At 71.0% G+C, this 226,603-nt stretch carries 212 protein-coding genes, 3 tRNA genes, 1 other RNA gene, 1 pseudogene and 1 riboswitch (2 of these 218 cut by a window edge); of the genes and pseudogenes, 125 read left to right on the top strand and 92 right to left on the bottom strand.

The genetic code is table 11. From position 1 onward, the window contains the following. Positions 1-393 carry the 5' portion of a nucleotidyltransferase domain-containing protein gene (locus tag ASE25_RS08905; RefSeq protein WP_056824862.1) on the bottom strand. Its footprint begins 357 nt before the window's first position, so the window shows 393 of its 750 coding nt (coding positions 1-393); the start codon lies at positions 391-393; its stop codon lies off the left edge, out of view. A 1-nt stretch (position 394) separates the two neighbouring features. Beyond that, complete coding sequence (locus tag ASE25_RS08910) at positions 395-1,006, bottom strand: class I SAM-dependent methyltransferase (protein ID WP_056825690.1); 612 nt, start codon at positions 1,004-1,006, stop codon at positions 395-397. Between the two features lie 121 nt (positions 1,007-1,127). Between ASE25_RS08910 and hflX the strand changes: the two genes are divergently transcribed. From hflX to ASE25_RS08920, 3 genes are all read left to right on the top strand, one after another. Next, a complete protein-coding gene (gene hflX, locus ASE25_RS08915) occupies positions 1,128-2,633 on the top strand; it encodes a GTPase HflX (RefSeq protein ID WP_082620021.1) in 1,506 nt (501 codons plus the stop codon). A gap of 81 nt (positions 2,634-2,714) precedes the next feature. Continuing rightward, positions 2,715-2,870 (top strand): hypothetical protein, encoded by a 156-nt coding sequence (locus tag ASE25_RS22725; protein WP_020142601.1) that lies wholly within the window; start codon positions 2,715-2,717, stop codon positions 2,868-2,870. Further along, positions 2,867-3,937, top strand: coding sequence for a GNAT family N-acetyltransferase (locus ASE25_RS08920; protein ID WP_056824866.1), 1,071 nt, complete (start codon positions 2,867-2,869; stop codon positions 3,935-3,937). Before ASE25_RS22725 ends, ASE25_RS08920 begins: the two co-directional genes overlap by 4 nt. Before the next feature lie 76 nt (positions 3,938-4,013). On the opposite strand, the gene ASE25_RS08925 is transcribed toward ASE25_RS08920, so the two are convergent. Continuing rightward, positions 4,014-5,717 carry a formate--tetrahydrofolate ligase gene (locus ASE25_RS08925; RefSeq protein WP_056824869.1) on the bottom strand — a complete coding sequence of 568 codons (1,704 nt, stop codon included), beginning with the start codon at positions 5,715-5,717 and terminating at the stop codon, positions 4,014-4,016. A 116-nt stretch (positions 5,718-5,833) separates the two neighbouring features. Further along, a complete protein-coding gene (locus ASE25_RS08930) occupies positions 5,834-6,427 on the bottom strand; it encodes a TIGR03086 family metal-binding protein (protein WP_056780180.1) in 594 nt (197 codons plus the stop codon). 83 nt (positions 6,428-6,510) lie between these two features. Between ASE25_RS08930 and ASE25_RS08935 the strand changes: the two genes are divergently transcribed. From ASE25_RS08935 to rpsT, 4 genes are all read left to right on the top strand, one after another. Further along, positions 6,511-7,185: a TetR family transcriptional regulator gene (locus tag ASE25_RS08935; RefSeq protein WP_056824872.1), complete on the top strand. Its 675-nt coding sequence runs from the start codon at positions 6,511-6,513 to the stop codon at positions 7,183-7,185. 124 nt (positions 7,186-7,309) lie between these two features. Further along, a complete protein-coding gene (locus ASE25_RS08940) occupies positions 7,310-9,550 on the top strand; it encodes an ATP-dependent DNA helicase (protein WP_056824875.1) in 2,241 nt (746 codons plus the stop codon). Between the two features lie 70 nt (positions 9,551-9,620). Beyond that, the gene (gene holA / locus ASE25_RS08945) at positions 9,621-10,580 is read left to right on the top strand and encodes a DNA polymerase III subunit delta (RefSeq protein WP_056824878.1); all 960 of its coding nucleotides are present in this window, start codon (positions 9,621-9,623) and stop codon (positions 10,578-10,580) included. A 226-nt stretch (positions 10,581-10,806) separates the two neighbouring features. After that, positions 10,807-11,067, top strand: a complete 261-nt coding sequence (rpsT, locus tag ASE25_RS08950; protein ID WP_020142594.1) for a 30S ribosomal protein S20 — start codon at positions 10,807-10,809, stop codon at positions 11,065-11,067. Positions 11,068-11,127: 60 nt separating this feature from the next. Here rpsT and ASE25_RS08955 read toward each other — a convergent pair whose 3' ends face one another. Further along, positions 11,128-11,673, bottom strand: coding sequence for a type II toxin-antitoxin system PemK/MazF family toxin (locus tag ASE25_RS08955; protein WP_056780361.1), 546 nt, complete (start codon positions 11,671-11,673; stop codon positions 11,128-11,130). Positions 11,674-11,798: 125 nt separating this feature from the next. Here ASE25_RS08955 and ASE25_RS08960 point away from each other — a divergent pair, with 125 nt between their 5' ends. Beyond that, entirely contained in the window at positions 11,799-13,037 is a 1,239-nt protein-coding gene (locus ASE25_RS08960; protein ID WP_082620035.1) for an MFS transporter, read from the top strand. Positions 13,038-13,133: 96 nt separating this feature from the next. Here ASE25_RS08960 and ASE25_RS08965 read toward each other — a convergent pair whose 3' ends face one another. Beyond that, positions 13,134-14,270, bottom strand: a complete 1,137-nt coding sequence (locus ASE25_RS08965; protein WP_235508609.1) for a M48 family metallopeptidase — start codon at positions 14,268-14,270, stop codon at positions 13,134-13,136. Between the two features lie 199 nt (positions 14,271-14,469). Here ASE25_RS08965 and lepA point away from each other — a divergent pair, with 199 nt between their 5' ends. Continuing rightward, the gene (lepA, locus tag ASE25_RS08970; protein WP_056824881.1) at positions 14,470-16,314 is read left to right on the top strand and encodes a translation elongation factor 4; all 1,845 of its coding nucleotides are present in this window, start codon (positions 14,470-14,472) and stop codon (positions 16,312-16,314) included. Between the two features lie 62 nt (positions 16,315-16,376). Here the strand turns inward: lepA and ASE25_RS08975 are convergent, their stop codons facing one another. Further along, positions 16,377-17,207 (bottom strand): tyrosine-protein phosphatase, encoded by an 831-nt coding sequence (locus ASE25_RS08975; RefSeq protein WP_056824885.1) that lies wholly within the window; start codon positions 17,205-17,207, stop codon positions 16,377-16,379. A gap of 96 nt (positions 17,208-17,303) precedes the next feature. Here ASE25_RS08975 and ASE25_RS08980 point away from each other — a divergent pair, with 96 nt between their 5' ends. After that, on the top strand, positions 17,304-18,554 hold the full coding sequence (locus ASE25_RS08980) for an MFS transporter (protein ID WP_162260596.1): 1,251 nt from the start codon (positions 17,304-17,306) through the stop codon (positions 18,552-18,554). Positions 18,555-18,620: 66 nt separating this feature from the next. Beyond that, positions 18,621-20,555, top strand: coding sequence for a DUF563 domain-containing protein (locus ASE25_RS08985; RefSeq protein ID WP_157623369.1), 1,935 nt, complete (start codon positions 18,621-18,623; stop codon positions 20,553-20,555). Between the two features lie 6 nt (positions 20,556-20,561). On the opposite strand, the gene ASE25_RS08990 is transcribed toward ASE25_RS08985, so the two are convergent. Beyond that, entirely contained in the window at positions 20,562-21,287 is a 726-nt protein-coding gene (locus ASE25_RS08990; protein ID WP_056824896.1) for a peptidylprolyl isomerase, read from the bottom strand. A 62-nt stretch (positions 21,288-21,349) separates the two neighbouring features. On the opposite strand from ASE25_RS08990, the gene hemW reads away from it, so the two are divergent. The 3 genes from hemW to ASE25_RS09005 all read left to right on the top strand — a co-directional run bounded on the left by hemW (position 21,350) and on the right by ASE25_RS09005 (position 25,968). After that, positions 21,350-22,585, top strand: a complete 1,236-nt coding sequence (hemW, locus tag ASE25_RS08995) for a radical SAM family heme chaperone HemW (protein ID WP_056824899.1) — start codon at positions 21,350-21,352, stop codon at positions 22,583-22,585. A 26-nt stretch (positions 22,586-22,611) separates the two neighbouring features. After that, positions 22,612-24,108, top strand: coding sequence for an aldehyde dehydrogenase family protein (locus tag ASE25_RS09000; RefSeq protein WP_200959034.1), 1,497 nt, complete (start codon positions 22,612-22,614; stop codon positions 24,106-24,108). A 141-nt stretch (positions 24,109-24,249) separates the two neighbouring features. Beyond that, positions 24,250-25,968 carry a CHAP domain-containing protein gene (locus tag ASE25_RS09005; protein WP_056780147.1) on the top strand — a complete coding sequence of 573 codons (1,719 nt, stop codon included), beginning with the start codon at positions 24,250-24,252 and terminating at the stop codon, positions 25,966-25,968. A gap of 63 nt (positions 25,969-26,031) precedes the next feature. Here the strand turns inward: ASE25_RS09005 and ASE25_RS09010 are convergent, their stop codons facing one another. Beyond that, entirely contained in the window at positions 26,032-26,916 is an 885-nt protein-coding gene (locus tag ASE25_RS09010; protein WP_235508610.1) for a DUF3097 domain-containing protein, read from the bottom strand. 167 nt (positions 26,917-27,083) lie between these two features. On the opposite strand from ASE25_RS09010, the gene hrcA reads away from it, so the two are divergent. From hrcA to ASE25_RS09025, 3 genes are all read left to right on the top strand, one after another. Beyond that, positions 27,084-28,127 carry a heat-inducible transcriptional repressor HrcA gene (hrcA, locus tag ASE25_RS09015; protein ID WP_056824900.1) on the top strand — a complete coding sequence of 348 codons (1,044 nt, stop codon included), beginning with the start codon at positions 27,084-27,086 and terminating at the stop codon, positions 28,125-28,127. Positions 28,128-28,209: 82 nt separating this feature from the next. After that, on the top strand, positions 28,210-29,343 hold the full coding sequence (gene dnaJ / locus ASE25_RS09020) for a molecular chaperone DnaJ (protein ID WP_020142578.1): 1,134 nt from the start codon (positions 28,210-28,212) through the stop codon (positions 29,341-29,343). Between the two features lie 18 nt (positions 29,344-29,361). Then, positions 29,362-30,105: a 16S rRNA (uracil(1498)-N(3))-methyltransferase gene (locus ASE25_RS09025; RefSeq protein WP_056824902.1), complete on the top strand. Its 744-nt coding sequence runs from the start codon at positions 29,362-29,364 to the stop codon at positions 30,103-30,105. A gap of 82 nt (positions 30,106-30,187) precedes the next feature. Here ASE25_RS09025 and ASE25_RS09030 read toward each other — a convergent pair whose 3' ends face one another. The 3 genes from ASE25_RS09030 to ASE25_RS09040 all read right to left on the bottom strand — a co-directional run bounded on the left by ASE25_RS09030 (position 30,188) and on the right by ASE25_RS09040 (position 35,140). Further along, positions 30,188-31,381, bottom strand: coding sequence for a Gmad2 immunoglobulin-like domain-containing protein (locus tag ASE25_RS09030; RefSeq protein WP_056824904.1), 1,194 nt, complete (start codon positions 31,379-31,381; stop codon positions 30,188-30,190). After that, positions 31,378-32,025: an RNA polymerase sigma factor gene (locus ASE25_RS09035; RefSeq protein ID WP_235508611.1), complete on the bottom strand. Its 648-nt coding sequence runs from the start codon at positions 32,023-32,025 to the stop codon at positions 31,378-31,380. Before ASE25_RS09035 ends, ASE25_RS09030 begins: the two co-directional genes overlap by 4 nt. Before the next feature lie 139 nt (positions 32,026-32,164). Beyond that, on the bottom strand, positions 32,165-35,140 hold the full coding sequence (locus tag ASE25_RS09040; RefSeq protein ID WP_082622776.1) for a glycoside hydrolase: 2,976 nt from the start codon (positions 35,138-35,140) through the stop codon (positions 32,165-32,167). Between the two features lie 215 nt (positions 35,141-35,355). Between ASE25_RS09040 and ASE25_RS09045 the strand changes: the two genes are divergently transcribed. From ASE25_RS09045 to ASE25_RS09095, 12 genes are all read left to right on the top strand, one after another. Continuing rightward, positions 35,356-36,396, top strand: coding sequence for a LacI family DNA-binding transcriptional regulator (locus ASE25_RS09045; RefSeq protein WP_369793469.1), 1,041 nt, complete (start codon positions 35,356-35,358; stop codon positions 36,394-36,396). A 9-nt stretch (positions 36,397-36,405) separates the two neighbouring features. After that, positions 36,406-36,765, top strand: a complete 360-nt coding sequence (locus ASE25_RS09050; RefSeq protein ID WP_056780126.1) for a histidine triad nucleotide-binding protein — start codon at positions 36,406-36,408, stop codon at positions 36,763-36,765. Continuing rightward, positions 36,762-38,294, top strand: coding sequence for a S10 family peptidase (locus ASE25_RS09055; RefSeq protein WP_200959036.1), 1,533 nt, complete (start codon positions 36,762-36,764; stop codon positions 38,292-38,294). The genes ASE25_RS09050 and ASE25_RS09055 overlap by 4 nt, the downstream gene beginning before the upstream one ends. 13 nt (positions 38,295-38,307) lie before the next feature. Next, positions 38,308-39,531 (top strand): PhoH family protein, encoded by a 1,224-nt coding sequence (locus ASE25_RS09060; protein ID WP_056825696.1) that lies wholly within the window; start codon positions 38,308-38,310, stop codon positions 39,529-39,531. Then, positions 39,528-39,995 carry an rRNA maturation RNase YbeY gene (ybeY, locus tag ASE25_RS09065; protein WP_056824909.1) on the top strand — a complete coding sequence of 156 codons (468 nt, stop codon included), beginning with the start codon at positions 39,528-39,530 and terminating at the stop codon, positions 39,993-39,995. Before ASE25_RS09060 ends, ybeY begins: the two co-directional genes overlap by 4 nt. Before the next feature lie 19 nt (positions 39,996-40,014). Continuing rightward, on the top strand, positions 40,015-41,328 hold the full coding sequence (locus ASE25_RS09070; protein WP_056780121.1) for a hemolysin family protein: 1,314 nt from the start codon (positions 40,015-40,017) through the stop codon (positions 41,326-41,328). Next, positions 41,309-42,283 carry a GTPase Era gene (era, locus tag ASE25_RS09075; protein ID WP_056780119.1) on the top strand — a complete coding sequence of 325 codons (975 nt, stop codon included), beginning with the start codon at positions 41,309-41,311 and terminating at the stop codon, positions 42,281-42,283. Before ASE25_RS09070 ends, era begins: the two co-directional genes overlap by 20 nt. Before the next feature lie 64 nt (positions 42,284-42,347). Beyond that, positions 42,348-42,620, top strand: a complete 273-nt coding sequence (locus ASE25_RS09080; protein WP_056824911.1) for a VOC family protein — start codon at positions 42,348-42,350, stop codon at positions 42,618-42,620. A 40-nt stretch (positions 42,621-42,660) separates the two neighbouring features. Continuing rightward, positions 42,661-42,804 carry a hypothetical protein gene (locus ASE25_RS23200; protein ID WP_200959037.1) on the top strand — a complete coding sequence of 48 codons (144 nt, stop codon included), beginning with the start codon at positions 42,661-42,663 and terminating at the stop codon, positions 42,802-42,804. Next, entirely contained in the window at positions 42,801-44,180 is a 1,380-nt protein-coding gene (locus tag ASE25_RS09085; protein WP_235508612.1) for a hypothetical protein, read from the top strand. Before ASE25_RS23200 ends, ASE25_RS09085 begins: the two co-directional genes overlap by 4 nt. 197 nt (positions 44,181-44,377) lie before the next feature. Continuing rightward, a complete protein-coding gene (leuA, locus tag ASE25_RS09090) occupies positions 44,378-46,135 on the top strand; it encodes a 2-isopropylmalate synthase (protein ID WP_056780111.1) in 1,758 nt (585 codons plus the stop codon). Between the two features lie 36 nt (positions 46,136-46,171). Next, a complete protein-coding gene (locus ASE25_RS09095; RefSeq protein WP_056824914.1) occupies positions 46,172-47,710 on the top strand; it encodes a hypothetical protein in 1,539 nt (512 codons plus the stop codon). Between the two features lie 10 nt (positions 47,711-47,720). Here the strand turns inward: ASE25_RS09095 and ASE25_RS09100 are convergent, their stop codons facing one another. Together ASE25_RS09100 and ASE25_RS09105 are read right to left on the bottom strand one after the other, a co-directional pair. Next, complete coding sequence (locus tag ASE25_RS09100; RefSeq protein ID WP_056824917.1) at positions 47,721-48,536, bottom strand: maleylpyruvate isomerase family mycothiol-dependent enzyme; 816 nt, start codon at positions 48,534-48,536, stop codon at positions 47,721-47,723. 14 nt (positions 48,537-48,550) lie between these two features. After that, positions 48,551-49,201 carry an alpha-ketoglutarate-dependent dioxygenase AlkB gene (locus ASE25_RS09105; RefSeq protein WP_056780102.1) on the bottom strand — a complete coding sequence of 217 codons (651 nt, stop codon included), beginning with the start codon at positions 49,199-49,201 and terminating at the stop codon, positions 48,551-48,553. A 120-nt stretch (positions 49,202-49,321) separates the two neighbouring features. On the opposite strand from ASE25_RS09105, the gene recO reads away from it, so the two are divergent. Beyond that, positions 49,322-50,050 carry a DNA repair protein RecO gene (recO, locus tag ASE25_RS09110; protein WP_020142562.1) on the top strand — a complete coding sequence of 243 codons (729 nt, stop codon included), beginning with the start codon at positions 49,322-49,324 and terminating at the stop codon, positions 50,048-50,050. 37 nt (positions 50,051-50,087) lie between these two features. After that, entirely contained in the window at positions 50,088-50,867 is a 780-nt protein-coding gene (locus ASE25_RS09115; RefSeq protein ID WP_056824919.1) for an isoprenyl transferase, read from the top strand. 111 nt (positions 50,868-50,978) lie between these two features. On the opposite strand, the gene ASE25_RS09120 is transcribed toward ASE25_RS09115, so the two are convergent. From ASE25_RS09120 to ASE25_RS09140, 5 genes are all read right to left on the bottom strand, one after another. Then, on the bottom strand, positions 50,979-51,407 hold the full coding sequence (locus tag ASE25_RS09120; RefSeq protein ID WP_056780097.1) for a Fur family transcriptional regulator: 429 nt from the start codon (positions 51,405-51,407) through the stop codon (positions 50,979-50,981). Beyond that, complete coding sequence (locus ASE25_RS09125; RefSeq protein ID WP_056824920.1) at positions 51,404-52,483, bottom strand: metal ABC transporter permease; 1,080 nt, start codon at positions 52,481-52,483, stop codon at positions 51,404-51,406. Before ASE25_RS09125 ends, ASE25_RS09120 begins: the two co-directional genes overlap by 4 nt. Further along, complete coding sequence (locus ASE25_RS09130; protein ID WP_056824922.1) at positions 52,480-53,325, bottom strand: metal ABC transporter ATP-binding protein; 846 nt, start codon at positions 53,323-53,325, stop codon at positions 52,480-52,482. Before ASE25_RS09130 ends, ASE25_RS09125 begins: the two co-directional genes overlap by 4 nt. Beyond that, positions 53,322-54,323 carry a metal ABC transporter substrate-binding protein gene (locus tag ASE25_RS09135; protein WP_056780348.1) on the bottom strand — a complete coding sequence of 334 codons (1,002 nt, stop codon included), beginning with the start codon at positions 54,321-54,323 and terminating at the stop codon, positions 53,322-53,324. Before ASE25_RS09135 ends, ASE25_RS09130 begins: the two co-directional genes overlap by 4 nt. 62 nt (positions 54,324-54,385) lie before the next feature. Next, on the bottom strand, positions 54,386-54,676 hold the full coding sequence (locus tag ASE25_RS09140) for a DUF6703 family protein (protein ID WP_056824924.1): 291 nt from the start codon (positions 54,674-54,676) through the stop codon (positions 54,386-54,388). 78 nt (positions 54,677-54,754) lie between these two features. On the opposite strand from ASE25_RS09140, the gene ASE25_RS09145 reads away from it, so the two are divergent. Next, positions 54,755-56,149: a glycine--tRNA ligase gene (locus ASE25_RS09145; RefSeq protein WP_056780093.1), complete on the top strand. Its 1,395-nt coding sequence runs from the start codon at positions 54,755-54,757 to the stop codon at positions 56,147-56,149. Between the two features lie 161 nt (positions 56,150-56,310). Continuing rightward, complete coding sequence (locus ASE25_RS09150) at positions 56,311-56,874, top strand: HEAT repeat domain-containing protein (RefSeq protein WP_056780091.1); 564 nt, start codon at positions 56,311-56,313, stop codon at positions 56,872-56,874. 81 nt (positions 56,875-56,955) lie between these two features. On the opposite strand, the gene ASE25_RS09155 is transcribed toward ASE25_RS09150, so the two are convergent. Then, the gene (locus ASE25_RS09155) at positions 56,956-57,795 is read right to left on the bottom strand and encodes a sulfurtransferase (RefSeq protein ID WP_056824925.1); all 840 of its coding nucleotides are present in this window, start codon (positions 57,793-57,795) and stop codon (positions 56,956-56,958) included. A 25-nt stretch (positions 57,796-57,820) separates the two neighbouring features. On the opposite strand from ASE25_RS09155, the gene ASE25_RS09160 reads away from it, so the two are divergent. After that, positions 57,821-58,549, top strand: coding sequence for an alpha/beta fold hydrolase (locus ASE25_RS09160; RefSeq protein WP_056824927.1), 729 nt, complete (start codon positions 57,821-57,823; stop codon positions 58,547-58,549). A 30-nt stretch (positions 58,550-58,579) separates the two neighbouring features. Continuing rightward, entirely contained in the window at positions 58,580-59,812 is a 1,233-nt protein-coding gene (gene dusB / locus ASE25_RS09165; protein WP_056780345.1) for a tRNA dihydrouridine synthase DusB, read from the top strand. A gap of 3 nt (positions 59,813-59,815) precedes the next feature. Here the strand turns inward: dusB and ASE25_RS09170 are convergent, their stop codons facing one another. Then, positions 59,816-60,520 carry a hypothetical protein gene (locus ASE25_RS09170; protein ID WP_056824929.1) on the bottom strand — a complete coding sequence of 235 codons (705 nt, stop codon included), beginning with the start codon at positions 60,518-60,520 and terminating at the stop codon, positions 59,816-59,818. Between the two features lie 45 nt (positions 60,521-60,565). Between ASE25_RS09170 and ASE25_RS09175 the strand changes: the two genes are divergently transcribed. Further along, on the top strand, positions 60,566-61,204 hold the full coding sequence (locus ASE25_RS09175; protein WP_056824930.1) for a YdeI family protein: 639 nt from the start codon (positions 60,566-60,568) through the stop codon (positions 61,202-61,204). A gap of 45 nt (positions 61,205-61,249) precedes the next feature. Here the strand turns inward: ASE25_RS09175 and ASE25_RS23630 are convergent, their stop codons facing one another. Beyond that, positions 61,250-61,381, bottom strand: a complete 132-nt coding sequence (locus ASE25_RS23630) for a hypothetical protein (RefSeq protein WP_020142547.1) — start codon at positions 61,379-61,381, stop codon at positions 61,250-61,252. A 102-nt stretch (positions 61,382-61,483) separates the two neighbouring features. Here ASE25_RS23630 and ASE25_RS09180 point away from each other — a divergent pair, with 102 nt between their 5' ends. From ASE25_RS09180 to ASE25_RS09195, 4 genes are all read left to right on the top strand, one after another. Further along, positions 61,484-62,713 (top strand): deoxyguanosinetriphosphate triphosphohydrolase, encoded by a 1,230-nt coding sequence (locus tag ASE25_RS09180; protein WP_056824932.1) that lies wholly within the window; start codon positions 61,484-61,486, stop codon positions 62,711-62,713. 51 nt (positions 62,714-62,764) lie between these two features. Then, on the top strand, positions 62,765-64,708 hold the full coding sequence (gene dnaG, locus ASE25_RS09185) for a DNA primase (protein WP_056780069.1): 1,944 nt from the start codon (positions 62,765-62,767) through the stop codon (positions 64,706-64,708). After that, positions 64,708-65,226, top strand: coding sequence for a hypothetical protein (locus ASE25_RS09190; RefSeq protein ID WP_056780065.1), 519 nt, complete (start codon positions 64,708-64,710; stop codon positions 65,224-65,226). Before dnaG ends, ASE25_RS09190 begins: the two co-directional genes overlap by 1 nt. 106 nt (positions 65,227-65,332) lie before the next feature. Then, positions 65,333-65,405: transfer RNA gene (locus ASE25_RS09195), tRNA-Asn, on the top strand. A 69-nt stretch (positions 65,406-65,474) separates the two neighbouring features. Here ASE25_RS09195 and ASE25_RS09200 read toward each other — a convergent pair. The 5 genes from ASE25_RS09200 to ASE25_RS09220 all read right to left on the bottom strand — a co-directional run bounded on the left by ASE25_RS09200 (position 65,475) and on the right by ASE25_RS09220 (position 70,424). Next, complete coding sequence (locus tag ASE25_RS09200; protein WP_056824934.1) at positions 65,475-66,359, bottom strand: amino acid ABC transporter permease; 885 nt, start codon at positions 66,357-66,359, stop codon at positions 65,475-65,477. Next, positions 66,356-67,033 (bottom strand): amino acid ABC transporter permease, encoded by a 678-nt coding sequence (locus tag ASE25_RS09205; protein ID WP_056780058.1) that lies wholly within the window; start codon positions 67,031-67,033, stop codon positions 66,356-66,358. The genes ASE25_RS09200 and ASE25_RS09205 overlap by 4 nt, the downstream gene beginning before the upstream one ends. Positions 67,034-67,152: 119 nt before the next feature. Beyond that, positions 67,153-67,986: a glutamate ABC transporter substrate-binding protein gene (locus ASE25_RS09210; protein ID WP_056780055.1), complete on the bottom strand. Its 834-nt coding sequence runs from the start codon at positions 67,984-67,986 to the stop codon at positions 67,153-67,155. A 103-nt stretch (positions 67,987-68,089) separates the two neighbouring features. Beyond that, positions 68,090-68,818: an amino acid ABC transporter ATP-binding protein gene (locus ASE25_RS09215; RefSeq protein ID WP_156415683.1), complete on the bottom strand. Its 729-nt coding sequence runs from the start codon at positions 68,816-68,818 to the stop codon at positions 68,090-68,092. A 226-nt stretch (positions 68,819-69,044) separates the two neighbouring features. Then, positions 69,045-70,424, bottom strand: a complete 1,380-nt coding sequence (locus ASE25_RS09220; RefSeq protein ID WP_056824936.1) for a M23 family metallopeptidase — start codon at positions 70,422-70,424, stop codon at positions 69,045-69,047. A gap of 339 nt (positions 70,425-70,763) precedes the next feature. Here ASE25_RS09220 and ASE25_RS09225 point away from each other — a divergent pair, with 339 nt between their 5' ends. After that, positions 70,764-71,570, top strand: a complete 807-nt coding sequence (locus ASE25_RS09225) for a maleylpyruvate isomerase family mycothiol-dependent enzyme (RefSeq protein WP_056824939.1) — start codon at positions 70,764-70,766, stop codon at positions 71,568-71,570. 98 nt (positions 71,571-71,668) lie between these two features. Here ASE25_RS09225 and ASE25_RS09230 read toward each other — a convergent pair whose 3' ends face one another. Together ASE25_RS09230 and ASE25_RS09235 are read right to left on the bottom strand one after the other, a co-directional pair. After that, positions 71,669-72,640, bottom strand: a complete 972-nt coding sequence (locus ASE25_RS09230) for a zinc metalloprotease (protein ID WP_056824941.1) — start codon at positions 72,638-72,640, stop codon at positions 71,669-71,671. Positions 72,641-73,323: 683 nt separating this feature from the next. Continuing rightward, positions 73,324-73,397 (bottom strand) — tRNA-Ile (locus ASE25_RS09235). A gap of 168 nt (positions 73,398-73,565) precedes the next feature. Between ASE25_RS09235 and ASE25_RS09240 the strand changes: the two genes are divergently transcribed. The 4 genes from ASE25_RS09240 (at position 73,566) to ASE25_RS23790 (ending at position 76,444) form a co-directional block, all read left to right on the top strand. Further along, entirely contained in the window at positions 73,566-73,907 is a 342-nt protein-coding gene (locus ASE25_RS09240; protein ID WP_056780041.1) for a bifunctional 3-phenylpropionate/cinnamic acid dioxygenase ferredoxin subunit, read from the top strand. Between the two features lie 176 nt (positions 73,908-74,083). Next, complete coding sequence (locus tag ASE25_RS09245; protein WP_082620014.1) at positions 74,084-74,599, top strand: DUF3145 domain-containing protein; 516 nt, start codon at positions 74,084-74,086, stop codon at positions 74,597-74,599. Between the two features lie 472 nt (positions 74,600-75,071). Continuing rightward, positions 75,072-75,950, top strand: a complete 879-nt coding sequence (locus ASE25_RS23785; RefSeq protein WP_369793470.1) for an HNH endonuclease — start codon at positions 75,072-75,074, stop codon at positions 75,948-75,950. Positions 75,951-76,054: 104 nt separating this feature from the next. Next, entirely contained in the window at positions 76,055-76,444 is a 390-nt protein-coding gene (locus tag ASE25_RS23790) for an LAGLIDADG family homing endonuclease (protein WP_082622779.1), read from the top strand. Between the two features lie 291 nt (positions 76,445-76,735). On the opposite strand, the gene fabF is transcribed toward ASE25_RS23790, so the two are convergent. The 9 genes from fabF to aceE form a co-directional block, all read right to left on the bottom strand. Then, positions 76,736-77,986: a beta-ketoacyl-ACP synthase II gene (gene fabF / locus ASE25_RS09265; protein ID WP_056780027.1), complete on the bottom strand. Its 1,251-nt coding sequence runs from the start codon at positions 77,984-77,986 to the stop codon at positions 76,736-76,738. A 169-nt stretch (positions 77,987-78,155) separates the two neighbouring features. Continuing rightward, positions 78,156-78,404, bottom strand: coding sequence for an acyl carrier protein (locus ASE25_RS09270; protein ID WP_020145270.1), 249 nt, complete (start codon positions 78,402-78,404; stop codon positions 78,156-78,158). Between the two features lie 138 nt (positions 78,405-78,542). Then, positions 78,543-79,598, bottom strand: a complete 1,056-nt coding sequence (locus ASE25_RS09275) for a beta-ketoacyl-ACP synthase III (protein WP_200959039.1) — start codon at positions 79,596-79,598, stop codon at positions 78,543-78,545. Positions 79,599-79,746: 148 nt separating this feature from the next. Further along, complete coding sequence (locus ASE25_RS09280; RefSeq protein WP_056824944.1) at positions 79,747-80,679, bottom strand: ACP S-malonyltransferase; 933 nt, start codon at positions 80,677-80,679, stop codon at positions 79,747-79,749. Between the two features lie 46 nt (positions 80,680-80,725). Further along, complete coding sequence (locus tag ASE25_RS09285) at positions 80,726-82,090, bottom strand: CdaR family transcriptional regulator (RefSeq protein ID WP_056824946.1); 1,365 nt, start codon at positions 82,088-82,090, stop codon at positions 80,726-80,728. Positions 82,091-82,195: 105 nt separating this feature from the next. After that, complete coding sequence (locus ASE25_RS09290) at positions 82,196-82,912, bottom strand: class I SAM-dependent methyltransferase (RefSeq protein ID WP_056824948.1); 717 nt, start codon at positions 82,910-82,912, stop codon at positions 82,196-82,198. Between the two features lie 59 nt (positions 82,913-82,971). Further along, positions 82,972-83,436 (bottom strand): SRPBCC family protein, encoded by a 465-nt coding sequence (locus tag ASE25_RS09295; protein WP_056824950.1) that lies wholly within the window; start codon positions 83,434-83,436, stop codon positions 82,972-82,974. A 113-nt stretch (positions 83,437-83,549) separates the two neighbouring features. After that, complete coding sequence (gene argG, locus ASE25_RS09300; protein ID WP_056780013.1) at positions 83,550-84,974, bottom strand: argininosuccinate synthase; 1,425 nt, start codon at positions 84,972-84,974, stop codon at positions 83,550-83,552. Between the two features lie 148 nt (positions 84,975-85,122). Then, the gene (aceE, locus tag ASE25_RS09305) at positions 85,123-87,894 is read right to left on the bottom strand and encodes a pyruvate dehydrogenase (acetyl-transferring), homodimeric type (RefSeq protein WP_056780010.1); all 2,772 of its coding nucleotides are present in this window, start codon (positions 87,892-87,894) and stop codon (positions 85,123-85,125) included. A 293-nt stretch (positions 87,895-88,187) separates the two neighbouring features. On the opposite strand from aceE, the gene ASE25_RS09310 reads away from it, so the two are divergent. From ASE25_RS09310 to ASE25_RS09345, 8 genes are all read left to right on the top strand, one after another. Further along, positions 88,188-88,604, top strand: coding sequence for a DUF3052 domain-containing protein (locus tag ASE25_RS09310; RefSeq protein WP_056780006.1), 417 nt, complete (start codon positions 88,188-88,190; stop codon positions 88,602-88,604). A gap of 102 nt (positions 88,605-88,706) precedes the next feature. After that, positions 88,707-89,234 carry a peroxiredoxin gene (locus ASE25_RS09315; protein WP_056824952.1) on the top strand — a complete coding sequence of 176 codons (528 nt, stop codon included), beginning with the start codon at positions 88,707-88,709 and terminating at the stop codon, positions 89,232-89,234. Between the two features lie 45 nt (positions 89,235-89,279). Further along, positions 89,280-89,352, top strand: a tRNA-Val gene (locus ASE25_RS09320). Position 89,353: 1 nt separating this feature from the next. Further along, complete coding sequence (locus ASE25_RS09325) at positions 89,354-90,244, top strand: Nif3-like dinuclear metal center hexameric protein (protein WP_056825698.1); 891 nt, start codon at positions 89,354-89,356, stop codon at positions 90,242-90,244. Further along, positions 90,172-90,981 carry a C4-type zinc ribbon domain-containing protein gene (locus ASE25_RS09330; RefSeq protein ID WP_082622780.1) on the top strand — a complete coding sequence of 270 codons (810 nt, stop codon included), beginning with the start codon at positions 90,172-90,174 and terminating at the stop codon, positions 90,979-90,981. The genes ASE25_RS09325 and ASE25_RS09330 overlap by 73 nt, the downstream gene beginning before the upstream one ends. Then, positions 90,978-91,976 (top strand): reverse transcriptase-like protein, encoded by a 999-nt coding sequence (locus tag ASE25_RS09335; protein WP_056824954.1) that lies wholly within the window; start codon positions 90,978-90,980, stop codon positions 91,974-91,976. The genes ASE25_RS09330 and ASE25_RS09335 overlap by 4 nt, the downstream gene beginning before the upstream one ends. A 24-nt stretch (positions 91,977-92,000) precedes the next feature. After that, complete coding sequence (locus ASE25_RS09340; protein WP_056824957.1) at positions 92,001-92,414, top strand: rhodanese-like domain-containing protein; 414 nt, start codon at positions 92,001-92,003, stop codon at positions 92,412-92,414. Beyond that, a complete protein-coding gene (locus tag ASE25_RS09345; protein ID WP_056824959.1) occupies positions 92,411-93,592 on the top strand; it encodes an O-succinylhomoserine sulfhydrylase in 1,182 nt (393 codons plus the stop codon). The genes ASE25_RS09340 and ASE25_RS09345 overlap by 4 nt, the downstream gene beginning before the upstream one ends. A gap of 109 nt (positions 93,593-93,701) precedes the next feature. On the opposite strand, the gene ASE25_RS09350 is transcribed toward ASE25_RS09345, so the two are convergent. Together ASE25_RS09350 and ASE25_RS09355 are read right to left on the bottom strand one after the other, a co-directional pair. Further along, positions 93,702-94,793, bottom strand: coding sequence for an SLC13 family permease (locus ASE25_RS09350; RefSeq protein WP_056824961.1), 1,092 nt, complete (start codon positions 94,791-94,793; stop codon positions 93,702-93,704). 1 nt (position 94,794) lies between these two features. Further along, the gene (locus ASE25_RS09355) at positions 94,795-95,544 is read right to left on the bottom strand and encodes a YaaA family protein (protein WP_056779989.1); all 750 of its coding nucleotides are present in this window, start codon (positions 95,542-95,544) and stop codon (positions 94,795-94,797) included. A 139-nt stretch (positions 95,545-95,683) separates the two neighbouring features. On the opposite strand from ASE25_RS09355, the gene ASE25_RS09360 reads away from it, so the two are divergent. Next, complete coding sequence (locus ASE25_RS09360) at positions 95,684-97,120, top strand: RNB domain-containing ribonuclease (protein WP_056824964.1); 1,437 nt, start codon at positions 95,684-95,686, stop codon at positions 97,118-97,120. Between the two features lie 76 nt (positions 97,121-97,196). Next, positions 97,197-97,706, top strand: coding sequence for a hypothetical protein (locus ASE25_RS09365; RefSeq protein WP_056779984.1), 510 nt, complete (start codon positions 97,197-97,199; stop codon positions 97,704-97,706). Positions 97,707-97,838: 132 nt separating this feature from the next. Here the strand turns inward: ASE25_RS09365 and ASE25_RS09370 are convergent, their stop codons facing one another. Next, positions 97,839-98,627, bottom strand: a complete 789-nt coding sequence (locus tag ASE25_RS09370) for a hypothetical protein (protein ID WP_157623370.1) — start codon at positions 98,625-98,627, stop codon at positions 97,839-97,841. Between the two features lie 176 nt (positions 98,628-98,803). Between ASE25_RS09370 and ASE25_RS09375 the strand changes: the two genes are divergently transcribed. The 3 genes from ASE25_RS09375 to ASE25_RS09385 all read left to right on the top strand — a co-directional run bounded on the left by ASE25_RS09375 (position 98,804) and on the right by ASE25_RS09385 (position 101,659). After that, positions 98,804-100,441, top strand: a complete 1,638-nt coding sequence (locus tag ASE25_RS09375) for a peptide chain release factor 3 (protein WP_157623371.1) — start codon at positions 98,804-98,806, stop codon at positions 100,439-100,441. 4 nt (positions 100,442-100,445) lie between these two features. Next, on the top strand, positions 100,446-101,192 hold the full coding sequence (locus ASE25_RS09380; protein ID WP_056824966.1) for a hypothetical protein: 747 nt from the start codon (positions 100,446-100,448) through the stop codon (positions 101,190-101,192). Between the two features lie 74 nt (positions 101,193-101,266). Next, positions 101,267-101,659 (top strand): STAS domain-containing protein, encoded by a 393-nt coding sequence (locus ASE25_RS09385; protein WP_056779976.1) that lies wholly within the window; start codon positions 101,267-101,269, stop codon positions 101,657-101,659. A 33-nt stretch (positions 101,660-101,692) separates the two neighbouring features. On the opposite strand, the gene ASE25_RS09390 is transcribed toward ASE25_RS09385, so the two are convergent. Beyond that, positions 101,693-102,076, bottom strand: coding sequence for an ATP-binding protein (locus ASE25_RS09390; protein ID WP_056779974.1), 384 nt, complete (start codon positions 102,074-102,076; stop codon positions 101,693-101,695). Positions 102,077-102,157: 81 nt separating this feature from the next. Between ASE25_RS09390 and ASE25_RS09395 the strand changes: the two genes are divergently transcribed. Both ASE25_RS09395 and rnpB read left to right on the top strand, forming a co-directional pair. Next, positions 102,158-103,957: a PP2C family protein-serine/threonine phosphatase gene (locus tag ASE25_RS09395; protein ID WP_056824969.1), complete on the top strand. Its 1,800-nt coding sequence runs from the start codon at positions 102,158-102,160 to the stop codon at positions 103,955-103,957. A gap of 119 nt (positions 103,958-104,076) precedes the next feature. Further along, positions 104,077-104,472: RNase P RNA component class A (rnpB, locus tag ASE25_RS12230), an RNA gene on the top strand. A gap of 197 nt (positions 104,473-104,669) precedes the next feature. Here rnpB and ASE25_RS09400 read toward each other — a convergent pair. Continuing rightward, positions 104,670-105,413 (bottom strand): GAF and ANTAR domain-containing protein, encoded by a 744-nt coding sequence (locus tag ASE25_RS09400; RefSeq protein ID WP_056824970.1) that lies wholly within the window; start codon positions 105,411-105,413, stop codon positions 104,670-104,672. Between the two features lie 190 nt (positions 105,414-105,603). Here ASE25_RS09400 and ASE25_RS09405 point away from each other — a divergent pair, with 190 nt between their 5' ends. From ASE25_RS09405 to ASE25_RS09435, 6 genes and pseudogenes are all read left to right on the top strand, one after another. Continuing rightward, complete coding sequence (locus ASE25_RS09405) at positions 105,604-106,518, top strand: HAD family hydrolase (RefSeq protein WP_235508613.1); 915 nt, start codon at positions 105,604-105,606, stop codon at positions 106,516-106,518. A 465-nt stretch (positions 106,519-106,983) separates the two neighbouring features. Then, positions 106,984-107,778: a hypothetical protein gene (locus ASE25_RS09410; RefSeq protein ID WP_056824972.1), complete on the top strand. Its 795-nt coding sequence runs from the start codon at positions 106,984-106,986 to the stop codon at positions 107,776-107,778. Next, positions 107,778-108,341, top strand: a complete 564-nt coding sequence (locus tag ASE25_RS09415) for a phage holin family protein (RefSeq protein ID WP_082622783.1) — start codon at positions 107,778-107,780, stop codon at positions 108,339-108,341. Before ASE25_RS09410 ends, ASE25_RS09415 begins: the two co-directional genes overlap by 1 nt. Next, on the top strand, positions 108,338-108,952 hold the full coding sequence (locus tag ASE25_RS09420) for a DUF3618 domain-containing protein (protein WP_056824974.1): 615 nt from the start codon (positions 108,338-108,340) through the stop codon (positions 108,950-108,952). The genes ASE25_RS09415 and ASE25_RS09420 overlap by 4 nt, the downstream gene beginning before the upstream one ends. A gap of 916 nt (positions 108,953-109,868) precedes the next feature. Beyond that, complete coding sequence (locus ASE25_RS09430) at positions 109,869-110,570, top strand: ANTAR domain-containing protein (protein WP_056824977.1); 702 nt, start codon at positions 109,869-109,871, stop codon at positions 110,568-110,570. 283 nt (positions 110,571-110,853) lie between these two features. Beyond that, positions 110,854-111,072 (top strand): annotated as a pseudogene (locus ASE25_RS09435) (ANTAR domain-containing protein); the annotation flags it as partial. A 214-nt stretch (positions 111,073-111,286) separates the two neighbouring features. Here ASE25_RS09435 and ASE25_RS09440 read toward each other — a convergent pair. Further along, positions 111,287-111,784, bottom strand: coding sequence for a hemerythrin domain-containing protein (locus ASE25_RS09440; RefSeq protein WP_056779863.1), 498 nt, complete (start codon positions 111,782-111,784; stop codon positions 111,287-111,289). Between the two features lie 557 nt (positions 111,785-112,341). Here ASE25_RS09440 and ASE25_RS09445 point away from each other — a divergent pair. The 4 genes from ASE25_RS09445 to ASE25_RS09460 all read left to right on the top strand — a co-directional run bounded on the left by ASE25_RS09445 (position 112,342) and on the right by ASE25_RS09460 (position 114,678). Continuing rightward, entirely contained in the window at positions 112,342-112,884 is a 543-nt protein-coding gene (locus ASE25_RS09445; RefSeq protein WP_056824981.1) for a hypothetical protein, read from the top strand. Further along, positions 112,881-113,264, top strand: coding sequence for a hypothetical protein (locus tag ASE25_RS09450; RefSeq protein ID WP_056824983.1), 384 nt, complete (start codon positions 112,881-112,883; stop codon positions 113,262-113,264). Before ASE25_RS09445 ends, ASE25_RS09450 begins: the two co-directional genes overlap by 4 nt. Positions 113,265-113,516: 252 nt before the next feature. Then, on the top strand, positions 113,517-113,924 hold the full coding sequence (locus ASE25_RS09455; protein ID WP_082622784.1) for a hypothetical protein: 408 nt from the start codon (positions 113,517-113,519) through the stop codon (positions 113,922-113,924). Between the two features lie 82 nt (positions 113,925-114,006). Further along, positions 114,007-114,678, top strand: a complete 672-nt coding sequence (locus tag ASE25_RS09460; protein ID WP_056779857.1) for a DUF6766 family protein — start codon at positions 114,007-114,009, stop codon at positions 114,676-114,678. Between the two features lie 415 nt (positions 114,679-115,093). On the opposite strand, the gene ASE25_RS09465 is transcribed toward ASE25_RS09460, so the two are convergent. From ASE25_RS09465 to ASE25_RS22320, 5 genes are all read right to left on the bottom strand, one after another. Next, positions 115,094-115,642 carry an ABC transporter substrate-binding protein gene (locus ASE25_RS09465; RefSeq protein ID WP_235508614.1) on the bottom strand — a complete coding sequence of 183 codons (549 nt, stop codon included), beginning with the start codon at positions 115,640-115,642 and terminating at the stop codon, positions 115,094-115,096. 187 nt (positions 115,643-115,829) lie between these two features. Continuing rightward, entirely contained in the window at positions 115,830-116,159 is a 330-nt protein-coding gene (locus ASE25_RS09470; protein WP_056779853.1) for a phosphatase RsbU N-terminal domain-containing protein, read from the bottom strand. After that, positions 116,156-116,539: an STAS domain-containing protein gene (locus ASE25_RS09475; RefSeq protein WP_056780304.1), complete on the bottom strand. Its 384-nt coding sequence runs from the start codon at positions 116,537-116,539 to the stop codon at positions 116,156-116,158. Before ASE25_RS09475 ends, ASE25_RS09470 begins: the two co-directional genes overlap by 4 nt. A 26-nt stretch (positions 116,540-116,565) precedes the next feature. Continuing rightward, a complete protein-coding gene (locus ASE25_RS09480) occupies positions 116,566-117,480 on the bottom strand; it encodes an STAS domain-containing protein (RefSeq protein ID WP_156415672.1) in 915 nt (304 codons plus the stop codon). Beyond that, entirely contained in the window at positions 117,473-118,555 is a 1,083-nt protein-coding gene (locus ASE25_RS22320) for a sigma-70 family RNA polymerase sigma factor (RefSeq protein WP_082622785.1), read from the bottom strand. The genes ASE25_RS09480 and ASE25_RS22320 overlap by 8 nt, the downstream gene beginning before the upstream one ends. Before the next feature lie 1,025 nt (positions 118,556-119,580). Between ASE25_RS22320 and ASE25_RS09490 the strand changes: the two genes are divergently transcribed. Then, entirely contained in the window at positions 119,581-120,330 is a 750-nt protein-coding gene (locus ASE25_RS09490; RefSeq protein ID WP_056824987.1) for a bifunctional 2-polyprenyl-6-hydroxyphenol methylase/3-demethylubiquinol 3-O-methyltransferase UbiG, read from the top strand. A gap of 296 nt (positions 120,331-120,626) precedes the next feature. Here the strand turns inward: ASE25_RS09490 and ASE25_RS22730 are convergent, their stop codons facing one another. Then, positions 120,627-120,839, bottom strand: a complete 213-nt coding sequence (locus tag ASE25_RS22730; protein ID WP_157623372.1) for a hypothetical protein — start codon at positions 120,837-120,839, stop codon at positions 120,627-120,629. Positions 120,840-120,932: 93 nt separating this feature from the next. Between ASE25_RS22730 and ASE25_RS23635 the strand changes: the two genes are divergently transcribed. Beyond that, on the top strand, positions 120,933-121,055 hold the full coding sequence (locus tag ASE25_RS23635) for a hypothetical protein (RefSeq protein ID WP_255358394.1): 123 nt from the start codon (positions 120,933-120,935) through the stop codon (positions 121,053-121,055). Positions 121,056-121,160: 105 nt separating this feature from the next. On the opposite strand, the gene ASE25_RS09495 is transcribed toward ASE25_RS23635, so the two are convergent. Further along, positions 121,161-121,856 carry a DUF981 family protein gene (locus tag ASE25_RS09495; RefSeq protein ID WP_056824989.1) on the bottom strand — a complete coding sequence of 232 codons (696 nt, stop codon included), beginning with the start codon at positions 121,854-121,856 and terminating at the stop codon, positions 121,161-121,163. A gap of 122 nt (positions 121,857-121,978) precedes the next feature. Then, on the bottom strand, positions 121,979-122,143 hold the full coding sequence (locus ASE25_RS23050; RefSeq protein ID WP_162260598.1) for a hypothetical protein: 165 nt from the start codon (positions 122,141-122,143) through the stop codon (positions 121,979-121,981). Between the two features lie 93 nt (positions 122,144-122,236). Here ASE25_RS23050 and ASE25_RS23055 point away from each other — a divergent pair, with 93 nt between their 5' ends. Then, positions 122,237-122,806, top strand: coding sequence for a TetR/AcrR family transcriptional regulator (locus ASE25_RS23055; protein ID WP_056779843.1), 570 nt, complete (start codon positions 122,237-122,239; stop codon positions 122,804-122,806). A 54-nt stretch (positions 122,807-122,860) separates the two neighbouring features. Here the strand turns inward: ASE25_RS23055 and ASE25_RS09505 are convergent, their stop codons facing one another. The 5 genes from ASE25_RS09505 to ASE25_RS09525 are packed head-to-tail and all read right to left on the bottom strand — an operon-like array spanning position 122,861 to position 128,257. Next, the gene (locus ASE25_RS09505; RefSeq protein ID WP_056824990.1) at positions 122,861-124,165 is read right to left on the bottom strand and encodes an FAD-dependent monooxygenase; all 1,305 of its coding nucleotides are present in this window, start codon (positions 124,163-124,165) and stop codon (positions 122,861-122,863) included. 27 nt (positions 124,166-124,192) lie between these two features. After that, the gene (locus tag ASE25_RS09510; RefSeq protein WP_056824992.1) at positions 124,193-124,906 is read right to left on the bottom strand and encodes a maleylpyruvate isomerase family mycothiol-dependent enzyme; all 714 of its coding nucleotides are present in this window, start codon (positions 124,904-124,906) and stop codon (positions 124,193-124,195) included. Further along, on the bottom strand, positions 124,906-125,748 hold the full coding sequence (locus ASE25_RS09515; protein WP_056824993.1) for a fumarylacetoacetate hydrolase family protein: 843 nt from the start codon (positions 125,746-125,748) through the stop codon (positions 124,906-124,908). The genes ASE25_RS09510 and ASE25_RS09515 overlap by 1 nt, the downstream gene beginning before the upstream one ends. Continuing rightward, a complete protein-coding gene (locus ASE25_RS09520; protein ID WP_056824995.1) occupies positions 125,745-126,908 on the bottom strand; it encodes a cupin domain-containing protein in 1,164 nt (387 codons plus the stop codon). The genes ASE25_RS09515 and ASE25_RS09520 overlap by 4 nt, the downstream gene beginning before the upstream one ends. Positions 126,909-126,919: 11 nt before the next feature. After that, positions 126,920-128,257 carry an MFS transporter gene (locus ASE25_RS09525; RefSeq protein WP_200959041.1) on the bottom strand — a complete coding sequence of 446 codons (1,338 nt, stop codon included), beginning with the start codon at positions 128,255-128,257 and terminating at the stop codon, positions 126,920-126,922. 60 nt (positions 128,258-128,317) lie between these two features. On the opposite strand from ASE25_RS09525, the gene ASE25_RS09530 reads away from it, so the two are divergent. Both ASE25_RS09530 and ASE25_RS09535 read left to right on the top strand, forming a co-directional pair. Then, positions 128,318-129,145: an IclR family transcriptional regulator gene (locus ASE25_RS09530; protein ID WP_056779824.1), complete on the top strand. Its 828-nt coding sequence runs from the start codon at positions 128,318-128,320 to the stop codon at positions 129,143-129,145. Positions 129,146-129,432: 287 nt separating this feature from the next. Continuing rightward, entirely contained in the window at positions 129,433-129,822 is a 390-nt protein-coding gene (locus ASE25_RS09535; RefSeq protein WP_056779821.1) for a hypothetical protein, read from the top strand. A gap of 240 nt (positions 129,823-130,062) precedes the next feature. Here the strand turns inward: ASE25_RS09535 and ASE25_RS09540 are convergent, their stop codons facing one another. Continuing rightward, positions 130,063-130,422 carry a hypothetical protein gene (locus tag ASE25_RS09540; RefSeq protein WP_056824998.1) on the bottom strand — a complete coding sequence of 120 codons (360 nt, stop codon included), beginning with the start codon at positions 130,420-130,422 and terminating at the stop codon, positions 130,063-130,065. Between the two features lie 485 nt (positions 130,423-130,907). On the opposite strand from ASE25_RS09540, the gene ASE25_RS09545 reads away from it, so the two are divergent. After that, a complete protein-coding gene (locus tag ASE25_RS09545; protein ID WP_056825001.1) occupies positions 130,908-131,300 on the top strand; it encodes a hypothetical protein in 393 nt (130 codons plus the stop codon). 28 nt (positions 131,301-131,328) lie between these two features. Here the strand turns inward: ASE25_RS09545 and ASE25_RS09550 are convergent, their stop codons facing one another. The 5 genes from ASE25_RS09550 to ASE25_RS22330 form a co-directional block, all read right to left on the bottom strand. Beyond that, a complete protein-coding gene (locus ASE25_RS09550; protein WP_056825003.1) occupies positions 131,329-131,586 on the bottom strand; it encodes a Txe/YoeB family addiction module toxin in 258 nt (85 codons plus the stop codon). Further along, positions 131,583-131,828, bottom strand: coding sequence for a type II toxin-antitoxin system Phd/YefM family antitoxin (locus ASE25_RS09555; protein WP_056779810.1), 246 nt, complete (start codon positions 131,826-131,828; stop codon positions 131,583-131,585). The genes ASE25_RS09550 and ASE25_RS09555 overlap by 4 nt, the downstream gene beginning before the upstream one ends. Before the next feature lie 90 nt (positions 131,829-131,918). Continuing rightward, positions 131,919-132,593, bottom strand: coding sequence for a tyrosine-type recombinase/integrase (locus tag ASE25_RS09560; RefSeq protein WP_200959043.1), 675 nt, complete (start codon positions 132,591-132,593; stop codon positions 131,919-131,921). 348 nt (positions 132,594-132,941) lie between these two features. Next, complete coding sequence (locus ASE25_RS09565) at positions 132,942-133,223, bottom strand: hypothetical protein (RefSeq protein WP_056825006.1); 282 nt, start codon at positions 133,221-133,223, stop codon at positions 132,942-132,944. Positions 133,224-133,326: 103 nt separating this feature from the next. After that, positions 133,327-133,890 carry an FHA domain-containing protein gene (locus tag ASE25_RS22330; RefSeq protein WP_162260599.1) on the bottom strand — a complete coding sequence of 188 codons (564 nt, stop codon included), beginning with the start codon at positions 133,888-133,890 and terminating at the stop codon, positions 133,327-133,329. Positions 133,891-134,341: 451 nt separating this feature from the next. On the opposite strand from ASE25_RS22330, the gene ASE25_RS09580 reads away from it, so the two are divergent. After that, entirely contained in the window at positions 134,342-134,704 is a 363-nt protein-coding gene (locus ASE25_RS09580; RefSeq protein WP_157623374.1) for a hypothetical protein, read from the top strand. Between the two features lie 83 nt (positions 134,705-134,787). Here ASE25_RS09580 and ASE25_RS09585 read toward each other — a convergent pair whose 3' ends face one another. Next, complete coding sequence (locus tag ASE25_RS09585) at positions 134,788-135,444, bottom strand: alpha/beta hydrolase (protein WP_056825012.1); 657 nt, start codon at positions 135,442-135,444, stop codon at positions 134,788-134,790. A gap of 17 nt (positions 135,445-135,461) precedes the next feature. Beyond that, positions 135,462-136,037, bottom strand: coding sequence for an NADPH-dependent F420 reductase (locus ASE25_RS09590; RefSeq protein WP_056772809.1), 576 nt, complete (start codon positions 136,035-136,037; stop codon positions 135,462-135,464). Positions 136,038-136,240: 203 nt separating this feature from the next. Here ASE25_RS09590 and ASE25_RS09595 point away from each other — a divergent pair, with 203 nt between their 5' ends. After that, positions 136,241-136,663: a MarR family winged helix-turn-helix transcriptional regulator gene (locus ASE25_RS09595; protein ID WP_056825712.1), complete on the top strand. Its 423-nt coding sequence runs from the start codon at positions 136,241-136,243 to the stop codon at positions 136,661-136,663. 140 nt (positions 136,664-136,803) lie between these two features. Here ASE25_RS09595 and ASE25_RS09600 read toward each other — a convergent pair whose 3' ends face one another. After that, positions 136,804-138,015, bottom strand: coding sequence for an amidohydrolase (locus tag ASE25_RS09600; protein WP_056825014.1), 1,212 nt, complete (start codon positions 138,013-138,015; stop codon positions 136,804-136,806). Positions 138,016-138,445: 430 nt separating this feature from the next. Here ASE25_RS09600 and ASE25_RS09605 point away from each other — a divergent pair, with 430 nt between their 5' ends. Further along, a complete protein-coding gene (locus tag ASE25_RS09605) occupies positions 138,446-138,967 on the top strand; it encodes a hypothetical protein (RefSeq protein WP_156415459.1) in 522 nt (173 codons plus the stop codon). 656 nt (positions 138,968-139,623) lie between these two features. On the opposite strand, the gene ASE25_RS23640 is transcribed toward ASE25_RS09605, so the two are convergent. The 6 genes from ASE25_RS23640 to ASE25_RS22335 all read right to left on the bottom strand — a co-directional run bounded on the left by ASE25_RS23640 (position 139,624) and on the right by ASE25_RS22335 (position 143,661). Beyond that, positions 139,624-139,746 (bottom strand): hypothetical protein, encoded by a 123-nt coding sequence (locus ASE25_RS23640; RefSeq protein WP_255358395.1) that lies wholly within the window; start codon positions 139,744-139,746, stop codon positions 139,624-139,626. Positions 139,747-139,798: 52 nt separating this feature from the next. Further along, positions 139,799-140,893, bottom strand: a complete 1,095-nt coding sequence (locus ASE25_RS09610; protein ID WP_082622789.1) for a cation diffusion facilitator family transporter — start codon at positions 140,891-140,893, stop codon at positions 139,799-139,801. Then, positions 140,890-141,276 (bottom strand): metalloregulator ArsR/SmtB family transcription factor, encoded by a 387-nt coding sequence (locus tag ASE25_RS09615; RefSeq protein ID WP_056825016.1) that lies wholly within the window; start codon positions 141,274-141,276, stop codon positions 140,890-140,892. Before ASE25_RS09615 ends, ASE25_RS09610 begins: the two co-directional genes overlap by 4 nt. Before the next feature lie 76 nt (positions 141,277-141,352). Continuing rightward, entirely contained in the window at positions 141,353-142,087 is a 735-nt protein-coding gene (locus tag ASE25_RS09620; RefSeq protein ID WP_056825017.1) for a GAF and ANTAR domain-containing protein, read from the bottom strand. A gap of 64 nt (positions 142,088-142,151) precedes the next feature. Then, positions 142,152-142,916: a GAF and ANTAR domain-containing protein gene (locus ASE25_RS09625; protein WP_157623375.1), complete on the bottom strand. Its 765-nt coding sequence runs from the start codon at positions 142,914-142,916 to the stop codon at positions 142,152-142,154. Positions 142,917-143,349: 433 nt separating this feature from the next. Further along, a complete protein-coding gene (locus ASE25_RS22335) occupies positions 143,350-143,661 on the bottom strand; it encodes an N-acetyltransferase (RefSeq protein WP_082622791.1) in 312 nt (103 codons plus the stop codon). Between the two features lie 323 nt (positions 143,662-143,984). Here ASE25_RS22335 and serA point away from each other — a divergent pair, with 323 nt between their 5' ends. From serA to ASE25_RS23795, 7 genes are all read left to right on the top strand, one after another. After that, positions 143,985-145,187 carry a phosphoglycerate dehydrogenase gene (serA, locus tag ASE25_RS09630; protein ID WP_056825021.1) on the top strand — a complete coding sequence of 401 codons (1,203 nt, stop codon included), beginning with the start codon at positions 143,985-143,987 and terminating at the stop codon, positions 145,185-145,187. Positions 145,188-145,383: 196 nt separating this feature from the next. After that, entirely contained in the window at positions 145,384-146,055 is a 672-nt protein-coding gene (locus ASE25_RS09635; protein ID WP_157623376.1) for a response regulator transcription factor, read from the top strand. Between the two features lie 29 nt (positions 146,056-146,084). After that, a complete protein-coding gene (locus ASE25_RS09640) occupies positions 146,085-147,401 on the top strand; it encodes a sensor histidine kinase (protein WP_082622843.1) in 1,317 nt (438 codons plus the stop codon). A 534-nt stretch (positions 147,402-147,935) separates the two neighbouring features. Next, on the top strand, positions 147,936-148,967 hold the full coding sequence (locus ASE25_RS09645; protein WP_056825026.1) for a BTAD domain-containing putative transcriptional regulator: 1,032 nt from the start codon (positions 147,936-147,938) through the stop codon (positions 148,965-148,967). A gap of 1,462 nt (positions 148,968-150,429) precedes the next feature. Continuing rightward, the coding region (locus ASE25_RS09650) for a peroxidase family protein (RefSeq protein ID WP_369793480.1) at positions 150,430-154,148 on the top strand (3,719 nt) is incomplete at its 3' end. Positions 154,149-154,207: 59 nt separating this feature from the next. Next, positions 154,208-154,527, top strand: a 320-nt coding sequence (locus tag ASE25_RS23455; protein ID WP_235508659.1) for a fibronectin type III domain-containing protein, incomplete at its 3' end; no start/stop codon positions are given. 124 nt (positions 154,528-154,651) lie between these two features. Continuing rightward, positions 154,652-154,978 carry a fibronectin type III domain-containing protein gene (locus tag ASE25_RS23795; RefSeq protein ID WP_369793481.1) on the top strand — a complete coding sequence of 109 codons (327 nt, stop codon included), beginning with the start codon at positions 154,652-154,654 and terminating at the stop codon, positions 154,976-154,978. A gap of 230 nt (positions 154,979-155,208) precedes the next feature. Here ASE25_RS23795 and ASE25_RS09655 read toward each other — a convergent pair whose 3' ends face one another. Further along, positions 155,209-156,960, bottom strand: a complete 1,752-nt coding sequence (locus ASE25_RS09655; protein ID WP_056825029.1) for a copper resistance protein CopC — start codon at positions 156,958-156,960, stop codon at positions 155,209-155,211. A 129-nt stretch (positions 156,961-157,089) separates the two neighbouring features. Between ASE25_RS09655 and ASE25_RS09660 the strand changes: the two genes are divergently transcribed. Together ASE25_RS09660 and ASE25_RS09665 are read left to right on the top strand one after the other, a co-directional pair. Beyond that, positions 157,090-157,659: a hypothetical protein gene (locus ASE25_RS09660; protein ID WP_056772848.1), complete on the top strand. Its 570-nt coding sequence runs from the start codon at positions 157,090-157,092 to the stop codon at positions 157,657-157,659. Positions 157,660-157,661: 2 nt separating this feature from the next. Then, positions 157,662-162,353: a multicopper oxidase domain-containing protein gene (locus ASE25_RS09665; RefSeq protein ID WP_056825031.1), complete on the top strand. Its 4,692-nt coding sequence runs from the start codon at positions 157,662-157,664 to the stop codon at positions 162,351-162,353. A 7-nt stretch (positions 162,354-162,360) separates the two neighbouring features. Here the strand turns inward: ASE25_RS09665 and ASE25_RS09670 are convergent, their stop codons facing one another. After that, a complete protein-coding gene (locus ASE25_RS09670) occupies positions 162,361-163,596 on the bottom strand; it encodes a helix-turn-helix domain-containing protein (protein WP_056825033.1) in 1,236 nt (411 codons plus the stop codon). An 86-nt stretch (positions 163,597-163,682) separates the two neighbouring features. Here ASE25_RS09670 and ASE25_RS09675 point away from each other — a divergent pair, with 86 nt between their 5' ends. The 4 genes from ASE25_RS09675 (at position 163,683) to ASE25_RS09690 (ending at position 169,097) form a co-directional block, all read left to right on the top strand. Continuing rightward, positions 163,683-164,822, top strand: coding sequence for a ferredoxin reductase (locus tag ASE25_RS09675; protein WP_056825035.1), 1,140 nt, complete (start codon positions 163,683-163,685; stop codon positions 164,820-164,822). A 42-nt stretch (positions 164,823-164,864) separates the two neighbouring features. Then, positions 164,865-166,028: an acyl-CoA desaturase gene (locus ASE25_RS09680; protein ID WP_056772858.1), complete on the top strand. Its 1,164-nt coding sequence runs from the start codon at positions 164,865-164,867 to the stop codon at positions 166,026-166,028. 235 nt (positions 166,029-166,263) lie between these two features. Next, positions 166,264-167,565, top strand: coding sequence for a hypothetical protein (locus tag ASE25_RS09685; RefSeq protein WP_157623377.1), 1,302 nt, complete (start codon positions 166,264-166,266; stop codon positions 167,563-167,565). A gap of 62 nt (positions 167,566-167,627) precedes the next feature. Continuing rightward, positions 167,628-169,097: a cell wall metabolism sensor histidine kinase WalK gene (locus ASE25_RS09690; protein WP_056825039.1), complete on the top strand. Its 1,470-nt coding sequence runs from the start codon at positions 167,628-167,630 to the stop codon at positions 169,095-169,097. Here ASE25_RS09690 and ASE25_RS09695 read toward each other — a convergent pair. Next, entirely contained in the window at positions 169,049-169,747 is a 699-nt protein-coding gene (locus ASE25_RS09695; protein ID WP_056825041.1) for a response regulator transcription factor, read from the bottom strand. The genes ASE25_RS09690 and ASE25_RS09695 overlap by 49 nt on opposite strands. Positions 169,748-169,918: 171 nt before the next feature. Between ASE25_RS09695 and asnB the strand changes: the two genes are divergently transcribed. From asnB to ASE25_RS09715, 4 genes are read left to right on the top strand one after another with little or no spacing between them, the layout of a single operon-like run. Next, on the top strand, positions 169,919-172,765 hold the full coding sequence (gene asnB, locus ASE25_RS09700) for an asparagine synthase (glutamine-hydrolyzing) (RefSeq protein WP_235508615.1): 2,847 nt from the start codon (positions 169,919-169,921) through the stop codon (positions 172,763-172,765). 40 nt (positions 172,766-172,805) lie between these two features. Continuing rightward, positions 172,806-173,525: a phosphatase PAP2 family protein gene (locus ASE25_RS09705; protein ID WP_056825043.1), complete on the top strand. Its 720-nt coding sequence runs from the start codon at positions 172,806-172,808 to the stop codon at positions 173,523-173,525. After that, the gene (locus ASE25_RS09710) at positions 173,522-174,409 is read left to right on the top strand and encodes a polysaccharide deacetylase family protein (protein ID WP_235508616.1); all 888 of its coding nucleotides are present in this window, start codon (positions 173,522-173,524) and stop codon (positions 174,407-174,409) included. Before ASE25_RS09705 ends, ASE25_RS09710 begins: the two co-directional genes overlap by 4 nt. Beyond that, the gene (locus ASE25_RS09715) at positions 174,406-175,725 is read left to right on the top strand and encodes a YncE family protein (RefSeq protein ID WP_235508617.1); all 1,320 of its coding nucleotides are present in this window, start codon (positions 174,406-174,408) and stop codon (positions 175,723-175,725) included. Before ASE25_RS09710 ends, ASE25_RS09715 begins: the two co-directional genes overlap by 4 nt. A 268-nt stretch (positions 175,726-175,993) precedes the next feature. Here the strand turns inward: ASE25_RS09715 and ASE25_RS09720 are convergent, their stop codons facing one another. From ASE25_RS09720 to ASE25_RS09730, 3 genes are all read right to left on the bottom strand, one after another. Then, complete coding sequence (locus tag ASE25_RS09720) at positions 175,994-176,608, bottom strand: maleylpyruvate isomerase N-terminal domain-containing protein (RefSeq protein ID WP_056825045.1); 615 nt, start codon at positions 176,606-176,608, stop codon at positions 175,994-175,996. 52 nt (positions 176,609-176,660) lie between these two features. Further along, complete coding sequence (locus tag ASE25_RS09725) at positions 176,661-177,107, bottom strand: pyridoxamine 5-phosphate oxidase (RefSeq protein ID WP_235508618.1); 447 nt, start codon at positions 177,105-177,107, stop codon at positions 176,661-176,663. Between the two features lie 157 nt (positions 177,108-177,264). Next, positions 177,265-178,344 carry an acyl-CoA desaturase gene (locus ASE25_RS09730; protein ID WP_082622793.1) on the bottom strand — a complete coding sequence of 360 codons (1,080 nt, stop codon included), beginning with the start codon at positions 178,342-178,344 and terminating at the stop codon, positions 177,265-177,267. A 421-nt stretch (positions 178,345-178,765) separates the two neighbouring features. Between ASE25_RS09730 and ASE25_RS09740 the strand changes: the two genes are divergently transcribed. Further along, positions 178,766-180,463: a SulP family inorganic anion transporter gene (locus ASE25_RS09740; protein ID WP_056772880.1), complete on the top strand. Its 1,698-nt coding sequence runs from the start codon at positions 178,766-178,768 to the stop codon at positions 180,461-180,463. Between the two features lie 34 nt (positions 180,464-180,497). On the opposite strand, the gene ASE25_RS09745 is transcribed toward ASE25_RS09740, so the two are convergent. From ASE25_RS09745 to ASE25_RS09755, 3 genes are all read right to left on the bottom strand, one after another. Beyond that, positions 180,498-180,917 (bottom strand): hypothetical protein, encoded by a 420-nt coding sequence (locus ASE25_RS09745; RefSeq protein ID WP_056825048.1) that lies wholly within the window; start codon positions 180,915-180,917, stop codon positions 180,498-180,500. A 115-nt stretch (positions 180,918-181,032) separates the two neighbouring features. Beyond that, complete coding sequence (locus ASE25_RS09750) at positions 181,033-181,257, bottom strand: hypothetical protein (protein ID WP_235508619.1); 225 nt, start codon at positions 181,255-181,257, stop codon at positions 181,033-181,035. Between the two features lie 113 nt (positions 181,258-181,370). Further along, a complete protein-coding gene (locus ASE25_RS09755) occupies positions 181,371-183,902 on the bottom strand; it encodes a LuxR C-terminal-related transcriptional regulator (RefSeq protein ID WP_157623378.1) in 2,532 nt (843 codons plus the stop codon). A 268-nt stretch (positions 183,903-184,170) separates the two neighbouring features. Between ASE25_RS09755 and ASE25_RS09760 the strand changes: the two genes are divergently transcribed. The 8 genes from ASE25_RS09760 to ASE25_RS09795 all read left to right on the top strand — a co-directional run bounded on the left by ASE25_RS09760 (position 184,171) and on the right by ASE25_RS09795 (position 191,874). Next, positions 184,171-184,398: a hypothetical protein gene (locus ASE25_RS09760; protein ID WP_200959045.1), complete on the top strand. Its 228-nt coding sequence runs from the start codon at positions 184,171-184,173 to the stop codon at positions 184,396-184,398. A gap of 38 nt (positions 184,399-184,436) precedes the next feature. Further along, entirely contained in the window at positions 184,437-185,048 is a 612-nt protein-coding gene (locus tag ASE25_RS09765) for an SHOCT domain-containing protein (RefSeq protein ID WP_056825055.1), read from the top strand. A gap of 108 nt (positions 185,049-185,156) precedes the next feature. Continuing rightward, a complete protein-coding gene (locus ASE25_RS09770) occupies positions 185,157-186,695 on the top strand; it encodes an arylsulfatase (RefSeq protein WP_056825057.1) in 1,539 nt (512 codons plus the stop codon). A 25-nt stretch (positions 186,696-186,720) separates the two neighbouring features. After that, positions 186,721-187,656 (top strand): HAD family phosphatase, encoded by a 936-nt coding sequence (locus ASE25_RS09775; protein WP_056825719.1) that lies wholly within the window; start codon positions 186,721-186,723, stop codon positions 187,654-187,656. Beyond that, positions 187,653-188,642 carry a formylglycine-generating enzyme family protein gene (locus tag ASE25_RS09780; RefSeq protein ID WP_369793472.1) on the top strand — a complete coding sequence of 330 codons (990 nt, stop codon included), beginning with the start codon at positions 187,653-187,655 and terminating at the stop codon, positions 188,640-188,642. Before ASE25_RS09775 ends, ASE25_RS09780 begins: the two co-directional genes overlap by 4 nt. A 123-nt stretch (positions 188,643-188,765) precedes the next feature. Beyond that, positions 188,766-190,364: an NAD(P)/FAD-dependent oxidoreductase gene (locus ASE25_RS09785; RefSeq protein ID WP_056825059.1), complete on the top strand. Its 1,599-nt coding sequence runs from the start codon at positions 188,766-188,768 to the stop codon at positions 190,362-190,364. Continuing rightward, positions 190,361-190,807 (top strand): SRPBCC family protein, encoded by a 447-nt coding sequence (locus ASE25_RS09790; RefSeq protein WP_056772899.1) that lies wholly within the window; start codon positions 190,361-190,363, stop codon positions 190,805-190,807. The genes ASE25_RS09785 and ASE25_RS09790 overlap by 4 nt, the downstream gene beginning before the upstream one ends. Before the next feature lie 137 nt (positions 190,808-190,944). Further along, on the top strand, positions 190,945-191,874 hold the full coding sequence (locus tag ASE25_RS09795) for a hypothetical protein (RefSeq protein WP_056825060.1): 930 nt from the start codon (positions 190,945-190,947) through the stop codon (positions 191,872-191,874). Positions 191,875-191,901: 27 nt separating this feature from the next. On the opposite strand, the gene ASE25_RS09800 is transcribed toward ASE25_RS09795, so the two are convergent. Together ASE25_RS09800 and ASE25_RS09805 are read right to left on the bottom strand one after the other, a co-directional pair. Further along, complete coding sequence (locus ASE25_RS09800) at positions 191,902-193,191, bottom strand: hypothetical protein (RefSeq protein WP_056825062.1); 1,290 nt, start codon at positions 193,189-193,191, stop codon at positions 191,902-191,904. A gap of 111 nt (positions 193,192-193,302) precedes the next feature. Next, positions 193,303-193,602, bottom strand: a complete 300-nt coding sequence (locus tag ASE25_RS09805; RefSeq protein ID WP_056825066.1) for a hypothetical protein — start codon at positions 193,600-193,602, stop codon at positions 193,303-193,305. 55 nt (positions 193,603-193,657) lie between these two features. Further along, positions 193,658-193,770: riboswitch (SAM riboswitch) on the top strand. 246 nt (positions 193,771-194,016) lie between these two features. Here ASE25_RS09805 and ASE25_RS09810 point away from each other — a divergent pair. The 7 genes from ASE25_RS09810 to ASE25_RS09840 all read left to right on the top strand — a co-directional run bounded on the left by ASE25_RS09810 (position 194,017) and on the right by ASE25_RS09840 (position 201,482). Continuing rightward, on the top strand, positions 194,017-194,574 hold the full coding sequence (locus tag ASE25_RS09810; RefSeq protein ID WP_056825067.1) for a cysteine dioxygenase family protein: 558 nt from the start codon (positions 194,017-194,019) through the stop codon (positions 194,572-194,574). Further along, positions 194,571-195,797, top strand: coding sequence for an LLM class flavin-dependent oxidoreductase (locus tag ASE25_RS09815; protein ID WP_056825068.1), 1,227 nt, complete (start codon positions 194,571-194,573; stop codon positions 195,795-195,797). Before ASE25_RS09810 ends, ASE25_RS09815 begins: the two co-directional genes overlap by 4 nt. Before the next feature lie 13 nt (positions 195,798-195,810). Further along, positions 195,811-197,235 (top strand): NtaA/DmoA family FMN-dependent monooxygenase, encoded by a 1,425-nt coding sequence (locus ASE25_RS09820; RefSeq protein WP_056825069.1) that lies wholly within the window; start codon positions 195,811-195,813, stop codon positions 197,233-197,235. Beyond that, entirely contained in the window at positions 197,232-197,840 is a 609-nt protein-coding gene (locus ASE25_RS09825) for an NADPH-dependent FMN reductase (RefSeq protein ID WP_056825071.1), read from the top strand. Before ASE25_RS09820 ends, ASE25_RS09825 begins: the two co-directional genes overlap by 4 nt. Positions 197,841-197,978: 138 nt before the next feature. Continuing rightward, the gene (locus tag ASE25_RS09830; RefSeq protein WP_056825073.1) at positions 197,979-198,641 is read left to right on the top strand and encodes a Type 1 glutamine amidotransferase-like domain-containing protein; all 663 of its coding nucleotides are present in this window, start codon (positions 197,979-197,981) and stop codon (positions 198,639-198,641) included. Positions 198,642-198,719: 78 nt separating this feature from the next. Then, a complete protein-coding gene (locus tag ASE25_RS09835) occupies positions 198,720-200,771 on the top strand; it encodes an MDR family MFS transporter (RefSeq protein WP_056825075.1) in 2,052 nt (683 codons plus the stop codon). A gap of 150 nt (positions 200,772-200,921) precedes the next feature. Continuing rightward, positions 200,922-201,482 carry a dihydrofolate reductase family protein gene (locus ASE25_RS09840; protein ID WP_056772925.1) on the top strand — a complete coding sequence of 187 codons (561 nt, stop codon included), beginning with the start codon at positions 200,922-200,924 and terminating at the stop codon, positions 201,480-201,482. 125 nt (positions 201,483-201,607) lie between these two features. Here ASE25_RS09840 and ASE25_RS09845 read toward each other — a convergent pair whose 3' ends face one another. Beyond that, positions 201,608-202,531, bottom strand: coding sequence for a hypothetical protein (locus ASE25_RS09845; protein WP_056825077.1), 924 nt, complete (start codon positions 202,529-202,531; stop codon positions 201,608-201,610). A gap of 274 nt (positions 202,532-202,805) precedes the next feature. Here ASE25_RS09845 and ASE25_RS09850 point away from each other — a divergent pair, with 274 nt between their 5' ends. The 6 genes from ASE25_RS09850 (at position 202,806) to ASE25_RS09875 (ending at position 208,991) form a co-directional block, all read left to right on the top strand. Then, positions 202,806-203,450, top strand: coding sequence for a hypothetical protein (locus ASE25_RS09850; protein WP_056825079.1), 645 nt, complete (start codon positions 202,806-202,808; stop codon positions 203,448-203,450). 41 nt (positions 203,451-203,491) lie between these two features. Next, the gene (locus tag ASE25_RS09855; protein ID WP_056825080.1) at positions 203,492-204,025 is read left to right on the top strand and encodes a GNAT family N-acetyltransferase; all 534 of its coding nucleotides are present in this window, start codon (positions 203,492-203,494) and stop codon (positions 204,023-204,025) included. Between the two features lie 138 nt (positions 204,026-204,163). Then, complete coding sequence (locus ASE25_RS09860; protein WP_056825081.1) at positions 204,164-204,736, top strand: DUF664 domain-containing protein; 573 nt, start codon at positions 204,164-204,166, stop codon at positions 204,734-204,736. A 151-nt stretch (positions 204,737-204,887) separates the two neighbouring features. Continuing rightward, positions 204,888-205,595, top strand: coding sequence for a VOC family protein (locus tag ASE25_RS09865; RefSeq protein WP_056825082.1), 708 nt, complete (start codon positions 204,888-204,890; stop codon positions 205,593-205,595). 232 nt (positions 205,596-205,827) lie between these two features. Further along, positions 205,828-206,916, top strand: a complete 1,089-nt coding sequence (locus ASE25_RS09870) for a glycerophosphodiester phosphodiesterase family protein (RefSeq protein ID WP_056825084.1) — start codon at positions 205,828-205,830, stop codon at positions 206,914-206,916. Between the two features lie 59 nt (positions 206,917-206,975). Further along, entirely contained in the window at positions 206,976-208,991 is a 2,016-nt protein-coding gene (locus ASE25_RS09875) for a phosphocholine-specific phospholipase C (RefSeq protein ID WP_056825085.1), read from the top strand. Between the two features lie 115 nt (positions 208,992-209,106). Here the strand turns inward: ASE25_RS09875 and ASE25_RS09880 are convergent, their stop codons facing one another. From ASE25_RS09880 to ASE25_RS09900, 5 genes are read right to left on the bottom strand one after another with little or no spacing between them, the layout of a single operon-like run. After that, positions 209,107-210,345, bottom strand: coding sequence for a nitrate/nitrite transporter (locus ASE25_RS09880; RefSeq protein WP_056825087.1), 1,239 nt, complete (start codon positions 210,343-210,345; stop codon positions 209,107-209,109). A 28-nt stretch (positions 210,346-210,373) separates the two neighbouring features. Beyond that, on the bottom strand, positions 210,374-211,123 hold the full coding sequence (gene narI, locus ASE25_RS09885) for a respiratory nitrate reductase subunit gamma (protein WP_056825089.1): 750 nt from the start codon (positions 211,121-211,123) through the stop codon (positions 210,374-210,376). Continuing rightward, positions 211,120-211,806 carry a nitrate reductase molybdenum cofactor assembly chaperone gene (narJ, locus tag ASE25_RS09890; RefSeq protein ID WP_056825090.1) on the bottom strand — a complete coding sequence of 229 codons (687 nt, stop codon included), beginning with the start codon at positions 211,804-211,806 and terminating at the stop codon, positions 211,120-211,122. The genes narI and narJ overlap by 4 nt, the downstream gene beginning before the upstream one ends. Continuing rightward, positions 211,803-213,494: a nitrate reductase subunit beta gene (narH, locus tag ASE25_RS09895; protein ID WP_056772953.1), complete on the bottom strand. Its 1,692-nt coding sequence runs from the start codon at positions 213,492-213,494 to the stop codon at positions 211,803-211,805. The genes narJ and narH overlap by 4 nt, the downstream gene beginning before the upstream one ends. Beyond that, positions 213,494-217,270 carry a nitrate reductase subunit alpha gene (locus tag ASE25_RS09900; protein ID WP_056825092.1) on the bottom strand — a complete coding sequence of 1,259 codons (3,777 nt, stop codon included), beginning with the start codon at positions 217,268-217,270 and terminating at the stop codon, positions 213,494-213,496. Before ASE25_RS09900 ends, narH begins: the two co-directional genes overlap by 1 nt. Before the next feature lie 258 nt (positions 217,271-217,528). Here ASE25_RS09900 and ASE25_RS09905 point away from each other — a divergent pair, with 258 nt between their 5' ends. Both ASE25_RS09905 and ASE25_RS09910 read left to right on the top strand, forming a co-directional pair. Continuing rightward, complete coding sequence (locus tag ASE25_RS09905) at positions 217,529-218,296, top strand: metalloregulator ArsR/SmtB family transcription factor (RefSeq protein WP_056825093.1); 768 nt, start codon at positions 217,529-217,531, stop codon at positions 218,294-218,296. Positions 218,297-218,375: 79 nt separating this feature from the next. Continuing rightward, entirely contained in the window at positions 218,376-218,660 is a 285-nt protein-coding gene (locus ASE25_RS09910) for an ANTAR domain-containing protein (protein WP_056772962.1), read from the top strand. A gap of 52 nt (positions 218,661-218,712) precedes the next feature. Here ASE25_RS09910 and ASE25_RS09915 read toward each other — a convergent pair whose 3' ends face one another. Beyond that, positions 218,713-218,949 carry a hypothetical protein gene (locus ASE25_RS09915; protein WP_056825095.1) on the bottom strand — a complete coding sequence of 79 codons (237 nt, stop codon included), beginning with the start codon at positions 218,947-218,949 and terminating at the stop codon, positions 218,713-218,715. Positions 218,950-218,989: 40 nt separating this feature from the next. Continuing rightward, on the bottom strand, positions 218,990-219,436 hold the full coding sequence (locus ASE25_RS09920) for a hypothetical protein (protein WP_056825722.1): 447 nt from the start codon (positions 219,434-219,436) through the stop codon (positions 218,990-218,992). 181 nt (positions 219,437-219,617) lie between these two features. Here ASE25_RS09920 and ASE25_RS09925 point away from each other — a divergent pair, with 181 nt between their 5' ends. From ASE25_RS09925 to ASE25_RS22740, 3 genes are all read left to right on the top strand, one after another. Then, positions 219,618-221,963 carry a molybdopterin cofactor-binding domain-containing protein gene (locus tag ASE25_RS09925; protein WP_056825098.1) on the top strand — a complete coding sequence of 782 codons (2,346 nt, stop codon included), beginning with the start codon at positions 219,618-219,620 and terminating at the stop codon, positions 221,961-221,963. Between the two features lie 11 nt (positions 221,964-221,974). Then, on the top strand, positions 221,975-222,451 hold the full coding sequence (locus ASE25_RS09930) for a (2Fe-2S)-binding protein (RefSeq protein WP_056772970.1): 477 nt from the start codon (positions 221,975-221,977) through the stop codon (positions 222,449-222,451). Positions 222,452-222,671: 220 nt separating this feature from the next. Continuing rightward, positions 222,672-222,854 (top strand): hypothetical protein, encoded by a 183-nt coding sequence (locus tag ASE25_RS22740; protein WP_156023350.1) that lies wholly within the window; start codon positions 222,672-222,674, stop codon positions 222,852-222,854. 149 nt (positions 222,855-223,003) lie between these two features. Here ASE25_RS22740 and ASE25_RS23205 read toward each other — a convergent pair whose 3' ends face one another. Then, positions 223,004-224,794 carry a serine/threonine-protein kinase gene (locus ASE25_RS23205; protein ID WP_056825099.1) on the bottom strand — a complete coding sequence of 597 codons (1,791 nt, stop codon included), beginning with the start codon at positions 224,792-224,794 and terminating at the stop codon, positions 223,004-223,006. Positions 224,795-224,998: 204 nt separating this feature from the next. Between ASE25_RS23205 and ASE25_RS09940 the strand changes: the two genes are divergently transcribed. Together ASE25_RS09940 and ASE25_RS09945 are read left to right on the top strand one after the other, a co-directional pair. Further along, the gene (locus ASE25_RS09940) at positions 224,999-226,021 is read left to right on the top strand and encodes a YihY/virulence factor BrkB family protein (protein ID WP_056772976.1); all 1,023 of its coding nucleotides are present in this window, start codon (positions 224,999-225,001) and stop codon (positions 226,019-226,021) included. Between the two features lie 82 nt (positions 226,022-226,103). Continuing rightward, positions 226,104-226,603 carry the beginning of an aromatic acid exporter family protein gene (locus ASE25_RS09945; RefSeq protein ID WP_056825101.1) on the top strand. It continues 715 nt past the right edge of the window, so the window shows 500 of its 1,215 coding nt (coding positions 1-500); its start codon is at positions 226,104-226,106; the stop codon falls past the right edge of the window.

Consider the following 226,603-nt stretch of genomic DNA (forward strand, 5'->3'; position numbering starts at 1 on the left):
CATCGTGTCGAGGTCGTCTCCGGTGAGCCGGGGAGGTCCCGCGGCGAGCAGCCGCGCCGCCGTCCGCTGCCACTGGGCACCGGACCCGTCGCTGTCGAGGAGGACGACCGAGCGTCCGAGCAGCCGCACCATGGTGGGCCGCCCGCCGGCGACGTCGCGCCGCACGTAGTGGCCGAGCGACGTCTCGGTGTGCACGAAGAGCTCGACCGGCCAGTCGCGGAAGTGCCGCGCATCGCGGTACGGCGCTGGTGGCCCGGGCAGGAGCACGGTCACGTCGAGGTCGGAGCCCGGGGTGGCGGAGCCGAGGACGACGCTCCCGCCGAGCCACGCAGCCCGCGCCTCGGGGAACCAGTGCGCCACGAGGGCACGCGCGTCGTCGACGGCCCCGTCCATGTCAGGAACGGCGCACCTCGAGGATCCGGAACGCCTTGGCGGACGACAGGCGGGTGCACCTGAGGCCCCAGTCCTGCTCGGTGATCCACCGCTGGAGCGAGTCGGAGCCGAGGTGCTTCTGGACGACGAGGTGCGCGACGCCGTCGTCGGCCAGGCGTGGGAGCCACCGCTCGAGCAGGGCGTGGAGGGCGGCCTTGCCGACGTGGATCGGCGGGTTGGACCAGATCGTCGTGAAGCGCACGTCGTCGGGCACGTCGTCCGGCTCGCAGAAGGTCGTGTTGTCGACCCCCACCGCCGCGGCGTTGGTCCGCGCCAGGTCGAGCGACCGGCGGTTGACGTCGACACCCCAGACCCTGGAGCCGGGGGAGCGGAGCGCGAGCGTCAGGGAGATCGGGCCCCAGCCGCAGCCGATGTCGAGCAGGTCGCCGGTCGGGCTCGGGTCGGGAGCGCCCTGGAGCAGCACGGCCGTGCCCGGGTCGAGGCGGTCGGGGGAGTAGACGCCGCGGGCCGTCGTCAGCGTGTACCGGTGCCCGTCGAGGGTGACCTCGATGGTGCGACGCTCCTCCGGGGTGGCCGGCTCGGCGGTGAAGTAGTGGTCGGTCGGCTCGCTCATCACGGTCACCGTATCGGCCCCGGCCCGTCGTCCGCGGCACCCAACCCGCCGTGCCCTGCACGCCGGTTCGGGCACAAACGAGTGGCTCGTGGCGTTCTAGGGGTGGGACCATAGGGAGAACATGACGAGCAACCACACGAACCACCCCAGCGACACCGACCGCGCCGTGCAGCGGGAGCGCACCCTCTTCGCCACCCGCGCCGACGCGCTGGCCGAGGAGCTCCACGAGACCGACGAGACGGCATACCCGCTCTACGACGGCGACCAGCTCGACCGCGAGGAGCGCGCCGCGCTCCGCCGCGTCCAGGGCCTCTCGACCGAGCTCGAGGACATCACCGAGGTCGAGTACCGCCAGCTGCGCCTCGAGCGGGTCGTGCTGGCCGGTGTCTGGACCGAGGGCACCGCCGACGACGCCGAGAACTCCATCCGTGAGCTCGCGGCGCTCGCCGAGACCGCCGGCTCGACCGTGCTCGAGGGCGTCGTCCAGCGTCGTCAGAAGCCCGACCCGGCGACCTGGCTCGGCAAGGGCAAGGCGATCGAGCTGCGCGACATCGTCGTCGAGGAGGGCGCCGACACCGTCATCTGCGACGGCGAGCTGGCCCCGAGCCAGAGGCGCGCCCTCGAGGACGTCGTCAAGGTCAAGGTCATCGATCGCACGGCGCTCATCCTCGACATCTTCGCCCAGCACGCCAAGAGCCGTGAGGGCCGCGCCCAGGTCGAGCTGGCCCAGCTCCAGTACCTCCTACCGCGCCTGCGTGGCTGGGGCGAGTCGATGTCCCGTCAGGCCGGTGGCCGGGTCGCCGGCGGTGAGGGCATCGGCTCGCGTGGACCCGGTGAGACGAAGATCGAGCTCGACCGCCGTCGCATCAACACGAAGATCGCCAAGCTGCGCCGCGACATCAAGGGCATGAAGACGAGCCGAGACACCCGTCGCCACTCGCGCCGCGCCGGCGGCGTCCCGTCCGTCGCGATCGCCGGCTACACCAACGCCGGCAAGAGCTCGCTGCTCAACCGGCTCACCGGCGCCGGCGTCCTCGTCGAGAACCAGCTCTTCGCGACCCTCGACCCGACGGTGCGCCGCACCGAGACCGAGGACGGTCGCGTCTACACGCTCGCCGACACGGTCGGTTTCGTGCGCAGCCTGCCCCACCAGCTCGTCGAGGCGTTCCGCTCGACGCTCGAGGAGGTCGGCGACTCCGACCTGCTCCTGCACGTCGTCGACGGATCGCACCCCGACCCCGAGGGCCAGATCTCGGCCGTGCGCGAGGTGCTCGCGGAGGTCGGTGGCGACCAGATCAAGGAGATCATCGTCGTCAACAAGGCCGACATCGCCGACCCGGAGGTGCTCGACCGGCTGCGCCGTCACGAGAAGCACTGCATCACGGTGTCGGCCCGCACCGGCGCCGGGCTCGACGAGCTGCGCGCGCTCATCGACCACGAGCTGCCCAAGCCCGACATCGAGGTCGAGGTGCTCGTGCCCTACGAGCGCGGCGACCTCATCTCGCGCCTCCACGAGGAGGGCGAGATCCTCGAGAGCGAGCACGTGGCCGAAGGGACCCGGCTGCGCGCGAAGGTCACGCCCAGCATGGAGCCCGACCTCGCGGCCTACGCCGTCGTCGCCAGCTGACGGACACCGCCGAAGGGCCCTCACCGGGCCCTTCGGCATGTCGGTGCCCGGCCGTCGGGGGTGTCGGGGAGGATGAGGAGCATGGCCCTCGAGATCCCGTGCCCCTACTGCGGCACCCAGATGTATGCCGAGCAGGCGCACAACCGCTGCCCGAAGTGCCTCTACATCGAGCCCTGCTGCGACGGCGCGCCTCTGGCCGCCTGCGAGACGCGCGCGCCCGAGCGACAGGCGCCGTGACCGCTGCTGCCGACGACGGGGGAGCTTGGCTGACGACCGAGCGGCTCATCCTGCGCCGTCCGCGGGCCGACGACCTCGACGACTACCTCCGCCTCCACAGCGACCCGCGCACGTATGCCCACTCGCCCTCGAGCATGCCGAGCCCCGAGCGGTGCCGTGAGCGTCTCGCGGACGACGTCGCCGACTGGGAGCGGGACGAGCTGGGGTATGCCGCCGTCGTCGACCGCGCGACCGGCGAGGTCATCGGGTGGGCGGGCTTGCGGCACAAGGACTCCGACGCCTCGAGCCTCAACCTCTACTACCGACTCGCGCACGACCGCCTGGGTGCAGGTCTCGGGCGGGAGATCTCGCGCGCGGTCGTCGCGTGGGGCGTCGAGCACCGCCCGGACGCGCTCGTGACGGCGATGGTCGACGCCGTCAATGCGGCGTCGATGCGCACGGCGGTGTCGGCGGGACTCGTCCAGGTCGGCACACGGCGGATGAAGGGCGAGCCGGACACCGAGCCGATGCCCTACTTCGAGGCGCCGAAGGTCGCGTCCGTGCCTCGAGAGGCGGTCGGCGCCGAGCTCCGGGAGGCCGTCGTGGACCTCTGGGTGCGCGTCAACGACGCCGGTGGCTCCGTCGGCTTCCTGCCCGGCGCGAACCGGCACGACGTGGCGGCCGCGCTCGACGGGCACCTCGACGACGTCCGTGCGCGGCGCTCGCTGCTCTGTGTGCTCAGGGAGCCCGGCGGTTCCTTGCTCGGCATCGGCTTCTGGGAGCACTCGAGAGGCTTCCCCTACGACCACGTCGCCGGGCTGAAGCGGCTCATGGTCGACCCGGCCGCCCACGGGCGCAACCTCGGCCGCATCCTCCTCGGCGGCATGGTCGGCATCGCCCGACGCGAGCTGCCGTGGGTCGAGCTGCTGCGCCTCGACTACCGCGACGGCCTCGGTCTGGGGGAGTTCTACGAGCGGTCGGGCTGGACCGAGGTGGGCCGGGTGCCACGCGGGCTCCGCCTCACCGCCACCGACTACCGCGACGACGTCGCGATGGCCCGTCGCGTCGACGGCCTGCCCCTGGACTGACCGGTGACGAGCTCGGCCGAGCTCCGACGAGACGGTGCCGTGGCGGTCGGAGCGGTCGTGAGGAGGCCTACCGGGGTCAGGACAGGCCGGTGACGGAACCGTTCTCGTCGATGTCGATGCGTTCGGCGTTGGGGGAGGTCGGCAGGCCCGGCATGGTCCGCATGTCTCCGCAGATCGCGTAGACGTAGCCGGCCCCGACCGCTGCCCGGACCTCGCGCACCGGCATCCGCCACCCGCGTGGGGCTCCGCGCAGCGAGGGGTCGGACGAGATCGACAGGTGCGTCTTGGCGATGACCACGGGCAGCCCGCCGTAGCCGAGCCGTTCGTAGTCCTTGAGCGCCTTGGCCGCCGCCGGGCTGACGTCGATCCCGTCGGCGCCGTAGATCTGTGTGGCGATGGCCTCGATCTTCTGCTCGAGCGGCAGGTCGAGGGGATAGAGGAACTCGAAGCTCGTCGGCTCGTGCGCGGCCTCGATGACGACCTGGGCGAGCTCCAGCGCTCCCGCCCCGCCCTCGGCGACGTGACGGGTCACCGCTGAGCGGACCCCGAGGCTGTTGCAGAAGCGGCGGATGACGGCGTGCTCGGAGTCGTGGTCGTCGGGGAACGCGTTGATCGCGATGACGGGCTGCACGCCGAAGCGACGCACGATCTCGACGTGCTTGCGAAGGTTGGCCAACCCGGCCTCGACGTCCTTGGGACTCTCCTTGAGCAGGCCCGCGGGCAGGGGCTTTCCGGCCTTGACGGCATACCTCCCCGAATGGGTCTTGAGCGCGCGGACCGTCGCCACGATCACGGCGACGTCGGGCCTGAGCCCGCTGACCCGGCACTTGACGTCGAAGAAGCGCTCGGCTCCCATGTCGGCCCCGAAGCCGGCCTCGGTGATGGCGTAGTCGCTGCCGCGCATGGCGATGAGGTCGGCCGTGACGGACGACGTGCCCGTCGCGATGTTGCCGAACGGCCCGCAGTGGATGATGGCCGGCCCGCCCTCGAGCGTCTGGAGCAGGTTGGGCTTGAGGGCGTCCGCGAGGATCGCCGTCATCGCTCCGGCGGCGTGCAGGTCCTCGGCGCTGACGCCCTTCCCCTCGGTCGTGTAGCCGACGACGATCCGGCCGAGGCGCTCGCGCAGGTCGCGCAGCGAGGTCGCGAGGGTGAGCAGCACCATGACCTCGCTCGCGGCCGTGATGTCGAACCCCGTCTCGCGGGCCACGCCGTCCTGACGTGCACCGAGCCCGATGACGACGTTGCGCAGGGCCCGGTCGTTGACGTCGAGCACCCGGCGCCACGTGATGTTGCGGACGTCGAGGCCGAGCGCGTTGCCGTGGTGCAGGTGGTTGTCGATCATCGCGGCGAGCAGGTTGTGGGCCGACGTGACGGCGTGGAAGTCACCCGTCAGGTGCAGGTTGAGCCGCTCCATGGGGACGACCTGGCTGTAGCCGCCGCCGGCCGCACCGCCCTTGATCCCGAACGTCGGACCCATCGAGGGCTGGCGCAGCGCGACGACGGCACGCTTGTCGAGCCGCTGCAGCGCCTGGGCGAGCCCGACGGAGGTCGTCGTCTTGCCCTCGCCGAGCGGCGTCGGCGTGATCGCGGTGACGACGACGTACTTCGCGTCGGGCTGGTGGGGTGGCTCGTCGAGGACGGCGAGGTCGATCTTCGCGACGTCACGCCCCCACGGCTCGAGGTGGTCGGACGTGACGCCGAGGTCGGCGGCGACGTCGGCGAGCGGACGCAGGGTCGCCGCGTTCGCGATGTCGAGGTCGGTGGGCAGGGGTGCGCTCATACCTCGATACAACCCCCGGACCTGCCTCGGCACAACGAGATCGGCGCAGTCGGTGGCGTGACGTCCGTCCCAGGCCGGCACGTCCGGACGGACGGTCGGAGACGGACGGCTGCGGCTCAGCGCGTCGGGGACCAGCTGGGGTCTCGTCCGAGGTAGCGCAGCAGCCGGTCGACGGCATCACCCTGGACGCCGGGCAGTGCTGCGGCATAGGCGAATCCGCGCAGGGGCTCGACGATCTCGACAGCCACGGCGTACAGCTGCGCGGCGAGCCCGGCGTCCATGGGGGACGGCTGGCCGGTCGCGACCGCGATGTCCCAGGCGTGCACCGCTGCGTCCAGCGCGGCCGCGCCCACGGCGACCGGAGCGACCAGCCGTGCCTGCGGGAGCGGCACGGCGACCGCGGGGTCGTCCGCGCCGACGCGCGAGAAGGCAAGGCGGGATGCCCTGAGCGGCGGGTCGAGCAGCTCGAGCGCGCTCGTCTCCAGCGTGCCCGTGGGGGAGAAGGGGTCGTATGCCGGGAAGTCGCCCTCGCCGAGCAACGCGGCGTAGGCCTGCTGGTCGCCGGCTGCGTGCTGGAGCACCTGCGCCACGGTCCAGTCGGAGCACGGGGTGGGGCCGTCCCACTCGTCGGTGCGCACCGCGGTCACGGTGTCGCGCAGGGCCGCGTGCGCCGCGTCGAGGATCGTCCAGGCGGTCTGCGTCGTGTCCATCGGGGTGCCTCTCTATCGGAATGGTTCGTTCCGTATAGACATTAACGGAATGGTGCGTTCCGTTCAAGTGGTACGGTCGGTCCATGCCGAGCCGCACGCCAGGGGAGCCCGACGCCGACGACGCGCGGGACCGCCCGCGACGCGGTCGCCAGGCGGAGGCGGCGCGCAACGACGCTGCCATCGTCGAGGCGGCGCGGGAGGTGCTGCTGCGCGATCCGGAGGCCTCGATGGCCGCGGTCGCGCAGGCGGCCGGAGTCGGTGTCGGTGGTCTCTACCGTCGCTATGCCGGCCGGGACGAGCTGCTGCAGCGGGTGTGCGGCGACGGGCTACGCCGTTTCGTCGAGCTGGCCGAGCGGGCGCTCGCCGACGACCGTGACGCGTGGTCAGCCTTCGAGGCCTTCCTCGCCGACGTGGTCGAGGCCGACGTCCACGCCCTGACCGTCCGGCTGGCCGGCACGTTCCGGTCGACGGTCGAGCTGCGCGACCTCGCCGTCCGCGGCGGCGACCTCGTCGACACTCTCGTGCAGCGGGCGCAGGCCACCGGTCGCCTGCGCCGCGACGTCGAGGCAGCTGACGTCCCCATGCTGCTCGAGCAGCTGACCGCCGTACGCGTCGACGACCCCGAGCGGACCGTCGCCCTCCGGCGCCGCTACCTCGGCCTGCAGCTCGACGCCTTGTGCACGCCAGAGCCCTCGACGCTCGACGCCACCGCGCCGACGGGCACCGAGCTCGGCGAACGCTGGGCACGGAGTCACTGAGCCTCCGAGCCTCCGAGCCTCCGCGCCTCCGCGCCACAGCCCCTGCGCGCGGACCGGACCGCGGGTCACGCGACGCGGGGGACGGGTGGCACGGCGAGTCGGCCCTGCGGCATACGCTGATCCAATGCCTCAGCGACCCGCGCTCGACGACCTCCTCCACGCCGCGGTGTCGGGGGTCGGCGGTGTCGAGCGCCCCGGGCAGGTCGAGATGGCCAAGGCCGTCGCTCACGCCATCGACGGCGGCGAGCACCTGCTCGTGCAGGCCGGGACCGGCACCGGCAAGTCGCTCGCCTACCTCGTGCCCGCCGTCGCACACGCCTTCGAGGCGGGCAAGCCGGCAGTCGTCGCGACCGCGACCCTGGCGCTGCAGGCACAGATCGTCGACCGCGACATGCCGCGGGTCGCCGATGCGCTCGCGCCGGTGCTCGGGCGACGACCGACCTACGCCCTCGTCAAGGGGCGGCGCAACTACGTGTGCCTCAACAAGCTCGAGGGTGGCTTCCCCGACGACGAGGACGGACTGCTGTCGGTCGGGCAGGTCGACGCCGCCGTCGGCCGTCTCGGCCAGGAGGTCGTCCGGCTGCGCGAGTGGGCGAGCACGACCGACTCCGGTGACCGCGACGAGCTCGTGCCCGGCGTCTCGGAGCGCGCGTGGCGGCAGGTCTCGGTGTCGGCGCACGAGTGCATGGGCGGCAAGTGCCCGCTCGTCGCCGAGTGCTTCGTCGAGCGCGCCCGCGAGGCCGCCAAGGACGTCGACGTCATCGTCACCAACCACTCCTTCATGGCCATCGACTCCTTCGAGGGCCGGCAGATGCTGCCCGAGCACGACGTGCTCGTCGTCGACGAGGCCCACGAGCTCGTCGACCGCGTCACCGCGACGATCACCGACGAGCTGACCGGCACCATGGTCATGACGGCTGCGAAGAAGGCCGGTCGCATGTCCGACAACACCGCCGCCATGGACGAGGCGGGGGAGATGCTCGCCCAGGCGCTCGAGCCGCTCGAGGAGGGGCGGATGCTCGGCATCCCCGACTCCGTCGGCCTCGCGCTCGCCCGGGTGCGTGACACGGCCCGCACCGTCCAGAGCGACCTCAAGCCACCGCCCGGCCAGGAGGCCGACGGCGCCCGCCAGGTGGCCCGTGCCGCCGTGGACGAGATCCACGAGAACGCCGAGCGGATCCTCGAGGAGCGCGAGCTCGACGTCGTCTGGCTCAATCGCGACCAGCGCCGCGGGCCGGTCCTGCGCGTCGCGCCGATGAGCGTCGCGATGCTCGTGCGCGACAAGGTCTTCGAGGCGCGCACCGTCGTCCTCACGTCCGCGACGCTCGAGCTCGGCGGCACGTTCGACGCGGTGGCCGGCACGATCGGGCTGCGCGGCGAGGGCGCTCCCACGTGGCAGGGCCTCGACGTCGGCAGCCCCTTCGACTACCCGAAGCAGGCCATCGCCTACGTCGCCGCCCACCTGCCGCCGCCCGGCCGTGACGGCGCCGGCGACGACACGCTGGACGAGATCGAGGAGCTCGTGCGTGCTGCCGGAGGCCGCACCCTCGGTCTCTTCTCGTCGATGCGGGCGGCCCAGACGGCCGCCGAGGTCATGCGCGCGCGGTTCGGCGACGACATCCCGGTCCTCTGCCAGGGCGAGGACCAGATCACGACCCTCGTGCGCCAGTTCGCGCGCGACCCTCGCACCTGTCTCTTCGGCACGCTCACCCTGTGGCAGGGCGTCGACGTGCCGGGCTCGTCGTGCCAGCTCGTCATCATCGACCGCATCCCGTTCCCGCGACCCGACGACCCGCTCGCCTCCGCCCGGTCGCAGGCGATCGCGCGGATGGGCGGCAACGGCTTCATGGCCGTCTCGGCGACCCACGCCGCGCTGCGCCTGGCCCAGGGCGCCGGACGTCTCGTGCGCCGTGCCGACGACCGCGGCGTCGTGGCCTTCCTCGACTCCCGGATGATGACGGCGAGGTATGCCGGCTTCCTCCAGCGTTCGCTGCCCCCCTTCTACCCGACGACCGACAGGAAGATGGTGCTCTCCGCGCTGGCCCGGCTCGACGCCATGGCGCCGCCGCCCGTCGCCGTCGAGGAGCCGGCCCTGCGGTCGCTCACCGGGGCCCGGTCCGACGCCGACGGCACGGAGCACCCGAGGCCGGTCGCGGTGGCCCCGCCGGCTCCGGTCTCCTCGCGCAGCGCGGTGACGTCCGGGCACGCGTGGACCGACGAGCAGGACGAGGAGCTGCGCGACGCAGCAGAGACCGGCATGCAGCTCGACGAGCTCGTCGACCACTTCGAGCTGCCCGAGGAGACGATCGCCGCTCGCGTCGAGCAGCTCGGGCTGACCATCACGTCGGGCGCCCTCTTCGACTGACACGCGTCAGCGGGCTTGCCGGGATCCCGGGCGTCCCGCGGTGTCGCCGTCGCATGGCAGAGTTGCGGCCATGACCGACCCGGCCATCCTTCCCTTCGTGCTCGTGACCGGCCCCGAGGGCGTCCTCGTCGAGCGGGCCGTCGCCGGCGTCCTCGCCGGCGCCAAGGAGGCCGACGTCGAGGTCATCCGCATCGAGGCCGCGACCTACGAGTCCGGCGCCCTCCAGATGCACGCCAGCCCCTCGCTCTTCGGCGGCGCCAAGACGATCGTCGTGCGCGACCTCCATGAGTCGCCCGACGAGCTCCAGCTCGACCTGCTCGCGCTCCTCGCGGCGCCCGACCCCGACGTCGGCCTCGTCGTCGCGCACGGGGGAGGGATGAAGGGCAAGAAGGTCCTCGACACGATGAAGAAGGCCGGGGCCCGCGTCATCGAGTGCCCGGCCATCAAGACCGACCGCGACAAGACCGACTTCGTCATGAAGGAGTTCTCAGCGGCCCGGCGCAAGATCACGAGCGAGGGCGTGCGGGCCCTCATCGAGGCCGTGGGCAAGGACGTCCGCGAGCTCGCCGCGGCCTGCTCCCAGCTCGTCTCCGACACCGAGGGCACGATCGACGACGCCGTCGTCGACACCTACCACGGGGGCAAGGTCGAGGCCACGGGCTTCCGGGTCGCCGACGCGACGATCGCCGGGCACTCCGGGGAGGCGCTGCGCCTGCTCCGACACGCCATCGCCACCGGGGTCGACCCGGTCCCGATCGTCGCCGTCATCGCCTCGCAGCTGCGTCAGCTCATCAAGGTCGGCGCGGCCGGCCGGGGCAGCTCGGCCCAGCTCGCCAAGAGCCTCGGCATGGCCCCGTGGCAGATCGACAAGGCCCGCCGCGCCGTCGGCCACTGGACCGCGGACGGGCTCGCCGTCGCCGTGGAGGCGGTGGCAGCCGCGGACTTCGAGGTCAAGGGCGGCGGCCGCGACCGCGTGTACGCCGTCGAGCGGGCGATCCTGACCATCTCCCGGGCGCGAGCGGCCCGCTGAGGTCGAGCTCACCGGACGACCGCGCGGACCGCGCCGGACGGCATACCTCCGGTTTGGTCGAGCGCCCCGCCCGCTGGTAACTTTGACCCTTGCGTGCGCGCTCAGGTCGTGCGCGCATGCATGCACCATCCAGAGCCGCTCACGCAGGGTGTCCCCACGCCCGGTCCCGAGCAGCTTTGCCGCCCTCTAACGGCAACCATCCGACCGAACGAAAGAAACCATCAACGTGGCAAACATCAAGTCGCAGCTCAAGCGCATCAAGACGAACGCGACGCGCACCGAGCGCAACAAGGCCGTCAAGAGCGAGCTTCGCACGTGGGTCCGCAAGGTCCGCGAGGCCACGGCCTCCGGCGACAAGGACGCTGCTGCCGAGGCCCTCAAGACCGCCTCGAAGAAGCTCGACAAGGCTGTCAGCAAGGGTGTCATCCACCAGAACCAGGCTGCCAACAAGAAGTCGGCGCTGGCGAAGAAGGTCGCGTCGCTCTGACGCACCACCCTCTCGTCTGAACGGGCCCGTCACCTCGTGGTGGCGGGCCCGATCTGCGTCTCAGCCGTGGTGGGCGCGCGCAGCGGCCACGACCTCGTCGTAGCGGTCGCGGGGGAGCACGGCACCCTCGCGGCGCACGCCGTCGGGGTCGACCCGGACGAGCCGGTTGACCCGGACCTCGCTCGGGCGCCCTCGGCCGTCCCACGCGCCGGTGCCGACGTCGACCCACTCGCGGCCCGAGCGTCGTTCCTGCTGCTCGTCGCGGTCGTGGTCCTTGCTCGTCAGGGGCAGTGCGACGAGCCAGTCGCCCTCGCGCCCGATGACGAGCACCGGCCGGTCCTTGCCCTGCCTGTGGTCCTCCTCGTAGGGCACCCAGGTCCAGACGATCTCGCCGGGATCGGGGCGGCCGTCCGGTCGCGGCGCATACGTGGTGTCCGGCAAGGTCGTCGCGTCGCCGGGGTAGGGCCTCGCGGTGGCGGACGGAGTCGAGGTGGCAGCCGGACGCTGCGGCGCGCTGGGCGCGGACGAACGGGTGCGCGTCGTTGAGGGCGAGGCTCGCACGAGGCCGCGCAGGCGACCGACCAGGCGTTCGAAGGTGCTGGGCATGGGAATCACCGTAGCCGCGGCACCGTTACCGTTGGGGTCCGAGACCGGGTCGACGGCGATCCGCACCACTCATGCCCGCCGCCACCATCGTGGATGCCGACGAACGACCGAACCCGGAGAGCCCTGTGAGTCCCGCAGCACGCCGCACGACCCTCGCCATCCTCGCCATCGCCGTCGGTGGGTTCGCCATCGGCACGACGGAGTTCGTGACGATGGGCCTGCTGCCGCAGATCGCCGACGGGACGGGGGTCGGCATCGCCACCGCCGGTCACTACGTCTCCGCCTACGCCCTAGGCGTCGTGGTCGGTGCGCCGCTCATCGCCATCGCGTTCGCCAAGGCGCCGCGCAAGGGTCTGCTCATGGGGCTCATGGCCTTCTTCGCCGTCGCGCACCTCGCCGTCCTCGCGGCGAACACGTACCCGACCGTCATGGCTGCCCGCTTCCTCGCGGGTATGCCGCACGGTGCCTTCTTCGGCATCGGCTCGGTCGTCGCCGCGTCCCTCGTGTCGCACCGGCGCCGCACGGCGGCCGTCGCCGCCATCCTCGGTGGCCTCGGTGTCGCCAACGTCGTCGGCGTGCCGCTCGCGACCCTGCTCGGGCAGCGCTTCTCGTGGCACCTGCCCTACGTCCTCGTCGGCGTCATCGCCGCCCTGACCGTCGCGGCCATCGCGGTCTTCCTGCCGCACCAGCCGCCGAGCGGTGAGGAGTCGATGCGGGCCGAGATGCAGGCGCTGCGCCGGCCTCAGGTCTGGCTCGCGCTCCTCATCGGCGTCGTCGGCTTCGGCGGCATGTTCGCGATGTACTCCTTCATCACCCCGACCATGACCGAGCTCGCCGGGCTCGACGAGCGCTACATCCCGTGGGTCCTCGCGGCCTACGGCGTCGGCATGGTCGTCGGCATGGTGCTCGCCGGCCGGGTCGCCAACCGGGTCGGCGTGCTCAAGGGGATCATCGGGGCGCTCGCGGCCATCGCCGTGCTCCTCGCCCTCTTCGGGTGGGCCGCCCAGATCCTCTGGCTCGCGGTCGTCATGGTCTTCGTCCTGGGCCTGCTGCCCTCGATCGTCGTGCCGCTGCTCCAGACGCGCCTCATGGACGTCGCGCACGAGGGGCAGTCGCTCGCGGCCGCGCTCAACCACTCGACGCTCAACACCGCGAACGCCCTCGGCGCCTGGCTCGGCTCGATCGTGCTCGCGGCGGGCTGGGGCTACGGCGCGCCGAGCCTCGTCGGTGCCGGTCTCGCCGTGCTCGGTGTCGGCGTGGCGGTGCTGTCAGCGGTGCTCGAGCGCCGCGCGAGTGCTGCTGCCACCGGCTCCGGGCGTCAGGTCGAGCACGCTGCCGCCGTGTCGGCCACGACGAACGCCTGACGGCGGGACGGGGCGCTCACTCGACTGGGACGGGGCGCTCACTCGACTGGGACGAAGCGCCCAGCTCGACTGCGGCCGGGACGCTCGCCCGACGGGTCAGGGGCGCCAGCGGTCGTCGTCACGGACCGGCTCCGGCTGGTCGGTCGGGTCGCGACGAGGTTCCGGGGCCGCGTCCGCGCCCTCACTCACCACGGCGGGCACGGCATACGGCACGGCGCTGGACAGGGCCCCCGACGCGGTGTTGGCCACGGCGTCGACGGGGACGCGATCGGCCACCTGCCGGGTGGACAGCACCTCGGGCAGCGGCGTCGGCGAGAAGCCGACCATGGCGGGCAGGGCGTAGGCGCCGGGCGCCGCGGGAGTGCCCCACAGCCACGGCTCCCTCGGGCGCCAGAGCAGCCGCCCCGGACGGCGTCGGTCGCGGAGGGCGTGCATGCGCCACAGCAGCACCGGGTGGCTCGCAGCGGCGTTGGTCACCCACACGAAGAAGCCGGGCTCGGTGACGGCGCGGTCGGCCATCGCGTCGACGTCGACCGACCGGCCGAGGTACTTGCCTCCGGCGAGCGTCGCCATCGCCGACCGGGCACCCTGCGGTGCGAGAGCGTGGCCGTAGTTGTCCGCGGTGTACTCCTGGGCCCGGCTCAGCGTCGACCCGACGAGCGGGATCCACTGGGAGGCGAACGTGCCGAGGATGCGCCAGTAGCTGACGTGACCCGCGGCGATGTGCCCGACCTCGTGGGCGATGACGAACCGGAGCGCGTCGGGCTCGCGTGCTGCTCCACCGACCTCGAGGAGGTCGCTGTTGACGAACACGAACCGTCGGAAGCCGTGGCCGGACGCCGCCGCGTTGATGACACCGTTGCCGAGCACGACGTACGCGTCGGGCACGTAGGAGAGGCCAGAGCGGCTCGCGGCGTCGACGAGCATCGCGTACGCCTCGGGGAACTGCTCGGGGGTCAGCTTGATGCCGGTGAGCCGCTGCTGCGCCCACAGCTGCCCGCGCGCGAACCAGACGAGCAGCGGGGCGAACACGAGCGCCAGCGCGTAGACGTCCGGTGTGCGCTGCTCGTCGATGGCGGCCGACACCTCTGCGAAGGCGGCCAGGAGCAGGAGCAGCGAGGCGATGATCGCGACGACGAGCGTCAGGATCTCCCGCGGGTGCCGCACGTGACGGCGCAGCGGCACGTGCGACCCGGGGGCCACGGGCAGGACCTGCATGGGTTGGGCGCGCATGGCCGCCATTGTGCGTCACGTCTCGGGTCGGTGGTCGGCGCGGGCCACGAGGGCGTGAGCGGCAGATCCCCAAAGCATGGGAGACTGTGGGGGCTGCGGGGGCACTCCGAGCGGCTCGATTGACTCGAGCGCCGCCCGCCCACCGACCAGCACCATCCCCGTCACCCTGACTCTGCGAGGTTCGTCCCACGTGTCGCCCATGGCCCGATCCGCGTTGGCACCCAACGCAACGCCGCCGGACCTGATCCGCAACTTCTGCATCATCGCGCACATCGACCACGGCAAGTCCACGCTGGCCGACCGCATGCTGCAGCTGACCGGCGTCGTCGACGCGCGCGCGATGCGCGCGCAGTACCTCGACCGGATGGACATCGAGCGCGAGCGCGGCATCACGATCAAGAGCCAGGCCGTGCGCATGCCGTGGGAGCTCGACGACACGACGTACGCCCTCAACATGATCGACACCCCGGGGCACGTCGACTTCACCTACGAGGTGTCACGGTCGCTGGCCGCCTGCGAGGGTGCGGTGCTCCTCGTGGACGCCGCCCAGGGCATCGAGGCACAGACCCTCGCGAACCTCTACCTCGCGATGGAGAACGACCTCTCGATCATCCCGGTCCTCAACAAGATCGACCTGCCGGCGGCCCAGCCAGAGAAGTACGCCGAGGAGCTGGCCAAGCTCATCGGCTGCGAGCCCGAGGACTGCCTCAGGGTCTCGGGCAAGACCGGCGAGGGCGTCGAGCCACTCCTCGACAAGATCGTCCGCACGCTGCCTGCCCCCGTCGGCGACCCCGACGCCCCGGCGCGCGCCATGATCTTCGACTCGGTCTACGACACCTACCGCGGTGTCGTGACCTACGTCCGCGTCGTCGACGGCAACCTCAGCCCGCGCGAGAAGATCGTCATGATGTCGACCCGGGCGACCCACGAGCTGCTCGAGATCGGCGTCATCAGCCCCGAGCCGGTGCCCGGCAAGGGTCTCGGCGTCGGCGAGGTCGGCTACCTCATCACCGGCGTCAAGGACGTGCGCCAGTCGCGCGTCGGCGACACGGTGACCAACGCCAGCAAGCCGGCGACGAAGGACCTCGGCGGCTACCGCGACCCGAAGCCGATGGTCTTCTCCGGCCTCTATCCCATCGACGGGTCCGACTACCCCGACCTGCGCGACGCCCTCGACAAGCTGAAGCTCAACGACGCCGCGCTCGTCTACGAGCCCGAGACGTCCGCGGCTCTCGGGTTCGGCTTCCGCGTCGGCTTCCTCGGGCTGCTGCACCTCGAGATCGTCCGCGAGCGGCTCGAGCGCGAGTTCGACCTCGACCTCATCTCGACCCAGCCCAACGTCGTCTACGACGTCACGATGGACGACGGCAAGGCCGTGCACGTGACCAACCCGAGCGAGTACCCCGACGGCAAGATCCGCGAGGTGAGCGAGCCGGTCGTGCGCGCCACGATCCTCGCGCCGTCGGAGTTCGTCGGCGCGATCATGGAGCTGTGCCAGCAGAAGCGCGGCAACCTGCGCGGCATGGACTACCTCTCCGAGGACCGCGTCGAGATGCGCTACACGCTTCCGCTCGCCGAGATCGTCTTCGACTTCTTCGACCAGCTGAAGTCGCGCACCCGCGGCCACGCCTCGCTCGACTACGAGCCCGACGGCGAGCAGGTCGCCGACCTCGTCAAGGTCGAGATCCTGCTCCAGGGCGAGACCGTCGACGCCTTCTCGGCCATCGTCCACAAGGACAAGGCCTACGCCTACGGCGTCATGATGGCGAGCAAGCTCAAGGACCTCATTCCCCGCCAGCAGTTCGAGGTCCCGATCCAGGCCGCCATCGGCTCGCGGATCATCGCCCGCGAGAACATCCGCGCCATCCGCAAGGACGTGCTCGCCAAGTGCTACGGCGGCGACATCAGCCGCAAGCGCAAGCTCCTCGAGAAGCAGAAGGAGGGCAAGAAGCGCATGAAGATGGTCGGACGGGTCGAGGTGCCGCAGGAGGCCTTCGTCGCTGCGCTGTCGAGCGACGGCGACAAGGGCGACAAGAAGAAGTAGCCACAGCCGCAGCCTCTGTGGTGCCGTCGGGCTGTCGCCCCAACGCCATGGGCCGTGGCGGCTCAGGCCTCGAGGAGCTTGCGGCGCAGGCGCTCCGTGTCGGCCGCCGTCCAGCCCTGGGAGTCGAGCCAGCCCAGCGGGCCGCCGTAGCGCTCGTCGAGCGTGGCGAGCAGCAGGCGCATCGTGTCGGTGGTCGGCGACTGCTGCGCCACCGTCTTGTCCTTGAGGTTCGCGGCGTACGCCTCCTTGGCGCGCAGCCGGTCCATGATCGCGGCGACGCGCTCGGCCGACGCCGCGTAGTCGGCCACGACGAGGTCGTCGGGCACGCCCACGACCTTGAGCGCGAGTCCCACGACCGTGCCGGTGCGGTCCTTGCCGGCGGCGCAGTGCACGATGGCCGCGCCCTGGCTGGAGGCGATGGCATGCAGCGCCGCGACCACCGAGTCGGGGCGGCTCGCGAGGTAGCTGAGGTAGTGCTCCGACCAGAACTGGTCGTGGCTCGGGCGGTGGCCGCCGTTGCGCTCGGCGGCGTCGGCCGCCGCGGCGTCGCGGCGCTCATCGGTCTCCCAGGGGAGAGCGCGCTCCGCGGCCGGGATGCCCGACTCGGTCGTGTCCTCGCGGTAGAGCGTGTGGTGGTGGTGTCGTATGCCGTCCAGCGCGCGGAGCGGGCCGTCGCCCTCCTTGGCGACCTCGACGTCGGTGCGCAGGTCCACGACGTCACTGACGCCGTAGCGGTTGACGAGGGCGTCGACGGAGCCGGGGGTGAGGTCCTGGAGGTTGTCGGAGCGCAGCAGCCGGCGCGGTCGGACGGTGTCGCCACCGGCTGTCACCATGCCTCCCAGGTCACGCATGTTGACGACGCCGTCGAGCTCGATCCAGTTGGGGCTGTACACCCCAGCACCATATGCGACGGTCGATAACGACTTGCACCGATGTGCCCACCGCCAGATATCTTGACGTCGAGAGAAATGTGGGACGAGGAGAGTGTCATGACGTCGACGACGACCCAACCGCTGACCCGGCGGGGCATCCCGGTGGACCGCGACCTGCGCATCCTCGCGCTGGGGTCGTTCGCCAACCGGTTCGGCGCCGGCGCCGTCCTCACGACGAGCGCCCTCTACTTCACCCGCCAGGTCGGCTTCAGCGCCACCGAGGTGGCGCTCGCGATGTCGGTGTCGGCGGTGGTCGGCATCGTCGTCCAGGTGCCGGCCGGGCACCTCGGCGACACGCGCGGCCCGCGCCGGGTGCTCACGGCGTTCATGGTCGGCGCGGCCGTCTTCAGCGCGCCGCCGGTCCTGGCCACGACCCCGTCGATGCTGGCGCTCCTGCTCGGCGTCCTCGCGTTCTTCGAACGGGGTGCGGGCGCGGTCAACCAGGGCGTCATCGCCCAGCTCGCCACCGGTGGTCGGGGAGTGCTCTTCAAGGCCTACCTCCGGGCCGTCACGAACACGGCGCTCGGCCTAGGGTCGGTCTTCGGTGGTGCGGCGCTCATCATCGACGAGCGGTGGGCCTACGTCACCGTCTTCGTCCTCAACGCCGTCTTCACGGGGTTCGCCGCCTGGAACTCGACGCGGCTGCCCGACATCGCCCCGCACGCGCGTGCCGTCGGCGAGCCGCGGCTCGCGGTCATCCGCGACTGGCCCTACGTCGTCATCACCGTCATCACCGGGCTCTTCTCCCTCCACTTCTTCGTCATGGAGCTCGGCCTCGCGCTCTACGTCTCGGCCCACACGGCCGCGCCCACGGTCATGGTGGCCGTCCTGCTCGTCATCAACACCGCAGCCGTCGCGCTCTTCCAGGTCCGGCTGTCACGTCGCGCCGACTCCGTCGTGGCCGGCGCCCGGGCGCTCGTGCGTGGGGCGTGGTGGATCGCCGGAGGCTTCGCGATCGTCGCCCTCGCCGACAGGGGGTCGACGTGGCTCGCCGTCGCCGCCCTGGTCGCCGGCTCCCTCGTGCACGTCGTCGGCGAGATGATCGGCTCGGGTGGGCAGTGGGGACTGCAGATGGGCCTCGCGCCGCACGAGCGGCAGGGTCAGTACCAAGGCTTCGCCGGCCTCGGGTTCAGCGTCCTCGCGGTCGTTGCGCCGCCGGTCGTCACCTACCTCTGTGTCGACCTCGGCGAGACCGGCTGGCTGGTCCTCGCGGCCTTCATGGTCGTCATCGCGCTCGTGTCGGTGCCCGCGGCCCGCTGGGCGCTGGCCTCCCGGGGCCGCTACGGCGTCACGACGCACTCGGGCTGAGCGCGGCCTGTGAGCTCTCCGGCAACCGTCCCGTCCTGACGCTCCCGGTGGCGAGGGCGTGCTTGGATGTCCCCTGTGCCAGCCACGCGACCCACGGACGGTGATGCCGCCGACCCCGCCGTGGGGGAGCCGGCGGTGCACCCGGCGAGCGAGCTGGTCCGGCGCGCCGACCAGCAGCGGTGGGCCGACGTGCGGCCGCACCTCGCCGCCATGGAGGTCGTCGTCGACGCCCTGCAGGGGCGCACGGACAGCGCCGTGCTCGTCGTGGGCGGCCCTGACGCCGCACCGTGGTCGACCATCCTCGCGGGCCAGTGGCCGGGCCTGCGCGTGTCGACGGTGCAGCTGCCCGACAACGCCTCGACGACGCATGCGCGGCTCACCGTCGAAGGACCCTTCGACCTCGTCGTCGACGCGTCCGACGAGGACGGCAACGACCAGGCACTGCTCTTCCAGCGGGTCTTCATGCACCTGCGCCGGGGCGGCGAGTACGTCGCCCGCCGGCTCGTCCCGCACCCGGTCGAGGACTCCGCCGCCACTCCGGGCCCGGAGGCTCTGCTCCTGCAGCGTCTCTCCGCGTCGCTGACGGCATCGGACGGCGGCACCCGGATCGCGGTCGACGACGCCCTGCCCAACGAGAACCTGCCGCCCGAGGCTGCCTATGCCGGCGACCTGTGGGGCCTCGTGGCCGCAGCGCTGGAGGCACGCACCCGCGACTTCCACGACGACCGGGTCGAGGCGCCTTCCTACCGGGACGTCGAGGGGCTCGGGCGCTCGCTCGAGCAGGTCCACGTCCACAGCAAGGTGCTCCGGGTCGTCAACGGCGTGCGCGTCGCCCCGAAGCTGCGCGAGGAGGAGGTCGACGCCGTCCTCGCAGGGCGGCCGGAGCTCGGGGAGCGGCTCGATGCCCTGCCGCCGGTGACGTGGACCGCGACGTGCGCCTACGACGTCAACCGGGAGGCCGACCCCTACGTCCAGTCCCGCCTCGCCGTACCCGAGATGGTCCTGCGGCGCTACGACGCCCCGACGTGCTCGCGCGGGCAGATCGTGACGCGAGACGACATCCTCTTTCCCGAGACGTTCCGCCAGAGCTGGATGGAACGGATCGCCAACGTCTACGTCGTCGAGGGCGCGCCCCGGTTCGGGACGGTGCGGCGGGACATCAGCGCCCCCGACGAGCTGCCCGGTGCCTGGTTCCACCTCGACTCCGAGTGGCCGGGGCACTTCGGTCACCTCATGACCGAGCAGCTGAGCCGGATGTGGGCCTGGGAGCGGGTCCGCGAGCTCGAACCCGACGTCAAGGTGCTCCTGACGCTCCAGCACGACCGGGAGCCGGCCGTCCTCGCGCCCTTCGAGATCGACATCCTCGGTGCGTTCGGGATCACGCCCGACGACATCCACGTCTTCACGGCCCCCTGCCGACCCGAGCGGCTCTACACCTCGACGGGCATGTTCTCGCTGCCGCGCTTCGTCCACCCCTCCATGGCGGCCATCTGGGACCGCGTCGGGGACCACGTCGTCGCCTCGGCCGAGAAGCGCGAGCGCCCTCGCCGGATCTTCGTCTCCCGTCGGCCCTCCCTCAAGCGCTCGTGCCACAACGTCGCCGAGGTGGAGGCGTTCTTCGTCGATCGAGGCTTCGAGGTCGTCCACCCCGAGGACCACCCGCTCGCCGAGCAGGTGGCCCTCTTCCGCGCCGCCGGGACGATCGCAGGCTTCGCCGGCAGCGGCCTCTTCTCGCTGGCCTTCTGCCGGACGCCCAAGCGCGTCTTCGCGCTCGGACCCGATGCCTACACGGCCCGCAACGAGTACCTCATCTCGGCCCTGCGCGGTCACGACCTCACGGCGGTGCGCAGCCGGTCGGACCTCGAGCACCCCGAGGGCTCATGGACCCAGCAGGCGTTCGCGTCGAGCTTCACCTTCGACCTCGACGACGAGGGTCGCTTCCTCGCCGAGCGGCTCGACCGCGCAGACTCCCTCGGGCCGCTGTCCCGACGGCGCGGCTGAGGGAGTTCAACCGGCGTGCACTCCGACGGAGAGCACGCTGATCGAGGTGAAGGGGGGCCCGTCCGACCGGAAGTCCTCGCCGCCGAGCCCCGCGATGTGCTGCACGACCTCCTGCCCCGACGTCACCCTGCCGATGAGGGAGTAGACCGGTGCCCCGGCCGGCACCGTGAAGTCGCGGTGGACGACGAAGAACTCACCGGCGGTCCCGGGGAAGCCGTCCCCCCGGGCCAGCCCGACGTCGCCGACCCGGTAGGTCCGATCCGCGGGCACGTTCTCGAGAGGCAGGTCGTAGCCGGGCTCGGCCGTGCTGCGTCCTGACGGGTCACCGCACTGGAGAAAGGCGGTCGGCGCCGGGTCCGTGGTGAGCCGGTGGCAGACGCTGTCGGTCCAGTAGCCCGCCCGGGCCAGCGTGACGAACGATGCGACGCTCCTGGGGGCGCGCCTCCCGTCGAGGCGGAACGTCAGGTCGCCACACGTCGAGCGGACGTCGGCGATCCAGCTCGAGCCCGCTGCCACGGACGCGTCCGGAGCTGCCGTGAAGGTCGGGAACGCCGAGGGCGGTAGCGGGGGAGCCGTGCACGAGACGCCGTCCGCGGCGGGCCCGGATGCCGGCTCCCCGCCGCGCAGTGCGACGACGGCGACGTACAGCGCGACCGCCAGTGCGGCGACGACCAGCGCGACCGTCGCGAGGAACCGCACGTTCCTGCGTCGCGACGACGGCGCCTCGGGCATGGGGGCAGCGTACGACCGGCGGAGTGGACGGGACATGCCTTCCGGGCTGGGACAATGGACGTATGCCGCCCTCAGCCCTCCCCGACGGCGACCCCGCTCCCAGCACGGGTGAGCTGCCCGCCGCGGCCCTGGCCGACCTCCCGGGCACCGACCTCGGCATCTACGTGCACGTGCCGTTCTGCACGGTCCGCTGCGGCTACTGCGACTTCAACACCTACACGCTGACCGAGCTCGGCGGCCCGGGCGCGAGCATCGGCATCGACACGTACGCCGACGCGGCCCTGCGAGAGCTCGACCTCGCCCGTTCGGTCCTGGGCGACGAAGCGCCCGCGGTGTCAACGGTGTTCGTCGGTGGTGGCACTCCCACGATGCTGAGGTCCGCCGACCTCGTGACGGTGCTGGACGGCATACGCACGCGGTTCGGACTGGCCCCCGACGCGGAGGTCACGACCGAGGCCAACCCCGACTCCGTGACGCCCGACTCGCTCCGGGAGCTCGCCGAGGGCGGCTTCACGCGCGTCTCCGTCGGGATGCAGTCGGCGGTGCCCCACGTGCTCCGCACGCTCGAGCGCACCCACGACCCCGACAACGTCGCGCGAGCCGTCGCCGCCACGAAGGCGGCCGGGATGCAGGTCAGCGTCGATCTCATCTACGGCACGCCGGGGGAGTCGCTCGAGGACTGGCGACGCAGCCTCGAGACCGCCGTCGCCCTCGAGCCCGACCACATCTCGGCCTACGCGCTCGTCGTCGAGGACGGCACCAAGCTCGCGGCCCAGGTGCGCCGCGGGCTCGTGCCCGCGCCGGAGGACGACGACGAGGCCGACAAGTACGAGCTCGCCGACGAGCTGCTCTCCGCCGCCGGGTTCGGGTGGTACGAGGTGAGCAACTGGGCGCGCTCGGAGCGGACCCGGTGCCGCCACAACGTCGCCTACTGGTCGGGGACGAACTGGTGGGGCGTCGGGCCGGGCGCCCACAGCCACGTCGGCGGCCTCCGCTGGTGGAACGTCAAGCACCCCAGTGCGTATGCCGCCCGGCTGGGTGCGGGGGAGTCGCCCGCCCAGGCGCGCGAGATGCTCACCGACGACCAGCGCTACGACGAGCGTGTGCTGCTCGGCACACGCCTCGTCGAGGGACTGCCGGTCTCCGATCTGCGAGGATCGGGTCGCACCGCCGTGGCCGGCCTCATCGCCGACGGACTGCTCGACGGCACGGCCGTCCTGCGGGACTCGCGTCTCGTCCTGACCCGGCGCGGGCGCCTGCTCGCGGACACGGTGGTGCACCGGCTCCTCGCCTCCTGAGGAGCCCTCGACGAGGAAGGCCCCCGATGAGCGAGACCCTGTCGACGACCACCGGTGACGCGGCGGACTCCCACGCGAGCCGCGGAGCGGTGTCCCACGCCGCGGAGGTCGTCGCCGCGGCCCGACGCGCCTTCGACGACGGGGTCACCAAGCCCCGGGAGTGGCGCGTCGCCCAGCTGCGGGCCCTGCGCTCGCTGCTCGTCGACCACGAGGACGAGCTCGCCGAGGCGCTGCACGCCGACCTCGGCAAGAGCGCCACCGAGGCCTGGGTCACCGAGACCGGCTTCGTCGTCCGCGAGATCGACCACACGCTGCGACACCTTCGGTCGTGGACCGCCCCGCGCCGCGTGCCGGTGCCGCTCTCGCTCGCACCCGGCCGGGCCAAGGTCGTGCGGGAGCCGCTCGGTGTCGTCCTCGTCATCGCGCCGTGGAACTACCCGGTCCAGCTGTGCCTCGCCCCGCTCGTGGGCGCGCTCGCCGCCGGCAACGCCGTCGTCCTCAAGCCGAGCGAGGTCGCCCCCGCCACCTCGCGGGTGCTCGCACGCCTGTTGCCCCTGAAGCTCGACGCCGCGGCAGTCCACGTCGTCGAGGGTGCGGTCCCGGAGACGACCGCCCTGCTCGCCGAGCGTTTCGACCACATCTTCTACACCGGCAACGGAGTCGTCGGCCGGGTCGTCCTCGAGGCAGCCGCCCGTCACCTGACGCCGGTGACGCTCGAGCTCGGGGGCAAGTCCCCGGCCTACGTGGCCGACGATGCCGACCTCGAGGTGACCGCCCGGCGGCTCGTCTGGGGCAAGTTCACCAATGCCGGCCAGACGTGCGTGGCGCCCGACTACGTGCTCGCGAGCCGCTCGACGCTCGATGCCCTCAAACCCCTTCTCAGGCAAGCGATCCGAGAGGCGTTCGGTGACGACCCGTCGGCATCGGCCGACTACGGCCGGATCGTCAACGCGCGCCACTTCGAGCGGCTCACCGCTCTCGTCGACCCGGCCAGGGTCGTTGCCGGCGGTCGGTCCGACGCGTCCACGCGCTACCTCGAGCCGACTCTGGTCGAGGTCGACGACGCGGACGACCCGCGTGAGCTCGTCATGCGTGAGGAGATCTTCGGGCCCGTCCTGCCTCTCGTCGCCGTCGACGGGCTCGACGCGGCGATCGACGTCGTCAACCGCCGTGACAAGCCGCTGGCGCTCTACGTCTTCACGAGCTCCGACGAGGTGCGTCAGCGCTTCGTGCGCGACACCTCGTCCGGCGCGCTCGGCTTCAACATCCCCCTCGCGCACCTCGCCGTCCCCGGCCTGCCCTTCGGTGGGGTGGGGCCCAGCGGCATGGGCGCGTACCACGGCGAGCGGTCCGTCGCGCTCTTCTCGCACGACAAGGCCGTGCTCACGCTGCCCGCCAGGCCCGACACCACGGTCTGGGTGCGACCGCCCTTCACCTCGCTCAAGGAGCAGGTCATCGCCCGCCTCGCCGTCCCCGGCCGCCGGCGACGCGGGGACCGCTCGGAGCCGCAGCAGCACAAATGACAGCCGTGTCATTAACACAGGAGTGGTCCGAGGTCACGTAGATCTCTCGCGTGTCGCATGGGATTTCTGGGAAACCAGTGATCGTGTGGTCCGATTGTCCTAGATTGCCGAGAGCACCCACGGCGACCACGGGAGACACCGATGCCACTCGAGCGCGACCCCATGGCCGAGCCACGTCTCTCCGGGCCCGGCACCGCCGCCGCTCGGGGGTGCCGTCCCGCACGGACGCGCACCGGCGCCGTGCTCCTCGCGCTGGTCGCGCTCCTGCTCGGCGCCGTCGGGACGGTCGGTCGGGCGGGACCGGCCCGCTCCGCCGAGTGGATCGTGCTGTGCACCGGCTACGACCCGTGCCAGGCGGCCGGCTACCCGAACTCGGGCTACAAGGACAACAGCGCCACGAGCTACTGGCGCCAGTCGACGGGGCACAACTGCACGAACTACGTCGCCTACCGCCTCGTGAAGAACGGCCTGCCCAACACCAAGCCCGCCACCTTGTCCGGCAACGCCTACAACTGGGGTCCGGCCTTCCCGAGCCAGACCAACGACGACCCTGCCGTCGGCTCGGTCGCCTGGTGGAACACCTCCTTCTCCTCGACTGGACACGTCGCCTACGTCGAGAAGGTGGTGTCGGCCGACGAGATCCTCGTGTCCGAGGACAACTGGGGTGGCGACTTCAAGTGGCGCAAGGTCACCCGGGCCGGCGGCAAGTGGCCCAACGGCTTCATCCACCTCAAGGACCAGGGCGCGACGGTCGTCGACACCGACGTCTACCGCCCCGTGACCCCCACCCGGCTGCTCGACACCCGCACCGGCCTCGGGGCTCCGGCCGCCAAGGTCGCGGCCGGCACGTCGATCGGCCTGCAGGTCAGCGGCCGAGGCGGCGTCCCGAGCGGCGGGGTCGGCACCGCGTTCCTCAACGTGACGGTCACCGCGCCCGCCGCGGCCGGCTACCTCACGAGCTACCCGTCCGGTGTGACCCGGCCCGGCTCCCGCAGCGTCACCTACCCGGCCGCCGGCACGATCAGCGAGCTCGTCCCGGCCCGGCTCGGCACCGACGGCAAGGTCCGGCTCTACACCTCGGCGGCGGCGCACCTCGTCGCGGAGGTCGTCGGGTGGTACCCCACGACGGGGCACCTCGTCTCCGTCACGCCGGCCCGTGTCCTCGACACGCGCACCGGTCTCGGCACCGCCCAGGTGCGCGTGCCCGCGAACGGCAGCGTCGACCTGCCGGTGGCCGGCGCCGGCATCGTCCCGAGCACGGGGGCGTCGGCCGTCGTCCTCGCCGTCTCGGCGGCCGCGCCCAGCGCGGGCGGCTGGCTGACGGCATACCCGACGGGGACGACCCGGCCGACGACCGCGCACGTGCGCTACGACGCGGACGCCGCCATGACGGGCGTCGTCGTGTCGCGGATCGGCACCGGCGGCAAGGTGACCATCCAGTCCACGGCCGAGACCGACCTGCTCGTCGACGTGGTCGGCTGGTTCAGGACGGGCGGTGACCACGTCGCGCTCGCCCCGTCACGAGTGCTCGACACGCGCATCGGGCTCGGTGCCCCGACGGGGCGCGTCGCGGCGGGCTCGACCGTCTCGGTGCCCGTCCTCGGCCGGGCCGGGGTGCCCACCGTCGGGGTGGCGGCCGTGTCGATCACCCTGACGCCCATCGCGCCGACGGCGACGACCGCCGTGACGGCGTACGCCTCGGGCACGACCCGACCGACCCCCGCGAACGTCACCGTGGCCTCGGGCCGCGCCCGGGTCAACGCCGTCGTCGTCCCCGTCGGCGCCGACGGGGCGATCACGGTGCACACGAGCGCGGCGTCCTACCTCGTCGTCGACGTCCAGGGCTACCTCAAGAAGTGACCTGGGGGACCTGGGCGACCTGGGCGCCCTGCCCGCCACGGCGTCCCGGGCGCCCGTCGCCCCTCAGGCGCCGGGCTCGGTGACGAAGTCGATGAGCTCCTCGACGCTCGCGAGCAGCGTCGGCTCGAGGTCGGCGTAGGTGCGCACCGTGCCGAGGATCCGCTTCCACGCGTTGGCGATGTCGGCCTGGCTCGCGTGGGCCCACCCGAGCTCGGCGCAGATGCCGTGCTTCCACGACGTCCCGCGCGGGATGACCGGCCACTGCTGCCAGCCGAGCCGTTCCGGGCGCACGGACTGCCAGACGTCGACGTAGGGGTGGCCGAGGATGCGCACGTGCTGGGACAGGCCCGGGAGCGCCTGGGCCTGCGCGACGATGCGGGCCTCCTTGGTGCCGGGGACGAGGTGGTCGACGAGCACGCCGAGGCGCCGACCGGGTCCCGGCTGGAACTCGGAGATGATGCCGGCGAGGTCGTCGACGCCGTCCATGAGCTCGACGACGACGCCCTCGACGCGCAGGTCGTCGCCCCAGACCTTCTCGACGAGCTCGGCGTCGTGACGACCCTCGACGTAGATCCGCGACCCGCTCGCGACGCGCGCTCGCGCTCCCTCGACGGCGACCGAGCCGCTCGCGGTCCGGGACGCGGCCCGGCGGGCGTCGGCGAGGGCAGCGCCGGCGGCGGCCTGCGGGGGAGTGAGTGTCACCGGGGCGCCGTCGACGAGGAAGCCCGGGCCGAGGGGGAAGGCCTTGGTGCGCCCGCGGCGGTCCTCGAGGTGGACGACGTGCATGCCGCCGGCCTTCTCGACCCGCACGACGGCGCCGACCCAGCCGGTCTCGACCTCCTCGACGACGAGGTCGGGCTCGGCCGGGGTCGGGGTCGACCGGCCGCGGCGCGGGGCACGCCAGTCGCCGCTGAGCACGTCGGATCCGTAGCGATCGTTGGGGGACACGACTAGGGAGGGTATGCCGCTTGGTGGACCCGGACGCAGCCGCCACGCGGGCGGGGTCGGAGCTGCCCCGACGGCATACGGTTGGATGAAATCGGAGATCCGCGAGGCACGACGTAGACTTGGCACTCGTCGATCGAGAGTGCCAGACCCGTGAAGGAGGGGACGCGATGAGCGAGGACCGCAGGCTGATGGTGCTGCGCGCGATCGTGCAGGACTACGTCCAGACCTCCGAGCCCGTGGGGAGCCGGGCCCTCGTCGAGCGCCACCACCTCGGCGTCAGCGCCGCGACCGTGCGCAACGACATGGCCCTGCTCGAGGAGGAGGGCCTGATCCACGCGCCGCACACGTCGGCCGGGCGCGTGCCCACCGACGCCGGTTACCGCGTCTTCGTCGACCGCCTGAGCGCCGTCAAGCCCCTCGGGTCGGGCGAGCGCCGGGCCATCGGCCAGTTCCTCGAGGGCGCCGTCGACCTCGACGACGTCGTCGACCGCACCGTGCGCCTGCTCGCGAGCCTGACCCGTCAGGTCGCCGTCGTGCAGTACCCCTCGCTCACGCGGTCGACCGTGCGCCACATCGAGCTCGTGCCGATGGGGTCCTCGCACCTGATGATCGTGCTCATCGTCAACACCGGGCGCGTCGAGCAGCGCGTCGTCGACACGGGCCGCGTGCTCTCCGACGGCACGGGCGAGGCGCTGGTCGCCACGATCCGCGCGCGCATCAACGAGGTGGCGGCCGGCGTGCCGTTCACCGTGGCCGCGACCCGCCTTCGGCGCCTCGTCGACGAGGCCGACGAGGCCGACCGTGCCGCCATGGAGGCCGTGGTGTCCGCCCTCGGCGACGCCCTCGTCGAGGAGCGTGAGGAGCGCGTCGTCCTCGCCGGTCAGGCCAACCTCGCACGCGCCGGCACCGACTTCCCCCGCACCATCGGCCCGATCCTCGAGGCCCTCGAGGAGCACGTGACGCTGCTGCGCCTGCTCGGCCAGCTCGGCGACGACCCCGACCTCGTCTCCGTGCGCATCGGGTCCGAGAACCCCGTGACCGGGCTCCAGTCTACGTCCCTCGTGTCGATGGGCTATGGCTCCGGTGCCGAGCGCGTCGCGAGCCTCGGAGTGCTGGGCCCGACCCGCATGGACTACCCCACGACGATGGCCTCGGTCCGCGCCGTCGCGCGCTACGTCTCCGAGATCCTCGACGAGAACCAGGCCACCTGACCCACCTGCAGCACAGCGGCCAGTCCGCCGGCGCAGCGCCGCGCCGGAACCGAAAGCACCACGTACCAAAAGGAATCTCAGCTTGAACGACTACTACGCCGTCCTCGGGGTCTCGCGCGACGCGAGCCAGGAGGAGATCAAGAAGGCCTACCGTCGGCTCGCCCGCAAGCTGCACCCGGACGTGAATCCCGGCGCCGAGGCCGAGGAGGAGTTCAAGCGGGTCTCGCAGGCCTACGACGTGCTCTCCGACCCGCAGAAGCGCCAGTCCTTCGACATGGGCGCCGACCCCTTCGCCTCGGGTGGTGGCGCCGGTTTCGGTGCGGGACAGGGTTTCTCGTTCAGCGACGTCATGGACGCCTTCTTCGGCGCGGGCGCCCAGGCCGGCACGCGCGGACCCCGGGCCCGCGTGCAGCGCGGCCAGGACGCCCTCGTGCGCCTCGACATCGACCTGTCGAAGGCCGTCTTCGGCTCCGAGGAGGAGCTGACGCTCGACACCGCGGTCGGCTGCAAGCGCTGCGACGGCGACGGAGCCGAGCCCGGGACCGGTCGCCAGACCTGCCAGATCTGCAAGGGCGCCGGTGAGGTGCAGCAGATCCAGCGGAGCTTCCTCGGCCAGGTCATGACCTCGCGCCCGTGCGTCAACTGCCAGGGCTACGGCTCGACCCTCACCGACCCGTGCCACGACTGCTCGGGTGACGGCCGCGTGCGCACCCGTCGCTCGCTCAAGCTCAAGGTGCCCGCGGGCGTCGACACCGGCACCCGCATCCAGCTGACCGGAGAGGGCGAGGTCGGCCCCGGCAACGGGCCCAAGGCCGACCTCTACGTCGAGATCCGCGTCGTCAACCACGACACCTACACGCGTCGCGGTGACGACCTGCACTGCAACGTCGAGCTGCCCATGGCCGCGGCCGCGCTCGGCACGAGCTTCAAGCTGTCCACCTTCGACGGCATGCAGGACCTCGAGATCAAGCCCGGCACGCAGAGCGGCGACGTGCTGACCCTGCGCGGCCTCGGCGTCACCCACCTGCGCCACGGGGGTCGCGGCGACCTGCTCGTGCACGCCACGGTGCAGACGCCGACCCGCCTGACCGAGGAGCAGCGGGAGCTGCTGCACCAGTTCGCGACCCTGCGCGGCGAGGAGCGGCACGAGGGTCGCCTCACCCCCGCCAACAAGGGGCTGTTCGGCAAGCTGCGCGACGCCTTCAAGGAGAAGTGACCCCCACGTGAGCGCCCGGTGACCCACCAGCTCTTCCTCGGCGAGCCGTCCGAGGTCGCCGGCGCCGTGGTCGGGGCGTCCCTGCTCCTCGACGGTGCCGAGGGGCGCCACGCCGCGACGGTCGTGCGCCTCCGACCGGGTGAGCGCTACTTCGTCGCCGACGGTGCGGGCCGGCGCGCCCTGCTCGAGGCCACCGACGTCGACCGGGCGTGGGTGCGGGGCCGCGTGATCGAGGTCAGCGACGAGGCCGAGCCGGCCCCACGCCTCGTCCTCGTCCAGGCCCTCGCCAAGGGCGACCGCGACGAGCAGGCCGTCGAGGCCGCCACCGAGCTCGGTGTCGACGAGGTCGTGCCGTGGCAGGCGGAGCGCTCCGTCGTCGTCTGGCGCGGAGACCGCGCCGCCAAGTCACTGGCCAAGTGGGCCGCGGTGGTGGCCCGGGCGACCAAGCAGTCACGCCGGTCGCGTGTGCCGGTGACGTCCCCCGCGATCGGGCTCGCTCCGCTCGTGGCCCGTGTCGGGGAGGCCGCCCTCACGCTCGTGCTCCACGAGGACGCCACCGAGCCGCTCGCGTCCGTCGAGCTGCCCGCATCGGGCGACGTGCTCGTGGTCGTCGGTCCGGAGGGTGGCATCACCGACCGCGAGATCGAGGCCCTCAGCGCCGCGGGAGCGCGACCGGTCCGGCTCGGGTCGACGATCCTGCGGGCGTCGTCCGCCGGTCCCGCCGCCCTCGCCGTCCTCAGCGCACGCACCCGCTGGACCTGACGGCATACGCCCTCTGGTTCGAGGTGATCCCGTCAGGGGTCTGGGTGCCGCGATCACCTCGAACGGGGCGGAGCGGGTCCGGTCAGCGAGCGGTCACGGGGACGAGCTGCTCCGCGATCGGCGACCCGTCCTTCGCGCTGCTGGCGAAGACGCGGACGACGTAGGCGCCGGGCGCCAGCGACGTCTTCGTGGTGAACCGGTACGTGCCGCGGTCCGGGGCACCCACCGAAGCCGTCGTGAAGCCCTGGTCGACGCGCTGGCCGTCGCGGAGGAGCTCCCACTCGACGGTGGCCTCGAACGTGCTGGCGACGCCCTTGACGGTGAGCCGTGCGCCGGCCTTGACGGCGGAGCCCCGGGCCGGCTCGTCGACCCAGACGGGTGCGACCTGGTCGAGGACCGTCATCGGGTCGGTGGGCCGCGTGAAGGACGCCGAGACCGGGTGGCCCGGTGAGACCTCGTTGCCGCCGTCGGCGAGCTCGAAGCGGACGGGCCGTGCCGTGCCCGCCGCGGCCTGTGCGGTCCAGCCGAGCTGCTCCGCGGCGAGGGAGTCCGTGCTGGTCGTGCCCGACGAGAGGCGGACGGTGATCGCGCCCGGACCGATCGTCACCGACTGCACGGTCACCCCCGACCACGCGAACGCGTAGGAGGAGCCCTTCGGCGGGGTGCCCGTCGCGAGGCGGAGCGCGGCCAGGGCCCTGGCTTCACCGGTCACGGGCGTCGTGACACCGGTCGACACGAACTCGCGGAAGAGACGGAGCTGGTCGCTGCCGGCCACGAGCGGGCCGAGGTAGTAGACCGGCACGCTCGCGGTCGTCGTGGCCGGAGGCGGGAGCGCGGTCGTCGCCGGGGAGGTCGGCCGCTGCGCGGTCTGGGTCGGGACGCTCGACGGTGCGCCGGACGAGGTCGGGGTCGACGCCCGCGCGGTCGAGGTGGCCACGGCGGTCGGAGTCCCGGCGACCGGTGGTGTCGGCGCGGACGGCCGGTTCACGGCCCAGACGGTGCCGGCGACGAGGACGGCGGCGGCCGCCGCCACCGCAGGCACGAGCCACCGGTGGCGCCGGGACCCGGGGCCGGCGCCGGGGCCGGCCCCCCAGGACGACTCGTCCGACGCATGGGCGTCGGCGAGGATCGCGCCGAGTCGGTCGGTCGGGGTGATCGACCGCGCCTCGGCATCGAGGGCGCGGCGCACCCGGTCCTCGACGGGGCGCAGGCCGGCACCGATGAGGGTCGGCTCCTCGCCGGGCGTCTCGCCCGGTCGCGTCGGCTCGGTGTTCATGACAGCTCCAGGGGGTCGATGGTGCGGCGCAGGGCCGTCAGGCCGCGGTGGGCGTGGGTCTTCACGGCGCCGGGGGAGATCTCGAGGGTGTGGGCGATCTGGGCCTCGGAGAGGTCGGAGTAGTAGCGCAGCACGAGCACCTCCCGCTGCCGGGAGGGCAGGGTGCGCAGCGCGTCCAGGACGGCGTCGCGGTCGGCCGTGTGGAGCACCTGGGTCTCGGCGCTGCCGTGGGTGCCTCGACCCGGGGCGTCGGCGGCGCCCGCGTCGCGGACGTTCTGGCGGTTGACGACGACGGTGTGCCGCTGCACCGACCGGCACCCGTTGACGACGGCGGTCTGGAGGTAGCCGACGACGCGGCCGCCGTCCCGGATGGCCGACCAGCTGCGGTGCGTCGCGACGAACGCGTCCTGCACGACGTCCTCCGCTGCCAGCTGGTCGCGCAGCAGCAGCCAGGCCAGGCGGACGAGCCGGTGCCAGTGCGCGTGGTAGAGCTCGGTGATGGCGACGTCGGGGTCGGTCGGCAGCTCGGACCCGCCGGGGGTGACCACTCCCGCGGCGTCCGGGGCGGGAGCCCCACCACCGCCAGTGGCGGGACGACCAGCGGCCCCGGAGGCCGCGGGGTCGCTGAGCTGGCCGGCCGGCATACCCAACGTTCTCACGGACAGATGACGCGCAACGGGAGCACAGGGTTGACACGTCGGAGGCGTGAGGGTCCGGAATGCGCCGCAGGTCCACGGCTGCCCGGGGGCTGCCGTGGACCTGCGGTTCGAGCGACCGGTCGGGTCAGCCGGCCGCCTTGGCCAGGACCTCGACCTCGCTGACGGTCATGTAGCTCGCCGCCGTCATGACGACCCGCACTGCCGAGGTACGTGTGGGGGTGATCGGCACCGTCACCACCGGTGCGGCTGGTCCGCTCGCAGCCACCGTCACCTCGCTCGACACGGGGGTCCAGGTGCTGCCGACGAGCGCCTCGACGTGGAGCGTCCGGGCGTAGCTGACGTTCCCGCCGTCCTGGTAGAAGCGGGTCGTCACCCGGGTGACGTCCCGAGCGCCGGGCAGTGTGACCGTCAGGGTGTCGCCGGGACGCTGGGTGCCCGAGCGCCAGTTCGACCAGGCCTTGTCGGTCAGCACGCCGTTGACGATGCCCTGCACGGAGTAGCCCGGCTCCGTGAAGGTGGCCGAGGCCGTCGTGCCCGGGGCGAGGGCCGCATTGGCCTCGACCGGCTCGGTCACCGTGACGACCGCCGTGGCCGGTGCGGTGGACCCGTCGGGCAGGGTGGCTCGGCCGGGCAGCGTGACCGTGCCGAGCGAGTCGTACGCCGCGCCGGTCGTGTCCCACGCCACCGGCAGGGTGACCGTCACGTCGTAGCGGTCCGACGTCGCCGTGACGGTTGCCGGCAGGTCCGGCGTGCCGCCGACGTACGTGCGTGCCGCGGCCGGCGTGGTCGACGAGATGGCGTCAACGGTGACGACGGCCCGCGCCGCGTACTCCCGCCCGGTGGCGGGGTCGGTGGCCGTGCCGAAGACGAAGACCTGGCCCGGGCGGGCCCACCGCACCGCGGGCACGGGGCGCCACGTCACGGGCAGGGCGGCCGTCGCGGCGCCGACGCGGTCGGGCGTCACCGCCGTGGGAAGGGTCGGAGCAACTCCGGGCATCGTGAAGACCGCGACGTCGGCGACGCCGCGCACGGTCTCGTCGACGAGTCGCCACCGCTGGTTCGCGGCGGCGTTCGGCTGCCAGACCCCCACGGACGAGCCGTCGGCCGTGGCCTGTCCGCCCACCTCGACGTTGCCGGGACCGGTCGCGCTCGAGATCGTCCACGTGCCGTCGCCCGTGGTCGAGAGGTACCACTGTGCCGTTGCGTCTGGCGTGGTCTGCGCCGCCTCGAGGACCAGAGCGCCGGATCGCAGGGCGACCTGACGACCGTCGAGTGCTCGCAGCTGGTAGCGCTCACGGTTCGTGTCACCGCCCGTGACCTTCGTCGCGGTCCAGAGCTGGTCGGCGCTCGCGGTGTCCGTCGTGCGGATCGCGATACCGGTCTGCTCGGCGTCGAGGGAGCGCCCGCTCTGGACGCCGACGAAGCGGTACACGTGGCCCTCCTGGAAGGTCGGCGCGTCCGTGGCGACGCCACGGACGTCGGAGACGACGAGGGTCGTGACGGACTGGGCCGGCACTCGCACCGTGGCCGAGGTGCCGTCGACCGCCACCGGGGTCTGCGACCGGAGTGCGCCGTCGGCGTCGGTGACGACGACGGTCACGCTGGCCTTGGGGCCGATCTTGCCGAACTTCGAGAGGTCGATCGCGAGGTCCTGCGCTGTCGTCGATCCGTTCGTGTGCACGAGGGTCGCGGTGCGCGCGTCCGGACGGATCGCCGCGATCGTGCTCGTGTCGTCGACCTTGACGACGTGGTCGCCGGGACGGATGTAGTGCGTGAAGTTGCGCACGGTGTTGAACTTCTGGTTCGTGTAGATGGGGCAGGTGGCCAGCGTGTCCTTGGCCGTGCAGTCGAAGCGCATCTGGATGCTGCCCCAGTTGGCGCCCGCCGCGCTCTCCCCGCCGGGCTTCATGTTGTCGTAGTCCTCGACGGGCTGCCAGAAGACCCACGCCGAGGGCTCGAGCTCGCGCAGGTCGTCGGTCATCCGCTGCGCCATGCCGATACCGGGCTCCATGGAGGTGAAGCTCTGGCCGTTGCCCCAGCTGCCCTCGACCTCGGACATCCACAGAGGCTTGTCGTCGGACTTGCTGAGGTCACGCACGGCCGTCCGCTGGGCGGTGCCGTAGGTGTGGACGTTCATCCGCGACACGGCGGCCTTGACGTCGGCCGGGTAGCTCATCCAGTTGGTGACGAAGGTCCCGGGGTTGGTCTCGTCCATCGCCGCGATCTTCGCGTCGGTCCCTGAGCCCGCGAGGCGCTGGTCGAGCGAGCGCACGACGTCCTGCTGCAGCTGTGGTCCGATGTGGGCGCCCTCCTGGCGGCCGCCGGTGGGCCGGCCGTCGGCGCCGAGCTGGGTGCCCCAGTAGCTCGTGTTCGGCTCGTTGAAGGGGTCGATGGTGTCGACCTTGATGCCGTGCGCCGCCTCCAGGTGCTCGGTCACCTTGACGAGGTATGTCGTGAAGTCGCCGATGCTCGTGCGCTTGAGCTGGTCCTGGCCGGCGTTGTAGTTCCCCGAGACGTAGCCGCTCTCGGTCATGAACCATGGCGGGGAGTTGCTGAAGGTCTCCCACTTCGTGATGCCGCCCTTGATGCGGTCGACCCACCAGCGCTGGGTCTGGTCGGCATCCCAGTTCCAGTCGGCCGCGTCGTCGGGCGACCACCAGTCGACGTCGGTCCGCGTCGTGCCCGCCGGTGCCTTCCACCAGCCCTGCACGGCGCCGCCGGGACGCAGGTAGTCCTCGACGTCCGGCGCGTTGCCGCCGCCGATGTTGTAGCGCGCGATGTTGAGCGCGAGCCCGTCCTTGCCGAAGACGAGGTCGGCGAGCTTGTTGCGGACGGCGTCGGGGTAGTCGCCTGTCGCGTTGGCGAACCACACGAGGCTCGTGCCCCAGCCCTCGAAGGCGGGCTGCTGGTAGGACGGGTCGGGCGTGAGGCGCACGACGGGGACACCGTCGCCGCTGGGGGAGGCGGCCGTGGCGGAGGTCGTGGAAGCAGCGGCCGGTGCGGGCGCCGCAACGGCGACGGAACCGGCGAGCAGCGAGCCGACGGCGACCGTGACGGTCGCCAGGGCGCCCGAGGCGACGCGGGTGGGACGGGGTCTCATGGGTTGGTGCCTTCCTGGAGCGACGGCGGTGGCGGTCCGGGGTGAATGCGCACCCCACGCCCGGAATGAGCGTATGTTTGCGCAAACATCGGCCGTCGACACGGTCCCAGCCGGGCTGGACGGGTGTCAAGGGGCCGTCTCGCGGCGGCTGGCAGGATGGCGTCGGAAGCGGACGGCATACGCGAGCAGGACGAATGGGACGAGCAGGAGGAACGGTGGGGGAGCGACGAGCGGTGTCGATGGCCGACGTGGCGCGCCTCGCCAACGTCTCGTCGCAGACGGTGTCCCGCGTGGCGAACGGCGAGACGAGCGTCGTCGAGAGCACGCGCCAGACGGTGCTCCGCGCCATGGAGGAGCTCGGCTACCGTCCCAACAGCGCGGCGCGAGCCCTCAAGCGTGGGGCGTTCCGCGCCATCGGGGTCATGACGTTCACCTTGTCGACGACCGGAAACGTGCGCACGCTGGAGGGCATCGTCGCGGCGGCCGCCGTGCACGACTACGCGGTGACCCTCATCCCGGTCAACGCCCCTTCCCAGGACGCCGTCCGCGGAGCCTTCACGCGGGCCGGTGAGCTCGCCGTCGACGCCGTGGTCGCCATCATGGAGACCCACCTCGCGAGCGACGCCCCCGCGCCCTACCCGCCCGGTTTCAAGGTCGTCGTCGCCGACTCCGACGACGCCGGCGACCGTCACCCCGTCGTCGACACCGACCAGGCGGCGGGCGCCGCCTCGGCGACCGACCACCTGCTCGACCTGGGGCACCGCACCGTGTGGCACGTGGCCGGCCCCGAGAGCTCGTATGCCGCCCAGCGGCGTCGCGATGCCTGGCGGGCGCGGCTCGTGGCCAGGGGGCTCCAGGTGCCTCGGGTGCTGCACGGTGACTGGACGCCCGAGTCCGGCTACGAGATCGGTCTTCGGCTGGCCGACGAGCCCTCCTGCACAGCGGTTTTCGCCGCCAATGACCAGATGGCACTCGGGCTCCTCCGAGCCTTCCACGACCGCGGCCTGCGGGTCCCTGAGCAGGTGAGCGTCGTCGGGTTCGACGACGTGCCCGAGGCGGCGTCATACATCCCCCCGCTCACCACGGTGCGCCAGGACTTCGAGCAGATCGGCCGGCTCTGCGTCGAGCAGGTGCTCGGCCAGGTGCGGGGCACGGGGCCGACCACCGGCACGACCCTCGTGCCGACGCAGCTCGTCGTGCGGGCGAGCAGCGCCGCGCCGGGCCGCACGGGTGCGCGCCGACCACGTCGTGCCTAGGGTGCAGTCATGACCTCGCAGACCCCCAGTGACTGCCTCTTCTGCAAGATCGTCGCCGGTGAGATCCCGTCCGACCGGGTCGCCGAGAGCGAGCGGTCGATCGCCTTCCGCGACATCAGCCCCGCCGCGCCGATCCACGTCCTCGTCGTGCCGAGGCGCCACGAGCCGACGGTGGGTGCCCTGGCGGCGGCGTCCGGTGACGACCTCACCGACGTCTTCCGGCTCGCGGCCCGCGTCGCGGAGCAGGAGGGCGTGACCGACGCCCACCGGATGATCGTCAACACCGGCAGCGGCGCCGGCCAGACCGTCTTCCACGCACACGTCCACCTGCTCGCCGGGGCGGCCTTCACCGAGGGGAGGATGGTGTGAGCGACGAGACCTCCACCATCGACGAGAAGCCCGACGCGACAACGGGATCGGCGGCCGAGAAGCCCAAGACCGATGCCGCCGAGGCGAAGCCGGTCGACCCCGTCGACGACCTCGTGACGACCCACCACACGCTCAAGATCGGCCGGCGTCGGCTGCGCTACACCGCGACGACAGGGCGGGTCGTGCTCCGCGAGGAGGAGCACAAGGACGGCACCTTCGGCGGCCACAAGGCGCGCGCGGAGCTGTCGATGACGAGCTACGTCCTCGACGACGCCGATGCGCGCACGCGTCCGGTCACCTTCGCCTTCAACGGTGGTCCCGGCAGCTCGAGCGTCTGGCTGCACCTCGGCCTGCTCGGTCCGCGCCGCGTCGTCAGCGGCGACGTGGGCGCCCTCCAGCCGCCCCCGTACGACCTCGTCGACAACCCCGAGTCGCTCCTCGCGGTCAGCGACCTCGTCTTCATCGACCCCATGTCGACCGGCTACTCACGCGCGGTCGAGGGCGGCAAGCCGGGGGACTACCACGGCTACCAGAAGGACATCGAGTCCGTCGGCGAGCTGATCCGGCTCTGGACCTCGCGCAACGGCCGCTGGATGTCGCCCAAGTTCGTCGCGGGGGAGTCCTACGGCACCCTCCGCGGCGCGGCGCTCGCCGAGCACCTCCAGTCCCGCTACGGCATGTACCTCAACGGGCTCGTCCTCATCAGCAGCGTCCTCGACCTCAGCTCGGTCGACTTCGAGAACCAGCGCAACGACCGCGCGCACGCGCTCTACCTGCCGACGTATGCCGCCGTGGCCCACTTCCACGGCAAGCACGGCCGCCGTTCGCTGCGGTCCGTCCTCGACGAGGCCGAGGCGTATGCCGCCCGCGACTACCCGTGGGTGCTCTCTCGTGGCCACCGGCTGACGAAGGCCGAGCGCACCGAGGCGGTCTCGACCCTGGCCCGGCTCTCGGGGCTGACCGAGGACTACGTCGACCGCGCCGACCTGCGCATCGAGCACTGGCGCTACTTCACCGAGCTGCTGCGCGACGAGCGCCTCTCCGTGGGTCGGCTCGACGCCCGGTTCACGGGACCGGCCGCCGCCGCCATCGCCGAGAACATGGACGCCGACCCGTCTCACGACGCCATCGCCGGCCCCTACGCCGCGGCCTGGAACCACTACGTCCGCGACGAGCTCGGCTACGTCAGCGACCTGCACTACGAGCAGATCTCGCGTCTCGTGCACCCGTGGTCGTTCAAGGACTTCGAGGGGCGGCCCATCGACGTGTCCCCGAAGCTCGAGCGCGCGATGCGCCAGAACCCGCACCTCAAGGTCCACATCGCCTACGGCTACTACGACGGCGCCACGCCGCACTTCGCCGCGGAGGACGTGGTGGCCCACCTGCAGCTTCCTGCCGACCGGCTCGCGAACGTCGAGCACGCCTACTACGAGGCCGGCCACATGATGTACGTCCACGAGCCGTCACGCGTGCAGCAGAGCAAGGACCTTGCGGAATTCGTGGTGAGGAGCTCGGGCCGCGACACGTAGACTCGTGACCACGATGAATGACGCGCAACCTCGACCATCCGACAGCGACGGCCCTGACGCCCCTGACGGCACGCAGCTCCCCGTGGGAGCCGAGAGCGGCAGTGACACGCCGGTGCTGACCCGGCAGATCCCGCCGCCGATCGACATGGTGACTCTTCTCGGTCCCCGCGACGAGCTGCTGCGCACCATGGAGCGCCAGTTCCCGCTCGTCGACACCCACGTGCGCGGCAACGAGATGACCTTCGCGGGACCCGCCGGTGAGCTCGAGATCATCGACACCCTCGTCGACGAGCTGCTGACGATCGTCTCGACCGGCCAGCCGCTCAACCGCGACGCCGTCGAGCGGTCGATCTCGATGCTGCGCGGGCAGACGGCCGAGCGCCCGGCCGACGTGCTGACGATGAACATCGTCAGCAGCCGCGGTCGCACGATCCGTCCGAAGACGCTGAACCAGAAGCGCTACGTCGACGCGATCGACGAGCACACCGTCGTCTTCGGCATCGGCCCCGCCGGCACCGGCAAGACCTACCTCGCGATGGCCAAGGCGGTCGCGGCGCTGCAGGCCAAGCAGGTCAACCGCATCATCCTGACCCGCCCCGCCGTCGAGGCCGGCGAGCGTCTCGGCTTCCTGCCCGGCACGCTCAACGACAAGATCGACCCCTACCTGCGCCCGCTCTACGACGCGCTGCACGACATGGTCTCGCCCGAGACGATCCCGCGGCTCATGGCGTCCGGCACGATCGAGGTGGCCCCGCTCGCGTACATGCGCGGTCGCACGCTCAACGACGCGTTCATCATCCTCGACGAGGCCCAGAACACCTCGAGCGAGCAGATGAAGATGTTCCTCACGCGTCTCGGCTTCGGCTCGAAGATGGTCGTGACGGGCGACATCACCCAGGTCGACCTCCCGGGTGGCACCCGGTCGGGTCTGCGGGTCGTGCGCGACATCCTCGAGGGCGTCGAGGACGTCCATTTCGCCGAGCTGACCTCGCACGACGTCGTGCGCCACCGCCTCGTCAGCGCCATCGTCGACGCCTACGAGCGCGACGAGGTGCGTGCCGAGCGTCGGGCCCGGTCCCGGGCCGCATCGGGCGACCACCGTGACCACCGTGGGTCGCGACGGAACTCCGACCGTTCCCCGGACCGGGGAGCCGAGCGCGACGACCACGGGCGCGACCACCGCGACGACCGCGACGACCACGGCGGACGCCGTGACGCCACGGAGGCCGGCGCGTGAGCATCGACGTCCTCAACGAGACCGACCACGATGTCGACGAGCTCGAGCTGCTGGCCTGCGCCGCCTACGTCATGGAGCAGATGCGGGTCCACGCGCAGGCCGACCTCTGCATCAAGCTCGTCGACGAGGACGCCATGGAGGTCCTCCACGTGCAGTGGATGGACCTGCCCGGGCCCACCGATGTCATGAGCTTCCCGATGGACGAGCTGCGACCGGGTCGCGAGGGCCAGGAGCCCGAGGAGGGCACCCTCGGCGACATCGTGCTCTGCCCGTCCGTGGCGACGAAGCAGGCGCTCGATGCCGGTCACGCGCCGATGGAGGAGATGCTGCTGCTCACGACGCACGGCATCCTCCACCTGCTCGGCTACGACCACGCCGAGCCGGACGAGGAACGCGAGATGTTCGAGCTGCAACGTCAGCTGCTGCTCACCTTCCTCGCCACGCGCAACCGCCCGAGCGCCTGACCGCGGACGAGAGACCGAGATGTTCCCGCAGTTCGCGCTCCCGGCCCTCATCAGCATCGTCGTGGCGTTCCTGCTGTCGGCCGCCGAGGCCGCCATCTTCCGCATGTCCCGCGTGCGCGCCCAGGAGCTGTTCGACGAAGGTCGGTCGGGCGCCAAGTCGCTGATGACCGTGGTCGGCGACTCACCGGCATACCTCTCGGTCATCGCGTTCCTGCGCGTCGTCGCCGAGGCCACCGCGGCGGTGCTCGTCACCCTGGCCGTCGCCGGGCGCTTCGAGTCGACGTGGAGCCGCGCCCTCATCAGCATCACGATCATGGCCGTCGTGTCGTTCGTCGTCGTCGGCGTCTCGCCGCGCACCCTCGGACGGCAGAACTACGACACCGTCGCGCTGTGGAGCGCCCCCTTCGCCGTCGGCCTGCGCCGCGTGCTCGGGCCGGTGGCCAAGCTCCTCGTCGTCCTCGGCAACGCGGTCACGCCCGGCAAGGGCTACACCGACGGCCCCTTCCAGACCGAGTCCGAGCTGCGCGACCTCGTCGACATGGCCGGTGACTCCGACGTCATCGAGGCCGACGAGCGCGAGATGATCCATTCGGTCTTCGAGCTCGGCGACACCCTCGCCCGCGCGGTGATGGTGCCGCGCACCGACATGGTCGTCCTCGACGCGGACAAGACGCTGCGCAGCGCGATGTCGCTCTTCCTCCGCTCGGGCTTCTCCCGGATCCCGGTCGTCGGCGAGGACAGCGACGACGTCCGGGGCCTGCTCTACTTCAAGGACGTCGCGCGCCGGCTCAACGCCGCCCCCGAGGACGGCCGCCACCCCGCCACCGAGGTCATGCGGCCCATGCACTTCGTGCCCGAGAGCAAGCCGGTCGACGACCTGCTGCGCGAGATGCAGCGCGACCAGAACCACTTCGCCATCGTCGTCGACGAGTACGGCGGCACCGCCGGCCTCATCACGATCGAGGACATCATCGAGGAGATCGTCGGCGAGATCGCCGACGAGCACGACCGCGAGGCGCCCGGCATCGAGCAGCTCGAGGACGGCACCCTGCGGGTGCCGGCGTCGATGGACATCGACGATCTCGCCGAGCTCTTCGACGTCAGCATCGACGAGGAGGACGTCGACACCGTCGGCGGACTCCTCACCAAGGTGATCGGCCGGGTCCCGATCGTCGGGTCGTCCGGTACGGTCGCTGGGCTGGAGCTGACGGCCGAACGCATGGCCGGACGCCGCCACCGCGTCGCGTCGGTCATCGTGCACCGGGCCTCGGTGCCGGAGGACGACGCCGCGTACACCGAGACGGAGGACGCCCATGGGCACCCAGGACGCTGACCCGACGCACGGCGACACCGCGGCCTCGGGGACGACCGACCGGTCCGCCGACTACCGGGCGGGCTTCGCCTGCCTCGTGGGGCGGCCCAACGCGGGCAAGTCGACGCTGACCAACGCGCTCGTGGGCCAGAAGGTCGCGATCACGAGCTCGAAACCGCAGACGACCCGTCACACGATCCGGGGCGTCACCACGACCGCGACGGCCCAGTTGATCCTCGTCGACACCCCGGGTCTCCACAAGCCGCGGACCCTCCTCGGCCAGCGCCTCAACGACCTCGTCCGCGAGACGCTCCTCGAGGTCGACGTCATCGGCTTCTGCCTGCCGGCCGACCAGCGCATCGGCCCCGGCGACACCTTCATCGCCCACGAGCTCGCCGAGCTGCGTTCGGTCCGGCGCCGTCCGGTCGTCGCCATCGCCACGAAGGCCGACGCCGTCGACCGCGAACGGCTCGCGGAGCACCTCATCGCCATCGACCAGCTGGGGGAGTGGGACGCGATCATCCCGTGCTCGGCCGTCTCCGGGAGCCAGGTCGAGGAGGTGCGCGACGTCCTCGCGTCCTTCCTGCCGCGCTCGCCGCAGCTCTACCCCGACGGAATGCTCACGGACGAGCCCGAGATGGTCATGATCGCCGAGCTCGTGCGCGAGGCTGCGCTCGAGGGCGTGCGCGACGAGCTGCCGCACTCGCTCGCCGTCGTCGTCGAGGAGATGGTGCAGCGCGAGGGGCGGCCCGACGACAAGCCGCTGCTCGACGTGCGCGTCAACGTCTTCGTCGAGCGCCCCAGCCAGAAGGCCATCGTCATCGGACGCGGCGGCTCCCGGCTGCGCGAGGTCGGCACGAACGCCCGCAAGGGCATCGAGGCGCTCCTCGGGCAGAAGGTCTACCTCGACCTCCACGTCAAGGTGGCCAAGGACTGGCAACGCGACCCCAAGCAGCTCCAGCGCCTCGGCTTCTGACCTGCGACGGGCACTGCAACGCAACGGGTTTCTCGTTCGTGGCCCGGTCCTCCAGCCTGCCGCGATGAGCAGCCCCATCCAGCGCCGCGTCGGTCAGGTCTTTTTCCCGGTCCGCGACGTGGCCGCTGCCATCCGGTGGTATGCCGCCGTGCTCGGTTTCGAGACCGACGTGACCTCCCACGACGGCACGATCTACGACATCCCGACGGACGGGCAGACCCCGAAGGCGCTCGGCGTGAGGATCACCTCGGACGTCGAGGACGTCGGCAGCGTCGTCGTCTTCGTGCAGTTCGAGGACCCTGACGGCAACGCGCTCATGGTCTGCCAGGGCGCCTGAGGTCAGCGTCTCGCCCTACACTCCGGGCAAGGAGGCAGACATGTCCGAGCAGCCAGCGCACGACCACGAGCTCGAGGTCCTCGAGGAGGACCAGACGGTGCCGCCGCGTCCGGAGGAGCAGATCGCCGACGCCCGCGAGGAATCGACCGAGGCGGACACCACCGGCTCTGGTGCGACAGCGTGAGGGACGACGACCCGTGGGGTCGAGCCGAGGCACCAGCGGTGGCCGAGGCTGATCTCGAGCCGCTGCCTCCTGCCCTGGCTGACATCGAGGCCATGCTCGAGATCGGTGAGGACCGGGTGCTCGCCCCGGGCGAACGGCTCACGCTTCCAGGGCTGGCCGATCTGCCAGAGATCGCGAGCCTCGCTGCGGAGGGCTGGGAGCCGTTGCCCACCGGGTTCATGGGCTTCGAGTGGGCGCTGCTCCCGGCGATCTGGCCGAGAGAACACCGTCGGTGGGTCCGTGACCGCATGCCGTGCTTCGGACTCATGTCCTACGACGACGAGGAGACCCGGCTCGGCCCCGAGACGGGACGTGACACCCACCAGCGGTGGATGCTCGCGCGGATGGCCCGGTCCGTCGACCTCCCGCCCCCGCCCCGGGACCGTATCTGGCTGCTGCGCTCGCCCTGGGCGACCATCCCGCTGTCGAGCCTGCTGCTCGTCATCGGCCAGCACCGTGACCGGAACGGGTTCGGCTGGGACTCCCTCGCGAACATGCGGGCTGCTCAGGACCTCCTGTCGCGTACCGAGGACGAGGTCTGGGCCATGTGGACCGGACGGCAGGCTGACGCCGCGCGCAGCTGGATCGGGACGGAGCGTGGACCGCGGGGCGCTGAGCACTGGATCAGGCTGGGGCTGGGTCCCCGTCACGTGGAGACCCTGCTGGCGCCTCTCGAGGGCGATGGCGCGGGGCTCGACCTGGAGCAGGCCCGGGCCTGGGCCGAGGTGATCGCGATGCGCGAGGAGCCGGGTGCCCACGTGGTCCGGCACATCATCGACTGGCGGCGGGCCGGGCTGCCTGCAGATGCCGATGTCGAACGGCTCGGCATGGTCCTGCTCGAGCGAGACCCGGGCGACGTGGCGCACTGGCTCGATTCCGGTCTCACCGTCGACGACGTCGCTGTGTGGCAGGGAGATGACCTCGAGCGGGCCCGGCGGTGGAGCGATGCGGGTTTCGGCGCGCGCGAGGCGCGGGAGCTGGTTCTCGCCGATCCCACCCTCACCCCGGCTGAGGCACGTGCCTTCGATGCCTCGGGCATCGACCCGTCGGTCCGGCACCGTTGGGTCGCTGCAGGATTCACGCCGGAGCAGGCTCACGCATGGACCGATCTCGACATCGTCGCGTCCGAGGCGCGCGTCTGGCGGTCGCTCGGCAAGGGACCCAGCGAGGCTCGGGACCAACGGGCCTCGGGAGGAGGCGCCCTTCCGCTCGGAGTGGAGCTCGGATGGGCGGCGATGGGCTCTGACCGCGACGACGTCAGCTATGGCGTCACCGATCCGCCGGGCACGCGCGGAACCGTGGCGAACACCGGTCCGGACGGCATGCCGCTTCCCTGAGCAGCCCCGTGTCTCACGATCCGGGCAGCGGTCCCGAGGGGTGGACGCGAGCGGAGCGACCGGCATACGGTGAACGGGTGCGAGCGGTGAGCCTCCTTCTTCTCTGCCGCGACGAGGCCTGACCCCGGCCCTCCTCGTCGCGGAGTTTCCCGTGTCCGGCCGGACACCGAGCGAAACGCAGACGAGAGAGTGACGCGATGATCCACCCCCAGCAGACGTCGGGAATGCCGTTCCAGAAGTACGTCCCCTTCCACGAGCAGATCCCGTTCGAGCTCCCGGACCGCACGTGGCCGACGAAACGCATCGCGTCGGCCCCGCGCTGGTGCGCCGTGGACCTGCGCGACGGCAACCAGGCGCTCATCGACCCGATGAACTCCGAGCGGAAGCTCCGCATGTTCCAGCTGCTCGTGAAGATGGGCTACAAGGAGATCGAGGTCGGCTTCCCGTCGGCGAGCCAGACCGACTTCGACTTCTGCCGTGAGCTCATCGAGGGCGGACACATCCCCGACGACGTGACGATCCAGGTGCTGACGCAGTGTCGCGACCACCTCATCGAGCGCACCTACGACGCGATCCGGGGCAGCAAGCAGGCCATCGTCCACTTCTACAACTCGACGTCGGCGCTGCAGCGCAAGGTCGTCTTCGGCCTCGACCAGGACGGCATCATCGACATCGCCGTCCAGGCCGCGCGCCTGTGCAAGAAGCTCGAGGAGACGATCCCCGACACGACGATCTACTACGAGTACTCACCGGAGTCCTACACCGGCACCGAGCTCGACTTCGCGATGCGGATCTGCAACGCCGTCGTCGACGTCATCGACCCGACGCCCGACCACAAGATCATCGTCAACCTGCCGGCGACCGTCGAGATGGCGACGCCCAACGTCTACGCCGACTCGATCGAGTGGATGGTCCGCCACCTCGAGCGCCGAGAGTCGATCGTCGTGAGCCTGCACCCCCACAACGACCGCGGCACCGGCGTGGCCGCGGCCGAGCTCGGCTACCTCGCCGGCGCCGACCGCATCGAGGGCTGCCTGTTCGGCAACGGTGAGCGCACCGGCAACGTCTGCCTCGTCACCCTCGGGATGAACCTCTTCAGCCAGGGCGTCGATCCGCAGATCGACTTCAGCGACATCGACGAGGTGCGCCGCACCGTCGAGTACTGCAACCAGCTGCCCGTGGGCGAGCGCCACCCCTACGGCGGCGACCTCGTCTTCACGGCCTTCTCGGGCTCGCACCAGGACGCCATCAAGAAGGGCTTCGAGGCCATGGCGTCCGAGGCCGAGGCGAAGGGCACGGGGATCGACGACCTCGTCTGGGGCGTCCCCTACCTCCCCATCGACCCGCACGACCTCGGCCGCTCCTACGAGGCCGTCGTCCGCGTCAACAGCCAGTCCGGCAAGGGCGGCGTCGCGTACATCATGAAGACCGAGCACCAGATGGACCTGCCGCGTCGGCTGCAGATCGAGTTCTCCGGTGTCGTCCAGCGCGGTGTCGACCAGGACGGCGGCGAGGTCGCTCCAGCCGACCTGTGGGCGAAGTTCCAGGACGAGTACCTCCCCGACCCGAGCCGGGCCTGGGGCCGCTTCGAGCTCGTCAACGTCGTCACCGACTCGACTGTCGACGGGGCGAGCACGATCGAGGCGACCGTCCGCGACGGTGGCGAGTCCCTGACCGTCACCGGCACGGGCAACGGCCCCATCGCGGCCTTCGTCGATGCGCTCTCGACCGTAGAGGGCACCCCGGACGTCCGGGTCCTCGACTACGCCGAGCACGCCCTCTCCGCGGGTGGTGACGCGCGCGCCGCGGCCTACGTCGAGTGCGCCGTCGGCGACCGCGTCCTCTGGGGTGTCGGCGTCGACCCGTCGATCGTCACGGCGTCCATCAAGGCGATCGTCTCGGCGGTCAACCGCGCCCACCGCGACGCCGTTCCGAGCCCCTCGTCGGACGCCTGATCTGACGCCCACCGGCGTGGGGTAGCGTCTGGCGCCATGGAGTCCCCGGTCGGTCGAGCGCTGCTTCGACTGGCCGGGGTCTCGCTCGTCGCGGTCGCGGTCGTCGGACTCGTCGCGCCCCGACCGGTCAACGTCGAGCACCGCTGGCAGGTGGTCGTGCCCGTCACCCTCGGGCTGGTGCTGCTCGCTGCGGTCGTCCGCGTCCCTGCGTGGGCGAAGCGGCGCTGGGTGCCGGTGGTGATCGCGATCGGCGGAGGCCTCGTCGCGACGCTCGTCGGTCTCATGACGCGCTACCGCTACGGCTGGGACGCGCGGATCGTCATGGACATGGCACGCAGCCTCCAAGCAGGGCGACGGCTCAGCCAGGGCGAGTACGACTACCTCTCCCTCTACCCCAACAACCTGCCGCTGCTCGCCATCGACAGAATGGGCGTCGCTGTGGGACAGGCGTTCTCGCTCGCACCCGACGCCGTCCTCATCCCGCTCAACGGGATCTGCGTGGGCCTGACGCTGTATGCCGTCCACGACCTCGTCGGGCGCGTGGCAGGTCGCGGTCCTTCCCTCGGCGCCCAGCTCGCGACCCTCGTCCTCGTCGGCGCGAGCCCGTGGCTGGCGGTGCCCTACACCGACTTCTACGCGATGCCGTTCGTCGTCGGGGGAGTGGCCCTGGCCGTCCGGGCCATGACCCCGCGGCCGCGCACGGGACGAGTCGTCCTGTGGCTGCTCGCGATCGTGTCGGTCACGGTGGCCTACTCCATCAAGACCACCCCGGTCGTCATCGCCATCGCGGCGGTCCTGACGGCGGTCGTGGCGATCTTCGACCACGACCTCCTCCCGGCCCGGCGCGCGGGCGTCATCGCCGCCTGCGCGGCCTCCGCCCTCGCGTTCGTCGTCCTCGGCGTGGGCCTCGGCGCCGCGGCCACCGCGGCCTCCGGGGTCGACTCCGCGCGCATCGACACCGCGGTCTCGCCCCCGATCCTCTGGTGGGTCGCGCTCGGCGCCGACGAGCAGCGCTCGCCCACCGGCGTGGTCAGCTACGGCGCGTTCTCACGGGAGATGGTCGACGCGGTGACCGGCCGCAGCCAGGCCGAGATGAAGACGTATGCCGCAGGCGCCTTCGCAGACCGGTGGGCCGAGCGAGGTCTCGGCGGCACGCTCGCCTTCTACGGCAGCAAGGCGGCCTGGAACTGGGGCGACGGGATGTTCTGGGCGTGGGGCGAAGGCCCCGACTCGCTGCCCGGCACGCTCGCGCCGGCGACCGGCGTGACCGGGATCGTCCACGACCTCAACGGCTTCCACGGGTCGGGCTACCAGCTGCGCGCCGACGTGACCCAGGCAGTGTGGCTGGCCGTGCTGCTCGTGGCCGGCGTCGGGCTGCTGCGCGCGCCCTACCGGCGGGAGACGCTGCTCGTCGCCGCCTCGGTGCTCGGCATCGCGGCCTTCACGCTCGTGCTCCAGGGACGCTCGCGCTACCTCTTCGCGTTCGTCCCTCTCGTCGTCGTCCTGGCCGCGATGGTCCACGCCTGGCTCCCTCGCCCGAGGCGAGCAGGTCGCCTCGGGCGCCGCACCGGCTGAGCCGTCCGGGTCAGTCGATCGAGTCGGTGAGCACGGCGTCGACCGCGGCCAGCGCTGCCGCGTCGCCGTCGCGCGTGATCTCGCCCTCCACAGGACGGTTCCAGAGCCAGCAGTCGATGTCGGCTGCGGACCCGCTGATCTCGGCCGCCGCGGCATCGTCCGGTCCGTCGCTGACGAGGAAGCGCTGCACGTCGATCTCGTCGCCGTTCCACGTGCCGGTGACGCGCACCGGGGTGACCGTCCACGCGTGCATGGCATCGACCGTCGCGATCGTCACCGGCGCCGAGACCGGCACGTGCGTCAGGTCGGGCTCGGGCTCGTGGCCGCGCATGATCCGCAGGGCCTCGTCGATGCCGTCGGCGGCCAGCCGGCAGTCGAGCGGGCTCCGCTCACCGACCGTGAGCTCGGCGTCGACGCGGTGCACCATCGCCTCGTGGGCCTGGCGCCGACGGATGTAGCCGGCGGTCTTGTCGTCGGACCACATCCAGAGCGGCGTCTCGGGCGGAAGGCCGCTGAGCACCCGGTGCAGCCGCTCGCTCGAGCGGTCGAAGAAGGCGAGCAGCCCGGCGCGGTCGCCCGGACGCTGCTCACGGGTCGCGTTCATCGCGTCGAGGTCGGCCGGGTCGGTGAGCCCGCGCTCGGCGATCTCGCCCCAGAACCACTGCACCTCACCGAGGTGCCACAGCAGGTCGTCGGCGTCCCAGTCGGGACACGTCGGCACGCGGGCGTCCGCTGGTGCCGTCGCGAGCACCGTCCGGAAGCGCGCCGAGTCGGCCGTGAGGTGGTCGAGGAAGGGAAGGGGGCCACCTGAGCGGCTGGACGGCATACGTGGGTCTCCTGTCAGCGAACGCCGGCTACACGGAACTGCACCGAGATGCGCGGCCCCATCGGCTCGGACGTCTTGGGGACCGAGTGGTCCCACGTCCGCTGGCACGAGCCGCCCATCACGACGAGGTCACCATGTCCGAGGGGATAGCGCAAGCTCTTTGTCGTCGAGCCGGGGATCGGTCCGCCGTCACGGGGACGGAGGGCGAGTGTGCGTGCGGAACCGAGCGAGAGGATCGCGATCATCGTGTCGCTGTCGCGCGAGCGCCCGATGCGGTCGCCGTGCCAGGCGACGCTGTCGCGACCGTCGCGGTAGAGGCACAGGCCGGCCGTGACGAACGGTTCGCCGAGCTCGGGCGCGTAGTGACGGCTCAGGGCGTCGCGGGCCTCGACGAGCATCGGGTGGGGCAGCCTCTCGTCGCCGGCGTAGAACTTCGTCAGCCGGGGGACGTCGACGACGGAGTCGTACATCTGCCGGCGCTCGGCGTGCCACGGCACGTCACGCAGCAGGGCCGTGAAGAGCTCGTCGCCGGCCGCGAGCCAGCCGGGACGGACGTCGACCCACGCGCCGTGGGCCAGGTGGTGGCGGGTCTTCCCGGTGCCGACGTCGCGCAGCGTCATCGCGTCCGTGAGGTCGAGGAGCGAACCCTGGAGAGAGAGGTCCATGGCCCCACGATAGCCCACGGGTCGAACGGGTGTTCGACTCCCGGCGGTGTTTCGCGTCGACCTCGTGGACACCGGCGCGTGCGGTGCCGCCGACGCCTCGGCGGGGGAGACAATGGACCCATGCCCCTCTACCGTGACGAGGCGATCGTCCTGCGCACCCACAAGCTGGGCGAGGCCGACCGCATCATCACGATGCTGACCCGCACGCGGGGTCGGGTCCGCGCCGTCGCCAAGGGGGTTCGCCGCACGAAGTCCCGCTTCGGGTCGCGCCTCGAGCCCGGCATGGTCATCGACGTGCAGTGCTACGAGGGTCGCAACCTCGACACCGTCACGCAGGTCGAGACCCTGGCGCCCTACGGCGACGCGATCGCCCGCGACTACATCGCGTACACGTGCGCCACCTCGATGCTCGAGACGGCGCTCCAGCTCACCGAGGAGCACGAGCCGCAGACGCAGCAGTACCTCCTGCTCGCCGGCGCGCTGCGCTCCCTCGCCGAGCACAGCCACGACGCCGGGCTCGTCCTCGACGCCTACCTGCTGCGCTCGCTCGCCGTCGCCGGCTGGGCACCGAGCTTCGTCGACTGCGCGAAGTGCGGCGCCCCGGGCCCGCACCGGGCCTTCAACGTGCAGGCCGGCGGCGCCGTGTGCTCCGTATGCCGTCCGCCCGGCTCGAGCGCCCCTGCCCCCGAGACCTTCGAGCTGCTCGCGTCACTGCTGACCGGCGACTGGGACGTCGCCGACGCGAGCGACGAGCGGTGCCGTCGGCAGGGCAACGGCCTCGTCTCCGCCTTCCTCCAGTGGCACATCGAGCGAGGGCTGCGGTCGCTGCGCCTCGTCGAGCGCGCCTGAGCCAGCAGCGAACCCGATCCCGACCGACCGGAGCCCCATGTACGCCAAGCCCTTCCCGCACCCGTCCGGCGCCACCCCGCCCGTCATCGCGCCTGCCCTGCTGCCCAAGCACGTCGCGATCGTCATGGACGGCAACGGCCGGTGGGCCAACGCGCGAGGGCTCCCGCGGACCAAGGGCCACGAGGCCGGGGAGGCGTCGCTGCTCGACGTCGTGGCCGGAGCCATCGACGTCGGCGTGACCCACCTGTCCGCCTACGCCTTCTCGACCGAGAACTGGCGGCGGTCTCCCGACGAGGTGCGCTTCCTCATGGGCTTCAACCGCGACGTCATTCGCCGACGACGCAACCAGCTCGACGAGTGGGGCGTGCGGATGCGCTGGGTGGGTCGGGCGCCGCGCCTGTGGCGCTCGGTCATCAAGGAGCTGGAGATCGCCCAGGAGCTGACGCAGCACAACACCGGGCTCACCCTCTACTTCTGCGTCAACTACGGCGGGCGTGCCGAGATCGCCGACGCCGTGCAACGGATCGCCCACGACGTCAAGGACGGTCGGCTCCGACCGGGCTCGGTCGACGAGAAGACGATCAAGCGCTACCTCGACGAGCCGACGATGCCGGACGTCGACCTCTTCGTGCGCAGCTCCGGAGAGCAGCGCACGAGCAACTTCCTGCTGTGGCAGTCGGCCTACGCCGAGATGGTCTTCCAGAACCGGCTGTGGCCCGACTACGACCGTCGCGATCTCTGGGCCGCGATCGAGGAGTACGTCGACCGCGACCGCCGCTACGGCGGAGCCGTCGACGCCCCGACAGCCAGCTCCTGACGGCAGCGGCACGCAGCCTTCTCGATCGAACGCCGCGTTCGGTGTCGAAAACCTCGGTAGAACACGGCTTTCGAGACCGAACGCGGCGTTCGGTGCGGAGAGCTGCTGGGGTCAGTCGGCGGTGGCGGTGCAGTCGGCGCAGGTGCCGAAGATCTCCAAGGTGTGCGTCACACCGCTGAAGCCGTGGTCGCTCGCGATCTTGTCGGCCCACTTCTCGACGGCCGGGCCCTCCACCTCGACCGTGCGACCGCAGGCCCGGCACACGAGATGGTGGTGGTGGTGGGTCGAGCAGGCCCGGTAGACGGCCTCGCCGTCGTCGGTGCGCAGCACGTCGACGGTGCCGGCCTCGACCATCGACTGGAGCGTCCGGTAGACCGTCGCCAGCCCGACGCCGGCTCCCGCGTCGCGGAGCCGGGCGTGAACCGTCTGGGCGGAGGTGAAGTCGTCGGAGCGCTCGAGCAGCTCGGCGACGGCCACCTGCTGCCGGGTCGGCTTGCGTGAGGTCGCCGCGGAGCCCGAGGTGTTGGTGCTGCTCGTCATGATCTCGATCCTGTCGTCGGGCCGGAGGTCGTGCCGGAGGTCGTGCCGGAGGTCGTGCCGGCCGGGCCGGCGCCCGCCGTCTCCGGGCCGGGCGGGGCGGGGTGGTCGTGATGGACGCCGTGCTCGTCGTAGTGGCCCTCGTGGGCGGCGTGCAGGTGCCCGTCGTGGACGTAGTCGACGTGGTCGCCGTGCGTCACCGCAGGGTGACCGCACTCGGCGCCGTGCTCGTGCGCGTGGGTCTCCGCGACGTCGTGCCTCCTCCTGCCGACCCTGGCCAGCACACTGGTGACGACGGCGGTGACGACGAAGAGCGCGACGGCGAGCAGGACGATGGTGCCACCGGACGGTGTGTCGAGCGGGTAGGAGAGCGCCACGCCGCCGACCGAGGAGACGAGACCGAAGGCGATGGCCCACCGGACGCCGCCGCTGAAGGACCGTGCGACGAGCTGGCTCGCGGCGTTGGGCACGATCATGAGCGCGCTGATGAGCAGGAGCCCGACGACGCGCATGGCGACGACCACCGTGGTCGCGGTGAGCACGGCCAGCACGATGTTGAGCGGCAGCACGGGCAGGCCGACGGCGCGGGCGTACTCCTCGTCGTTGGCCACCGCGAAGAGGCGCGGCCGCAGCGCCCACGTCGTGACGGAGATGAGCAGCGCGAGCCCGGCGAAGACGTAGAGGTCGGTGCGCTGGGTCGTGAGGATCGACCCGAAGAGGTACTTCATGAGGTTCGCGGGAGTGCCGCTGGGAGACTTGCTGATGATGACGACGCCGCCTGCGATGCCGCCGTAGAAGATGACCGCGAGGGCCACGTCACCGTTGGTGCGGCCGCGGGCGCGGAGCAGCTCGATGACGACGGCGGCGATGACTGCGGCCAGGAGCGCGGTCAGCACCGGCGCGGCCCCGGACACGAGGCCGATCGCGACCCCGGCGAGGGCGACGTGGCCCATGCCGTCGCCGATGAGCGAGAGCCGGCGCTGGACGAGGAAGATCCCCACCATCGGCGCGACGGTGCCCACGAGCAGGGCGGCGATGAGCGCCCGCTGCATGAAGTCGACGGAGAGCAGGTCGATCACGGTCGGCTCCTGTCGGTGCGGTCGACGTCGAGCGGGCCGTGGGACAGCGACGGGTGGTGGCCCTCGAGCTCGAGGTCGTGGTGGTGGCTGTCGTGGTCGTGGTGGACGCTGTCGCGCGCCGTGGCATACGCGCGGGGTGTCCCGTCGAAGCGGATGCGTCCGCCGTCGATGACGACGATGCGGGTCAGCAGGCGCTCGAGCGCTCCGAGCTCGTGCGTGACGATGACCATGGTGACGTCGCGCTCGACGAGGCGGTCGAGGACGTCGGCGAGCACGTGCTGGTTCGCGGCGTCGACCCCGGCGGTGGGCTCGTCCATGATGAGGACCTCGGGCTGCCCGGCGAGGGCGCGGGCGATGAGGACCCGGCGTTGCTGGCCGCCCGAGAGCGTGCTCACCTCGGTCGCGGCGCGGTCGGCGAGACCGACGACGTCGAGCGAACGGGCCACGATCTGCCGGTCGGTGGCGCGGAGCCGGCCGAGCCAGCCGATGCGGGGGAGTCGCCCCGTGGCGACGATCTCCTCGGCGGTGGCCCGGACGGACGCCGAGAGCGTATGCCGTTGGGGCACGTAGCCGAGGCGGGCGCGGTCGTGGAACTCGGTGCTGTCGATGCCGAAGAGCGTCACCGTGCCGGCGACCTTCTCGTTGAGGCCGAGCACGCCCTTCATGAGCGTCGACTTGCCCGACCCGTTCGGTCCGACGATCGCCACGATCTCACCCTTGCGGATGGACAGGTCGACGTCGCTGAGGACGGTGCCGTCGCCGTAGCCGAAGCTAGCGCCGCGCAGGGTGACGACCGCGTCCGACGGTGCGGCATCCCGGGGGACGAGCGGTGCCGACCTCATGAGCACTCCTGACCGTCGCGCAGGGCCACGAGGTTGCTCCGCATGACCTCGAAGTAGTCGGTGCCGACCGACGCGCTCGTGATCCCCTCGATGGGGTCGAGCGTCGCGACCTTCGCACCCGTCGACTCCGCGACGGTCTGGGCGAAGTGCGGCTCGACGAGCGTCTCCTGGTAGATCGTGGTCACGCCGGCAGACCTCACGAGGTCACCGACGGCCTTGAGGGCTGCCGCGCTCGGTTCGGCCTCGGGCGAGACGCCCGTGATGCCGCGCTGGTGGAAGCCGTAGCGCGCCGCGAGGTAGCCGAAGGCGGCGTGGCTCGTGACGAGCTCCTTGACCGTGCACTGGCGCAGGCCTGTCCGCATCTCGTCGTCGAGCTCGGATAGCTTCTCGACGAAGACCGCGGTGTTCTTCGCGTAGGTCGCGGCGTTCTCCGGGTCGTCCTGCGACAGGCGCGCGCTGACGGCCTCGGCCACGGCGGCGTAGCGCGACGGGTCGAGCCAGAAGTGGGGGTCGTCCGCCCCGTGGTCGTGGCCGTCGTGCCCGTCACCGGCGTCGGTGGTGTCGTGCGGCTCGGTCTCGGTGCCGGACTCGTCAGCGTGGTCGCTGCCGTCGGTCGACGCGGGTACGAGCTTCGCGACATCAGCGACGTCGAGCACCTTCGCGGCGTCGACGAGCCCGACGGCCTCGTCGACCGCCGGCTGGAAGCCGTCGGCGTAGACGACGAGGCGTGCCTTCGTCATGCCACCGATGTCCTGAGGCGCCAGCTCGAGGTCGTGCGGCTCTGCGCCGGGCTTCGTCAGGACGGTCACCGGGAGCCGGCCACCGGTGATCTGCTGCGTCGCGAACTGGATGGGGTAGAAGGACGTGACGATCGAGCCGTCCGCGGAGCCGGCGCCGGATCCGGTGTCAGGACCGCTCTGGCAGGCGGCCGTCGTGAGCGCCAGTGCCGTCGCGGCGACGATCGCGGACAGGGCGCGGCGTGGGGGAGCGGGGGGCATGACACCCATCATTCTCAAAGTGAGAATGATTGTCAAAACCGTTCTCGCGAACGGTGCGGCTGTCAGCCGGCCGGGACGATCCTCACCACGGCGACGGCCACGGCGAGCACGAGCACCGCCGTGCGCATCAGCCGCTCGGGCAGGGTCAGTCGCTGCCACGTGAGGAAGAGCAGCCAGCCGACGAAGGCCGCGACGACGAGGAAGGCGATGCCACCCCACGGGCGTGGCGCGAGGATGCCGACCGCCAGCAGGCCGACGAGGACGCCGAGCGCGACGGGACGCGGGACGGCGTTGAGGCGCTCCACCCACGGGTAGGAGGCGTGCTCGAGACGCGAACGGAAGCTCAGGGCCACGCGACGAGCCTAGGGGACGCGACGGCATACCCCGGACGCGTGGCAAAGCAGTGGCGGCGGCCCGATAACCTGTCCCGCATGGCCAAGCAGACTTCCATCGTGGACACCGTCGTCAGCCTCTGCAAGCGCAGGGGCTTCGTCTTCCCGAGCGGTGACATCTACGGAGGCACCCGGTCTGCCTGGGACTACGGCCCCCTCGGCGTCGAGCTCAAGGAGAACATCCGCCGTCAGTGGTGGAAGTCGATGGTGACGAGCCGCGACGACGTCGTCGGCCTCGACTCCTCGATCATCCTCCCGCGCGAGACGTGGGTCGCCTCGGGCCACGTCGGCACGTTCACCGACCCCCTCGTCGAGTGCCTCAGCTGCCACAAGCGCCGCCGCCAGGACCACCTCCAGGAGGCGCTCGCCGAGAAGAAGGGCATCGAGGACCCCGACTCGATCCCGATGTCCGACATCGTGTGCCCCGACTGCGGCACCAAGGGCCAGTGGACCGCGCCCCGCGAGTTCAACATGATGCTCAAGACCTACCTCGGCGTCATCGAGGACGAGTCGGGCCTGCACTACCTGCGCCCCGAGACCGCCCAGGGCATCTTCGTCAACTTCAACAACGTCATGCAGGCCTCGCGCAAGAAGCCGCCGTTCGGCATCGCCCAGACCGGCAAGAGCTTCCGGAACGAGATCACGCCGGGCAACTTCATCTTCCGCACCCGCGAGTTCGAGCAGATGGAGATGGAGTTCTTCGTCAAGCCGGGCGAGGACGACGAGTGGCTCCAGTACTGGCTCGAGGAGCGCACCCGCTGGTACGTCGACCTGGGCATCAACCCCGACAACCTGCGCCACTACGAGCACGCACCCGAGAAGCTCTCGCACTACTCGAAGCGCACCGTCGACATCGAGTACCGCTTCAACTTCGCCGGCTCGGAGTGGGGCGAGCTCGAGGGCATCGCCAACCGCACCGACTTCGACCTGTCGACGCACAGCAGGCACTCGGGCACCGACCTCGTCTACTTCGACCAGCAGACGGGCGAGAAGTACACCCCCTACGTCATCGAGCCCGCAGCAGGTCTGTCGCGCTCGCTCATGACCTTCCTCGTCGACGCGTACCACGAGGACGAGGCCCCCAACACCAAGGGCGGCGTCGACAAGCGCGTCGTGCTGCGCCTCGACCCGCGCCTGGCGCCGGTCAAGGCCGCGGTGCTGCCGCTCTCGCGCAACGCCGACCTCTCGCCCAAGGCGCGTGACCTCGCGGCCACCCTCCGCAAGCACTGGAACATCGACTTCGACGACGCCGGCGCCATCGGCAAGCGCTACCGCCGCCACGACGAGATCGGCACGCCGTTCTGCATCACCGTCGACTTCGACACGCTCGAGGACCACGCCGTGACGATCCGCGAGCGTGACTCGATGGCCCAGGAGCGCGTCGCCCTCGACCAGGTCGAGGGCTACCTCGCGCAGCGCCTCATCGGCTGCTGACACGACGCCACCGCACCGCTGACGTATGCCGTCCGCCCACCCGGGTGGGCGGCATACGTGCGCCTGTGGTGCCGTGCCAGCGGCGGGGTCGGTCGGCGAGGTCGCCGCGGTCCGGCCCGTCCCGGGCGCAGGACGTCCGGGATCGGCGGCATACTGCCGGCATGGTCGAGCACGAGGTGCTGCGCGCGACGCCCGGTGACCGGGCGCGAGCGGCCGCCGATGCGCTCGGCGACGAGGTGCTGACGTCATGGTGCGCCGACCTGCTCGCCGGGCGGGCGGCGTGGGGCGACCCCGACCTGCCCGACATCGGCTGGGTCGGCGGCCAGGTCGCGTCCGGTTGGGGCTCGCCGGACCACCTCGACGACGCCACCCGCTACTGGTCCCGGGTGTGGGCCGCCCGCACCCTGCTCTACGTCTGGACCGAGCGGTCCGGACCGGATGTCGTTGCAGGACTGGGTGATCCGGCCTGGCGGGTCCGCGAGATGTGCGCGAAGGTGGCGGCCCGCTGGGAGGTGGGTCCCGCGGCGGAGGCCTGCGCCGACCTCGTGAGGACGGATGCCGTACCCAGGGTCAGGGCTGCCGCCGCACGTGTCCTCGCGGTCACCGGCGAGGGAGAGCACGCCGCCGCCCTGCACGAGGCCTTGGACGACCCGGACGAGACCGTCTGCGCCGCGGCCGCGCGAGCACTCAGCAGGCTCGAGCGACGCCTCGACCGCGACCTCTGAACCACCAGAGGGCAAGCGCCATGCCCGTCACCCGTCGCATCCTGCTCCGGAGAGCGGAGCAGGTTCCGACAGGCGAGGAGCTCAGCCGGGGGAGTGGCCGGTCGCGACCGGCCGCGCAGGATCGCGGATCCACTCGCTCCACGAGCCGGGGTAGAGCACGGCGTCGACGCCGAGCTCGGCCAGCGCGAGCATCTCGTGGGCCGCGGTCACCCCCGACCCGCAGTAGACGCCGACGGCGCCGCCTCCGACGTCGTGACCGGCGCGCACCCGCTCCCAGTGCTCGGCGAGGTCCCGGCGGAAGGTGCCGTCGGCGGTGATCCACGCGGCCGTGGGGCTGTTGAGCGATCCCGGGACGTGTCCGGCCACGGGGTCGATGGGTTCGGTCTCGCCGGCGTAGCGCTCAGCCGCCCGAGCGTCGAGGAGCAGCCCGTCGCGGGCCAGGGCGGCCGCACCGGCGGCGTCGAGCGTCGGCAGGTGACCGGGCCGCACCTCGACGTCGCCGTGCCGGTCGGCGGGCTCCTCGGTCGAGACGGGAAGTCCGGCCGCCAGCCACGCGGCATACCCCCCGTCGAGCACCCGGACGTCGGCGATGCCCACCCAGCGCAGCACCCACCAGGCCCGCGCGGCGGCATACGACTCCTTGCCGTCGTACGTGACGACACGGGTGTGCGCGCTGATGCCGGCGCGGCGGAGCATCGCCTCGACGACGGCGGGGTCCGGGAGGGGGTGGCGCCCGCCGTCGCCCGGGCGTGCGGCGAGTTCGGCGTCGAGGTCGACGAAGTAGGCACCGGGCACGTGGCCCGCGTCGTAGTCGGTCCGCCCCGCAGACGTGTTGGCCGTCGTCAGTGCCCAGCGGACGTCGAGCACGACGACGTCCTCGATCTCGTGGGCGAGCTCGGTGGCGGTGATGAGGTGGGTCACCAGGCCATCGTGGCATCCTCGCCGTGTGCGTGCTCACCTGGTCCTCGTGCACGGGTCGCGCCTGTCGAGCACCCAGTGGGCGCCCCAGGTGCCGCTCCTGCGCGACCACGTCGACCTGACTCTCGTCGACCTGCCCGGGCACGGCGCCCGCGCGGACGAGGACTTCACGCTCGCGCGGTGCGCGGACGTCATCGGCGAAGCGGTGGGGGCCGTCCCCGCCGGCACCCCCGTCGTGCTCGTCGGTCACTCGCTCGGCGGCTACGCCGCGATGGCGTATGCCGCCGCCCGCCACGACACGCTCGACGGGCTCGTCCTCGCCGGGTCCAGCGCGGTCCCGACCGGTCCGGGGGCCGCCGTCTACCGGGGTGTCGCGGCGCTGACGGACCGACTCGGCCCCGAGCGGATGACGCGGGTCAACGACCGTGTCCTGCACCGGCTCTACCCGCCCGAGCGCATCGACCCGGTCATCGCCGGTGGCTACTTCTTCGCCCCGACGGCGACAGCCTGGCGGGAGGTCATGGCGCTCTGCCGACCGTCGATGCTCGAGCACGTGCAGTGCCCGGTGCTTCTCCTCAACGGCCAGTTCGACCAGCTGCGGATCGGGGCCCGGGCCTACCTGCGCGCGTGCCCCAGCGCGCGCGAGGAGATCGTCGGCCGGGCCGGGCACCTGTCCGGCCTCGACCAGCCCGAGGCCTTCGCCGATGCCCTCCTGCGCTTCGCGCGCAGGGTCACCGATTCGGCCGAGCGCGCCTGATCGGGGACAATCGAGCCCGTGACCGACGTGATGACCCCCGTGACGCAGGCCGGTGAGGCCGCCCCCGCAGACGCGACGGGTGCCGTGCTGCCCCCGCTGCGCATCGGCCGCCACGTCATCGAGTCACCCGTCGTGCTCGCGCCGATGGCCGGCATCACGAACCGTGCCTTCCGCCGGCTGTGCCGCGAGTACGGCAACGAGGGCCGCGCGATCGGCGGTGCCAGCGGCGCGACGAGCCTCTACGTCAGCGAGATGATCACCTCCCGCGCCCTCGTCGAGCGCACCCCCGAGTCGATGCGCCTCATCGAGCACGACCCCGACGAGAACCCCCGCTCCATCCAGCTCTACAGCGTCGACCCCGCCACCGCGCGCGCCGCCGCCCGCATGCTCGTCAGCGAGGACCGGGCCGACCACATCGACCTCAACTTCGGCTGCCCCGTCCCGAAGGTCACCCGCAAGGGCGGCGGCTCCGCGCTGCCGTGGAAGAAGGACCTCTTCAGGGCCATCGTCGGCGCCGTCGTCGAGGAAGGCGCCAAGCGCGACATCCCGGTGACCGTCAAGATGCGCAAGGGCATCGACGACGTCCACCTCACCTTCCTCGACGCGGGCCTGACCGCGGAGGCCGAGGGCGTCGCGGCCGTCGCCCTGCACGGCCGCACTGCCGCACAGGCCTACTCGGGCACTGCCGACTGGAGCGCCATCCGGATGCTCAAGGAGACCGTGACGAGCATCCCCGTCCTCGGCAACGGCGACATCTGGTCGGCCGAGGACGCCCTGCGCATGGTCCGCGAGACCGGCTGCGACGGCGTCGTCGTCGGGCGCGGCTGCCTCGGGCGCCCGTGGCTCTTCACCGATCTCGCGGCCGCCTTCGCCGGCACCTCGGCGCGGGTGACCCCGACGCTCGGGGAGGTCGCCGAGACGCTCCGGACGCACACGGCCTACCTGTGCGACTTCTACGGCGAGGAGGAGCGCGCCTGCCGCGACATCCGCAAGCACATCGCTTGGTACCTCAAGGGATTTCCGGCCGGCTCGACGATCCGCAACTCGCTCGCGCTCGTCGACTCGATGGCGGCGCTCGACCGCCTGCTCGCGACGCTCGACCCCGACGTGCCGTGGCCGGGCGAGGCCGCCGAGGGCCAGCGCGGGCGGGCCGGGTCGTCGCGCACCGTCGCGCTGCCCGACCGCTGGCTCGAGTCGCGCGAGCTCTCCGAGGAGCACCGGCGCACCATCGCCGAGGCCGAGCTGTCGGTCAGCGGCGGCTGAGCCTCACTTCAGCCAGACGCTGAGCGGGCCGATCCGCTCACAGCCGGCCGCGACCGCCGCGTCGACGCTCGCCCCGGCCTCCCAGCCGACGAGGGGTATGCCGCCCACGACGTCACGTGCCGCAGCAGCGGCCGCGCCCCAGGCCCGCTCCACGTCGCCGTCGAGCGCGAAGACGTTGCCGAGGCCGGCGACGTCACCCGTCACGTTGACGATCGCACCGGCGACGACAGGGGCCTGCGGGTCGTCGGACGCGCGCTGCGCGATGAACGTGACGCCGGGCTCCGCGAGGAGTGACGGGCGCAGGATCGCCTCGGCGTCGGGGTCGCTCGCCCACGCACGCACCCAGGCCGCCATCGCGTCGGGCGTCGTGACGCGCTGCCAGCGGCCGGGAGGAGCAGGCCGCCCGGGTCCGGCGGGGTCGAGCCAGACCCACTCGCCCACGACGAGCCGGGCGAAGTCCTCCATCGACAGGTCCAGACGCGACCACGAGTCCTTGACCGAGCAGCCGTCCGAGTCGTCGACGCGCGCGAGCACGTCGTACTCGCCGGCGTCCGGCGACAGCGTCACGGCGTCGGGGTAGTAGGGCGGCGTGCGCGTCGACGCCGTCCACGCCACGTCGTCGAGGGTGCACGCGACACCGTGCGAGCGAGCGACGGCGTCGCACCAGAGGGCGTTGTTGCGGGCGGCGAGCAGGATCCGGTCGGTCACGCCGACGATCCTCCCAGCGTCGGTGGCCGGTGGCAGGATCGGGGCATGCGACAGGGCGGATCGGGCGAGCGGCCCGCGACCTTCTTCGACGACGCCGAGGACTTCCGGGCCTGGCTCGAGGCGCACCACGAGAGCGCCAGCGAGCTGTGGATGGGCCTCAACAAGAAGCACGTCGAGCCCCGCGGGCTGCAATGGGCCGACGCCGTGCGCGAGGCGCTCTGCTTCGGCTGGATCGACTCGATGGCCCAGCGCATCGACGAGGACGCGGTGCGCCAGCGGTGGACCCCGCGCAAGTCGGGCAGCAACTGGAGCGCCATCAACATCAACGCCGTCGCCGAGCTCACCGCCGCCGGGCGCATGCGTCCGGCCGGGCTCGCCGCCTTCGCGAAGCGACGCGAGGACCGCTCCGGCGTCTACGCCTACGAGAACCGCGAGCTCACCTGGTCCGACGACTACGAGGGGATGCTGCGCGCCGACCCCCGCGCCTCGGCCTTCTGGGACGGCGCGACACCGTCCTACCGCAAGCTCGCCACGAACTGGGTGCTCACGGCGAAGCAGGAGGCCACCCGCGACAAGCGCATGGCCGAGCTCGTCGACGACTGCTCCCACCTGCGCCTCATCAAGACGCAGCGCTACGGCACCGAGCCGGCCTGGGTGCGACGCATGCAGGCCGAGCTCGGCTGAGCCGCGCCGAGGCGGGACCGGGTCCGTGCCCGCGTCAGACCGTGGTCAGCGCTTGGCCTTGGGCGGGATGATCTCGGTGTGGTCCTTGGCGGCGGACTTCGCGTGCTTGTCGGCACGCTTCTCCTTGAGCGATCTGGCCTTCGTGGACATGTGGGACTTCGGTGACTTGTCGCCCATGGCGCGCTCCTGAGTTTGGAAGCCTGAGCGGCTCCATCCCTGAAGTATGCGCCCCGGGAGCGGCGCCGTGGTCGGCCGCGCCGTGCCGCATAGAGTTCCGGTGTGGGCTACGAGGGTCGGGACCGGGAGCGTTGGGTCGCGGAGGACCCTGCCCAGAAGCGCGCCGACCGTGACGACTTCGCCCGCGACCGGGCGCGGGTCGTGCACTCGTCGTCGCTGCGGCGGCTCGCCGCCAAGACCCAGGTGCTGGCCCCCGGCCACGACGACTTCGTCCGCAACCGGCTGACCCACTCGCTCGAGGTCGCGCAGATCGGCCGTGAGTTCGGGGCAGCCTTGGGCTGCAACGCAGATGTCGTCGACACCGCGTGCCTGGCCCACGACCTCGGCCACCCGCCCTTCGGGCACAACGGAGAGACGGTCCTCGACGAGATCGCCTCGGGGATCGGCGGCTTCGAGGGCAACGCGCAGACGCTGCGCCTGCTGACGAGGCTCGAGGCCAAACGGGCGCAGCCCGACGGCACGTCCGCCGGGCTCAACCTGACGCGGGCGAGCCTCGACGCGACGACGAAGTACCCGTGGGTGCGCGGTGACGGCCCCTACGAGACCCACAAGTTCGGCGTCTACCCGTCCGACCTGCCCGTCTTCGAGTGGATCCGCGACGGCGCGCAGCCGCAGCGTCGGTGCCTCGAGGCCGAGGTCATGGACTGGTCCGACGACGTCGCCTACTCCGTCCACGACGTCGAGGACGCGATCGCCTCGGGCTGGATCGACCCCCGGCTGCTCCACTCGCGCGACATGGCCGACGTCATCGACGTCGCGGGCCGCAGCTACGCGCCCGACCTCGGCGCCGACGCGCTCGGGGACGCGCTGGAACGCATCCTCGCCTCGGGAGCGGTGCCCACGGCATACGACGGCTCGCGCGGTGACCTCGCGCGCCTCAAGGACATGACCAGCCGGCTCATCGGGCACTTCGTGCTCGTCGTCGAGCAGGCCACGCGCGAGCGGCACGGGCCGGGCGAGCTGTGTCGCTTCGAGGCCGACCTCGTCGTGCCGGACGACACCCGAGCCGAGTGCTCCGTGCTCAAGGCGATCGCCAACCACTTCGTCATGACCACCGACGAGCGCCTGGCGATCATGTCGGGGCAGCGCGACGTCGTGCGTGCCGTCGTCGAGGCGTATGCCGCCGCGCCCGAGGAGCGCCTCGACGTGGCCTTCCGGCTCGACCACGAGGCCGCCGTCGACGACGGGGAGCGGCTGCGCGTCGTCGTCGACCAGGTGGCCTCGCTCACCGACGTCCGGGCGCTCTCCCTCCACAGCCGGTGGTGCCGGTGACGGGTCGCACCCGGGCGAGCACCTAGAATCACGGATGGCGACAGGAGGCAGATGGCGGGGCTGATCAACAGCGAGGACATCGCGGCGGTCAAGGCGCGGTCGTCCATCGAGGACGTCGTGCGCGAGCACGTGACGCTCCGCTCCGCCGGTCCGGGGTCGCTCAAGGGCCTGTGTCCCTTCCACGACGAGAAGTCGCCGTCGTTCAACATCCGCCCGGCCGTCGGTGCGTGGCACTGCTTCGGCTGCGGCGAGGGCGGCGACGTCATCTCCTTCATCCAGAAGGTCGACCACCTCAGCTTCTCCGAGGCCGTCGAGCGGCTCGCGCAGAAGCTCGGCATGGAGCTGCGCTACGAGAACGGCGACCGGCCGCGCGAGGAGGGGCTCGGCCGCCGCAGCCGGCTCGTCGAGGCCCACCGCGTCGCCGAGGAGTACTACACCGAGCTGCTCCTCGCGCCCGGTGGCCAGGCTCGGCAGGCCCGTGACTTCCTCCGCGCCCGCGACTTCAACAGCGAGCACGTCAAGCAGTTCGGCATCGGCTTCGCGCCCCGCGGGGGAGAGGACCTCGTGCGCCACCTGCGTGCCAAGGGCTTCACCGACGACGAGCTCGTCACCGGCGGCATCGCCGGACGCGGTGCGCGCGGGCTCTACGACCGCTTCCGCGGGCGTCTCGTCTGGCCGATCCGCGACATCACGGGCGACACCGTCGGCTTCGGCGCGCGCCGGATCTTCGACGACGACCGCATCGAGGCGAAGTACCTCAACACGTCCGAGACGCCGATCTACAAGAAGTCGACCGTGCTCTACGGCCTCGACCTCGCCAAGAAGAAGATCTCGCAGGGCCGTCAGGCCGTTGTCGTCGAGGGCTACACCGACGTCATGGCCTGCCACCTCGCCGGCGTCGAGACGGCCGTCGCGACGTGTGGCACGGCCTTCGGCGCGGACCACATCAAGACCCTGCGTCGCCTCATGCGTGACGAGGCCGGCCTCGCGCCCGCCAAGGTGATCTTCACCTTCGACGGCGACGCCGCCGGCCAGAAGGCGGCCATGCGGGCCTTCGCCGACGACGAGAAGTGGACCTCGCAGTCGTTCGTCGCCGTCGAGAAGTCGGGCAAGGACCCCTGCGAGCTGCGCCAGGCCGGAGGAGACCCCGCCGTGCAGGCGCTCATCGAGGACGCCGTCCCGATGTTCGAGTTCGCGGTGCGCACGACGATCAAGCGCTTCGACGTCGCGACGGCGGAGGGCCGCATCCAGGCCGTCCGCGCGGTGGCGCCGATCATCGCCTCGATCCGTGACCAGTCGCTGCGGCCCGAATACACCCGCGAGGTGTCCGGGATGCTCGGGCTCGACGTCGAGCAGGTCGCCACCGAGGTCTCGCGCGCGGGCAAGATCAAGGTCGACGAGGACGCGCGGACCGAACGGAGCGAGCGGAACGGCCCCGATCGTGGCGACAGCCGCGACGACGCCGAACCGCACGTGGCCGACGGTGGAGGCATGCCGGTGCCCGACCGTCGCGACCCCGTCGTCCACGCCGAGCGACAGCTGCTCCAGGTCCTGCTCCAGTTCCCCACGGTCTTCAAGCCGGGGGCCATCGACCTGCTGACCCCCGACGCCTTCTCGGCGCCGGCACACCGGGCAGTCTTCGACGGCATCCGCATCGCCCACCACAGCGGCGACAAGGGCAACGCCCGCGCCTGGACCTCGGCCGTCACCGAGGCCGCCCCGTCGCCCGTCGCCGGACTCGTCAGCGAGCTCGCCGTCGACACCCTGCCGACGCGGATGGACGCCTCGACCGGACTGCCCACGTCGCGCTACGTCGACGAGCTCTTCGACCGGGTGCGCACCATCGCCCTGACGCGCCAGATCGCCGACTCGATGAGCGAGATGCGCCGGCTCGACCACGCCGAGACACCGTCGCCCGAGCGCACCCGTGAGCTCGGCATCCAGCTGCAGACGCTCCAGCGCGAGCTCGCGGCGATCAAGGCGGGGATGGGCTGATGGCACTCTTCGAACGGCGGCGTCGACCGGCACTGCCCGCGGACGTCCGCGCGGTCGTCCCGCTCGACCCGGGCGAGCTGGTGCTCGCCTGGTCCCGTGACGAGACGAGCGGCTCGCACGTCGTCGCGACGACCTACCACCTGGTCCTCGTCGACGCCGACGGCGGGCTCGTCTGGCGCCGCGCCTGGCACGAGGCCGAGTCCGGCACGTGGCAGGGCGAGTCGTCCCGACTCACGGTCACGTGGGTCGACCAGGGCGTCCCGGCGCGCTGGCACCTGACGGAGCCCTCGCTCCTCCAGCAGACCCTGCGTGAGCGGCTGCAGGCGAGCGTGGTGCTCGCCGACGAGTTCCGCACCGCCGGGCGCCGCACGGTGCGCGTCGTGATCCGCCAGGACCTGGCCAGCGGCGCCCTGCTCGAGCAGACGATCCCGGGCAAGGGCGCCGACCTCAGCGACCCGAAGGTGGCTCGTGAAGCCGCGGAGCGGATGGCCCGGCTGCGCTCCGAGGTGGGGCTCTGACGGGTGCCCGCACGGCGTCCCGCAGGCTCGTCCGGACGTCGTCGGCGACCCGCCGAACCCGATTTCTCGACGGCGCTGATGCTTTGCTATGGTTGCGCAGCAGCATTCCCCTGTAGCTCAATTGGCAGAGCAGCCGGCTGTTAACCGGCAGGTTATTGGTTCGAGTCCAATCGGGGGAGCACCGCGCAGAAGGGCCCCGACACCGCTGGTGTCGGGGCCCTTCTCGTATGCCGTGTCGTCGGCTCGCGTCACCGGCTCGGGGTCCCCGCCGCGTCGGCACCGACCACGCCTGTTGCCTGTACGCCCTTGCGGGGCCCGCGTCCGCGGCGGCTGAGACGGCGCTCCACCCGGCCGGCAACCACCGTCAGGCTGTAGTTGATCAGGATGAAGATGATCGCGACGAAGATGTAGGCCGGGATCGTGTTGCTGTATCCGGTGCCGATGTCGCGGGCCGCTTGGAGCAGCTCGGGGTAGAGCACCGCCGTGCCCAGCGCGGTGTCCTTGAGGATCACGACGAGCTGCCCGACGAGGGCCGGCAGCATCGCGGTGAGAGCTTGCGGCAGCTGGATCGACCGCATCACCTGGGGAGGCGTGAGGCCGATCGATACGCCGGCTTCGGCCTGGCCCTTCGGCAGGCTGAACACACCCGACCGGACCAGCTCGGCGATCACCGAGCCGTTGTAGAGCGTCAGGGCGGTCACGACGGCAGCGAGCGGGTTGATCTCGCTCGTGAAGACGCCGTTGCTCGAGAAGTACGAGTACGTGAAGTACATCATCAGCAGCACAGGCACGGACCGGAAGAACTCCACGATGACGCCGCACACCCAGCGCAGCGCCCGGTGCTGCGACAGCCGGCCCATGCCGAAGATGAGCCCGAAGGCCAGGGCGAGGACGATGGAGATCGCGGCAGCCTCGAGCGTCTTGATCAGTCCCGGGACGATGTACTGCGTCCACACGTCGGCGCTGAACAGCACGGTCCACATCTCGGGTTCCAGCTGGCCCTGGGCCTTGAACTTCCACAGCACGGCGCCGATGGTGGCGACGGCGAGCACCACGCCGAAGACGGTGAGGATCGCGTGCCGCCGCCGGGCCCGGGGCCCGGGGGCGTCGAACAGAACGGACTCGGCACTCATCGCTTCACCGCCAGACGACGCGAGAGCGAGGTGAAGAACACGCCGACGGGAAGCGTGAGGACGACGAAGCCGAGCGCGAAGACGAGGAAGACCGTGACGCTCGCCGTCTCGTTCTCGATGATCTCGCTCATGAGCAGCGAGGCCTCCGCGACGCCGATGACGGAGGCGACGGTCGTGTTCTTGGTCAGCGCGATGAGCACCGAGCCCAGTGGGGCGACTGCCCCGCGGAAGGCCTGCGGGAGGATGACCTCGCGCAGGCTCTGGCCGAAGGTGAGACCGATCGAGCGGGCGGCCTCGGCCTGACCGAGCGGAACGGTGTTGACGCCGCTGCGCAGTGCCTCGCAGACGAAGGCCGCGTGGTAGACCGCGAGCGCGACGATGGCCCACCGGATGCCGTTGTCCACGAGCGCTGTCGGTGAGTTCTTGTCGGTGAGGCTGATCTGCAGGATGTAGTACGGGCCGGCGATGGAGAAGAAGATGAGCAACGTCAGCGGGGTGTTGCGCACCGTGTTGACGTAGAACGCGCCCAGACGGCGCAGGATCGCCACCGGCGATACCCGCATCACCGCGAGCACGGTGCCGATCACGAGAGCGCCGATCGCCGAGAAGAAGGCGAGCCTGATGGTCATCCAGAACGCGCCGAGGATGTCGTACTTCTCGAGGATGTCGAGCACGACGCTCCTTTCCGCTGTCGAGTCAGTGGGTCAGGGGTTCACGGGTCGGAGTCCCGGCCCCCGCCGAGGACGGGCCGCGCACCGTGTGGTGAGCGACCCGCCCTCGAGGTGGGAGTCGGTCAGGAGCACGCAGCCGGCGTGGGCGGGTTGCCCGGGCCGGGCTTGTAGTTGGCCGGGCCGAGGTTGGCGTCGATGGCCTTCTGCAGGGAGCCGTCGCTCTGCATCTTCTTGATCGCGTCCGTGATCTTCTGGCAGAGGGCCGTGTCGCCCTTCTTCAGGCCGATCCCGTAGTTCTCCGTCGAGAACGGCTTGCCGACGAGCTTGAACTTGCCCTTGTTCTCGGGCTGGGCCGCGAAGCCGGCGAGAATGGCGTCGTCGGTCGTCAGGGCGTCGACGCCGCCGGTGGCGAGAGCGGGCAGACACTCGGAGTACGTCCCGAACTCCTGCAGCTGCACCGTCTGGGCGAACTTGTCCTTGACCTTCTGGGCCGAGGTCGAGCCCTTGACCGAGCAGAGCTTCTTGCCGTTGAGGCTGTCCGGACCGGTGATCGAGGTGTCGTCGGCGCGGACGAGGAGGTCCTGTCCTGCGACGAAGTAGGGGCCGGCGAAGGAGACCTTCTCCTTGCGCGCGTCGGTGATGGAGTACGTCGCCACGATGAACTTCACCTGACCGGTGGAGATGAGGTCCTCGCGCTGGGCGCTGGGCGCCTGCACCCAGGTGATCTTGTCCTCGGAGGTGCCGAGCTCCTTGGCGACGTACTTGGCGACGTCGATGTCCATGCCGGTGTACTCGGTGCCCTTCTTGAGGCCGAGGCCGGGCTGGTCGAACTTGATGCCGATCTTGAGCGCGTCGCCGCTGCCGGCGTCGCCCCCGCTGGTGCCGGAGCCACACGCGGCGAGCGTGAGAGCGAGTGTCGCAGCGGCAGCTACGGCTCCGATTCGTCGTGCCTTCATCTGGGTTCCTCCCTGAGTGGTTGCTCGCGGCACGCGGTGCTGCGTACCGCTCCCTGTCGCTAGGTCCCGTGGTCCCGTGGGGTGAGTGGGTTCGGTGGGTGGGTCAGTGGGTGAGGATCTTGCCGAGGAAGTCCTTGGCACGGTCGCTCTTCGGGTGGGTGAAGAACTCCTGCGGTGTGCCGGTCTCGACGATCTGGCCGTCGGCCATGAAGACGACCCGGTCGGCAGCCTTGCGGGCGAAGCCCATCTCGTGGGTGACGACGATCATCGTCATGCCCTCCTTGGCGAGGCCGACCATGACGTCGAGGACCTCGTTGACCATCTCCGGGTCGAGGGCCGAGGTGGGCTCGTCGAAGAGCATGACCTTGGGCCCCATCGCGAGGGAGCGCGCGATGGCGACACGTTGCTGCTGTCCGCCGGAGAGCTGCGCGGGGTACTTGTCGGCCTGGGCCTCGACGCCGACGCGCTTGAGCAGGTCGGTCGCCTGCTGGTCCGCGTCGGACTTGGACTTCTTGCGGACCTTGATCGGTCCGAGCGTCACGTTGTCGCGGATCGTCTTGTGCGCGAAGAGGTTGAAGGACTGGAAGACCATCCCGACGTCGGCGCGCAGCTGCGCGAGCGGCTTGCCCTCCTCGGGCAGGGCCTTGCCGTCGATCGAGATGGTGCCCGACTCGATGGTCTCGAGGCGGTTGATGGCGCGGCACAGCGTCGACTTGCCCGAGCCGGACGGTCCGAGGACGACGACCACCTCGCCCTTGCCGACCGTGAGGTTGATGTCGCGCAGCACGTGCAGGTCGCCGAAGTGCTTGTTGACGCCGTCGATGACGACCATGGGGTCACGAGGCGTGTCCGGGGTGCGATCGCTCGGCGCCGCGGTGTCGGGGTTCACGTCGTCCATTCCGGAAACCTATCGGCTCCGGGGACCGTCGAGCACCCTCCGCGCCGAGCGTGCTCGAATCGTGAGGAGTGCCGTCGAAGCACGCGCACCCGGTCCTAGACCGAAAACGGACCGGTCAGCCGCCACCCGGCCCGCGGGCCGGGGCCACTGGGCGTCCCGCTCAGGGACCGACCGCGGCCGTCGTCGACGAGTCGGTGGGCTGGCTCGTCGAGGTGTCGATGGCCGTGGCGATCGCGGTCGCGATCTCCGTGGCGGTCTTCAGGACCTGGGTCGCCGTCTCCGTCACGGTGGCCGTCGGCGTGGGGTCTGCCGCGACCGGGGCGGCCGCAGGAGCACTCGGAGCCACCGACGACGACGGCGGCGGGGGCGGCGGGGGCGGCGGCGGGTCGCTCGTGGTCACGGGAGGCGGGTCGGCCGTGGTCGTCGTCGTGCTCGGCGGGGCGGTCGTCGTCGTGCTCGTGGCCGGAGCGGGGGTCGTCGGCGGCGGGACCGTCGTGGACGGCGCGCTCGTCGTCGTGGTGGGCGATGGCTTGGTGGTCGTGGGCTTCGACGTGGTCGTCGGGCTCGGGGCGCTCGTCGTCGTCGAGGGACGCGTCGTCGGAATGACCGTCGTCGGAATGACCGTCGTCGGAATGACCGTCGTGGTCCCGGGCTGCGACGTGGTCGGGGTCGAGGTCGGCGGCCGACCGCCCGTGCTCGTCACGTCGCTCGGGGCCTGCGTCGCCTGGGGGATCGGCACGTCGCCGTCGGCGACGGTCCGGATGACGCGGCCGCCCGGGTCGAGCACGAGGTGCGGGACGACGGCATACGGCACGGAGGCCGTGGCTGACGGCGCGAAGCCGAGGTACGGCGCAGGGTCGACGTAGCGGTCGTTGACGATGACGTCGAAGTGCAGGTGGCACCCGGTCGACCATCCGGTCGTGCCGCTCAGGCCGATGACCTGGCCCTGCTTGACGTGCTGACCCTCGGTGACGAGGAACTTCGACTGGTGGCCGTAGGCCGTCTTGAGCGTCGGGGTGTGCTCGATGATCGTGCGTCCACCCCAGGACGCGGAGACGCGGGCGTAGATGACCGTGCCGTCGGCGGCTGCGTGGATCGGGGTCCCGCAGGCGGCGGCGAGGTCGATGCCCGTGTGGAACATCGGGCGGCCGAGGAGCGGGTGGATGCGCGGCCCGAAGGGCGAGGTCTCGCCGCCGGGGACCGGGTGGATGAACAGCGGGCGGCCGATGATCGGGGCCGCGATGGCCTGGGCCGTGGCGGGTGCCAGGCTGATCGCCGGGAACATGAAGAGGCCGCCTCCGATGGCGGCGCTGAACGCGGAGTCGACCGGGGCGAGGGCGACCGTCGGCGAGCCGGTGACCGACCCGGTCAGCTCCTTGCGGGCCTGTCCCACGGCGGATACGGCGTCCTGGACCGCGGCCGGCGAGCCGGCCGCGAGCACGACCGAGGCGGTCGGGGTCTGGGGGGTGCTGCCCCCGAGGAACGGCAGCAGGGCGAAGAGGAGCAGCATCGTCGCGAAAGGCACGAGTCGACCGCTCATCCTGATGTTCAGGACGAACGGACCGCTGCGCTCATTGGCATCTGTCACCGTCAAGCCACCCCCTCGAGGCACACCCACTGTCACCATCGACACTCTCCCGGCGGTCGCGCCGCCGCAACCGGAAGGCCCCCACGAACGCCCCCACGTCCTGACCGGCCGGTCACGACCACCATAGGTCGGGCCGATGTGCAGGGGGCGGTTCCCGCGAAAATGCGTCGGGAATCGGTGACGTATGTGACTGATGGGGACAATGTCCGTCTCTCGGCCGGTCGGGAATCGGGGACGCCGTCGGGCGGTTGGCGCATGAGACCGTATCCCGTAGAGCAGATGGAGCCAGCAATGACCCCGCAGGCAGCCTGGATCGACGCCGTCCGCACGTCTCACGAAAGGCTCCGGGGCGTCCTCGACCGCGTCGAGCCGCAGCAGTACGAGAGCAGGGCCTACCCCGCCGACTGGAGCATCGCCCAGGTCGCGTCCCACCTCGGCAGCCAGGCCGAGATCTTCGGCCTCTTCCTCGACTCGGGTCTCGCCGACGGCGCCGCCCCGGACGGCGACGCCTTCAAGGCCGTGTGGGCGCGGTGGGACGCCATGACGCCGGCCGACCAGGTCAGCGAGAGCGTCGTGGCCAACGACCGCTTCGTCGAGCGGCTCGAGGAGGTCGCGTCGTCCGGAGCGCCGTTCGAGGTCGAGCTCTTCGGCGGCCCGTCCGACCTCTCAGGGGTCGCCGCCGCCCGGCTGGCCGAGCACGCCGTGCATACGTGGGACGTCGAGGTGGTCCTCGACCCCGCCGCGACCGTGGGGCCTGAGGCCGTGGACCTGCTCGTCGACCGGCTGCCGGGCACGGTCGCCTTCGCCGGCCGGCCGTCGGCGGACGTCGGCCCCACCTCGGTCGTCGTCGGCACGCAGGGGACCGAGCGGCGCTTCCGGCTCGACGTCGACGCGGACGCGATCCGCCTCGAGCCCGTCGACGAGGCCGCCGCGACGACGGCCGGCGGAGAGCCCTCGGCCGACACCACCGACGTGGTGCTGCCCGCGGAGTCGCTCGTTCGCCTCGTCTACGGCCGCCTCGACGCCGAGCACACGCCCGACGACGTCACCGGCGCCGAGCACCTGCCGGCGCTGCGGGCGGTCTTCCCGGGCTTCTGACCCGACCCGAACGCGTCGGAGCCCGCCGGCCACGAGGCCGGCGGGCTCCGACGTCCGCAGCACCCGGCATACGCCAGCAGCTGCGTGGGCGCTGACCGTCAGGTCGTCGGGACCCTGCGGAAGGCGACCCAGGCGTCGTTCATCCGCTCGACCTGGCCCCGGGTGAACATGTTCATGCACGAGTCCTGCGTGTAGTCCATGAAGTTGTGGATCGGGTCGAGCCCGGGCGCGCTGCACGTGTCGGCCTCCGTGGGGCAGTCGAACTGCGGGACGGCCTCCCGCGGGGTGTCGGCCACGAAGTCGCCGCTGGCGGAGCAGGCACCCTTGAAGGTGTGCTCGAGCATGAGCCAGTGGCCGACCTCGTGGGTCAGCGTGTCACCTTCGGCGTACTTGCCGGCCGTGCCGCCGGGCATCGACTCGTCGAGCATGACGACGCCGTCGATGAAGTCGCGGCCGTTGTTGTAGCCCTTGGGGAAATAGGCCCAGCCGAGCAGACCCCCGCCGATGTTCGCGGAGTAGACGTTGAGCGTCTCGGAGTTGCCCGTGTAGAGCGCCTTCTTCATGTCGCGCTCGGTCTTGCCCGGCGTGACGGTGTACCACTGCGCGTTGACGGTGTAGTCGATCTTCGCCAGCGAGAAGCGGAACGGTGAGTCGGCCGCGCCCGGGGCGGTCCTGCCGCTGTACGAGTTGTTGAGCACCGTCATCTGCGCGGTGATGAGTCGCTGCCAGCGTGCCTTCTCGGTGACCGAGAGCGCGTGGTCGGAGACGACGTGGAAGACCGTCGGGATGTGGACGCTGCCGTTGGGCATCCGTGGCGCGTCCTTGACGACGCCGTATGCGTTCGCCTCGTTCGTGGAGTACAGCTCCGGTTCCTTGGCGGTGCTGCCGGCACGGACGCGCGCGACGTCGGGCGCCGTCTCGCACGCGGCCGCACCGGGCGAGGCCTCCGTGAGGGCGTGGGTGGCACCGGTCGGAGCGGCGCTGACCGTCGCGCCGGAGGACCCGGCGGCGACGACGCTGAACGCGGCGGCCGTGACGGCCATCCAGCGGAGGGCGGGCTTGCGTGGCATACGTGATCTCCCCTGTGGTGGCGCCGGCGTGCAGTTCTCGGAACCTACTCGGCGCCGGGGTCGCCGCGGGGCCTTGGCGGGTTACGAAGTTTGACCGGCGGAACGGTCGGCCCGGGCCGTGTGACACGACGGATCCCGTCGCCCGGCTTGCGGCAATCTTGCGGAAACCACGGCATTTGGGGGGTTTCGATCTTGCAGTCCGCACGGCACAGTGGTCGTTGTGGGGGAGGAAGCCCGACCAGGACCGTGGGGGGACGGGTCGGGGTAGGACCGGCGGGGGAGCCGGCTGGGGGGTGAGGACGGGGCGGGTTCTGCCGGGGGAGTCGGCGGGACCCGCCCCGACCGCTGTCCGGCGACGTCGTGGCCCGTGGTGGGGGGGTGTCCTGACTGCCCCGATCTGTGCGGTTTCCTCACGGGACGTGCGGGCGCGGGTGGACACTGGGGGCAGGGCCCGCAGGCCCCTTCTCGGGAGAAGGGTCGGCGCGGCCCGGCGGACGGCGCGGCCCTCGTGGTCGACGAGCACCGGGCCCGACTCCCACCCCCGGGGTCCGTGCTCTCCCCTCAACACCGTCCGGGTACCGACCGGTCCGCGAGCGGGCCACTCGGTGCAGGACTGGCCGGCGGTGGTCGCACCCCGCCGGCCAGCCCCACGGTGGCGGCGGGCCGGCGCCTCCGGTATCCGGTGGGGCAGCAGGGGCTTGAACCCTGGACCGACGGATTATGAGTCCGCTGCTCTGACCGGCTGAGCTACTGCCCCGGGACCGTCAGCGGCTCGGCCGCTGAGATCGGTCGGAGTCTAGCGACCGGTCGGCGACCGTCGTGGAGGCGGGCGTTGGGCGGGCACGGGGCGGGCGCGGTCGCCGGGCACCCAACCTCTAGGCTCGCCGTTGACCACCGACCCCGGGCACGTGAGGAAACGACGAGCATGAGTGACGGCATCCGCGTGGCAGCGGTCGACGACGTCGAGCCCGGTGAGGCGCTCGTCCTCGACACGGCGGTCACGGGCACGGACGAACCGATCTCGCTCTTCCGTGACGACGACGGCACGTACTACGCCCTTGACGACACGTGCTCGCACGAGGACGCCTCCCTGGCCGACGGGTGGATCGAGGCCGGCGAGGTCGAGTGCCCGCTCCATGCCACCCGCTTCTGCCTGAGCGACGGCAAGCCGATGTGCCTTCCGGCGACGAAGCCGGTGCGCACCCACAAGGTGGAGGTCCGGGGCGACGAGGTCCACCTCTTCCCGGGCGTGGCCGCCGGTAGCTGAGCGGAGCGAAAGCCACATATCGGTTCCTGAGACTGCTGGTGCCGATGTGTCTCGTGGTGCACAATGGGGCGAGTGCTCGCCGTCGAGCACGTTCATCCGGCACCACCGAGTCAGTCCACCGGCACGTGAAGCAGCAGGCGTTGGGGAAGACGTCCCTGCAACTTCAGGAGGTTCGGATGGCTGTCGCGATGCCGCGCACCACGACACGCGGGGTTCTGTTCGTACACGGAGCCCCGGCCGCGCTCTGCCCGCACATCACCTGGGCGATCGAGGCCGTCCTGGACCAGCCGTTGACGTTCGACTGGATCCCCCAGCCGGCCGCGCCGCGCATGGTGCGGACCGAGCTGTCCTGGACCGGCGCCCCGGGGACCGGGGCCGAGCTGGCCAGCGCGCTGCGCGGCTGGGACGGGCTGCGCTACGAGGTGACGGAGGAGCCGTCGCCCGGCTGCGACGGCGCTCGATGGTCCTACACGCCGCGGCTCGGCATCCACCACGCCATGACGTCGGCGTCCGGAGACGCCGTCGTCCAGGAGGACCGACTCAGGGAGGCGATCCTGCGCACGCGCGGCGACGTCGAGGCGCTCCAGGACGAGATCGACCTGTTGCTCGGAGTCCCGTGGGACGAGGAGCTCGAGGTCTTCCGCTACGCCGGTGACGGCGCCGCCGTGCGCTGGCTGCACCAGGTGGGCTGACCACCAGACGTCTCGCCCGCCGCGGCTCCAGCGCGGTGCACGAGGTGACGAGGGCCCGGGCGGTTCGTGCTCCCGGGCCCTCGTCATGTCTGGTTCAGCGAACGGTCCTCGAAAAACCACTGGCCGACGGGTGCTGCGGCCTGTCATCATCGACCGGGGCGCGGCGACCGCTGTGCCCCAATACTTCTCACCGTCCGCGGACGAAAGGCCTGTCATGGCAACGGGACTCACCATGGAAGCGAAGCGCAGCCTGTGCCTCGCCGATGTGGCCTACCCGTTCGTCGGGGAGTGCGGCATCCGGCACCCCCAGCCACGGCATCCCCGCCTGCGACCTCGCTGACGCGACGAACCTCACCCGCTCCCATCGTCGAGCCGCCCCCGGGATGACCCGGACGGGGCGGCTCTTCTCGTGCCGCCTGTCGACCTGACGACCCACGACGACCCGACGAGACCACGGAGAGGAGGACCGACCATGACCCAGGTCGAGGTGTGGAACGCCGACGAGACGCTGCTGCACCGCGTCTCGGTGCGGCACGCCGTGCGGATGATCTGGCGTGGCGTCGCAACCCCCGTCGAGGTCCACGCCACGGAGCGTTTCGGCCCCTACCAGGTGCCGGTCGTCGTGCGGCTGGTGCGGTACGTCGAGCAGAAGTGGCTCTACTCGCGCACCCGGGCCGCCTACTCGCGTGAGGGTGTGCTGCTTCGCGACCGGCACCAGTGCGCCTACTGCGGCCGCTTCACGGCCACGACCATGGACCACGTCCTGCCGCGATCGCGCGGCGGTGCGACGTCGTGGACCAACGCAGTGGCGGCCTGCGAGCCGTGCAACCTCCGCAAGGGTGACCGCACCCCGGACGAGGCGCGGATGCCGATGCGCTGGGAGCCCTACGTCCCGACCCGGGTGCACCTGCTACTTCGCCCGGACGACCACATCGACCGCGACGCACGTCACCGAGCTCGGGAAGGAGCCCGCCAGATGACGAGGAACCGTACGACCCTTCGGACCCAGTCCCTCGGACAGGTCGGTCTCCGCCCGGCTACCCGGGGCGGCCAGGCGCTCGACGCGTGGATCTTCCGCGCGGCGTCGGAGCATCCCTTCGAGCTGGGCGGCGCCCTGCCGCTCTGCGCGGCGGAGGATCCGGACCTCTTCTGGCCGGCCACCGAGGCCGAGGCCGATCAGGCCAGGACGGTGTGCCGGGCGTGCCCGCTCGCCGAGGCCTGCCTGGCCGTGGCGCAGCAGCGCCTCGAGTGGGGCGTCTGGGGCGGGCAGCTGCTCGCCAAGGGGCGCCCGACGACCGAGCTCCCCGGCAACGTGCGCCCGTCGGCGCACGACACGGCGCGCAGCGCCTGACACCGAGGACGTATGCCGGGTGGCGCGCTCCCGACGGACGCCGCCACCCGGCAGAGACCTGCCAGTGCGAAGGCTGTGTCGGTGGCACCGCCTAGCGTCTGATCATGTTGCTAGATCCGTCCCGACCCGAGGTTTCCTACCTGCTCGGACTCCTGCACACGGACGGATGGCACTCGGGGTGTGTTGACCACAAGGGCAAGGTTGGCATCGAGCTACATGAGCGCGACGTGGCTCCACCGAGAGAATGTGGGCTGGTGTCGAGGGCGTACCTGCGGGGGGTGCTCGATGGGGATGGATCGGTGGGGTTCACGCGGACGGGTGCGCCGTTCGTGAGCCTGGTGACCGCTTCCGAGCCCATGGCGCGGTTCTTCGAGGACCAGGTCTGGGAGGTCTGCGGTGTACGACGCTCCACACGGCGGAACACCCGTGACCGAGTGTTCAACGTGATGGTGACCAACACGTCCGCAGCGCTGATGGCAGGGCATTGCTGGTAGGCGGGGGACTGGCCGGTCATGGCTCGAAAGGCGAGCGCCGCGGCCGAGGTCGCGGCGTGGCAGCCACTGCCGGAGAAGGCCGGTCGCTACGGCGTCAAGCGAGAGAAGTGGACGGCGGCGCAGGACGAGCTGCTGCTGTCGCATCGCTCGCCGAGACCGCGGAGATCCTCGGGCGCACCATGAAGTCGGTATCCGTGCGCCGATGGAGGCTCCGGCATGGCATCACGAACGGACACCAGAGCCCTGACCACTCTTGAGCAGTCAGGGCTCTGGTTCCGGCGTGGCGATGAGTCAGATGCTGCGGATCGCCAGGGCGACGTTGTGGCCGCCGAAGCCGAACGAGTTGTTCAGGGCGGCGAGGTCGCCGTCGGGCAGCTTCTGGTGCTCACCCGTGACGACGTTGAGGGGGATCTCGGGGTCCTGGTCGTCGAGGTTGATCGTCGCCGGCACGAGACGGTGGTAGATCGACTGGATCGTGATGACCGCCTCGAGCGCACCCGCCGCGCCGAGCAGGTGCCCGGTCATCGACTTCGTGGCCGTCACCGACATGTTCTCGGTGTGGTCGCCGAAGGCCCGCTTGATGGCGTTGTACTCGGCCACGTCACCGACGGGGGTCGAGGTGGCGTGCGCGTTGATGTGGATGATGTCGGTCGGTGACAGGTCGGCCCGCTCGACGGCAAACAGCATCGCCCGTGCCGCACCGGAGCCGTTGGGCTCGGGGGCGGTGATGTGGTGGGCGTCGGCGGACATGCCGACGCTCGCGAGCTCGGCGTAGATGCGGGCGCCGCGGGCGCGGGCGTGCTCCTCCGACTCGAGGACGATGACGGCGGCGCCCTCACCGAGGACGAAGCCGTCACGGCCGGTGTCGTAGGGACGCGAGGCCCGGGCCGGGTCGTCGTTGCGCGTCGAGAGCGCCTGCATCGCGGCGAACCCCGAGATGGGCAGCGGGTGGACGGCGGCTTCCGTGCCGCCGGCGACGACGACGTCGGCGCGGCCCGTGCGGATCATGTCGATGGCGTAGCCCATGCTCTCGGCGCCGGACGCGCACGCGCTGACCGTCGTGTGGGCCCCGGCGCGGGCGCCGAGGTCGAGCGACACGGCTGCGGCAGGCCCGTTGGGCATGAGCATCGGGACCGCGAGCGGGTAGACGCGGCGCGGGCCCTTCTCCTTGAGCACGTCCCACTGGTCGAGGAGGGTCCACACGCCGCCGATGCCGGAGCCGATCGCGGCTCCGAGTCGCTCGGGGTCGACCTCAGGGGCGCCGGCGTCGGCCCACGCCTCACGTGCGGCGATGAGGGCGTACTGGCTCGACGGGTCGAGACGGCGCGTCTCGACCTTGGCGAGCACGTCGATCGGCGGGGTCGCTATCGTCGCGGCGAAGGTGACGGGGAGCTCGTACTTGGCGACCCAGTCGAAGTCCATCGTACGGGCGCCGGACCGGCCGGCGAGCAGGGCCTCCCACGTCTCCGTGGCGGTACCGCCCAGGGGCGTGGTGGCTCCGAGACCGGTGACCACGACGCGTCGGTCGCGATTGGACGTCATGGTGACGTGCTCCTCTGAGTCGAGTGGGGTGGGGTGGTGCGAGTGGTGCTGGGTCTGACGAGGCTGCTGCGGTGCTGTCTGACGAGGCTGCTGCGGTGCTGCGTGGGTGGCGAGAGCCGCTGGTGCGGCTCGGTCGGCGCCCGGTGGTGCCGGGCGCCGACCGGGTGCATCAGGACTGCGCGCCGGCGATGAAGGTGACGGCGTCGCGGACGGTCTTGAGGTTCTTGACCTCGCTGTCCGGGATGCGCACGCCGAACTTCTCCTCGGCGTTGACGACGATCGTCATCATCGAGAGGGAGTCGATGTCGAGGTCCTCGGTGAAGGACTTGTCCATCTCGACGGACGCGGTGTCGAGGCCGGTCTCCTCGTTGACGATCTCGGCAAGACCCTCGAGGATCTCCTGCTCGGACTGAGCCATCTGTCTGCTCCTTGTTCGTGTTGGCGGTTCGTGCTTGCGGTGGTGCTCGGGGCTGTCATCCGTGGTGGATGGCGATCCGTGGCCCGAATGACCCGTCGGGACCGGCGGGAGTGCAGTGACTGCCCGTGCTGGGAGTGCTCAGGGCAGCACGACGACCTGCGCGGCATACACCAGACCGGCACCGAAGCCGATCTGGAGCGCGAGGCCGCCGCTGGGGATCTCCTTCTCGGCGAGCATGCGGGTCATCGCGAGCGGCACCGAGGCGGCGGACGTGTTGGCCGTGGTGACGATGTCGCGGGCCACGGGGATGTCGGCCGGCAGCTTGAGCTGCTTGACCATGGCGTCGATGATGCGGATGTTCGCCTGGTGCGGGATGAAGGCGTCGAGGTCGTCGGCCTTGATGCCCGCCTTGTCGATGGCCTGCTGCGCCACCGGGGCCATGCCCCAGACGGCCCAGCGGAAGACGGTCTGACCGGCCATGCCGATCGCGGGCCAGACGTTCTTGTCGGCCTGCGCGGACTGCCACGACTCGCGGACGTCGGTCCAGGCCTGCCTCTGGGTGATGGCGTCACGCTGGGTGCCGTCGGAGCCCCAGACCGTCGGGCCGATGCCCGGGGTGTCGCTCGGGCCGATGACGCACGCGCCGGCGCCGTCGCCGAAGATGAACGCGCTTCCGCGGTCGTAGGGGTCGGTGAAGTCGCTGAGCTTCTCGACGCCGACGACGAGGACGTAGTCGGCCGAGCCGCCCTTGACCATGTCGCTCGCCATCGCGACGCCGTAGCAGTAGCCGGCGCACGCGGCCGAGATGTCGAGGGCCGGGGCCGTCGAGCCGAGCCGGGAGGCGAGCTCGGGCGCCGCGGCCGGCGTCTGGTAGGGGTGCGTGACGGTGGCGACGAGGACGAAGCCGATCTGCTCCGGCGTGACGCCGGCGTGCTCGAGGGCCTGGCGGGAGGCGGCCTCGGCCATGTCGATGACGCTCTCGTCGTGGGCGGCGTAGTGGCGGCTGATGATGCCGGACCGCTCCCGGATCCACTCGTCGCTCGAGTCGATCTTGTCGACGATCTCGGAGTTCATGACGACGCGGGCGGGGCGGTAGGCGCCCACACCCAGGATCCGCGAGTGGCGCGCGGCGCCGGTGTCGACGAGGGTGCCGGTGCCCTTGGGCGTCGGCGCGGTGGCGCTGGTGGATGTCACGTGAGGCCTTCTCGAGGGTGAGGGTTCAGGTGGGTCGTGGTGCGGCGCGGGAGAGGTCCTGGTGAGACGGGGTCGCCGCCGGACGGGGACCTCTCCACGAGCGTGCCCCTGTCGGGGTCGGTGCGCCAGTCATGGGACGTCGGTGTCGTCAGGTGGACGCGTGAGCGGCGACGAGGGTGCGCGCCGCCTCGAGGTCGTCGGGCGTCTTGACGGCCAGGGTCTCCACTCCGGGCATGGCCCTCTTGGCGAGACCGACGAGGGTGCCGGCCGGGGCGAGCTCGAGCAGGCCCGTGACGCCGAGCGCGAGCATCGTCTCCATGCAGCGGTCCCAGCGCACGGGGTTGCTGACCTGGTGCACGAGCCGGTCGAGGGCGTCGGGTCCGTCGGCCACGGTGGCACCGTCGGCGTTCGACAGCAGGCGGACGGTCGGCGCCGACGGCGTCACGTCAGCCGCAGCGGCGGCCAGTGCGTCGACAGCAGGGGACATGTGGTGGGTGTGGAACGCCCCGGCGACCTGGAGCGGGATGACCCGAGCCTTGGCCGGCGCCGCCCCGCGGAGCGCCTCGACCTGCTCGAGGGTGCCCGCGGCGACGACCTGGCCGGCGCCGTTGATGTTGGCCGGCGTCAGACCATGGGTCTCGAGGGCCGCGAGGACCTCCTCGGGGTCGCCGCCGAGCACGGCCGCCATGCCGGTCGGGGTGACCGCACTGGCCTCGGCCATGGCGCGGCCGCGGGTCGCGACGAGGGCGATCGCCTGGTCGTCGGTGATGACGCCCGCGAGTGCGGTGGCGGTGAGCTCCCCGACGGAGTGTCCGGCGAGGACGGCGCCCGTGGCGGCGAGCTCGGCGCGTGACGGGAAGAGCGCCGAGGCGGTCACGAGGCCGGCCGCGACGATGAGCGGCTGCGCGACGGCGGTGTCCTTGATCGTCTCGGCGTCGGACTCGGTGCCGTGGGCCACGAGGTCGTGCCCGGCGGCGCGGCCGAGGGAGGACAGCTGCTCGCGCACGCCGTCGAGCTCGAGCCACGGGGCGAGGAAGCCGGGGGTCTGGGAGCCCTGTCCAGGGCAGACGATCGCTAGCACGTGCTCAACCTTTCCGGGTTACCGGTGAGGACCTCGCCACCGAATGTCACGAAGTCGTCGGGGATAGTTTGGAGGTTTCCTCCAAGGGAGAACGATCGGTCGTGCGCGGCCGCAGCCGGGGCACCCGCGACGCCGCGGCCGCGACGCCGTCGCCCGCGATGCCGGCAGCACCGACGCCGGCAGACCCGGCAGACCCGGCAGACCCTGCGGATCCGGCGGATCCGGCTGCGCCAGTGGCCGGGGTCGTCGTGAGGCGCCCGAGGGCGAGCGCGATGCGCACCGCCCAGCCCTCGCGCGGAGTCGTGAGGTCGTAGCCCGTGACGTCGGAGAAGCGCCCCAGCCGGTAGCGCACGGTGTTGGGGTGCACGAAGAGGACCCGCGCCGTCGCCTCGAGCGACCCACCGTGCTCGAGGTAGGCGGTCGCCGTCTGGAGAAGGGGTGCGTGACCGGCCGCGGACAGCGGTCGGTGGATGCGGTCGACGAGGATCCGGCGGGCCGGGGGGTCGCCGGCGAGGGCTCGTTCGGGCAGCACGGCGTCCGACTCGAGCACGCGCGGCGCATCGGGCCATGCGGGCGCGGCCGCGAGCCCGCTCAGGGCGGCGCGTGCCGAGCGTCCGGCCGCGAAGAGGTGCGGGACGGTCGGCCCGAGCACGATCGGTCCGGGCCCGAAGCAGTCCGCGACGGCCTCGACGACCCGCGGCGCCTCACGGGTGCCGCCGAGGATCGCGATGAGCCGCGAGCGCTGGACGATGGCGAGCGCCTCGACCCCGTGCTGCCGGACCGCCCGGCGCAGGTCGTCGACGGCGGGTACCGCTCCGCCGCTCGCGGTGGGGGTGCTGCCGACGACGAACGTCACGTCTGCGAGCTCCCCCCACCCGAGCGCGCTGGCCCGCGACTGCATGGAGTCGTCGGCCTCGCCGCGCAGGACGGCGTCGACGACGAGCGCCTCGAGTCGGGCGTCCCACGCGCCACGGGCCTCGGCCGCGCCGGCATAGACCTCCGCGGCGGCGAAGGCGATCTCACGGGAGAAGCGCAGCACCGACTCGCGCAGCAGCTGCTCGTCGCCGGGGGCGGCGAGGCCCTCGACCCGCGACTCGACGACGTCGACGACGGTCCGCACGAGGTCGAGCGTCTGGCGCAGGCTGACCGATCGGGTCAGCTCCTGCGGCGCGTTCGCGAAGATCGAGATGGCCGACGGTGGGTGGCTCTCCTCCTGGTGGAACCACGCGATGAACTGCGAGATGCCGGCCTGGGCGACGAGCCCGACCTGCGAGCGCTCCTCGGCCGAGAGGTCGCGGTACCACCGCAGGTGCTCCTCCATGCGCTGGGCAGCCAGCGTCGAGAGCTCGCCGGCGCTGCGCTCGACGGCGCGCGACGTCGCCTCGCTCGGGTGCTGCCGCGGTCCGCTCACGGGCCCAGCCTAGGTGTCCGGCTGCCCCGACTTTGTATGCCGCTCACAAACGGTGGGTGCGCACCTGACGGTCTTGGCCGGGGGCGGGCCACCGGCGGGAGCGGGTCAGCGGGCCGACAGGACGGCGGTGTGGCCGGCATACGTCCGCGGACCCTCGAAGTGGGGGAGGGAGGCCGCGAGGTCGGGGGAGAAGGTGGCGAGGTAGGCGCTCGCGGTCGCGTGGTCGGCGAACGTCGCGCGGGTCTCGACGTGGCGCTGGACGACGTGTTCGAAGTGTCGACCGAGCACCTCGGCGGCATTCTCCGACATGAACTGGGTGACGAGCGCGTCACCGCCCGCCTCGCGCAGCAGCCCGGCGAGGTGCTCGCGGCCGTTCGTCGCGACGTAGAGCGTGCCCCCGTCGCGCAGGACGCGGCGCACCTCGCGGAGGGTGCCGTCGAGGTCGGGCACGTGGTAGAGCATCCAGGCCGCGACGGCGGCGTCGCACGAGCCGTCACCGAAGGGCAGGACGTCGGAGGACGCCACCTCCGCGATGACGCCCAAGGCCCGGGTCGCCTCGACCATCGCGGGGGAGAGGTCGGTCGCGACGTATTCGACGTCCGGGGCCTCGTCGAGGACGGAGCGAGCGAACGCTCCTGTGCCGCAGCCGATCTCGATCACACGCCTGGGCTGGGACGAGACGACGAGCGTCCGCAGCACGTCCACGGGGGACACGCCCTCGGGGCCCGGGCGCCAGACGTCACGCCGTGTGCGGAGGTTGTCCGTGGAGGCGTACTGGCCGGCGACGTGGTCGCTCTCGGTGAGATGGGTGCTCGAGTCCATGACCGGCCACCCTAGCGGCGGCCACGGGGAGACCCCCGGACCGCCGACGGGTGCGTCGGTCAGCTCGAGACGGCTGACGCGAGGTTGCCGAGGCTGTCCTCGAGCTGGCTCTTCGCGACGAGCGGGAAGCTGACCTTGGACAGGATCTCCTTGTCGGTGACGTGGCTCCAGTCGTAGCTCAGCGTCACGAGGGTGGCGTTCGGGCCCTCCGGCGACAGCTCCCACATCCACTCCCACCCGGGCGGCGGGGTGTCGGCCGGCGCCGTCTTCCATGCGAGCAGGGAGTTGTGCGAGTAGCCCGAGACCGAGTTGTCGGTCTGGTACTCGCCCCCCATGTGGTCACCGGCCATGTTCATCCGGAACACGTCGCCGACCTTCTGGAGGCGCTCGGCCTTCTCGTCGGACCGCACGAAGCCGGACCCGTCGAGCTGGGGGTGGCGCTTCGGGTTGCTGAGCACGTCGAAGATCTCGGCGGCCGGGGCGTCGATGGTGCGCTGGACGGTGATTCTTCCGTCGTCGCTCATACAGGGCCCCTACCCGATCGGAGTGCTCGCAGGACCGCCTCCTCACCGGGTCGAGGTGATCCCGGCAGCCGGCCGGCCACCGGGATCACCTCGAACGACGGTGTCAGGGACGCTCAGTCGGTGCCGAACTCCATGGCGGCGCGGTCGAGCGCGTCGTCCTCGTTGTCGACGCCCACAGCAGCCGGGTTGGCCGAGATCGCGGCCGCGCCACCCGGCGTCAGCTCGCCCACGAGCTCGCGGGCATCGGCGCCGAGAAGGCCCTGGGCGGCATACAGCTCGAGCTTGGCGCGGGAGTCGGCGATGTCGAGGTTGCGCATCGTCAGCTGGCCGATGCGGTCGACGGGACCGAAGGCGGCGTCCTCGGTGCGCTCCATCGAGAGCTTCTCGGGGTGGTAGCTGAAGGCCGGCCCGGCGGTGCCCACGATCGACCAGTCGTCACCACGGCGGAGGCGGATCGTGACCTCGCCCGTGACGGCCGAGGCGATCCAGCGCTGGATGGACTCACGGACCATGAGCGCCTGCGGGTCGAGCCAGCGGCCTTCGTAGAGAAGGCGGCCCAGCTTGCGGCCCTCGGCGTGGTAGTTGGCGATCGTGTCCTCGTTGTGGATCGCCGCGACGAGGCGCTCGTAGGTGATGTGGAGCAGCGCCATGGCGGGGGCCTCGTAGATGCCGCGCGACTTCGCCTCGATGATGCGGTTCTCGATCTGGTCGCTCATGCCGAGGCCGTGGCGGCCGCCGATGCGGTTGGCCGCGTCGACGAGGGCGACGGGGTCGGGATACTCCGTGCCGTTGACGGCGACGGGGCGACCGCGCTCCCAGCGCACCGTGACGTCCTCGGTCTCGATGGCGACCGACGGGTCCCAGAACTTGACGCCCATGATCGGCTCGACGACCTCGATCGACTCGTCGAGGAACTCGAGGGTCTTCGCCTCGTGCGTCGCGCCCCAGATGTTCGCGTCGGTGGAGTACGCCTTCTCGGCGGACGCGCGGTAGGGCAGCTCGCGCGCGGTCAGCCACTCGGACATCTCGTGCCGGCCACCGAGCTCGGTGACGAAGTCGGCGTCGAGCCACGGCTTGTAGATGCGCAGGCTCGGGTTGGCCATGAGGCCGTAGCGGTAGAACCGCTCGATGTCGTTGCCCTTGAAGGTCGAGCCGTCGCCCCAGATCGAGACGCCGTCGTCCTGCATGGCGCGCACGAGCAGGGTGCCGGTGACGACGCGGCCGAGCGGGGTCGTGTTGAAGTACGTCTTGCCGCCGCTGCGGATGTGGAAGGCGCCGCACGCGATGGCGGACAGCCCCTCCTCGACGAGCGCGGCCTTGCAGTCCACGAGGCGGCTGATCTCGGCGCCGTACTGGCCGGCGCGGCCGGGGACGGAGTCGATGTCGGGCTCGTCGTACTGCCCGAGGTCGGCCGTGTAGGTGCACGGGACCGCGCCCTTCTCACGCATCCAGGCAACAGCCACAGAGGTGTCGAGGCCGCCGGAGAAGGCGATGCCGACACGTTCACCGACGGGGAGCGAGGTCAGGACCTTGGACATGGATGTAAGTATATGCACAGCAGCGCATACCTATCCAATCGCGCGGATCGCCCCGACGGCGTATGCCGTGGGACGGGTGGGCGGGTGTGCGTGTGGCCCGGTCCCTGGGCAGGGACCGGGCCACACGGCATACGTCAGCGGGGGAGCGTCAGCTCTCGCCACCCGCGTTGCCGGAGGTGCCGGCGGTGACGTCGTCGAGCTGGTACTTCTCGGCGGCGCGACGGGGGACGTCGGCGTCGACCTTGCCCTCCTTGGCGAGCAGCTGCAGCGTCCGCACGGCGACCGACGGGCCGTCGATGTGGAAGAAGCGGCGGGCCGCGGCACGGGTGTCGGAGAAGCCGAAGCCGTCGGCGCCCAGGGTGGCGTACGTGCCCGGGACCCACTCGCGGATCTGGTCCTGGACGGCCCGCATGTAGTCGGAGACGCCCACGACCGGGCCCTCGGTGCCCTCGAGGCACTGGGTGACCCACGGCTTGATCGGCGGGCCGTCGGGGGAGAGGAACTCCTGCTCGTCGGCCGCGAGGCCGTCACGACGGAGCTCGTTCCACGAGGTGACCGACCAGACGTCGGCGGCCACACCCCAGTCGTCGGCGAGCAGCTGCTGCGCCTCGAGCGCCCACGGCACGCCGACGCCGGACCCGAGCAGCTGCGCCCGCGGCGCCTCGTGCGTCCAGCCCTCGGTGTCGGCGACCGAGATGCGGTGCATGCCGCGCAGGATGCCCTCGACGTCGACGGCCTCGGGCTCCTTCGGCTGCTGGATCGGCTCGTTGTAGACCGTGAGGTAGTAGATGACGTTCGACTCCTCGGGCGTGTTGCCCTCGCCGTACATCCGCTTGAGGCCGGCCTGCATGATGTGCGCGATCTCGTAGGCGTAGGCCGGGTCGTAGTGCACGACGGCCGGGTTGGTCGCGGCGAGGAGCGGGCTGTGGCCGTCGGCGTGCTGGAGGCCCTCACCCGTCAGGGTGGTGCGGCCGGCCGTCGCGCCGATGAGGAAGCCGCGCGTCATCTGGTCGGCGGCCGCCCAGATCGAGTCACCCGTGCGCTGGAAGCCGAACATCGAGTAGAAGACGTAGATCGGGATCATCGGCTTGCCGTGCGTCGCGTAGGACGTGCCGGCCGCCGTGAACGCGGCGAGCGAGCCCGCCTCGTTGATGCCGAGGTGCAGGATCTGGCCGCTGACGTTCTCGCGGTAGGCGAGCATCAGCTCGGCGTCGACCGGCGTGTAGTTCTGCCCGTTGGGGTTGTAGATCTTGATCGTCGGGAAGAACGCGTCCATGCCGAACGTGCGCGCCTCGTCGGGGATGATCGGCACGATGCGCGGGCCGAACTCCTTGTCGCGCAACAGGTCCTTGAGCAGGCGGACGAACGCCATCGTCGTGGCGACCTCCTGCTTGCCCGAGCCCTTCTTGACCTGGGCGTACGCCTCGTCGCCGGGCAGCTTGACCGGCTCGAAGTCGACGCGCCGGCTCGGCAGCGTGCCACCGAGCTTCTGGCGACGGTCGATCGAGTACTTGATGACCTCGCTGTCGGCACCCGGGTGGTAGTACGGCGGCTGGTAGGGGTTGGCCTCGAGCTGCTCGTCGGTGATCGGGATGCGGAGGCTGTCGCGGAAGGCCTTGAGGTCGTCCAGCGTCATCTTCTTCATCTGGTGCGTGGCGTTGCGGCCGGCGAAGTGCGAGCCGAGGCCGTAGCCCTTGATCGTCTTGGCGAGGATGACCGTCGGCTGGCCGGTGTGCTGGCGCGCCGCCTGGTAGGCCGCGAAGACCTTGCGGTAGTCGTGGCCGCCGCGCTTCAGGTCCCACCACACCTGGTCGTCGGACCAGTCCTCGACCATCTTGGCCGTGCGCGGGTCGCGACCGAAGAAGTGGTCACGGACGTACTTGCCGTCGTTGGCGCGGAAGGTCTGGTAGTCGCCGTCGCTCGTCTGGTTCATGATGTGCACGAGCGCGCCGTCGCGGTCGGCGGCGAGCAGCGGGTCCCACCCGCGGCCCCAGACGACCTTGATGACGTTCCAGCCGGCGCCGCGGAAGAACGCCTCGAGCTCCTGGATGATCTTGCCGTTGCCGCGGACCGGTCCGTCGAGGCGCTGCAGGTTGCAGTTGATGACGAAGTTGAGGTTGTCGAGCTCCTCGTTGGCCGCGAGCTGGAGCAGGCCACGCGACTCGGGCTCGTCCATCTCGCCGTCACCGAGGAAGGCCCAGACGTCCTGCTGGCTGGTGTCCTTGATGCCGCGGTTGTGGAGGTACTTGTTGAACTGCGCCTGGTAGATCGCGTTCATCGGGCCGATGCCCATCGACACCGTCGGGAACTCCCAGTAGTTGGGGAGCAGCCGCGGGTGCGGATAGGACGGGACGGCCTCGACGGTGCCGTCGACGCGGTGGCTCTTCTCCTGGCGGAAGCCGTCGAGCTGAGCCTCGGTGAGGTGGCCCTCGAGGAAGCTGCGGGCGTACATGCCGGGGGAGGCGTGGCCCTGGAAGTAGATCTGGTCGCCGCCGCCGGGGTGGTCCTTGCCGCGGAAGAAGTGGTTCATGCCCACCTCGTAGAGCGTCGCGGCGGACGCGTACGTCGAGATGTGCCCGCCGACGCCGATGCCGGGGCGCTGAGCGCGGTGCACCATGATCGCGGCGTTCCAGCGGATGTAGCGGCGCATCTCGCGCTCGACGTCCTCGTCGCCGGGGAACCACGGCTCGCGCTCCGGCGGGATCGTGTTGATGTAGTCGGTCGCCGTCAGGGAGGGGACGCCGACCTGCTGCTGGCGCGCGCGCTCGATGAGCTTGAGCATGATGTAGCGCGCCCGCGTCCGGCCCTTCTCGTCGAGGACGGCGTCGAGCGAGTCGATCCACTCCTGCGTCTCGTCCGGGTCGATGTCCGGGAGCTGACTGGGGATGCCGTTGAGGATCGGTCCGGCCTCGGATGCCACGTCGTGGGTCCTTTCTCGTCGCGAGGCGGCGCCCGCGGCCGGTCGGCCACGGCGCTGCACCCACCCATCCTCTACCAAACCGTGGTGGCCGTCACACTCGGGTCCAGCCCCGGGACGGCCACTGCGGCGTCTCCGCCGTCCCACCCGCTGGTATGCCGTGTGCTCCCTCTGGCGCGGCGTGCGCGTTGCGCACCCACCGGGTCGGGCTTGCGCGATAGCGTCGGAGCCAGTGCACTGATGTCGTGGCACCACGCCATGACACGACGCGCCAACGATCGAGAGGACCGGTGACAGTGAGCGAGACCGCGGGAGCGGCGTCCTTGAGCAAGCTCGGATTTGCCAAGGGGCAGATCGTCCAGGAGTTCGGCTATGACGACGACGTCGACGACGACCTGCGGTTCGAGCTCGAGGACGCCATCGGGACCGAGCTCGAGGACGAGGACTTCAACGACGGCGCGGACGGGGTGCTGCTCTGGTACCGCGACGGCGACGACGACCTCGTCGACCTCATGGTCGACGGGCTGACGAAGCTCTTCGACCAGGGCTTCATCGTGCTGCTGACGCCGAAGGCCGGACGGCCGGGCCACGTCGACGCGAGCGAGGTCGAGGAGGCCGCGTCCACGGCGGGGCTCACGACCGGTGGGCAGGTCAACGTCGCCGCCGACTGGGCGGCCACCCGGCTCATGCCCCCGAAGGGTCCGCGCCGCTGACCCAGCCTGACGTCCGGCCCGGGACCGGCCCGACGGGCCGGGGCCCCGGCCCGCTGTCGAGGGTGGCGGCGACACCCGGGCAGTGGTGTCACACTTGCCGCCATGACGAACGCGCACTCGACCGAGTCCCCGGTCCAGGCGTCCGCCCCGCTGGGCGTCGGCGCGCTGGCGCCCGACTTCACCCTCGTCGACCAGTACGGCGTCGACGTCAGCCTGTCGGCCGTGCGCGACGTCAAGAACGCCGTCGTCGTCTTCTACCCGGCTGCGTTCTCGGGCATCTGCCGCGGCGAGCTGCGCGAGATCCGCGACGGGCTCGAGGACTTCCAGGACGACGACATCCAGGTCTTCGCCATCTCGTGCGACTCGATGTACACGCTGCGTGCGTGGGCCGACGCCGAGGGGCACTTCTTCCCGCTCCTGTCCGACTTCTGGCCGCACGGCGAGGTGGCGCGGCGCTACGGCATCCTCAACGACGAGGACGGCTTCGCGCTGCGCGGCACCTTCCTCGTCGACCGCACGGGACACATCGTCTGGACCGAGGTCCGCGGCATCGGTCAGGGACGCGACTTCGTGGCCTACCGCGAGGCGCTCGCGACGCTCCGCGCGACTGGGCGCGATGCCGTAGGCTGACCGCCGCCTGCCGGTGAGCCCCGCGTGTCACCTGTCGGCGCGTGAGGGCCTGTAGCTCAGTTGGTAGAGCACCGCGTTTACACCGCGGGTGTCGTCGGTTCGAGCCCGGCCGGGCCCACGTGGACGACCTCGCCCCGACCCTCAGCCTCCGTGACGTCGTCGCGGCGCTCGAGTCGCTCTACCCCCTCGAGAACGCGGCCGACTGGGACCGCGTCGGCCTCGTGGTCGGCGACCTCGACCAGCCGGTACGCCGCGTCCTCTTCTCCCTCGACCCGACCCTCGCGGTCATCGACGAGGCACGGGAGTGGGGCGCCGACCTGCTCGTGACGCACCACCCGCTGCTGCTGCGCGGGGTGCACTCCGTCGCGACGTCGTCGGCCAAGGGCGCCTCGGTCACGGCGCTGGTCCGCGCCGGTGTCGCGCTCTGGGTGGGTCACACGAACGCCGACGTCGCCGACCCCGGTGTCTCGACGGTGCTCGCCGACGCTCTCGGCCTCGCCGACCAGCGCCCCCTGTCGACCGAGGGCGCGAACGCGATCGGTCGGGTGGGCGTGCTCGCGTCGCCAATGACGCTGGTCGAGTTCGCCGAGATCGTTGCTGCCGCCCTGCCCGACACGGCCGGGGGCATGCGCGTCAGCGGCGACCCCGACGGGGTCGTGAGGACCGTTGCGGTGATGGGCGGCTCGGGCGACGACCGCTTCGACGAGGTGCGTGCGAGCGGCGCCGACGTCTACGTCACGGCCGACCTGCGCCACCACCCGGTGCTCGAGGCGCGCGAGGAGGCGCGGGGCGGCACGCCCTACCTCATCGATGCGGGCCACTGGGCGACGGAGTCGCTGTGGCTCGCCAGCGGCCGCGAGCGGCTGATGACGGCGCTGGAACAGGTCCCCGGAGCGACTAGGGTCGAGTCCAGAGTCTCAGCCATCCGCACCGAGCCGTGGACGTTCGTCGTCGGTGCGAACGCCGCCCGGGTCGACCGGGCGGCTCCCGAAACCGGAGGTGTGTCCTGAAAGCCGACCCGTCCCGCCAGTGGCGCCTGCTCGACCTGCAGGCCATCGACACGCGTCTCGACCAGATCACCCACGCGAAGGCGACGCTGCCGCAGACCCCTGCGGTCGAGGCGGCCCGGGGCGAGCTCGCTGCGCTGGAGACGGAGATCGTCAACGCCCGCACGGCTGCCGGGGACGTGCAGCGCGAGCTGACGAAGTCCGACCAGGACGTCCAGCTCGTGCGTGACCGCGCCGCACGCAACCAGGCGCGGCTCGACGCCGGCCAGGGCAGCGCCAAGGACCTGCAGGCGCTCCAGCACGAGCTGACGTCGCTGGCGCGCCGTCAGGCCGAGCTCGAGGACGTCGAGCTCGAGGTCATGGAGCGGTCCGAGTCGCTCAGCGCACGGGTGAACGAGCTCGAGGCCGCCCGGGTCGAGCTCGCCGCGCGCGTCGAGACCCTCGAGTCCGAGCGCACCGCTGCCCTGACGACGCTCGACGCCGAGGCCGAGAAGGTCGGCTCCGGACGAGCCGACATCGTCGCGGGTGTCGGTGACGAGCTCATCGCCCTCTACGAGAAGATCCGCGCCAGCAGCGGTGGCATGGCCGCCGCAGAGCTGCGCCACCGCCGGTGCGGCGGGTGCCGGCTCGAGCTCGGCAACGTCGACCTCTCCCGCATCCGCAACGCCCCGGAGGACGAGGTCGTGCGCTGCGAGGAGTGCCGTCGCATCATGATCCGCACGGGCGAGTCCGGTCTGTGACCGCTGCGTCTCGCGGGTCGGGACGCCGGCTCGTCATCGAGGCCGACGGCGGGTCCCGGGGCAACCCGGGGGTGGCCGGCTACGGCGCCCTCGTCCGTGACCCCGCGACCGGCCGGGTCCTCGTCGAGCTCGCCGAGCCGCTCGGCAAGGCGAGCAACAACGTCGCCGAGTACTCCGGCCTGCTCGCCGGCCTGCGCGCCGTGCTCGACCTCGACCCCGGTGCGTCGGTCCGCGTCAAGATGGACTCCAAGCTCGTCGTCGAGCAGATGTCGGGGCGGTGGAAGATCAAACACGAGGACATGCGACGTCTCGCGCTCGAGGCCCGGGACCTGTGCGCCGAGATCTCCGACGCCGGCGGCAGCGTCGACTTCGAGTGGATCCCGCGGGAGAAGAACAAGGACGCCGACGCCCTGAGCAACGACGCGATGGACGGCAAGAGCGTCCACCGGGTCCTCACCGCCGAGGGTGACGGCGAGACTGACTCGATCACCGACGCGGAATCGCCTGCGGCTCAGGGCATCTCCGACGTGTCCACTCCTCAGCCAGGAGTCCGCCCGCTGCGCCTCCTGCTCGTCCAGGAGCCGCACGACGCAGGAGCCGCTCCTCGCATCGTCGCGGCGGTGCGTCGCCTCGTCGGCCCCGGCACGCGGGTCGTCGGCGCCGACGACGACCTCGCGACGCGGGTGGCGGGCGACCTCGCCCTGGCACTCGACGTCGAGGCGGACACGTCGGGGGACTGGTCCGGCCACGCGCCCGGCGAGGGTGCCGACGAGAGGGTGCGGACGGCATACCGCTCGCTCGCCGCGACCGGTGGCACCGTCGTCGCGGTGACGAGCAGGCGAGGCGTGCTCTCGGTGCTCAGCGACGTGCTCGGCACGCCCGTCGGACGCTTCTGGGCCCTGGCCACGGCGGCCGGCAGCCTCACCGCCGTGGAGGTCTGGGAGGACGGGTCGGCGTCGGTGGCTTTCACCAATCGGACCGACCATCTCGCCTGACGGACGCTGTGCGATATTCGGGGCATGAGCTATGCCGGTGACGTGACCCCCGAGCAGGCCTGGACGGTCCTGCGCGACGAGCCCGGTGCGGCGCTCGTCGACGTGCGCACGAGGGCGGAGTGGTCCTACGTCGGACTGCCCGACCTCGGCGGGATCGGCAAGGACGTCGTCCTCGTCGAGTGGCAGACCTATCCCGAGGGCACGGTCAACGAGCGGTTCACCGCCGACCTCGAGGCCGCCGGGGTGCCCAAGGACGCTCCCGTCTACTTCCTCTGCCGCTCCGGGGTGCGCTCCGTCGCCGCGGCCGAGGCGGCCACCCGCAACGGGTGGTCCCGGTCGCACAACGTCCTCGAGGGGTTCGAGGGACCGCACGACGAGCAGCGCCACCGCGCGGTCTCCGGGTGGAAGGTCGCGGGCCTGCCGTGGGTGCAGGGATGAGCGACGCGAGCCAGCAGTGGCGCCCCGACACCCTCGCCGTGCGGGGAGGCCTGTCCCGCAGTGGTTTCGAGGAGACCTCGGAGGCTCTCTACCTGACGTCCGGCTTCGTCTACGACACCGCGGAGGACGCCGAGGCGGCTTTCAAGGGTGACGTCGACCGCTTCGTCTACTCCCGCTACGGCAACCCGACGGTGGCGATGTTCGAGGAGCGGCTGCGCCAGATCGAGGGCGCGGAGGCGTGCTTCGCCACCGGGTCGGGCATGTCCGCCGTCTTCGTCGCGCTCGCGGCGCTCCTCGGCCAGGGCGACCGCGTCGTCTCGTCGCGGGCCCTCTTCGGATCGTGCTTCGTCATCCTCGACGAGATCCTGCCGCGCTGGGGCGTCGAGACGGTCTTCGTCGACGGCGCCGACCTCGACCAGTGGCGCGAGGCTCTCGCCGAGCCCACGACCGCCGTCTTCTTCGAGACGCCGAGCAACCCGATGCAGGAGCTCGTCGACATCGCCGCCGTGACCGAGCTGGCCCATGCCGCCGGGGCGAAGGTCGTCGTCGACAACGTCTTCGGCACGCCGGTCTTCTCCAAGCCGCTCGACCTCGGGGCCGACATCATCGTCTACTCCGCCACGAAGCACATCGACGGCCAGGGCCGCACCCTGGGCGGCGCGGTGCTCGGGCCCAAGGAGTTCATCGACGGGCCGGTCCAGAACCTCATGCGGCACACGGGGCCGTCGATGTCGCCCTTCAACGCGTGGGTCCTCGTCAAGGGGCTCGAGACGATGTCGCTGCGCGTCGAGCGGATGGCCGACAGCGCCCTCGAGGTGGCGCGTTTCCTCGAGGCGCACCCGAGCGTCCGCCGCGTCGTGCACCCGTTCCTCGAGTCGCACCCCCAGCACGACCTGGCCAAGCGCCAGATGCTCGCCGGTGGCACCGTCGTCACCTTCGAGCTCGACGGGGGCAAGGACGAGGCGTTCGCCCTCATGAACGCCCTGCAGGTCATCGACATCTCCAACAACCTCGGTGACTCCAAGTCGCTCATCACGCACCCCGCGACGACGACGCACCGCCGCCTGACGCCCGAGGCGCGGGCCGCTGTCGGCATCACGGACGGCGTGCTGCGGGTCTCGGTCGGCCTCGAGGACGTCCGCGACCTCGTCGACGACCTCCGTCGCGCCCTCGGCTGACGCGAGCGTCTGCACCCCTCGCGGTCAGCCGCACACCGCCCAAGGCGTGCGCCTGGCCCGAGGGTGTGGGGTCGACGGCATGGCGTATGCCGTCGGCCCGGTCGGCCGGTCAGGTGGTGGCGGCGAGGGCCAGGGTGGCGGCGGTCACGACCGTGACGGCGCACAGGGCGCCCGTGCGCGCGATGCGACCGACGTCGACCGCAAGGTCGGCGGACCGGCAGCGCGAGGCCCAGAGCAGCGTCGCGACGGAGCCCCACATCGTGACGATCGGCCCGGCGTTGACCCCGATGAGCAGGGCGGCCAGGCGGGCGGGGGCGTCCGCCACCGTGGGCTCGAGCGCGAGGTACGCCGGCAGGTTGTTGATGCCGTTGGAGGTCAGCACGCCGAGACCGCTGACCCTGAAGAGGTCGCCGAGGCCCGTGCCGTGCCCGACGATGGTGCGCAGCCACGCCTCGAGCCCCAGGCGCAGGGCGGCGTCGATGATGAGGAAGAGGATGCAGATGCCCATCACCGTGAGCCACGGCATCTTGATCCGCCGCAGCAGCTCGGGCGCACGCCAGTAGGTCGCGGCAAGCAGGACGAGGGCGGCCGGCACGGACGCCAGGGCCGGCTGGACGCCGACGACGAACGCCGGGGCGAGCAGCACGCAGACCCCGCCGGCGACCTGCATGAGCACCCGGTCGTGAGGCTCGGCCGGCGGTGGCGTGTCGTAGGTGCTGCGGAGGTCGCGCCGGTGCAGCAGCCAGAGCACGGCGACGGTCGCGACGATCGCGACGACGGCCGGCACGGCCATCAGCTTGATGTAGCCCAGGGTCCCGACCCCGAGCGCCGCGAACGGGTGCAGGGCCAGCAGGTTGGTGAGGTTGGAGACCGGCAGGAGCAGGGAGGCCGTGTTGGCCAGCCAGAGCGTCGTCATGGCGAACGGCAGGGGTGGGGCGCCGACCTGACGGGCCACCGTGATGGCCACCGGGGTCAGCAGCACCGCGGTCGTGTCGAGGCTGAGCACGACGGTGCACACCACCGCGAGCCCGACGATGAGCAGCCAGAGCACGAGCACGCGTCCCTTGGCGACGCGCGCGGCGTGGTGCGCCATGACGTCGAAGAGCCCCGACAGGTCGCAGATCTCGGCGACGAGGGTGATCGCGACGAGGAAGACGAGGATCGGCGCCACGCGCTCGACGAGCAGGCTGAGGTCGAGCACGTCAGGCCTTCGGAGTCGTGGCGAGCTGCCACGGCCGGCCCGGACGCGGCGGGGGCGTCAGCTCGACGTCGAAGCGCTCCGAGAGCCGCTCGGCCAGGGCCTGCGGCGTGCGCGGCGCCTCGGCCTGCACGAGCTCGCGCGTCACGAGGCCGCGGGTGTGCTTGGCCATGTGCGAGGCGCCGGGGACGGTGACGTGCACCCAGCGCTCGGCGCGCTCGCCCGTGGGACGCCACACTGCGGCATACGTGCTCGACCGGCAGTCGACGACGAGCTCGCGCGGCTTCACCGCGGCGTCGAGCGCCGACGGCAGCTCCTTGCGCCACTCGTGCGACAGGTAGCCGACGCCGGGGAGGGTGCTGCAGATGTTGACGCGGTAGGCCGGCACGCGGTCACCGAGTCGCAGCGCGCCGAAGAGGGCCGACACGACGACGACCCAGCGGTTGGCGCGGCGCTTGGAGGCCGCGTCGAGCGAGTCGACGTCGAGCGCCTGGTAGAGCACGCCGGTGTAGACGTGCGAGGCGGTCGCCGTGGGAGCGCTGCGCAGGACCGTGTTGCGCTCGAGGTCGGCGACGAGGTTCGGGTTGATCTCGAGGACGCGCGCTGCGTCGGGCTCGCCGCTCAGCCGCTCCACCGTCTCGACGACCGACTCGCGCAGGGGCGTCAGCTCGGGGAACGAGAGGCTGCCGAGGTCGAGCGACCGCCCCCGCCGGGGTGAGGTCTTGCCCTCGGACGGGGGGAGCAGGATGAGCACGGGGGTCAGCCTAGGCAAACGGGACAGTGATGTCTCATCCCCGCGCGTGTCGCGGGCGACGAACGATCGCCCGGCCCGCCGCGGAGTGGCGCGGGTGCTCAACCTCCGGCGAGCACGTCGTGGTGCGTAGGGTGACGCCATGGCCCAGCGACACATCGTCTTCCGCCCGGCGACGAAGCCCGGCGACGTGGCACGGCAGCTCACGGCGCGCTTCGAGGCGGTGCGTCGCGAGTTCGAGGTGCCGGACCGGTTCCCGCCGGAGGTGCTGGCCGAGGCCGCCGCAGCCGCCGGCGCCGCGACCCTGCCGGAGCGGGACGAGACGGCCGTCCCGTTCATCACCATCGACCCGCCGACGTCGATGGACCTCGACCAGGCCATGTCGATCGAGCGCAGCGGCGACGGCTACCGGGTGCGCTACGCCATCGCCGACGTGCCTGCCTTCGTCCGCGCCGGTGGCGCCGTCGACGCAGAGGCGCGCCGCCGCGGCCAGACGGTCTACTGCCCCGACGAGCGCGTCCAGCTGCACCCCTCGGAGCTGAGCGAGGGCGCCGCGAGCCTGCTGCCCGACCAGGTGCGTCCTGCCTTCGTCTGGGACATGACCCTCGCCGCCGACGGCGAGGGCACGGCGGTCGAGGTCTACCGCGCGATGGTGCGCAGCGTCCGTCGCTACGACTACGAGCAGGTGCAGAAGGAGGTGGACGCCGGCACCGCCGAGGAGTGTCTCGTGCTGCTCAAGGAGGTCGGCGAGAAGCGCGTCCTGCTCGAGCGCCAGCGGGGCGGGGCGACCCTGCCGATGCCCGAGCAGGAGGTCGAGGAGGACGAGCACGGCGGCTTCCGGATCTCGTTCCGGCCGCTGCTCGCCGCGGAGGACTGGAACGCCCAGATCTCGCTGCTCACCGGCATGGGCGGGGCCGACCTCATGCTCCGGGGCAAGATCGGCATCCTGCGCACCATGCCGCCGCCGGACCCGCGCGACCTGGCACGCTTCCGCCGGCAGGCCAGGGCCGCCGGTGTCGAGTGGCCGAAGGACCTGTCGTACGGCGAGCTGCTGCGCACGCTGGACCGCAGCAACCCGCGGCACCTCGCGCTCATCCACGAGGCGACGTCACTCTTCCGCGGCGCCGGCTACACCCCCTTCGACGGCGAGGTGCCAGCGCAGCCGACGCACGCGGCCGTCGCCAACCCGTACGCGCACGTGACGGCTCCGCTGCGGCGCCTCGTCGACCGCTTCGGGCTCGTGGTGTGCGAGGCGCTCTCGGCGGGGGAGGAGGTGCCGGGCTGGGTCCGTGAGGCGCTGCCCACCCTCCCCGAGATCATGGCGACCTCCGACCGGCGTACCAACGGGGTCGAGCGGGCCTGCACCGACGCGGTCGAGGCTGCCGAGCTGCACCCGCTCGTGGGGAGCACCGTGCAGGGCGTCGTCGTCGACGAGAACGACAAGGGCGTCATCGTCCAGCTCATCGACCTCGCCGTCGTGGCCAGGGCGAGCGGGTCGGCGAAGGCCGGTGAGACGGTGACCCTGCGGGTCGACGCCGCCGACGTCGGGACCGGCACGATAACGCTCTCGGTCGCCTGAGGACACCCCGTCGGCGCGACGGAGCCGGCCGAAATCAATTGGCTCGGGGCTGCTCAGCGCTCCTAGCATCGTCGGCATGCGGGTGCGCTTCGTGAGGACCGGTGAACGGCGCTACGAGGTGTGTGTGGAGCGTGACCTCGCGACGGACCTCGTCATGAGCCCGGCGCCGGGGTGGAGCGACCTCGCGCCGCACGACCTCGTCCACCTCGTCGTCGAGCACCGGTTCGGCCTGCGCGACGGCATCTTCGGCCAGCTCGCCGCAGGCGGCAATGCGGGCACCTTCGTGCCCACCCAGGAGACGCGCACGAAGGCGTGGGCGCGCCGGGTCGAACGACGGAACAAGGCGCGCGGCACGCAGATCGGCCGGTCGGAGCAGCTCGCGGCCGCGGTCTACCCGGCGTGGCTCCGGCAGCGCGGGATGACGCCCGACCTCCACCACGAGCGGGCCGAGGCAGCAGCCACCGACCTCGGCGCCCGCGAGCTCGCCGCGGTGTTCGCCGACCTCGACCGGCTCTCGGAGCAGTGGTCCGGGCTCGCGGTCGGCGGGTCCGTCGACGTCGACTGGCCCTGGCCCGAGCGACGCTGAACGGCGGGGCCGCCTCGTGTGCAGCCAGCGGCGTCAGGACCCCACTGTCTGCACACGCCGACCGGCCAGAGACGACGTATGCCGTCACGCCCGGTGGGGCGGACGGCATACGTCAGCAGGTGGCTCGGATGCTCAGGGAGCGGTGACGGGGGCGCTCGGGGTGCTCGCGCCCGGGTCGGGCGTGGCCGGGGTCGTGGGCGCGGCCGGGTCGGTCGATCCTGTCGCCCCACCGGGAGTGGCCGGGGTGGCCGGCGTCGCGGGGGTCGTCGCGGACGGTGTACCGGTGGAGGTCGCCGGACCCGCCGTGGACCCGGCGGGCGCAGTCGCCGCGCCGGTCGGCGTCGCGGGTGCGGTGGGCGTCGTGTCGAGCGCGCCGGTGTCGGTGCGGGTGCCGTCGCCCGCGGCGTCGCCCGTGGTGCCGGCGGGGCTGTCGACCACGGCGCCCGCGCTGGTGCGGCCTCCGAGGTCCGTCCCGGTCACCTGGGCCCCCGTGGCGAGCTGGAGGCCGGTGAGGAAGGCCGCGGCGAGGGCGAAGACGGCCCCGGTCGTGACGAGGACCCGTCGCGTGGTCACGCGATCGGGACGGCGCCACCACGTCTCCCGCACGACCTCGAGGTCCACGCCGTCGGGCCCCCGGCGCGAGCGCACGAGCACGACGGCCTCCTTGGCTCGCGCCATGGAGTTCGTGTAGAGGCTGGCCGCGATCGCCGAGATGATGCTGAGCACCGCGGCCCCGGCGATGGTGCCGACGACGCCAAGTCGCGAGCCGAGGGCTGCTGCCGTGGCCGCCGCCATCGAGCCGCCGAGCAGCTGGGTCAGGGAGAGATCGAGCAGCTTCGCTCTGGGCCGTGCGTCGGGCTCCGCGTCTGCGGAGGCGCCGGGTCGGGTGTCGGGCAGGTCGTCGGTCAGCGGTTCCGTCATGGTCCTGGGGTCGGTTGCGATCGTCATCTCCCATGCACGACGAACGACGGCCCCGGATCGTTGACGGGATCGGCGAGGTGTGACTCGGGTCACCTCGGGCCGGCGGTCCGGCGGGCGGTGCCGATTCGGGCGATCGGGCCCGACGGTGACAGACTCGGGGCGATCACTGGAGGACCATGGACGCCACCGCCCTGCACGACCGCGAGCTCGCGGACCGCCGAGACCCCGACGGCGCGGACCACCACGGGGGAGCCGTCGCCGAGGAGGCGGCCCGACGCCGCACCTTCGCGGTCATCTCGCACCCCGATGCCGGCAAGTCGACCCTGACCGAGGCCCTCGCGCTGCACGCGCGCGCCATCGGTGAGGCCGGCGCGGTGCACGGCAAGGGCAACCGGCGCGGCGTCGTCTCCGACTGGATGGAGATGGAGAAGGACCGAGGCATCTCGATCACCTCCGCCGTGCTCCAGTTCGCCTACGACGGCACGGTCATCAACCTGCTCGACACCCCCGGCCACGCGGACTTCTCCGAGGACACCTACCGCGTGCTCGCAGCGGTCGACGCCGCCGTCATGCTCGTCGATGCCGCCAAGGGCATCGAGCCCCAGACGTTCAAGCTCTTCGAGGTCTGCCGGGCCCGTGGCGTGCCCGTCATCACGGTCGTCAACAAGTGGGACCGGCCCGGCCTCGACGCGCTCGCGATCATGGACGAGCTGACGAACCGGATCGACCTGCACCCGATGCCGCTCACCTGGCCGGTCGGCGTCGCGGGCGACTTCCACGGCGTGCTCGACTGCGCGACGGGCGACTTCGTCCAGTTCACGCGTACGCCCGGCGGCGCCACCGAGGCCATCACGACGCGGATGCCCGCCGAGGAGGCCGAGCAGCTGCTGGGCTCGGTCTGGACCGACGCGGTCGAGGAGTACGACCTGCTCCGCTCCTCGGGCCACGACCTCGACCTCGAGCTGTTCCTCTCGGGCGCGGCCTCGCCCGTGCTCTTCGGCTCGGCCGTCCTCAACTTCGGCGTACGCCAGCTGCTCGACACGCTCGTGACGCTCGCCCCCGCCCCGGGGGCCCGACCTGACCGCTCCGGCGACCCCCGGGCGGTGTCGGCTCCCTTCTCGGGCTTCGTCTTCAAGATCCAGGCGGGCATGGACAAGGCGCACCGGGACCGGCTCGCGTTCGTCCGGGTGTGCTCGGGCCGCTTCACGCGCGGAATGGTCGTGACGCACGCTGACACGGGCCGTCCCTTCGCGACGAAGTACGCGCAGAGCGTCTTCGGCCGCGACCGGTCGACGCTCGACGAGGCCTTCCCGGGCGACGTCATCGGCCTCGTCAACGCCAACGCCCTCCGGGTCGGCGACACCCTGTTCGCCGACGAGAAGGTCGCCTTCCCCCGCATCCCGCTCTTCGCTCCGGAGCACTTCGCCGTCGCCCGCGCGGCGGTCACCGGCAAGCAGAAGCAGTTCCGCAAGGGCATCGAGCAGCTGGGCGAGGAGGGCGTCGTCCAGGTGCTGCACTCAGACCGGCGCGGTGCGCAGGCGCCGGTGCTCGCGGCCGTCGGTCCGATGCAGTTCGACGTCGCCAAGCACCGGATGGAGCACGAGTTCGGCTCGCCGATCCGCCTCGAACCGCTCGGCTACTCCGTGGCGCGTGCCGTCACGGCGGCCGCGATGCCGATCGTCGACAGCCGGCCCGGGGCCGAGTCGCTGACGCGCGAGGACGGGCTGCACGTGGCCGTCTTCGCCGACAAGTGGCGCCTCGCGTCCGTCGAGAAGGACCTGCCGGCCGGCTCACTCACCCCGATCTTCGGCTGACGCCGTGAGCCGGCGCTTCGAGGAGATCGACTGGCAGCAGACGCCGATGGGCGAGATCAGCCTCCGTCGCCGGCTCGAGCCGTCGCTGCTCGTCGACGTCTACGAGGTGAAGCTCGGCGAGGAGTTCCTCATGTCGAGCCTCTTCACGGTCGCGGAGGTCGAGCTGGCCCGCCTCGGGCTCGCCGCCGTGGGGGAGGGCGGTGGCGACGACGAGAGCCTCGACGTCGTCGTCGGCGGGCTCGGTCTCGGCTACACGGCCGTGGCGGCGCTCGAGGACGCCCGGGTGCGTTCCCTGACCGTCGTCGAGGCGCTCGGACCCGTCATCTCGTGGCACGAGCGGCAGCTGCTCCCCGACACCGCCTCCCTCACCGTCGACCCGAGGACCACGCTGCTCGAGGGCGACTTCTTCGCCCTGGCGCGTCAGGGCCAGGGCTTCGGGGACGCGCCGGCCCTGCTGCACGCCGTGCTGCTCGACGTCGACCACACGCCCCACCACGTGCTCCACCCCAGCCACGCGGACCTCTACACCCGGGACGGCCTCTCGCGTCTGGCGGCGACGCTGCACCCCGGTGGGGTCTTCGCGCTGTGGTCCGACGACCCGCCCGAGGACGCCTTCACGGCTCTGCTGTCAGAGGTCTTCGCCGACGTCGCCGCGCACGAGGTGTCCTTCGCGAACCCCCTCACGGGAGGCACCTCGTCCAACAGCGTCTACGTGGCGACCACTGCGGTCGAGCGCCAGACCACCGGCTGAGCCACATCTGCTCCCACACCAGCCGAAGTCGTCCTAACGTAAGGGCGAGGACACCGACGTCCACAGGAGGTTCGATGAGCGTCACGGTCTCGGTCAACGGCGCCGTCACCACAGCCCGGCTCGCGGGCGAGATCGACACGTACACCGTGCCGGACGTGCGGGCAGCGTTCGAGGAGATCGCCGTGGCACCGGGCGCCGCGGTGGTCGTCGACCTGCGCGCCGTCACCTTCCTCGACTCCTCGGGCCTCGGGGCGATCATCGGGCTCTACCACCGCGTCGTGGCGGCGGACGCCCGGCTCCAGCTCGTCTGCGGCGAGATCACCCTGCGGCTCGTCAGGCTGATGCACCTCGACCAGGTCATCGACGTCGTCGAGGCGCCCGACGTCGACGTCGCGCCTGTCGAGGTTGCTCCCGCAGAGACAGCGGACGGCGTGGACCCAGACCGGGTCGACGCGGACCGATCCTGACCTGACGGTCCGCCCTCCCGGGACCCCGTCGGCTCAGGACGCCAGTCTCAGGTGCACGCGGATGCGCGTACGCGTGGGGCGGGCCTCGATGGTCAGCCGGTCGCTCAGCCGCTGCGCGATCCACAGCCCGCGGCCGCTCGTCGACTGGTCGTCGAGCGCGAGGACCTCCGGCACCGACCCGGTGCCGTCGTCGTCCTCGACCGTGAAGACGAGCGAGTCGGCCGTCTCGTCGATGAGCAGGACGCCGTGACCGCCTCCGTGGACGATGCTGTTGACCGCGATCTCGTGCACGGCCAGCACGGCGTTGTCGGCCCGGTCCGGGATGCGTTCGCCCGCGATCGCCCGCACGATCTCACGCACGCGACGCAGGTCGTCAGGGCCGAACTCGACACGACGGAGCTCGCGTCCCCTGGCCACCCCTTGACCCCTCACCTCTGCATGCTCCCACTTCTGCGGCATCCGTGGTTGCCCAAGCCCTTCGGCTGTCAGGATGACCCCATGAACGCGCCATGGCAGAGCCCGGCGGCGAGCCGTGCGTCGGTCGCCCCGAGGCTGGCGGCGTTGGCGGGCATCGCGGCCCAGGTCGCGGCTGCCACGACGCTGGAGGAGCTCACCGAGACCATCACCGAGCGTGCGTCGACCGTCATGGGCGCCTCGCGGGCCGTCCTGGCGGTCCAGGACGGCCCGACGCGTCTGCGCACCATCGCCACCCACGGCCTCACCGCGTCCGAGGCCCGGCAGTGGGCCAGCCTCGAGCTCGACGCCCGCTCGCCGCTCACCGACGCCGTCCGGACCACCCAGATCGTGTCGGTCACGGGCCGGGCCGAGCTCCTCGAGCGCTACCCGGAGCTCGATGACGGCACGGAGCGGTCGTCGGTGACGCTGCCGCTCATCTCCCGAGCCGACGGCTCGCCCATCGGGGCCGTCGGTTTCCGCTTCGACGGGCTCGTCGGACCGGTCGACCCGGATCTGGTGTGGGTGCTGGGCGTGCTGGCGGACATGTGCGCGCAGACGATGCTGCGCCTGCGCGCCGAGGCGCAGAGCGCCACCCGAGCCGCCCAGCTGGAGTTCCTGGCCGATGCGTCGCAGGCGCTCGCCACCACCCTCGACTACCGGCAGACGCTGCGCCAGGTCGCGTCGCTCGCCGTGCCGACGCACGCGGACTGGTGCTCGGTCCAGATGGTCGACGACGGTGTCCTGCGGACCCTCGCCGTCGCGCACGTCGACCCCGACAAGGTGCAGCTCGCCAAGGAGCTCGAGACCCGATGGCCCTCTGACCCCGATCGGCCCGGAGGGGCGGCCCAGGTGGCGCGCACCGGGAAGAGCCTGCTCATCGACAACGTCACCGACGAGATGCTCGTCGCCGCGGCCCGCGACGAGGAGCACCTCCGGGTGGCGCGTGAGCTCGGACTGCGAAGCGCCATGACGGTGCCGCTCATGGCCAAGGACCGGGTGCTCGGGGTGCTGACCTTCGTGGCGGCCGAGTCCGGTCGCCGCTACACGCGCGACGACGTCGCCTTCGCCGAGGACCTCGCCCGACGGGCCGGCCTGGCCATCGACAACGCCGACCTCTACTCCCAGACGCGCCGTGTCGCGTCGGTGCTCCAGGCGACGCTGCTGCCCCAGGACCTGCCCGAGATCCCCGGCTGGCAGATCGGGACGGTCTACCGACAGGCGGGGCGCACCGACGTGGGTGGTGACTACTACGACGTCAGCGGGCTCGACGACGGCCGGGTCACGGTGGTCCTCGGTGACGTCATGGGCCGAGGGGTCGACGCGGCTGTCGCTGGCTCGCGGATGCGTTCTGCTGCAAGGGTGCTGGCGACCCAGGATCCGGAGCCCGAGGCGCTCGCCGGTGCGATGGACCGCTTCATGGCGACCGAGCCGCCGACCCAGATGGCGTCGTCCGTCTACCTGCTGTTCGAGCCGGAGCGGGACGACCTCGCCCTCGTCGTCGCCGGGCACCCGCCGCCGCTGCTCGTCCAGGGCGGTCTCACCCGGTTCGTCAGCGAGGACGGCTCGCCGGTCCACGGCCTCGGTGAGGTCCCCCGAGCCTCGGCCCGGGTGCCCTTCGAGGTCGGTGACCTGCTCCTGCTCTACACCGACGGCCTCGTCGAGCGCCGCGGAGAGAGCATCGACATCGGGCTCAAGCGCCTGCGAGCTGCCGCCGAGGAGCTTTTCACCGGCGCCGACGACGACACCGACCTCGACGAGGTCCTCGACCAGCTGACCGAGGCGGTCTCCGACCCGGACCGGCACGACGACGTCGCCGTCCTGGCGTTCCGCCGCGTCGTCTGAGCGGACGTCCGGTACCCCTCGGCGCCGGGAGGGGCCGGTTCGAGCTGCCGGCCGGGGGAGTGGCTCGCCGGTGGGCGCGGACGCAGCGGACGGCATACGCCCCTATGCTGGTGCGCGGATGAGTCGGCCAGACGGTCGCGTCAGGGCCTCGGCCCTGCCGAGGAACGTCCGGGCTCCACAGGGCAGGGTGGTGGCCAACAGCCACCCGGGGTGACCCGCGGGACAGTGCCACAGAGAACAGACCGCCGGCCGCTTCGGCAGCCGGTAAGGGTGAAACGGTGGTGTAAGAGACCACCAGCGCTCCAGGTGACTGGAGCGGCTCGGTAAACCCCACCCGGAGCAAGTCCAGACAGCGTATGCATGGCGCCCTCGGGCGCCGAGGAGACCGGCCCGGTCGAGTGCGCGGGTAGGACGCTCGAGCCGGCCAGCAATGGTCGGCCTAGATGGATGGCCGTCGCCACGTCACCGGTAACGGGGACGCGGAACAGAACCCGGCGTATCGGCCGACTCATCCACTTTAAAGCCTCTGACCGGCCTCGGTCGGGCGCCTCATTCCAGGACGAGCAGCCGGGCTTCTCGCGTGAGGTGGTCCGAGCGGTGCTGGCGGTGCTCGACCGCTTCGAGCGTCGGCAGCGCTGACGACTGCCGGGGGGGCGAAGGGCAAGGCTCCCTTCGCGCGGTGAGGTGACGGAATCGGGTCGCCCTGGCCGGCCTACGGGTGTCCGTGAGGCGTCACGTCCACAGCGCCGGTGTCGATGACGTCGAGGGCCACGTCGTGCAGCTTGCGGTTCGTGTTCTGGCTGGCGATGCGCAGCAGGTCGAATGCCTGGTCGCGGGTCAGCCTGTGCTGAGCAACGAGGACGCCCACGGCAGTCCCGATGTCCCGGTTCGAGTTCAGGGCTCGCTCAAGGTTCGCAACCCTGTCGCGTAGGTGCGCCGCCGCGACGGCTTGTGCTCCGTGGGTGGTGAGCAGGAGCCCCTCAGCGAGATCGTGGTCGTTGAATGCATCTGGCTCGTCGGCATAGAAGTTGAGCCCAGCGACAATCCCGGCCATCTCGAGGTTCATCCGGAAGGACAGCATGCTGCGGAGACCCAGCTCGGAGGACACGCGCCGACCGTAGGCAGGCCACCGTTCGTCCGTCGCGAGGTCTCGAGGCTGGTAGATGGTGTGCTCGACGATGGCGTCCACGCACGGTCCCGAGTTGAGCTCGTACTGGATTGCGTCCGCTTGTCTCGCCACATCGTCGGATGCGGCAGCCGTGACGAACCGGTCATGGCTGAGCGTGGTGATGCTCACTGCTCGCGCTCCGGACACCCGCTCGGCCGCGAGTCGGGTCAGTGCGGCAAAGGCGTTCTTGGCGTCGGTTCGGCCGAGCTGTTGTCCAAGGCGTTCGAAGTCCTCGGCCACGGCGCGCAAGCGCTGGGGGAGGTTCTGGTCGGTAGGGGTGTCACTCATGAGTAGCTCCGGTCTCGACCGCGTTGAGCGCGAGCGAGAGACGTAGGGACGGGATCGCCGGAGAGCCACTGACGACAGTGGCCACCGGGATGGAACGGCAGCTGCCGAACCAAGACGTCTATACCCATCAGCGTGCGAGAACTACGCCGGGACCTCCAGGCTTGACCCATGGAGCCCTACGACAACCTCTATGGGTCTGACCGATTCCTCTCACGTCGGGGCTGGACTTCTCGACCTCTTCGGTGCCCGGGCGGCGGAAAGGTGGCCAGTACCGATCTCGTTCCGGATTCCTCAGGCACTCCTTGCCCACTCGACCACCGTGTTGTTCGGTGAACAGCCGTCGAGGGACCAGGTCGGACGGGCCGATGAACGGCTCGAGGCGGGCGCCAGGGGGAAGGGCGACAGCCATGGGTACGTCGACTGCATGACGGACACGGTGATCCTCGACGTCGACGGCACACTCGTCGACAGCAACTACCACCATGCGCTCGCATGGACACGGGCGTTCGCGCACTTCGAGCTGTTCCCGCCTGTGTGGCGGATCCACCGTGCGGTGGGGATGGGGGGCGACAAGCTCGTCGCACACGTTGCCGGTGCCGAAGCCGAGCAGCGCCTCGGTGACGCGTTGCGTGATCGGTGGACACAGGAGTTCGACAGGCTCATCGGGGAGGTCCGGCCCTTCGATGGGACGCGCGCGCTCCTCGAGGCGGTGAAGAATCGCGGCCACCATCTCGTCCTGGCCAGCTCTGGACAGCAGCAGCACGTCGAGACGCTCCTGCGTCTTTTTGACGGCCAGTCCCTGGCGGACGCATGGACGACCGCGGATGACGCCGACGAGAGCAAGCCGGCCGCCGACCTGCTGCAGGTGGCACTGTCGAGGGTCGGCGGTTCGGCCGGTCTCATGGTCGGTGACGCCACGTGGGATGCTCAGGCTGCGCAATCCGCGGGCATGCCGTCGGTCGGCCTCCTCACGGGTGGCTTCAGTGAGGCTGAGCTGCTCGATGCCGGAGCGGCCCACGTATTCGAGGGTCCGGCGCAGCTGGCGCAGGCCGTCGCGGATGGGCTGATCGAGCGCCTCCCGTCCCAGTCTGCGCAAGACCTCTGATCAGGCGGGTCGCCGACTCAGGCCTCCAACGCGGGGTGAGCGACGGCCGAAAATGGCTGGGGTGCACAAACAGCTCTCGGTCTCGCAGGCAATGCCCGGGATCGACTTTGCACAGTCCGGACGGCTCGTCTACGCCGTCATCCTCCAACGCATGTTCATGGCCCAGCGGCCCCCGGAGCGTTTGGGATCCTTTGTGCCGCCGTCATTCTCGCGACAGCGCTAGGTCGCTCGCATGACGCGGCAGACGTCGAATCTGTGGTCGGGGGTACTGCCAGTGAACCGGCTGACATACCCGTTCCAGACCAGTTCGCACCCACGTGTCCGAACGTGCTTGGGAGGCCTTGGGCTGGGTATCCGGTGACTAGCAACACCGGCTCGACCGGGCAGCTCGAGCAAGGGGCCTGCCCAGTCGCGCGACCATGGAAGGAAACCAGACCCATGACTGAACGACCGTACGAGACGACCGTGCCGGACGACCTGACCGTCGGCACCACGTCGCCCTCCACCGCTGATGGCGGCCAACACTCCGGCGCGACGTCAGCGTCCGGGGGTTTCACCGGCGGAGACACGAGTGTCAAGACCGAGGCCAAGTCCGTGGCCGCAGACGCTGCGGACAGCAGCCGTCACGTCGCCGACACCGCGGCATCGGGCGCCAAGGACGTCGCATCGGAGGCGGCCACACAGCTGCGCCAGCTCTTCACCCAGCTTCGCGGCGAGCTCGACGACCAGGCCTCCGTGCAGGGCGAGCGAGCGGCGAGCGGGCTGCGTTCCCTCGCGGACGAGCTGCGGGAGATGGCCTCTAGCTCCTCGCAGAAGGGGGTGGCGGGGGAGGCGGCCGGGCAAGCCGCGGACCGTGCTGCGTCGGCCGCCGACTGGCTCGAGAACCGCCAGCCGGGTGACATGTTGGAGGAGTTGCGTTCCCTGGCGCGTCGGCGCCCTGGCGCCTTCCTGCTCGGTGCCGCTGTCCTTGGAGTCGTTGGCGGACGTCTGACGCGGGGGCTCACCGCCGAGAGCGGTGGCGGATCCGGCACCGAGACCCCGACGCGGTCGACGACTGGCGCGAGCCCCGCGACTCCGCCGCTCTCGTCTGGTGTGTCCCCGACGGCGGCGGCCTCGCTTTCCGAATCGCCAGTGCGGCGCGAGCCCTACACCGTTGGTGTACGCGACAGCGACACGCACGCGGTGACCTCTGTGACGGGGGGCGTGACGTCCGACCCGCTCGATGAGAGCTACACCGAAGGCCAGAGCGGGGTGCGCTGATGAGCACGTGGCCGGAAGGCGGCTCGGGGAGGGATGCGGGCCCGTCCGGCGCGTCCGCAGCGGCCCCGTACGCCGGCGCGGACCCCTCGGTGACCACGACGGACCCGTCGTTCACCAGTGCCCCCGGCGACACCGCATACGCGACCTCCGGCGCCGCCTACGAGAGCTCGCACGAGAAGGCCGAGCACGCCTCCATCGGCGAGCTCGTGGCTGACATCAGCCAAGGGCTCAGCACGCTCCTCCGCCAGGAGGTGGAGTTGGCCAAGGCCGAGGTGCGCGAGTCCACCTCGCGAGCAGGCAAGGCCGCCGGCATGTTCGGTGGCGCTGCCCTCTCCGGCTGGATGGCGCTCCTCTTCCTGTCGCTGGCCGTGTGGGAGTGGCTCTCGAGGGCCCTCGACGACCGAGGCTGGGCTGCGGTCATCGTCATGGCCGTTTGGGCCGTCGTCGGCGCGGTCCTCGCGGCGATGGGCAGGCGCACGACCAAGGAGATCCAAGGACTACCGCGCACGACGGAGACCGCCAAGCGGGTGCCGGACGCGCTGAAGGGAAACGAGGAACGATGAGCACGAACTACCCGATCAACAACGACCCGGACGCGATCCGGGCGGACATCGAGCGCACGCGCGAGAACCTGAGCCGCGACGTCAACGCTCTGGGTGAGTCCGTCAGCCCGGGACAGGTCGCCCACCGCCAGGCCGAGAAGGTCAAGGGAAGTGCCGCGGCCCTGCGAGAGCGGGTCATGGGGACCGCGACCGACGCCGGGGACAGGACTTCGGGTCTGGCCCACGGTGTCGGTGAGGCAGCGAGCGATGCTGGCAATACCGTGCAGCGCAAGGCGCGGGGCAACCCCCTCGCAGCCGGGGTCATTGCGCTCGGCGCCGGATGGCTCCTGGGGTCCCTGCTCCCGGCGTCCGAGAAGGAGCGCCGCCTCTCTGAGACGGTCAAGGAGAAGGCCGAGCCGGTGGTGCAGCAGGCACAGACGGTGGCCAAGGACGTGGCGAGCGAGTCGGCCGAGCACCTCAAGCAGCCGGCACAGGACGCCGTGCAGTCGGTCAAGGAGACGGCTCAATCGGCCGCCCAGGACGTCAAGGACGAGGGCGCGCACGCCGCCGCGGACGTGCGGGAGAGCGCCTCCGAGTCCGCCGACGCCGTCAAGAACCAACCGCAGGGCTGATCTCCAGAACTGTCAGCGTGCAGGGGGCGGCCGGTGACCATCGGTCGCCCCCTGCACCTGTGCAGCAAGGCGAGCGGCGGCTCCGGCTCGCCCACGCACGGACCCCATGATGAATGCGTTCGCAAACCCCATCGCGTACGTCTCTACCGAGGCGCGCGGTGCAGGTCGACTATCCACCGGCAATGCAAGGGGCGGGGACCGCACTTCGGGAGATCTCATGCTGGGCGCCGAGCCACCCCTTACTGTGTCGCGGATCCGTGGACGTCGGCGGCTACTGGAGCCACAACCTCGCCCTGCCCGGCCGTCTGGGCGGTGCGACCGCTGCGGCGGACTCTCAGCTCTGCGAGCAACGCACGCTCACGCCGCCTGAGAGCGGCCTCGCGGCTTACTTGGCCCGGAAGGGGGTTTGGCCCAGCGTGATGCGCCTGATCCCGGAGCCGGTCCTCAACGCGGGCCAGCTCGGCTGCAAGCTCCCGAATGGTGAGTTCATTCACGGGGCGGTACTCGTCAGAAACCACATGGCTTCGATACCCGATCTCACCATCGTCAAACACCCTCGCCCGAGGTCGTGCGAAGCGCAGCCGAGCCAGTGCCTCACGCGCGGGACCGTGGGTAGTTCTCGGTGCTCCCACGTCGACATCACGTCGAGGCCGCACGTCTCGCCGAGGTCCGGCAGGACCTGGTGAGCCTTGCATCGCTCTTCTGCCGGAGGGCTACGAGCGCACTCGAACGTACCCAGCGTCCTCCAGAAATGCTGCGGCGGCCGGTAGCCGCCTGGATTCCGTTGCGGCGCCAGGCGGTCACGATCGCGGCCGGTGCGGGTTTGGATGGGCGGCCGATGGGCACGTGACGGACAGGTGCGCGTGAGGCGCGCCGCGGGCGATGACGTCGAGGACGCAGGAGGTGACGGACGGCGATGGAGCCGATACCCGAAACGGATGAAGCCCTGTCGGAGCTGGAACGGTTCGGAGACAGTGACCTTCGTGGGGACCTGGCGGAGGTGGCCGCGACGGCGAAGGAGAAGATCCCGACGCTGGTCGGTCTGAGTCTGACACTGGTGGCCGAGCAGCTCGTACTGACGTATGTCGCCACGGGTCTGGAGGTCGCCGTGATGGACGCGGTCCAGTACGTCGACGGGGGGCCATGCGTCAAGGCCGTCGCCGACGACGAGATCGTGGGGACCGATGTCGAAGACCTCCTCGACGAGGGGCGCTGGCAGCTTTTCGCTCAGGCGACCGCGGCGGCAGGTGTCCGCAGCACCCTGTCAATCCCCTTCGGGGAGGAGGGGATAGTGACGGGAGGTGTCAATCTCTATGGCGGCCACGCCTCATCCTTCCAAGGACAGGAGAGTGAGCTCGCGAGGCTTTTTGGCGGTTGGGCTCCGGGCGTGGTGTCCAACGCCGACCTGTCGTTCTCGACCCGACTCGAAGCAGTCCGGAGTCCGGAGAGGCTGAAGGGCCAGGCGTACGTCGACCAGGCCGTGGGCCTGCTCGTCAGTTCGCGCGGGATCGAGGCCCACGTCGCAGAGGAACGCCTGTACCGGGCTGCCGCGCAAGCGGGTACGAGCGTGGTGGCATTGGCTCGGGCGATCGTCAGTGCGTTCACCGGTGAGGCATGAGCCACGACGGCGGCTCGTCCGCATCACGACCGGGGCTTCGCAGGTGATGAGCCTGCACAGGCAGCCCTTGGATTGCATTCCTGGAGTAGTAGGTCTGGAGCCGCGACATCGATGCCACGCCGGACGGTCTGGGTCAATGACGGCACCTTCAAGGCGCGAGGGAAGCCACCCGTCACGGACGACTCCGGTCATCTGTATGTCCATTTTCCCGAGTTGAACACCGCTAGCGACCGCGCGATGCCCCCGCATGACAACCTCGTGAGGGGCCTGAAGTCGCTGCACGGTCGGGCAAGCGATCGGGATCCTCATGGAGCGCTACCAGATGGCTCCTGACGCGGCATTTGCCTACCTTCGACGGCTCTCACAGGACGGCAACATCAAGTTGCACGACATCGCCGAGGTCCTGCGCGTCACCGGGCGACTCCCCGTGGAGTGCGGGCGGCGTCGCGAGCAGCCTGCGGGTGCGGACCAGCCGGAAACGAAGGCGCCGGGCGGGAACTGACGCGTTGTCAGCCGGCCCGACAGATCGTCATGCGGCGTGGCTACATGTTGAGCACGTGCAGTCCTCACATGAGCACGAGTCACACGTGCAGTCCGCAGGGCAGTTGTCGCAGTCGCAGGGACTGCTGGGTTCGGTCTCGATGGGGACCGGGGGGATCTGGCCGCTCATGGACTCTCCTCAAAGGGGGACTTCTCCGACGTTCGCTCAGGTTGCGTCAGGAGACGACCGCGTCGATGGCCTTCTTCATGGCGCTGGGCTGCTCGGGACGGCGCGGCGCCTTCTTCCGCGCTGCGAGCAGCTCCTCACCGAGCTCCTGCAGCTGCTTGCGCCCGAGGCCCTCGCGGACCTTCGGGAACCAGTCCTGCTCCTCCTCGGCCATGTGGTGCTCGACGTTCTCGATGAGCACCGTCGTCTTGGCGTCGAACCGCTCGTCCGTCGCGTCCATCGCCGCGAGCTCCATGCAGAGCACGTCCGCGACGTGGTGCTCCTCGTACGACTCGAGCACGTCGTCCTCGAGGTCGGGCAGCAGGTCCCGCACGCGGGGGTACATGACCTCGTTCTCGATGTAGGTGTGCACGGTCAGCAGCTCGAGGATCGTGTCGACGATCTTCTGCTTCTGGACCGGGGTCTGGTCGGGCTTGCGGAAGGCGCGGAACTGCTCGCGCACGTCCTTGTGGTCCTGCTTGAGCAGGACGATGGCATCGGTGGACACAGGCGCTCCTTCGAGCAGCGGGGGCGGGGGACGACCGGCAAACTGTGCCGTCCAGCCGTTTCGTACCCATCGCACACTGCCCGAACCACACGGGTGCGCGTTATGTCCTGTGCCACACCCACCGGCGCTTGGAACGCCCTCGGGACGGGCAGGCCGACGCGTCTCATGCCTAGGCGCCCAGTGAAGATCTGCGAGTCACCTGTCAGGTCTGGCGGATTGGCCGGCTCACGGGAGTTCGGCCAATCCGACCCTGGGTACGTCCTGGTTGGCGGCGCCGTCTCCTCGACCTCCCCTGTGGTCTGGGAGGCGGCGTCGTCCGAGCGATTCCTTGCTCGAGTCCCTCGGACGCTGCGGGGCGCAGCCTCGAGGGCGCACCGCCGTAGGCCAACGGCTCGCCCTTGGCCGCGAGATCAGTCAGCCCAGAAGCCGGACCGGTGTTGACGACGTGCACGCGTAACGGCATAGAGCGGAGCCGAGGTGTCTCGGGGTGGGAAACGGGTACGGCCAAGTCCCCACCGAACACCGCGCCGCGTGCGCCAGATGCACCAGGACTTCGCATGACGGCATACAGCACCTTCGTTCGTGCCACGCACGTGCTCACCAACGCAGCATGGTTCGGCGGCTCCTTGGCGGGCGCTGTCGCGCTGCAACCAGCCCGCCGCAAGAGTGACGACGCCCGCGACCCAGCCGAGATCGCGGACGAGGGGTGGCGCCGTTGGGGTCCAGTTCAGGGTGCGGCTATCGGCCTGCACCTCCTGAGCGGCCTCGCGATCTTGGCCGATAACCGGCGCCGCGTCGTCGGTCACCCTCCTACGGCGGCGGCCGTCATCCTCAAGACGGCGCTGACAGGGACGGCGATCATGGTCAGCGCCGAGGCTTACCGATCCAGTGCCGAGCTCGACGATGCGCTCGAGCACGCTCAGGGGGATCCTGCGGTGGAGGACAAGGCCCACCGACTCACACAACGCATGAGCTGGCTGCGATGGGCCACCCCCGTGGCCACCGCGGGGCTCCTCGTGCTCGATGCCTACCTCGGCGAGCAGCAACGCGGCGTCGCAGGGCTCCTCGACCCGCCGTCCAGCTTGCGGCGCACGACGTGACTCGCGAATTCGAGTTCGCATTCGAGGGTCGCTACCGACTGCCCGCGCTCGCGTTCGGGATCACTCCGGCCACCGCCCAGGTCGTCGTCACCGCGCATGAGCTGCTTGTGAGGTTCGGGCCCTGGCGACTGCGGACGGCGCTCGCCAACGTCGCCGGCACCGAGGTCAGCACGGGGTATGCCTTTCACCGGACGGCTGGTCCGCCCCATCTGTCGTTCACCGACCGCGGCGTCACCTTCGCGACGAACTCGCGTCAGGGACTGTGCATAGAGTTCGTCGAGCCAGTCCATGCCATCGAACCCGCCGGAGTTCTTCGGCACCCCGCGGCGACGGTGACGGTCGCTGACCCGGAGGCGCTCGCTGCTGCCCTACGCCTCTGACACACAACCGTCTGCTGCGCCCTGGTGATCCGGGCGCGGCTTGCGTGAGGGGAGACGGTGCATCCCATCTCGGGTCTGGCACGGCGGTGCCGCCCGATGCATGGCTGAGACGGCGAACGCTGACCAGCTTGGCGGTGACGAACGGCTGTTGGGTTCCTGTCGCGCGGAGACAGGTGGGTGCGCGGCTGGGAGATCTCTGGCAACCCGGCGCCGGTGCCTCACGTGGACGCGTCAAGACCGTAGGGTCGCGCCATGACTCGTCTTCGCGTGCCTACCGTGTTGGCGGTGTGCGCCTGTTGGGCGTTGGCAGCCTGTTCCGGCGACAGCTCGCCCGCGGCGACGGATGCCGCTCGGGCCGCCACCAGCTTCACCGCGTCCGTCGACGCGCAGCCAGAGGCAGCCTGTGCGCTGCTGGCTCCACAGACCCGTCAAGAACTCGAAGACTCCTCGGGTCCGTGTGCCCAGGGGATCAAGGATGCCAACTTGCCGAGCGCTGGGAGGGTGATTTCCGTGGACGTGTTTGGCCAGGACGCCATGGTGCGGCTCGAGCACGACACGCTGTTCTTGGCACGGTTCGGCTCCGGCTGGCGTGTGACTGCTGCTGGTTGCACCCCCCAGGAACAAGATCGTCCCTTCTCGTGTGAGCTCAAGGGAGCTTGACCGTGCGCGCTGCATTCATCGCCATCCTCGTGTTCATTGGGGTCGTGCTGGCTGCTTGCATCTTCGTCGGGCTGGCGCAGCGATGAAGCGGGTACGTGAGCAGGGCTTGACCTTGGCGTTCACGGCCCTCTTGGTCGCGGCGCTTGTCGGGCAAGCGCTGACGGGACTGGCTTCCTACAACCGGCAGGCGGCCGACGCCGGCCTTCCGTTGATGACGCTTCTCCGGTACGTGACCTCCTCGCAGTTCGCCGTCGACGTGGCCGAGAACTGGCAGTCGGAGTACCTGCAGTTCCTCCTCTTCATCCTGCTCACCGTCTGGCTGGCCCAGAAGGGCTCTCCCGAATCGAAGCCGCTGGACACGCTGGGTCGGGAGTCGGACAAGGACCAGAAAGTCGGCCGGTACGCCCAAAGGGACTCGCCAACCTGGGCGAAGGCCGGCGGGTGGCGCCTGCGGCTGTTCTCGCGGTCGCTCGGACTGACGATGGCGGCCATCTTCTTGCTCTCATGGCTGGCCCAGTTCATCGCCGGACGCTCGGCATACAACGCAGATCAGATCCAGGACCTCAAGGCCCCTCTCGACTGGGCTCAGTACGCGGCTGCCCCGGATTTTTGGAACCGCACGTTTCAGAACTGGCAGTCCGAGTTCCTGGCCGTCGCGAGCATGGTCGTGCTGAGCATCTACCTGCGAGAGCGGGGCTCGCCCGAGTCGAAACCCGTGGGGCAGCCGCACGGCTCGACCGGCGTCGACGGCTGAGCGGTCCGCGGGCCCACAGGATGAGCCCGGCGAAGGTGACGATGCCGCACGTGGCGTGTACGACGGGCCGCGTGTGGAGTGTCGTCGAGTGACCTGGATCCTGGGCTCAGCGACGCTCTGAAGGGACGATGTGGTCCTCGATGCGTTGCATGACGAGCATCAGCGCCAGGCCGACCAGCGGAGAGGTGAGGGAGAGGGCGAGCATGAGTGCCTTTCAATGGTGCCGGGTTCCGGCAGACACGGCCCCGACCGTGTCGTCGTTCAGACCTGATCCCCACAAGCGCACTCCGTCACACTGCTTGTCGTGACGGACCGCGTCCGGGGCGCCGGAGGGGCTCCGGTCCCTCGCCGGACCGGAGCCCTCCTTCCCGAGCGAGATCAGACCCGGGAGTGCAGCGGGGCGAGCTGAACCGCGTCAGAGACCAAGGAGGCGGTTGAGCAGGTTGGCGAGCCCATTGATGCCGTTGCCGTCGAGGAGTCCAGCCACTGCACACAGGAGGTTGCCGAGCAGGTTGCCGGCGCCCGACTGGGCCGTGATGTTGAGGACCACCTGGTTGAGATCGACGGCGAGGCCGAGCACGTTGAGGTGCAGCGGTCCGAGCACGAGGTTGAGGATGTCGCACGTGCCCGCAGCGGTGGCGTTCGCCACCGTCGTGGTGACCGTCCGGGTCACCGGGATCGTGGCACCGGCGAGGGTTGTCAGGGTGCCAGTGACGACTCCGGTCACGGCTAGCTGACCGTTCTGGTTGCTGAACGACGTCGGGGCGAACGAGCCGGTGAACGTGCCCACGCCGGCGACGACCTGGTTGATCGTCGCCGAAGCCGTCGTCCTCGGTGTGGCGGCCGCGGGCGCGGCTGCGGCAGCGGCAGGCGCCGCGGAGGCGCTAGCAACCGGCGCGAGGCCCAAGGCCGCGGTGGTGGCGAGGGTGACTCCGGCGGCGCAGAGCTTGTAGGTGAGCTTCATGGGTGTGACTCCTTCATCGGCGTACGGGCGGCCTCGTGGGCCGTCGGTCACCTCTGAAGAGCACGCCTCACGCATCACATGATGCGAGCTGACAGGACCTATGGGAGATGCCCTGCGCAAAGTTCGAGCACGAACTGGTCCGATCAGTCCGGATATCGGCTATGGATCCCGCGTCATGCGATCGCCGTCAAGGCGTCCGGTCGTCGTGTCGAGGCTCCAGGACGCTGCGGTGGCTCATGTCGTATGCGGCCAGCACCTCCAGCAGGAGCTCGCCCGAACGCTCGGCTACGTCCACTCGATCGTCCGGGCCGGTCTCGCGCAGGACCTCGATGGCGACGTTCTGATGGATGCGAGTCATGACCAGCAGGCTGATACCGCCCGTGAAGGCGTGCCGCCCCAGCTCGTATGCCGACTCCCGGGCGGCCTCGTCGCGGCGGGGCAGGAAGCGCCGCAGCGTCGCGCGGTAGTCCTGGGTGAGGTCGTCGACGACGAGCCGCGCCGGCCGATGGGGGCTCACGTGCGTTTCTGGGGCTGGGAGCCAGAAGAGGGGAAGTTCCGTGTCGCGGCAACCTCCGCGAGGAGCTGCACCCCTTCCTCGAGATCGAGGGCAGTAGGGATCTGACCCGTGCCCATGCCGAGCCGGACCATCGCGAAGGCTACCTCCGGCTGGATCCCGACAAGCACGGTCAGCGCGCCGCGCAGTCGTGCCATGTCAGCGATCCGGCGCAACGTCAGCGCGGCGAAGGAGTCGATGACGTCGAGAGCTGCGACGTCGATGATGACTCCGCGCGAGCGGTGCTCCCCGATCTGTTTGACGAGGTCGTGCTCGAAGCGGACCAGCTCGGAGTCGTCCAGGGCAGTGTGGATCGACGCGATCAGGGTCGATCCCTGCCGCATGATGGACACGAGCGCTGGTCCGCCGTTCACGAGGTCGAGTCGACCTCCTTCCGAGTCACGGCGTATCCGAGGAGCCTCTCGGCCTCTTCGAGCCCACCTTGCAGGTCGCCGATGGTGTTCATCTTGCTCAGGTCGACCCCGATCGTCACGAGGGTCTGCGCGATCTTGGGGGAGAGCCCGGTAATGATGACGCTCGCACCCATCAGGCGTGACGCGTCGACCGTCTGCACGAGGTGGTTGGCGACCGCCTCGTCGACGTCCGGGGAGCCGGTGATGTCGATGACGACCACCTTGGCGCGGTGCTTGCGGATCCCTGAGAGCAGCTGCTCGGTGAGCTGTTTCGCGCGCTCGCTGTCCAGCACCCCGATGATGGGCAGGATGAGGAGCCGCTCGCGCACCGGTAGCACGGGGGTCGAAAGCTCACGGATGGCGTCCTGCTGCTGGCGGATGACGCGTTCCCGCTCATCGACGAAGCTGACGGCGACGGTGTTGGCGATGCGGTTCGCCGCCGGTTCGTAAGCGTCGAGCACCTCGTTGAGCATCGAGAAGTCACGCTGGTACTTCTCGAAGAGCGAACGCGCCAGGACGTCGCGTAGCAGCAGCACGATCCCGACGACCTCGTGGGTTTCGACGCCGCGCGGAATGATCCGCTCAGAAAGGTCCCTCGCGTAGTGCTGCAGCGCCTCGACATTCCCCGTCTCGAGCACCTCGACGTAGTTGTCGTAGACCGACGTGGTCTCGGCGGCCATCTCCTGAGGAGTCATCGCCGTCAGCAGGTGGGCCTGCTGGATGCGTTGTGACCACTCCTCCTGGAGCCGGGTCCGGTGCTCTCGCAGATGCGCCACGAGCTGCGACAGAAGGTGGCCGCTCGGTCCGGACCTGGCGGAGTCGTGCTCGGGTGCGGCGTGCACCGGCTGGTGGTCGGTGGTGCGGTCATTCATGGTCTGCCTTCTCCCATTTCGTCATGGTCACTGTGGTGCCGTGGCCGGGCTCGCTCGCGATGGCGAACTCGTCCATGAGGCGACGGACGCCCGGGAGGCCCAGGCCGAGTCCGCCGTACGTGCTGAACCCGTCGTCGAGCGCGCGTTCGACATCGGGGATCCCGGGTCCGCCGTCGCGGGCGACGATCTGGATGCCGCGGCGCGGGACCTCGAGCAGGTTGACCACGACCTCGCCGGTGCCGGCGAAACGGACGATGTTGCGGCATACCTCCGACACGGCGGTGGCGATGACCGTGAGGTCGGTGGGCCCGAAGGCCAGGCGCGACGCGAGCTCGCGCGCGGCCCCACGGGCCGTGACGATGTCGGGGTCGGTGGTGACCGGGATGGTCAGACGGTCGTCGCGTGGCTGGCCCCGCTCGAGCAGCGGCTGGCTCAACCCGGCACAGGGCTCGCACTCGAGCAGGTGCTGCGCCGCGTGAACCTCCCGCTGACGTCGCTTGTCGCCGCTGCTGAGCGCCATGAGGACCGCCCGGCACTGCTCGGTCGGAGGATCGATCTGCGCCGCAGCCAAGAGGTACTCGACACGAAGCCGAGCGCGCGTGCGGTTCAGCTGGGCTGCCACAGCGCCTGCCGTGCTGCCCTCGCGCGCGGCGAGAGTGCGCGTGTCCGTTCCCTTGACCTCGTGGTCCAGCAGGGTGCGGCGCTCGCGCTCGGTCAGGCGGGCCAGCGCGGTAGCCATCGCGGACTGCTCCTCGTCGAGCAGGACCTGCGTCTCCGGAGGATCGGGGGTGCTCAGGTCGACGACGCGGTGCTGGTTTCGATGCTTGCGGTCCACGTCGCGCCACATTGACGCCACGACGTTGCGGGCTGTCACGATCGCGTACGGCTCGAGCATGCCCGGTTCGATGGTGGGGCTGGCCGCCAGGACGCGGGTGAGCGTCTCCTGGACCAGGTCCTCCGCGGCCGGGTGAGAACCGACGCGGGCGTGGACGATCCGGCGGACCATGGGTATCAGGTCCGCGACGTCCTCAGCGCTGTGACCGGAGCGGCTCCCTGCGCGTTCGGTGGCGCTCACGCGCTCTACGTACCCAACCTGTGCCTTCCACCCGACCCATGCGTGGGGAGCGGGCGTCCGGGCGTGGGTGGGACCATGCCTGCGCCTGCCGGGCGTTCGCGACGCTGTACGCAGCGCTGATGGTCGGACGGTGTTGCCGGGCTGGAGTGAGCGTGTCTGTGGAGCATCCGCCCGCCCCGACGGACCCCACCGGTCTGGCGCTGCCAGGCTCGGTGAGGCCCGGCGTGCTGCGTCCCATCCGTCGAGGGCGCTTGGTTGGTGATGTCTGGCGAGGCCCCGGGAGCCGTCAGGCCGGCCCGGGGCCCCCGACGACGGTGTAAGGGGGAGGGGGATCGCCGTCGTCACCCTCGTAGACGCTCGAAGGCTGAAAGCATGACGCGGTCCAGGCTCCAGGCGGTCGACGTGCTCGGTGCGGCGACTACCCGTGCCGGACCGTGGTGGATCTCCGCGGACGGTTCGAGGGCGGCGGGTTGATGCCCGCTACCGCCACTGTTCGTCCCGGACGCATTCGTACCGCCGCCAAGTTCCCTGTGGTGGCTACGCCTGAAGGCGTTTACAGGAACGGGATAGCGGGCACATGGAAGCTATGCGTCTACGCGACCACGACAAAGGAGACCTGGCCCTTACGGCTCTGACCCTGGCGGTCGCCGCGGCGGCAGCCGCGAGTGGAGCCGCTCGGTGGGCCAGCCGCCGCCATCGCCGACGCCGCGACTGCGTGCACGGGCAGCATTGCGAAGTCGTCTCAGCGCCTCATCTCAGGATGAGCCGCTCGTAGCGGCTGGCCAGTTCGCGTTCCTTGTCTCGCCCGACGCGGAGCCGGCGGTTGGGGCCTTGCCGTGGCCCACGGCAGTGGGGTCGTCAGCTCGGAAGACTTCGAGCGCTCGTCGAGTTCAGGTACTGAACCAGCCGGCGAGACCGCGTGAGTGGGACCACGCGCATCGCGGCAGATGTGCATATGACTCACGGTCGGTGCCGGCTCGGGGCGCTGCGTGGCATGGCAACATCGTGGTGTGCCATTGGAGGGGATGCACCAGGACCGAGGCCGCGCGGAGTCGTTCGGCTCGGCAGCGGAGGCCTATGACAGGTTTCGCTCCGGCTATCCCGACGCGCTCATCGACGATCTCCTCGTCGGCCGCCCCTCAATCACACTGGATGTCGGGTGTGGCACCGGCAAAGTGGCGGCGGCTATCGCCGCCCGCGGTTTCCGCGTCGTGGGGGTGGAGCCGGACCAGCGGATGGCCGAGGTGGCGCGCGCGCGTGGGTTGGAAGTGGATGTCGTCTCGTTCGAGAACTGGGACAGCCGTCGTCAAATGTTCGATCTGGTCACCTGCGGTCATGCGTGGCAGTGGATCGATCCGCTCGTCGGGGGGAGCAAGGCAGCGTCGGTTCTTCGCCCGGGCGGAGTCATCGCGTTGTTCTGGAACTACCACGTGCTCGACGACGCCCTGCTGGCGGAGGTTCGAACCGCCTACGAGACGTATGCGCCTGACCTGTCCGTCGTCGGTCAGGATCCCAGCGGGCTCCAGGACGCGGACCCCTTCCGTGGCCTCCCATCGTTGTCGCCGGGAGAGACGCACACCTACCGATGGGTCCGCGAGTTCGAGGGCACGGACTGGACTGGGATGTTGGGCACGTTCAGCGACCATCAACGGCTGGGGGAAGAACGCCTGACCGCCTTGCAGCACGCCGTGCGCCGCATCATCAATCGGCACGGCGGACTGATTGCGGCGCAGGGTGGCACCTACGTGTGGTCCGCGAGAAAGGTGTCGAGCTGAGCTGGGTGACCCCCACTCAGTGTGCGGTCGAGGAGATCCCTCGCGATCACGGAGTCCTCGTCCCCTGCGCGACGATGATCGGTGTTCCGTCGGGGCCGTGTGCGGTCACGGGTACTCCAGCCTCGAAGGGCAGCGTCCTGAGGAGGATCGCTGCCCTCGGCGTCCCGGCGCGGATCGGAGAGGACGAGACCGCCGGCGAAGGCGGCCCCGCGGCAGAACCCGACGAGGACGACCGGGCGGCCTTCCGGCGCGACGGAGTCGAGCCACTCGGTGAACGAGATGAGGGTCTCGGAAAGTCACTCCGCCACGGGCCGGCCGATCCCAGGGTTGGCGAACCACGCGAAGCCCCTGCCCTCCACGATCGGTGCCCGGACCGCGGCAGGCACCGGTGCGCCCCAGCCGACCCGCGCCGAGGCGGCCGCCGCGAAGGCCGTCGTCGAGCAGGCCACCAAGGCCGTCGAGATGTTCACCGCGCCCGGCAGCCCACTGAAGGGAGTCGGAGGCCTCAAGGGCCGGATCGTCTACTACGTGCCGGCCACAGGCACTGCGGATGATGACCGGGCGCTGCGGCCACCACGAACGTCGCCTTCCCCTACCGGCGCATGGTCACGGCGGGGAACGTCGGCGGTCTCGAGCTCACCGCCCAGGGGGAGAAGTCCGGTGCCTGGTACGGCTCGACCGACTACCAGGACGGGTTCCGCAAGCACTGGGGTCTGGCCGGCTGACCGGCCGTCCCGAGACGTCCGTACGCGCGCACGCACACGACCCCTCCACGTCGGCACGTGGAGGGGTCGTGAGCGTGCGCGGCCCGTGTCATCGACGAAGCGGCGTCACCAGAGGTAGGAGGTGCCGTGGGCGATGTTGTAGTACATGCCGATGTGTGTGTAGAAGTTCATCGCGCCGAAGAGGAGGAACACCGTGCCACCGACGAACCAGGCGCGAGCGGCCCACAGGAGCAAGGCGGCTCCGTCGGTCAGCTGAGCCACGGCGAAGAGCAGGGCTCCGAGCGCGACGATGCCCCAGAGGCCGCCGAGGAACAGGGCCTCGAGCAGTGGCAGGTGGCCGAAGCGTCCGCTGATCGGCTCCTCGGGCGGAGCGGCGCCGAGCTGGAAGCGGACGAACGAGATGGCCAGGACCCCCATGGCCAGGCCGAGGGCGCCGACGAAGACCGACACCGGCTTCAGGGCGCGTAGGGCGGTTTCGACGGCCGTGTCGGCGTCGGCGTCGGCGTCGAACAGTGCCCGATGACGCCACAGGTAGACGGCGGCGAACAGCAGGAGTGCGCCGAAGCCGGCCGCCGGCTGGCCGAAGGCGATGTTGGCGTACTCGAAACCCTTGCCGCCGAAGGGCCAGGTCACCGTGGTGTGCAGGCCGAGCACGAGCAGGATCAGGCCGGTCACGCCGAAGAAGCCGGCCCACCCTTCGCTGTCGATGTGTCTGCCGCGGATGAGGTGGACGAGGAACCAGGCGAAGCCCAGCAGTCCTGCCCCTGCAGTGATGGCGACCAGCTCGTTGTAGACGACCACGTCGTCTGCCCTCCTTCTTCGACGGGCTCGGGGTGGCCGGGCCGTCAAGTGTGTGTCTGTTCGTGGTGATGGGTGGGACGCCACGGTGCTGCCGGGGCGTCAGGGTCCATGCCGCTGCTGTGTCAGCGGCGCTCGGGGAGCCGCTGCTCCGAGGTCTCTCGCGAGGTCGGGTCCGCTGGACGGGTCGACGGATCGTCCCGGGTGCTGTCGACGATGCCGAAGACGAACCACGCGACCACGAAGAGGATGGCGATGGCCGCTGGGACGAGAGCGTCGCCGGGCGTCATGATGGGTTCCTTTCCAAAGAGGCTGTGCCTGCTGATTATCGCTACATTGTGTGTAGCGATAATCACCTTCGGTTTGTTCCCGGAAGGAGCGACATGACACCTGAGCGAGGTCGACCCCGTGACCCCCGGACCGACGACCGGATCGCCGGCGCGGCCCTGGAGCTGTTGCGCGAGCACGGGCCAGGTGGTGTCCACATCGACGCGGTGTCGTCCCGGTCCGGTGTGGCGCGCACGACGATCTACCGCCGCTACCGGGACCGGGGGGCCCTCCTGGCCGCGACCCTCGAGAAGCTGGGGGACGAGCCCTTCCCCGCACCCGAGCTGCCCTTGGAGGACAAGCTGCGCTGGGTGCTCGAGCAGGCCCGCACGCTCATCGAGGAGCAGGTCGGCCGTGGAGGTGTCGCGACCGTCCTCGCGGGCACCGACCCCGACTTCAGCGCGGCCCTGCAAGCCCGGATCGTGAGTCGACTGAAGGCTCTGCAGGGGCAGATCGACGCGGACATCCGCTCGGGCCGCATCCGCAGCGGTACCGACGCCGAGACCCTCGCCGGACTCGCCTTCGGTGCCTGTCTCGGCGAGCTGCTCCAGCACGGCCGTGTGCGACGGCGATGGGCCGACTCCCTCGTCCCTCTGCTGCTGCACGGCACGAAGCCCCGCGCCTGAGCCTCGAGCACGCCCCGACGCCGCCCGATGCCGGACGGGGCGTCGGTCCCGGGCTCAGACGCCGGACGGGACGGTGACCCGGGCGACGAGCGGCTCGAACATCGGCGGCTCGCCCTCGGGCACGAGGGCGGTCGCGCCGTAGAGCCAGTCGACGAAGGCGTAGTCCCGCACGTCGCGCGTCCGCATGACGTCGTTGCGCCACAGCCGCTCGTCGCCGGTCAGGTGCCAGAGCGCGCCCCAGGCGCGTGCCGTCGTCAGGACGCGCCGGCAGTGCTCGGGGCGCACCGCCTGATAGGCCGCGAGGGCGGCGTCCCAGTCGAGGGTGACGCCTTCGGCGCCGGTCGACAGCTGTGCACCCACGTGCTCCGAGAGCACCCAGGCGTCCTCGATGGCCATGACGGCACCTTGAGCGAGGTATTGCAGGGGCGGGTGCGCGGAGTCGCCGGTGAGGGCGACGCGTCCGACGACCCACTGGTCGATCGGGTCCCGGTCGTACATCCGCCACCACTTGTCCCGCCACATGAGCGGCAGTCCGGCCCGGACGTTCTCGCACGTCTGGTCGAAGGCGGCGTCCAGCTCGTCAGGGGTGCCCCAGTCCTCCTCGCCGGCGAGAGCCTTGGCGGACTCGAAGACCGCGACCTGGTTGAACATCTCGCCACCCCGCAGGGGGTACTGCACGAAGTGGCACTTCGGCCCGACGTAGACGACGACGTCGTCGAGCGCGATGTCGAGCTGCTCGACCTGGCCCATCGGGACGGCGCCGCGGTAGGCGACGTACGCCGACGACACGGGCTGGTCGTCGGAGACGAGCCGCCGTGCGACGGAGTGCAGCCCGTCGGCCGCGATGACGACGCGGGCCGTCTCCCGGCCGTTGCCGTGGACGACGGTCGCACCGTCGACCTCCTGCTCGTAGGCGGTGACGGCCACGTCGGTGACAAGGTCGACACCGGCACGCTCGCACGCCCGCAACAGCGTGCCGTGCAGGTCGCTGCGGTGGATGACGACGTACGGGAATCCGTAGCGAGCGCGTGCGTCGGCCAGGTCGAGCCGGGTCAGCTCGGAGCCGTCCACGGCATCGCGCATGACCAGGTTCTCGGGTACGACGCCGAGGGACACGACCTCGTCGAGCAGGTCCCACTGGTCGAGGATCCGCGTGCAGTTCGGCGCGATCTGCAGGCCGGCTCCGACCTCCCCGAACTCGGCGGCGCGCTCAAGCACCCGAACGCGAAGGCCCTTGCGGGACAGGGCGAGCGCGTTCGCGAGGCCGCCGATCCCGCCGCCAACGACGATGACGTCAGGGTGGCCGGCGAGGGGCGTGAGGTCGGCGACCTCGGCGACGTCCTTGCGGTGAGCGGTCATGACGAGTCCTTTCGAGAGCTTCCGCGGTCAGAGCCAGCGGGGGAGGGTGGGGACGGTGCCGCCGTCGGCGTGCAGTCCGGTGGCCGGTCGGCCGGAGACGTATGCCGTGAGCTGCGCGAGCGGCCCCCGGATGGTGGTCGGGTGACCCGCCCCCAGGGCGGCCCAAGTTCGGTCGTCGTCGGTGGGTGCCAGCTCGAGGGCCGGGCCGTCGGCTCCCACGGAACGCCTGGCGGTGGTGTCGTCAAGCAGCGCCGCGATGAAGTCCGCGGGCAGGTCGTCGAAGGTCACGACCCCGCCGAGGTCGACGGCGTGAACCATGACCTCGCGCGACCGCATCCACGGGATCTCGGTCGCGGGTACGGTGCGGCCCTGGGCGGTGCGCACGTGCCTGGCCCACTGCTCGGGGGTGAGGGCGTCGAGCGAGCCCGCCAAGCGGGCTGCCGACGAGGCCATCCCGTGCCGCAGCTCGGTCGCGGGACGCTGCGACCCGGTCTCGATGTCGGCGTCGCGCTGCTCAAGGGAGGAGTACATCGTGGTCTCCTCGCCCGTGCGTGCCCAGTGGACGAGGTTGCCGAGCGCGTCGGCGTTCGCGGCGACGTGGGCGACGACGTGCCTGCCCGTCCAACCGGGCAGGGTGCCCGGGGCGGCGAGGGTCTCGTCGTCGAGGCTCTCCAGCGCCTTGAGGAAGAGGTCGGTGCCCTCCCGCATCCACGCGAGGGTCTGCTCGGGGGCGGTGGACATCAGCCGCGCCCGTCGTCCACGACGACGTTCTCACATCGGCCGAGGCCCTCGACCTCGGTGACGACCTTCTGCCCTGCCATGAGGTAGCGAGCCGGCGTGCGGGCGTGTCCAACGCCGCCGGGGGTCCCCGAGGCGATGAGGTCGCCGGGCTGGAGCGTGATGATCGTCGAGACGTACTCGACGAGGGCGACCGGGTCGAAGAGCAGGTCACCGGTGTTGTTCTCCTGCACGACCTCCCCGTCGACCTCGGTGCGGATCGCGAGGGTCGGACGCACCCCACCGGGCAGCTCGTCGGGCGTGACGAGCCACGGGCCGACGGGGGTCGTGGCCTCCCAGTTCTTGCCCTGGAGCCACTCCTTGGTGCGGAACTGCCAGTCCCGGGCGGTGATGTCGTTGAGCGTCGCGAAGCCGGCGATCGCGGCCTCTGCCTCCGCAGTCGTCGCCCGCCGCACGGGCGCACCGATGAAGATCGCGAGCTCGCACTCCCAGTCGAGCTGCTCGGTCTCGACGGGCCGCTGGATGTCGTCGTGCGCGCCGATGAGGGTCTCGGCGTACTTGCTGAAGAGCGTCGGATAGTGCGGCAGGTCGCGCCCCATCTCGAGGATGTGGTTGCGGTAGTTGAGCCCGACGCAGACGACCTTCCCCGGTCGGGTCACGACGGGGGCGTATGCCGCCGCGCCGAGGTCCACGGTCGCGCCGGCTGCCGCTTCGGCCGCCTCGCGCCAGTCGGGCTGTGCGAGAAACGAACCCACGTCTGGGGCGCCCAGCCGCGTCGCGGTCGTGCCGTCGATGCGGACCGCCTCGGTCGTGCCGTCGGCGTGGCGGAGGGTGGCGAGCTTCATCGGGGAAGTCCTTCTGTGACGGGGGCGGAGACGGAGGTGCGGGCGAGGTTGAGGGCTTCGAAGATCGGGCTGTCGCTGAAACGGAAGAGGTCGAGCGCGCCTGAGTCGGAGTCTGAGGCGGAGGCCTCGGAGCGGATCGACAGGGGCTGCCACGACGGCACGACGAAGAGGTCGCCACGGGTGACGCTCCAGCTCGTGTCGCCGACGGTCACGCTGCCGGCGCCGTCGAAGACCTGGAAGACGGACGAGCCGACCTCCTGGCGGGGGGCGGTCTCGGCGCCGCTCCGCACCCGGTGGAACTCGGTGCGGATCGTCGGCAGCACGTCACCGCCGTTCGTGGGGTTGGTGAAGCGGACGGCGGCGTGCCCCGGCTCGACCGTGGCGGCATACCCCTCGTCCTCGAGGTCGAGCTGGTCCTGGAGGGCGAGGTTCGTGTCGGCCCAGCGGTAGGCGAGGAGCGGGCTGGCCGGCGTCGGGCCGGGGACGGAGACGGGGCGCAGGCCCGGGTGACCCCAGAGCCGCTGCGAGCGCGAGCGCTCAGGCGTGGCGCGCTCGGCGTCGGAGATCTCGTCGCGTCCGAACTCGAAGAACTGGGACTCGGTGTAGTACTGGAACGGGATGTCGAGCCCGTCGATCCACGCCATCGGCTTCGCGGCTGCGTTGTGGTGGGCGTGGAGGTTCCATCCGGCTTGGGGGAGGAAGTCGCCGCGGCTCATCGGCACGGGGTCCTGGCCGACGACGGTCCAGACCCCCTCACCCTCGACGACGAAGCGGAAGGCGTTCTGGGTGTGGCGGTGCTCGGGGGCGTCCTCTCCCGGCATGAGGTACTGGATCGCGGCCCAGAGCGTCGGGGTCGCGAAAGGGCGACCGCCGAGCGAGGGGTTGGCGAGGGCGATCGCCCGGCGCTCGCCGCCGCGACCGACGGGGACGAGGTGGCCGGCGCGGTCGGCGAGCTCGAGAAGGGTCTGCCACTGCCAGCGGTGCGGCGTCGCCTTGCTCTGGGGGTGGGCCGGCATGAGGTCACCGATCTCGGTCCACAGCGGCACGAGGAGCTCGTCCTCGAAGCCGCGGTAGAGGGCCTCGAGCTCGGGCGAGGGGGTCGGCTGGTCGGGGGAGTCGACCGCCTCGATCTGCACGGGGGAGGTGGCTGCCTGGGTCATGGTCGTTCCTTTCATCGGTGGACGAGGACGTCGGCGACGGAGCGTGCCCGGACGGCGGGCTTCGTGACGACGGCGGTCACGGCGAGGAGGACCGCGGCGAGTCCGGCCGCGACGGAGAAGGCGAGGAAGTTGCTGCCGACGCCGAGACCGGCGTCGAGGAGGAGGCCGCCGACCTGCGGGGCGAGCACGGCACCGAGGCGGCCGACGCCGAGCGCGAAGCCGAGCGACGTGCCGCGCAGGGTGGGCGGGTAGTGACTCGCGACCGCCGCGATGATGAGGCACTGAGTGCCGTGGGTGCCGACACCGGCGAGGATGAGGGTGGCGTAGATCGGGGTGGCGTCGCTCGGGTAGGTGAGCAGGAACGCGAGGGCGACGGCAGCCACCGCCGCGGCGACGACCGCGCTCCGGAGCGGCCCGAACCGCACTCCGGCCCAGGCTGTGACGACCGAGCCGAGCACGGCGCCGAGGTTGAGGGCCAGCAGGAACGTCAGGGGCTGACCCATCTCGAAGCGGGGGTCGGAGCCCATCAGCTTGGGCAGCCACGTGCCGAGGCCGTACCAGGCGAAGAGGGTGGCGACCGTGGCGGCGGCGAAGAGCACCGTCGGTCGGAGGAACCGCCCGCGCAGGATCGTGCGGAAGCCGGGGGCGTGCGTCTCGGTGGTGTGTTCGCTCTCGTCGTGGACGAGGCCGAACTGCGCCTCGACGGCCTTGCCCTGGGCTACCCGGCCGTGGGCTCGCAGCCACGTCGGCGACTCGGGGAGCAGGAGGTAGCAGAGCGGCAGGAGGACGAGCACGGCAGCGAAGGCGACGGCATACATGGAGCGCCAGCCGTGGGCGGGCAGAAGCCAGAGGCCGAGGACCGCGGCGACGGAGCCGCCGATCGGTACTCCCGACATCATCATCGTCGAGACGGTCGAACGGTGCTTGCGCGAGACGAACTCCGCCGTCAGCGCGTTGGCCGACGGCACGAGGCCGCCGAGGCCGAGACCCGCCAGGAAGCGGAAGCCACCGAACACCTCGGCATTCGGTGCGAGGGCACAGAGGGCGGTGAAGAGCGAGAACCACAGGGTGGCCCAGAGGATCGTGCGTCGTCGTCCGAGCTTGTCGGAGAGCAGTCCCGCGCCCAGGGCACCGACGAGCATGCCGGTGAAGGCGAGGCTCCCGATGAAGCCGGCGGAGGTCGGAGTGAGGTCCCAGCCCTTCTCCTCGAGGAGGCTGGGGAGGGTCGTCCCGTAGACGATGAGGTCATAGCCGTCGAAGACGACGATGAGCCAGCAGAGGAGCGTCACGAGCCACGCGGGCCGACGGGCGGCCAGGGGCCGGTTCTGGGTGGGGGGCGTCATTGCCATAGGCACGACTGTGGACTAGGTTCGCCATGCCGGAACAGATAATTCTGCTATGAGGAATCGATGGCCCCGGATCGCGCCCAGAAGAACCGCCCCCAGTACGCCCTGACGAGCGTCGACCACGCTCTCCGGCTCGCCGTCATGCTGCAGGTCGAAGGCCCGCTCAGCGTCACCGACGCCGCCGAGCGGTTGGGCGTCGCCCGGTCGACGGCCCACCGGCTGCTCTCGATGCTCGTCTACCGCGACTTCGCGCGGCAGGCTGAGGACCGCCGTTACCACGCCGGCCCCGTGATCTCGTTGACGGCGGACTCGCAGTCACGCACCGCACTGCTGCGCACCATCGCGATGCCCCACCTGCACGCCCTCGTGGGCCGCCTCGGCGAGTCGGCCAACCTGCTCGTCCTCGCGGGCGACTACGCCCGCTTCATCGGCTCGGTCGAGAGCAGCCAGGCCCTGCGGGTCGGCAACCGCGAGGGCATGGTCTTTCCTGCCCACCTGACATCCGGCGGCAAGCTCATGCTCGCCGATCTCACCGTCGAGGAGCGGGCCGAGCTGTACGCCGCCGACCGCTGGGACGGACGCACCGACGAGCGGCCCGACCTGAGCGCGCTGGGCCAGGAGCTCGACGTGGTGCGCGAGCGCGGTTTCGCCATCAACAAGGACCGCACGGAGAGCGGGGTCACCGCGGTCGGCCGGGGCGTCCGCGTCGGCGACCGGGTCACCGCAGCCGTCACCGTCTCGATGCCGACGGTCCGCTTCGACGAGTCCCGGCTCGTCGACGTCGTCAGCGCGCTGGCGCTCGCTGCCCGCGATATCGAGCATGACCTGAACGCGGCCCTGCGCGTCGAGAGCATGGCCGCCGTCGTAGCGCCACATCCGGAAATGGCGTGAGCTTCGGAACCCGTAATGGTCTCTGAGTTCCTCATTGTGGGCATGGCGACACGGTAAGGACCCCCGCCACGACCTGTGCAGACCCGGCGGCGCAACGCGGGATGGTCGGGCGTCATGCCCTCAACGCGGCACGAGGGACATATGGGGGTGAAGTGACCCACTCTCGGCCGTTGTGCTGCGCAGCGACCCGATGAGGAGTACGCCGGGACCTTGGGCTTTCAAACGCACAGAGTCCCAAGTGCTTAGTCAGCCCGTCTGCAAAGCTCGTACTCGGAGGAGGGCAAGCCATGATCAAACGCTTATCTGCCACAGCCATCGCCGGAGCATTCGCGATGATCGCCTTTGCGCCCGCAGCGTCAGCGGATCCCAAGACCACGACGATCCCGTTGACCTGCAACAACGGTCAGACGCTTGAGGCAGCCTTCAACGGGAACGGGGACTTCACTCCCGGGCACGTGGTCGGCAGCACGCAAACGTTCGTCATTCAATCCCTTCAGGCGACAGCGACGTTCACGCCCACCGGTGGCGACCCCGTCGTCGTGCAGCAGCTCGACACGTCCAAGCCGCACGTGCACGGAGATCTCGTGACCTGCCATTTCGACTTCGTGCGGGAGACCGCAACAGGGTCCTTCCACGGGGTCGGGACCTCAGTCGTCTTCATCACGCCGGCTTCGTAGCGGACATACGAGGGTGCGCATCGGTCGAGCTCCGAGCTTGACTTGATGCACTACAGCGCGGACTCCGCGCTGCCCCATGGGGAGGGGCGACGAAGCTCGCGGTCTACGGCATGAGCGCGTATCCCACTGGTCGCAGGAGGCTGGGTCTGGACGATGTCCCGTGATCTGGCCTGCGTCATGGGCGTCATGTCGCTGGCCGAGTCAGACCGGAGTCCGGCGCCGCGATCAGGTGGCGGGCTCTCAGGGCAGCGGACCCTTGGGCCCGTGGTCCCTCTGGAACTGCACGGCCTCCTCGATGGCGTCGTCCGTGCCCTCCCGCGACGACGGGGCGGAGCCGTCGTCTGAGCCCGAGTCCGATGATCCGGACACGGCCGAGGTGACCTTTGAGGTCGCCGTCCTCGCGGCATCGGCCACCTTGTCCGCGACGACCGGCGCCTGTTCGCGCACCAGCTGTGCACCCTGGTGTGCCTTCTCCTGCACGCGGGGGTCGTCCTTCAGCTGGCCGATCGCGCGCATGAACTGCTCGTAGGGCTCCCGCCCGGCCCGCGAGCCGAGCAGGAAGCCGACCGCGCCGGCGGTGACGATGAGCAGTCTCTTCATGAGGGGCCTCCGTTTGTCGGGTCGTCGCCCTAGGTCGGGCGCCGACGATCTCCATGACGCATACCCACCACCGCCCGGTTCGGCATCAACGCACGGCCGGTCGCGGGCCCCGTTCCACCTAGGGTTCGGCTCTCGTTGGTGGATGCATGAGCCCCCAGATGAAGCGATCTGCGTCGCTTGAAGCGGCTGAACAAACTGGCCCACCCTGGTGACAAAGCGCCCTACATTGGCCCGACCGCGCGGCGGCATGGTCTGACGCCCGTCCTCAAAGCGGCTACTCAGGGCGAGGCCCGGTGGGGGGACGCGTTCTTGAGCCCGGACCTCTCAGAGGTGGTCGCAGCCGTCGCTCTTGTCGGGCAGCCTCCGGAGTCATAGGTCGTCGCATCCGCTCGTCAGCGCGACCGATCTGCGGCAAATCTGGTAGTCGTCTCAGCCGCTGGCCTGGCCTGCGCGGGAGTGTCATTGGCAACTGGCAGGCTGCGCGGATGAAGATCTACGTCTCTGGCCCGCTCAGCGATACGGTCACGGTCCAGCAGGTCCAGGACACCGCCCTTGCCGCGGGCCACGAGCTGACTTTGGACTGGAGCGCGGATGTGTCCTTCGCTGAGGGCTACGCCACTCAAGCGGAGCGGTCGGCTCGGATGGCGCAGGACGAACTCGACGCGGTGATCGCGGCGGACGCCGTTCTTGTCGTGGCCTCTCAGCACGACGGCAGGGGCATGTTCGTCGAGCTCGGCGCAGCACTCACGCGAGCCAGCCGCGGTGAGCTGAACCACGTCGTACTTATCGGCGAGATCCATCACGAGAGCGTCTTCTACTTCCATCCGCTCGTGCAGCGCGTACCCACCGTTGAGCACTGGCTCGCCCAACTGCCGTGAACTACCGGCGGCAGGAGCGGATGACTCCTCAGTCGTAGTGGAAGCGGGCCTGAAGGATGACCAGGTCGTCGCCGTCGATGAGGTAAACGAGCCGGTGCTCTTCAGTGATCCGACGTGACCAGGCGCCGGCCAGCATGTGCCGCAGCGGCTCGGGCTTACCGATGCCAGCCACCGGGTCGCGAAGTGCGTCATCGATGAGCCGGTTGATCCGTTTGAGCATCTGCCCGTCAGCAGCAAGCCAGTACGTGTAGTCCGCCCATCCGTTCGGTGTGAAGACCAGCCTCATCGCGCCAGGTCGTGCTCGTCCCGCTGCCCGGACCGTGCCTGCTGCAGGCTCTCGAGCAGGTGTCGGGCATTGGCTGGGACCCGCAACAGATGAGCTGTCTCCTCGAGCGCGTCGTAGTCTGCGCGGGACATCAGCACCGCGTCGCCGCGGCGGGAGGTTATCTCGATCGGTGTGCGGTCCTCGTTGACCTGCTCGATCAGCGGAAACAAGTTCTTCCGGGCCTCGCTTGCAGTGACAGCCATGACATCTCCTACTGGTACAGGTTCTTGTACCAGTGTGTCACGATCGGCGTCCGCCGACAAACGTCCGCCATTCTCGTGACGGCGCTGGGTTTAGGTGCCTGAGGCCATGTAGGCGGCGAGGATGTAGTTGGGGTGGCGGTCGAGGTTCTTCCGGGCCCGGTCGTAACGCATGGTCGTGCGCGGGTCGGCGTGCCGGGCGGCGATCTGGACGTCGCGCAGGTCAACGCCGGCGTCGAGCATGGTCGTGACGAACGTGTGGCGCAGCATGTGTGGGTGCATCCGGGCGACGTGCACGCCGCCGACTTCGGCGAGGTGGTGCAGGCGTCGAGTGGCACAGTGTCGGTCCATCCGGGTGCCGCGGCCGGTTCGCAGGATCGGTCCCGAGGTGCGGGCGTCGACGGCGCGGTCGATGGCGCGGGCTACTGCCGGTGGCAGGGGTGTCAGGACTACCTTGCCGCCTTTGCCGGTCACGCGTAGGACGCGGTGGCCGTGTTCTTCGCCAAGGTCGGAGATGTCGGCGCCGCAGGCTTCGAAGATCCGCAGCCCGAGCAGGCCGAGCATCGCGACGAGGGCGAAGTCGTTGACGTTGGTGGAGGTGCGGGCGGTGGCGAGCATCGCTTCGAACTGCAGATGGGTCAGTCCGAGGGTGGGTGACTCGGCGGGCACGTTCGGGCGCCGAACGTGCTCGGCCGGTGACTGCGCCAGGACGGCGTCGATGACGCAGGTCCGGTAGAACCCGGCGACGACCGCGACGCGGCGGCTCACGGTCGAAGGCTTGTAACGGCGGGTCTCCTGCATCCACCGGATGTAGAGCTCGATGTGCGGTCGTTGCGCGGTCAGCGGGTCCAGGCCGTGTCCGCGGCACCAGGTCAGGAATGCGCGCAGGTCGGACTCGGTGTGAACCCGGGACTGTCCTTTGAACCGGGCCAGGTAGGCGGCGACCGCGCGTCTGAGCGTGTCCGATTCTGGAGGCAGAGGGATCGGGACCAAGACGTTCTCGTAGGTAGTCATCTTTGCGGGGTGAACGGAGTCGGCCGACCCACGAAAGCGCCGCCATCATCCCGCAGCAGCGCGCGCAACCTGCAGGACGGCACGATCGGGGGACTCGAACGGTCACCGTCGGCGGCCGCTTCCGCGCTCCCACCACTGACTCGGTGCCCGCTCCCGAGTGTCTTGTGCCACCCACTCGACATCCACGCCATTGCAGAACTTCCACAGCTCCTTGGCGGCACGTGAGTACTGGAACAACGCTTGGTCCGCGTCGAACGCATCCAGCTCACCGGCGCGGAACCGGTCGATCTCGAGCCCGACCCGCTCCACGAGCTGGGCCAGCTGCGCCTCGTGGAAGGCACTCACGGTCGCCGCGGCCGCACGACGCTCAGCACTCGGGGACATGAGTCTCAGGCTGATCCGGGGACCGATGTCATGTGTCTGTCACTGCCGCCCCTAACCGCGGCCGCGTCGACGGCTGGCCCGCATGCGGCATGTCCGGAAGCGTTCAGGGCTCGTACTCTCCCTCGACGTAGAGGAAGCGGCAGGCCCCAAACTGGAGCTCGTCGCCGTGTCGAAGAAGGCCCTGGTCCACCAGTCGGTGATTCACCCAGCAGCCATTGAGGGAGCCTTCATCGACAAGTTCGTAGCCCTCTTCGCGCCGCATGAGCGTCGCGTGATGGCGTGAGACGTTCGCAGGAGATAGCCACACGAGGCACTCGTCACCCCGGCCAACGCGAACCTCCTGACGCCACAAGAGAAAGCGCGAGCCAACCACTGGACCGCCAATCCCCACGAGCATCGCGGTGCCGTGACGCAGATCTGCTATGGCCTGTAGGTCCACAGCGGAGAGATGGTGCACGCCGGCGAGCGCTCCAGTAAGCCAGGACTGCGTGGAGTCTTCACCGTTACCACTCGTGTCGTCCATGCGTGACCTCCCGGCACTCGCTTCGGCGCCGCCTGTGTGCTGACCATTGTCGCCCGACCTGTAGGCGGGCGACAGGAACGCACCTGCTTCGCTCACTCCCTTGTCGCCGCGATCGCCCGGAGAGCGGCAAATGAGGATGTCCACTGCCGCGTCACGGTCTACCGCTGGCTCACCTCGACGCGAGGTGCTGCAGGGAGCTTGGGGTTTCGGCCGAACCGGTGTCGTAGAGGGCGGTAAGCGGGAGGCCATGGACGTATTTGACGATTCGGGAGTGCTGGCAGTCGACACACCGGACCTGCACTACTTGCTCCGTGGGAGCGGCGGATCTGCTGCAGGACTTGACGGAGGCATCTGGCGTGCGGTCATCTTCCGTCGTGTGGAAGTCAACGGACGCCTGGAGCTGGGTCTTTGCTACCGACGCGGAGGTCGCGTGGATCAACGCCGATACAGGGGTCGGGCGGCCGGTGACCTCTGCGATCCCGCCAGTCTTCGAGGCCTACTGCACCTTGACAGTGCCGTCCCGTCTCGTCCGAATCTAGTCCGCAAAGTCCGCAACGTCTCCGAGCAGGGCCCTGTCGAGCCATCGCACCCAACAGTGCCAAAAGCGCGTTTGCGCAGGTCAGAGGCTTGGGACCCCACGCGCAGCACGAAGCGATGGGGCCGTTTCAATCACCGGCGTATCGGCCGACTCATCAGGTACAGCGACCGCATCGGCGAGATCACCGGCTACGCCATCTGGGCCCCGGCCTACCGACCCGAATTCGAGGTCGACGCCGGGGCCGCCGCCCAAGCACTGGACGTCGTCATCGGATCAGATCCGAGCGGTCTCTGCGCCATCTCCCCGGGCACGTTCCCTGGCTCGGCGCACGGCGAATGGGGCATCTGGGTGCCCGAGCAACTGCACCCAGCGTTCGAGACCGAGCTGGCGAAACACGGGCACGACGTCGTGGACGGCTGACACTGAGGGAGCCCATCTGCGGTTGGGCGTCCAGGGGCACGCAAGCCGCGCCTCGACGTGGAGGGTGGGCGCGCCGCCGTGGCTCACTCCGAAGGGGCTTCGGAGGGGTCATCCATCAGGGTGACCAGCCAGTCACCCAGGGCCGCCAGCGTCTCCTGGGTGATGGTGTGGCCCCCCGCTTCACGCCGGGAGACGACCACAGCGCCGGACTCGCCGTGGAGGTAGGCCCACGTGCGGTCGAGGAGGTCCCTCGGGATCACGAAGTCCTGGTCACCCTGCGCGACGAAGATCTGTGTCCCGTCGAGGCCGTGTGCGGTCACGGGTACCCCGGCCTCGAAGGGCAGCGTCCCGAGGAGGATCGCTGCCCCCGCGTACCGGCGCGGGTCGGACAGGACGAGACCGCAGGCGAAGGCGGCCCCGCCGCTGAACCCGACGAGGACGACCGGGCGGCCTTCCCGCGCGACGGAGTCCAGCCACGCGGTGAACCAGGTGAGGGTCTCGGAAAGCGACTCCGCCACGGGCCGGCCGATCCCGCGGTTGGCGAACCAGGCGAAGCCTCCGCCCTCCACGATCGGTGCCGGGACCGCGGCGTAGGTGGGACCGGTGGGTAGGTGGGGCACCAGCGAGAGGATCGAGGACTCGTCCGAGCCTCGTCCGTGCAGGAGCACGACGAGCGGTGCGTCCGGGTCTGCGGAGCCTGTGGTCACCGCGACGGGACGGCCGAACTGGGTGGAAGGCATCGTCTGTCGGAGGTGGGTCAGGCGATGACGGCGAAGCCGGCCGACCAGGAGACCTTCTCGCTCGCTGCGAGGGAGATCTGGAGGAAGCCGAGGGCCTCGAGCTCGCGGGCGCGGGCCAGTGAGCCGGCGTCGATCGCCTTGAGGCCACCAGCGGCGATCGCGTCGGAGAGCTCGGACTTCGCGTCGGCGTCATCGCCGGCGATGAGAACGGTCGTCGTGTTCGGCCCGACGACACCCGAGGCCAACGTGCCAGCGAAGGTCGTGTTGAACGCCTTGAGCACCGTTGACCGGGGGAGTGCCCGTGCGATCTCGGCGGTCGCGGAGCTGTCTGCCGGGACGACGAGGGAGTCGAACGTCTCGAAGTTCACCGGGTTGGTGATGTCCACGACCGTCTTGCCCGCGAGGCTCTCGCCACGCTCGGCGACGATGGCCGGCACCGCGGCGTAGGGCACCGCGAGGACGACGATGTCGCCGGTGACGGTCGTGGAGCCGTCGCTCTGGCCGAGCAGCTGTACGGAGTGGCCGCCCTTGCCGAACACGCCGGCGATGGCCTGACCCATGTTGCCGGTCCCGATGATGCTGATGTGCGCCATGGCTGTCTCCTGCAGTGATTGATTGATGCTTCAACCAAGATGACAGTGATTACTTGATGTGTCAAGTAATCGGCTATGCTCGGTTCATGCGATCCCCATCGAGCTCCGAGGCCCAAAGCAGCCTCCTGCCCTCCGAGGGGCCCCTCTCGACGGGTTCATGGCTCGACCCCGAACAGCTCGTGGCCTGGAAGCGCCTCGTCGCCATGGTCGAGATGATTCCGGGAGTGCTAGATGCTCAGCTGCGGCGTGACTCGGGGCTCACGCACTTCGAGTACTTCGTCCTCGCCATGCTGTCCGAGGCGCCCAGCTGGACCCTGCGCATGACCGCCCTGGCCCAGCAGACCAACGCGTCCCTCACGCGTCTGTCGCACGTCGTACGACGACTTGAGGAACGTGGGCTCGTGACGCGGTTTCCCTGCCCCGAGGACGGCCGCGCCACGAACGCGCGGCTCACCGACGACGGCCACCAGGTGCTCGTCGCTGCGGCGCCGGGGCACGTCTCCACCGTGCGTGAGCACGTCATCGACGCCCTGACTCCCGAGCAGGTCTCGCAGCTGTCCGAGATCGCTGGTGCGATCCTTCGTCGCCTCGACCCTGCCGGCCGGCTGGCCATCGCGGCCGGTTGAAGAGCCTGGACCACGCGCCATCTCGTGGAGAGCGACTGAGCCAGGGGGCTCTGCGTCAGGCGCTGCTCTCGACGACGGGAGCCGGCTCACTCGGTGTACGGCTGCTCCCTCTGGGCCGCGGAAGCCTTGGTTCAGCCGGGCTACTTCGCGAGATAGGTCAGGGCCGCGACGACGAGCGCAGACGTGCCCGTGTCGAGCGTGGGCTGGATCAAGGGTGCGAAGTAGGGGGAGTGGTTCGGTGGCGCTGCGGAGGCGTCGGCGAACCCACCGACGCCCCAGTAGGCATACGGCGTCCCGAAGGCGTCCGGGATCCGGCTGAAGTCCTCACTGGCCGTCACCCGGCCGAGGTCGACCACCCGGTCGGCGAAGTGCTGCTCGAAGGCGCTGCGCACCCTCGCACCGACCCGGTCGTCGTTGCTCGTGAGGGGGTACTGGTCGTAGTAGTCGAACGTCGGTGCCTGCGGGGATCCGGTAGCGTCGCACTCCGCCCGCACGATGCGTTCGATCGCCGCAAGCACCTGAGCGCGGACGTCGTCGTCGTACGTGCGGACGTTGAGCAGCAGCACGGCTCGGTCGGCGATGACGTTGCTCTTCGTGCCGGCGACGCTGCTTCCGACCGTCACGACGGCGAACTCTCCGGGTCTGGTCTCACGGGCCACGATGGTCTGCAGCCTGACCACGATGGATGCGGCGAGCACGACGGGGTCGACGCTCAGGTGTGGCATCGAGCCGTGTGAGCCGACCCCGGAGACGGTGATCCTGATGCTGTCGCCTGCTGACATCACGGGACCGATGGTCGTTGCGACGGTCCCGGCCGGGAGGTCCAGGACGTGCTGGGCGAAAGCGACGTCGGGTCGTGGGACACGTCCGGTCAAGCCGGCATCGAGCATTCCTTGCGCGCCCGAGGCCGTCTCCTCGGCCGGCTGGAACAGGGCGATGAAAGTGCCGTGCCACAGGTCGCGTCGACTCGCGAGCAGCTGGGCAGCACCGAGGAGGCAGGTGACGTGGACGTCGTGTCCGCAGGCGTGTGAGACCCCGACCGTTGCTCCGGTCTCGTCCGTGGCTTTGGCCGTGGACGCATACGGCAGGCCGGTCAGCTCGGTGACCGGCAGCGCGTCCATGTCGGCCCGGCACAGCACCGTCTGTCCGGACCCGTTCGGCAGCACGCCGACCACGCCACCACCGAGCTCGTGGATCTCGAAGCCCCACCCGGTGAGCCGCTGGGCGACGGCCGCGGCTGTCTCGGACTCGCGTCCGCTGAGCTCCGGATGGGCATGCAGGTCGCGGTAGAAGTCCTCTTGCCAGGCACGCGTGTGGTGCATCCCGGCCAGCACCTCGTCGGCGGATGTCATTCGGCGTCACCCCTCATGGACTTCGAAGTGCCGGTCCCACGGCGAGGTGACCGTACCCACCCACGCTGTGAGATGGCTCCGAGGGCCACTCGCCCGCTGTGAGTGGCCGCTGTCTCCGACGGTTCCGCAGACCCCTGGGCGCGGGTACGTCCTCGGTCCGGCCATGACTTCATCCCTCCGCGGCACGGGAACTGATCGTCCTCGGGACATGACCAGCGCCATGCGCCACCGACCGCTAAATCCCTTGACCCATAGGGGAATCCACGGGCGGGAGTCCCGTCCGGGCGGCTCTGACCGCCTCGGCGCCTACGTGCTCGGAAGAGCCGAAAACAGAGCTTCCCGAGTCATTGACAGCCGACTATGCCGTCGAAAGGATGACCTCGTCGCCGCGCCCGGTCAGGGCGTCGGGACAACAAGACGGGGAGAATCTGTGGACGTTATCAGTGGTTCACGTAAGGGCCTGATGGCCAAGGGGCTCACCCTGCTGCTCGCGGTTCCCGCGGCAGCCGTGGTGACGGCTCCGTCCAGCTACGCCGCCTGTGCGGAGGTCGGCAATGTCTACTACACGACGACTCAGTCGCCCACCTACCGCGGCGACTCGGACACCCGGACGTACGGGCGGAGTGGCGGCACCCTGACCATCGCTCTGGGCGAGTCGGTGACCACAGGGGGTTCCATCACCGGAACCACGTCGGCAGAGGCGGGCGTCATCTTCGCGAAGGCAAGCGTGTCGGTGGGCGTCACCATCAAGAAGGACTGGACGAGTTCGGTGACCCGTTCGTACTCCTGGAAGGTCCCCTCGACGCAGTCGACCGGCTGGATCGAGGCGGGGCACCACGCATACAAGGTCAGCTACACGAAGAAGACCCTCATCGCTCCGTGCACCCTCCGCACCGACAAGACCGGGACGATCGTGGGCAACACCAGCGCCATCGAGTTCACCCACTCCTGAGTCGTCTCGGTGGTCCAGACACACATCATCACTGCAGCCCCGGCCGGACCGACCGGGGCTGCAGTGCCCTCGTCACGACCCGAGCGAGGACGGTCACGGCGCGGGGGATACCTCTCGGTTCTCGTGGCTGTCCTCGTCGCCTCTACCGCGGCGTGCTCGACCAGCCCGACGCCGGCCACGGGCAACGGACCGGCTCGCGCTTCCGTCGGGGCAACGAGCGTTGCCCCGAGTTCGAGCGGTGCGTCGACCCCCGGCACGCCGGCCGTCGCTGCGGCGCCTACTGACCCGATGAATGATCTGAGGGACAAACATGGGCCCGCGGTGGGCCCCAGTCCGCTGTTGTCCGAGCGCGGGACGACGACGGCGACGTACTCGTTGAAGGCGCCACCGGGCTCCGAAGCCTTCGTCTCAGTGAGCTGTCCGGGTCCGGGTCGATACACCGTCACCGGTGACGACGAGGTCCTCATCAGCAGCGTGTGCGCAGGAGCAGCCGCAGCAGACATCAGACTGCCGCTCGCGAGCATCGGCACAACGCTCTCTGTACAAGCTCCGGGACCCTTCTGGCTGGTCATCGCACCTGTCGCCTGATGTGCCTCGGACGCACTTTCGCTGCTCGGCAAGGACCCACACCCTGCGTGAGGGTCCGTCGGCCGACACTACGAACGCGGCTGCACCGACACCGGACCGGCGTCGGCGGACATGACGCGCTCCTCGAACCATTGCAGGGTCAGCAGAAGACCGAAACCCAGGACGGGCGCAGTCAGGGCCAGGGCAATCACGGCGAGCTCCTCGCATAGGGAAGTCGTGCCGACACGCCGCCCCGCCGACGCATCACACTGGTTTGTCACCTACCCGGAACAGCCCCGTCTGCGACGCACGTTCTCGTGACCCGCCCTCCTGGTGCGCCGGGTAGGCGTGGACCACTGCCGTCGTGAGCCTGGCCGTGGTGCGCACGAGCTCGGCCTCGGCGCGGTGAGCGACGGCGTGGGCAGCGACCAGGCTCGTCGTCGCCTCGACGTCGAGCTCGGCCTCCGCGTGGATCTCGTGGCCGATCCACCGCATCCGCACGCTGCGCACTGCGGTCACGCCCGGTACGCGGGAGAGGGTGTGCTCGGCCGACTCGACGAGCGAGGGGTCGATCCCGTCCATGAGCCGACGGAGGACGTCTCGGGCCGCGGTGCGCAGCACCAGGACGATGGCGACGGTGATGACCAGGCCGATGACGGGGTCGGCCCAGTTCCAGCCGACCGCGACCCCACCTGCGCCCACGAGCACCGCGAGGGAGGTGAAGCCATCGGTCCGCGCGTGGTGGCCGTCGGCCACGAGGGCCGCCGAGCCGATGGCCCGGCCCTCGCGGATGCGGAAGAGCGCGACGGTCTCGTTGCCGATGAAGCCGACGAGTCCCGCCACGGCGACCCATCCCACGTTGTCGACCGGCGCCGGGTGCAGGAGGCGGTCGACGGCCTCCCATCCGGCGAGCACGGCCGACAGGGCGATCATGGCGATGACGAAGAGTCCGGCGAGGTCCTCGGCGCGGCCGTAGCCGTACGTGTAACGGCGGGTGGCGGCGCGCCGGCCGAGCACGAAGGCGATCCAGAGCGGCACCGCGGTGAGCGCGTCGCTGAAGTTGTGGATCGTGTCGGCGAGCAGCGCCACCGACCCGGAGACATAGACGACGCCCAGCTGCGCGAACGCGGTGACGCCGAGGACGACGAGGCTGATCTTCACCGCGCGGATGCCGCGGGCGCTCGACTCCAGGGCCGAGTCGATGGAGTCCGCCGCGTCGTGCGAGTGCGGGGTGACCGCGTGGCGCAGCCGAGCCCACGGGCTCGCGTGCCCATGGGAGTGCCCAGGGTGCGGTCGGGCGCCGTGCCGGTCGTGTTGGTGGTCGTGGTCGTGCTCGTGGTCATGGGGAGACGTGTTCACCGGGACTGCTCGTTCCTGCCGATCGGGGTGATGCTCGGGCCGGCCGACCGGTGGTGTGCGGGGACGCCGTCCGACGCGTGCTCGGCGTGGTGGATCGCGTCACGGACGAGGCTCGCCACGTGGTCGTTCTCGACCCGGTAGAAGACCTGGTTCCCCTCGCGCCGGGTGCGCACCATGCGAGCCATCCTCAGCTTGGCGAGATGCTGCGAGACCGAGGGCGCCGCCTTGCCGAGAGCCTCGGCGAGCTCGTTCACCGGACGCTCGACGTCGCGCAGCGCCCAGAGCAGCCGGATCCGCGTGCCATCGGCGAGCATCCGGAAGACCTCGACGGCCAGCTCGACCTGGTCGTCGGGTAGCGCATCAGTCTGCCTATCTGCATCCATACGCAGATTGTAACGCTGCCTCCACGGACCGGGACGGGGGAGGGCCGACAGGCGCGCGCGGGGGTCGGCCCACCGTTCACCTCGGGGGTCTGGTGAGCGTGGGGTGCCGGTCGGGCTCGTTGACGACCTCGGTCGCGACGGCGCTCAGACCGAGGCCCGCGCCTCGTGCGTACGAGCGCAGGAGGGAGAAGGCGTCGTCGACGCCGATGCCGTGGATGCGCGAGAGGATGCCCTTGGCCTGCTCGATGCTGATCCGGCTGACCAGGGCGTACTGCAGCTGCTCGGTGAGGACGCCGCTGGCCCGGATGGAGCGCTCCTGCAGGATGCCGATCGTGGCGATGTCGGCGACGGCCTGGACGACGCGTACGTCCGCGTCCTCGAGGGGATGCGCGTGGACGCTGAGCAGAGTCAGTGCACCGATCGCGGTGCCCTGGTGCCGCAGCGGCAGCGCGTGCACCGACTGGTAGCCCAGGGAGGTGGCGAGCCTCGCGAACGCCGGCCACCGGCGGTGTGCCTCGGTGTCACGCAGGTCGGTGTTGACCACGGGCCCACCGGTGTGGAAGCAGTCCTGGCACGGACCGCTCTCGCTCTGGACGGCAAGCGCCTCGAGCAGCCGGACCGACTGCTCGGAGGCCGCCACGAACTGGAGTCGCCCGGTCGGGTCGCCCAGGACGATCCCGGCCGCGCTGGCCGCGCTGATCGTCGCTGCCTTCTCGGCGACGAGCTCGAGGAACTCGATGATGTCGAAGTCGGCGACGAGGGTGTCGGCGACGGCCACGAAGACGTCGGTGAGCTTGTCAAGGGCGATCACGGGCGGTCAGCTCCTTTCGGCAGGTGCGCGTGTGGGCACATGGTCCGCAGACGCTGTCGAGGCGTCATGGGTGCTCCCCGGGATCGTGAGGAGGATGGTCCCGCTGCAGATGGAGTATGCCGTCGATGACGTCCCGGGCCACGGCAGCGATGTCCTGGCCGGCCGCGAAGGCGTGTCCGCGCAGGCGTGCCATCGCCTCGGCGGGCTTCACCCCCAGGTCGACCATGACCATCCCCTGCGCCTGGTAGACCTCCATGCGGTGGGCGAGGACGTCGTCCAGCCCCTCCGGAGCCCGGCCCTCGGAGGCCCCAGCCTGCTCCTGGAGCAGCAGCCGGAGGGCGACCTCGGCGAAGCCGTGGCCCGACGCCAGCGCCTCGGCGGAGAGCGGACCGGGCTGCCTGCGGTAGATGTCGAGCACCCCCACCCGCGCCGAGCCGATCTGCAAGGGAAAGGCGAACACCGCGCCGACTCCGAGCTCGGCCGCGCGCGGGCCGTAGATCGGCCAGCGGTGCGACCCGGCTCCCACGAGGTCGGGCTCGAGCATCGGCCGGCGCGAGGCATGGGCGTCCAGACAGGGACCCTCGCCCAAGGTGAACTGCAGCTCCTCGAGACTGCGGCTACGAGGACCCGCCGCGGCGGCGATCCCGGCCGACCCGTGTCCCTCACCGACCAGGGTGATGCCTGATCCCGACGCCGGGAGGTGACGCACCAAGGCGGCGCACAGCCGGGTCAAGGTGCTCACGAGTCCGTCGGCTCCCGCCGGGAGAGGCTCGTCGGCGAGCTGCAGCAGGATCCGAGCCACTGCTGGGTCCGGCCGGGACGTCGTCACGGGCAACCTCGGTTCTGGGGCATGAGCCACAAGCCCGCCGCCGAGGTCCGGGGTCGACCGGCCTGAGATGGCTCCACCCTACGCCTCGTCCGCCGGACGACCGTCGTCCTGACGAGGCAGGAAGGCGCAGCCCGCTCGGGTGGGGTGAGCGGGCCGCGCCGGGTGCACCAGCAGCAGGGGGGTTGCTGCTGGGGCGTGGGCGCGCCCGCCGAGACAGGGGAGCATCGACGGGCGCGCGAGAGTGAGAGTGCCACAGCAGGCTGAGCGAATCCTGCACGCCACGCCGACGGGAAAAGCGCGTCATGATCCGGGCTCTCGATCGTCTTCCTGATGCCGACGGTTCACCCCGCGTTGCCGACGTCAGGGGTCCCGGGTCTGCTCATGGAGGGGTGCCTGGGACCCCATCCCTCGCAGGGGCCGGGCCATCGCGACGTCAGGTGCGCAGCTCCATCCGGCGCTCCGGCGGCTCATCGATCGGCCACCCCTCCGGGACTCCGGTGTCGACGAACCCGGCCCGTTCGTACGCCGTCCGCGCCCGGACGTTGTCGTTGCGGACCATGAGATAGGTCGACATCCCCTGGGCCGCAGCCCAGTCCGCCACCGCGCGGATGAGGTGACCCGCCAGTCCGGGGCATCGACCCAGTCGGCGTACCGCGAGCCGAAGGCTTCCGGTGACTCGGACAACGACGAGCCGCGCCGATCGGAACCGCTCCCAGTCGTCTGCTCCGATGCGCGTGATCTCCACGCGGCGAACCTAGCAAGTGCGCCGGCGCCCACGCGGTCATGGCGTATGCGTGGCGCTGGCTCCGGGGTGACGGCCCGTCACCTCGTCGCTCGAGCCCAGTCGCAGAAGCCCGTTCCGGTCTTGCGCCCGAGTCCTCGGGACTGGCGACTCCCTCCTCCACCATGCGCATGGCCTCGAGGTTTCCAACTGGTGGCCACGTGAGCCCGACCGGAGCATGCGTGACACCATCGGGTCGGTCGACCCCGGTGTGGCAGGCGCGCTCGAGCCGCAGCCCACCGACCCGCTAGCACCACAAACCGTCCTGCCCGGACAAGGAGGCGCCCGTGAAGGTCCTGCTGCTGGAGAACGTGCACCCCGTCGCCGTCGAAGCCTTTCGAAGCAACGGCCACGACGTCGAGGTCCGGTCCGGGTCCCTCACCGAGGGCGAGCTCATCGACGCTCTGGTCGGAGTCTCGCTGCTGGGGATCCGGTCCAACACGAAGGTCACCCAGCGGGTGCTCGCAGCGGCCGACGACCTCCGCGCCGTCGGGTGCTTCTGCATCGGGACCAACCAGGTCGACCTCACCGCGGCAGCCGCGCACGGTGTCCCGGTCTTCAACGCCCCCTTCTCGAACACGAGGAGCGTCGTCGAGCTGGTCATCGGCGAGATGCTCGCCCTCGCCCGTCGTCTGCCCGAGAAGACCCAGCGCATGCACGACGGGATCTGGGACAAGTCCGCGCGCGGGAGCCACGAGACGCGTGGTCAGACCCTCGGGATCGTCGGCTACGGCAACATCGGCACCCAGCTGTCCAACGTCGCCGAGGCCATCGGCCTCCACGTCGTCTTCTACGACACCGCGGACCGACTGGCGCACGGGAACGCCCGGCGCCTGAGCTCGCTGGAGCAGCTGCTCGCCGAGTCCGACATCGTCAGCCTCCACGTCGACGGTCGACCCGGCAACGCAGGCCTCTTCGGCGACGAGCAGTTCTCGCTCATGAAGCCCGGCTCGGTGTTCATCAACGCCTCGCGCGGCATGGTGGTCGACGACCAGGCGCTGCGCGCGCACATCCTCTCCGGTCACCTCTCCGGTGCGGCCATCGACGTGTTCCCGTCCGAGCCCAAGGCCCAGGGCGACCCGTTCGAGTCGCCGCTGCGAGGTCTCGACAACGTCATCCTCACCCCGCACGTGGGTGGCTCGACCCAGGAGGCGCAGGAGGAGATCGGGTCCTTCGTCGCGGCCAAGCTGCTCGGGTTCGTGCAGTCCGGTGTCACCTCGCTGTCGGTGAACCTGCCCGAGGTGTCGGCGCCGCCGGCCGACGGCGGCGGCTTCCGGGCCGGCTACCTCCACCACAACGTGCGCGGGGTGCTGGCGTCGATCAACCAGACGCTCTCCGAGGCAGGTGCCAACATCACCGGGCAGTCGCTCTCGACCCGCGGTGAGCTCGGCTACGTCATCACCGACACCGACGTGGCCCTGTCGGACGAGACCCTGGAGCGGCTGCGGCAGCTCGAGGAGACCGTCTGGCTCCGGACCTGGGCGACCTGACGGACGGCTCCGCGCCGGGGCCACAGAGCTCGGTGACTCCGGCATCCGCAGAGACAGAACGAACTACCGTCCCAAGTGCCCGAATCGTCCCGGTCTGAGCCTCTGACCTGCGGATTCGTGAGACGCGGGGCCCCGCCGTCCGCATAATTTCTCAGTGAGGGGCTCGGGGGAGCCCGGAACGTGGGGGGTGGGGACGATGAGCGTGACACTGGGAGTGGGGCCCCGGGTGGGGGTAGTCGAGGACTACGTCCGCGTGCTCGTGGTGGACGACCACCAGGCCGTGGCGTCGGCGATGGCGCTGGCGATCGGCCTGCAGGCCGGGCTCGAGTGCATCGGATCGGCGAACTGCGCTTCAGAGGCGCGCGCGTCCGTCGCCGCGCTGCGTCCCGACGTCATCGTCATGGACGTCAACCTCGGTGACGGGGACGGCATCGAGCTCTCTGCCGAGCTCATCCGTGAGGACCCGCGACTGCGTGTCGTCGTGCTCACGGCCGACGTCGACCAGACCCTGCTGCGCCGCGCGGCCGATGCGGGCGCGAGTGCCCTGCTGCTCAAGGACGGCACGCTCACCGAGCTCTTCGAGGCGTTGCGCGGCTGCAAGGGAGACGGGTTCGTCGTGCATCCGCGGGTCCTGCGTGACCTCCTGCGCTGCCCACCTGTCTCGAACCACACGCCGCTGACGGTCCGGGAGACCGAGGTGCTGATGCACCTCTCGGAAGGACACAACGTCGCGACGATCTCCGGACGTCTGGGGATCACGCGCCTCACGTGCCGTGGCTACGTGAAGAACATCATGGTCAAGCTCAACGCGCACTCGCAGCTCGAGGCGGTCGTGACGGCTCGACGGTTCGGACTGATCGGCTCCTGACCGTGCGCCTGCGACCCCGAGGGTGGTCGATGGGGGACTCTCGCACCGTCCGCGGCCGAGCCGTTCGACGCTTCCTGCTGTGGAGCCTCATCGCGTTGACGGCGTGCGCCGGCGGCGTGAGCCTGGCCGTCAAGGCGGCAGCCCGTGACATCGCGGTCCGTGACGCCAGCACGCACGGGATCTCCTTCGCGCGCGACGTCGTCGCGCCGCTCATCAGTGCAGCCGTCCGCCGAGGTGACCCCGGCTCCGACCGCATCCTCGACGCCGTCGTGGGCAGCCCACTGCGTGACGACTCCCTGGTGCGGATCAAGGTCTGGGGCGTGGGCGGTCAGGTCATCTGGTCCGATGTGCATGAGCTGCACGGCGAGACCTTCACCCTCGAGCCCGAGGAGGTCGCGCTCTTCGGGACCACCTCGTCGGTGGCGACCCTCTCGGACCTCTCGAAGGAGGAGAACGAGCACGAGCAGGGGTACGACGAGCTCCTCGAGGTGTATGCCGGGGCCGTCGACTCCGAGGGCAAGCCGATCCTCGTCGAGTCGTACTGGAACAGCGACCGGATCGTCCGCGACGAGATCGTCATCTCGACCCGCATCCTGCCCCTGGCGATCGGCGCCCTCGTCCTGTTCATCCTGACGGTGATCCCGTTGGCCCTCTCCCTGGCCCGGCGCGTCGACCAGGCCCAGGCAGAACGGTCGTCACTGCTGCGCCACGCGCTGGCCGCCTCCGACGTGGAGCGCCGCAAGATCTCGCGCGAGCTGCACGACGGGCTCATCCAGGACCTGACGAGCCTCGGCTACTCGCTGCCCGCTGTCGCGGCGGAGCTCCCGGCCCAGTCGACCTCGGCCCGCGGGGTGCTCGAGTCGGTGGGCCGTCGGCTCCAGAGTGACATCGCCTCGCTGCGAGGGCTGCTCACCGACCTCTACCCGGTCGGTCTGGCCCGCGAGGGGCTCGAGGCCGCCGTCGAGCAGCTCGCGCAGCCCGTCCGTGCCGAGGGGGTCGACGTCACGATCGACGTCGACGGACGCCTCAAGGAGATCTCGGCCGAGTCCACCCAGTTCGCCTACCACGTCGTGCGGGAAGGCCTGCGCAACGTCGTGAAGCACGCCCACGCCCGGACCGTGTCCGTCGTCGCCACGGTCGACGGCAGCGACGTCGTGGTGACGGTCGACGACGACGGGGTGGGTGGCCCCTTCCCGGCGCCGGCGAAAGGCCACCTCGGACTGCGCCTGCTGCAGGACGACGTCGCCGACATCGGCGGCGAGGTCAGCCTGAGCGCCCTGCCGGGTGGGGGATCGCGTCTGCGAGCCCGCTTTCCCCAGAGGTTCGCCTGGTCCTGGGCACCCTGAGGGCGTACGCCCCCGGGTCGCGGGCTGCCGGTCGAGGTGCACCCCCCAAATAGGGGGTTGACGGCACCCCCAAGAAGGGTCGCGCGCGGCCCCCTCTTCGGCACTGTTGTGGCACAAGGGTGCTCAGCACCATGGATGCATGGGGAAAGAGCAGTTCGGGTGGGGGCACCGACAGGGGAGCGGACGACGTCGACGTGTCGCGGACGACACGTCGTCGATCCGGCGGCGGTGCGCGTGCCGACCCGATCTCGCGAGGGAGTGCCCAACCATCACCGAGGAGTCGGTGCCGTCGTCGGCGGTCGCCGTTCTCCTGTTCGTGACCGCGGGCGCGCCCGCGGTCAGAGTCGTGACTCTCACGGCAGACGGCGTTGCGACGACAGACGGCTCGAACTCCCCCGTCCGTCCCGGGCGTGCCGGTCACGTCACGCACTGCGCCGATGCAACCCCCTCGTGGGAGTCCCGCGGCGGCCGGTCAGGTCGGCGGTGTGGCCGTCGGCCTGACCGTGCCGCTGTCACCGTCGACGAGGCGCGGACATGAGCATCCACGTGGCGCGCACCGTCACGGTGGCGCCGACCGGCCGACGTCCGGGCACGGCCGCGGTGCAGGTCAACCTGCTCGGCGGCCTGCACGTGCGCGTCGGAACTACTGTCCTCGGACCGCGTCAGCTCGGCGGCGTCAAGCCCCGCCACCTGCTCATCGCGCTCGCGGTCGCCCGCGGCGTCCCGGTGTCGAAGGAGGCGCTGGTCTCGATCCTGTGGGGCGACGACCGGCCCACGGCGGCGACGGCGACCCTCGAGTCCTACGTGTGCGTGCTGCGCAAGCACCTCCAGGTCCCGGGCGCACCCCGGCAGGGGACGATCATGACCCGCGCCGGGTGCTACTCGCTGGACCTGGACCAGGTCGACCTCGACGTCGCGACGCTGGCCCGTGACGTCGGACGAGTCCTGCACCCGAGCGTCCGACCCGAGGTGGCACTGCCCTTGCTGCGCCGGACCCTTGCCGTCGCCAGGACCCCATTGCTGCCAGACGAGGCGAGCGCCCTCTGGCTGGACGCGGCGCGCGCAGAGCACGAGCGGATGACGAGCGAGTGGCTCGTCGCCGCGGCCGAGAAGGTCGTGGACCTCGCGCCCGGCGACGCGACCCGCTGGGCCCGTCAGGCCATCGAGGCCGACCCGCTCGACGAGGGTGCCTGGTACGCCTACCTGCACAGCAAGGACGTGTCCGGGCACCATGCAGAGGGCCTCCGGGCGTATGCCCGGTGCCGCAGGGTGTTCGCCGACGAGCTCGGGTGTGCGCCCGGGCCGCGGCTGCAGGAGATGTACGGGCGGTTGCTCGGAGGTCCCGACGCGGACGACTCCGAGCTCGAGGGCCTCATCGATGCCGTCGTCCGCCTTCACCGGGTCTCTCGCGGCGGGTTCGCCGTCGGGGACGTCCCCGACTCCGGCCCCGACTCCGGGACCGGCAGGCGGGGCCCGGCCGCCGACGAGGCCCGACGCACGCTCGCCGCACTCGTGCGGTGCGCGTCCTCGGCGCCATCACGACCGATCCGTTCGGCCAGCGCATGACGCCCGGGAGCCCCGGGCGGCAGCGCTCTCCGGGAGTCACGCCGAGCCGGCACGCGGTGCCGACACGGCGCACTTCCAACCCGTTCCACACGCACTCATCGGGTCTGCACAGGACCACGTCGGGGACACCAACAACAACTCACGAGGCAGGTGTGCAATGAAACGCTCAACCGGCAAGTCTCCCGGGCGGATTCACGCCCGGATCTTTGACGTGGACGCTCGTCGGTCCGCGCACCGGGCGGGGCCGCAGTCACTAGCGGTCCGGTTCCGGTGGGTGGCGGCGAGCGTCGCGTTCGTCGTGCCCTTCGCCATGGTCGTGCCGCTTGCGGTCACGTCCGCGCAGGCAGCGCCCGCACCCGCGGGCAACGGCTTCGTGGTGACGGCCTCCGACATCGCCTACATCCTCAAGCAGATCAAGATCGCCGAGGCGCACTCGGCGACGCAAACCCCGGCGAACCGCTGCGGCACTCTGGTCGGCCCGGGTGTCGACCAGGTCCCCGACCGGCTCACCTCGTACGGTCTTCGCACCGTCGACGGCTCGTGCAACAACCTCTTCACCAACCGGGAGACGTTCGCGGCGGCCGACCAGCCCTTCCCGCGGTTGACGACCCCCGACTTCCGGGCGGCCGAGACCAACCCGTCCCTGTTCGGGCCGCCGGTGGCGTCCTCCTACGCCCAGAAGAAGGGCAACGTCTTCGACACCCAGCCGCGCTTGGTCAGCAACCTCATCGTCGACCAGACCTCGACCAACCCTGCCGCCATCCAGGCAGCAGAGTTCCCGCTGCGGGCCCAGGGCGGCAACAAGGTGATCGCCTGCACGACCGACCCCACCCCGGCAGTCCCCCTCGGGGTGCCGGCGAACTGTGTGCCTTCGCACAAGACGCTCTTCATCGAGAACGTCACGACGGACGTCGGGCTCTCCCCGCCGTTCAACTCGATCTTCACGTTCTTCGGCCAGTTCTTCGACCACGGAGTCGACCAGACGGTCAAGGGCGGCGGCAACGTCTTCGTGCCGCTGCGTGCCGACGACCCGCTCCTCACGGTGGGTCCGGACGGCATCGCCGGCAACGGTGACGAGGTCCCGGCGAACCAGGCCTTCATGGTGCTCACCCGCGCCCAGAACCAGCCCGGACCCGACGGGATCCTCGGCGACAACCCGGCAACGCCGGCGGACGAGTCGGCGGATGACGTCCAGAACGCCAACAACACCGACAGCCCCTGGGTCGACCAGTCCCAGACGTACACCTCGCACAGCTCGCACCAGGTCTTCCTCCGCGAGTACACGAACGTCGGTGGACGGCCCGTCTCCAACGGCCGCTTCCTCGATGGTGGACCGGTCGGCGAGGCCTACCCGGGCTCGCCCGACGGCAGCGGCGGTCTCGCCACGTGGGCCGGCATCAAGAAGCAGACGGCCGACCTGCTGGGCATGCGCCTGGTCGACAAGGACGTCTTGAACATCCCGATGGTCGCCGCCGACCCCTACGGCAACTTCCTGCCGGGTCCGGCCCGAGGGCTGCCGCAGTACGTGACGACCACCGGTCTCGTCGAGGGCTGCCGCGCCGCGACCGTCGGATGCACGGGACCCGTCCCGGTGCCGGCCAACGTGCTGCACTTCGACACGCCGTTCCTCACGGACATCGCGCACAATGCCGAGCCCACGGGTGCACTGACGCCCGACACGGACACCGTCCCCTCGGCCGACTTCGCGAACCAGCCCGCCGGCACCTACGACGACGAGCTGCTCAACTCGCACTTCATCTGCGGTGACGGCCGGTGCAACGAGAACATCGCCCTGTCGTCCATCCACCAGGTCTTCCACTCGGAGCACAACCGCCTGGTCGACGACATCACCAACACGCTGAACAACAACCCGTCCCTGCTCGCTGACTACCTGGCCCCGCACACCGTGGGTACGGCAAACATCAGCTACGGGTTCGGCGGTCGCCTGTTCCAGGCCGCGCGCTTCGTCACGGAGATGGAGTACCAGCACCTGGTGTTCGAGGAGTTCGCACGCAAGGTGCAGCCGGGCGTCCGGCCGTTCCACGTCTACTCGCCCGACATCAACCCCGCCATCCAGGCGGAGTTCGCCCACGCGGTCTACCGTTTCGGGCACTCCATGCTCGATGACCAGGTGGCGCGCACGACGACAGACGCGGCGGGGGTCAAGACCGACAACTCGCTGCCGCTGCTGACCGCCTTCCTCAACCCGCCGGAGCTGTTCGCCAAGACGCACGGGGCGAGTCCGACGTTCTACACCGCGCAGGAGGGCGCGGGGGCCATCTTCATGGGCTCCTCCGACCAGGCCGGCAACGAGATCGACGAGTTCGTCACCGAGACCCTGCGCAACAACCTGCTCGGTCTCCCGCTCGACCTGCCGACCATCAACATGGCGCGTGCCAGGGACGCGGGCATCCCGCGGCTCAACGACCTGCGCCGACAGATCAACGCGCAGACCAATGACGGCCAGCTGGCGCCCTACACCGACTGGACCGACTTCGGGCAGCACCTGAAGCACCCCGAGTCGCTGGTCAACTTCGTGGCCGCCTACGGTCTGCACCCGTCGATCACCGGCGCCACGACTGCAGCCGCCAAGCGTGCGGCAGCACGTGCGATCGTCAACCCCGCCGTCGGGGACGTCCCGCCGGCAGACGCGGGCGACTTCATGTTCGGCACCGGCGCCTGGGCCAACGCAGGCGGACGCACCGTCACGGGCGTCGACGACATCGACCTGTGGGTCGGTGGCCTCGCCGAGATGACCAACCTCTTCGGAGGCCTGCTCGGCTCGACCTTCAACTACGTCTTCCAGACGCAGCTCGAGAGCCTGCAGGACGGCGACCGCTTCTACTACCTGCTCCGGACTCCCGGGATGAACCTCCGCACCCAGCTGGAGGGCAATTCCTTCTCCGAGATGATCCAGCGCAACACCGAGGGGACGAACACGCTCAAGGCCGACGCCTTCGCCACGGCTGACTGCAAGTTCCAGATGTCGTTCCTCAACAACCCGCTGAACGCGCCGAACACGCTGGTGCGCGCAGCGACTCCCGACGTGCCGGCAAGCCTGACGGGCCCCGGAACGGTCAAGGACGACCCGAGCACGGCCGACTGCGACGAGAACCTCTTGCTGCTGAAGAAGGCCGACGGCGCTATCGCCTACCGTCAGATCAACACCGTCGACCCGTCCGGCATCAACGGACAGTCGGTCTACAACGGCACCGCCGCCGTGGACCGGATCATCGGTGGCAACGACAACGACACCTTCTGGGGTGGCCTCGGCAACGACGTCATCGAGGGCAACGGCGGAGACGACGTGGCGCTCGGCGGCGAGGGTGACGACATCCTCACCGACCTCGGTGGTGCCGACGTTCCCAAGGGTGGTCCCGGCGACGACGCCATCGACGCCGGCATCGGCGACGACATCCCGATGGGCAACGAGGGTCAGGACTTCATCAACGGTGGAGCCAACGACAACGAGACCTTCGCGGGCCCCGGCAATGACTTCGTCATCGCCGGCCAGGGCGCCGACGCCGTCTTCGGAGACGGTGGCGACGACTGGATCGAGGGCGGCTCGGGGCAGGACCTGCTCCAGGGCGACCACGGTGCACCGTTCTTCGACGACCCGGCTCAGACCGCACCCGGCAACGACGTCTTCGTCGGCCAGGTCGGCGAGAACGACTACGACGCCGAGGGCGGAGACGACCTCATGTCGCAGAACGCGGCCGTCGACCGCAACGCTGGCGCCGGCGGCTTCGACTGGGCCTTCCACCAGTACGACACCGTGGGCGGTGACGACGACATGGAGATCAACAACAACCTCGTCGGCGTCCCGATCCAGCTCGTCGTGAACCGCGACCGTTGGCAGGAGACCGAGGCCGACTCGGGCTCGAACTTCAACGACGTCATCAAGGGTCACGAGGTCGCTCCGTCGACCTTGGGCGGTGCCGGGTTCACCGGGTGCAACGCACTCGACCCGACCGGTGTCGCACGCATCGGCGGACTCAACCGCCTGGTCTCGACCTTCCCGAGCCAGCTGGCACCCATCGTCGCGGCCTCCGCCGCCGGCTACTGCCCACTCACCGGACAGGCCGGCACGGTTGCCGGAACCGGGACGGTCTGGGCCGAGGGCGACATCCTGCTCGGTGGCGGTGGCAGTGACACCATCACCGGTCGGGGCGCCGATGACATCATCGACGGCGACCACGCCCTGTCCGTGCGGATCAGCTACCGCACCAACCCGGCTGACCCCACCACCCAGACGGGCACGACGGACCTGATGGAGAACAAGGCGGTGCCCGCGACCACCACGAACCCGTGGGGAACCGGCACCACCGGCATGACGCTCCAGCAGGCGGTCTTCGCCGGACTGGCCGACCCGGGCAACCTGGTCGCGGTCCGTGAGATCACGGGCATGGGCACCACAGCAGCCACCGGCGCCGCAGGTGACTGCGCCCTCGGAGCTGCCGCGGTCAACTGTGACGTCGCCGTCTTCACCGGGACGCTGGCGTCCTACACGATCACGCCGAACGCCAACGGCAGCATCACCGTCGACAGCAACGGCGGAGCCGACGGCATCGACACCGTGTGGAACGTCGAGCGCCTGCAGTTCAGCGACGCGTCCCTGCCTGTGGCAGTGCCCGCCGCGCCCAGCATCACGAGCCTGGTCGCAGGCAACGCCTCGGTGACGGTCAACTTCACCGGGCCTGCCACCGCGACGAGCTTCACGATCCGGGTCTTCACCGGGACGAACACCACCGTCGCTCCGGTCCAGACCATCACCGGGATCTCGCGCACCGCGACCTCCCGCCTCGTCACCGGTCTCACCAACGGCACGCTCTACACCTTCCAGGTGGCCGCGGTGAACCAGTTCGGCACCGGTCCGTCGGCATCGGGGACCGCGACACCTGTCGCCCCGACCGCACCGGCTGCCCCGACGATCGGCACGGCCACACCGGGCAACGCCTCGGCCACCGTCCGATGGACTGCGGGAACCAACGGAGGCTCGCCCATCACCGGGTTCTCCGTGCGGGTGGTCAACGCTGCTGGAACCCAGGTGGGTGCCCTTCGCCCAGCGGGTGCAGCGGCGACCAGCCTGGTCGTCACGGGGCTGACCAACGGGACGGCGTACCGTTTCCAGGTCGCTGCGGTGAACGCCGTCGGCACGAGCGCCTTCTCGGCTCTGTCGATNCAGCCTGGTCGTCACGGGGCTGACCAACGGGACGGCGTACCGTTTCCAGGTCGCTGCGGTGAACGCCGTCGGCACGAGCGCCTTCTCGGCTCTGTCGAACTCGGTCACGCCGGCGACCGCACCGGCTGCCCCGACGATCGGCACGCCCACCCGGGGCAACGCCTCGGCCACCGTCCGGTGGACTGCGGGAACCAACGGAGGCTCGCCCATCACCGGGTTCTCCGTGCGGGTGGTCAACGCTGCTGGAGCCCAGGTGGGTGCCCTTCGCCCAGCGGGTGCGGCGGCGACCAGCCTGGTCGTCACGGGGCTGACCAACGGGACGGCGTACCGTTTCCAGGTCGCTGCGGTGAACGCCGTCGGCACGAGCGCCTTCTCGGCNCCAGCGGGTGCGGCGGCGACCAGCCTGGTCGTCACGGGGCTGACCAACGGGACGGCGTACCGTTTCCAGGTCGCTGCGGTGAACGCCGTCGGCACGAGCGCCTTCTCGGCTCTGTCGATCGCGGTGACGCCGGCAACCGTTCCCGGCGCTCCCGTCATCGGGACCGCCACGGCCGGAGTCGCCGGTGGTGCGATCAACGCGACAGCGCGGTGGACGCCTCCGGCAGCGACTGGTGGTTCGGTCATCACCGGCTACCGGGTCTCGGCGCTGCGCATGAGTGCAGCGGGAGCGGTCCTCGCGACCACCGTCTCAGCGGTGCAGCCGAGCACGGCCCGGTCGCTCGTGATGACACTGCCGGTCGCCGGTAACTACCGGTTCACCGTCCAGGCCGTCAACGCGGTGGGAGGCGGGGCCCAGTCGGCCCGGTCGAACCTCGTGGCCGGCCGGTAGTCCGGTAAGCAAGCAGGAGGGTGGTGGCCCCGCAGGGGTCACCACCCTCCGTCGTGTGGGGGCGTGAGTGGTCCACGCGATGTCGTGCCGCCGGCACGGCCGACGCCGCGACTGCCCACCGAGGGCGTATGCCGTCCGCCGGGCTCCCGGTGCCGGTGCCGGTGCCCGTGCCGGTGCCGGGGGGCAGGTCGGTGCCGGTCGGTGCCGGTCAGGCGCTGGGGCGCCGGGCCTCAGGCGTCGGCCGCGATGGGCACGGTGAAGACGACCGTGGTCGGTGATCCCGAGGTCGGGGTGAGCACCAGACGGACCGACCACGGGCCGACGTCGTCGAAGGTGAGGCCGACCTCGGTCGCACCGTCGGCACCGGACCCGTCCGGGCTCACGGGGAGCCGGACGGCCGCCGCGGTGGCCCCGGGACGGCTGACCGACCCGGTTACGGACGAGATGACGCGGCGTCCACCGGGCGCCGCGACCGTCACGAGGGCGATCGTGTCGCCGACCCGGGGGCGCGGCAGCTGCACCGACACCGTCGCGCCGTCGGCCGTGATCACCCGGCTCCACGGTTCGACGTAGTCCGAGCGGGCGGGGATGATGACGACGAGCGCCGTCGTGAGGCCGAGCACGACTGCGGCGGTGAGCGTCTCGCCGGCGAGCCCCGCCCGCAGGCCCCTGGCCCCGACGGCTGCCGCCGGGACCGTGGACGCCGGAGCCCCGGCCTCTGCTCGAGAAGGCGTTGGTATGCGGTGTCGCTCGACCCACACCCGCGCGCTGTTGCCGAGGGCGACGAGGACGAGCACGCCGCCGACCTTCGCGAGGAGCACGCGTCCGTAGGCGGTCGGCGTCAGGGCCGAGACGGTACCCACCTCGGACCAGGCCAGCAGGACTCCGGTGACCACGAGCGTCGCGACGCTCGCGAGGGCCACCGAGGAGAAACGGGGGAGCGCCCGGCCGAGGGCCGCCTGCTGCTCGGGCTCCCCGGACCCGACGAGCAGGCCGACGAGGCCACCGAGCCAGACGACCATGGCGAGCAGGTGCACGACGTTGAGCGCCACGGTGGGCGCGGGGTGGGTCGTGGCCGCGGAGTGCCCGGCCAGCGGCCACGTCACGGCGAGAGCGAGGGTCACGGCGACGGCGGCGGACCGCAGGCCGAGCAGGAGGCGCCCCGTCGCACGCGGCCCGAAGCTCAGGGCGGCCACGAGCAGCGCGACGAGGGCGACGAGGAGGAAGGCCCGCACCGAGTGGACCGTGTCGAAGGTCCGGGAGTGGGTGTCGAGGGAGCCGGGGTCGGCCCAGAGCGCACTGAACGGCTCGCCGCTGGCATAGACACCCTGCACGACCATGCTCCCCACGGTGGCCGCAGCGAGCAGGCCCGCACCGATGCCGAGGAGGCGACGGGTCCGGGGTGACGAGAGCCCCTCGGGCCACAGCCACAGGACCATGAGCAGCAGGCCGGGGGCGAGGACCATCCCGGCGTACCCGAGCCAGCGCAGGGGGCCCAGCACAGCTCCCGCGAGGTCGTTGTGGCTGTCGTCCGGTGGAGTCCCCTGGACCGGGGTCGGGGCGCCGACGGAGAAGCGGAACGACCCGGTCACGGGATGGGTGTCGGCCGAGCTCGCCTGCCACACCACGACATACGTGCCCTTGGTCAGTCCGGGTCGCAGCGGGACCCGGAGCGAGTCCGACGTGCCCTCGACGGCGAGGACCTGACCCTGGTCGACGCGTTCGTAGTGGTCGTCGTAGACGTGCGCTGCCCCGTCCGCGGCCGCCACGGGCTCGGCGAACCGCAGCGTCACCGCCGTCGGCGCCGTGGCGACGACCGAGCCGGCCGACGGGTCCGAGGACCGGAGGCGCGTGTGGGCGCCGGCCGGGCCGGACGTGACGAGGACGACGGCAAGGGTCAGGAGGGCGACGAGCGCTCCGCGCCGACGTCGTCCCGGGCTCCCTCCGAGGCCCCCGCGCGAGCGGGGCCTGCCCAGCGTCATGGTCCGAGAGTAGGACGGGAACTGTTGCGCCCGGGGGAGATTGGAGCCGGTCGCCCGCGAAAGGCGTGGCCGTGCTCTGCAGTGGCGGACCCCAAGGTAGGTCGAAGGTCGCCCTGCGACGCTGGTCGGATGAGAAGCCTGCGCCCGGAACCGCGACGGGGACGCACCATCGTCCTCGCGCTGCTCGTCGCCGTCGGGCTGGTCCTCGGGGGGTGGCACACCCGTGCCGTCCTCGCCGGGCCGCCCGACCCGACGGTCCTCACCGTGGGTGGGGTGTCGTTCAGGGTGACGGGTGCTGAGGAGGTGACCGGCCTCTCCGACGCCGACCTCGGTGGCATGTCCCACGGGGTGAACGGGCTCGTCACCAGCGACAAGGCCCTCGTCCGGGTCGTGCTGACCGTGACGGCGGGCGACGTCGACACGACGTACGACGCGACCGCCCTCAGGGCGATCGCCTCGGGACAGCCGTCCGGGGCGGCCCCGCTGGCCGGGTCGCTGCCGCTCCGGGGCCGTCTCGCGGCCCACGCCCACCTCGAGGGGTCGCTGTCCTACGTCCTGCCCCGTGACGGCTCGCACGTCGTGCTCGGCGCCGGCCCGGGCACGCCACGGGTGCCCCTGCTCTACATGTCGACTGCCGGCGGCTCGCCGGGCGACACGCACGACTCGCACGTCGCGCCGAAGCCTTCCCAGAAGGAGTGACCATGGCCATCCCGTCGCACACCACCCGAGCGAGCGCGAAGCGGCACGTCACCGTGGCCGACCTCGTCACGGCGCTGGCGATGGGGGTGGTGGGCGGGCTCTGGCTGTCCTGGCTCGACCTGCACGACGTCGGAGCGGGCGTCATCCAGGGACCGGTGGGTCACTCGACCACCGTCGTGGCGTTCACCGTGCCCCTCGTGCTCGTCGTCCACCCCGTCCTGGCGGCGTCGCTGCGCCGAGGGCTGCGCGAGTCGGCGGTGCTGGCACGGTGCATCCTCGCGGTGGCGGCCTCGGTCGCGGTGGGCAACCAGCTGCGGCTCGTGGCCCTGGACGAGCCCCGGGGCGGCCTGCCGGTGATCGGCCTCTTCGGGGACGCGACGACGGTCCTGATCGTCGTCGTGCCCGTGGTCGTGGTCGCCTCGTCGCTCCGGTCCCTCGCCGGGACCCGGCGCCACGGGGGCCTCTCGCGGTCCCGCCGTCGTGCCCACGGGGCACGTCTGCTCGCGGTGGGTACCGGGGTCATCGGCGTCGTCGCCGTGCTCGCCCTCGCACCCGTCGCCGAGGCGTCGTCGCCCACCGTGGCCCTCGCCGGGACGCCCGGCTGCCTGGACGGGGGGAGCGTGAACCGCTCCTACGACGTCACGGCCATCGACGTCAACATCCCGCTCAACCGGTTCGGCGACCACGACCCCAAGGGCAAGATGTACGTCCTCACCTCACGTCTCGCCGCGGTCCGGGCCCAGGAGACCTCGCAGAAGGTGTCCGTGGGCCTTCGCGACGACGCGATCCAGCCCCTCGTCATCCGGGCCAACGAGGGTGACTGCGTCTCGATCCGGCTGACCAACGCGGCATCGGGCGGGCCCTACGGCCTGCACATCGACGGGCTCGAGTTCGACATCAGCTCGTCGGGCGACGAGGTGGGCCAGAACGACCCGTCCGACGTCGCGGCGGGACAGAGCCGCACCTACCGTTTCGCCATCCCGCTCGACCGTCGCCTCGAGGGCGGCCACTACATCCACCCCGGGCCCGGCTACCGCGCCGCGGTCGCGCACGGGCTCTTCGGCGCGCTCGTCGTCGAGCCGCCGGGGTCGACCTACTGGAACGCCTCGGTCGCCGGTCGCCAGCTGGAGTCCGGCTGGGAGGCCATCATCAAGCCGGCCTCACCGAGTGCCGCCTGCGTCCCGACGAGCGCGATGCCGACGTGCGGCTTCCGCGAGGGCGCCCTGCTGCACCACGAGATCGGCAACGACAACGAGCTGATCAAGAACGCCGCCGGCGCCGACATCCCGCTCGTCGACTCGACGACCGGCTCCTACCGGCCCGGCGCCTTCGCGCTCAACTACCGCTCGGAGCCGTTCCGCAACAGGCTCCTCGCCTTCCCGAAGGAGAAGTCTCACGCGTACAGCTCGTACACCTTCGGCGAGCCGGCGACGCCGATGATGCGCGGCTACCTCGCCGACCCGACGAAGATCCGGCTCATGCACGTGGGCAGCGAGAAGTTCCACGTCTTCCATCTCCACGGCGGGGGTGACCGGTGGCGCTTCAACCCGGTCGCCGACACGTCGTTCAACTACGCCGACACAGGACTTCGCAAGGACCCGCCCACCGTGCTGTCGCCGTCGCAGCGTCTCGACTCCCAGTCGATCGGCCCCGGTGAGTCCTACGACCTCGAGATCGAGGGCGGCGCGGGCGGCGTCCAGCAGTCCGCCGGCGACTTCCTCTTCCACTGCCACATCGCCAAGCACTACAACTCCGGCATGTGGGGCCTGTGGCGCGTCTACGACACCCGCCAGCCCGACCTCGTGCCGATCGCCGACCGAGCACTCCCGCCGACCGCCGTCGACTCGCGCGGCCTCATCGGGCGCACCATCAACGGCACCCTGATCACGGCCACCAACCTCGACTCCTGGATCCGCCCGCAGCTGCCGCCGGCCGGGGTGCCGCGCAACGGACAGGACGCGACCGTCTGGAACTGGAAGGTGACGGGCACGGGGTCGCAGCAGCTCTACCTCGGAGCCCCGGCCGACCCCACGGTCTTCGCCGACTCCCCGAAGGTCGTGTCCGGCCAGCCGAACCTCCTCGCCGTCGACGTGGGGCGCATCGTGACGGGACGACCGACGATCCTGTTCAACCCGCGCAACGGTCGCCCGGCCTACCCGCTCTTCCGCACGAACATCGGTAAACGACCACCCTTCACCCCAGCCGGTCACAGCGGGACACCATGGCTCGGGGCGACGACGGGCCAGACCTCCGCGAGCACCAGTCCGTGGACCAACCGCTCGGATGCCTTGTGCCCCAAGGGGAGACGGGTCCGCACCTTCAACGTCGTCACCATCGGCAAGTCGATCCAGCGCACGCCGACGCAGGTCGACCCGGACGGCAAGCTGTTCGTCCTGGCCAAGGACAAGCAGGCAGTCGCGAGTGATCCGCGCCGGTCCGACCCGCTCGCGATCCGTGCCAACCAGGGCGACTGCGTCGCGATCACGCTGACCAACGAGATCCCCGACGCGTCCGCCTTCGACAACTTCTCCAAGAGCTCCATGCACATCCACCACGTCCAGTTCGACGTGCAGGGGTCCGACGGGGTGAGTGCGGGCTACGCCTTCGAGCACTCCGTCCGGCCCTACCGTGTGGTCGACCCGCGCCTCAGCACGGCGGCCGCCAAGGGGTCCCGGACGCTCGTCCTCAGCAGCGTGGCCTCGCTCGTCGGCGTCGACGCCGGCGGCAAGGCCACGAGACCGTGGATCGCCGTCGGTGAGGGCCTCGAGTCCATCGAGACCCACCAGGTCGTCGCCGTCAACCAGACGACCCGCACCGTGACCCTCGACTCGGCGCTGGTCGCCGCCCACGCGTCCGGGGAGTATGCCGGGAGCGAGTTCATCCAGTACCGCTGGTACCCCGATGCCCTGCTCGACAACGTCTTCTGGCACGACCACGTCGACGGGATCCACGGCTGGGGCCACGGCCTCGTCGGCCAGCTCGTCGTCGAGCCTCCCGGCTCGACCTACCACGACCCCGTGACCGGGGCCGAGGTGGACTCGGGCACCCTCGTCGACATCCACACGACGAGCGCCCTGTCCCCGGGACTCGTCAACGGCAGCTTCCGTGAGCTGGCGCTCTGGACGATCAACGACAACGACGCGGGGGCGTACTCCACGCTCAACCTCAAGGCGAACCCGCTCGCAGACCGCCCGGACACGGCGCACCAGTTCAGCTCCTGGACCTACGGCGACCCGGTGACACCCCTGCCCCGGCTCTATCCCGACGACCCGCTGGTCGTGCGCACCATCAACGTGTCACCGACCGTCGACACCCTGCACCTGCAGGGGGGCCGCACGCTGCTCGAACCGCGCTACACCCACGACGACGGGTCGGGCCCCAGCCCGGCCGGATCGATCATCGACACGATCCACTACGGCGTCAGCGAGAAGTTCACCCTGGTCTTCAACGGCTCGGCGCCCGACATGCGGATGAGACCGGGTGACTACCTCTACGCCAACGGCGTCGAGAAGCACACCCAGCAGGGCGCGTGGGGCGTCGTGCGGGTGCTGCCCGGAACCGTCGACGACCTCCAGCCCCTCCCGGGGGTGGCGCCGCCGAGCACCGCCTACGTGCCACCGGTCGCCACCGGTGGACCGCCTCCGGCAGCCGAGCCCCAGGACAGCCCGTGCCCGCCGACGGCGCCGACGCGCAGCTTCAACCTCAGTGCCGTCGACAAGTCGCAGACCCTCAACGGTGCCCGGACGGCGTTCGTCCCCGACGGTGACGTCCTCAGCATCAAGAAGGGCCTGAAGAGCCCGGTACCGCTCGTGCTGCACGTCGTCGCCGGCGAGTGCGTCTCGGTCCGCCTCACGAACACGCTGACCACCGCAGTGGGGTTCTCGGTGGGCAAGCTCGACCGCGCCTCCGACTCGGGCGGCGTCGACGTCGGCTTCGCGCCGGAGCAGAACGTGGCTCCGGGGGCCGTACGCACCTACATGTACTACGCCGCCACCGACCGGCTCGGCACCGCCGTCATCTCGGACCTGGCCTCGCCGGGCTCGGCCAAGAACGGTCTCTACGGCGCGATGGTCGTCGCCCCCGCGTCGAGGGTCGACGGTCTGCGCACCGAGTTCAGCGACCCCGTCACGGGACTCGCGAAGGACATCGGCGCCCAGGTGATCGTGCACGTACCGGGCGGCGACGTCACCGACTACCGCGACTTCACGGTGCTCCTGGCCGACGACGACACGCAGATCGGGCAGGACTTCATGCCCTACCCGACGAACGCCCGGGCGGGACGGTCGCTGCTCAACTACGCGGCGGCTCCGGCCGGTGACGGTCCCGGCGCGTTCCGTGACCCGGGGCAGGTGCCCCTGCTGACGGCGTACGCCGGCGACCCGGAGGTCGTGCACGTGGTCGTGACGCCCGGGAGCGAGAGCGCCCACGTCTTCGGCCTCGGCGGGCTGCACTGGCCGCAGGACCCTCGGATCGGTGACTCGGACTCGACGACCGCGCAGGGCATGGGGCCGTGGGAGTCCTTCGACCTCGACGTCGTCGGCGGCGCGGGCGGCACGAGAGTGGCACCCGGTGACTACTTCTACGGCGACCTCAGGAGGCCGTTCACCGCAGTCGGGGTCTGGGGCCTGCAACGGGTGCTGCCTTACACGTCCCCGACGTGTCCGATCCTCCGCGTCGACGGGAGCACGTGCTGACGGGGGCTCAGGACCCGTCCGCGGTGGGAGCCGAGAGCGCCACGACGAGCTCGCGCACCGCGGACGGGTCGAGGAGCCGGTCGCCGTAGAGCTCGCGCACCTGGGCCATCCGGTAGCGGACGGTCTGCGCGTGCACGTGCAGCTCGGCAGCGACCGCGTCCCGACGTCCCTGGTGCAGCAGCCACGACAGGAGCGTCTCCGCCAGCCGGTCGCGGGTGCCGGGAGGCAGGTCGGCGAGGGGAGCGAGGACGTGGTTGCGAAGGTCTGCGAGCGCGTCCGGGTCGGCCGTGAGGACGAGGTCGGTCAGGTGCCGCTCCGTGTCGACGGGGGCCCCGCTGCGTGACGGCCGGACGAGTCGCGCCGTCCGCGCGGCGCGGTCGTAGGACGCGCGCGCGTCGTCCCACGGGCGCGGCGGGCCGACGACGGCATGGCGGCCGGCGAGCACCCGCAGCACGTGGACGCGGCCCGGCCCGTCGGCGTCCGGCACGAGCAGCAGCGTCAGCGGGAGGTCCGGGTCGACGTCGTCGATGCCCGGCAGGTCCTCGCCGACCTGGAGGGTGTCGGCCCCGAGCGAGGCGAGGGCACGGCGTCCCTGCGCCGCCGGCAGCAGGACCGCAGTCAGCGTGGCCGGGGGAGCCCACTCGGCGCGGGCGGCCGCCGCGGTCAGCGTGTCGATGCCGGCCCGCGCCAGCAGGTGCTGACCGAGCCGTTCGCGGTATCGGTCTCGCACCCGGCCACTCGTCGTCAGCTCGTCGGTGTGACCCGCGACGCTCGCGGCCGACAGCTCGTCGATGTAGGCGAAGAGCAGCTCGGCGAACTTCGCCATCGTCGCCGCCGGCAGCCCGGCGTCTCCCGCGGCCCGGGCGAGCTCGCGCCACGACACGCGGGCACCGACCCGGTATGCCGCGAGCAGGCTGTCCATCGACCGTCCCCCGCGCGCCTCGCCGCGTCCGAGGGCGTAGGCCCCCTCGCGGGTCGGGCCGAGCGGGGTGCTCGGATCGACGTCGCTCCCGCTGCCCGCGAGCTTGAGGAAGCCGGCGATGGCCATCTGCACGGCGCGCTCGATCGTGTCGCCGGCGACCCCACCGAGGGCACCGCGGTAGTCGGGGACCTCGTCGACGACGGCGGTGACCGTCGTGGACGCGATGGCAGGGAGCCGCTCACGCAGCACCCTGAGCACCGCGTGGTCCAGCTGCAGGTCAGCCGCGCCACGGACCGTGGCGCTCGTTGCCTCTGAGGCCATCGACTGTTCCCTCCGCACAAGAGTTCCCGAACACTTCACGCCCTGTGGTCAGGATCTTACCCTTGGGTGTCAGTCATGCTGGGGGCATGAGCCTGACCGCGCCCTCGAAACCCTCGACCCGAGCCGCCCGCCCGTCCTTGCGACGCCGGTTCCTCCAGCTCGCCGAGCGCGCGACCTCCCCGCTGCTGCCCGCCGACTACCTCGACCTCTTCGACCCGTTGCGCCCAGGCGCCGACCTGCGCGGACGCATCGTGGACGTCCACCCCGAGACGGCCGACGCGGCCACCATCGTCATCCGCCCCGGCGCCGACTGGGCCGGCCACGTGCCGGGACAGTACGTCCGCATCGGTGTCGACGTCGACGGCATCCGCCAGTGGCGGGCCTACTCCCTGACCCACGGCCCGCGCGCCGACGGGAACATCTCCATCACCGTGAAGGCCGTGCCGGACGGGCTCGTCAGCACGCATCTCGTGCGCGAGTCGCGACCCGGCACCCTCGTGCACCTCGAGCAGGCCCAGGGCGAGTTCGTGCTCCCCACCGACGGCGGGAAGTTCCTCTTCGTCACCGCGGGGTCCGGCGTCACCCCGGTCATCGGCATGCTGCGCAACCTCTTCCCCGTGGCCGACGACGGCGTCGTGCGCCTGGCCCGCTCGGCGGCATACGACATCGTCGTCGTGCACGTCGCCCCGAGCGAGCCGCACTCGATCTTCATCGACAACCTCCGCGCCCTCGACGAGGCCGGCCTCGTCCGTCTCGTCGCCCGCTACGACGACGAGCACGGCGTCCTCGACGTCGCCGACCTCGAGGCCCTCGTCCCCGACCTGCCCGACCGGACGACGCTCGCGTGCGGTCCGGGCGGGCTGCTCGACGCGCTCCAGCGCCACCACGACGAGCGCGGGCTCGACCTGCTCACCGAGCAGTTCCGCGCCACGACCCTCGTCGTCGGCGAGGGCGGCACGGTCGACTTCACCGGCTCGGGCACGACCGTCGACGCCGACGGCGCCACCCCCATCCTCGACGCCGCCGAGGCAGCCGGCGTCCTCATGCCGTCCGGGTGCCGTATGGGCATCTGCTTCGGCTGCGTCCTGCCCCTGCGCGAGGGAGCCGTGCGCGACCTGCGCACCGGAGCCGTCACGACCGCGACCCCCGGCGAGACCGAGGGCCAGGGCGTCCCGATCCAGACCTGCATCTCCGCAGCCGCCGGCGCCTGCGTCATCGACCACTGACCTGATCCACAGACCCCAGACCCCCTGACCAGAGGAGTCATCATGACCGTCCTGCAGAAGAAGTCCCACAACCCGATCGGGCACCTGACGCCCGAGGACGTCGAGCAGATCGGCGTCGAGCTCGACGCGATCCGCCAGTCCGTCATCGACACCCGCGGCGCCGACGACGCGGCCTACATCCGCAAAGTCATCGCCACCCAGCGCAAGCTCGAGCTCGGTTCTCGCGCAGTCCTGCTCGTCTCGATGTTCCCGCCCGCCTGGGTCGTCGGCACCGCCGGCCTCGCGGTCGCCAAGATCATCGAGAACATGGAGATCGGGCACAACGTCATGCACGGCCAGTGGGACTGGATGCGCGACCCGAAGATCCACTCGACGACGTGGGAGTGGGACAACGCCAGCCCGTCGGAGCAGTGGAAGCACTCGCACAACGAGCTGCACCACACGTACACGAACGTCATCGGCAAGGACAACGACCTCGGCTACGGCATCATGCGCGTCGACGAGGACCAGCGCTGGGTGCCGCTCTACGCCGCGCAGCCGCTGTGGAACTTCGTCAACGCCTGCTTCTTCGAGTACGGCATCGCGGCCTACGACCTCGAGCTCGGCAAGAACCTCGCCACCAAGGAGCGCCGCCAGGACCCCGACTTCCGGGCGCGCGCCAAGGTGACGCTGAAGAAGATCCGCAACCAGATGACGAAGGACTACGTCATCCACCCGCTGCTCTCGGGCCCGTCGTTCCTCAACACGCTCGCCGCGAACGCGACGGCCAACCTCATCCGCAACCTGTGGACCCACTCGGTCATCATGTGCGGCCACTTCCCCGAGGGCGTCGAGACCTTCGAGCGCCGGTCGATCGTGGGGGAGACCCGCGGCGAGTGGTACCTGCGCCAGATGCTCGGCTCGGCCAACATCAGCGGCAGCAAGGCCATGCACTTCATGACCGGCAACCTCAGCTTCCAGATCGAGCACCACCTCTTCCCCGACCTGCCGAGCAACCGCTACCAGGAGATCGCCCCGCAGGTGCAGGACCTCTTCCGGCGCTACGGCCTGACCTACACGACGGGCTCGCTGCCGCGGCAGGTCGCCTCGGCCTGGAAGAAGGTCGTCCGGCTGTCCCTGCCGAACGACTTCCTGGGCCGCAACAAGGGCGCGTCCGTCACGGACCTGCCGACGCCGGAGCCCGCGCGGGAGCACGCGGCCGCCTGAGGTCTCGCCGTCTCGTGTCGACGTGCGAGCACGAGTGATCCTTCTCAGCGTGTGCTCAGTGCCGCTGCGACATCGTCGTGAGGCCGGGAGACCCCCTCCCGGCGTCTCGACGTCCTGACCCGCGCGGCCACCGACGGCCGCGTCACGCGCTCCACGAGGGCCGACCGACGGCGCCACGCCAGGTCACCCGGGCCGGCAGGACGGTCGAGGCAGCTCTCTTCGTGGAGGATCCTGCATGTCTGACGCCCTGACGTCCACCGTCCCGGGGACGGTGGCGCACGACGCGCGCCCCCCTGTGGCCGCCCAGCTCCTCAACAAGGTGCCGGCCATCACGGCCACCTTCTGGCTCATCAAGATCCTGTCGACGACGATCGGCGAGACCTTCGCCGACTACCTCGCCGTGCAGGTCGGCCTCGGGACGCTCGTCACGGACGGGGCCATGATGACCCTCCTGGTCATCGCCCTCGTCGCCCAGCTGCGCACGCGGCGCCTCGTGCCGTGGCTCTACTGGCTGACGGTCATCCTCGTCAGCATCGTCGGCACCCAGATCACCGACTTCTTCACCGACACGCTCGGCGTCAGCCTCTACGTCAGCACTGCGGTGTTCGCCCTGGTGCTGGCCGCGGTCTTCACGGTCTGGTGGCGCCAGGAGCGCACCCTGGCGATCACCGCGATCGACACGCCCCGACGCGAGCGCTACTACTGGGGCGCGATCCTCACGACGTTCGCCCTCGGCACGGCGGGCGGTGACCTCGCCACCGAGGCGCTGTCGCTCGGCTTCCGCAACGGCGCGCTGATCTTCGGCGGCCTCATCCTCGCCGTGTGGGTCGCCCGTCGTGGCGGCCTCAACGCGGTCCTCGCGTTCTGGATCGCCTACGTCCTGACGCGACCGCTCGGCGCGTCGCTCGGTGACCTGCTCACGCAGAGCCGGGCCTTCGGTGGGCTCGGCCTCGGCTCCAGCCTCACGAGCCTCGTCTTCCTCGCCGTCATCGTCGTGCTCGTCGCCCGCGAGCAGGTCAACGTCAACCGCCACGGCATCCGCGCCAAGGGCGAGGCCCCGGCCGTGCACCCGCGCCGCGACTACGCGTGGGCCGCCGCAGGTGCCGTGGCCGTCGTCTCTGCCGCGACGGCCCTCGCGCCCTCGCCGACTCCCGCAGCGGCCGTTTCCACCAGCACGTCCTCCGGCGCGTCCTCGGGTCCCGCGGGCAGCGCCACGCGGGCCAACCCGTTGGAGACGGACGACACGTCCCCCATCGGGGACCTGCGGCCGTTCGCTGTCATCGTCGACGACGTCGCGGCGAAGACCCGATCGGGCGACCTGTCCGCAGCGACGACGCGCATCAAGGACCTCGAGGTCGCCTGGGACGACGGAGAGGCCGCGATGAAGCCGGCATCCCCGGATGACTGGCACACGATGGACTCCGCGATCGACGGTGCGCTGACGGCGCTGCGGTCGACACCGCCCTCCAAGGCGGACAGTGCCGCCGCGCTCCACGCGCTCCAGTCGACGATCGGCTCGCTGGAGAAGAAGGCGTAACAGCCCGATCGGGCAGAATCGTGGTGGCACCGACCGTGCCTCCTCGGACCGGAAGGAGACCGATGACGGCCCGCTTCCGACTGCCCACGGGAGTCCGGGGGCAGGCGACGGTCGCCGCCGCAGCCGTGGTGGCCGTCGCACTGCTCCTCGGCAGCGCCGTGCTCGTCCTCGTGCTGCAGGGGGCACTGACCCAGACGCTGCAGGACAGCGTCACCTCCGTCGTCGACGAGGACGCCGCGGTGCTGTCCGTCGACGGCACCGCGGGTCTCGCGCGAAGCGAGCGCGACGAGGGTCCCGACAACGTCCTCGTCCAGGTCATCGGGTACGAGGGGGGAGCGGCGCACGTGGTCTACACCTCGAAGGCGTCGCGGACCGAGCCGGTCACCGACGCGCGGCCTGCGGCCGGCCAGACCGTGGTCACCGGTCGCTCCTCGCTCCCGCTGCCGCTCGACCTGCGGGACCCGCTCGTGGTCGCTCGCGGGGTCGAGGTGGGCGGTGACACCTACGTCCTCGCGGCGCAGGCGTCCCAGGAGGCGCGTGAGCAGGCCGTCCGGACCACGGCCATCCTCCTGGCGGTCGCCCTGCCGTTCCTCGTGGCCCTCACCGCCATGATCACGTGGTGGCGGGTCGGGCGCGCCCTCAGCTCCGTGGAGGCGATCCGCTCCCACGTCGAACGCACGAGCGCCTCCAGGTTGCAGGACCGCGTGCCCGTGCCGCCCACCCACGACGAGATCGCGCAGCTGGCCGTGACGATGAACTCGATGCTGAGCCGACTCGAGGTCTCGCAGCGCGCCCAGCGCCGCTTCGTCTCCGACGCCAGCCACGAGCTGCGGTCGCCGCTCGCGACGATCCGGGCGTCGCTCGACGTCGTCAGTCCCGACGATCCCGAGACGTCGTGGGAGCAGCTCGACCCGATCCTGCGTGGCGAGTCCGAGCGGATGAGCCGGCTCGTCGACCACCTGCTCCTGCTGTCGCAGGCCGATGACGACGCGCTCACGGTGAGCCGCCGCGACGTCGACCTCGACGACCTCGTCGACCGTGAGGTCCGGCGACTGCGCCGGCTGACCCCGTTGACCGTCCGTCTGACGAACGCCGCCGTGCGGGTCCGCGGCGACGAGCACCAGCTCGAGCAGGTCCTGCGCAACCTGCTCGACAACGCCGCCCGGCATTCGGTGGGCACCGTGGACGTCACCGTCGAGCGGGGTGGCGGCAGCGCCGTGGTGCGGGTCGAGGACGACGGACCCGGCATCCCCGTGGCCGACCGAGCGCGCGTGTTCGAGCGCTTCGTGCGGCTCGACGAGAGCCGGTCACGCCACTCCGGGGGAGCCGGCCTCGGTCTCGCCATCGCCCGGGAGCTCGCTGTGGCACACGGCGGGACGCTCTCGGTGCGCGAGTCACCGTCCGGTGGCGCCTGCTTCGAGCTGACGCTGCCGCTGCCCTCCTCGGCGCCGGAGCCACCGACCGGCGGGTCCGGGGCCGGGGATCAGGCCGGCTCGACCGGCGCGACCGGCTCGGCCTCGAGCATCCGGTAGCCCACGCCCCGCACCGTCTCGATGCTCGCCTCCGCGAACGGGGCGTCGATCTTGCGGCGGAGGTAGCCGACGTAGACCTCGACGATGTTGACGTCGCCGTCGTAGGCCGGATCCCACACGGCGTCGAGGATGGTGGCCTTCGTCACGACCTCACCCGCGTGCATCATGAGGAAGGTCAGGAGCGCGAACTCCTTGGGGGTCAGGGCGATCTCCGTTCCGTGTCGCTGCACGCGCCGTCGCACCGGGTCGAGCGACAGCGAGCCGTTCGTGAGGACCACAGGACGTTCCGGGGCGCCCCGTCGGATGAGTGCCCTGAGCCGGGCGACGAGCACGACGAAGCTGAACGGCTTCGTGAGGTAGTCGTCCGCACCGAGGTTGAACGCCTCGGCCTGGTCGTGCTCACCGTCGACGGCGGTCAGCATGAGCACGGGCGTCCACACGCCCGCCTCGCGCAGTCGTGCGATCACCTGGTAGCCGTCGAGCCCGGGCAGCATGATGTCGAGGACGATGACGTCGTACGCGGACTCGGTGGCCGCCCACAGCCCGTCCTGGCCGTCGTGCATGACGTCGACGACGAAGCCTTCGCGTGTCAGACCGCGTCGGACGACCTCCGCGAGGGACGTCTCGTCCTCGACGACGAGCACGCGCATCCCTCAGGCCTGCCGGGCGTCGAGGCCGGGGCCTGCGGGTTCGCGGATGGCGCTCATGGCTCCGAGGGTAGGTCGGCGAGCCTGAACAGCGGCTGAGAACCGGCCTCAGGGTCCTCTCAGCGGCGTCGTCGCACGATGGCGGGTCAGACGACCGTCGTCGGAGGGATGCGCATGTGTGGAATCGCCGGGTACTTCGGCCTCGAGGAGGACCGTGGGCTGCTGGACCGGATGAATGCGGCCCAGCGCCACCGTGGGCCCGACGACTCGGGTACCCACGTCGACGGCCCCGTCGGGCTGGCCCACCAGCGCCTGTCGATCATCGACCGCGAGGGCGGGAGGCAGCCGATGGCCACGCCGGAAGGCAGGTACGTCCTCGCGTACAACGGTGAGGTCTACAACTACCGCGCGCTGCGGGACGAGCTCGCCGCGGCGTCACACACGTTCGTGTCGCACAGCGACACCGAGGTCGTCCTGCAGGCGTATGCGGCGTGGGGACGTGAGGCGTTCGACCGCCTCAACGGGATGTTCGCGATCGCGGTCTGGGACCGCGACGAGCAGACGCTGACCCTGGCCCGCGACCAGTTCGGCATCAAGCCGCTCCATGTGAGCCGGGTGTCGGAGGCGCACGGAGGACGACGCGGCCCTGGAGGGTCATGGCTCTTCGCGAGCGAGATCAGCCCCATCCTCGTCAGCGGCCGCCACGACCGAGCGCCCAACGAGCGCAGCCTGTTCCGCTATCTGCGCCATCGGGTGCACGACGACGGTGCCGAGACCTTCTTCGAGGGCATCGAGCGCCTGCTGCCCGGTGAGATGGCGACGATCAGCGCTGACGGGTTCGAGCGCCGGCGCTACGGCACCCTGCAGCACGACCTCGAGCGCGCTCGTCCCGCCGCGACCGGTGCGGGCGCGGAGGAGGTCGCGGCCCTGCGCGACGGGCTGACCGAGTCCATCGCGCTGCGGCTGCGCTCGGACGTGCCGGTGGGAACGTCGCTCTCCGGTGGGCTCGACAGCTCGACCATCGCCGTCGGGATCGACCGGCTGCTCACCACGCACGACACGTCGGCCGAGGCCGTCGGGCCCCGGCAGCAGACCTTCTCTGCGGTCTTCCCCGGCTACCGCAACGACGAGGAGCGCTGGGTGGATGACGCCGTCGACGCGTGCTCGGGTCCCGTCCAGTCGCACCGGATCCGGCCGACCTCCGACGACCTGCTCGCCGACCTCACCGACTTCGTGCGCACCCAGGAGGAGCCCGTCGTCTCGACCGGACCGTACGCGCAGTACCGCGTCATGAAGGAGGCGAGCCGGCACGTCACGGTGATGCTCGACGGACAGGGCGCGGACGAGATGCTGGCGGGATACGTCCCCCAGACCGTCACGCACCTGCGCAGCCTGGTCTCCCGGGACCGACGCGCCGGCCTCGCGGAGATCATCGCCAACCGTGACATCCTCGCCGGCCAGGTCCGCTCGCGGCTCCGGACCCGGCTGCAGGGCGGGGGATCGGTGAGCCTGCTCCTCCGACGGGACTTCAGGGCCGTCCACGCCGAGGACACCTACGCCGTGGAGGGTGCGACCCTGCGACAGCGGCTCGTCCACGACCTCTTCGTGGCCTCGCTGCCCGCCCTGCTGCGCTACGAGGACCGCAACTCGATGCGCTTCTCCGTCGAGGGTCGGGTGCCCTTCCTCGACCCTGACCTCGTGCGCACGGTCTTCGCGATGCCCGACGACGCGATCATCCGGGACGGCTGGAACAAGCACGTCCTGCGCGATGCCGAGGAGCACGTCCTTCCGGCCTCGATCACCCGACGGCGCAACAAGATCGGCTTCACGACCCCGCAGAACGAGTGGTTCCACGAACAGCGCGAGTTCATCTATCGGGTGTTCCTCTCCGAGTCGTTCGCGAGCCGCCCCTACTTCGACCGGACCGAGGTCCTCAACGCCTTCGAGCAGTGGCTGAGCGGCCGGGGCTCGCTCGACTCCATGGCCTTCTGGCGCATCCTCAACGTCGAGCTCTGGCTTCGAGAGTTCTTCGACGCGCGAGCCGAACCCGCCGCCGACGACACGTCCGACACCAGGTCCGACGCGGCCGACGACGCGAGGTCGGGCGCGGCCACCCCCACGGGCGGAGCGGTCCGTGGGGCAGGCTCCCTGACCGCCCCCGCCACCAACGAGGGGAAGGAACTCGACATCGAGCTGCCCGACGGCACACGGGTCCGTCGCCTCCCGGTGCGCACCCCGCAGGTGGCGGACACCGACGACCTCGTGGCCCTCGTCGTGGACCGGGTCCGCGCGCACGTGGACGCGCTCGGTGACGGCCGATCCGTCGCGGGATCGGGGTTCAGCCGCTGGCACGTCTTCGTCTCGGAGAAGGTCGTCGCGATCACCCAGCACCGCTCGTTCTTCATCTGGGACATCCCCGTCAGCCGAGCCGCGCGCGTGCTGAGCCGTCACGTGACGCGGACCCCGCGGGCATCGGTCTCGGGTCACCGTTCACGATGCAGCTGGCGATCGACGAGGCGGGTCTCCCGCGGGTGCTGCTCGCCGCGGCCGCGGGCGCCGCGGGAAAGCTCGTCGGACGGCGGGGTCTCTTCTACACCGTCGTCGGGGGCGACGTGCGCGCCATCGACGGGCCGACCGAGTACTCGGTCCACCCGGCCAACCTGTCGGCCAAGCTCGCCCCCGAGGATCCCGACCGCGTGTCTGCGACCATCTCGGCGGCGATCCGCGCCGCACTGCCCGAGGGCCTTGCCGACACCTTCGGTGGCACCGTCGTCATCGACGCGAACGACCTCGGCTGCAACGTCCTCGGGACCGATGCCGCGGGCGACCGGACCCGGATGGAGCAGATGTTCGCCGACAACCCCTTGGGTCAGGGGTCACAGCGCACCCCGGTGGCGCTCGTCCTCGACGACCTCAGAATCCTGGACCCGAGCCCGCCGACGAGCCCCGACACGAGCGCCGACACGAGCCCGGCCACGAGCCCGGCCACGGACCCGGCCACGGACCCGACGCCGCTCGTGACGGCATACGCGGCTCCCGCCCGGGCGAGCGGACGGTCCGCATGACCACCGTCGTGACCTCCGAGCCGGCCTCGGCGAAGCGCCGGCGGCCGCGTCAGCGGGCCTGGGTCGTCTCGGGGATCGCGCTGCTCGTCGTCGGCCTCGCCGTCGGCTTCGCGGTGACGGCCGTCGGCGCCTCCCGCACCGGCGAGCTGGGGCTGGACGAGCTCCTCTCAGGGCACCGCGACCGTCTGCTGACCGCGGCCGCCCAGGTCGTCGACGTCGGCCTCGGCACGCGCGTCGCACCGGTCCTGCTGCTCGTGGGCTGCGGACTCGTCTGGACGAGAGACCGGTTCGCCGCCGTGACCATCGGGGTCCTGACGGTCGTCGGCTGGCTGTCCGTCGAGATCGGCAAGGTCCTCGTCCACCGGCCCCGGCCCCCGGCCGCCGCCGTCCACGCCCTCGTCGCGGAGACCGCCGCCGACAGCTACCCGAGCGGACACACCGCGTTCGCCGCAGCGACGGTCTTCGCGGTCGTGGCGGCACTGGTCCTGACCGGTCGCCCCACCCGGGTCGCCTTTGTCGTCGGCCTGCCCATCGTGGCCGTCGTCGCCCTCTCGCGGCTCTACCTCGGGGTCCACTACCTCACCGACGTGGTCGCCTCGGTCGTCTTCGCCGGCGCATCCGTCCTCGTGGTGACGGCTCTCGCCGCGCCCGCACTGCCGTGGCTGCGGACACGGCTGAGTCCTCGCGCCGGCGAGTCGGAAGGGAGGGATGCATGACTCCACAGGAGCCGGCCGCCGACCGGCCCGACGTGGTGCCTGCCTCCCGCCGTGGCACGTCTCGGAGAGCCGTGCTCGCCGCGGCCGCAGGCGCTCTGGGGACGGCCGGTGTCGCCGCGTGCTCGCCGGCCCCGGAGACCCCGCCGCCCGCGGCGCAGGGAACGCTCCGGGCGACCCACGCACCCACGCCGACCTCCGGCGTCCCCGGCTCGGCACCTCCGGTGGCGACCGGGTCATCGCCGGCTCGCACCACGTCGACCGAGGCCGACACGGTCCTCGGGTCCGTCGGCCCCGACATCCGGTCGGGCTCGTCCGGCCGGCACGAGGTCGCCCTGACCTTCCACGGCGCCGGACCTGCCTCCCTGACGGCGACCGTCCTCGACATCGCCCGCGCCCACGGAGCCCGGGTCACCGTGTTCGCCGTGGGCCAGTGGCTCCATGCCAACCCGGCGCTGGGCCGCGCGGTGCTCGCGGGAGGCCACGACCTGGGCAACCACACGTGGAGCCACCGACCCATGCGCAGGCTCACCGCCGCCGAGGCCGATGCCGAGGTGAGCCGAGGGGCGGCCGAGGTGGCTCTCGTGCGCGGCTCGGCCGGGCTGCTCTTCCGGCCGTCGGGGACTCCGACGAGCACCGCCGTGATCCGGGCGGCCGCCCGCGCCTCCGGCTACGCCCGCTGCATCTCCTACGACGTCGACCCCCAGGACTACCTCGACCCCGGGACGACCGCCGTGCGCGAGCGCACGCTCGCCGACGTCCGGGCCGGGAGCATCGTCAGCCTCCACCTCGGTCACGCCGGCACCGTGGCCGCACTGCCCGGCATCCTCGCGGGGCTGCGTGCCCGTGGCCTCCGGGCGGTCACGGTCAACGAGCTCCTGGCGTGAGCGCGTCCCGCGCTCGTGTCGCCGTGGGACCGCTTCGCGGCGTCGTGGTCCTGCTGGCCCTCACGGTCACGACGAGCGCGCTGCTGGCCGACTGCTCGACGTCCCGGACCGCCCCGGCCGGTGCGCCGAGTTCGTCGTCGCGGGTCGTCGCCGCCCTCGGACCGGGCCCGACGGCCCCTGCGCCGACCTCCTCGGGGTCACCCTCGGTGCGTCCGTCGGGGACCACGCCGCGGGACGCCGGGACGATGCAGCCGTATGCGTTCACCGGCGCGGGGAGCCTCGCCGGAGAGGCCCGTCGGGCGCGTCCGCTCGTCTACGTGCCCGAGCAGCTCGCCGGGACGGTGCAGGTCATCGACCCGAGGACGTATGCCGTCATCGCCACCCGACGCGTGCCGCGTTCGCCCGAGCACGTCGTGCCGTCCGCGGACCTGCGTCGCCTCTGGGTCAACAGCGACGCGGGCAACGCCCTGACGCCCATCGACCCGCGCACCGGTGCCGTCGGCACCCCCGTCCCGGTGCGCGACCCCTACAACCTCTACTTCACCCCCGACGGGAGGAGCGCGCTCGTCATGGCCGAGCGGCTCCGTCGGGTGGACGTCCGTGACGCTCGCACCATGGCCCTGCGGCGTTCCCTGCCGGTGCCGTGCGCTGGGCTCAACCACGCCGACTTCACGGCCGACCTGACGAGGATGCTCGTCAGCTGCGAGTTCAGCGGTGACCTCGCCGAGCTCGACGCGTCCGCCACCCGGGTCGTCCGGATCGTCGACCTGAACCACGTCCGGACCCCGGGAGCGACCCGCCCGGCCGATGCCCGGTCGATGGGCGGTCCCGCGGCCATGCTCGCGTCGGGCGCGACGTCGATGCCCCAGGACGTGCGTCTCTCTCCGGACGGCCGGTCCTTCCTCGTCGCCGACATGCTGCGCAACGGCATCTGGGTCCTCGACGCGACGACCTTCCACGTGACGCGGTTCGTCAGGACGGGCCTGGGCGCGCACGGCATCTATCCCGCCCGGGACGCGCGACGCGTCTTCGTGAGCAACCGGGGTGAGGGGAGCGTCAGCGTCCTCGACGGCGGCACCCTGCGCCGGCTCGCGACGTGGCGGATCCCCGGCGGGGGATCCCCCGACATGGGAGGGGTGACGGCCGACGGGAGCGAGCTGTGGTTCTCCGGTCGCTACGACTCCTGCGTCTACGTCCTCGACACCGTGACGGGCCGTGTCACCCACCGCATCCGGGTGCGACCGGGGCCGCACGGCCTGCTCGTCTGGCCGCAACCGGGCCGCTTCTCGCTGGGTCACACGGGCAACATGAGATGACCTCGTGGCCCGACGTCGCGCGGTCCGGAGATCCGCTGAAAAACCGTGTCATGAAAACGCAGGCCGATCGTCTACAGGGGGAAGGGACGCCCCCGGGCGTCCTGGCAACAGCCTCGGGTGTTCGTGGAGGGGTACCCCAGGCTGGCCCGTCGGGGACGGGCAGCACCGAACAGAGCCCCCGCTCGCCCACCTGAGCGGGGGCTCTGTGCTGCGCCCGGCCCTCGGGTCCACCTGCGGCGCGGTCGGCGACTCGAGCGACTCGAGCGACTCAGCTTCGCACCGTCGGGTCCCAGCGCCACGTCTCGAGACGGGGCCGGTCCGCGAGGGCGCCGCGACCGCAGCACCACAGCAGGACCTCCGTCGGGTCCCCGTCAGGTGCCTGCGGGAAGAGTCGCGCCAGCGCGCCGGCCGTGAGCTCCTGGGGCGGCACCCAGTCGAGCCCCAGCCCGCGGGTGACGTCGTGGGTGTGCACGAGCACCTCGACGACGCCCATGGCCGCGAAGCCCTCCGCGTCCGCGACGCCGGCCGGGTGCCAGGCCCGCAGCCCGGCCGGCGCGGCCCGGCAGGCCAGGTGGAGCAGCTCCGCGCACGTGACGACCGAGGCGACGAGACGTTCGGGCGTCGCGGCGTCCTCGACCACGAGCTCCATCGGCAGGTAGGCCGCGTCCGGCTGCGCGACGACCTGGCCGGCATACGAGAAGAGCACGTCGGCCACGTGCGCCGCGGTGCGCCGGCACGACCACTCGAGGTCACCGGCCGGCATACTCCACTTGCGGTCGACGGCGGCGTCGAGGACGCGGCGGCACTCCGCCGCCACGGAGGGGATGAGATCGGTGATCGGGCGCGGATCGGTGAGAACCCCGGGACTCGTCGCTGTGGTCATGACCCGACCGTGCCACCAGATCCGGACGGTCCCCGACCGGGAAGGCACGGACTCAGGCGCGTTGCCGGCGCTCGCGCTCCAGGACCAGCTCCTCGACGGCGCTCGGCAGCGTCGTCTCGAAGTCGATGAGCTTCGCCCACGTCGGGGTCACGACGATCCGGACCATCCCGTCGTAGAGCGAGCGGACCTCCGCCTCCCACCCGACCCGCTGCTCGGGCGTCATCGTGTACGTGCCGTTCATCTGGAGATACTCCTCCGGGATGCCGTCGACGACATCGAGCTCGGCCGTGCCGCGGACGAGCAGCATCGTCGGCGGGTGCACCTCGGTGTCGATGGTGAGCGCGACCACGGGGTCGCGACGCAGGGCAGGCAGCTTCGGGGCGTTCTGCGTGGTGCACATGACCAGCTGGGTCCCGTTCCAGGTGAAGGCGATCGGGATGCCGCGCGGTGTGCCGTCCGTGGCGACGTAGGCCAGGCGGGCCACATCGCGCGTAAGCATCTGCTGGCTCCCGGGCCGGTTCAGGACCTCGGTGATCTCGTTCGGTTGCACGGTCGACCTCCGTGTTCAGGTGGGCCTCCGGGGTGGCTGCCCTGAACGGGTGGGACGGAGCCGGCCCGCGGGTCTCGACATCGGACCGCTGGCGAGACCGTGACCGTCAGGTGGCATCCGTCACGGTCACCGCGCGTCGGCTCGCGACGAGCGGGCACAGGAAGGGGTCGTTGTCCTTGAGGCCGACGGCATTGAAGTGGCTGATGACGCTTCCGTATGCCGTCCAGAGCGTCGTCTGCGTGTAGCGCACTCCCTCGGCCGCGCAGTAGGCGACGACGAGCGGCTGCACCCGCCGCAGGTGGGGCCGCGCCATCGACGGGAAGAGGTGGTGCTCGGTCTGGTGGTTCAGCCCACCGAGGAGCACGGACATCCACCGGCCGCCACTGATGTTGCGGCTCATGAGGACCTGGCGGTTGAGGAAGTCGAGCTTGAGCCCCGGCGCGACGAGGGGCATGCCGATGTGGTTCGGGGCGAAGGAGAGGCCCATGTAGAGGCCGAACAGCGCGAGCTGGACGGCGAGGACGGCGACGACCTTGGCCGGCGACATGACGAGGAGCAGGAGCACCGGCAGCCCCGCGAGGCGGGTCGTCAGGAAGGCCAGCTCGACCCACCGGCGCTCGACCCGACGACGGCCGGCGACCCGGTGGATGCCCTCCCAGTGCAGCGACAGTCCTTCGAGCAGCAGCAGCGGGAAGAAGTACCAGCCCTGGTGGGCCACGAGCCAGCGCACCAGTGGTCGATGGGAGCGGCGGGCCTGCTCGGGGGTGAAGGCGAGCACCCCCGGCGCGATGTCGGGGTCGTAGCCGACCTTGTTGGGGTTGCCGTGGTGACGGGTGTGCTTGCTCTGCCACCAGCCGTAGCTGATGCCGACGAGCAGGTTGGCCACGACGAGACTCACCCAGTCGTTGAGGCGTCCGGAACGGAACATCTGGCGGTGCGCGGCGTCGTGGCCGAGGAAGGCGATCTGGGTCATCAGCACCGCGAGGACCGCAGCGGGCGCGAGCTGCCACCAGCTGTCACCGATGCACACGACGATAAGCACCCACCCCGCCATCGCCACGACGGCGCCGACGAGTCTGGTCCAGTAGTAGGCGTACCGCCGACGCATCAGCCCGAGGTCATGCACCTGGCGGGTGAGCGCCGTGAACGTGCTCCCGGTGGTCTGGTCATGGTGGGTGCTGGTCACGGCGATCGATCTCCTTGGGCCACGGTGTTTCCCGTGTCTCCGGGCGTTCGCGAGAACGGCACGGGGGTGCACGGGCATGTGAGGAGTGACCGGCGCGGAGACGGCGGTGCCGGACGATGCGCGACGTCACGTTCACGGGAGGGACGCGACCGGGGTCCAGGGACTCGCCTACCAGCCCGAGTGTACGCGTCCGGAGCGGCCGGCCTCGCGGTCGACCACCCTGTCGCTCGTCATGTCGAGTGACGCCACGACCTCACACGGGGCGGATGAGCCGGAGCCGGTGGGCCCGGGGCTGTGAACGCGTACGCGGCTCGCGACGCTCACCCCGAGGAGGTGGTGTCCCGGGAGAGTCCCTTCGGTACAACGGAACGAGCGCTGGGGACAGCGTCCCGTGAGACGTGCTTGAGCGAGAGGGTGGCGGATGGCGAGGACGCTGGTGCCGGGGCTGACCCGGGAGAACGTCGGGTCCGAGGCGCTCGCCGGGGTGACCCTCCTCGCGATCGCGGTGCCACTCAACATCGGCTACGCCCAGATCGCCGGGTTGCCTCCGACGGCAGGGCTCTACGCGCTCGTGCTTCCGGCGGTCCTCTATGCGCTGACGGTGTCCTCCCGGCAGCTCGTGGCCTCGCCCGATGCCGCCGCAGCAGCGCTCGTCGCCTCGTCCATCGGCGGTCTGGCTGCGGCGGGGAGCCAGTCCTACGCGTCGCTCGCCCTGGCCCAGGCGATCATCAGCGGCCTCCTCTTCGTCGCGTTCGGACTCCTGAAGCTGGGCTTCATCGCCAACTTCCTCTCCAAACCGATCCTCATCGGCTTCGTCGGCGGCCTCGCCCTCGACATCCTCGTCAGCCAGGTCGCGAAGATGCTCGGGGTCAAGATCGACAGCGGTGGGGAGTTCGTCGAGAAGGTCGGCGACCTCGTGACCGGGCTGGCGAAGCTCAGCGTGGTGTCGGTCCTGCTCTCGGCGGTCGCTGTCGCCGTCCTCATCGGTGGTCGACGCCTCGCCCGGACGGCGCCGTGGGCCCTCATCGTCCTCGTCGTCGCGACGGTGGTCACGGTGCTGGCTCACCTCGACGAGCACGGTGTCTCGGTGCTGGGAGAGGTGCCGGCGGGACCACCCACCTTGACGTGGCCCGAGCTCGATCTCGGCCAGTGGTTCGCGGTCGTGCCGTCGGCCATCGCCCTGACGCTCGTGACGACGGCGGAGGGGCTCCTCGTGTCACGCAGCTACAGCGAGCGGCGGGGCTACCCGATCGACGCGAACCGCGAGCTCGTCGCGTTCGGCGTCGGCAACGTCTCGGCCGGACTCACGGGCGGCTTCGCCGTGGGGTCGTCGACCTCGCGCACGGCCTTCATGGACTCGGCGGGGTCGCGGACCCAGCTGCCGAGCATCGTGGCCGCGGTCTTGACGCTGCTGCTCCTGCTCTTCGGCACCGGGCTGCTCGCCGACATCCCGTCCCCGGCCATCGGGGCCATCGTCGCCGTGGCCGTCGTGCCCCTCCTCGGGATCGGCGAGCTGCGCAGCCTCTGGACGAAGGACCGGTTCGAGTTCGGGGTGGCGGCTGCCTGCTTCCTCGGAGCCCTCCTCCTCGGCCCGATCCCCGGAATCCTCATCGCCTTCGTGCTCGCGCTCGTGAACCTCACCCGACGCGCGGCCAACCCGGCAGTGGAGGTGCTCGGCACCACGGGCGACCCGGATCAAGCCCTTCCCGTCCTCGGCGACGCCACGGAGAGCGAGCCCGGAGTCATCGTGCTGCGCTTCTCCGCCCCGATCTTCTTCGCGAACGTCGGCCTTCTGCGCGACCGCGTGCATGCCGTCGTGGAAGAGGCGGAGTCCGCGGGCTCGGGGGCGTCGAGACCCTCCGGGGAGGTGTCGGGTGCGGAGCCGTCACCGGTCGTGCGCCACGTGGTGCTCGACATGGAGGGCGTCACCGACATCGACGTCACCGGGGCCGAGGGGCTCGAGCAGCTGAAGTCGTGGCTCGAGGGTCGAGGCACGCGCGTGCACTACAGCCGGCTCCGCCCGGCCGTGGCCGACCGGCTGCACCACTTCGGCCTCGACGAGGGGACGTCGGCGTTCGGCACCAACCGTGCAGCGCTCGAGGCACTCAGGCCGCGATGACCGATCGACGTGTGCCCGAGGGGCGCGGCCGACGTCAGTAGGTGACGTCGTCGGCGAAACCGGCGGTGCAGAGCGCCCAGAGGACGATGGCGTTGAGGGCCAGCAGCACGATGGACCAGAACGGGTAGAGCGGTATTGAGGCGAAGTTGAGCACCATGGCGAGGGACACGGGGACCAGGCCGAGGATCCGGCCGATGGGGCGCTCTGCGAGGATGAGTCCGCCCACGACGACCAGGACGATGCCCCAGACGAGGTGGATCCAACCCCATGCCGTCGTGTCGAAGGCGAAGATGTACTTGGGTGTGCTGACGTAGAGCGTGTTGTCGAAGAGTGCCGACAGGCCCCGGAGGAACTCCAGGATGCCGGAGATGAGCAGCACCGTTCCGGCGAAGAGCACGGTGCCGTACCTCCAGCCGTGCGGGTGGGTCGGAGCGGTGATGGGCGAGGTGGTCATGCGTCCTCCCGTGCTAGGCGATGCCTCATCGTCGGTCGGGCGGGTGTCCACCGTCGTCACCCGGTCGGCATGAGATCGCCAGGTCGGCGAGGGGCTGCGCGGAACGGGACGTTCGTCAGACCACGGCCAGGGTGGAGGCACCCTCCCGGTCGACGCGACGGACGCCGACGAGCTCGAGGGCGAGCGACTGCACCTTCAGCAGGATGCCGAAGAGCGCCGACTGGTCCAGCTCGCCCTCGAGGGAGGTCCGGCTGCCCTCGGTCGCCGTGATGGTCATCCCTCCGAAGGCGGCCCGTGCCGCCGTTCCGAGACGACCTTCGACCGTGATGACGTATCGCACCGGCTTCACCTCGGGGGCCTCCTGCTCCGCGCTCTGGGCGAGCGCCGAACTGCGCTGCGCGCCTCGGAAACCATACGTACCCGCCCGCGTCGCGGATCGGTCCGAGGCGCGCCTCACAGCAACCGGAGCTCGCGCCCCCTCGCCACGGCGTCACGTCGTCGCGCGACACCGAGCTTGCGGTAGACGGCCGCGACGTGCGTCTTGACGGTGTTCGTGGAGACGCACAGCTCGTCGGCGATCTCGGCCACCGACATCATGGTCGTGAGCCAGCGCAGGACCGACAGCTCACGATCGGTGAGCGACTCGGGAAGGCCGGTCCGGGGCGTCGGGTGTTCGGCGGCCCTGTCGTGCAGCGGGACCGGCCACCGCTCCGCGAGCGTGTCGTGGCGGGTGATGAGGGAGAAGAGCCGGGGAGCAGCCTCGACGAAGGGCAGCACGACGTCCGCGCTCCGGCCGAGGTCGATGGCGTACACCGCCTGTTCGACGGCGCGCCTCTCGTCGCCGGCCGCCAGGGCCACCTCGGAGCCGACGAGCACGGCCTCGACGAGCGCCGGCAGCGCGGGTGCCGGCGCGCTGGCGGTGATGACCCGACGCACGAGGCGTTCGGCGCTGCGGAGGTCCCCGTCGGCCAGCTCCGCCCGCGCTCGGGCGATCTCGAAGAGGTTCGACAGGTGCTCGTTGGGGTCCGTGGCGGCCGGGTCCGAGGGTCGTTCCGGCCGCCCGGACAGGCTGGCCAGCTCCGCCGCCATGGCCTGGGCGACGGCCACGAGGTTGAAGGCGCCGGGTGACGACAGGGACCGGTCTCCGACGAGGAGCGACCGCGCCGGTCCGTAGCGACCGGCCGCCTGGAGCGCCTTGGCGCGCAGGAGCGTCACGGTGCCCCACAGCGCGGGGTCGGCCTCGGGGTCGAGCGCCCGCGTGGCGCGGTCCGTCGCCACGTCGAACTCGTCGATCCGACCGCGTGTGACGGCGACCTCGGCGGCGGCGACGAAGTGCGCCGCCGTGTGCCGACCGGTCAGTCGTGGGTGTTCCCGAAGCAGCCGGTCGCCGTATGCCACGTGGTCCTCGGCCCTGGCCACGCGACCCAGCGAGCAGTGCTGGATCCCGAGCAGCCCCGTGCACTCCAGGGCGAGGGGCGTCATGCCGAGACGTCGAGCGTCCACGAGGGCGGCTGTCAGGTGCTCGACGGCGGCGTCCTCGTGCCCTCGCCAGACGGCCGACGCTCCGATCCGGCTCCGGGCGAAGACTCCGAAGGGCCCGTCCGGGTCCGTCGCCAGCATCCGTCCGGCCACCACGTCGGCGGTGTCGACGTCCCCGTCGCACGTGGCGAGGACGAGTCTGGCGAAGTCGGCCAACAGGTCGGTGTCGCTGGTCACCTCCGCCGGATGCCAGGGCCCGAGCATGGCCCTCAGTGAAGCCACGTCGCCGGTGGCGGCGGCGACGGCAGCCCGGGCCGCGGCCTTCGAGGAGCCGGCAGGGCCGTCGTCCACCGGCTGAGACCACGGGGCGCGGAGGAGGCCGTGGACGTCGCCGATGGAACGTTCGCCGTCGCCGAGGAACAGCCGCGCAAAGGCCCCGCGACGCAGGAGGTCGGCCGCGAGCGACCAGTCGTGTGCCCGGAGCGCGTGGTGCAGGGCCTCGATGACGTTGCCCTCCCCGTCGTGCCATCGTGCGGCTCGGGCGTCCACCAGTCGCCGCGCATCGAGGGTCTCGCTGGACAGGAGATGGACGAGGACCTCGCGCATGAGGGGGTGGTACCGGTACCAGCCCACCTCGTCGGGCAGCGGGGACACGAACGAGTTGGACTGCGCGAGCCGCTCGAGGACCAGGGCGCTGCCCGCCTCGGCACAGACGGCGTCGGCCAGGGAGCCACAGATCACCTCGCACGCACTCGTGCGGATGAGGAGGCGTCGGGACCGGGCGTCGAGCGTGGCGAGCACCTCCTCGAGGAGGAACTCGCCGATGCTGCCGCGGTCCATGGCGAACGCCGTCACGAAGGCCTCCGGCTCCTCGGCGGCCTCCATGCGGACCATCGAGAGGCGCAGTGCCGCCACCCAGCCCTCGGTGCGCTCGACCAGGAGCGTTCGGGCGGACGGGGCGATGTCGAGGGCGTGCGTCCGCAGCAGGTCGTCCACCTCGCTGACGGTCATGGCCAGGTCGAGGGCGCGCAGCTCGGACAGTCGTCCGTCCATCCGGTACCGGTGGAGCGGCAGGATGGGGTCGCTGCGTGCGGCCATGAGGATGTGGAGCCCGGGAAGCGGGTGGCGGACGAGCGCGTCGAGCTGGCCGATCAGGCCCAGGTCGGCGAGGACGTGGGCGTCGTCGAGCACGAGGTACAGCGGCTCGCGGTCCGACACGGTGGCAGCGAGCAGCTCGCGCACCTCGTCCGCCGGCGGTCTCTGCACGCCGGCCGAGCCCGGTTGCCCGGCGAGACCGACCTCCTCGAGCGACTCACCGACGAGCGCCCAGAAGGCCGCAGGGGTGTTGTCGTCGCGTTCGAGCGACACCCAGGCCGTGCGTTCCCCACGATGTCGGACCCATTCGCTGAGCAGCACCGTCTTGCCGGACGCCGCTCCGGCGGCGACCACTGTCAGCGGTCGCTCGAGGGCGGAGTCCAGGGCCGAGACGAGGCGTGGTCGTGGCACGTGTCGGGAGGGGAGGGGCGGCACGACGAACCTGCGCGCCCGAAACTTCGAGTACAACCCACCACTCCCGACCCTGTGTTGGTGGACACGGCGCAGCCGGTGGCACGACCGGTTGCCTGTCAGCAGCGTAGGCCACGCGAGCGCCGTTCGGCCCGTCGAGAGACCTCCCGCAGTGGCCGCGGAACCGGCGGCTCATGCCGCAAGGGTGAGCCGGTCGGGGCTGCGCTGGTCCACGCTGACAGGTGCGCGACGTGGAGGAGGTCGAGCCGTGGGTCTGTCCAAGGACTACGAGGTGCGCGTGGCCGGCACCATCGGGCCGGCAGCACGCGAGGCCTTTGCCGACCTCGAGATCACGGTGGAGCCCGGATCGACCGTGCTGGCGGGCGAGCTGGACCAAGCAGGTCTGCACGGCGTCATCGAGCGCATCGCCTCGCTGGGCCTCGAGCTGGTGGACATCCGGCGAAGAACGGCCGACGGCGAGTTCCCTTGGCCCTGAGACCCGCTCGCGGGTCGTCACACGAGAACGAGGACAACATGGGACCGATCCACTATGTGATGGTCGCGTTCGACCAACCAGACTTCCACGGCCGCCTGGCGCAGGAGCTCGCCGTGCTCGTCGACGCCGGGGCGGTGCGACTGCTCGACCTCGTCTTTGTCAGTCGCGCCGCCGACGGCGCGGTGTCGATCCTGGAGGTGGATGCGCTCCCGGTCGACGCAGACGCGTACGACGATGTCGAGGGCGAGTTCGGTGGCCTCGTCAGCGACGCGGACCTCGACCAGGTGGCCGACCTCCTCGAGCCGGACACCGCCGGTGCGCTCCTCGTCTGGGAGAACACGTGGGCCGAGCGGTTCGTCTCGGCTCTCGCCGAGACCGGCGGCGTCGTCGTCGACGAGGGCTTCGTCCCCGTCGAGACGATGGAGACCGCACTGATGCGCCGCCGGGCCCGGATGGGCCAGCAGGAGCAGGAGGCCGGCGCCTACGAGGCACAGGCGATGGCCGCCGCGACGCCGCCACCTCCCGTGTCGCCGACCACCGGCGCGCCGAGCCTCATCGACCAGCTCCGCGAGCTCGGGCAGCTGCGGGACGACGGCGTGCTGACGGCGGAGGAGTTCGCCGTCCAGAAGGCTCGCCTGCTCAACGCGTGATCGGTCCGCCGCGTCGACGAGGGCGCCTCATCCCGGTCGGGTGAGGTGGCGGGTGCGACGCCACCGGATCGTGGTCACAGGTCATCCATCAGCCGAAGGAGTGCCGCCATGCCCGACTCGAAGCCGAACATCCTCGTCATCTGGGGTGATGACATCGGGATCACCAACCTCAGCTGCTACAGCGACGGGCTGATGGGCTACCGGACCCCCAACATCGACCGGCTCGCCGACGAGGGAATGCGCTTCACCGACTCCTACGGCGAGCAGTCCTGCACCGCCGGGCGGGCGGCCTTCATCACCGGGCAGAGCGTCTACCGCACGGGCATGAGCAAGGTCGGCGTCCCGGGCGTCGAAGTCGGCCTCGCGGCGGAGGACGTCACGATCGCCGAGGTCCTCAAGCCGATGGGCTACGCCACGGGTCAGTTCGGCAAGAACCACCTCGGGGACCTCAACAAGTACCTCCCGACCGCCCACGGCTTCGACGAGTTCTTCGGCAACCTCTACCACCTCAACGCGGAGGAGGAGCCGGAGCTGCCCGACTTCCCGAAGGAGGAGGACTTCCCCCGGCTCTACAACCTCCAGCTCCCGCGAGGCGTCATCCGCTCATCGGCCACGGACGAGGACACCGGCGAGGTCGACCCGAAGTTCGGTCCGCACGGCAAGCAGCAGATCGAGGACACCGGCCGACTGACGAAGAAGCGGATGGAGACGATCGACGACGAGACGGCGGACGCCTGCATCGACTTCATCCGGCGCCAGCACGAGGCCGAGACGCCCTTCTTCGTCTGGATGAACTTCACCCACATGCACCTGCGCACCCACACCAAGCCGGAGAGCATCGGTCAGGCGGGGCGCTGGCAGTCGCCGTACCACGACACGATGATCGACCACGACCGCAACGTCGGCCAGCTGCTCGACCTGCTCGACGAGCTCGGCATCGCCGACGACACGATCGTCATCTACAGCACCGACAACGGCCCGCACGGCAACACCTGGCCCGACGGAGCCACGACCCCCTTCCGCAGCGAGAAGGACACGAACTGGGAAGGTGCCTTCCGGGTGCCCGAGCTGATCCGGTGGCCCGGGCACATCCCGGCGGGCGTGGTCTCCAACGAGATCATCCAGCACCACGACTGGCTGCCGACGTTCGCCGCCGCCGCGGGTGAGCCCGAGATCGTCGAGAAGCTCAAGCAGGGGCACGACCTCGGCGGGACGACGTTCAAGGTGCACATCGACGGTTACAACCTGTTGCCCTACCTCACGGGCGAGGTCGACAGGAGCCCACGCCAGGGGATGATCTACTTCTCCGACGACGCCGACGTGCTCGGCATCCGCTTCGACAACTGGAAGATCGTCTTCATGGAGCAGCGCAAGACGGGAACGCTCGGCATCTGGTTCGAGCCGTTCACCGAGCTGCGCATCCCGAAGCTGTTCAACCTGCGCACCGACCCGTTCGAGCGGGCCGACCAGACGTCCAACACCTACTACGACTGGTTCCTCGACCACGACTTCATCGCCGCCTACGGCACGGCCATCGCGACGGTCTTTCTCGAGACGTTCAAGGAGTTCCCGCCGCGGCACGAGCCGGCGTCGTTCACGATCGACCACGCCGTCAAGAAGCTGCACGCCTTCCTCGGCAGCAGCTGAGCCGCCGGGAACGTCGGGAGTGGACATGCCTCTTCGGAGCTGGCGTGACGGGGGCGCCCGGACGGCGATCACCGCGTTCGTCGACCGTGTCACGCAGGAGGGCGGTCCGGACTTCGTCGAGCCCGCAGCCCGCGTCGCCGTCTTCGACAACGACGGCACCCTGTGGTGCGAGAAGCCGATGCCGATCCAGCTCGACTTCACGATCCAGCGACTGGGCGAGCTGGCCGAGGAGGACCCGTCACTGCGTGACGAGCAACCCTTCAAGGCCGCCTGGGAGAAGGACGTGCACTGGCTCGGCGCGGCGATGGTCAAGCACTACCACGGTGACGACGGGGACCTGCACCTGCTCATGGGTGCGGTGACGCGGGCCTTCGACGCGGTCACCGTCGAGGAGTACGACGCGCGGGTGCTGTCCTTCTTCGACCGGGCCAGCCACCCGACCCTCGGGCTGCCCTACCGCGGCTGCGCCTACCAGCCGATGGTGGAGCTTCTCGAGCACCTCGAGGAGCACGGGTTCACGACCTACATCGCCTCCGGCGGTGACCGGGACTTCATGCGCCCCGTCGCGGGCGACCTCTACGGCGTGCCGCCGGAACGTGTCATCGGCAGTGCCCTCGGGCTCACCTACGTCCCCGAGGGCCCGACGACGAGTCTCGTCTACAAGGCCGCGATGGACTTCTTCGACGACGGCCCCGAGAAGCCGGTGCGCATCTGGAGCCGCATCGGTCGTCGCCCGATCCTGTCGGTCGGCAACTCGAACGGTGATCTCCCGATGCTGGCGTTCGGCGGCACGGCCGAGACGTCAACGCTCCGGCTGCTCCTGCTGCACGACGACGACGAGCGGGAGTTCGACTACGTCGCAGGCGCCGAGCAGGCGCTCGAGACGGCCAGGCAGCAGGATTGGACCGTGATCAGCATGAAGGACGACTGGGCCGAGGTCTTCGCGGGAGCCGGCCCGTGACGGTGGATGTGGAGATCGGGCTGTCCTGGGTCCCGTCCCAGACGTATGCCATGGGCTCAGACGAGCACTACGCCGAGGAGGCGCCGTCCCACCCGGTCACCGTCGACGGTTTCTGGATCTCGCCGACCCAGGTGACCAACGCGTCGTTCGCCGCGTTCGTCGACGCGACGGGCTACGTCACCGTCGCCGAACGACCGCTGGACCCGGCCGACTTCCCGGGCGCACCGCCGGACAACCTGCGGGCCGGGTCGATGGTCTTCACCGGCACCCCGGGCCCGGTGGACCTGCGGCACATCAACCTCTGGTGGACCTGGACCCCGGGCGCCTGCTGGCGGCGGCCCGACGGGCCCCACTCAGGTCTCGACGGACTCGAGGACCATCCGGTGGTCCACGTCGCCCACGAGGACGCGGAGGCGTATGCCGCGTGGGCCAGTTCGGCGCTGCCCACCGAGGCCGAGTGGGAGGCCGCGGCCCGCGGCGGTCTGGACGGCGCGCGTTTCGTGTGGGGGGACCAGCCCGAGCCGGCAGGGGAGGCCCTGGCCAACTACTGGCACGGGGACTTCCCTTGGCGCGCTGAACCGGGCTACGGCACGACCCGACCGGTGGGCTCCTTCGCGCCCAACGCATACGGCCTCTACGACCTGGCTGGCAACGTGTGGGAGTGGACGTCTGACTGGTACGCGACGGGGCACGCCGGTGAGCCGGACCCGAAGCCGTGCTGCGTGCCTCGCAACCCGCGCGGGCCCGACGTCGAGGCGAGCTTCGACGCGAGGCAGCCGCAGTTCCGCATCCCACGCAAGGTGATCAAGGGCGGCTCGTTCCTCTGCGCCGACTCCTACTGTCTGCGCTACCGCCCGGCGGCACGGCGGCCGCAGATGGTCGACACCGGCATGAGCCACATCGGCTTCCGCGTGGTTCGGCGTCAGCCGGCTGTCCCCGAGTCCGGACGGGCGATGCTGCCGCTCGCAAGCCCGACGGCGCCGTGAGGGTGGCCGACGTGGCCCCGTGACCTCGTCCGGTTGGGCCGGTGGTGCGCCGGTCCGGGCCCGACTCGGGTTCGTCGGGCCCTGCACGGGGTACGACGAGCAGGAGGCGGACGAAGGGGCAGCGTGACGACGACGGATGCAGTGGTCATCGGCAGTGGACCCAACGGGCTCGTGGCGGCCAACCTCCTCGTCGACGCCGGATGGTCGGTCGTCGTGCTCGAGGAGCAGGACCGGCCGGGGGGAGCGGTGTCCAGCGACGACGCCGTCGCGGCCGGGCACGTGCACGACACCTTCAGCTCCTTCTACCCCCTGGCCGCTGCGTCGCCGACGATCCGCGGGCTCCGTCTCGAGGAGCACGGGCTCGAGTGGTCGCACGCCCCCTCCGTCCTCGGCCACTCCTTCGGTGACGGCCGGTGGGGGGTCCTGCACCGGGACCGGGCGGCCACCGCCTCGGCGCTCGACGAGGACGCACCCGGCGACGGCGAGGCGTGGCTGGCCCTCTGCGAGACGTGGGACCGCGTCGGCGACGACGTGCTGCGTGGACTCCTCAGCCCCTTCCCACCCGTGCGCGGCGGCGCGGGTCTGGCCCGTCAGGTGCTCCGACCGGGCGGCCTGGAGCTGCTGCGCGAGATGACGATGCCGGCCCGCAGCCTGACCGAGCGGCTCTTCCGCGGGGAGGCGGCACGGATGCTCGTGGCAGGCAACGCCGGACACGCCGACATCGGTCTCGAGTCGCCGGGTTCGGCGGCCATGGGCCTGCTCCTCGCGCTGCTGGGCCAGTCCGTCGGCTTCCCCGTCCCACGCGGCGGGGCCGGCCGCCTGGCGGCGGCCATGGTGGGTCGGCTCGAGTCGCAGGGAGGCGAGCTCTGCCTCGGCGAGCGAGCCGAGGGCGTACGCGTTCAGGGCGGTCGCGCGGTCGCGGTGCGGACCGCGTCGCGCGAGATCCACGTACGCCGCGCCGTCCTCGCCGACGTGTCGGCGCCCGCCCTCTACGGGGGGCTCGTGCCGTGGGGTGTCCTGCCGTCACGACTGCGCCACCGGATGGCGCGATTCGAGTGGGACCCCTCCACCGTCAAGGTCGACTGGGCGCTCGACGGACCGGTCCCGTGGCAGGGCGCACCTGCTGCGGCTCCCGGCACGGTCCACGTCGCGGACTCGATGGATGAGATGACGCTGACCGGGGGACAGGTGGCTGCCGGCCTCGTGCCCGACAAGCCCTTCCTCCTCGTCGGCCAGATGGGCGTCGCCGACGCCTCGAGAGTGCCGACCGGCGGAGAGGCTCTCTGGGCGTACACCCATGTGCCCCAACGGGTTCGGGGTGACGCGGCAGCCGGCCGGCCGAGGGTCCGCGAGGTGCGCGGCACGTGGGACGAGGGCGACCTCGAGGCGATGGCCGAACGCATCGAGCAGCGCATCGAGGACCGGGCACCCGGGTTCCGTGACCGCATCACGGCGAGACGGGTCCTCGGCCCGCGCGAGCTCGAGGCCCGCGACGCCAACCTCGTCGGGGGAGCCATCAACGGCGGCACTGCGGGACTCCAGCAGCAGCTCGTCTTCCGGCCCGTCGCCGGCTCCGGACGTGCCGAGACACCGGTCAAGGGCCTCTACCTCGCGTCCGCCTCGGCCCACCCGGGCGGCGGCGTCCACGGTGCGTGTGGCGCGAATGCCGCACGGGCCGCCCTGTGGCACCACAAGATCCAACTGCCCTGGAGGCGCACATGAGCACCACGACACGGACCGTCCACGGCACACCGGAGGCGGTCTTCGACGTCCTCGCCGACGGGTGGAGCTACAGCCAGTGGGTCGTCGGCGCCTCCCGCGTGCGCGACGTGACTCCCGGCTGGCCGGCACCGGAGACGCACATCCACCACTCCGTCGGCGCCTGGCCGCTCCTCATCGACGACACGACGACGGTGCGGCGCTGCGAGCGGCCAGACCTGCTCGAGCTGACGGTGCGTGCGTGGCCGTCCGGTGAGGGCGTCGTGCGGATCACCTGCCGCGCGAGCGGGGCCGACACCGAGGTGACGATGGAGGAGGACGCGACGAAGGGGCCCGCGCTGCTCGTCCCGAAGCCGGTCCGTGACGTGCTGCTCGACCGCCGCAACCGGGAGGCGCTCCGGCGTCTGGCGATCCTCGTCGAGCGCGCCCAGGCTGACCCTGCCTGACGGTTCGGGGGGTTCGGCGTGGGGGCAAGAGGGTGTTTTGCGAAACTTGCGGCAATCTTGCGAAACGCCTGCGCGAGTCTTGAGCAATCCGGACAATTCGGAGGGCTGGTCCCCGCCCTTCGTCCCGGAGCTCTCACATGTTCAGCACCCCTCGTGCCCGCGCCACCCGCCTCGTCGCCGCGGCTCTCGCACTGGCGGGCTCGGCTGCCGCGCTGGTCGCCATGGCTCCCGTCGCCGCGGCAGCGCCCCAGGCCGGGACGGTGACCGCCGTCGCGTCCGCGGCCCAGGACACTCGGGCCATGTGGGTGTGGGACACGAGCACCCCTGCGGCCACCGTCGACCTCGCCGTGAGCGCCGGCATCGACCAGCTCTTCGTCGCCGTCCCGCCGAACCTCACCACCTCGAGCCAGCTGCCGAACATCAAGGCGCTGAGCGACCGGGCCCGCGCTGCCGGCATCCGGGTGGACGCGCTCGGGGGCGACCCCGGCTGGGTCGACAACCCGACGTGGGTCATCACCTACTGGCTCAAGCCGGCCAAGAGCTCGGGCCTCTTCACGGGCATCCACGTCGACGTCGAGCCCTACTCGACCTCCGCCTGGGGGACCGACCAGGCCACCGTCGTCAGCAAGTACCTCACGCTGCTCGACAAGCTCAAGGCCAATGCCGGCACCTACCCCATCGAGGCCGACATCCCCTTCTGGTTCAACACGATCCACGCCGTCGCCTCCACGGGGGCGGCCTCGACCCTCGACCGGGAGATCATGAAGCGCACGGCCGGCGTCACGGTGATGTCCTACCGCAACACCGCGGCCGGCACGGACGGGACGCTCGACATCGCGACCCCCGCGCTCGCCGCCGGCGCCGCGCTCGGCAAGCCCGTGCGCCTCGGCCAGGAGACGAACTATCTCGGCGCGACGGCCGTCGACACGAAGCAGACGTTCTACGGCTGGACCCGCACCGCCATGGAGGCCCAGCTGGCCCAGGTGAACTCCGGCGCGAGCGCCTCTGCGACGTACGCCGGGCTGGCGATCCACGACGCCACCGGGTATGCCGCGATGGCCCCCTGACCGGGACCGGAGCAGGAACGCGACGGCTCAGCCGCCACCGATCCGGCCGGCGATGATGCTCGTGACGATGACCGACGTGATCGTCACGGTCGAGAAGCCGGCGACGATCATCTTGGGCAGGATCTCGTTCTCGATCGCGGCCACCTCCTCGGGGGTCTCTCCGGCTCCCTTGGCGGCCTCCTGGGACAGGATCATCGTGCCGGGGAAGCCGTAGAGCGAGGTGAGCCCGATCGCCACGGACATCGACACGCTGTAGCCGAGCAGCTTGCCGACGAGAGCCGAGAAGCTCGCGATCCCGACGATCCCGAAGGCGAAGGCGATGAGCAGCGGCACGGCCAGCGCTGACACGTCGCTGGGCTTCACCGTCGCCAGGGGTCCGAAGACGAGGATCATGATGGCGATCATCATGAGACCGAAGGCGTCGATGCCCGACAGGACCGACGGCTTGAAGATCCCCGTCGTGCGCAGGCCGATGCCGAAGAGCAGGGCCACGACGAACGTGTTGAGGATGCCGTCGGTGACGTTGTTGATGCCCAGACTGATGAGCACGACGACCCCGACGATGAAGAGGGTGCCGGCCGTCGTGCGGAGGGCGCCGGGCAGCTTCGTCTCCGGCACGGGCTCGGCGGGCGGCGTGGCGCCGCCCCCGCTGCTGCCGGCGTCGCCCTTGCTGCCGCCGCCATCGCCCCCGCCGCTGGCGGCGGCGGCCCCCGCGGCCACCACCGGCGCCAGCGTGCCCGCTCGGTACTCCTCCTTTAGCCGGGCGGCCTCGCGGCGCAGGATGATCGAGGTGAGCGGGAAGCCGATGAGCCCCTGGAGCGCGGCGATGAGGACGGGGAAGACGGCGATGCTCGTCAGGCCGACGCCGAGGGCCGCCTCCTGGACGATGAGGACCGAGATGGTGCCCCCGCTCAAGGCGCCGGTGCCGGCGACCACGAAGTCGAGAGCCTGCGCATAGCCGTCGGCCGCGGAGCCCGTGATCCGAGGCCCGAAGATGAATCCGGCCAGCAGCAGGGCAAGTCCGATGCCGATGACAGTGGCGATGCCGACGAGCAGCGTCTTCCACTGCTTCTTGAAGTCGTCGAGGCTGATCATGGTGCCGAGGTGGACGATGACGAAGCCGACGACGACGCCGGCGAGCGCGAGCAGGCTCGAGCTCGCGAGGAGGTCCTCGGGGAAGACGTCGGTGAGGAAGCCGACGAAGAAGATGATCGAGGCGACGAAGAGCGAGGACAGCAGCGACCTCGTCTTCTTCGCGACGAGGTCGCTCACGGTCCAGACGAGCATGACGATGACGAACGCGAGCACCGGGTTCACAGCGGCCTCATCTTCCTCGTGGTGGCGGGCTGGTCGTCTCCCGATCGTGCCGGGGGAGCGGGCGTGCCGATTCCCCCTCCGTGGGTGATCGGCACCGATCTGCTGACCCCGTCAGCCCTGCTGCCAGGCGGGGTCGCAGGAGAGCTCGACGTTGATCCAGGTGGCCACACTCAGGTGGCGCAGCCGCTCGGTGACGGCCTGACGGGCCGGGTGCTCGATCTCGGGGGGAGGCCTCATCTCGAGCAGCTCGCGCAGCATGGTCCGGACGAAGCCGACGGGGGCCGGGAGCACCATGAGTGACACGACGATGACGAGCACCGGGTCGACCAGTGCTGACGCGGTGTGCTTGACGTCACCAGCGGGCAGCACCGTCACGACGAGGAACCCGACGGTCCGTGGCCTCGGTGGCATCTCAGGGAGTGGTCGCCCACTATCCCTACCAAATAGGTATGTTATCTTCTCTGCAGGTCATGAGTCCCAGCGACAAGCCCCGGCTTGCTGGGCGGCAACCCTCCTCCGCGGTGGGGTGCCCCGGGTGAGGACCAGGCGTCGACCCCTCGGTCGACGCAAGCGCGGGCTCGACGAGGGCCCCACGGACACAAGGGTTCCCATGACGCACACCACCGAACGGCGATCCCGCGGCCACGCCCTGTGGGCTCACCGCCGCCGGCACGTCGACCTCTCCCGGGTGAGCAGCGCCCTCTGTCGGGACTGACGACCAGACGACCGCATGCGCAGTGTCGGCAGCCCCACTGGGTCCTGCTGTGGCGCGCGGCGTCCCCGTAGTCCGTCTCGACCCACCCGCACACCTTCAGGAGCCTTGCCATGCCTCTGCGCACCCGCCCCGACCGGACCACCGCCCTCACCACGCTCTCTGCGCCCGGCGCCGGGACGCCATCGACGTTCGCACCACGGACCGCCGTCAACCTCGCGGAGACGGCTCGGCGCCTCGCGGGCGACCGTGCCCTCTGGGCCGGCCTCGTCGACTTCGACCCCATCAGCCGCTACTACGCCCGGATCGCCGCCGAGCCCGACCACGAGGCCTGGCTGCTCACCTGGCTCCCCGGCCAAGCGACGGAGTGGCACGACCACGGGCAGAGCGCCGGCTCGTTCGTCGTCCTGCAGGGACAGCTGAGCGAGCGCGTCGCCGATCTGGACGGTCCCGACCGGACCCCGCAGGTCGGTGAGGACGTCGGCCGGCTGCGGCCCGGCCAGCAGCGCACGTTCGGACGTCGCTACGTGCACCACGTGAGCAACGAGGGCCCGGACCCGGCGGTGAGCCTGCACGTGTACTCCCCGCGCCTCACCGAGATGACCACGTACGCGCTCACCGGCACGAACCTCCGGCCGATCGAGCTGCAGCAGAAGGGAGTCGACTGGTGACTGGCCTCACTCCGAACGCCACGCCGATCCACCTCGCCGTCGCCCTCGACGGTGCGGGATGGCACCCGGCAGCGTGGCGCGAGCCTGGTGCGCGGCCGGACGACCTCCTCACCGCCCGCTACTGGGCCGACCTCACCACCACGGCCGAACGCGGCCTGCTCGACTTCGTGACGATCGAGGACAGTCTCGATCTCCAGTCGGCGGACCCCTTCTCCGACGACGTCGACACGCGCACCGACCAGGTGCGCGGGCGGCTCGACGCCCTCCTCGTCGCAGCCACGGTCGCGCCCCTGACGCGGCACGTCGGCCTCGTCCCGACCGTCACGACGACCCACACCGAGCCGTTCCACGTCTCCAAGGCCGTCGCCACCCTCGACCACGTGAGCCACGGTCGTGCTGGCTGGCGGGTGCAGGTGGGTGGCACACGCGGCGAGACCGGCAACGTCGGTCGTCGCACCCTCCCCCCGATCCGACGGGACCTCGCCTCCAGTCCCGAGGGCCGCGCTGCCGTGCGCGAGCGCTTCGACGAGGCTGCCGACCACGTCGAGGTCGTCCGGCGGCTCTGGGACAGCTGGGAGGACGACGCCGAGATCCGCGACGTCACGACCGGGCGGTTCGTCGACCGGGACCGGCTGCACCATGTCGACTTCGAGGGCCGGCACTTCAGCGTCCGAGGCCCGTCGATCACGCCGCGACCACCACAGGGGCAGCCCGTCGTCACCGCCCTGGCGCACCAGACGATCCCGTACGAGCTGGCGGCCCGGTCGGCGGACGTCGTCTTCGTGACGCCGCACGACGACGAGCAGGCCGCGAGCATCCTCGGCGAGGTCCGAGGGGCAGAGGCGCGGGTCGGGCGCAACGCCCGTCCCCTCACGGTCTTCGCCGACCTCGTCGTGGTCCTGGGGAGCACGACAGACGCAGCCCGGACCCGGCGACGGCGGCTCGACGAGGCCGCGGGGTCGCCCTTGACGTCCGATGCCCACGTCTTCACGGGCACCGCTGCCGACCTCGCGTCGCTCCTGCTCCGTTGGCACGACGTCGGCTACGACGGCTTCCGGCTGCGTCCGGCCGTCGTCGTGGACGATCTCACCGCGGTCGTGGACGAGCTCGTGCCCGCGCTCCAGCGCGCTGGGGCCTTCCGGACGGCATACGACCCCGGCACGCTGCGCGAGCGCCTCGGCCTGCCCGTCGCCGTGAACCGCTACGCCGCCGCGTCGGCGTGAGAAGGGAGCTCCCATGACGCAGCACCGCAAGCAGGTCATCCTCGGCGCCCACTTCCCGGGGGTCAACAACACGACGGTGTGGAGCGACCCGGCCTCGGGCAGCCACATCGACCTGTCGTCGTTCACCCACTTCGCGCAGACGGCCGAGCGCGGCCGGTTCGACTTCCTCTTCCTCGCGGAGGGGCTGCGGCTGCGAGAGCAACGAGGTCGGATCCACGACCTCGACGTCGTCGGCCGGCCCGACACGTTCACCGTCCTCGCCGCCCTGGCTGCGGTGACGCAGCACCTCGGTCTCGCCGGCACGATCAACACGACGTTCAACGAGCCCTACGAGGTCGCGCGCCAGTTCGCGACCCTCGATCACCTGTCCGGAGGACGCGCCGCGTGGAACGTCGTGACGAGCTCCGACGCCTTCACGGGTGAGAACTTCCGGCGTGGAGGGTTCCTCCCGCACGCCGAGCGTTACGAGCGCGCCGAGGAGTTCATCGCGACGGCCCGCGAGCTGTGGGACTCCTGGCCGGTCGACGCGGTGCGGGCGGACGGGGCCGACTTCCTGTCCGATGCCTCCGCGGGGACCTTCGAGCACCGCGGCAAGCACTTCGACGTCGCAGGCCGCTTCACCGTGCCCCGGAGCCCACAGGTCCATCCCGTCGTCCTGCAGGCCGGCGACTCGAGCGACGGCCGCGAGCTCGCAGCGCGCAGTGCGGACGCCATCTTCAGCCGCCACTCCACCGGGGACGGCGCGCGCGAGTTCTACCTCGACGTCAAGGGCCGGCTCGAGCGCTACGGCCGGCGGCCGGACGACCTCAAGATCCTCCCGGCTGCCACGTTCGTGCTCGGTGACACCGACGCCGAGGCGGTCGACCGGGCGGCCGAGGTGCGGCGCCAGCAGGTGAGCCCGCAGACGGCGATCCTCCTGCTCGAGCAGGTCTGGAACCGCGACCTGTCCGACTACGACCCCGACGGCCCGCTGCCGACCGTCGACCCGATCGTCTCCGACGCGTCCTCGATCGTCCGCGGCCGCGCCCGGCAGGTCGGTGACCCCGCTGCCGAGGCGGCCCGCTACCGAGCCGTGGCCGAGGCCAAGGGGCTCAGCATCCGCGAGGTCGTCATCGAGCTGACCGGTCGCCAGACCTTCGTCGGCTCACCGGAGACCGTGGCCCGCGCCCTCGAGCACGCCGTCGCGACCGAGATCAGTGACGGCTTCATCCTCGTCCCGCACATCACCCCGGGCGGACTCGACGAGTTCGCCGACCGGGTGGTGCCGCTGCTGCAGGAGCGCGGCGTCCTGCGCCGCGACTACGCCGAGGGTGCCACCCTCCGGGATCACCTCGGCCTGGGGCCAGCGCGGCCCGCATCCGACTGGGGGACAGGGGTGTCGGCCGCTCACGGTGCGTCGGCCGAGCCCCTGCGGACCGGCGTCAGGGCGAGCGCGTGACGGCGACGCCTGCGGCCGCTGGCACGGTGGTCGAGGTCGTCGAGCTCGTCGGCAACCCGCGGGTCGGCTCGCGCACGCGAGCCCTGGCGGACCTCGTCGTGCGTTCGCTCGCCGAGACGGTGGAGGCGGACGGACGAGCCGCGCCGGACGGCATACGCCTGGGGGTGCCCGTCGTCATCGAGCTGGGCGAGGCGGTCGGCGTCACCTTCGGGGCCGAGGTGGCGCGGGCCTCGGCTCCCGTCGAGGACCCGTTCGGTGTCGTGAGGCGCGCCGGGCTGCTCGTCGTGGCGACCCCGACGTACAAGGCGACCTACAGCGGGCTGCTCAAGCTCTTTCTCGACCACCTGAGCCAAGGCGACCTCGCGGGGGTCGCGGCGGTGCCGGTGGCGATCGCCGGCGCCCCCGCTCACCGCGACGCCGTCGCGACCGCGCTGCGCGACCTCCTCGTCGAGCTCGGCGCCGACGTGCCCACGCCCACCGTTGCGCTGCTCGAGAGCGAGGTCGCCGACCAGGAAGAGCACGTCCGCCGCTGGGTGGGGACGTATGCCGCCACGCTGGGTGCCAGCCTCGCCCGCGCGTCCGAGCCGGTCGGCGCGCAGACGTGAGCGGAGCGGGCGTCACCCTGCACTGGTTCCCGCCGACCGCCGGTCTGTGTGTACGGTGTCAACACCCGTCAACGTCCGGGGCGCCTCCGCCGGCCCGTCCGTTGTCCCGAAGTCCAGCCACACCAAGGAGCCCCAGCGATGAAGCTGCTTCTCACCTCGGGCGGCGTCACGAACACCAGCATTCGCGATGCGCTCGTCGGCATGTTGGGCAAGCCGATCTCCGAGTCTGCCGCGCTCTGCATCCCGACCGCCCAATGGGGGCACCCCATGTGCGGGCCGCGGTCGGTGCACCGATTCGTCACGGGCGGGGACCCGGGAGACGCCATGACCTCGCTGGGGTGGAAGTCCGTGGGTGTCCTCGAGCTCACCGCCCTACCCACCATCGGCACGGAGCGATGGGTCGAATGGATCCGTGAGGCCGACGTTCTGCTCGTCGACGGCGGCGATGCCGCGTACCTGTGTCACTGGCTGCGGCAATCCGGCCTGGTCGACCAGCTGTCCTCCCTGACTGACACGACCTGGGTCGGAGTCAGCGCCGGGAGCATGGTCATGGCGCCCCGCATCGGTTCGGACTTCGTCAAGTGGCCGGCGGCAAGCGACGATCGCACTCTGGGGCTCGTGGAGTTCGCGATCTTCCCTCACTTGAACGCTTTTCCGACGAACACCCTTGCGGACGCGGAGCGGTGGGCCGCTGAGATCGGCGGCCCGGCCTATGTCATCGACGAGCAGACCGCCATCAAGGTCATCGGCGACTGTGTCGAGGTGGTTTCCGAAGGCGAGTGGCACACGTTCGGGCTGTAGAGCATCGGTCAACCCCGGGGGGGCAACGGTGGCTTCGATGAAGGGGCGGGCCCGGTGGTTCGGGCCTAGTGTGAGCAAATGAGCCAGGTGGAGGCGTCCGAGGACGATCTGACCGAGGTCGGCGACCCGCCGCTGCTGGGCTCGTCGGAGCGCAACGTCGCCTTCGCGCTGATCATGGGCGGGATGCTCTTGGCGGCGCTCGACGGGACGATCGTGGCCACTGCTCTGCCGACGATCGTGGGCGACCTGGGTGGTGCGCAGCACATGAGCTGGGTGGTGACGGCGTACCTGCTGACCCAGACCATCGCCACGATCCTCGGTGGCAAGTTCGGGGACCTGTTCGGCCGGAAGTCGATCTTCATCGGCAGCATCGTGCTGTTCACCGTCGCCTCGATGCTGGCCGGGCTCTCCCACTCGATGACCTGGCTCATCGCGTCACGCGCCCTGCAGGGCATCGGTGGAGGCGGCCTGACCATCACCGCCACGGCCATGATCGCCGACATCATCCCGTTGCGTGAGCGCGGCAAGTACCAGGGCGCGATGGGCGCGGTCTTCGGGGGAACGACGGTGCTCGGGCCTCTGCTCGGAGGCTTCTTCACCGACCACCTGTCGTGGCAGTGGGTCTTCTACGTCAACGTCCCGATCGCACTCGTCATCATCCCGTTGGCTGTCAAGTTCCTCCCGTCCGTGCCGACCTCCGGGCGCCCGATCTTCGACACCTTCGGCATCGTCTTCATCTCGCTCGGGTCGGCCGCGCTGATCCTTGCGACGAGCTGGGGCGGGTCTGAGTACGGTTGGGGATCGCCGACCATCATCGGGCTGGTCCTCGGGGGCGTCGTGTTCCTGGGCTGCTTCGTCGTGGCCGAACACCGAGCGGCCGAGCCGATCCTTCCGCTGAGACTGTTCCGGCGGAACGTGTTCAGCGTGAGCTCGGTTCTCAGCTTCATCGTCGGCTTCGCACTGCTGGGCTGCATGACGTTCCTTCCGACGTACCTGCAGTTCTGCCAAGGCGTCAGTGCCACGGTGTCCGGGCTGCGGACACTGCCGATGGTGCTCGGGCTCATCGTGGCGTCGGTGGGTGCCGGCAACGTGGTCAGCAAGACCGGCCGCTACCGGGTCTTCCCGATCGTCGGCTCGGTGGTGATGGCGGTCGGGATGTGGTTGCTCTCGCGGCTCGACCAGCACTCGACGACCCTTGAGACGTCCGGCGCGATGCTCGTGCTCGGTGTCGGCATCGGTCTGTCGATGCAGGTGTTGACGATCATCGTCCAGAACACGGTGGAGTACCGCGACCTGGGGGTGGCGACGTCGGGAGTCACCTTCTTCCGGACCATGGGAAGCTCGTTCGGGGCGGCCGCGTTCGGCACGCTGTACGCCAACCAGCTGGCTCCCAACCTGGCCAAGGCCGTCGTTGCCACCGGCGCGGACCCGACACAGGTCACCTCGCCCGCGGCTGTCCAAGGCCTGCCGCCGGCTCAACAGGCTGCGGTCGTGGCGGCCTATGCCGACACGCTTCAGTACGTGTTCGCCTCCGCCATCCCCGTCGCCGTGCTGGCCTTCGTGGTCGCGTTGTTCCTCAAGCAGGTCGCGATGCGCGGGCTGACTCAGCCAGGGGCTTCCGAGATCGGACCGGCCTTCGCGATCCCGGACCAGCGCTCGGCGCAGGAGCAGCTTGAGGGCCAGGTCGTGCGGATCCTGCGGACTCGGTTGCCCGAGGCCGCCGAGAGGCTGCTGCTGTCCTCCCAGTCCGGGCTCGACGGCGTCCAGGTCTGGACCCTGCGCCAGGTCGCGATCCAACAGATCCATGTGCACGGCCCGGCAGACCCCTACGACATCGCCTCCTCCCACCGGGTGCCGATGGCCCTGATCCAACCGGCGCTCGACGACTGCGTCATGCGCGGGCTGCTCCAGGCGGTGGACAGTCGGGTGGAGCTGACAGACCGGGGTCGCGAGCAGTTCCGAGCCTTCGTGCGAGAGCTCTGGCAGTGGCTGGTCGTCGAGGTGGAGCTCGCCAACGGAGAGCCGCTCGACGAGCAGGGCCGCGAGGATCTGCGCACCATCGCCCGACGTCAGATGCTCTCCGACGACCCCGTCACCGAGCCGAAGGAGCTTGCGCAGGCCGGCGCCTGACTGTCGGCACTCTCCATCGGCCCCTGTGCACGGCGAATCCGATCTTGGCGGCCGAGCAAGCGGCCCCTGAACCTCGTCGGTGGCCCGGCCGGGGGAGTTTGAGTACGGTCCGGTGAAGACGCGCTGCGCGCCTCAAGGGAGAGCAACGAGATGAGACCACTTCGATACTCGATCAACGTCACACTCGACGGCTGCTGCCATCACGAGGCGGGGCTACCCCCCGACGAGCAGTCGATGCGCTACTGGACGGCCGAGCTGGAACGAGCCGATGCCCTGCTGTTCGGCCGGGTGACCTACGAGATGATGGAGTCGGCGTGGCGGCAGCCGGCCACGGGCACGTGGCCTGACTGGATGGATGAGTGGCAGATCCCGTTCGCCGAGACCATCAACCGGACGAAGAAGCACGTCGTGTCGAGCACGCTGAGCGGGGTCGACTGGAATGCGGAGCTGGTGCGAGGCGACGTGGGGCAAGCGGTTCAGCGGCTCAAGCAGGAGCCAGGCGAGGGTCTGTTCGTGGGTGGCGTGACGCTTCCCCTGGCGTTGGCAGATCTGGGACTGATCGACGAGTACGCGTTCGTCGTGCAGCCGGTCCTTGCCGGACACGGGCCGACCTTGCTCGCCGGTCTGCGCGAGCGCGTCCAGCTGGAGCTCGTGGATCGCCAAGAGTTCCGGTCGGGGGCGGTCGCCCTGCGATACCGGCCCAGGCAGTAAGGGCTTCACGTGATGTGGCCGCCTGAGAGCCAGTGAAGCCGGTCGAGCCGTCGTGATCCCGCTGCTCTGGGAGGACGCCGGAAGTCGCCGTTCAGACGTCTCGGTGACGCGCACCCGTCTCTGGGTCAATGCGTCCCCGACGGCCCCTGTGGTGCGCCAGCCCGCGACTTCCCGGTGAGCAGTGTGACCGCGGCGAGGAGACACAGCACGGTGCCACCGATCGCGGGGGCCGAGGCCCACGTGGCCGTGCCGATCCCGGCGTTCGACTGGAAGCCTCCGCCCACCTCGAGGACGAGCAGGTAGGCGGCGGCAGAGACGTTGGCCGCCGCAGCGAGCACGGCGCCCCAGGGGCGGCAGAGCCACAGCAGGACGCCGGAGAGGAGGAAGGCCGGCGCGAGAACGCCGAGGTCGAGGGCGTAGACGAGGTGGACCGCCTGCGGTGGCATGACGTCGACGGGCAGCAGGCCGGTCACGGCGAACCGGACCGACAGGGTCCCCCAAGCGGCGACGAGCCCCGCCCCGAGCAGCATCGTGAAGGCCGCGACCAACCGTGCTGGCGGGCCGGTGCGGATCCGAGCAGCCGTGGCTTCGACCCGGAGGCTCGACCCGAGCAGGATCAGGGCGTACGTCGAGGCCGAGAAGGTGGCGACGTGAAGGAGGAAGACGTCGCTGAACGCGGCGCCGAAGGCGTAGTAGGCGTAGTTGTAGATCCCGTAGAAGAGCAGGCCGAGCCACACGGCGACCGACGTGGCCGAGGCGCGGGTTGCGCTGAGGTACAAGCTCAGCGCGAGCGCGGGCACGACGACTGCCAGCGTCACGAGGTCGTTGCCGCGTAGTGCGGCTATCGCCCAGGCCTGCTCGGGGTAGAGGCCGGGCACGAGCAGTCCCAGAAGAGACTGGACGAGCATCAGGGCGAGGACCAGGACCGAGAGCACGCGGGCAGCGGTCAGTCGCGGGCCCGCGCGCAGCAGGGCGATCGCGCCTCCGGGGGGTGATCCCGTGCCCCGGACCCTGTTCTCGACCCGACCGGCGACGCGCTGGGCAGCCATGGGCTACCAACCTCCTCGGCGATGAGGCGTGCGCTCGAGCGGCGCCCCTCAGCGCGCTCCGCGCACGCCTCTTGCTCCACGGTAGCCCGTGGGCGAGGCAACTCGAGCCGCCCTGTCGGCAGCCTCACACGAGGCACGGATACCCGTCATGCGACTGCCGATGAGCGGCTCCGGCAAAGCGAGTGACCTGCGGTTCCCGCAACCTTCCGGAAGCCGACCGTCCTGAAGGGCCCGTAACGTGGCAGCAACGCTCGCCATGCGAAGGAGCGGGGCCATGACCGGCTACGCAATCGCCCACCTGGATGAGATCGATGAGTTCAGCGACGCAGGGGCCCACTACCGACCTGTCCGCCACCACCTGGGCATCTCGGCCTTCGGGGCCACGGTGTGGACCGCCCGCACGGCGGGTGACGTCCTCATCAACGAACACGACGAAGACGACCCGACCGCTGACCAGGAACTGTTCCTCGTGCTGCACGGTCATGCGGTGTTCGAGGTCGACGGGGACCGGGTCGACGCGCCGACCGGCACCCTGGTCTTCGCTCCTCCCGGCACCGGGCGCAAGGCCTCAGCCCTCGAAGGCGACACGACCCTCCTGGCGATCGAGGGCACGCCAGGAGAGGCCTACGCGGCCCGAGGTTGGGAACTGTGGGCTCCACTGGCCCCCCGGTACCAGGCGGGGGAGTACGCCGAGGTCGCCGCCCGTCTAGCAGCGTTGGTCCGTGCCAACCCGCAGTACCCCATGTTGTTCTTCAATCTCGCCTGCTGCGAGAGTCAGTGCGGTCGGACGAGCGAGGCCCTCGAGCACCTCCAGCACGCCATCGAGCTGTCGGACGAGTTCAGGGAGTCGGCAAGGAACGACTCCGACCTGGATCCGATTCGAAACGAGCCGGTGTTCACGGAACTGATGCGGCCCTAGCACCCCCGCGACCGACTCGGGTCGTTCGCTAGGTTGCGCCCATGCGGACCATCACCTCGGCGCGACTGGTTCTCAGACCATGGGAAGCTCGCGACGCCGACTTCCTCCTCGACCTCGAGGGCCGTTGGGAGGTCGTGCGCTACCTGGGGGTCGACCCCACGACCATGACCTCCCGTAGCCAGGCGCTCGCCTCGATCGAACGCCGACGCGCCATCAGCGAGCACCCCGTCCACGTCATCTGGGTCATCACCGACCAGGCCGGCGCAAGGCTGGGAAACCTTCTGCTCAAACCCATTCCACTGTCAGCAGGGGAAGATCCATCCGACCCTGCGGACGTCGAGATCGGCTGGCACCTGCATCCGGACGCGTGGGGCCACGGATACGCGACCGAGGCTGCGCGCGCCGCATCCGTCGACGCGTTCGCGCGCGGCCAGAGCCGGATCATCGCCGTGACCCATCCCGACAACCACGCCTCCCAAGCCGTCTGCCGGCGCATCGGCATGCGCCACCTGGGCGCGACCACCCGCTACATGGACACGTCCTGCGAGCTGTTCGAGCTGACCCGGGACGGGTGAGCGCTCCTGCCGCCCGCACGCGGTCGCCGAGCTCTCGGCACCACGTATGCCGTCTCGGCCTCGCCAGGATGTCGACCATTTCGCGGTCGGCCGCCTTTGCGGACGTCTCTCGTCCGGATGCGTTTCTAGTGTGGACGTATGACGAGCACCTTCGGCTTCACGCCCGGCCAGCCACCAGAGTGGGACGTCGAGCGCTTCATGCGGGGCGACGAGGTCGACACCGCCGTGATCACCCTGGAACGCAACCGGTTGACCTTCGCGTGGAAGTGCGCGGACGTCCCCGCTGCGGGGATGAGTCTTCGGCTCGGGGCGTCCTCGGTGACGCTGGGCGGCCTGCTCAAACACCTGGCCTGGGTCGAGGAGCTCTACTTCCAGCACCGGCTCGCCGGTCGTGCGTTCATGTCGCCCTTCGAGGCCCTGGACCTCGAGAGGGACTGGGACGACTGGGCCTGGGCCACGGCGGCCGACGACACCCCAGACGCCCTGCGTGCGCTCTGGGTCGAGACCGTGCACCGCTCCCGGGCGTCGCTGACGGAGGCGTTGTCGCGCGGCGGCCTGGACCAGACGACCCACGACGGGATGAGCCTGCGCCGGTTGCTGGCCGACATGATCGAGGAGTACGCCCGCCACACCGGACACGCCGACCTGCTCCGCGAGCACGTCGACGGGGCGACCGGCGAAGGCGCTCCGAGCGACTTCCCGGTGCCCTGAGCCCCACGGCTCGGAGTCAGCCACCGCTCACCGCGATGGTGGCGGCGTCCGGTGTCGACGGGACCCAACCGCGAACGGTTGCGACGACGACGGAAACGGACCGATGTCTCCGAGCCGTCAACCGTGGTGATCGCAGCTATGGTCCCCGTCTATGGACATGCTGAGGGGCGCACAGATCGCCGAGGCCGACCTGACCGACTGGCGCAAGCTGGCCCAGGGACTGCACGCCCGATACGTGGTCGACGGGTTCGGCACCGGCGTCCGGTTCGTCGCCGCCGTGGGCGAGGCGGGTGACACGCTCCAGCACCACCCGCACGTGTCGATCGGCACGGAGTGGGTCGACCTCAAGCTGGTCAGCGACGACGCCACCTACCGCGACGACGAAGGCACCGAGCACGTCGTCGAATGGGTGACGCAGCAGGACGTCGACCTCGCCCGACGGATCACCGAGATCGCCGCCGACCACGGGCTCCGGGCCGACCCGGCGTCGGTCAGCGACATCGAGCTCGGCCTCGACACCGCGCGCTCGTCGACCATCGCCCCGGTCTGGGCCGCCCTCCTGACGGGGAGTGCCGAGTCCCAGGGGCGCGGCACGCCCGGTGACGAGATCCGGGACGCCACGAGGCGCGTGCCCAACCTGTGGTTCGGGGACGCTGACGAGCAGCAGACCACGGGTCAGCGGTTCCACGTCGAGGTCTACGTCGCGCCCGAGGCGGCCGCGCAACGGATCGCCGCCGTCCTCGCCGCGGGCGGGACCGTCGTCGACGACAGCGATGCACCCGCGCTCACCGTGATCGCCGACCAGGACGGCAACAGGGGAGTGCTCTGCGTCGACGCGTCCGCGGTGAAGCAGGACTGACGCTCGAGCCCGGATGACGGGCTGCCCGGGAGGAGCCGTCGGGGGCGACGGCGAGCAGGTCCTTGTGGCGCGGGCTGAAGGCGCTGGTGCCGGTTTCGGCGGACGTGCGCTGGGCGTCCGCTTCGTCCGTGTTCGGCCAGGGTTCACGGAAGCGCCACGTCGAGGGCACCACAGCCCTGCGGGACGTCCCTAGCGTCGAGGGGCCAGCCCAGCCCCGAGCGAAGGATCTCCCATGCACGTACGCCGTCTCCTGGTCAGCCTGGCCCTGACCGGCCCCCTGGCAGCACTGACCCTCGGCCCGAGCGCCGCCGCCACCGCGGTCGCCGCCGCAGGCTCCCACGCCGTCCTGCCACAGCAGACCCACTTCGACCTGCAGGCGCACCGCGGGGGGATCGGCATGACGACCGAGGAGTCCCTCGAGGGCTTCGCCAAGGCGATGCGCCTCGGCGTGACGACGCTCGAGCTCGACACGCAGGTCACCAAGGACGAGAAGGTCGTCGTCAACCACGACCGTCAGGTCAGCGCCCAGAAGTGTCGCGACATGGCCCCGGTCACGGCCGGTGACCCGATGTACCCGTACGTCGGCAAGTACATCAAGGACCTGACCCTCGCCCAGATCCGGACGATGGACTGCGGCTATCAGCAGCTGCCCGGATTCCCTGAGCAGGAGCGGGTGCCCGGCTTCCGGATGGTCGAGCTGGGGGACGTGCTGAACCTCGTGAAGTCCTACCGCGCCAAGCAGGTGACCCTCAACATCGAGACGAAGGTCGAAGCCGGCGCGCCCGAGCAGACCGCGCCGCGAGAGCTCTTCGTGCGCCGCGTCTACGAGGAGATCCATGCCTCGGGCATCGAGGACCAGGTGACGATCCAGTCCTTCGACTGGGGCGCCCTCAACGTCATGCACCGGCTCGCGCCGACCTGGCCGCTCGTCGCCCTCACGAACCACGACTTCCTCCAGGTCGGCAAGCCCGGCGCGTCACCGTGGCTCGACGGTGTCGACGCCGACGACTTCGCTGGTGACTTCGTTGCGACCGCCGCGGCGGCGGTTCCCGGGCTCACGGCTCTCTCGCCGAACTTCGGCTTCCCGCAGAACGGCACGGTCGCCGACCCCGGCTTCCGCTTCTACCCCGACCGGGCCATGGTCGACGCCGCCCACGCCCGGGGGCTCAAGGTCATCCCTTGGACCTGTGACGACCCGGCCACGATCAGCGCCCTCATGGACCTCGGCGTCGACGGCGTCATCACCGACTACCCGAACCGCGTCCGCACGATCATGGCCGACCGCGGCATGCGCCTGCCCAAGGCGTACGCGCCGCGCTGAGCCACCCGGCATACGCCATCGCTCACCCTGCCCGAATCCCCAGACCACCAGGAGTTCCCATGGTCGACCTCGACCGTCGCCGCTTCCTCAAGATCGCCGGTGGCGCCGCCGCCGCGACGATGCTCGACGAGAGCATCGCCCGCGCTGCCGCCATCCCGGCCAACCGGGCCACCGGGTCCCTCAAGGACGTCGAGCACATCGTCGTGCTCATGCAGGAGAACCGGTCCTTCGAGCACTACCTCGGCAGCCTCCGCGGTGTCCGCGGCTTCGGTGACCCGCACCCGGTCCGGCTCCCGAGCGGCAAGGACGTGTGGCACCAGTCCGACGGCACCCGCGACGTCCTGCCCTTCCACCCGAGCGTCGACGACCTCGGCGCCGCCTTCCTCGAGGGCCTGCCGCACAGCTGGACCGACGGGCAGGCCGCCGTCAACCGAGGGCACTACGACGGCTGGGTGCCGGCCAAGGGCACGACGACGATGGCCTACCTCGAGCGCCAGGACGCGGCCTTCCACTACGCGCTGGCCGACGCCTTCACCGTGTGCGACGCCTACTACTGCTCGTTCATCGGCAACACCGACCCGAACCGCTACTACCTGTGGTCCGGGTGGACGGGCAACGACGGCAAGGGTTGCGGCCCAGTCGTCTACAACGACGAGCTCGGCTACGACTGGCGCACCTACCCCGAGCGGCTCGAGCAGGCAGGCGTGTCGTGGAAGGTCTACCAGGACGAGGGCACCGGGCTCGACGCCGCCGGCTCCTGGGGCGGGACGTCGGACCCCTACATCGGCAACTACGGTGACAACTCGCTGCTCTACTTCAACCGCTACCGCAACGCCCGGCCGGGAGACCCGTTCTACGAGAAGGCCCGTCGCGGCACGAGGGCGCGTGACGGGCAGGACTACTTCGAGCCGCTGCGCCGGGACGTCGAGGCGGGCACCCTCCCGTCGGTCAGCTGGATCACGGCTCCCGAGGCGTTCAGCGAGCACTCGAACTGGCCGACGAACTACGGCGCCTGGTACATCTCCAAGGTCCTCGACACCCTGACCTCGAATCCCGAGGTCTGGGCCAGGACCGTCCTGCTCATCACCTACGACGAGAACGACGGCTTCTTCGACCACCTCGTGCCCCCGCACGCGAACTCGCCTGTCATCCCTGGCGCCTCGACGGTGTCGACGGCCGACGAGTTCTACGACGGCGAGCACGGCCCCGGCGCCTACGGCATGGGTCCACGCGTGCCGATGTTCGTCGTGTCGCCGTGGAGCACGGGTGGCTGGGTCTCATCGGAGACCTTCGACCACACGTCGGTCATCCGGCTCATGGAGACGCGCTTCGGGGTCAAGGAGCCCAACATCACGCCCTGGCGACGATCGGTCGCCGGCGACCTCTCCTCGGCCCTCGACTTCTCGAAGACCGTGGAGAAGGTGCCCGCACTGCCGAGCACGACGAGCTGGAAGCCGTTCGACGACCAGCGACACCCGTCGTACCGGCCCACGCCGCCCGCTGAGGGGAAGATGCCGTCGCAGGAGCCGGGGACGCGCCCGGCGCGCCCGACCCCCTACGACCTCGTCGTCCGTGAGCAGCAGACCCGCGGGGCCGTCACCGTCGACCTCGACAACCGCGGGCGCCGAGGCACGCACGTCCAGGCACGGCTCGTCGAACCGGCCGGGCCACCGCACAGCTACACGGTGGGTGCCGGCGACGAGCTGCGGGCGACGTGGCCCGTCAACGGCGACTACGACATCCACCTGCACGGGCCGAACGGCTTCTTCCGGCGCTTCGCGGGTGACACGAGGACGGACCGCATCCGCGTCGAGGTGACCCGGGTCGGGCGCACGCAGCGCCTGTCGGTCACCGTCGAGGCGCCGCGCGGAGTCCGCGTCACGGTCGAGGACGCGTACGGCGCCCGCACCACGGTCGGCCGTCGACCCGTCGTCGTCGACACGTCGACCAACGGCGGGTGGTACGACCTCACCGTCGTCGCCGAGGAGGGCACCTTCCTGCGAGGCTTCGCGGGGCACCTCGGGACGGGCCGTCCGTCCATCAGCGAGCCGGCGCTGGGCCACGCAGACGGCTGACCCCACGGCTGGCGTATGCCGGGTGCCGGGCACCCCGGGTCGAGCACCCCGGGCGCCCGGTGACGCCGCTGGCGTCGCCGGCGTCGCCGGCGTCCCCGAGAGACCGTGCCTGCCGTCAGGCCGTGCGCCGACGGTCGCCGGACGAGCGGATCCCGACCTGCGAGAAGACGAGCGCGCAGGCGGCCACGAGTGCGAGCAGGGCGAGCCCGAAGCCGTACTGCGGGAAGACCTTGTCGTAGGTCGCCCCGAGGACGAGGGGCGGGAAGTAGCCGCCGAGGCCGCCGGCGGCGCCGACGAGGCCGGTCACGCTGCCCACCCGCTCCGGCGGTGCGAGGCGCGCGACCCAGGCGAAGACGCCGCCGGTGCCCAGCCCGAGGAAGAAGGCCATGGCGACGAACGACAGGCCCGCCGCCACCTCGAGGGGCGGCCGGAATGCCAGGACGACCGCGAGAACGGTCGTGCCGGAGAGCGAGATGGCGAGGACCGCGCGCGGCCCGATGCGGTCCGACAGCACCCCACCGATGGGTCGCGCGACGACCGCCGCGACGGCGAAGCCGGCCGTGCGCGTACCCGCTGCCGTGAGGTCGAAGGCGTAGACGTCCTTGAGGAAGGTCGGCAGGTAGGTCGAGAAGGCGACGAAGCCGCCGAACGCCACGGCGTAGAGGAACGACATCTGCCACGTCACCGGCAGCCTGATCGCGGCCGCCAGCTTGGGGACGACGGGGTCGGTGTTCGGCGTCCAGGCCGGTGAGTTGCGCATGGCGGACCAGCACAGCGCGGCGGTTGCGACGAGCAGGACGGCGATGATGACGTGCGTCAGCGTGTAGCCGAACCACGTCACCATCCGCGGCGTCAGGGCCGATGAGAGCGCCGTCCCGCCCATCCCGGCGCCGAAGACGCCGGTGGCGAACCCGCGCCGATCCGCTTGGTACCACGCGTTGACGAAGGGGACCCCGACCGCGAAGGTCGTGCCCCCGATGCCGAGGAAGAAGCCGAAGAGGAGCATCAGCGGGAACGACTCGAGGTTGCCGGCCAGGGCGACGAGGAGCACGAAGGGCACGGTGAGCAGGGTCAGCACCGGGAACATGACGCGACCGCCGTAGCGGTCGGTGAGCGCGCCCACCGGGATGCGCCCGAGCGAACCGACGAGCACCGGTGTCGCGACGAGCAGCGCCTTCTGGCTGCTGCTCAGGTGCATCTGCTCGGTGTACCTCACCCCGAGCGGCCCGATGAGGTTCCACGCCCAGAAGGTCACCGCGAAGGCAAAGGTCGCGAGGGCGAGGTTCCGGCCCTGACCGCTCAGGCCGACCTGCGGCGGGGACGGCGTGGACGCGGTCGGTGCGCTGGTGCTCATGGCTCTCCTCGAAGCAGGGTCGGTCGGGTCAGTGTCTGCGGTCGCGGTCGGAGGTGCCGACGCCGCTCCAGCCGGGCCGGCTGGAGCGGTTGCCGGAGGTCCGGCCGTCGCGCGAGCGGTAGACGATGTAGGGCCGGAAGAGGTAGTGCAGCGGGGCCGTGAAGGCGTGGACGAGCCGCGTGAAGGGCCACAGCGCGAAGAGCAGCATCCCGACGATCGCGTGGACGTGGAACTGCACCGGGGCCGCCGCCATCGCCGTCACGTCCGGGCTCAGCAGCAGCACCGACCGGAACCACGGCGAGACGGTCTCGCGGTAGTTGTGTGCCTCGCTGCCCGCCCCGACGCTGACGAGCGTCGTCCAGAGGCCGAGGACGATGGCGCCGACGAGCAGGACGTACATCAGCTTGTCGTTCTTCGTCGTCGCCATGAAGACCGGCCCGGTCGTGCGGCGCCGGTAGACGAGGATGAGGATGCCGGCCAGCGTGCAGACCCCCGCCAGACCGCCGAACAGCAGCGCGTTGACGTGGTAGAGCCCCTCGCTGACGCCGACGGCCTCGGTCCACGACTCGGGGATGACGAGTCCGCCGACGTGGCCGACGAAGACGAGCAGGATGCCGAAGTGGAAGAGCGGCGACCCGATGCGCAACAAGCGCGACTCGTAGAGCTGTGAGGACCGGGTCGTCCAGCCGAACTTGTCGTAGCGGTAGCGCCAGACCGTGCCACCGACGAGGCTCGCGATGCAGAGGTAGGGGAGGATGCCCCAGAGGAACGTGCTCATGACCCTCCACTCCTCGGTGCCCCGGTCGAGGCCGGTTGCAGCGGAAGGAGCCTCGGGTCGTAGGGCTCGAGCCCGACCGTCTCCGTCGGGTGCGGTCCGCTCAGCCCGACCATCTCCATGACCGCGGCGCGGTCGGGCGGGGACTCCCCGGGAAGGGTCGCGCACACGGCGACGACGGCGGCGGCATACGCGCTCTTCCTCTCCTGCAAGGCGATCCGCAGCAGCTCGAGACTCGCGCGGTACTCCTGGAGCAGCGCGACGCCGGCCTCCGGGTCGACGCGTGCGGTGAACTCGAGCACCATCGGGAGGTAGTCGGGCAGCTCTCCGTGCGTGTCGACGACAGCGCCACTGCTGCGGTATGCCGACTTGAACCGTCCGAGCACCTCGCCCCGCCGGCGCGTGTCGCCGTCGGTCCAGTAGGACAGGTAGAGCGCGTGCTTGCGGCTGAGGTCGAAGGTGTCGACGTAGGCGCGCTGGAGATCGGCCAGGGCGGCTCCGTCGAGGTGGGTGACGAGACTCGCCAGGGCCGTGGCGGCGGCCGAGTCGGCCTGCTCCGCAAGGGCATCACGCATCGAGGGAAGCCCGGCGACGAGCTCGGCGGTCGGGTAGTCGAGGCAGCGTCCGGCGACGAGGTGCACGACGCGGTCGTCCCGTGGTGCCGCCCGCCGGTGCAGGCCGATCACGGCGCGTCCCCGTCCGAGCGGCCCGGGAAGAGGCCCGGGGGAGCGCCGTTGCCGTCCCAGTTGAGCAGGTTGACCCGCCCGGTCAGGGAGCCGGACTCGGTCGTCGCCATGGCCGTGTCGGAGGTCTGCCGCTGCTTGAGCGCGTTGAACGTCTCGACGGCCACCGGTGCGGGACGTCCGCTCGCCTCGCCGAACGGACCCGACTCGTACATGCCCGGCCCCTCGTCGAAGTCGAGCGAGCAGCCGATCTCCTCGAGCTCGTGGGCCCGCTCGACGTGCGCCGTGGGGATGACGTAGCGGTCGGCGTACTTCGCGATCGCCATGAGGCGGTACATCTCGTAGAGCGACTCCTCGCTCATGCCGACCGCCGCGGGGATCGCGGGGTCGCCGTCGCGGCCCAGCGACACGTCGCGCATGTAGGCGCGCATCGCGGCGAGCTTCTGGAGCACGCCGGTGACGATGTCGGTGCGGCCGGCCGTGAAGAGCTCGGCGAGGTAGTCGACGGGGATGCGCAGCGCCTCGATCGCTCCGAAGAGCACGGTCCGGTCCTCGGCGTCGTGACCCTGCGACGAGAGGACGTCGACGATCGGCGACAGCGGTGGGACGTACCAGACCATCGGCATCGTGCGGTACTCCGGGTGCAGCGGCAGGGCCACCCGGTAGGTCTTGGCGAGCGCGTAGACGGGCGAGCGCCGCGCCGCGTCCATCCAGTCGTCCGGTATGCCGTCACGCCGGGCCGCGGCAACGACCTCGGGGTCGCTCGGGTCGAGCAGGAGGTCGAGCTGCGCCTCGTAGAGGTCGCCCTCGTCGGGGGTCGCCGCCGCGGCCGTGACGCGGTCGGCGTCGTAGAGGAAGAGGCCGAGGTAGCGCAGCCGCCCGACACACGTCTCGGAGCAGACCGTCGGCAGCCCCACCTCGACGCGGGGGTAGCAGAAGGTGCACTTCTCGGCCTTGCCGCTCTTGTGGTTGAAGTAGATCTTCTTGTACGGGCATCCCGTGATGCACTGCCGCCATCCGCGGCACCGGTCCTGGTCGACGAGGACGATGCCGTCCTCCTCGCGCTTGTAGATCGCGCCCGACGGGCAGGACGCCATGCACGACGGGTTGAGGCAGTGCTCGCAGATGCGCGGCAGGTAGAACATGAAGGTCTTCTCGAGCTCGAAGCGGACCTTCTCCTCCGACTCGCGCCGCACCGAGGCGTTGAGCTTCGCGACGATGGGGTCGAGGTGGCCCATCTCGCTCGCGCCGCCGAGGTTGTCGTCCCAGTTGGCCGACCACGTGATCTTCGTGTTCTCGCCGGTGATGAGCGACTTCGGCCGGGCGACCGGGAAGTCGTCTCCGAGGGGTGCCTCGATGAGGGTCTGGTAGTCGTAGGTCCAGGGCTCGTAGTAGTCGGCGAGCTTGGGCTGCACGGGGCTCGCGAAGATGCCGAGGAGCTTCTGCACCCGGCCACCCGCCTTGAGCTTGAGGCTGCCGCGGTGGGTGAGCGTCCAGCCGCCCTTCCACGTCTCCTGGTCCTCGTAGCGGCGCGGGTACCCCTGTCCCGGGCGGGTCTCCACGTTGTTGAACCAGACGTACTCGGTGCCGGCGCGGTTGGTCCACGCCTGCTTGCACGTGACCGAGCACGTGTGGCACCCGATGCACTTGTCGAGGTTCATCACCATGCCCATCTGGGCCATGACACGCATCAGTACGTCACCTCCTGCGATCGCTTGCGCACCGTCGAGACCATGTCGCGTTGGTTGCCCGTCGGTCCGAGGTAGTTGAACGTGTAGGACAGCTGGGCGTAGCCGCCGATGAGGTGGGTCGGCTTGACGAGCAGCCGCGTCACCGAGTTGTGGATGCCGCCGCGGCGACCGGTCGCCTCCGACTTCGGCACGTCGATGGTGCGCTCCTGCGCATGGTGGACGTAGACCACGCCCTCCGGCATGCGGGGGCTGACGATCGCCCGGCCGACGAGCACGCCGTTGGTGTTGAGGCACTCGACCCAGTCGTTGTCGGCGACGTCGATGGAGCCGGCGTCCTGCGGACTCATCCACACCGTCGGGCCGCCGCGTGAGAGCGAGAGCATGAGCAGGTTGTCCTGGTACTCCGAGTGGATCGACCACTTTGAGTGGGGCGTCAGATAGCGGACGGTGACCTGCTTCGACCCGTCTGGCCCGAGCTTCGGCTCACCGAAGAGGCGGTGCATGTCGAGGGGCGGCCGGTAGATGGGCAGCGCCTCGCCGAGGTCCTGCATCCAGTCGTGGTCGAGGTAGAAGTGCATCCGACCGGTGAGGGTGTGGAAGGGCTTGAGGCGCTCGATGTTGACGGTGAAGGGCGCGTATCGCCTCCCGCCGGTCTCGGAGCCCGACCACTCGGGCGAGGTGATGACGGCCACCGGTGCGCTCTGCGTGTCGGCGAAGGTGACGTGCTTCTCCTCCGAGCCCTCGGCGAGGTCGACGAGCTTCTTGCCGACCCGCTCCTCGAGGGTGCGGAAGCCCTGCACCGCGAGGTGACCGTTCGTCGTGCCGGAGAAGGTGAGGATCGCCTCGGCCAGCTTCGCGTCGCTGTCGATCGCCGGACGGCCGTCGCCGGCGCCCCCGAGCATGACGCCGTTCCTGGCGGCGAGGCGGGCCACCTCCTCCTCGACCCGGTAGGTGACGTTCTTGACCGTGAAGCCGAGGCTGTCGGCGAGCGGGCCCACGGTGGCGAGCTTCTCGCTGATCGCGGTGTAGTCGCGCTCGACGAGCTGGAAGACCGGCATCGTCCTGCCCGGCACGCCAGGGTGCCCCGTGGCCCGCCAGTCGACCGCGCGCCCACCGGGTTGGGCCGTCTCGCCGGGTGTGTCGTGCATGAGCGGCACGCTGACGAGGTCCTTGCGGACTCCGAGGTGGGTGCGCGCGAGGTCCGAGAGCTTCTCGGCGAGGAGGTGGAAGAGCTCGAAGTCGCTCTTGGCCTCCCACGGCGGGTCGATGGCGGGCGTGAAGGCGTGCACGAAGGGGTGCATGTCGGTCGAGCTGAGGTCGTGCTTCTCGTACCACGTCGCTGCGGGCAGGACGATGTCGGAGAGCAGCGTCGTCGACGTCATGCGGAAGTCTGCCGAGAGCAGCAGGTCGAGCTTGCCCTCCGGCGCCTCGTTGTGCCATTTCACCTCGGACGGCCTTGGTGCCAAAGGGTTCTCGCTGCCCAGGACGTTGTGGTGCGTGCCGAGAAGGTTGCGCAGGAAGTACTCGTTGCCCTTGGCCGAGGACCCCATGAGGTTGCTCCGCCACAGCACGAGGGTGCGTGGCCAGTTCTCCGGAGCGTCGACGTCCTCGATCGCCGAGGTCAGCGTGCCGTCGTGCAGGGCGTCGGCGACGTAGGCCGCCGGGCTGGCGGCGGTGCCCGCGTCGACGGCGGCCCGGGCGTCCTCCGCCACCTGGAGCGGGTTCGTGCCGAACTGCGGGTAGAACGGCATCCACCCCATCCGGGCGGACTGCGCGATCGTGTCGGCCGTGTGCTTGCCGGCCAGATGCCCTCTGGCGAGGGGCGAGTTGAGCGAGTCGGCGGAGTAGCCGTCGTTGCGCCACTGGTCGGTGTGCATGTACCAGTACGACGTGCCCGTCATGGTCCGGGGCGGCCGGCCCCAGTCGAGGGCGTTGGCGAGGGAGATCCAGCCGGTGATCGGTCGGCACTTCTCCTGGCCGACGTAGTGCGCCCAGCCGCCGCCGTTCCGACCCATGCAGCCGGTGAGGATCAGCAGCGAGAGGATCGCCCGGTAGGTCGCGTCACCGTGGAACCACTGACAGATGCCCGCGCCCATGATGATCATCGAGCGCCCTTGCGACTGCTCGGAGTTCGTGGCGAACTCGCGAGCGATGCGGATGCACTGCTCCGCGGGCACGCCGGTGATCTCCGCCTGCCAGGCAGGCGTGTAGGGCGCGGTGACGTCGTCGTAACCCGTGGGCCAGCTGCCCGGCAGTCCTTCTCGCTCGACGCCGTACTGCGCGAGCATGAGGTCGTAGACGGTCGTCACGAGGTGGCCGCCGACGCGCCGGGCGGGAACTCCTCGACGCAGCACCGAGCCGGTGCCGTCGGGCTCGACGAACGCCGGGAGCAGCACCTCGACGGCCTCGGCGGCGCCGCCCGTCATCGTCAGGGCGGGGGCCACGCCGTCGAGGTCGAGGTTCCATCGGCCCTTGCCGGAGTCCGCGTAGCGGAAGCCCATCGAGCCGTTCGGCACGACCGGCTGTCCAGTCACCTCGTCGAGCAGCACCGTCTTCCAGGCATCTTCGTCGGGAACGGCGGCGCCATCAGCCGAGAGGTCGGACGCGGTGAGGAACTTGCCGGGCACGAAGGGGGCACCGGCCCCCTCACCCGACGCGGCGGCATACGGCTCCTCGGGTGCCTCCAGACGGATGAGGAAGGGGAGGTCGCTGTAGGTGCGCACGTAGTCGGTGAAGAAGGGCACCTCACGGTCGACGAAGAACTCCTTGAGGAGCACGTGGCCCATGGCCATCGCGAGCGCTGCGTCCGTGCCGGCCTGGGCGGGCATCCACTCGTCGGCGAACTTCGTGTTGTCGGCGTAGTCGGGGCTGACCGTGACGATCTTCGTGCCGCGGTAGCGGACCTCAGCCATCCAGTGCGCGTCGGGCGTGCGGGTCACCGGGACGTTGGAGCCCCACATCATGAGGTAGGTCGCGTCCCACCAGTCGCCCGACTCCGGCACGTCGGTCTGGTCGCCGAAGACCTGCGGGCTCGCGACGGGCAGGTCGGCGTACCAGTCGTAGAAGCTCGTCATGACGCCGCCGATGAGCTGGATGAAGCGGGTGCCGACGCAGTGCGACACCATCGACATCGCGGGGATCGGCGAGAAGCCGGCGACGCGGTCGGGGCCGTACTCCTTGATCGTGTGGACGTGCGCGGCGGCCGCGATCTCGACGGCTTCGCCCCACGACGCGCGCACGAGGCCGCCCTTGCCGCGGGCGCTCTGGTAGCGGCGGCGCTTGTCGGGATCGGTCGTGATCTCGTGCCAGGCGGCCACCGGGTCGCCGAGGCGGCCCTTGGCCTCGCGGTACATCTCGAGGAGGACGCCACGCACGTAGGGGTAGCGCACGCGGGTGGGGGAGTAGGTGTACCAGGAGAAGGCCGCGCCGCGCGGGCAGCCGCGGGGCTCGTACTCCGGTCGGTCGGGGCCGACGGACGGGTAGTCGGTCTGCTGCGTCTCCCAGGTGATGATCCCGTCCTTGACGTAGACCTTCCACGAGCAGGAGCCGGTGCAGTTGACCCCGTGGGTCGAGCGAACGACCTTGTCGTGGCTCCACCGGTCGCGGTAGAAGACGTCGCCCGCTCGCCCGCCCTCGCGGAAGACGGCACGCCCGTCGTCGGACTCCTCCCAGCGCGTGAAGAACCGACCGGCGCGGAGCAGCGCGGCCGAGGCCGGGCCGTCGACCCCACCCCTGGCCGTGTCGGTGCTGCGGAAGGCCGCGCTCACGGGTGCCACCCCGGTCGGGCAACGCGGTGGGGCAGGAGAGGCATGAGTCCTCCAAATCGACGATGGGGGGTGCATCGAAGCGATCGGTTGCGCGGGTTCGACGACCGCCGTGGCACGGCCCCGGTGTCCCCGAACTGAGCGCAACGCTACTGCTCCCAGCGGGTTCCGGCGCGGCAAACGGCAACTGGGCCAACGGCATTCTCGATCCCGCTTTTCGCTGAGGCAGGCTCTGGCTTATCCTCCAAATCAACGAAAAGGAGGATCGGCGTGCCAGGTGCCATCCGCAGCGACGTCCAGACGTCGCCCATGCGTCGGGCCGTCCTCGACCTGCTCGCCGACTCCGGCGACCCGGTCGGGACCCACGACGCCTCCGCCGGGACGCGCGGCCGCGAAAGAGGCGGGCTCAGCGCCTCCGAGGTCGGTGCCGCCCTCGGCCTCCACGTCACCACGGCTCGCTTCCACCTCGAGCGGCTCGTCGGCGCCGGGCTGGTCGCGACCGTGCAGCGGCGCGGCGCCGTGGGTCGGCCCCGCAAGATCTACGTCGACGCCCGGAGCACGCGGCCGGGCCTCGCGAGCCAGGAGGCCCTGCATGCCTTCACCGAGCTGCTGACGAGCGCCTGGTCCGACGCGGCGGACGGCTCGCCCGGCGACCCCGAGGGCGCCGGAGAGCGCTGGGTGCGTGGACGGCGCGAGGAGCCCGCGCCGCCGCCGGCCTCGACCCCGGGTGGCTGGCTCGGCAAGGTCGGCATGGCCGTCGACCTGCTCGACGAGTGGGGCTACCGGCCCGAGCTGGCCACCTCCGAGGGTGGCCGTACCGTCGAGCTCACCCTCAACGACTGTCCCTTCCTCGCGATGGCGCGGGCCCACCCGGAGGTCGTGTGCGCCATCCACCGGGGGCTGATCCGCGGCACCATGACCGCCGTCGGCGAGGAGGGCGCCGAGGTCGAGCTGCAGCCCTTCGTCACCGATCGCACGTGCTCGGCACGTCTCACGACGCCAGCCACCTTCGGTCGCGAGCGGCCCGCTCGGGCATGACGCCGCACGGTCAGGTCGGGTCCGAGCCGGCTGGTGGCCGCGGTGAGAGGACCGGGCACCTGCCGGGTATGGGTGCGAGGTGAGCACGTCGTCAGCGCCCGGAGCCCCGCGCGGCCGGTCAGAGGGCGCCAACGGCCGGAACGTCGGCCGGACCCTCGACCGGTCCTCGGCGACCTCAGGGCGGTCGGGTCCGTCCGACGGCATCGACCTCGCAGTGGCCGTCGACCTCGTGGTGGTGCGCCGTGGCCTGACCGCCGACGAGGCCCACGCGCTGCTGTGCAGGCACGCCGAGGCAACCGGCCGCGACCTCGACGACGTGGCGAGCGACGTCATCGACCTCGGGACCTCGCGCCTGCCGCGCTGAGGGGCAACCGCGGGATCTCGCGCCTCGTCGGCGAGTGGCTCGCCGACGTCGGCTAGGGCTCGGGGGGAGCCTCGCCGTTGGCCACGGTCTCGACCCAGTCGACGGCGGCGTCCGAGAGCTCCAGCCCGTCAGGCCCACGGCCGGCGAGCCACCAGGCGTCGGGGTCGACGGGACCGCTGACTCGCGTGATGTCCTCGACGACGTCGAGCGGGAGCGGTTCGCCGTTGTGGGCGACGATCCAGTCCCTGGTCTCGGGTCGCACAGCGGACCACCACGTCTCGAGTGACATGAGCCCACTGTCGCAGCCTCGCGGGCGCACGTCGAGGGCCTCAGCCCGCAGGCGCCGGAACCCGCGACGGAGGGGCGAGCAGCCGGCGCACGATGAGCCGGCTCAGCAGGAGCGTGAGGATGAGCAGCGTCACCGACACGAACCCGCCGAGGCTGACGCTGTCGCCGAAGACGAGATCGATGGTCTTGAGCACGACGAACTTGCTGCCGACGAGGACGCCCCACAGCAGCAGCCCGGCGCCGACCTTGCCCACGGCGCTGCGCGCGGCGGTGAACCGGCCCCTCGCCCGCTTCTTCACCGCGACGACGACCTCGAGGACGCCCTTGAGCAGGACCGCCGTGAGCAGCGACAGCGTGAAGGTCTCGCTGATGACCGCTGGGACGTACTCGATGAAGAGGTTGAGCACGACGACGTAGACGAAGACGTCGACGACGTCGGCGGCGCGCCCGGTATTCGATCGGGGCGTCGGATCGACCTGACTGGGCACGGAACCCACTGTATGGGTGCCATCTCGCGGCGCCCGTGACATCGCGCCTCGTCGGCTCGTTGGGGCAGGGCAATCCGGATCCGCCTCTGCGGCGAACCACGGAGGCACCACCACGTGCGACCCGCCCCCACCCCACGGCACCCCGGACGCACGTGCACGTTCCGAGAAGGGACCCCAGTCAATGACGACGACGCCCGGCCACCCGCACGCCCAGAGCTCCGTCCGAGCCCATGGCTCACCACCCGACGGCATCAGCCGTAGGCGCTTCATCGGCTTCGTCGTCGCCGGGGCCACGCTCACCGTCGCGGCGGAGGTCGGCGGCGCCGCTCCTGCCTCGGCCGCGGTCCCGAGTGCGCCGCAGGTGCCCGAGCTCTACGACCTCGGCGACCTCCAGACCCACTCGGCGCTCCCGACGTCGCAGCTGATCACCATCACCGTCGACGACCACGGCCTGGCCCACTTCGCGATCCCGCGGATGGAGGTCGGGCAGGGCATCACGACGGCCGCGGCCATGATCATCGCCGACGAGCTCTCGATGCGCGTCGAGGACGTACGCGTGACACTGGCCCCCGCGCGCCCCGAGCTCGTCTTCAACCAGCTCACCGGCGGGTCGAACACGATGCAGTCGATGTTCACCCCGATCCGGGTGGCCGCCGCGGTGGCCCGTGGGGCCCTCCTGGAGGCCGCGGCGACCGCGCTCGGCGCCACCGTGGCCTCGCTCGTCGCCAAGGGCGGTGTCGTCACCGCTCCGGACGGCGGCACGCGAACGTATGCCGAGCTGTCGGGCGCCGCCGCGAGCTCGACGACGACGGCCGTGGACGTCGAGCTCACGGCGACGAGCTCGTTCGACGTCATCGGCACGCCCCGCAGCCGGATCGACGCGCTCGATGCCGTGACGGGGCGCAAGCGCTTCACCATGGACCTCGACGTGCCTGACGCCCTGCCGACGATGGTGTGCCGCCCGCCCACGCTCAACGGATCGCCGCGCAGCGTCGACAACCTCGCGGCGGTCCGGGCCCTGCCCGGCGTCACCGACGTCGTCGTCGTCGACACGGGTGTCGCCGTGCGGGCCGAGACGTTCGGCCAGTGCATCGACGCCGTCCGCGCCCTCCGGGTCACGTGGGACGGCGGCCCGGTCGAGGGCGAGTCGGACGACTCGGTGCTGCGCCGGCTCAAGGCCGCCGAGCTGCCCATGACCGTGCCCAAGGTGCCGCTGCTGGCGCAGACCGTCGACCTGCGCTTCGAGTTCATGTTCCGCAGCAGCGCGGCCCTCGAGCCCAACTGCGCCATCGCCGACGTCCGCGACGACCGAGCCACCGTCTGGGCCGGCCTCAAGGCTCCCATCGTCGCCCAGCGCAACATCGCCAAGGCCCTCGGCCTGCCGATCGCCCGCGTCGCCGTCAACGTCGTGACCGGCGGAGGGTCCTTCGGGCACAAGCTCTTCGGTGACGCGGCGATCGAGGCCGCGAAGATCTCCCGGGCCATGGGCAAGCCCGTCAAGCTCATGTGGCACCGGGCCGACGAGCCCCGTCAGGGGCGCACGCACCCGATGGCGACGTCACGGATCCGCGCCACGCTGCTCGCGGGTGAGGTGCTCACCTTCGAGCAGCGGCACACGAGCATCAAGACCGACTTCTCGCACGGCCTGGGCGAGCGGCTGACCGCGATGGCGTCAGAGCTCCCCGCCGGCCTGGGCAACCTCGGTCTGGCGGAGTCGATCTTCACGCTGACCCAGGAGCTGCCCTACGACTTCGGGGTCGTGACCCAGCTGCTGGGCGAGGTCGACATGGGCTTCAACACCGGCAGCATGCGCAACATCTACTCGCCCGACGTCGCCTGCGCCAACGAGCTGTTCATCGACCAGCTCGCCAAGAAGCTGCGCAAGGACCCGCTCGCCTTCCGCCTGGCGTTCCTGCGCAACGAGCGCGTCAAGGCCTGTCTGCGCAAGGTCGCCGAGGTCGGGCAGTGGGGACGGTCGATGCCGTCCGGCACCGCCCAGGGGATCGCGATCCACTCGGAGTACAAGGGCGCGACGGCGGTCCTCGTCGAGATCGACTGCCGCCCCGAGACCGTGAACCGGCAGGTCCGAGACGCCGTGACCGGTCCCCGCGTCACCAAGGCCGTCATCGCCATCGACGCCGGGCTCGTCGTCAACCCGCGCGGACTCGAGGCGCAGATGATGGGCGGCGTCTCCGACGGCATCGCGCTCGCCCTGACGAGCAGCAACCACCTGCAGGACGGTCACTTCCTCGAGGCGAGCTGGGACAACTACTTCTACACGCGCCAGTGGAACGTGCCCCTGACCTTCGAGTGCATCGTCATGCCCTCGGACGCCGAGCTCCCCGGCGGCGCAGGGGAGGCCGGCGTCGCCGCCTCCGTCGCCGCCACGGCGTGTGCCTACGCCCGCGCCACCGGCACCGTCCCGACCCGGTTCCCGGTGAACCACGGGACCGTGTCGTTCACCCCGAAGACCTTCGTCCCCCCGGTGCCGCCGTCGCCCACCGACGGCCTCGCCCACACCTACTGAGGAGCACCCCCATGGCACAGCACACCTTCCGGGTGAACGGCGAGTCCGTCACCGTCGACGTGGCCGACGACGTGCGGCTCCTCTGGGTCCTGCGCGACGTCCTCGGCATCACCGGACCCAAGTACGGGTGCGGCATCAACGTCTGCAAGGCCTGCACCTCGCACCTCAACGGCAAGGCCTTCAACCCCTGCTCGGTGCAGGTCAAGGACGTCGGCCCCGACGACGAGATCACGACGATCGAGGGCCTGCCCGACACGGTCGGCGCCGACCTGCATCCCATGCAGGAGGCGTGGCTGCAACGGGACGTCGCCCAGTGCGGCTACTGCCAGCCCGGCCAGATCATGGCGGCGGTGGCGCTGGTGCGCAAGGTCAGGGCCGAGGGTCGCGCCATCACCGACGACGACCTCGACGGCATCCGCAACGTCTGTCGGTGCGGCACGTACACCCGCATCCGCGAGGCGATCCGGGACGGCGCGGAGCGCATGTAGCTCCGGCGCCGGCCGTCGACCAGCGGTCGGTCGACGGCCCACCGACGGCCGCGCGCCCTTCTGGCCGCGGCCGTCGGCTGACCATCCCTTGCACGTTTCTTGAGACTTTCTTGCAGAAAGTCGGGCAATAGGGACGTATCCGCCCTTTGCGGCTGGTACACCTACTCCTGGGACACCGGCCACAGGGTAGAGCCGGGTGCCGCGACCAGGGAGAACCACGATGAGTGCAGTGACGGCGGCCGACGACGAGACGTTCGCGACCGTGATGACCGGCAGCGAGCGGGCAGCGATGCTCGAGCGTCTCGCGCAGGCCTGCACGACGAGCGTGGTGGCCCCGGTCGGCGCGGCGCGGAACCGAGCAGGGCACTCCGCTCGTTCACTGGTCATGTGGCGTTGCCCCTGACGGGATCCCCCGTCACCGTCGAACCACACCCCGAGCACCCCGCCGTCCGCGGCGCCCCGCCCCAGATCTGAGGCACGGCCACCCGAACGCGGTCGGCGGGGGCTCGACACACCTCGACCCACCTCGGCGCGTCGCCGAGCCGTTGCCCGTCAGAGCTGGCGGCTGCTCAGCACCGACGAGCGGTCGATCTTGAGGATCCCGCCGTCGTCGACGAGGGAGTATGCCGTCCGCTCCTCGAACCGACGCCCGTCGTCGAAGACGTAGCGCAAGGTCGCCACGACCGACCGCGGTGCCGACCCGGTCGCCTGGCGGACGTCGACGGAGGAGACGGAGCCCCAGAAGCGCTCGTAGGTCGCGCGGCTGCCGGACGTCGTGGACCGGTAGCGGTCGGTCAGGCGCGCCCACCCCGCGTCCGTGTTGGCGGGGAGCAGCGCGTAGTAGTCCCGCACGGCACGGGCGAGCTCGGCGTCCGTCGGGCGCCCCGACACCGTCGTGGACGGAGCCGTCGAAGGAGCCGTGGACGGCGTGTTCGACGGGGTCGCCGGGCGCGTGCTGGTCGGAGCGGTCGTCGAGGGCGAGGACGACTCGGCCCGCGACGTCGTCGGCGACGTCGGCGGTCGCGTCACGCTGGGCGTCCTGGGGCTGGTCGACGCGACCGGCGGCGCAGCCTGGCCGCCGGGGTCGGTGGTGTCGCGCTGCAGGCCCCAGATGGCCAGGCCGGCGCCCGCGAGCACGAGGAGGGCCACGACGAGGAGCACGGCGGAGCGGCGGCGGCCCGGGGCCTCGCCGTCCCGGTCCACGTCAGCGCCACCCACGCCACCCTCGTCACCGTCGTCGCCGCCGCCCTCGAGCCGCGTCGCGTCGGAGGGTGGAGTCGCCATGACTCGGGCCGGCGCGTCGGTGGCGCCGGACGCCCCCGCCGCCGGCAGTCGGCTGGTGTCCGAGGTGTCGCCGCCCAGGTTGTCGCCGGCGACCGACGCTGCGCCGCCCGCGGCCGCTGCGCCGGCCGCGGCCGCTGCGCCGGCGGTCCGGGCCGGCCCGCCCACGGGAAGAACCCGCGTACGGTCGGGCCGGAGGTCGGTCCCGGCACCGGGAGGTGGCACGGGGCCCCGGGGCGGACGTCCGGCGGCGACCTCGGCGAGGTCGGCCGAGACGTCCTGCATCGAGGGACGGTCGTCGGGAGACGCGGCGAGCATCGCGAGCAGGACAGGGGCGAGTGGACCGTCACCGGGCGGGGTGATCGAGCCGGAGGCCACCCGGTGCAGCAGCGCCATCGGGTTGTTTCCGGTGCCGAACGGCGGCGAGCCCTCGACGGCGGCGTAGAGGGTCGCGCCGAGGGAGAAGACGTCCGAGGCCGGGCTCGACGGCGCCCCGCGCGCGACCTCCGGGGCGAGGTAGGCCGGGGTGCCGGTCACCATGCCGGTCGAGGTGAGGGACACGTCGCCGACGGCGTGCGAGATCCCGAAGTCGGTGATGCGGGCCGTGCCGTCCTCGGCGACGAGCACGTTGCCGGGCTTGACGTCGCGGTGCACGATGTCGGCGCGGTGCGCGGCGGCGAGGGCCGAGCCCAGCTGGGCGCCGAGCTGGGCGACCTCGCGCACCGGAAGGGGGCCGCGCTCGGCCAGCACGGCGTGCAGGCTCCGCGACGGGAGGTACTGCATGACGAGGCACGGCTGGCCGTCGTGGTCGACGACGTCGAAGACGGGCACCGCGTTGGGGTGGTGCAGTCGGGCCGTGTTGCGGGCCTCCCGCATGGCGCGTGCGTGGGCGACGCGAGCGTCGGCCTCGTCGAGGCCGACGGGGGAGTGCAGCTGCTTGACGGCCACGGCGCGGCTCAGTCGCTCGTCCCAGGCCAGCCACACGTGACCCATGCCGCCGGAGCCGATCCGGTTCATGAGCCGGTAGCGCCCGGCGATGAGGTCAGGCTGTACGTCCACCATGCGCGGCCTCTCCCTCCGGTTCGTGTCGGCGCGTGCCGACGTGCGGTCAGTGGTGCCCGCCGTCCGGAGGCGACCACCTGCCCTGTCGGGCGACGCGTAGTGCTTCGTACCCACAGCAGCGCCCCATGCTGCCATTGCCCGAAGACCAGCCGGGACCGGCCCCCGTCCCGTGCGGTCGTCCCACCCACTGGGTACGGGCAGGGAATGGCACCAGCAAGCGACCCCTCACGCAGCAGCCGCAGCCAGGCACAGTCCGACACCCCCGACAGTCCCTCCGACCTGCCTCGGTCCTCGCTCGTCGCGGCCGTCAAGCGCGCCCGGGTCGAGTTCAAGCGGGACAACCTCACTGACCTCGCCGCCTCGTTGACCTACTACGGCCTTCTCTCGATCGCCCCGGCTCTCGCCGTGCTCGTCGCCGCGCTCGGACTGATGGGCCGCGACGCCACCGCGCAGGTGGTCAGCCAGGTCCAGGCGATCGCACCCGGTTCGAGCGCGGACTTCGTGCGCACGCTCATCACCCAGGCACAGGCGAACCGGACGAGCGCCGGCTTCGGGGCGGTCCTCGGGCTGCTCGTGGCGCTCTGGTCGGCCTCGGGCTACGTCTCGGCGTTCATGCGGGCCTCCAACGTCATCTACGACATCCCGGAGGGGCGTCCGATCTGGAAGACGGTGCCGATCCGCGTCGGGGTGACCCTGTTCGCCGTCGTCGTCATGGTCGCCAGCGCGGTGATCGTCGTCGTCAGCGGGCCGGTGGCCGAGCAGGTCGGCAACCTCATCGGTGCAGGGGACACGGCCCTTCTCGTGTGGGGGGTGCTCAAGTGGCCCGTGCTGCTGGTCCTCGTGTCGGTGCTCTTCGCCGTGCTCTTCTGGGCCAGTCCCAACGCGAAGCAGGGAGGGGTCAAGTGGGTCAGCCCCGGCGGCGTCATCGCCGTGCTGATCTGGCTCGTCGTCTCGGGGCTGTTTGCCGTCTACGTCGCGCTGTTCTCGTCGTACAACAAGACCTACGGGTCCCTCGCCGGTGTCGTCATCTTCCTCGTCTGGCTGTGGCTGACGAACATCGCGATCCTGCTCGGCGCCGAGGTCAACGCCGAGCTCGACCGGAGCCGCGCGATCGCCGAGGGCGTCCCGGAGGACCTCGAACCGTTCGCGGTGCCGCGGGACACCCGCGCCATGGACGACATCGACAAGCGGGCCGTCGAAGAGGCCTCGGAGCGCAGGTCCCCGTGAGCGCCCCCGCCAGGAGGCCGGGCGCGGGTGAGCGGGCACCAGGGGCGGCCGGTCCTCCGGACGCGGCGGCGGGTGACCGCACATGAGCCAGTGGCGGGACGACACCAACCAGAGGCTGCGGGCCCTGCGTCGGGCGCTGCACCAGCCCGGGCCGGAACGCGACGCCCTGCTTCTCCTCGTCAAGGCGGCGGTCGCGACCGTGCTGGCGTGGCAGTTCGCCGTGCGGGTGCTCGACAGCCCGGTCCCGTTCTACGCGCCGATGGCCGCCCTGCTCGTCGTCGACCGCACCATGGTGCGTTCCCTGTCGGCCAGCGCCCAGCGCATCGCCGCCGTCGTGCTCGGGCTCAGTGTCGCGTGGGTCGTCGCCACGGTCTTCGGGGTCACGTGGTGGACGATGTTCGGGGTCATCCTCGTCGCGCTCGTCATCGGGCGGTGGTCGCGTCTGGGGGAGCACGGCATCCAGGTGCCGGCCATGGTGCTCCTGTCGCTCATCACGGCCGGTGGCACCGACGAGCAGTTCACCTATCTGACGATCGTCGAGACGGTGGCCGGCGGCATCATCGGGGTGGCGACCAACGCGAT

The sequence above is a fragment of the Terrabacter sp. Root85 genome (assembly GCF_001429185.1).
Lineage (GTDB): Bacteria > Actinomycetota > Actinomycetes > Actinomycetales > Dermatophilaceae > Terrabacter.

Excerpts from the sequence above, each read along its gene's own strand:
- ASE25_RS08910 (WP_056825690.1), bottom strand. The coding sequence starts at position 1,006 with ATGAGCGAGCCGACCGACCACTACTTCACCGCCGAGCCGGCCACCCCG.
- hflX (WP_082620021.1), top strand. The coding sequence starts at position 1,128 with ATGACGAGCAACCACACGAACCACCCCAGCGACACCGACCGCGCCGTG.
- ASE25_RS22725 (WP_020142601.1), top strand. The coding sequence starts at position 2,715 with ATGGCCCTCGAGATCCCGTGCCCCTACTGCGGCACCCAGATGTATGCC.
- ASE25_RS08925 (WP_056824869.1), bottom strand. The coding sequence starts at position 5,717 with ATGAGCGCACCCCTGCCCACCGACCTCGACATCGCGAACGCGGCGACC.
- ASE25_RS08930 (WP_056780180.1), bottom strand. The coding sequence starts at position 6,427 with ATGGACACGACGCAGACCGCCTGGACGATCCTCGACGCGGCGCACGCG.
- ASE25_RS08935 (WP_056824872.1), top strand. The coding sequence starts at position 6,511 with ATGCCGAGCCGCACGCCAGGGGAGCCCGACGCCGACGACGCGCGGGAC.
- ASE25_RS08940 (WP_056824875.1), top strand. The coding sequence starts at position 7,310 with ATGCCTCAGCGACCCGCGCTCGACGACCTCCTCCACGCCGCGGTGTCG.
- holA (WP_056824878.1), top strand. The coding sequence starts at position 9,621 with ATGACCGACCCGGCCATCCTTCCCTTCGTGCTCGTGACCGGCCCCGAG.
- ASE25_RS08955 (WP_056780361.1), bottom strand. The coding sequence starts at position 11,673 with ATGCCCAGCACCTTCGAACGCCTGGTCGGTCGCCTGCGCGGCCTCGTG.
- ASE25_RS08965 (WP_235508609.1), bottom strand. The coding sequence starts at position 14,270 with ATGCGCGCCCAACCCATGCAGGTCCTGCCCGTGGCCCCCGGGTCGCAC.
- lepA (WP_056824881.1), top strand. The coding sequence starts at position 14,470 with ATGGCCCGATCCGCGTTGGCACCCAACGCAACGCCGCCGGACCTGATC.
- ASE25_RS08980 (WP_162260596.1), top strand. The coding sequence starts at position 17,304 with ATGACGTCGACGACGACCCAACCGCTGACCCGGCGGGGCATCCCGGTG.
- ASE25_RS08985 (WP_157623369.1), top strand. The coding sequence starts at position 18,621 with ATGTCCCCTGTGCCAGCCACGCGACCCACGGACGGTGATGCCGCCGAC.
- ASE25_RS08990 (WP_056824896.1), bottom strand. The coding sequence starts at position 21,287 with ATGCCCGAGGCGCCGTCGTCGCGACGCAGGAACGTGCGGTTCCTCGCG.
- hemW (WP_056824899.1), top strand. The coding sequence starts at position 21,350 with ATGCCGCCCTCAGCCCTCCCCGACGGCGACCCCGCTCCCAGCACGGGT.
- ASE25_RS09000 (WP_200959034.1), top strand. The coding sequence starts at position 22,612 with ATGAGCGAGACCCTGTCGACGACCACCGGTGACGCGGCGGACTCCCAC.
- ASE25_RS09005 (WP_056780147.1), top strand. The coding sequence starts at position 24,250 with ATGCCACTCGAGCGCGACCCCATGGCCGAGCCACGTCTCTCCGGGCCC.
- hrcA (WP_056824900.1), top strand. The coding sequence starts at position 27,084 with ATGAGCGAGGACCGCAGGCTGATGGTGCTGCGCGCGATCGTGCAGGAC.
- ASE25_RS09030 (WP_056824904.1), bottom strand. The coding sequence starts at position 31,381 with ATGAACACCGAGCCGACGCGACCGGGCGAGACGCCCGGCGAGGAGCCG.
- ASE25_RS09035 (WP_235508611.1), bottom strand. The coding sequence starts at position 32,025 with ATGCCGGCCGGCCAGCTCAGCGACCCCGCGGCCTCCGGGGCCGCTGGT.
- ASE25_RS09040 (WP_082622776.1), bottom strand. The coding sequence starts at position 35,140 with ATGAGACCCCGTCCCACCCGCGTCGCCTCGGGCGCCCTGGCGACCGTC.
- ASE25_RS09050 (WP_056780126.1), top strand. The coding sequence starts at position 36,406 with ATGACCTCGCAGACCCCCAGTGACTGCCTCTTCTGCAAGATCGTCGCC.
- ASE25_RS09060 (WP_056825696.1), top strand. The coding sequence starts at position 38,308 with ATGAATGACGCGCAACCTCGACCATCCGACAGCGACGGCCCTGACGCC.
- ASE25_RS09070 (WP_056780121.1), top strand. The coding sequence starts at position 40,015 with ATGTTCCCGCAGTTCGCGCTCCCGGCCCTCATCAGCATCGTCGTGGCG.
- era (WP_056780119.1), top strand. The coding sequence starts at position 41,309 with ATGGGCACCCAGGACGCTGACCCGACGCACGGCGACACCGCGGCCTCG.
- ASE25_RS09080 (WP_056824911.1), top strand. The coding sequence starts at position 42,348 with ATGAGCAGCCCCATCCAGCGCCGCGTCGGTCAGGTCTTTTTCCCGGTC.
- ASE25_RS23200 (WP_200959037.1), top strand. The coding sequence starts at position 42,661 with ATGTCCGAGCAGCCAGCGCACGACCACGAGCTCGAGGTCCTCGAGGAG.
- leuA (WP_056780111.1), top strand. The coding sequence starts at position 44,378 with ATGATCCACCCCCAGCAGACGTCGGGAATGCCGTTCCAGAAGTACGTC.
- ASE25_RS09095 (WP_056824914.1), top strand. The coding sequence starts at position 46,172 with ATGGAGTCCCCGGTCGGTCGAGCGCTGCTTCGACTGGCCGGGGTCTCG.
- ASE25_RS09100 (WP_056824917.1), bottom strand. The coding sequence starts at position 48,536 with ATGCCGTCCAGCCGCTCAGGTGGCCCCCTTCCCTTCCTCGACCACCTC.
- ASE25_RS09105 (WP_056780102.1), bottom strand. The coding sequence starts at position 49,201 with ATGGACCTCTCTCTCCAGGGTTCGCTCCTCGACCTCACGGACGCGATG.
- recO (WP_020142562.1), top strand. The coding sequence starts at position 49,322 with ATGCCCCTCTACCGTGACGAGGCGATCGTCCTGCGCACCCACAAGCTG.
- ASE25_RS09115 (WP_056824919.1), top strand. The coding sequence starts at position 50,088 with ATGTACGCCAAGCCCTTCCCGCACCCGTCCGGCGCCACCCCGCCCGTC.
- ASE25_RS09120 (WP_056780097.1), bottom strand. The coding sequence starts at position 51,407 with ATGACGAGCAGCACCAACACCTCGGGCTCCGCGGCGACCTCACGCAAG.
- ASE25_RS09130 (WP_056824922.1), bottom strand. The coding sequence starts at position 53,325 with ATGAGGTCGGCACCGCTCGTCCCCCGGGATGCCGCACCGTCGGACGCG.
- ASE25_RS09135 (WP_056780348.1), bottom strand. The coding sequence starts at position 54,323 with ATGCCCCCCGCTCCCCCACGCCGCGCCCTGTCCGCGATCGTCGCCGCG.
- ASE25_RS09145 (WP_056780093.1), top strand. The coding sequence starts at position 54,755 with ATGGCCAAGCAGACTTCCATCGTGGACACCGTCGTCAGCCTCTGCAAG.
- ASE25_RS09150 (WP_056780091.1), top strand. The coding sequence starts at position 56,311 with ATGGTCGAGCACGAGGTGCTGCGCGCGACGCCCGGTGACCGGGCGCGA.
- dusB (WP_056780345.1), top strand. The coding sequence starts at position 58,580 with ATGACCCCCGTGACGCAGGCCGGTGAGGCCGCCCCCGCAGACGCGACG.
- ASE25_RS09175 (WP_056824930.1), top strand. The coding sequence starts at position 60,566 with ATGCGACAGGGCGGATCGGGCGAGCGGCCCGCGACCTTCTTCGACGAC.
- ASE25_RS23630 (WP_020142547.1), bottom strand. The coding sequence starts at position 61,381 with ATGGGCGACAAGTCACCGAAGTCCCACATGTCCACGAAGGCCAGATCG.
- dnaG (WP_056780069.1), top strand. The coding sequence starts at position 62,765 with ATGGCGGGGCTGATCAACAGCGAGGACATCGCGGCGGTCAAGGCGCGG.
- ASE25_RS09190 (WP_056780065.1), top strand. The coding sequence starts at position 64,708 with ATGGCACTCTTCGAACGGCGGCGTCGACCGGCACTGCCCGCGGACGTC.
- ASE25_RS09200 (WP_056824934.1), bottom strand. The coding sequence starts at position 66,359 with ATGAGTGCCGAGTCCGTTCTGTTCGACGCCCCCGGGCCCCGGGCCCGG.
- ASE25_RS09210 (WP_056780055.1), bottom strand. The coding sequence starts at position 67,986 with ATGAAGGCACGACGAATCGGAGCCGTAGCTGCCGCTGCGACACTCGCT.
- ASE25_RS09215 (WP_156415683.1), bottom strand. The coding sequence starts at position 68,818 with ATGGTCGTCATCGACGGCGTCAACAAGCACTTCGGCGACCTGCACGTG.
- ASE25_RS09220 (WP_056824936.1), bottom strand. The coding sequence starts at position 70,424 with ATGAGCGGTCGACTCGTGCCTTTCGCGACGATGCTGCTCCTCTTCGCC.
- ASE25_RS09225 (WP_056824939.1), top strand. The coding sequence starts at position 70,764 with ATGACCCCGCAGGCAGCCTGGATCGACGCCGTCCGCACGTCTCACGAA.
- ASE25_RS09230 (WP_056824941.1), bottom strand. The coding sequence starts at position 72,640 with ATGCCACGCAAGCCCGCCCTCCGCTGGATGGCCGTCACGGCCGCCGCG.
- ASE25_RS09240 (WP_056780041.1), top strand. The coding sequence starts at position 73,566 with ATGAGTGACGGCATCCGCGTGGCAGCGGTCGACGACGTCGAGCCCGGT.
- ASE25_RS09245 (WP_082620014.1), top strand. The coding sequence starts at position 74,084 with ATGGCTGTCGCGATGCCGCGCACCACGACACGCGGGGTTCTGTTCGTA.
- ASE25_RS23785 (WP_369793470.1), top strand. The coding sequence starts at position 75,072 with ATGACCCAGGTCGAGGTGTGGAACGCCGACGAGACGCTGCTGCACCGC.
- ASE25_RS23790 (WP_082622779.1), top strand. The coding sequence starts at position 76,055 with ATGTTGCTAGATCCGTCCCGACCCGAGGTTTCCTACCTGCTCGGACTC.
- fabF (WP_056780027.1), bottom strand. The coding sequence starts at position 77,986 with ATGACGTCCAATCGCGACCGACGCGTCGTGGTCACCGGTCTCGGAGCC.
- ASE25_RS09270 (WP_020145270.1), bottom strand. The coding sequence starts at position 78,404 with ATGGCTCAGTCCGAGCAGGAGATCCTCGAGGGTCTTGCCGAGATCGTC.
- ASE25_RS09290 (WP_056824948.1), bottom strand. The coding sequence starts at position 82,912 with ATGGACTCGAGCACCCATCTCACCGAGAGCGACCACGTCGCCGGCCAG.
- ASE25_RS09295 (WP_056824950.1), bottom strand. The coding sequence starts at position 83,436 with ATGAGCGACGACGGAAGAATCACCGTCCAGCGCACCATCGACGCCCCG.
- argG (WP_056780013.1), bottom strand. The coding sequence starts at position 84,974 with ATGTCCAAGGTCCTGACCTCGCTCCCCGTCGGTGAACGTGTCGGCATC.
- ASE25_RS09315 (WP_056824952.1), top strand. The coding sequence starts at position 88,707 with ATGACGAACGCGCACTCGACCGAGTCCCCGGTCCAGGCGTCCGCCCCG.
- ASE25_RS09340 (WP_056824957.1), top strand. The coding sequence starts at position 92,001 with ATGAGCTATGCCGGTGACGTGACCCCCGAGCAGGCCTGGACGGTCCTG.
- ASE25_RS09345 (WP_056824959.1), top strand. The coding sequence starts at position 92,411 with ATGAGCGACGCGAGCCAGCAGTGGCGCCCCGACACCCTCGCCGTGCGG.
- ASE25_RS09360 (WP_056824964.1), top strand. The coding sequence starts at position 95,684 with ATGGCCCAGCGACACATCGTCTTCCGCCCGGCGACGAAGCCCGGCGAC.
- ASE25_RS09365 (WP_056779984.1), top strand. The coding sequence starts at position 97,197 with ATGCGGGTGCGCTTCGTGAGGACCGGTGAACGGCGCTACGAGGTGTGT.
- ASE25_RS09370 (WP_157623370.1), bottom strand. The coding sequence starts at position 98,627 with ATGACGGAACCGCTGACCGACGACCTGCCCGACACCCGACCCGGCGCC.
- ASE25_RS09375 (WP_157623371.1), top strand. The coding sequence starts at position 98,804 with ATGGACGCCACCGCCCTGCACGACCGCGAGCTCGCGGACCGCCGAGAC.
- ASE25_RS09385 (WP_056779976.1), top strand. The coding sequence starts at position 101,267 with ATGAGCGTCACGGTCTCGGTCAACGGCGCCGTCACCACAGCCCGGCTC.
- ASE25_RS09395 (WP_056824969.1), top strand. The coding sequence starts at position 102,158 with ATGAACGCGCCATGGCAGAGCCCGGCGGCGAGCCGTGCGTCGGTCGCC.
- ASE25_RS09400 (WP_056824970.1), bottom strand. The coding sequence starts at position 105,413 with ATGAGTGACACCCCTACCGACCAGAACCTCCCCCAGCGCTTGCGCGCC.
- ASE25_RS09405 (WP_235508613.1), top strand. The coding sequence starts at position 105,604 with ATGGGTCTGACCGATTCCTCTCACGTCGGGGCTGGACTTCTCGACCTC.
- ASE25_RS09415 (WP_082622783.1), top strand. The coding sequence starts at position 107,778 with ATGAGCACGTGGCCGGAAGGCGGCTCGGGGAGGGATGCGGGCCCGTCC.
- ASE25_RS09420 (WP_056824974.1), top strand. The coding sequence starts at position 108,338 with ATGAGCACGAACTACCCGATCAACAACGACCCGGACGCGATCCGGGCG.
- ASE25_RS09430 (WP_056824977.1), top strand. The coding sequence starts at position 109,869 with ATGGAGCCGATACCCGAAACGGATGAAGCCCTGTCGGAGCTGGAACGG.
- ASE25_RS09445 (WP_056824981.1), top strand. The coding sequence starts at position 112,342 with ATGACGGCATACAGCACCTTCGTTCGTGCCACGCACGTGCTCACCAAC.
- ASE25_RS09455 (WP_082622784.1), top strand. The coding sequence starts at position 113,517 with ATGACTCGTCTTCGCGTGCCTACCGTGTTGGCGGTGTGCGCCTGTTGG.
- ASE25_RS09460 (WP_056779857.1), top strand. The coding sequence starts at position 114,007 with ATGAAGCGGGTACGTGAGCAGGGCTTGACCTTGGCGTTCACGGCCCTC.
- ASE25_RS09465 (WP_235508614.1), bottom strand. The coding sequence starts at position 115,642 with ATGAAGCTCACCTACAAGCTCTGCGCCGCCGGAGTCACCCTCGCCACC.
- ASE25_RS09475 (WP_056780304.1), bottom strand. The coding sequence starts at position 116,539 with ATGCGGCAGGGATCGACCCTGATCGCGTCGATCCACACTGCCCTGGAC.
- ASE25_RS09480 (WP_156415672.1), bottom strand. The coding sequence starts at position 117,480 with ATGAATGACCGCACCACCGACCACCAGCCGGTGCACGCCGCACCCGAG.
- ASE25_RS09490 (WP_056824987.1), top strand. The coding sequence starts at position 119,581 with ATGCACCAGGACCGAGGCCGCGCGGAGTCGTTCGGCTCGGCAGCGGAG.
- ASE25_RS23635 (WP_255358394.1), top strand. The coding sequence starts at position 120,933 with ATGGTCACGGCGGGGAACGTCGGCGGTCTCGAGCTCACCGCCCAGGGG.
- ASE25_RS23050 (WP_162260598.1), bottom strand. The coding sequence starts at position 122,143 with ATGACGCCCGGCGACGCTCTCGTCCCAGCGGCCATCGCCATCCTCTTC.
- ASE25_RS23055 (WP_056779843.1), top strand. The coding sequence starts at position 122,237 with ATGACACCTGAGCGAGGTCGACCCCGTGACCCCCGGACCGACGACCGG.
- ASE25_RS09505 (WP_056824990.1), bottom strand. The coding sequence starts at position 124,165 with ATGACCGCTCACCGCAAGGACGTCGCCGAGGTCGCCGACCTCACGCCC.
- ASE25_RS09510 (WP_056824992.1), bottom strand. The coding sequence starts at position 124,906 with ATGTCCACCGCCCCCGAGCAGACCCTCGCGTGGATGCGGGAGGGCACC.
- ASE25_RS09515 (WP_056824993.1), bottom strand. The coding sequence starts at position 125,748 with ATGAAGCTCGCCACCCTCCGCCACGCCGACGGCACGACCGAGGCGGTC.
- ASE25_RS09520 (WP_056824995.1), bottom strand. The coding sequence starts at position 126,908 with ATGACCCAGGCAGCCACCTCCCCCGTGCAGATCGAGGCGGTCGACTCC.
- ASE25_RS09525 (WP_200959041.1), bottom strand. The coding sequence starts at position 128,257 with ATGGCAATGACGCCCCCCACCCAGAACCGGCCCCTGGCCGCCCGTCGG.
- ASE25_RS09530 (WP_056779824.1), top strand. The coding sequence starts at position 128,318 with ATGGCCCCGGATCGCGCCCAGAAGAACCGCCCCCAGTACGCCCTGACG.
- ASE25_RS09535 (WP_056779821.1), top strand. The coding sequence starts at position 129,433 with ATGATCAAACGCTTATCTGCCACAGCCATCGCCGGAGCATTCGCGATG.
- ASE25_RS09540 (WP_056824998.1), bottom strand. The coding sequence starts at position 130,422 with ATGAAGAGACTGCTCATCGTCACCGCCGGCGCGGTCGGCTTCCTGCTC.
- ASE25_RS09545 (WP_056825001.1), top strand. The coding sequence starts at position 130,908 with ATGAAGATCTACGTCTCTGGCCCGCTCAGCGATACGGTCACGGTCCAG.
- ASE25_RS09550 (WP_056825003.1), bottom strand. The coding sequence starts at position 131,586 with ATGAGGCTGGTCTTCACACCGAACGGATGGGCGGACTACACGTACTGG.
- ASE25_RS09555 (WP_056779810.1), bottom strand. The coding sequence starts at position 131,828 with ATGGCTGTCACTGCAAGCGAGGCCCGGAAGAACTTGTTTCCGCTGATC.
- ASE25_RS09565 (WP_056825006.1), bottom strand. The coding sequence starts at position 133,223 with ATGTCCCCGAGTGCTGAGCGTCGTGCGGCCGCGGCGACCGTGAGTGCC.
- ASE25_RS09585 (WP_056825012.1), bottom strand. The coding sequence starts at position 135,444 with ATGCCTTCCACCCAGTTCGGCCGTCCCGTCGCGGTGACCACAGGCTCC.
- ASE25_RS09590 (WP_056772809.1), bottom strand. The coding sequence starts at position 136,037 with ATGGCGCACATCAGCATCATCGGGACCGGCAACATGGGTCAGGCCATC.
- ASE25_RS09595 (WP_056825712.1), top strand. The coding sequence starts at position 136,241 with ATGGTCGAGATGATTCCGGGAGTGCTAGATGCTCAGCTGCGGCGTGAC.
- ASE25_RS09600 (WP_056825014.1), bottom strand. The coding sequence starts at position 138,015 with ATGACATCCGCCGACGAGGTGCTGGCCGGGATGCACCACACGCGTGCC.
- ASE25_RS09615 (WP_056825016.1), bottom strand. The coding sequence starts at position 141,276 with ATGGATGCAGATAGGCAGACTGATGCGCTACCCGACGACCAGGTCGAG.
- ASE25_RS09635 (WP_157623376.1), top strand. The coding sequence starts at position 145,384 with ATGAGCGTGACACTGGGAGTGGGGCCCCGGGTGGGGGTAGTCGAGGAC.
- ASE25_RS09640 (WP_082622843.1), top strand. The coding sequence starts at position 146,085 with ATGGGGGACTCTCGCACCGTCCGCGGCCGAGCCGTTCGACGCTTCCTG.
- ASE25_RS09645 (WP_056825026.1), top strand. The coding sequence starts at position 147,936 with ATGAGCATCCACGTGGCGCGCACCGTCACGGTGGCGCCGACCGGCCGA.
- ASE25_RS09655 (WP_056825029.1), bottom strand. The coding sequence starts at position 156,960 with ATGACGCTGGGCAGGCCCCGCTCGCGCGGGGGCCTCGGAGGGAGCCCG.
- ASE25_RS09660 (WP_056772848.1), top strand. The coding sequence starts at position 157,090 with ATGAGAAGCCTGCGCCCGGAACCGCGACGGGGACGCACCATCGTCCTC.
- ASE25_RS09665 (WP_056825031.1), top strand. The coding sequence starts at position 157,662 with ATGGCCATCCCGTCGCACACCACCCGAGCGAGCGCGAAGCGGCACGTC.
- ASE25_RS09670 (WP_056825033.1), bottom strand. The coding sequence starts at position 163,596 with ATGGCCTCAGAGGCAACGAGCGCCACGGTCCGTGGCGCGGCTGACCTG.
- ASE25_RS09675 (WP_056825035.1), top strand. The coding sequence starts at position 163,683 with ATGAGCCTGACCGCGCCCTCGAAACCCTCGACCCGAGCCGCCCGCCCG.
- ASE25_RS09680 (WP_056772858.1), top strand. The coding sequence starts at position 164,865 with ATGACCGTCCTGCAGAAGAAGTCCCACAACCCGATCGGGCACCTGACG.
- ASE25_RS09685 (WP_157623377.1), top strand. The coding sequence starts at position 166,264 with ATGTCTGACGCCCTGACGTCCACCGTCCCGGGGACGGTGGCGCACGAC.
- ASE25_RS09690 (WP_056825039.1), top strand. The coding sequence starts at position 167,628 with ATGACGGCCCGCTTCCGACTGCCCACGGGAGTCCGGGGGCAGGCGACG.
- ASE25_RS09695 (WP_056825041.1), bottom strand. The coding sequence starts at position 169,747 with ATGCGCGTGCTCGTCGTCGAGGACGAGACGTCCCTCGCGGAGGTCGTC.
- asnB (WP_235508615.1), top strand. The coding sequence starts at position 169,919 with ATGTGTGGAATCGCCGGGTACTTCGGCCTCGAGGAGGACCGTGGGCTG.
- ASE25_RS09705 (WP_056825043.1), top strand. The coding sequence starts at position 172,806 with ATGACCACCGTCGTGACCTCCGAGCCGGCCTCGGCGAAGCGCCGGCGG.
- ASE25_RS09710 (WP_235508616.1), top strand. The coding sequence starts at position 173,522 with ATGACTCCACAGGAGCCGGCCGCCGACCGGCCCGACGTGGTGCCTGCC.
- ASE25_RS09720 (WP_056825045.1), bottom strand. The coding sequence starts at position 176,608 with ATGACCACAGCGACGAGTCCCGGGGTTCTCACCGATCCGCGCCCGATC.
- ASE25_RS09725 (WP_235508618.1), bottom strand. The coding sequence starts at position 177,107 with ATGCTTACGCGCGATGTGGCCCGCCTGGCCTACGTCGCCACGGACGGC.
- ASE25_RS09740 (WP_056772880.1), top strand. The coding sequence starts at position 178,766 with ATGGCGAGGACGCTGGTGCCGGGGCTGACCCGGGAGAACGTCGGGTCC.
- ASE25_RS09745 (WP_056825048.1), bottom strand. The coding sequence starts at position 180,917 with ATGACCACCTCGCCCATCACCGCTCCGACCCACCCGCACGGCTGGAGG.
- ASE25_RS09765 (WP_056825055.1), top strand. The coding sequence starts at position 184,437 with ATGGGACCGATCCACTATGTGATGGTCGCGTTCGACCAACCAGACTTC.
- ASE25_RS09770 (WP_056825057.1), top strand. The coding sequence starts at position 185,157 with ATGCCCGACTCGAAGCCGAACATCCTCGTCATCTGGGGTGATGACATC.
- ASE25_RS09775 (WP_056825719.1), top strand. The coding sequence starts at position 186,721 with ATGCCTCTTCGGAGCTGGCGTGACGGGGGCGCCCGGACGGCGATCACC.
- ASE25_RS09790 (WP_056772899.1), top strand. The coding sequence starts at position 190,361 with ATGAGCACCACGACACGGACCGTCCACGGCACACCGGAGGCGGTCTTC.
- ASE25_RS09795 (WP_056825060.1), top strand. The coding sequence starts at position 190,945 with ATGTTCAGCACCCCTCGTGCCCGCGCCACCCGCCTCGTCGCCGCGGCT.
- ASE25_RS09805 (WP_056825066.1), bottom strand. The coding sequence starts at position 193,602 with ATGCCACCGAGGCCACGGACCGTCGGGTTCCTCGTCGTGACGGTGCTG.
- ASE25_RS09810 (WP_056825067.1), top strand. The coding sequence starts at position 194,017 with ATGCCTCTGCGCACCCGCCCCGACCGGACCACCGCCCTCACCACGCTC.
- ASE25_RS09820 (WP_056825069.1), top strand. The coding sequence starts at position 195,811 with ATGACGCAGCACCGCAAGCAGGTCATCCTCGGCGCCCACTTCCCGGGG.
- ASE25_RS09830 (WP_056825073.1), top strand. The coding sequence starts at position 197,979 with ATGAAGCTGCTTCTCACCTCGGGCGGCGTCACGAACACCAGCATTCGC.
- ASE25_RS09835 (WP_056825075.1), top strand. The coding sequence starts at position 198,720 with ATGAGCCAGGTGGAGGCGTCCGAGGACGATCTGACCGAGGTCGGCGAC.
- ASE25_RS09840 (WP_056772925.1), top strand. The coding sequence starts at position 200,922 with ATGAGACCACTTCGATACTCGATCAACGTCACACTCGACGGCTGCTGC.
- ASE25_RS09845 (WP_056825077.1), bottom strand. The coding sequence starts at position 202,531 with ATGGCTGCCCAGCGCGTCGCCGGTCGGGTCGAGAACAGGGTCCGGGGC.
- ASE25_RS09850 (WP_056825079.1), top strand. The coding sequence starts at position 202,806 with ATGACCGGCTACGCAATCGCCCACCTGGATGAGATCGATGAGTTCAGC.
- ASE25_RS09855 (WP_056825080.1), top strand. The coding sequence starts at position 203,492 with ATGCGGACCATCACCTCGGCGCGACTGGTTCTCAGACCATGGGAAGCT.
- ASE25_RS09860 (WP_056825081.1), top strand. The coding sequence starts at position 204,164 with ATGACGAGCACCTTCGGCTTCACGCCCGGCCAGCCACCAGAGTGGGAC.
- ASE25_RS09865 (WP_056825082.1), top strand. The coding sequence starts at position 204,888 with ATGGACATGCTGAGGGGCGCACAGATCGCCGAGGCCGACCTGACCGAC.
- ASE25_RS09870 (WP_056825084.1), top strand. The coding sequence starts at position 205,828 with ATGCACGTACGCCGTCTCCTGGTCAGCCTGGCCCTGACCGGCCCCCTG.
- ASE25_RS09875 (WP_056825085.1), top strand. The coding sequence starts at position 206,976 with ATGGTCGACCTCGACCGTCGCCGCTTCCTCAAGATCGCCGGTGGCGCC.
- ASE25_RS09880 (WP_056825087.1), bottom strand. The coding sequence starts at position 210,345 with ATGAGCACCAGCGCACCGACCGCGTCCACGCCGTCCCCGCCGCAGGTC.
- narI (WP_056825089.1), bottom strand. The coding sequence starts at position 211,123 with ATGAGCACGTTCCTCTGGGGCATCCTCCCCTACCTCTGCATCGCGAGC.
- narH (WP_056772953.1), bottom strand. The coding sequence starts at position 213,494 with ATGCGTGTCATGGCCCAGATGGGCATGGTGATGAACCTCGACAAGTGC.
- ASE25_RS09915 (WP_056825095.1), bottom strand. The coding sequence starts at position 218,949 with ATGTCACTCGAGACGTGGTGGTCCGCTGTGCGACCCGAGACCAGGGAC.
- ASE25_RS09925 (WP_056825098.1), top strand. The coding sequence starts at position 219,618 with ATGACGACGACGCCCGGCCACCCGCACGCCCAGAGCTCCGTCCGAGCC.
- ASE25_RS09930 (WP_056772970.1), top strand. The coding sequence starts at position 221,975 with ATGGCACAGCACACCTTCCGGGTGAACGGCGAGTCCGTCACCGTCGAC.
- ASE25_RS22740 (WP_156023350.1), top strand. The coding sequence starts at position 222,672 with ATGAGTGCAGTGACGGCGGCCGACGACGAGACGTTCGCGACCGTGATG.
- ASE25_RS23205 (WP_056825099.1), bottom strand. The coding sequence starts at position 224,794 with ATGGTGGACGTACAGCCTGACCTCATCGCCGGGCGCTACCGGCTCATG.
- ASE25_RS09940 (WP_056772976.1), top strand. The coding sequence starts at position 224,999 with ATGGCACCAGCAAGCGACCCCTCACGCAGCAGCCGCAGCCAGGCACAG.